General features: G+C 65.4%; 202 protein-coding genes and 2 tRNA genes (2 of these 204 running past the window's edge). 93 read left to right on the top strand and 111 right to left on the bottom strand.

Annotated elements, in window-relative coordinates:
- The 5 genes in view from ACFYOW_RS12300 to pknB are tightly spaced (at most 38 nt apart) and all read left to right on the top strand, a layout consistent with a single transcriptional unit that may run on beyond the window.
- Window positions 1-947, top strand: partial view of a protein phosphatase 2C domain-containing protein gene (locus ACFYOW_RS12300; RefSeq protein ID WP_387287110.1) — the 3' portion only. It extends 538 nt beyond the left edge of the window; 947 of the gene's 1,485 nt are visible here — the last part of the coding sequence; the start codon falls outside the window, past its left edge; it ends in the stop codon at window positions 945-947.
- Window positions 947-2,422, top strand: a complete 1,476-nt coding sequence (locus ACFYOW_RS12295; protein ID WP_387287108.1) for an FtsW/RodA/SpoVE family cell cycle protein — start codon at window positions 947-949, stop codon at window positions 2,420-2,422. Before ACFYOW_RS12300 ends, ACFYOW_RS12295 begins: the two co-directional genes overlap by 1 nt.
- Complete coding sequence (locus tag ACFYOW_RS12290; protein ID WP_387287106.1) at window positions 2,419-3,885, top strand: peptidoglycan D,D-transpeptidase FtsI family protein; 1,467 nt, start codon at window positions 2,419-2,421, stop codon at window positions 3,883-3,885. Before ACFYOW_RS12295 ends, ACFYOW_RS12290 begins: the two co-directional genes overlap by 4 nt.
- A gap of 38 nt (window positions 3,886-3,923) precedes the next feature.
- Window positions 3,924-5,444 (top strand): protein kinase, encoded by a 1,521-nt coding sequence (locus ACFYOW_RS12285; protein WP_387287104.1) that lies wholly within the window; start codon window positions 3,924-3,926, stop codon window positions 5,442-5,444.
- On the top strand, window positions 5,441-7,345 hold the full coding sequence (gene pknB, locus ACFYOW_RS12280) for a Stk1 family PASTA domain-containing Ser/Thr kinase (protein ID WP_387287102.1): 1,905 nt from the start codon (window positions 5,441-5,443) through the stop codon (window positions 7,343-7,345). Before ACFYOW_RS12285 ends, pknB begins: the two co-directional genes overlap by 4 nt.
- A gap of 70 nt (window positions 7,346-7,415) precedes the next feature.
- Here the strand turns inward: pknB and ACFYOW_RS12275 are convergent, their stop codons facing one another.
- Window positions 7,416-8,534, bottom strand: coding sequence for a dihydrofolate reductase family protein (locus ACFYOW_RS12275; RefSeq protein WP_387287100.1), 1,119 nt, complete (start codon window positions 8,532-8,534; stop codon window positions 7,416-7,418).
- Window positions 8,531-9,175 carry an aminodeoxychorismate/anthranilate synthase component II gene (locus tag ACFYOW_RS12270; RefSeq protein WP_387287098.1) on the bottom strand — a complete coding sequence of 215 codons (645 nt, stop codon included), beginning with the start codon at window positions 9,173-9,175 and terminating at the stop codon, window positions 8,531-8,533. The genes ACFYOW_RS12275 and ACFYOW_RS12270 overlap by 4 nt, the downstream gene beginning before the upstream one ends.
- 205 nt (window positions 9,176-9,380) lie before the next feature.
- Between ACFYOW_RS12270 and crgA the strand changes: the two genes are divergently transcribed.
- Window positions 9,381-9,644, top strand: coding sequence for a cell division protein CrgA (crgA, locus tag ACFYOW_RS12265; RefSeq protein WP_063044162.1), 264 nt, complete (start codon window positions 9,381-9,383; stop codon window positions 9,642-9,644).
- A 194-nt stretch (window positions 9,645-9,838) separates the two neighbouring features.
- Window positions 9,839-10,240: a PH domain-containing protein gene (locus ACFYOW_RS12260; protein ID WP_387287505.1), complete on the top strand. Its 402-nt coding sequence runs from the start codon at window positions 9,839-9,841 to the stop codon at window positions 10,238-10,240.
- A 44-nt stretch (window positions 10,241-10,284) separates the two neighbouring features.
- Here the strand turns inward: ACFYOW_RS12260 and ACFYOW_RS12255 are convergent, their stop codons facing one another.
- Both ACFYOW_RS12255 and ACFYOW_RS12250 read right to left on the bottom strand, forming a co-directional pair.
- Entirely contained in the window at window positions 10,285-11,154 is an 870-nt protein-coding gene (locus tag ACFYOW_RS12255) for a rhomboid family intramembrane serine protease (protein ID WP_387287096.1), read from the bottom strand.
- 4 nt (window positions 11,155-11,158) lie between these two features.
- Complete coding sequence (locus ACFYOW_RS12250; RefSeq protein WP_387287094.1) at window positions 11,159-11,686, bottom strand: peptidylprolyl isomerase; 528 nt, start codon at window positions 11,684-11,686, stop codon at window positions 11,159-11,161.
- A gap of 105 nt (window positions 11,687-11,791) precedes the next feature.
- Between ACFYOW_RS12250 and ACFYOW_RS12245 the strand changes: the two genes are divergently transcribed.
- On the top strand, window positions 11,792-12,004 hold the full coding sequence (locus ACFYOW_RS12245; protein WP_364474058.1) for a hypothetical protein: 213 nt from the start codon (window positions 11,792-11,794) through the stop codon (window positions 12,002-12,004).
- An 18-nt stretch (window positions 12,005-12,022) separates the two neighbouring features.
- Here ACFYOW_RS12245 and ACFYOW_RS12240 read toward each other — a convergent pair whose 3' ends face one another.
- The 3 genes from ACFYOW_RS12240 to ACFYOW_RS12230 all read right to left on the bottom strand — a co-directional run bounded on the left by ACFYOW_RS12240 (window position 12,023) and on the right by ACFYOW_RS12230 (window position 15,536).
- On the bottom strand, window positions 12,023-12,841 hold the full coding sequence (locus tag ACFYOW_RS12240; protein WP_063044165.1) for an ABC transporter permease: 819 nt from the start codon (window positions 12,839-12,841) through the stop codon (window positions 12,023-12,025).
- 29 nt (window positions 12,842-12,870) lie between these two features.
- Window positions 12,871-13,878: an ATP-binding cassette domain-containing protein gene (locus tag ACFYOW_RS12235; protein WP_387287092.1), complete on the bottom strand. Its 1,008-nt coding sequence runs from the start codon at window positions 13,876-13,878 to the stop codon at window positions 12,871-12,873.
- A gap of 716 nt (window positions 13,879-14,594) precedes the next feature.
- Window positions 14,595-15,536 (bottom strand): acyl-CoA dehydrogenase family protein, encoded by a 942-nt coding sequence (locus ACFYOW_RS12230; protein ID WP_387287090.1) that lies wholly within the window; start codon window positions 15,534-15,536, stop codon window positions 14,595-14,597.
- Between the two features lie 154 nt (window positions 15,537-15,690).
- Between ACFYOW_RS12230 and ACFYOW_RS12225 the strand changes: the two genes are divergently transcribed.
- The 3 genes from ACFYOW_RS12225 (at window position 15,691) to ACFYOW_RS12215 (ending at window position 18,758) form a co-directional block, all read left to right on the top strand.
- On the top strand, window positions 15,691-16,401 hold the full coding sequence (locus tag ACFYOW_RS12225; RefSeq protein WP_387287088.1) for a YoaK family protein: 711 nt from the start codon (window positions 15,691-15,693) through the stop codon (window positions 16,399-16,401).
- A 40-nt stretch (window positions 16,402-16,441) separates the two neighbouring features.
- Window positions 16,442-17,497: a hypothetical protein gene (locus ACFYOW_RS12220; protein WP_387287086.1), complete on the top strand. Its 1,056-nt coding sequence runs from the start codon at window positions 16,442-16,444 to the stop codon at window positions 17,495-17,497.
- Window positions 17,498-17,792: 295 nt separating this feature from the next.
- The gene (locus ACFYOW_RS12215) at window positions 17,793-18,758 is read left to right on the top strand and encodes a hypothetical protein (RefSeq protein ID WP_387287085.1); all 966 of its coding nucleotides are present in this window, start codon (window positions 17,793-17,795) and stop codon (window positions 18,756-18,758) included.
- 191 nt (window positions 18,759-18,949) lie between these two features.
- Here ACFYOW_RS12215 and ACFYOW_RS12210 read toward each other — a convergent pair.
- From ACFYOW_RS12210 to dnaA, 10 genes are all read right to left on the bottom strand, one after another.
- A tRNA-Ala gene (locus ACFYOW_RS12210) sits at window positions 18,950-19,022 on the bottom strand.
- Between the two features lie 24 nt (window positions 19,023-19,046).
- Window positions 19,047-19,154, bottom strand: a complete 108-nt coding sequence (locus tag ACFYOW_RS12205; protein ID WP_218007666.1) for a DLW-39 family protein — start codon at window positions 19,152-19,154, stop codon at window positions 19,047-19,049.
- A 29-nt stretch (window positions 19,155-19,183) separates the two neighbouring features.
- A tRNA-Ile gene (locus ACFYOW_RS12200) sits at window positions 19,184-19,257 on the bottom strand.
- A 136-nt stretch (window positions 19,258-19,393) separates the two neighbouring features.
- A complete protein-coding gene (locus ACFYOW_RS12195) occupies window positions 19,394-20,338 on the bottom strand; it encodes a DUF3566 domain-containing protein (RefSeq protein ID WP_387287503.1) in 945 nt (314 codons plus the stop codon).
- Window positions 20,339-20,536: 198 nt separating this feature from the next.
- Window positions 20,537-23,059 carry a DNA gyrase subunit A gene (gene gyrA, locus ACFYOW_RS12190; protein WP_063044161.1) on the bottom strand — a complete coding sequence of 841 codons (2,523 nt, stop codon included), beginning with the start codon at window positions 23,057-23,059 and terminating at the stop codon, window positions 20,537-20,539.
- 47 nt (window positions 23,060-23,106) lie between these two features.
- Complete coding sequence (gene gyrB / locus ACFYOW_RS12185; protein ID WP_387287082.1) at window positions 23,107-25,146, bottom strand: DNA topoisomerase (ATP-hydrolyzing) subunit B; 2,040 nt, start codon at window positions 25,144-25,146, stop codon at window positions 23,107-23,109.
- 419 nt (window positions 25,147-25,565) lie between these two features.
- Entirely contained in the window at window positions 25,566-26,126 is a 561-nt protein-coding gene (locus tag ACFYOW_RS12180; protein WP_387287080.1) for a DUF721 family protein, read from the bottom strand.
- A gap of 185 nt (window positions 26,127-26,311) precedes the next feature.
- A complete protein-coding gene (recF, locus tag ACFYOW_RS12175) occupies window positions 26,312-27,499 on the bottom strand; it encodes a DNA replication/repair protein RecF (RefSeq protein ID WP_387287078.1) in 1,188 nt (395 codons plus the stop codon).
- A gap of 136 nt (window positions 27,500-27,635) precedes the next feature.
- Window positions 27,636-28,811 carry a DNA polymerase III subunit beta gene (dnaN, locus tag ACFYOW_RS12170; RefSeq protein WP_387287076.1) on the bottom strand — a complete coding sequence of 392 codons (1,176 nt, stop codon included), beginning with the start codon at window positions 28,809-28,811 and terminating at the stop codon, window positions 27,636-27,638.
- An 840-nt stretch (window positions 28,812-29,651) separates the two neighbouring features.
- Window positions 29,652-31,631: a chromosomal replication initiator protein DnaA gene (gene dnaA, locus ACFYOW_RS12165; protein ID WP_387287074.1), complete on the bottom strand. Its 1,980-nt coding sequence runs from the start codon at window positions 31,629-31,631 to the stop codon at window positions 29,652-29,654.
- A gap of 617 nt (window positions 31,632-32,248) precedes the next feature.
- Here dnaA and rpmH point away from each other — a divergent pair.
- The 9 genes from rpmH (at window position 32,249) to ACFYOW_RS12120 (ending at window position 39,379) form a co-directional block, all read left to right on the top strand.
- Window positions 32,249-32,392, top strand: a complete 144-nt coding sequence (gene rpmH, locus ACFYOW_RS12160; RefSeq protein ID WP_083898281.1) for a 50S ribosomal protein L34 — start codon at window positions 32,249-32,251, stop codon at window positions 32,390-32,392.
- 21 nt (window positions 32,393-32,413) lie between these two features.
- Window positions 32,414-32,845 carry a ribonuclease P protein component gene (rnpA, locus tag ACFYOW_RS12155; RefSeq protein WP_387287072.1) on the top strand — a complete coding sequence of 144 codons (432 nt, stop codon included), beginning with the start codon at window positions 32,414-32,416 and terminating at the stop codon, window positions 32,843-32,845.
- Window positions 32,842-33,195 (top strand): membrane protein insertion efficiency factor YidD, encoded by a 354-nt coding sequence (gene yidD / locus ACFYOW_RS12150; RefSeq protein WP_084483836.1) that lies wholly within the window; start codon window positions 32,842-32,844, stop codon window positions 33,193-33,195. Before rnpA ends, yidD begins: the two co-directional genes overlap by 4 nt.
- 4 nt (window positions 33,196-33,199) lie before the next feature.
- Window positions 33,200-34,297 (top strand): membrane protein insertase YidC, encoded by a 1,098-nt coding sequence (gene yidC, locus ACFYOW_RS12145; RefSeq protein WP_387287070.1) that lies wholly within the window; start codon window positions 33,200-33,202, stop codon window positions 34,295-34,297.
- Window positions 34,298-34,443: 146 nt separating this feature from the next.
- Window positions 34,444-34,962 (top strand): protein jag, encoded by a 519-nt coding sequence (locus ACFYOW_RS12140; RefSeq protein WP_387287501.1) that lies wholly within the window; start codon window positions 34,444-34,446, stop codon window positions 34,960-34,962.
- A gap of 118 nt (window positions 34,963-35,080) precedes the next feature.
- Window positions 35,081-35,809, top strand: coding sequence for a 16S rRNA (guanine(527)-N(7))-methyltransferase RsmG (gene rsmG / locus ACFYOW_RS12135; protein WP_387287068.1), 729 nt, complete (start codon window positions 35,081-35,083; stop codon window positions 35,807-35,809).
- A 615-nt stretch (window positions 35,810-36,424) separates the two neighbouring features.
- Window positions 36,425-37,378 carry a ParA family protein gene (locus ACFYOW_RS12130; protein WP_245720979.1) on the top strand — a complete coding sequence of 318 codons (954 nt, stop codon included), beginning with the start codon at window positions 36,425-36,427 and terminating at the stop codon, window positions 37,376-37,378.
- 25 nt (window positions 37,379-37,403) lie between these two features.
- Entirely contained in the window at window positions 37,404-38,432 is a 1,029-nt protein-coding gene (locus ACFYOW_RS12125; RefSeq protein WP_387287066.1) for a ParB/RepB/Spo0J family partition protein, read from the top strand.
- 215 nt (window positions 38,433-38,647) lie between these two features.
- Window positions 38,648-39,379 carry a GNAT family N-acetyltransferase gene (locus ACFYOW_RS12120; protein ID WP_387287064.1) on the top strand — a complete coding sequence of 244 codons (732 nt, stop codon included), beginning with the start codon at window positions 38,648-38,650 and terminating at the stop codon, window positions 39,377-39,379.
- Window positions 39,380-39,485: 106 nt separating this feature from the next.
- On the opposite strand, the gene ACFYOW_RS12115 is transcribed toward ACFYOW_RS12120, so the two are convergent.
- From ACFYOW_RS12115 to ACFYOW_RS12080, 8 genes are all read right to left on the bottom strand, one after another.
- Window positions 39,486-40,682, bottom strand: coding sequence for an N-acetylmuramoyl-L-alanine amidase (locus tag ACFYOW_RS12115; protein WP_387287062.1), 1,197 nt, complete (start codon window positions 40,680-40,682; stop codon window positions 39,486-39,488).
- A gap of 173 nt (window positions 40,683-40,855) precedes the next feature.
- Window positions 40,856-41,182 carry a thioredoxin gene (trxA, locus tag ACFYOW_RS12110; protein WP_062981517.1) on the bottom strand — a complete coding sequence of 109 codons (327 nt, stop codon included), beginning with the start codon at window positions 41,180-41,182 and terminating at the stop codon, window positions 40,856-40,858.
- A 34-nt stretch (window positions 41,183-41,216) separates the two neighbouring features.
- Window positions 41,217-42,203, bottom strand: a complete 987-nt coding sequence (trxB, locus tag ACFYOW_RS12105) for a thioredoxin-disulfide reductase (protein WP_387287060.1) — start codon at window positions 42,201-42,203, stop codon at window positions 41,217-41,219.
- Between the two features lie 108 nt (window positions 42,204-42,311).
- Window positions 42,312-43,130 (bottom strand): hypothetical protein, encoded by an 819-nt coding sequence (locus tag ACFYOW_RS12100; protein ID WP_387287058.1) that lies wholly within the window; start codon window positions 43,128-43,130, stop codon window positions 42,312-42,314.
- Between the two features lie 99 nt (window positions 43,131-43,229).
- Window positions 43,230-43,868 (bottom strand): RNA polymerase sigma factor SigM, encoded by a 639-nt coding sequence (gene sigM, locus ACFYOW_RS12095; protein ID WP_387287056.1) that lies wholly within the window; start codon window positions 43,866-43,868, stop codon window positions 43,230-43,232.
- Window positions 43,869-44,237: 369 nt separating this feature from the next.
- Window positions 44,238-48,671 (bottom strand): lipid II flippase MurJ, encoded by a 4,434-nt coding sequence (locus ACFYOW_RS12090; protein ID WP_387287054.1) that lies wholly within the window; start codon window positions 48,669-48,671, stop codon window positions 44,238-44,240.
- Window positions 48,672-48,855: 184 nt separating this feature from the next.
- Complete coding sequence (locus tag ACFYOW_RS12085) at window positions 48,856-51,540, bottom strand: DUF6049 family protein (RefSeq protein ID WP_387287052.1); 2,685 nt, start codon at window positions 51,538-51,540, stop codon at window positions 48,856-48,858.
- The gene (locus tag ACFYOW_RS12080; protein ID WP_387287050.1) at window positions 51,537-52,073 is read right to left on the bottom strand and encodes an NUDIX hydrolase; all 537 of its coding nucleotides are present in this window, start codon (window positions 52,071-52,073) and stop codon (window positions 51,537-51,539) included. Before ACFYOW_RS12080 ends, ACFYOW_RS12085 begins: the two co-directional genes overlap by 4 nt.
- Window positions 52,074-52,566: 493 nt before the next feature.
- Here ACFYOW_RS12080 and ACFYOW_RS12075 point away from each other — a divergent pair, with 493 nt between their 5' ends.
- On the top strand, window positions 52,567-53,997 hold the full coding sequence (locus ACFYOW_RS12075; protein ID WP_387287048.1) for a CCA tRNA nucleotidyltransferase: 1,431 nt from the start codon (window positions 52,567-52,569) through the stop codon (window positions 53,995-53,997).
- A gap of 19 nt (window positions 53,998-54,016) precedes the next feature.
- Here ACFYOW_RS12075 and ACFYOW_RS12070 read toward each other — a convergent pair whose 3' ends face one another.
- The 4 genes from ACFYOW_RS12070 to ACFYOW_RS12055 form a co-directional block, all read right to left on the bottom strand.
- On the bottom strand, window positions 54,017-54,832 hold the full coding sequence (locus tag ACFYOW_RS12070) for a hypothetical protein (RefSeq protein WP_387287046.1): 816 nt from the start codon (window positions 54,830-54,832) through the stop codon (window positions 54,017-54,019).
- Window positions 54,833-54,921: 89 nt separating this feature from the next.
- Window positions 54,922-55,842 (bottom strand): NAD-dependent epimerase/dehydratase family protein, encoded by a 921-nt coding sequence (locus ACFYOW_RS12065; protein ID WP_387287044.1) that lies wholly within the window; start codon window positions 55,840-55,842, stop codon window positions 54,922-54,924.
- A gap of 82 nt (window positions 55,843-55,924) precedes the next feature.
- Window positions 55,925-59,509 (bottom strand): hydantoinase B/oxoprolinase family protein, encoded by a 3,585-nt coding sequence (locus tag ACFYOW_RS12060; RefSeq protein ID WP_387287042.1) that lies wholly within the window; start codon window positions 59,507-59,509, stop codon window positions 55,925-55,927.
- 85 nt (window positions 59,510-59,594) lie between these two features.
- Window positions 59,595-61,190 carry a DUF4185 domain-containing protein gene (locus tag ACFYOW_RS12055; protein WP_387287040.1) on the bottom strand — a complete coding sequence of 532 codons (1,596 nt, stop codon included), beginning with the start codon at window positions 61,188-61,190 and terminating at the stop codon, window positions 59,595-59,597.
- Window positions 61,191-61,293: 103 nt separating this feature from the next.
- On the opposite strand from ACFYOW_RS12055, the gene ACFYOW_RS12050 reads away from it, so the two are divergent.
- A complete protein-coding gene (locus tag ACFYOW_RS12050; protein ID WP_387287038.1) occupies window positions 61,294-61,797 on the top strand; it encodes a hypothetical protein in 504 nt (167 codons plus the stop codon).
- Here ACFYOW_RS12050 and ACFYOW_RS12045 read toward each other — a convergent pair.
- Together ACFYOW_RS12045 and ACFYOW_RS12040 are read right to left on the bottom strand one after the other, a co-directional pair.
- Window positions 61,787-63,139 carry an MFS transporter gene (locus ACFYOW_RS12045; protein WP_387287036.1) on the bottom strand — a complete coding sequence of 451 codons (1,353 nt, stop codon included), beginning with the start codon at window positions 63,137-63,139 and terminating at the stop codon, window positions 61,787-61,789. The genes ACFYOW_RS12050 and ACFYOW_RS12045 overlap by 11 nt on opposite strands.
- A gap of 35 nt (window positions 63,140-63,174) precedes the next feature.
- Complete coding sequence (locus ACFYOW_RS12040) at window positions 63,175-63,642, bottom strand: NUDIX hydrolase (protein ID WP_387287034.1); 468 nt, start codon at window positions 63,640-63,642, stop codon at window positions 63,175-63,177.
- A gap of 295 nt (window positions 63,643-63,937) precedes the next feature.
- Between ACFYOW_RS12040 and ACFYOW_RS12035 the strand changes: the two genes are divergently transcribed.
- Together ACFYOW_RS12035 and ACFYOW_RS12030 are read left to right on the top strand one after the other, a co-directional pair.
- Window positions 63,938-64,720: a pirin family protein gene (locus ACFYOW_RS12035; protein WP_387287032.1), complete on the top strand. Its 783-nt coding sequence runs from the start codon at window positions 63,938-63,940 to the stop codon at window positions 64,718-64,720.
- Window positions 64,721-64,798: 78 nt separating this feature from the next.
- Window positions 64,799-65,278, top strand: coding sequence for a DUF4190 domain-containing protein (locus ACFYOW_RS12030; RefSeq protein WP_387287030.1), 480 nt, complete (start codon window positions 64,799-64,801; stop codon window positions 65,276-65,278).
- On the opposite strand, the gene ACFYOW_RS12025 is transcribed toward ACFYOW_RS12030, so the two are convergent.
- Complete coding sequence (locus ACFYOW_RS12025; RefSeq protein WP_387287028.1) at window positions 65,256-65,798, bottom strand: hypothetical protein; 543 nt, start codon at window positions 65,796-65,798, stop codon at window positions 65,256-65,258. The genes ACFYOW_RS12030 and ACFYOW_RS12025 overlap by 23 nt on opposite strands.
- Before the next feature lie 130 nt (window positions 65,799-65,928).
- Between ACFYOW_RS12025 and ACFYOW_RS12020 the strand changes: the two genes are divergently transcribed.
- The 3 genes from ACFYOW_RS12020 (at window position 65,929) to ACFYOW_RS12010 (ending at window position 69,266) form a co-directional block, all read left to right on the top strand.
- Window positions 65,929-66,780 (top strand): Scr1 family TA system antitoxin-like transcriptional regulator, encoded by an 852-nt coding sequence (locus ACFYOW_RS12020; RefSeq protein WP_387287026.1) that lies wholly within the window; start codon window positions 65,929-65,931, stop codon window positions 66,778-66,780.
- Between the two features lie 10 nt (window positions 66,781-66,790).
- Window positions 66,791-67,168: a DUF397 domain-containing protein gene (locus tag ACFYOW_RS12015; RefSeq protein WP_040697841.1), complete on the top strand. Its 378-nt coding sequence runs from the start codon at window positions 66,791-66,793 to the stop codon at window positions 67,166-67,168.
- Between the two features lie 70 nt (window positions 67,169-67,238).
- On the top strand, window positions 67,239-69,266 hold the full coding sequence (locus ACFYOW_RS12010; protein WP_387287499.1) for a M13 family metallopeptidase: 2,028 nt from the start codon (window positions 67,239-67,241) through the stop codon (window positions 69,264-69,266).
- Between the two features lie 29 nt (window positions 69,267-69,295).
- Here ACFYOW_RS12010 and ACFYOW_RS12005 read toward each other — a convergent pair whose 3' ends face one another.
- The 7 genes from ACFYOW_RS12005 to ACFYOW_RS11975 form a co-directional block, all read right to left on the bottom strand.
- On the bottom strand, window positions 69,296-70,375 hold the full coding sequence (locus ACFYOW_RS12005) for an ABC transporter ATP-binding protein (protein WP_387287024.1): 1,080 nt from the start codon (window positions 70,373-70,375) through the stop codon (window positions 69,296-69,298).
- 26 nt (window positions 70,376-70,401) lie between these two features.
- A complete protein-coding gene (locus ACFYOW_RS12000; protein ID WP_387287022.1) occupies window positions 70,402-71,730 on the bottom strand; it encodes an ABC transporter substrate-binding protein in 1,329 nt (442 codons plus the stop codon).
- An 18-nt stretch (window positions 71,731-71,748) separates the two neighbouring features.
- Entirely contained in the window at window positions 71,749-72,645 is an 897-nt protein-coding gene (locus ACFYOW_RS11995; RefSeq protein ID WP_387287020.1) for a carbohydrate ABC transporter permease, read from the bottom strand.
- A 39-nt stretch (window positions 72,646-72,684) separates the two neighbouring features.
- A complete protein-coding gene (locus tag ACFYOW_RS11990; RefSeq protein ID WP_387287018.1) occupies window positions 72,685-73,614 on the bottom strand; it encodes a carbohydrate ABC transporter permease in 930 nt (309 codons plus the stop codon).
- Between the two features lie 253 nt (window positions 73,615-73,867).
- Window positions 73,868-74,773: an Ig-like domain-containing protein gene (locus ACFYOW_RS11985; RefSeq protein ID WP_387287016.1), complete on the bottom strand. Its 906-nt coding sequence runs from the start codon at window positions 74,771-74,773 to the stop codon at window positions 73,868-73,870.
- A gap of 386 nt (window positions 74,774-75,159) precedes the next feature.
- Window positions 75,160-76,584 carry a cytochrome P450 gene (locus tag ACFYOW_RS11980; RefSeq protein WP_387287014.1) on the bottom strand — a complete coding sequence of 475 codons (1,425 nt, stop codon included), beginning with the start codon at window positions 76,582-76,584 and terminating at the stop codon, window positions 75,160-75,162.
- Window positions 76,585-76,600: 16 nt separating this feature from the next.
- The gene (locus ACFYOW_RS11975) at window positions 76,601-77,875 is read right to left on the bottom strand and encodes a serine hydrolase domain-containing protein (protein WP_387287012.1); all 1,275 of its coding nucleotides are present in this window, start codon (window positions 77,873-77,875) and stop codon (window positions 76,601-76,603) included.
- Between the two features lie 439 nt (window positions 77,876-78,314).
- On the opposite strand from ACFYOW_RS11975, the gene ACFYOW_RS11970 reads away from it, so the two are divergent.
- Together ACFYOW_RS11970 and ACFYOW_RS11965 are read left to right on the top strand one after the other, a co-directional pair.
- A complete protein-coding gene (locus tag ACFYOW_RS11970; RefSeq protein WP_245720977.1) occupies window positions 78,315-78,980 on the top strand; it encodes a hypothetical protein in 666 nt (221 codons plus the stop codon).
- Between the two features lie 39 nt (window positions 78,981-79,019).
- A complete protein-coding gene (locus ACFYOW_RS11965; RefSeq protein ID WP_387287010.1) occupies window positions 79,020-80,519 on the top strand; it encodes an MFS transporter in 1,500 nt (499 codons plus the stop codon).
- 43 nt (window positions 80,520-80,562) lie between these two features.
- Here the strand turns inward: ACFYOW_RS11965 and ACFYOW_RS11960 are convergent, their stop codons facing one another.
- Window positions 80,563-81,234 carry a S1 family peptidase gene (locus ACFYOW_RS11960; RefSeq protein ID WP_387287008.1) on the bottom strand — a complete coding sequence of 224 codons (672 nt, stop codon included), beginning with the start codon at window positions 81,232-81,234 and terminating at the stop codon, window positions 80,563-80,565.
- 598 nt (window positions 81,235-81,832) lie between these two features.
- Between ACFYOW_RS11960 and ACFYOW_RS11955 the strand changes: the two genes are divergently transcribed.
- The 9 genes from ACFYOW_RS11955 (at window position 81,833) to ACFYOW_RS11915 (ending at window position 91,376) form a co-directional block, all read left to right on the top strand.
- A complete protein-coding gene (locus tag ACFYOW_RS11955; protein WP_174566228.1) occupies window positions 81,833-82,651 on the top strand; it encodes an ABC transporter permease in 819 nt (272 codons plus the stop codon).
- Window positions 82,652-82,655: 4 nt separating this feature from the next.
- Entirely contained in the window at window positions 82,656-83,519 is an 864-nt protein-coding gene (locus tag ACFYOW_RS11950) for an ABC transporter permease (RefSeq protein ID WP_063042477.1), read from the top strand.
- Between the two features lie 6 nt (window positions 83,520-83,525).
- On the top strand, window positions 83,526-85,019 hold the full coding sequence (locus tag ACFYOW_RS11945; RefSeq protein WP_387287005.1) for an MCE family protein: 1,494 nt from the start codon (window positions 83,526-83,528) through the stop codon (window positions 85,017-85,019).
- The gene (locus ACFYOW_RS11940) at window positions 85,016-86,059 is read left to right on the top strand and encodes an MCE family protein (protein ID WP_387287003.1); all 1,044 of its coding nucleotides are present in this window, start codon (window positions 85,016-85,018) and stop codon (window positions 86,057-86,059) included. Before ACFYOW_RS11945 ends, ACFYOW_RS11940 begins: the two co-directional genes overlap by 4 nt.
- Window positions 86,059-87,054, top strand: coding sequence for an MCE family protein (locus tag ACFYOW_RS11935; protein ID WP_387287497.1), 996 nt, complete (start codon window positions 86,059-86,061; stop codon window positions 87,052-87,054). Before ACFYOW_RS11940 ends, ACFYOW_RS11935 begins: the two co-directional genes overlap by 1 nt.
- A 5-nt stretch (window positions 87,055-87,059) precedes the next feature.
- Window positions 87,060-88,172, top strand: a complete 1,113-nt coding sequence (locus tag ACFYOW_RS11930; RefSeq protein ID WP_387287001.1) for an MCE family protein — start codon at window positions 87,060-87,062, stop codon at window positions 88,170-88,172.
- A complete protein-coding gene (locus ACFYOW_RS11925; RefSeq protein ID WP_387286999.1) occupies window positions 88,169-89,275 on the top strand; it encodes an MCE family protein in 1,107 nt (368 codons plus the stop codon). Before ACFYOW_RS11930 ends, ACFYOW_RS11925 begins: the two co-directional genes overlap by 4 nt.
- Window positions 89,272-90,450 (top strand): MlaD family protein, encoded by a 1,179-nt coding sequence (locus ACFYOW_RS11920; protein ID WP_387286997.1) that lies wholly within the window; start codon window positions 89,272-89,274, stop codon window positions 90,448-90,450. Before ACFYOW_RS11925 ends, ACFYOW_RS11920 begins: the two co-directional genes overlap by 4 nt.
- Before the next feature lie 182 nt (window positions 90,451-90,632).
- Window positions 90,633-91,376, top strand: a complete 744-nt coding sequence (locus tag ACFYOW_RS11915) for a hypothetical protein (protein WP_387286995.1) — start codon at window positions 90,633-90,635, stop codon at window positions 91,374-91,376.
- A gap of 102 nt (window positions 91,377-91,478) precedes the next feature.
- Here the strand turns inward: ACFYOW_RS11915 and ACFYOW_RS11910 are convergent, their stop codons facing one another.
- The 7 genes from ACFYOW_RS11910 to ACFYOW_RS11880 form a co-directional block, all read right to left on the bottom strand.
- Window positions 91,479-92,057 carry a ribonuclease H gene (locus ACFYOW_RS11910; RefSeq protein ID WP_387286993.1) on the bottom strand — a complete coding sequence of 193 codons (579 nt, stop codon included), beginning with the start codon at window positions 92,055-92,057 and terminating at the stop codon, window positions 91,479-91,481.
- Window positions 92,058-92,067: 10 nt separating this feature from the next.
- Window positions 92,068-92,538: an SRPBCC family protein gene (locus ACFYOW_RS11905; RefSeq protein WP_387286991.1), complete on the bottom strand. Its 471-nt coding sequence runs from the start codon at window positions 92,536-92,538 to the stop codon at window positions 92,068-92,070.
- Window positions 92,539-92,688: 150 nt separating this feature from the next.
- Complete coding sequence (lhgO, locus tag ACFYOW_RS11900) at window positions 92,689-93,867, bottom strand: L-2-hydroxyglutarate oxidase (protein ID WP_387286989.1); 1,179 nt, start codon at window positions 93,865-93,867, stop codon at window positions 92,689-92,691.
- 19 nt (window positions 93,868-93,886) lie between these two features.
- On the bottom strand, window positions 93,887-94,594 hold the full coding sequence (locus ACFYOW_RS11895) for a hypothetical protein (protein WP_387286987.1): 708 nt from the start codon (window positions 94,592-94,594) through the stop codon (window positions 93,887-93,889).
- Window positions 94,595-94,942: 348 nt separating this feature from the next.
- Window positions 94,943-95,728 carry a TIGR03084 family metal-binding protein gene (locus ACFYOW_RS11890; protein WP_387286985.1) on the bottom strand — a complete coding sequence of 262 codons (786 nt, stop codon included), beginning with the start codon at window positions 95,726-95,728 and terminating at the stop codon, window positions 94,943-94,945.
- A 130-nt stretch (window positions 95,729-95,858) separates the two neighbouring features.
- Window positions 95,859-97,214, bottom strand: coding sequence for a hypothetical protein (locus ACFYOW_RS11885; protein WP_387286983.1), 1,356 nt, complete (start codon window positions 97,212-97,214; stop codon window positions 95,859-95,861).
- 291 nt (window positions 97,215-97,505) lie between these two features.
- On the bottom strand, window positions 97,506-97,955 hold the full coding sequence (locus ACFYOW_RS11880) for a MerR family transcriptional regulator (RefSeq protein ID WP_387286981.1): 450 nt from the start codon (window positions 97,953-97,955) through the stop codon (window positions 97,506-97,508).
- A 184-nt stretch (window positions 97,956-98,139) separates the two neighbouring features.
- Between ACFYOW_RS11880 and lon the strand changes: the two genes are divergently transcribed.
- Both lon and ACFYOW_RS11870 read left to right on the top strand, forming a co-directional pair.
- Window positions 98,140-100,482: an endopeptidase La gene (gene lon, locus ACFYOW_RS11875; protein ID WP_387287495.1), complete on the top strand. Its 2,343-nt coding sequence runs from the start codon at window positions 98,140-98,142 to the stop codon at window positions 100,480-100,482.
- A 107-nt stretch (window positions 100,483-100,589) separates the two neighbouring features.
- A complete protein-coding gene (locus ACFYOW_RS11870) occupies window positions 100,590-102,272 on the top strand; it encodes an FAD-dependent monooxygenase (RefSeq protein ID WP_387286979.1) in 1,683 nt (560 codons plus the stop codon).
- 282 nt (window positions 102,273-102,554) lie between these two features.
- On the opposite strand, the gene ACFYOW_RS11865 is transcribed toward ACFYOW_RS11870, so the two are convergent.
- On the bottom strand, window positions 102,555-103,154 hold the full coding sequence (locus ACFYOW_RS11865) for a DUF1707 domain-containing protein (protein WP_387286977.1): 600 nt from the start codon (window positions 103,152-103,154) through the stop codon (window positions 102,555-102,557).
- Between the two features lie 118 nt (window positions 103,155-103,272).
- Here ACFYOW_RS11865 and ACFYOW_RS11860 point away from each other — a divergent pair, with 118 nt between their 5' ends.
- Complete coding sequence (locus ACFYOW_RS11860) at window positions 103,273-104,343, top strand: DNA polymerase IV (protein WP_387286975.1); 1,071 nt, start codon at window positions 103,273-103,275, stop codon at window positions 104,341-104,343.
- 52 nt (window positions 104,344-104,395) lie between these two features.
- On the top strand, window positions 104,396-105,391 hold the full coding sequence (locus ACFYOW_RS11855; protein WP_387286973.1) for an oxidoreductase: 996 nt from the start codon (window positions 104,396-104,398) through the stop codon (window positions 105,389-105,391).
- A gap of 41 nt (window positions 105,392-105,432) precedes the next feature.
- Here ACFYOW_RS11855 and ACFYOW_RS11850 read toward each other — a convergent pair whose 3' ends face one another.
- Entirely contained in the window at window positions 105,433-107,313 is a 1,881-nt protein-coding gene (locus ACFYOW_RS11850; protein ID WP_387286971.1) for an ABC transporter ATP-binding protein, read from the bottom strand.
- Between the two features lie 281 nt (window positions 107,314-107,594).
- On the opposite strand from ACFYOW_RS11850, the gene ACFYOW_RS11845 reads away from it, so the two are divergent.
- Window positions 107,595-110,357 (top strand): FAD-binding and (Fe-S)-binding domain-containing protein, encoded by a 2,763-nt coding sequence (locus ACFYOW_RS11845; protein WP_387287493.1) that lies wholly within the window; start codon window positions 107,595-107,597, stop codon window positions 110,355-110,357.
- A 312-nt stretch (window positions 110,358-110,669) separates the two neighbouring features.
- Window positions 110,670-111,617 carry a DNA-3-methyladenine glycosylase family protein gene (locus tag ACFYOW_RS11840; protein WP_387286969.1) on the top strand — a complete coding sequence of 316 codons (948 nt, stop codon included), beginning with the start codon at window positions 110,670-110,672 and terminating at the stop codon, window positions 111,615-111,617.
- 152 nt (window positions 111,618-111,769) lie between these two features.
- Here the strand turns inward: ACFYOW_RS11840 and ACFYOW_RS11835 are convergent, their stop codons facing one another.
- Window positions 111,770-111,976 (bottom strand): hypothetical protein, encoded by a 207-nt coding sequence (locus ACFYOW_RS11835; RefSeq protein ID WP_040697671.1) that lies wholly within the window; start codon window positions 111,974-111,976, stop codon window positions 111,770-111,772.
- Entirely contained in the window at window positions 111,976-112,266 is a 291-nt protein-coding gene (locus ACFYOW_RS11830; RefSeq protein ID WP_387286967.1) for a hypothetical protein, read from the bottom strand. The genes ACFYOW_RS11835 and ACFYOW_RS11830 overlap by 1 nt, the downstream gene beginning before the upstream one ends.
- A 410-nt stretch (window positions 112,267-112,676) precedes the next feature.
- Between ACFYOW_RS11830 and ACFYOW_RS11825 the strand changes: the two genes are divergently transcribed.
- The 4 genes from ACFYOW_RS11825 to ACFYOW_RS11810 all read left to right on the top strand — a co-directional run bounded on the left by ACFYOW_RS11825 (window position 112,677) and on the right by ACFYOW_RS11810 (window position 114,397).
- Window positions 112,677-113,606 carry a helix-turn-helix domain-containing protein gene (locus ACFYOW_RS11825; RefSeq protein ID WP_387286965.1) on the top strand — a complete coding sequence of 310 codons (930 nt, stop codon included), beginning with the start codon at window positions 112,677-112,679 and terminating at the stop codon, window positions 113,604-113,606.
- A complete protein-coding gene (locus ACFYOW_RS11820) occupies window positions 113,603-113,815 on the top strand; it encodes a DUF397 domain-containing protein (RefSeq protein ID WP_387286963.1) in 213 nt (70 codons plus the stop codon). Before ACFYOW_RS11825 ends, ACFYOW_RS11820 begins: the two co-directional genes overlap by 4 nt.
- Window positions 113,812-114,039 (top strand): DUF397 domain-containing protein, encoded by a 228-nt coding sequence (locus tag ACFYOW_RS11815; RefSeq protein ID WP_063042542.1) that lies wholly within the window; start codon window positions 113,812-113,814, stop codon window positions 114,037-114,039. Before ACFYOW_RS11820 ends, ACFYOW_RS11815 begins: the two co-directional genes overlap by 4 nt.
- 160 nt (window positions 114,040-114,199) lie before the next feature.
- Window positions 114,200-114,397 (top strand): hypothetical protein, encoded by a 198-nt coding sequence (locus ACFYOW_RS11810; protein WP_040697654.1) that lies wholly within the window; start codon window positions 114,200-114,202, stop codon window positions 114,395-114,397.
- A gap of 56 nt (window positions 114,398-114,453) precedes the next feature.
- Here ACFYOW_RS11810 and ACFYOW_RS11805 read toward each other — a convergent pair whose 3' ends face one another.
- From ACFYOW_RS11805 to ACFYOW_RS11780, 6 genes are all read right to left on the bottom strand, one after another.
- Entirely contained in the window at window positions 114,454-115,200 is a 747-nt protein-coding gene (locus ACFYOW_RS11805; protein ID WP_063042544.1) for a succinate dehydrogenase/fumarate reductase iron-sulfur subunit, read from the bottom strand.
- Between the two features lie 2 nt (window positions 115,201-115,202).
- Window positions 115,203-117,143 (bottom strand): fumarate reductase/succinate dehydrogenase flavoprotein subunit, encoded by a 1,941-nt coding sequence (locus ACFYOW_RS11800; RefSeq protein ID WP_387286960.1) that lies wholly within the window; start codon window positions 117,141-117,143, stop codon window positions 115,203-115,205.
- Window positions 117,144-117,173: 30 nt separating this feature from the next.
- The gene (locus ACFYOW_RS11795; protein ID WP_387286958.1) at window positions 117,174-118,004 is read right to left on the bottom strand and encodes a hypothetical protein; all 831 of its coding nucleotides are present in this window, start codon (window positions 118,002-118,004) and stop codon (window positions 117,174-117,176) included.
- Window positions 118,005-118,275: 271 nt separating this feature from the next.
- Complete coding sequence (locus tag ACFYOW_RS11790; protein WP_063042550.1) at window positions 118,276-118,563, bottom strand: hypothetical protein; 288 nt, start codon at window positions 118,561-118,563, stop codon at window positions 118,276-118,278.
- 233 nt (window positions 118,564-118,796) lie between these two features.
- Window positions 118,797-119,795 carry an alpha/beta fold hydrolase gene (locus ACFYOW_RS11785; protein WP_387286956.1) on the bottom strand — a complete coding sequence of 333 codons (999 nt, stop codon included), beginning with the start codon at window positions 119,793-119,795 and terminating at the stop codon, window positions 118,797-118,799.
- A gap of 409 nt (window positions 119,796-120,204) precedes the next feature.
- Window positions 120,205-122,160: an acyl-CoA dehydrogenase family protein gene (locus ACFYOW_RS11780; RefSeq protein WP_387286954.1), complete on the bottom strand. Its 1,956-nt coding sequence runs from the start codon at window positions 122,158-122,160 to the stop codon at window positions 120,205-120,207.
- Window positions 122,161-122,470: 310 nt separating this feature from the next.
- On the opposite strand from ACFYOW_RS11780, the gene ACFYOW_RS11775 reads away from it, so the two are divergent.
- The 3 genes from ACFYOW_RS11775 to ACFYOW_RS11765 all read left to right on the top strand — a co-directional run bounded on the left by ACFYOW_RS11775 (window position 122,471) and on the right by ACFYOW_RS11765 (window position 125,490).
- Window positions 122,471-123,841: a serine/threonine-protein kinase gene (locus tag ACFYOW_RS11775; RefSeq protein WP_387286952.1), complete on the top strand. Its 1,371-nt coding sequence runs from the start codon at window positions 122,471-122,473 to the stop codon at window positions 123,839-123,841.
- Complete coding sequence (locus ACFYOW_RS11770) at window positions 123,823-124,968, top strand: BTAD domain-containing putative transcriptional regulator (RefSeq protein ID WP_387286950.1); 1,146 nt, start codon at window positions 123,823-123,825, stop codon at window positions 124,966-124,968. Before ACFYOW_RS11775 ends, ACFYOW_RS11770 begins: the two co-directional genes overlap by 19 nt.
- Window positions 124,969-125,073: 105 nt before the next feature.
- Window positions 125,074-125,490: a peptidoglycan-binding protein gene (locus ACFYOW_RS11765; protein ID WP_387286948.1), complete on the top strand. Its 417-nt coding sequence runs from the start codon at window positions 125,074-125,076 to the stop codon at window positions 125,488-125,490.
- Between the two features lie 8 nt (window positions 125,491-125,498).
- Here the strand turns inward: ACFYOW_RS11765 and ACFYOW_RS11760 are convergent, their stop codons facing one another.
- Entirely contained in the window at window positions 125,499-126,680 is a 1,182-nt protein-coding gene (locus ACFYOW_RS11760) for an ATP-binding protein (RefSeq protein ID WP_063042559.1), read from the bottom strand.
- A gap of 93 nt (window positions 126,681-126,773) precedes the next feature.
- On the opposite strand from ACFYOW_RS11760, the gene ACFYOW_RS11755 reads away from it, so the two are divergent.
- The 3 genes from ACFYOW_RS11755 to ACFYOW_RS11745 all read left to right on the top strand — a co-directional run bounded on the left by ACFYOW_RS11755 (window position 126,774) and on the right by ACFYOW_RS11745 (window position 128,514).
- Window positions 126,774-127,040: a hypothetical protein gene (locus ACFYOW_RS11755; RefSeq protein ID WP_387286946.1), complete on the top strand. Its 267-nt coding sequence runs from the start codon at window positions 126,774-126,776 to the stop codon at window positions 127,038-127,040.
- A 461-nt stretch (window positions 127,041-127,501) separates the two neighbouring features.
- Complete coding sequence (locus tag ACFYOW_RS11750; RefSeq protein ID WP_387287491.1) at window positions 127,502-128,104, top strand: C40 family peptidase; 603 nt, start codon at window positions 127,502-127,504, stop codon at window positions 128,102-128,104.
- Between the two features lie 2 nt (window positions 128,105-128,106).
- On the top strand, window positions 128,107-128,514 hold the full coding sequence (locus tag ACFYOW_RS11745; RefSeq protein WP_387286944.1) for an RNA-binding S4 domain-containing protein: 408 nt from the start codon (window positions 128,107-128,109) through the stop codon (window positions 128,512-128,514).
- Between the two features lie 4 nt (window positions 128,515-128,518).
- Here the strand turns inward: ACFYOW_RS11745 and ACFYOW_RS11740 are convergent, their stop codons facing one another.
- From ACFYOW_RS11740 to ACFYOW_RS11720, 5 genes are read right to left on the bottom strand one after another with little or no spacing between them, the layout of a single operon-like run.
- Window positions 128,519-129,661, bottom strand: coding sequence for a cation:proton antiporter (locus ACFYOW_RS11740; RefSeq protein ID WP_387286942.1), 1,143 nt, complete (start codon window positions 129,659-129,661; stop codon window positions 128,519-128,521).
- Window positions 129,658-130,050, bottom strand: a complete 393-nt coding sequence (locus ACFYOW_RS11735; RefSeq protein WP_387286940.1) for a hypothetical protein — start codon at window positions 130,048-130,050, stop codon at window positions 129,658-129,660. Before ACFYOW_RS11735 ends, ACFYOW_RS11740 begins: the two co-directional genes overlap by 4 nt.
- Before the next feature lie 56 nt (window positions 130,051-130,106).
- Window positions 130,107-131,786 carry a fatty acyl-AMP ligase gene (locus ACFYOW_RS11730; RefSeq protein WP_387286938.1) on the bottom strand — a complete coding sequence of 560 codons (1,680 nt, stop codon included), beginning with the start codon at window positions 131,784-131,786 and terminating at the stop codon, window positions 130,107-130,109.
- Window positions 131,783-138,478: an SDR family NAD(P)-dependent oxidoreductase gene (locus ACFYOW_RS11725; RefSeq protein WP_387286936.1), complete on the bottom strand. Its 6,696-nt coding sequence runs from the start codon at window positions 138,476-138,478 to the stop codon at window positions 131,783-131,785. Before ACFYOW_RS11725 ends, ACFYOW_RS11730 begins: the two co-directional genes overlap by 4 nt.
- Window positions 138,475-138,792: an acyl carrier protein gene (locus ACFYOW_RS11720; RefSeq protein ID WP_387286934.1), complete on the bottom strand. Its 318-nt coding sequence runs from the start codon at window positions 138,790-138,792 to the stop codon at window positions 138,475-138,477. Before ACFYOW_RS11720 ends, ACFYOW_RS11725 begins: the two co-directional genes overlap by 4 nt.
- Before the next feature lie 168 nt (window positions 138,793-138,960).
- Between ACFYOW_RS11720 and ACFYOW_RS11715 the strand changes: the two genes are divergently transcribed.
- Window positions 138,961-139,920, top strand: coding sequence for an MBL fold metallo-hydrolase (locus ACFYOW_RS11715; protein WP_387286932.1), 960 nt, complete (start codon window positions 138,961-138,963; stop codon window positions 139,918-139,920).
- Between the two features lie 83 nt (window positions 139,921-140,003).
- On the opposite strand, the gene ACFYOW_RS11710 is transcribed toward ACFYOW_RS11715, so the two are convergent.
- Entirely contained in the window at window positions 140,004-140,978 is a 975-nt protein-coding gene (locus ACFYOW_RS11710) for an NAD(P)H-dependent flavin oxidoreductase (RefSeq protein ID WP_387286930.1), read from the bottom strand.
- A gap of 336 nt (window positions 140,979-141,314) precedes the next feature.
- Here ACFYOW_RS11710 and fadD5 point away from each other — a divergent pair, with 336 nt between their 5' ends.
- Window positions 141,315-142,886, top strand: a complete 1,572-nt coding sequence (fadD5, locus tag ACFYOW_RS11705) for a fatty-acid--CoA ligase FadD5 (RefSeq protein ID WP_387286928.1) — start codon at window positions 141,315-141,317, stop codon at window positions 142,884-142,886.
- Window positions 142,887-143,215: 329 nt separating this feature from the next.
- Here the strand turns inward: fadD5 and ACFYOW_RS11700 are convergent, their stop codons facing one another.
- Window positions 143,216-143,824: a TetR/AcrR family transcriptional regulator gene (locus ACFYOW_RS11700; protein WP_387286926.1), complete on the bottom strand. Its 609-nt coding sequence runs from the start codon at window positions 143,822-143,824 to the stop codon at window positions 143,216-143,218.
- A gap of 120 nt (window positions 143,825-143,944) precedes the next feature.
- Between ACFYOW_RS11700 and ACFYOW_RS11695 the strand changes: the two genes are divergently transcribed.
- Window positions 143,945-144,649 carry a methyltransferase domain-containing protein gene (locus ACFYOW_RS11695; RefSeq protein ID WP_387286925.1) on the top strand — a complete coding sequence of 235 codons (705 nt, stop codon included), beginning with the start codon at window positions 143,945-143,947 and terminating at the stop codon, window positions 144,647-144,649.
- Here the strand turns inward: ACFYOW_RS11695 and ACFYOW_RS11690 are convergent, their stop codons facing one another.
- Window positions 144,650-147,022: a YbhN family protein gene (locus tag ACFYOW_RS11690; RefSeq protein ID WP_387286923.1), complete on the bottom strand. Its 2,373-nt coding sequence runs from the start codon at window positions 147,020-147,022 to the stop codon at window positions 144,650-144,652. It abuts the gene before it with no gap.
- Window positions 147,023-147,226: 204 nt separating this feature from the next.
- Here ACFYOW_RS11690 and ACFYOW_RS11685 point away from each other — a divergent pair, with 204 nt between their 5' ends.
- Window positions 147,227-148,063, top strand: a complete 837-nt coding sequence (locus ACFYOW_RS11685; RefSeq protein WP_387286922.1) for an SDR family NAD(P)-dependent oxidoreductase — start codon at window positions 147,227-147,229, stop codon at window positions 148,061-148,063.
- A 1-nt stretch (window position 148,064) separates the two neighbouring features.
- Here ACFYOW_RS11685 and ACFYOW_RS11680 read toward each other — a convergent pair whose 3' ends face one another.
- On the bottom strand, window positions 148,065-148,832 hold the full coding sequence (locus ACFYOW_RS11680) for an SDR family NAD(P)-dependent oxidoreductase (protein WP_387286920.1): 768 nt from the start codon (window positions 148,830-148,832) through the stop codon (window positions 148,065-148,067).
- Window positions 148,816-149,604 (bottom strand): 2OG-Fe(II) oxygenase, encoded by a 789-nt coding sequence (locus tag ACFYOW_RS11675; protein ID WP_387286918.1) that lies wholly within the window; start codon window positions 149,602-149,604, stop codon window positions 148,816-148,818. The genes ACFYOW_RS11680 and ACFYOW_RS11675 overlap by 17 nt, the downstream gene beginning before the upstream one ends.
- A gap of 110 nt (window positions 149,605-149,714) precedes the next feature.
- Between ACFYOW_RS11675 and ACFYOW_RS11670 the strand changes: the two genes are divergently transcribed.
- Window positions 149,715-150,308 carry a GDSL-type esterase/lipase family protein gene (locus ACFYOW_RS11670; protein WP_387286916.1) on the top strand — a complete coding sequence of 198 codons (594 nt, stop codon included), beginning with the start codon at window positions 149,715-149,717 and terminating at the stop codon, window positions 150,306-150,308.
- Window positions 150,309-150,544: 236 nt separating this feature from the next.
- Here the strand turns inward: ACFYOW_RS11670 and ACFYOW_RS11665 are convergent, their stop codons facing one another.
- On the bottom strand, window positions 150,545-151,960 hold the full coding sequence (locus tag ACFYOW_RS11665) for an ABC1 kinase family protein (RefSeq protein WP_387286915.1): 1,416 nt from the start codon (window positions 151,958-151,960) through the stop codon (window positions 150,545-150,547).
- A 176-nt stretch (window positions 151,961-152,136) separates the two neighbouring features.
- On the opposite strand from ACFYOW_RS11665, the gene ACFYOW_RS11660 reads away from it, so the two are divergent.
- Together ACFYOW_RS11660 and ACFYOW_RS11655 are read left to right on the top strand one after the other, a co-directional pair.
- Window positions 152,137-152,916 carry a GntR family transcriptional regulator gene (locus ACFYOW_RS11660; protein ID WP_387286913.1) on the top strand — a complete coding sequence of 260 codons (780 nt, stop codon included), beginning with the start codon at window positions 152,137-152,139 and terminating at the stop codon, window positions 152,914-152,916.
- A 153-nt stretch (window positions 152,917-153,069) separates the two neighbouring features.
- Window positions 153,070-154,020, top strand: a complete 951-nt coding sequence (locus tag ACFYOW_RS11655) for an oxidoreductase (RefSeq protein WP_387286911.1) — start codon at window positions 153,070-153,072, stop codon at window positions 154,018-154,020.
- A 7-nt stretch (window positions 154,021-154,027) separates the two neighbouring features.
- Here the strand turns inward: ACFYOW_RS11655 and ACFYOW_RS11650 are convergent, their stop codons facing one another.
- The 6 genes from ACFYOW_RS11650 to ACFYOW_RS11625 form a co-directional block, all read right to left on the bottom strand.
- A complete protein-coding gene (locus tag ACFYOW_RS11650) occupies window positions 154,028-154,201 on the bottom strand; it encodes a hypothetical protein (RefSeq protein ID WP_387286910.1) in 174 nt (57 codons plus the stop codon).
- A gap of 142 nt (window positions 154,202-154,343) precedes the next feature.
- Window positions 154,344-155,468: an NAD(P)H-dependent flavin oxidoreductase gene (locus tag ACFYOW_RS11645; RefSeq protein ID WP_387286908.1), complete on the bottom strand. Its 1,125-nt coding sequence runs from the start codon at window positions 155,466-155,468 to the stop codon at window positions 154,344-154,346.
- A 217-nt stretch (window positions 155,469-155,685) separates the two neighbouring features.
- Window positions 155,686-156,426 (bottom strand): class I SAM-dependent methyltransferase, encoded by a 741-nt coding sequence (locus ACFYOW_RS11640; protein WP_387286906.1) that lies wholly within the window; start codon window positions 156,424-156,426, stop codon window positions 155,686-155,688.
- A gap of 57 nt (window positions 156,427-156,483) precedes the next feature.
- Window positions 156,484-157,836, bottom strand: coding sequence for a wax ester/triacylglycerol synthase family O-acyltransferase (locus tag ACFYOW_RS11635; RefSeq protein ID WP_387286904.1), 1,353 nt, complete (start codon window positions 157,834-157,836; stop codon window positions 156,484-156,486).
- 142 nt (window positions 157,837-157,978) lie between these two features.
- Window positions 157,979-158,626, bottom strand: a complete 648-nt coding sequence (locus ACFYOW_RS11630) for a class I SAM-dependent DNA methyltransferase (protein WP_387286902.1) — start codon at window positions 158,624-158,626, stop codon at window positions 157,979-157,981.
- 26 nt (window positions 158,627-158,652) lie between these two features.
- Window positions 158,653-159,270, bottom strand: a complete 618-nt coding sequence (locus tag ACFYOW_RS11625; RefSeq protein ID WP_387286901.1) for a hypothetical protein — start codon at window positions 159,268-159,270, stop codon at window positions 158,653-158,655.
- Window positions 159,271-159,324: 54 nt separating this feature from the next.
- On the opposite strand from ACFYOW_RS11625, the gene ACFYOW_RS11620 reads away from it, so the two are divergent.
- Window positions 159,325-159,792: a MarR family winged helix-turn-helix transcriptional regulator gene (locus tag ACFYOW_RS11620; protein WP_387286899.1), complete on the top strand. Its 468-nt coding sequence runs from the start codon at window positions 159,325-159,327 to the stop codon at window positions 159,790-159,792.
- 6 nt (window positions 159,793-159,798) lie between these two features.
- Here ACFYOW_RS11620 and ACFYOW_RS11615 read toward each other — a convergent pair whose 3' ends face one another.
- Window positions 159,799-160,728, bottom strand: coding sequence for a DMT family transporter (locus ACFYOW_RS11615; protein WP_387286897.1), 930 nt, complete (start codon window positions 160,726-160,728; stop codon window positions 159,799-159,801).
- A 116-nt stretch (window positions 160,729-160,844) separates the two neighbouring features.
- Here ACFYOW_RS11615 and ACFYOW_RS11610 point away from each other — a divergent pair, with 116 nt between their 5' ends.
- A complete protein-coding gene (locus ACFYOW_RS11610) occupies window positions 160,845-161,030 on the top strand; it encodes a hypothetical protein (protein ID WP_387286896.1) in 186 nt (61 codons plus the stop codon).
- A gap of 61 nt (window positions 161,031-161,091) precedes the next feature.
- Here the strand turns inward: ACFYOW_RS11610 and ACFYOW_RS11605 are convergent, their stop codons facing one another.
- From ACFYOW_RS11605 to ACFYOW_RS11590, 4 genes are all read right to left on the bottom strand, one after another.
- Window positions 161,092-162,759 carry a cutinase family protein gene (locus tag ACFYOW_RS11605; RefSeq protein WP_387286894.1) on the bottom strand — a complete coding sequence of 556 codons (1,668 nt, stop codon included), beginning with the start codon at window positions 162,757-162,759 and terminating at the stop codon, window positions 161,092-161,094.
- Window positions 162,760-163,046: 287 nt separating this feature from the next.
- The gene (locus ACFYOW_RS11600; protein WP_387286893.1) at window positions 163,047-164,852 is read right to left on the bottom strand and encodes an alpha/beta fold hydrolase; all 1,806 of its coding nucleotides are present in this window, start codon (window positions 164,850-164,852) and stop codon (window positions 163,047-163,049) included.
- A complete protein-coding gene (locus tag ACFYOW_RS11595; protein WP_387286891.1) occupies window positions 164,852-165,442 on the bottom strand; it encodes a TetR/AcrR family transcriptional regulator in 591 nt (196 codons plus the stop codon). The genes ACFYOW_RS11600 and ACFYOW_RS11595 overlap by 1 nt, the downstream gene beginning before the upstream one ends.
- 119 nt (window positions 165,443-165,561) lie before the next feature.
- Complete coding sequence (locus ACFYOW_RS11590) at window positions 165,562-166,821, bottom strand: MFS transporter (RefSeq protein ID WP_387286889.1); 1,260 nt, start codon at window positions 166,819-166,821, stop codon at window positions 165,562-165,564.
- A 113-nt stretch (window positions 166,822-166,934) separates the two neighbouring features.
- On the opposite strand from ACFYOW_RS11590, the gene ACFYOW_RS11585 reads away from it, so the two are divergent.
- Window positions 166,935-167,882, top strand: coding sequence for a LysR family transcriptional regulator (locus tag ACFYOW_RS11585; protein WP_387286887.1), 948 nt, complete (start codon window positions 166,935-166,937; stop codon window positions 167,880-167,882).
- Here the strand turns inward: ACFYOW_RS11585 and ACFYOW_RS11580 are convergent.
- Window positions 167,858-168,742, bottom strand: a complete 885-nt coding sequence (locus ACFYOW_RS11580) for an alpha/beta fold hydrolase (protein ID WP_387286885.1) — start codon at window positions 168,740-168,742, stop codon at window positions 167,858-167,860. The genes ACFYOW_RS11585 and ACFYOW_RS11580 overlap by 25 nt on opposite strands.
- 59 nt (window positions 168,743-168,801) lie before the next feature.
- Here ACFYOW_RS11580 and ACFYOW_RS11575 point away from each other — a divergent pair, with 59 nt between their 5' ends.
- On the top strand, window positions 168,802-169,368 hold the full coding sequence (locus tag ACFYOW_RS11575; protein WP_387286883.1) for a CGNR zinc finger domain-containing protein: 567 nt from the start codon (window positions 168,802-168,804) through the stop codon (window positions 169,366-169,368).
- Between the two features lie 229 nt (window positions 169,369-169,597).
- Here the strand turns inward: ACFYOW_RS11575 and ACFYOW_RS11570 are convergent, their stop codons facing one another.
- The 5 genes from ACFYOW_RS11570 to rpsF all read right to left on the bottom strand — a co-directional run bounded on the left by ACFYOW_RS11570 (window position 169,598) and on the right by rpsF (window position 175,081).
- On the bottom strand, window positions 169,598-172,693 hold the full coding sequence (locus ACFYOW_RS11570) for a replicative DNA helicase (protein ID WP_387286881.1): 3,096 nt from the start codon (window positions 172,691-172,693) through the stop codon (window positions 169,598-169,600).
- A 704-nt stretch (window positions 172,694-173,397) separates the two neighbouring features.
- Window positions 173,398-173,850, bottom strand: a complete 453-nt coding sequence (gene rplI / locus ACFYOW_RS11565; RefSeq protein ID WP_387286879.1) for a 50S ribosomal protein L9 — start codon at window positions 173,848-173,850, stop codon at window positions 173,398-173,400.
- A gap of 16 nt (window positions 173,851-173,866) precedes the next feature.
- On the bottom strand, window positions 173,867-174,118 hold the full coding sequence (gene rpsR / locus ACFYOW_RS11560) for a 30S ribosomal protein S18 (RefSeq protein ID WP_040697505.1): 252 nt from the start codon (window positions 174,116-174,118) through the stop codon (window positions 173,867-173,869).
- Window positions 174,119-174,173: 55 nt separating this feature from the next.
- Window positions 174,174-174,710 carry a single-stranded DNA-binding protein gene (locus tag ACFYOW_RS11555; protein ID WP_357473651.1) on the bottom strand — a complete coding sequence of 179 codons (537 nt, stop codon included), beginning with the start codon at window positions 174,708-174,710 and terminating at the stop codon, window positions 174,174-174,176.
- Between the two features lie 83 nt (window positions 174,711-174,793).
- Window positions 174,794-175,081: a 30S ribosomal protein S6 gene (rpsF, locus tag ACFYOW_RS11550; protein ID WP_040697500.1), complete on the bottom strand. Its 288-nt coding sequence runs from the start codon at window positions 175,079-175,081 to the stop codon at window positions 174,794-174,796.
- 193 nt (window positions 175,082-175,274) lie between these two features.
- On the opposite strand from rpsF, the gene ACFYOW_RS11545 reads away from it, so the two are divergent.
- Window positions 175,275-176,666 (top strand): hypothetical protein, encoded by a 1,392-nt coding sequence (locus tag ACFYOW_RS11545; RefSeq protein WP_387286877.1) that lies wholly within the window; start codon window positions 175,275-175,277, stop codon window positions 176,664-176,666.
- An 11-nt stretch (window positions 176,667-176,677) separates the two neighbouring features.
- Here ACFYOW_RS11545 and ACFYOW_RS11540 read toward each other — a convergent pair whose 3' ends face one another.
- Window positions 176,678-177,214 carry a CGNR zinc finger domain-containing protein gene (locus ACFYOW_RS11540; protein ID WP_387286875.1) on the bottom strand — a complete coding sequence of 179 codons (537 nt, stop codon included), beginning with the start codon at window positions 177,212-177,214 and terminating at the stop codon, window positions 176,678-176,680.
- A 90-nt stretch (window positions 177,215-177,304) separates the two neighbouring features.
- Here ACFYOW_RS11540 and ACFYOW_RS11535 point away from each other — a divergent pair, with 90 nt between their 5' ends.
- Window positions 177,305-178,228, top strand: coding sequence for a DMT family transporter (locus ACFYOW_RS11535; RefSeq protein WP_387286873.1), 924 nt, complete (start codon window positions 177,305-177,307; stop codon window positions 178,226-178,228).
- A 1-nt stretch (window position 178,229) separates the two neighbouring features.
- On the opposite strand, the gene ACFYOW_RS11530 is transcribed toward ACFYOW_RS11535, so the two are convergent.
- The 3 genes from ACFYOW_RS11530 to ACFYOW_RS11520 all read right to left on the bottom strand — a co-directional run bounded on the left by ACFYOW_RS11530 (window position 178,230) and on the right by ACFYOW_RS11520 (window position 180,860).
- The gene (locus ACFYOW_RS11530; RefSeq protein ID WP_387286871.1) at window positions 178,230-178,847 is read right to left on the bottom strand and encodes a Tellurium resistance; all 618 of its coding nucleotides are present in this window, start codon (window positions 178,845-178,847) and stop codon (window positions 178,230-178,232) included.
- Window positions 178,848-178,929: 82 nt separating this feature from the next.
- On the bottom strand, window positions 178,930-180,039 hold the full coding sequence (locus ACFYOW_RS11525; RefSeq protein ID WP_387286870.1) for a DUF475 domain-containing protein: 1,110 nt from the start codon (window positions 180,037-180,039) through the stop codon (window positions 178,930-178,932).
- Window positions 180,040-180,284: 245 nt separating this feature from the next.
- A complete protein-coding gene (locus ACFYOW_RS11520; protein WP_063042648.1) occupies window positions 180,285-180,860 on the bottom strand; it encodes a TerD family protein in 576 nt (191 codons plus the stop codon).
- 144 nt (window positions 180,861-181,004) lie between these two features.
- Between ACFYOW_RS11520 and ACFYOW_RS11515 the strand changes: the two genes are divergently transcribed.
- The 7 genes from ACFYOW_RS11515 (at window position 181,005) to ACFYOW_RS11485 (ending at window position 188,191) form a co-directional block, all read left to right on the top strand.
- Window positions 181,005-182,222 carry a hypothetical protein gene (locus tag ACFYOW_RS11515; RefSeq protein WP_387286867.1) on the top strand — a complete coding sequence of 406 codons (1,218 nt, stop codon included), beginning with the start codon at window positions 181,005-181,007 and terminating at the stop codon, window positions 182,220-182,222.
- A 49-nt stretch (window positions 182,223-182,271) separates the two neighbouring features.
- Window positions 182,272-183,483: an HpcH/HpaI aldolase/citrate lyase family protein gene (locus tag ACFYOW_RS11510; RefSeq protein WP_387286865.1), complete on the top strand. Its 1,212-nt coding sequence runs from the start codon at window positions 182,272-182,274 to the stop codon at window positions 183,481-183,483.
- Window positions 183,480-184,907 carry a phosphoribosyltransferase family protein gene (locus ACFYOW_RS11505; RefSeq protein ID WP_387286863.1) on the top strand — a complete coding sequence of 476 codons (1,428 nt, stop codon included), beginning with the start codon at window positions 183,480-183,482 and terminating at the stop codon, window positions 184,905-184,907. The genes ACFYOW_RS11510 and ACFYOW_RS11505 overlap by 4 nt, the downstream gene beginning before the upstream one ends.
- Window positions 184,904-186,067 (top strand): cysteine protease StiP family protein, encoded by a 1,164-nt coding sequence (locus tag ACFYOW_RS11500; protein WP_387286861.1) that lies wholly within the window; start codon window positions 184,904-184,906, stop codon window positions 186,065-186,067. Before ACFYOW_RS11505 ends, ACFYOW_RS11500 begins: the two co-directional genes overlap by 4 nt.
- A 56-nt stretch (window positions 186,068-186,123) precedes the next feature.
- On the top strand, window positions 186,124-186,909 hold the full coding sequence (locus tag ACFYOW_RS11495) for an HAD family hydrolase (RefSeq protein ID WP_387286859.1): 786 nt from the start codon (window positions 186,124-186,126) through the stop codon (window positions 186,907-186,909).
- Between the two features lie 65 nt (window positions 186,910-186,974).
- Window positions 186,975-187,331, top strand: coding sequence for a MerR family transcriptional regulator (locus tag ACFYOW_RS11490; protein ID WP_387286857.1), 357 nt, complete (start codon window positions 186,975-186,977; stop codon window positions 187,329-187,331).
- Window positions 187,328-188,191: an LLM class F420-dependent oxidoreductase gene (locus ACFYOW_RS11485; RefSeq protein WP_387286855.1), complete on the top strand. Its 864-nt coding sequence runs from the start codon at window positions 187,328-187,330 to the stop codon at window positions 188,189-188,191. The genes ACFYOW_RS11490 and ACFYOW_RS11485 overlap by 4 nt, the downstream gene beginning before the upstream one ends.
- 19 nt (window positions 188,192-188,210) lie before the next feature.
- On the opposite strand, the gene ACFYOW_RS11480 is transcribed toward ACFYOW_RS11485, so the two are convergent.
- From ACFYOW_RS11480 to ACFYOW_RS11465, 4 genes are all read right to left on the bottom strand, one after another.
- On the bottom strand, window positions 188,211-188,969 hold the full coding sequence (locus ACFYOW_RS11480) for a hypothetical protein (RefSeq protein WP_387286853.1): 759 nt from the start codon (window positions 188,967-188,969) through the stop codon (window positions 188,211-188,213).
- 106 nt (window positions 188,970-189,075) lie between these two features.
- Complete coding sequence (locus ACFYOW_RS11475) at window positions 189,076-189,843, bottom strand: AIM24 family protein (RefSeq protein ID WP_364473797.1); 768 nt, start codon at window positions 189,841-189,843, stop codon at window positions 189,076-189,078.
- 3 nt (window positions 189,844-189,846) lie between these two features.
- Window positions 189,847-190,575 carry an AIM24 family protein gene (locus ACFYOW_RS11470; RefSeq protein WP_387286851.1) on the bottom strand — a complete coding sequence of 243 codons (729 nt, stop codon included), beginning with the start codon at window positions 190,573-190,575 and terminating at the stop codon, window positions 189,847-189,849.
- Between the two features lie 11 nt (window positions 190,576-190,586).
- Entirely contained in the window at window positions 190,587-191,210 is a 624-nt protein-coding gene (locus tag ACFYOW_RS11465; RefSeq protein ID WP_040697553.1) for an AIM24 family protein, read from the bottom strand.
- 182 nt (window positions 191,211-191,392) lie between these two features.
- Between ACFYOW_RS11465 and ACFYOW_RS11460 the strand changes: the two genes are divergently transcribed.
- Window positions 191,393-192,772: a TerD family protein gene (locus tag ACFYOW_RS11460; protein WP_387286849.1), complete on the top strand. Its 1,380-nt coding sequence runs from the start codon at window positions 191,393-191,395 to the stop codon at window positions 192,770-192,772.
- Window positions 192,773-192,800: 28 nt separating this feature from the next.
- The gene (locus tag ACFYOW_RS11455) at window positions 192,801-194,417 is read left to right on the top strand and encodes a TerD family protein (protein ID WP_387286848.1); all 1,617 of its coding nucleotides are present in this window, start codon (window positions 192,801-192,803) and stop codon (window positions 194,415-194,417) included.
- A gap of 174 nt (window positions 194,418-194,591) precedes the next feature.
- Here the strand turns inward: ACFYOW_RS11455 and ACFYOW_RS11450 are convergent, their stop codons facing one another.
- The 3 genes from ACFYOW_RS11450 to ACFYOW_RS11440 form a co-directional block, all read right to left on the bottom strand.
- Complete coding sequence (locus ACFYOW_RS11450) at window positions 194,592-196,283, bottom strand: glycosyltransferase family 87 protein (protein ID WP_387287489.1); 1,692 nt, start codon at window positions 196,281-196,283, stop codon at window positions 194,592-194,594.
- Window positions 196,284-196,354: 71 nt separating this feature from the next.
- A complete protein-coding gene (locus ACFYOW_RS11445) occupies window positions 196,355-198,499 on the bottom strand; it encodes a transglycosylase domain-containing protein (protein WP_387287487.1) in 2,145 nt (714 codons plus the stop codon).
- A gap of 727 nt (window positions 198,500-199,226) precedes the next feature.
- Window positions 199,227-199,646: a DUF5318 domain-containing protein gene (locus tag ACFYOW_RS11440; protein WP_169814622.1), complete on the bottom strand. Its 420-nt coding sequence runs from the start codon at window positions 199,644-199,646 to the stop codon at window positions 199,227-199,229.
- Window positions 199,647-199,805: 159 nt separating this feature from the next.
- Between ACFYOW_RS11440 and ACFYOW_RS11435 the strand changes: the two genes are divergently transcribed.
- The 4 genes from ACFYOW_RS11435 to ACFYOW_RS11420 all read left to right on the top strand — a co-directional run bounded on the left by ACFYOW_RS11435 (window position 199,806) and on the right by ACFYOW_RS11420 (window position 203,619).
- Window positions 199,806-200,900, top strand: a complete 1,095-nt coding sequence (locus ACFYOW_RS11435) for a DUF1707 domain-containing protein (protein ID WP_387286845.1) — start codon at window positions 199,806-199,808, stop codon at window positions 200,898-200,900.
- 6 nt (window positions 200,901-200,906) lie between these two features.
- Window positions 200,907-201,713 carry a DUF1707 domain-containing protein gene (locus ACFYOW_RS11430; protein ID WP_387286844.1) on the top strand — a complete coding sequence of 269 codons (807 nt, stop codon included), beginning with the start codon at window positions 200,907-200,909 and terminating at the stop codon, window positions 201,711-201,713.
- A 258-nt stretch (window positions 201,714-201,971) separates the two neighbouring features.
- Window positions 201,972-202,526, top strand: coding sequence for a PadR family transcriptional regulator (locus ACFYOW_RS11425; protein WP_040697429.1), 555 nt, complete (start codon window positions 201,972-201,974; stop codon window positions 202,524-202,526).
- Window positions 202,519-203,619, top strand: a complete 1,101-nt coding sequence (locus ACFYOW_RS11420; RefSeq protein WP_387286842.1) for an inositol-3-phosphate synthase — start codon at window positions 202,519-202,521, stop codon at window positions 203,617-203,619. The genes ACFYOW_RS11425 and ACFYOW_RS11420 overlap by 8 nt, the downstream gene beginning before the upstream one ends.
- A 166-nt stretch (window positions 203,620-203,785) precedes the next feature.
- On the opposite strand, the gene ACFYOW_RS11415 is transcribed toward ACFYOW_RS11420, so the two are convergent.
- The 6 genes from ACFYOW_RS11415 to ACFYOW_RS11390 all read right to left on the bottom strand — a co-directional run bounded on the left by ACFYOW_RS11415 (window position 203,786) and on the right by ACFYOW_RS11390 (window position 210,894).
- Complete coding sequence (locus tag ACFYOW_RS11415) at window positions 203,786-204,211, bottom strand: GyrI-like domain-containing protein (protein WP_040697421.1); 426 nt, start codon at window positions 204,209-204,211, stop codon at window positions 203,786-203,788.
- 8 nt (window positions 204,212-204,219) lie between these two features.
- A complete protein-coding gene (locus tag ACFYOW_RS11410) occupies window positions 204,220-204,678 on the bottom strand; it encodes a GyrI-like domain-containing protein (protein WP_387286840.1) in 459 nt (152 codons plus the stop codon).
- A 595-nt stretch (window positions 204,679-205,273) separates the two neighbouring features.
- On the bottom strand, window positions 205,274-207,535 hold the full coding sequence (locus tag ACFYOW_RS11405; RefSeq protein ID WP_387286838.1) for a transglycosylase domain-containing protein: 2,262 nt from the start codon (window positions 207,533-207,535) through the stop codon (window positions 205,274-205,276).
- A 115-nt stretch (window positions 207,536-207,650) separates the two neighbouring features.
- Entirely contained in the window at window positions 207,651-208,526 is an 876-nt protein-coding gene (locus ACFYOW_RS11400; protein WP_387286836.1) for a carbohydrate ABC transporter permease, read from the bottom strand.
- Window positions 208,526-209,548 carry a carbohydrate ABC transporter permease gene (locus tag ACFYOW_RS11395; protein WP_084509351.1) on the bottom strand — a complete coding sequence of 341 codons (1,023 nt, stop codon included), beginning with the start codon at window positions 209,546-209,548 and terminating at the stop codon, window positions 208,526-208,528. Before ACFYOW_RS11395 ends, ACFYOW_RS11400 begins: the two co-directional genes overlap by 1 nt.
- Before the next feature lie 44 nt (window positions 209,549-209,592).
- The gene (locus tag ACFYOW_RS11390; protein WP_387286834.1) at window positions 209,593-210,894 is read right to left on the bottom strand and encodes an ABC transporter substrate-binding protein; all 1,302 of its coding nucleotides are present in this window, start codon (window positions 210,892-210,894) and stop codon (window positions 209,593-209,595) included.
- A 499-nt stretch (window positions 210,895-211,393) separates the two neighbouring features.
- On the opposite strand from ACFYOW_RS11390, the gene ACFYOW_RS11385 reads away from it, so the two are divergent.
- Together ACFYOW_RS11385 and ACFYOW_RS11380 are read left to right on the top strand one after the other, a co-directional pair.
- Window positions 211,394-212,233 carry a DUF2786 domain-containing protein gene (locus ACFYOW_RS11385; RefSeq protein WP_387286832.1) on the top strand — a complete coding sequence of 280 codons (840 nt, stop codon included), beginning with the start codon at window positions 211,394-211,396 and terminating at the stop codon, window positions 212,231-212,233.
- 75 nt (window positions 212,234-212,308) lie between these two features.
- Complete coding sequence (locus ACFYOW_RS11380) at window positions 212,309-212,821, top strand: TIGR04338 family metallohydrolase (protein WP_387286830.1); 513 nt, start codon at window positions 212,309-212,311, stop codon at window positions 212,819-212,821.
- A gap of 214 nt (window positions 212,822-213,035) precedes the next feature.
- On the opposite strand, the gene ACFYOW_RS11375 is transcribed toward ACFYOW_RS11380, so the two are convergent.
- Window positions 213,036-213,998 carry an o-succinylbenzoate synthase gene (locus tag ACFYOW_RS11375; protein WP_387286829.1) on the bottom strand — a complete coding sequence of 321 codons (963 nt, stop codon included), beginning with the start codon at window positions 213,996-213,998 and terminating at the stop codon, window positions 213,036-213,038.
- A 403-nt stretch (window positions 213,999-214,401) separates the two neighbouring features.
- Between ACFYOW_RS11375 and ACFYOW_RS11370 the strand changes: the two genes are divergently transcribed.
- Window positions 214,402-214,743, top strand: coding sequence for a hypothetical protein (locus ACFYOW_RS11370; RefSeq protein ID WP_387286827.1), 342 nt, complete (start codon window positions 214,402-214,404; stop codon window positions 214,741-214,743).
- 44 nt (window positions 214,744-214,787) lie between these two features.
- Here ACFYOW_RS11370 and ACFYOW_RS11365 read toward each other — a convergent pair whose 3' ends face one another.
- Window positions 214,788-215,957 (bottom strand): thiolase family protein, encoded by a 1,170-nt coding sequence (locus ACFYOW_RS11365; protein WP_387286825.1) that lies wholly within the window; start codon window positions 215,955-215,957, stop codon window positions 214,788-214,790.
- Window positions 215,958-216,058: 101 nt separating this feature from the next.
- On the opposite strand from ACFYOW_RS11365, the gene ACFYOW_RS11360 reads away from it, so the two are divergent.
- The gene (locus ACFYOW_RS11360) at window positions 216,059-216,571 is read left to right on the top strand and encodes a winged helix-turn-helix transcriptional regulator (protein WP_387286823.1); all 513 of its coding nucleotides are present in this window, start codon (window positions 216,059-216,061) and stop codon (window positions 216,569-216,571) included.
- Between the two features lie 5 nt (window positions 216,572-216,576).
- On the opposite strand, the gene ACFYOW_RS11355 is transcribed toward ACFYOW_RS11360, so the two are convergent.
- Together ACFYOW_RS11355 and ACFYOW_RS11350 are read right to left on the bottom strand one after the other, a co-directional pair.
- Window positions 216,577-217,224 carry an NADPH-dependent F420 reductase gene (locus tag ACFYOW_RS11355; RefSeq protein ID WP_387286821.1) on the bottom strand — a complete coding sequence of 216 codons (648 nt, stop codon included), beginning with the start codon at window positions 217,222-217,224 and terminating at the stop codon, window positions 216,577-216,579.
- A gap of 287 nt (window positions 217,225-217,511) precedes the next feature.
- On the bottom strand, window positions 217,512-218,606 hold the full coding sequence (locus ACFYOW_RS11350) for an ABC transporter ATP-binding protein (RefSeq protein WP_387286819.1): 1,095 nt from the start codon (window positions 218,604-218,606) through the stop codon (window positions 217,512-217,514).
- 479 nt (window positions 218,607-219,085) lie between these two features.
- On the opposite strand from ACFYOW_RS11350, the gene ACFYOW_RS11345 reads away from it, so the two are divergent.
- The 9 genes from ACFYOW_RS11345 (at window position 219,086) to ACFYOW_RS11305 (ending at window position 225,913) form a co-directional block, all read left to right on the top strand.
- Window positions 219,086-219,409, top strand: coding sequence for a hypothetical protein (locus ACFYOW_RS11345; protein WP_387286817.1), 324 nt, complete (start codon window positions 219,086-219,088; stop codon window positions 219,407-219,409).
- A gap of 97 nt (window positions 219,410-219,506) precedes the next feature.
- Window positions 219,507-220,301, top strand: a complete 795-nt coding sequence (locus ACFYOW_RS11340) for an LLM class F420-dependent oxidoreductase (RefSeq protein ID WP_387286815.1) — start codon at window positions 219,507-219,509, stop codon at window positions 220,299-220,301.
- 186 nt (window positions 220,302-220,487) lie between these two features.
- Entirely contained in the window at window positions 220,488-222,278 is a 1,791-nt protein-coding gene (locus tag ACFYOW_RS11335) for an ABC transporter substrate-binding protein/permease (protein ID WP_387286813.1), read from the top strand.
- The gene (locus tag ACFYOW_RS11330; RefSeq protein ID WP_387286811.1) at window positions 222,278-223,003 is read left to right on the top strand and encodes an amino acid ABC transporter ATP-binding protein; all 726 of its coding nucleotides are present in this window, start codon (window positions 222,278-222,280) and stop codon (window positions 223,001-223,003) included. Before ACFYOW_RS11335 ends, ACFYOW_RS11330 begins: the two co-directional genes overlap by 1 nt.
- Before the next feature lie 97 nt (window positions 223,004-223,100).
- On the top strand, window positions 223,101-223,397 hold the full coding sequence (locus ACFYOW_RS11325; RefSeq protein ID WP_387286809.1) for a hypothetical protein: 297 nt from the start codon (window positions 223,101-223,103) through the stop codon (window positions 223,395-223,397).
- A gap of 93 nt (window positions 223,398-223,490) precedes the next feature.
- Window positions 223,491-223,979: a GNAT family N-acetyltransferase gene (locus ACFYOW_RS11320; RefSeq protein WP_387286807.1), complete on the top strand. Its 489-nt coding sequence runs from the start codon at window positions 223,491-223,493 to the stop codon at window positions 223,977-223,979.
- A 143-nt stretch (window positions 223,980-224,122) separates the two neighbouring features.
- Entirely contained in the window at window positions 224,123-224,479 is a 357-nt protein-coding gene (locus tag ACFYOW_RS11315; protein ID WP_387286805.1) for a nuclear transport factor 2 family protein, read from the top strand.
- A 34-nt stretch (window positions 224,480-224,513) separates the two neighbouring features.
- Window positions 224,514-224,933 carry a hypothetical protein gene (locus tag ACFYOW_RS11310; protein ID WP_387286803.1) on the top strand — a complete coding sequence of 140 codons (420 nt, stop codon included), beginning with the start codon at window positions 224,514-224,516 and terminating at the stop codon, window positions 224,931-224,933.
- Between the two features lie 140 nt (window positions 224,934-225,073).
- On the top strand, window positions 225,074-225,913 hold the full coding sequence (locus ACFYOW_RS11305) for an alpha/beta fold hydrolase (RefSeq protein WP_387286801.1): 840 nt from the start codon (window positions 225,074-225,076) through the stop codon (window positions 225,911-225,913).
- Window positions 225,914-225,917: 4 nt separating this feature from the next.
- Here ACFYOW_RS11305 and ACFYOW_RS11300 read toward each other — a convergent pair whose 3' ends face one another.
- The 4 genes in view from ACFYOW_RS11300 to ACFYOW_RS11285 are tightly spaced (each overlapping or abutting the next) and all read right to left on the bottom strand, a layout consistent with a single transcriptional unit that may run on beyond the window.
- On the bottom strand, window positions 225,918-227,183 hold the full coding sequence (locus ACFYOW_RS11300; protein ID WP_387286800.1) for a CHAT domain-containing protein: 1,266 nt from the start codon (window positions 227,181-227,183) through the stop codon (window positions 225,918-225,920).
- Window positions 227,180-228,715: a tetratricopeptide repeat protein gene (locus ACFYOW_RS11295; RefSeq protein WP_387286798.1), complete on the bottom strand. Its 1,536-nt coding sequence runs from the start codon at window positions 228,713-228,715 to the stop codon at window positions 227,180-227,182. The genes ACFYOW_RS11300 and ACFYOW_RS11295 overlap by 4 nt, the downstream gene beginning before the upstream one ends.
- On the bottom strand, window positions 228,715-229,746 hold the full coding sequence (locus ACFYOW_RS11290; RefSeq protein WP_387286796.1) for a hypothetical protein: 1,032 nt from the start codon (window positions 229,744-229,746) through the stop codon (window positions 228,715-228,717). The genes ACFYOW_RS11295 and ACFYOW_RS11290 overlap by 1 nt, the downstream gene beginning before the upstream one ends.
- A protein-coding gene (locus ACFYOW_RS11285) for a hypothetical protein (RefSeq protein WP_387287485.1) crosses the window boundary here: on the bottom strand, window positions 229,746-230,686 show its 3' portion. It continues 379 nt past the right edge of the window; only the last 941 of its 1,320 coding nucleotides appear in the window; its start codon lies beyond the right edge, outside the window; it ends in the stop codon at window positions 229,746-229,748. The genes ACFYOW_RS11290 and ACFYOW_RS11285 overlap by 1 nt, the downstream gene beginning before the upstream one ends.

Below are 230,686 nucleotides of genomic sequence, written 5' to 3'. Positions count from 1 at the left end.
GCGATCGCTATCTGCTGTGCTCCGACGGACTCTCCGATGTGGTCAGCGATGAGACCATCGCCAACACCATGCGCGAGGGCAGCACCGACGAATGTGCAGATCGTCTCATCGAACTCGCCTTGCGCAGCGGTGGCCCGGACAACGTCACCGTGGTCGTCGCCGATGTCATCGATCTGGACTACGGGCAGAGCCACCCGATCGTGGCGGGCGCGGCCTCGGGTCAGGACGAGGACTCCCCACCGCCGAATACCGCCGCCGGTCGGGCCGCCGCGATGCGTCCGCCGCGGGCCGAACCACGCCGGGCCGCCGCCACACCGGAGACCCCGCCGCAGAGCAAATCGCACAAGTTGCGCTGGATCCTGCTCGCGGTCGCCCTGGTGCTGGCCGCGGCGGTCGGATTGCTGGTCGGCTACAACATGATTCGCAGCAACTACTACGTCGGCGCGGATAACGACAAGGTCGTCATCATGCGCGGGCTGCCGGGTTCGGTGCTGGGTTATTCGATCCACGAGGTCGAGACGATCGGCTGTGTCGACCCGACCGGCGCCCTCACCCTGAAGCAGCCGGGCGAGACGCTGCCGCCGAAGTGCAAGGCGTTCAAGGTTTCCGATCTCAAGCAGACCGGACACGACCAGGTGGACAAGGGGCTGCCGCCGGGTTCGCTGGACGAGGCGCGCAAGCAGATGCAGATGCTGGCGCGCAACGAGCTGCTGCCCATCTGCCCGACCAAGGAGTCGGTGCCGCAGCCCGGCGTCGTGCCGCCGAGCGAGGCGCCCACGCAGCCCGGGGTCCCCGCGCCGACGACGGTCGCCCCGACCACCGAGAACCGGCCGCCCGCGACCGAACCGCAGCCGAGTGAGACCAAGACCCCCGACGCCAAGACCCCGACGGCGACGACGTCGCCGAACCCCCAGACGGCGGGGGAGCCTTGCCGGGTGACGGACTGATGTCCGCTCCGGCACCGCCGTCCGCTGGGGCCTTTCCCAGTCCGCCCGGCGGATTCGCGCCAGCGCCGCCACCGTCGACGAAGCGCAATGCCGAACTCGTATTGCTCGCCGGTGCGACGGGCATCGTCACCGTTTCGCTGTTTCTGGTCGAGGCGAGTCAGGAACAATCGGTCACCTGGGATATCGCCAAGTACGGTCTCGCCTATCTGGCCCTGTTCGCGGTCGCGCATCTCGCGGTGCGCCGCTTCGCACCGTTCGCCGATCCACTGCTCTTACCGATCGCCGCGCTGCTCAACGGACTCGGCCTGGTGCTGATCCATCGGCTCGATCTCGCCGATGGGCAGACCGCCGCTTACAACTCGTGGCCGATCCCCTCCCCCGACGCCAATCAACAGATCCTGTGGACGGGTCTGGGGATGATCATCTTCATCGCGATCCTGGTAGTGCTGAGCGATTACCGCACGCTGGCCAAATACAGCTACACCCTAGGCTTGACAGGCCTTGTCGCGCTGGCGATTCCGGCACTGCTGCCCGGCGCGTATTCGGAGACCAACGGCTCCAAGATCTGGATCAGGCTGCCCGGATTGAGTGTGCAGCCGGGTGAGTTCGCGAAGATCCTGCTGATCATCTTCTTCGCCTCGGTGCTGGTCGCCAAGCGCGATCTGTTCACCGCGGCCGGTCGGCATTTCCTCGGTATGGAGTTCCCGCGTGCCCGCGACCTCGGACCGATTCTGGTGGTCTGGATCGTCTGCATCGGCGTGCTGGTCTTCGAAAAGGACCTCGGCACTTCGCTGTTGATCTTCAGCACGGTGCTGGTGATGCTCTACATCGCGACCGAGCGGGTCGGCTGGCTCGTCATCGGCGGCGTGCTGCTGACCATCGGATTCTTCTTCGCCTATCAGGCCTTCAGCCATGTCCGGGTGCGCACTCAGACCTGGCTGCACCCGTTCGCGGATTACAACAACACCGGCTACCAGATCTCGCAGTCGCTGTTCGGCCTGGCCACCGGTGGATTGGCGGGCACCGGCCTCGGCAGCGGACGGCCCTCGCAGGTGCCCTTCGCCAAGACCGACTTCATCATCACCACCATCGGCGAGGAACTCGGACTGTTCGGACTGGCCGCGGTGCTGCTGCTGTTCCTGGTGTTCGTGGTGCGCGGCCTGCGGACCGCGCTCGCCGTGCGCGACAGCTTCGGCAAGCTGCTGGCCGCCGGGTTGTCGTTCACCATCGCGATCCAGCTGTTCGTGGTGGTCGGTGGTGTCACCAAACTGATTCCGCTGACCGGTCTCACCACCCCGTTCATGTCCTACGGCGGTTCGTCGCTGCTGGCCAACTACGCGCTGCTGGCATTGCTGATCAAGGTCTCCGACGCGGCACGTGCCCCGGCGCCGGTGCGCAAGAAGGATCCGGTGGCCCCGATCTCGGATGCGACCACCGAGCTTCTGCGCAAACCGGAAGCGAGGCCGCAGGAATGAACACGCCGCTACGACGAGTTGCGGTCGCGGTGATGCTCATGATCGTCGCCCTGCTGCTCAACGCCACCTATGTGCAGGTGATCAAGGCCGACGACTACCGAACCGATCCACGCAACTCACGCGTGCTGCTCGACGAATACGCCCGCCAGCGCGGACAGATCTCCGCGGGCGGCACCGTGCTGGCCAGTTCGGTCTCCACCGACGACCGCTACAAGTACCTGCGCACCTACCCCACCGATCCGGAGGCGTACGCACCGGCCACCGGCTTCTACTCGATGCAGTACGGCAGCACGGGCCTGGAGCGCGCCGAGGATACGGTGCTCAACGGTTCGGACAATTCGCTGTTCGGACGCCGCCTGATCGATATGATCTCCGGTCGTGATCCGCGCGGCGGCAATGTGCTCACCACGCTGGATCCGATGATGCAGCAGGTCGCCTACGAACAGCTGACCGCCAAGGGCTACACGGGTTCCGTGGTGGCGATCGAGCCGAGTACCGGCAAGATTCTCACCATGGTGTCCACCCCCAGCTACGACCCGAACCTGTTGTCCGGGCACGATGGCGCCCAGGGCACCAAGTCTTGGGAAGAGCTGAGTGCGGACCAGCGCCAACCCATGTTGAATCGTGCTGTGTCGCAGACCTATCCGCCGGGCTCCACCTTCAAGGTGGTCGTCACCGCCGCCGCGTTGGCCAACGGCACCGCAACCCCGGACGACCAGTTCACCGCCGCGCCGAACATCACGTTGCCGGGGACGAACACGACGCTGGAGAACTACAACGGCACCACCTGCGGCAGCGGCCCCACCGCAACGCTCACCGAGGCGTTCCGCAGATCCTGCAATACCGCATTCGTCGAACTCGGTCTCAAGGTCGGCTCGTCCAACCTCAAGGACGAGGCCGCCGCATTCGGCATCGGTGCGCACCGCGGTATCCCGATTCCGGTGGCGGAGAGCACTGTCGGCACGATTCCGGACAATGCCGCACTGGCCCAGAGCAGCATCGGCCAGCGCGATGTCGCGCTCACCCCACTGGACAACGCGGTCATCGCCGCGACCGTCGCCAACGGCGGCGTCCGCATGGAGCCGTACCTGGTCGACCAACTGCAGGGACCCGATCTGAGCGAGCTCTCGAAAAATAAACCGGTCTCGGTCGGCCAAGCTGTCAGCGCCCAGGTAGCGTCGACGCTGACCAACCTGATGATCGCGTCGGAGGACAACACCGTCGGACACGGCCAGACCCGGTATCAAATCGCCTCTAAGACCGGAACCGCCGAACACGGAAGCAATCCGCGCAATACGCCACCACACGCCTGGTACATCGCCTTCGCGCCCGCGCAGAACCCCAAGATCGCCATCGCGGTGATCGTGGAGAACGGCGGCGACCGGGCGTTGGCCGCCACTGGTGGCTCGGTGGCCGCGCCGATTGCCCGCGCGGTGCTGGACGCCGGTTTGCGAGGGCGCTGAGAGATTATGAACGTGCGAGTGGATGTACGGGGGCCGGGATGCTGAACAACGGTGCGATGATCGCTGACCGATATCGCCTGCAACGCCTGATCGCCACGGGCGGTATGGGGCAGGTCTGGGAGGCGCTCGACACCCGACTGGACCGCCGGGTCGCGGTGAAGGTGCTCAAGTCGGAGTTCTCGGCCGACCCGACCTTCCGGCACCGGTTCCGCAGTGAGGCCAAGACCACGGCCCAGCTGAATCACCCGGGTATCGCCGGAATCTATGACTACGGCGAGACCATGGATCCCAGCGGCGGGGAAACCGCCTATCTGGTCATGGAATTGGTGCAGGGCGAACCGCTCAATACGGTGCTGAACCGGCTCGGGCGGCTTTCGGTGGCCCAGGGTCTGGACATGCTGGAGCAGACCGGTCGCGCACTCGAGGTCGCGCACGCTGCCGGCGTCGTGCACCGCGACGTCAAGCCGGGCAATATCCTCGTCACGCCGACCGGTCAGGTGAAGATCACCGACTTCGGCATCGCAAAGGCCGTCGACGCTTCCCCAGTCACCAAGACCGGAATGGTGATGGGCACCGCCCAATACATCGCGCCCGAGCAGGCGGTCGGCGAGGACGCGACCGCGGCCAGTGATGTGTACGCACTCGGTGTGGTCGGCTATGAGGCATTGGCCGGGCAGCGGCCGTTCAGCGGCGACGGCGCGATCACCGTCGCGATGAAACATGTCCGCGAGGCCCCGCCGCCGATGCCGTCCGATCTGCCGCCCAATGTGCGCGAGCTGATCGAGATCACCATGGGCAAGGATCCGGCCCTGCGCTATGCCAGCGGCGGCGAATTCGCCGACGCCGTCGCTGCCGTGCGCGCCGGACGGCGTCCACCACCGCCGGTCACCACCGCAGGACCGACGGCAACCGGTGCGACCCGGGTGCTGCCGCCGGGCCCGACCGTGATTCTGCCGTCGCATGACCACGATGGCCCGACAGTCCGGTACAACACCCCGGCCACGCCGATGGGTGTCGGCGGCGTTGCTTCGACCAGACAGTCGCCCGTAGGCGCGCCCAGGACCGTGATGAGTTCCGGCGCCACCCGCACCAGCCCAGGGCCCGGTCCGGAGACCTCGAAGTTCACCACCGGCCAGAAGGTCGGCGCTGCCGTGGCTGTCGGCGCGGTGCTGCTCGTCGGACTCGTTTTGTGGCTGCTCTTCGGCGGCGATACCAATCCGGATACCGTGCGCCCGGTCACCACCACCACGAAGGTCGCGCCGCCGACGACGACAACGCCGCCGACGACCACGACCGAGGCGCCGACGACCGTCGTCACCACGACCAGACCGGCCCCGCCGCCGCCGCCGACCCAGGAACCGACGACGACAACGCAGCCGCCGACCACAACGCCGACTACCACAGCGCCGAGTACGACGAAGTCGTCGAAGACGACGAGTCCGTCCACCACCACAAGAGGCTCGTGGTTCCCTACGCTCGATTTACCATTTCCGGATAGTCCCGGTGCCCGAGGACCCTCGGCCACTCCAGGCGCTGCTACTCCGCAAGGACAACCATGACGACCCCGAAGAATCTCTCCTCCCGCTACGAGCTGGGTGAGATCATCGGGTTCGGCGGCATGTCCGAAGTCCACAAGGCGCGCGATCTTCGGCTCAGCCGGGACGTCGCGATCAAGGTGTTGCGTGCCGACCTGGCCCGCGACCCGACGTTCTACCTGCGCTTCAAGCGCGAGGCGCAGAACGCCGCCGCACTGAACCATCCGGCCATCGTCGCGGTCTACGACACCGGCGAGGCGGAGGTGGACGGCGGCCCGCTGCCGTACATCGTGATGGAGTACGTCGACGGTGACACGCTGCGTGACATCGTGCGCGGTAAGGGTCCGATACCGCCGCGCCGGGCCATGGAGGTCGTCGCCGACGTCTGCGCCGCACTGGATTTCAGCCATAAGGCCGGAATCGTGCACCGCGATATGAAGCCGGCCAACATCATGATCAACCGGGCCGGGGCGGTGAAGGTGATGGACTTCGGCATCGCGCGCGCGATCGCCGACAGCTCCAACCCGATGACCCAGACCGCGGCCGTTATCGGTACCGCGCAATATCTTTCGCCCGAGCAGGCGCGCGGTGAGACCGTCGACGCCCGCTCGGATGTCTATTCCGTCGGCTGTGTGCTGTTCGAAATCCTCACCGGCGAGCCACCTTTCACCGGTGACTCGCCGATCGCCGTTGCCTACCAGCACGTCCGGGAGGATCCGCGGCTGCCATCGCATGTCCACAACGGAGTGCCGCGCGAGCTGGATTCCGTCGTGCTCAAGGCGATGAGCAAGAATCCGGCCAACCGGTACCAGTCGGCCGCCGAGATGCGTGCCGATCTGATCCGGGTGCTCGGCGGCCAGAAGCCCAGCGCGCCGATGGTGATGACCGATGAGGACCGCACGACCATCCTCGGCTCGAACGAACCTGGGCCGCGCAACTTCCGCACGGTCGAACGCAATGACGACACCGCCGAGCAGGAACCCGCCGAACCGGCGAGTCCACGCCGCAATCTCTATATCGCGCTCGGCGCCGCCGCGGCGGTCATCGTTGCGTTCGCCCTGTTCTGGGTTTTGATCGGACCGGGCGCGCGCCCGGATCAGGTCGCCATACCCGACCTTTCGAACAAATCCGCGCAACAGGCCCAGGACTCGCTGCAGAAGCTCGGCTTCGCGGTCGCCATCCAGCAGAAGGCGAATAACACGGTCGCCACCGGCAATGTCATCTCCACCCAGCCGCTCGGCGGTTCCCGGGTCGACAAGGGCAGCACGATCACCGTGCAGGTCTCGTCCGGACCGGCGCAGGTGCAGATACCTCGGCTCGACGGCATGACCCAGGAGCAGGCCGAACAGCAGCTCAACGCCAGCGGATTGCGGATGGATCCGAATGTGCAGCGCAAGCCGTCGAGTGCGCAGGAGACGGACAAGGTGATCGGCACCGATCCCTCGGCGGGCTCGCGCGTCGATGTCGACAAGTCTATCGTCGTGATCCTCGGCTCCGGACCGGAGCAGATCCGGGTACCGAATTTGGTCGGTCAGGACATCAGCGTCGCGCAGCCGAATCTGGTGGACAGCGCCGGTTTCAAGATCAACATTCAGGAGGTGCCGTCCTCGAAGCCCAAGGGCGAGGTGCTCTCGACCAACCCGGCGGGCGGCGCGAGCGCGGACAAAGGGTCGACGGTCACCGTGCAGGTCTCCAGCGGCGACATCGTCATGCCGAGCCTGGTCGGCCTGACCACGGCGCAGGCGGTGGACAAGCTGCGGCAGGCGGGTTGGACCGGCACATCGGCACAGATCAGCCAGACCACCCAGGGCACCTTCGATACCAACAGCGTCGGCCGGGTCGTCAGCCAGCAGCCCGCGGCCGGATCGGCGATCGCGAAGAACGGAACAGTGTCGATCACCACCTACGTCCTCGGTCCGCCGTAAGGGCAGCCAACCTGGCGACAATCAGTTCAGCGAATTCGTCACCGCGGTCTACGGCGGGCCGTGACGCCGATCAGGAAAGATCCAGGTGGCGATTCATCGACATCGCCGCCTCGGCCAGCTCCGCCAACTCGACCACCTCGACGCCGTGCTGCCGCAATTGCTCCACCCCGACGCAGTTGGTCACGAAGGTCGTCGGTTCCCGCCAGGCGATGACGACGCGCGGAATCCCGGCCCGCAGAATGCGGTCGGTGCACGGCAGCCGGGTCGCGGTGGCGCGCTGGGAACACGGTTCCAGGGTGCTGTAGATCGTCGCTCGCGCCAGCCGAGGATCGTCCGCGTCGAGCTTGTCGAGTGCGGACTCCTCGGCATGGACCTTCTCATCGGTCTCGCGCGAGTAGCCGGTCGAGATTTCGACGCCGTCGGCCACGATGACCGCACCGACCGAGAACGCGGTCGGACTGGGTGGACACAGCCGCGCCAGCTCGATTGCCCGGCGCATGAATCGCATATCGGTCTGTTCCTCGGACTCGCGCGGCAGGTAGCGCAGCAATGCGATATCGCCGATCCGAGTGACATCGGCCAGGTGCATTCGGCGGGCCGGGTAGCTCGCGGGGCCGAGAAAGCGCGGCGCCGCGGCATGTCCGACGACGATCGGCGCGACCGCCATCTGCAATTCGTCGGCCAGGTCCGCCGCGAGGAACTGCGTGTGGATGCGGGTGCCGCCCTCGACCATGAGCCGGGCGATGCCGCGACGACCGAGATCGTCGAGCAATGCTGCGAGGTCGATATCGGCACCGAGCGGGACCACCTCCGCCAGACCTGCCAACCGATCGCCGAGCTTCGCCGCACCGGTGTGTGTGGTGTAGACGAGTTTGTCACCGCCGTGGTGCCAGAACCGCAGCGCGGGATCCAGATCACCGCGTGCGCTAACGGCGATCTTCAACGGGTACTCCGGTTTTCCGGCCGCGATGCGCGCGGCCCGGCGGTCCGCACTGTTGACCAGCAACCGTGGATTGTCGCGCCGCAGCGTCTGCGCACCGATCAGGATCGCGTCGGACTCGGCACGCACCTGATCCACCCGATCGAAATCCGCGGCATTGGACAGCTTCAGCCGCTCCTGGCTCGCATCGTCGATATATCCGTCGACACTGACCGCGACGGACAGCAGCACATAGGGCCGACGCGTCACTGGGTCACCAGTGCCGCGACCTCCGCCTCCAGCATCTCCACCAGTCCCTCGGACGGGCGCTCGCCGCATACCTCCAGCCAGTTCGCCAACATCCGGTGCCCGCCCTGGGTCAGCACCGATTCGGGGTGGAACTGCACGCCGTGAATCGGCAGGCTCCGATGCCGCATGGCCATCACGATCCCGGACTCGGTGCGCCCGATCACCTCGATATCCGCGGGCAGTGTGTCCTCGAGGACGGTGAGCGAGTGGTATCGGGTCGCGGTGAACGGGTCGGGCAGACCGGCCAGCACACCCGCGCCGAGATGGAAGACCGAGCTGGTCTTGCCGTGCAGCAGCTCAGGCGCGCGAGTCACGGTGCCGCCGAACGCCTCTCCGATGGCCTGATGGCCCAGGCACACCCCGAGCAGCGGAATGCTGTGCCTGGCGCACGCATGCACCAGATCGATGCTCGCACCCGCCCGATCCGGAGTGCCAGGTCCCGGGCTGATGAGAATGCCGTCGTATTCGGTGACGACCGCGTCCAGATCGGCCAACTTCGCGTCGTCATTGCGCCAGACCACGGCCTCGGCACCCAACTGGCCGAGGTACTGCACCAGGTTGAACACGAAGCTGTCGTAGTTGTCGACGACCAGTACACGCATGCTGACGAGATTACGTGGCGACCCGGCGGACCGTCGCCCGCATTACCAGTTGGGATAGCCTAGAGGCAGACCGGAGGGGACCTGAGCCCTCACCCGGACCGTCTCGGCCCCCGCCGGATCGGGTTCTGTGGTGCGCGAGCTCGGCCATAATTCAACCGAATCCCGCCCGCCGGTACCCGACCTGAACGCCGAACACGAGGACGACATGCCCAAGTCGAAGGTCCGCAAGAAGACCGACTACACGATCAATCCCGCCAGCCGCACGCCGGTGAAGGTGAAGGCGGGGCCGTCCCCGGTCTGGTACGTCGTGATCATGCTCGGCTTCATGCTGGCCGGGCTGGTCTGGTTGCTCGTCTACTACTTGGCCAACGACAAGATCTCCTGGATGGCGGATCTCGGGGCGTGGAACTTCCTGATCGGCTTCGGTCTGATGGTCATCGGCCTGATCATGACCATGCGGTGGCGGTGACCTGGCTCAGTAGCTGGCCTTTTCGAGCGACCTGCAAGCGGTCGCTACGGCAAGGATTACAGACGTGTCATTCATGCACACCTGTGGATAACCGTGTGGACAACTCGAGGAACGATTGGGGAAAGTGACACGTGGATCCCGAATCCGATTCGACTGATCCGCTTCCCGAACCACGCACCACCTGGACCACACCGATGGCCGCTCTCATTGCGGTCACCATCGGCGGTTTGGTGCTGGCCGGTGCCGCCATCCTCGCCAAGGATGGGCCGAGTCGGCTGCTGATCGGATTGGCGGCGGTCGGCCTGCTGGCGTTGGCCGGCCTCGGATTCCGACAGCGCCCGCGCCTGAGCATCACCGCCGATCCACAGCCGCGACTGGTAGTCCGCACTCTTACCGGGCCGACCGAGTACACCCGCGATCAGATCATGCGGGCCCGAGTCGTCGGCTATCGCCGCCTCGGCCGCAAGAATCCCATGCTCGAAATCGACGTCGAGCACCACGGCGACGAACGGCTGCTGATCTTCGGCCGCTGGGACCTCGGCACCAGCCCGGACGAGGTCTTCGAGACCCTTGTTGCGCACGGACTGGCGCAGTAGCCGCGCGCCGAATGCCCGCGGCGGCAACGTTTCACGTGAAGCATCTACCGCAGTGATATCGCCGCGGCGACGATCACCGCGAGTGCCGCCACGGCGACGGCGGCAACCGCAGCCCACCCGATCAGTCGCGCATTCTCCTGGGATTTCGCGCGCAACCATTCGGGCAGGAACAGAATGCCGAGCGCGGCAAGGGTGCCCGCGGCGAGTCCGCCGAGGTGTCCGGCCAATGAGATACCGGGCAGCGAGAAGCTGATGAAGACGTTGATGCCGATGAGGATCAACATCTGATTCGGATTCTGCCGCACCCGGATCAGGATCACGGTGATCGCGCCGAACAGTCCGTACACCGCACATGATGCGCCCGCGGTGAGGCTGTCCCTGGCGAAAACCATCACGGCGGCCGCACCGCCGAGCAATGACACCAGGTAGACCACCAGATAGCGCACCCGCCCGAGCACCGGCTCGATACTGCGGCCGACCACGTACAGCGCGAACATATTGAGCAGCAGGTGGATCGGACCATAGTGCAGGAAGCCGGAGCCGATCAGCCGCACGTACTGACCGTGCGCGACCGCGGGCGGATAGAGCACCCAGTCGACGTACAGCGCGGAATGCCCGGTGTTCTCCACCAGACTCTTCGATTGGCCCGCGGTGACCGCGAAGACGATCGTGTTCAGCGCGATGAGCATATAGGTGACATACGGAATCGGGGTCCGCACGGTCTGCGCACCGGCCACGGTTCGCACCGGACGGACCTCACGCTGCCCCTGACGGACACAGTCGACACAGTGCTGTCCGACCGCCGCGGGTCGCAGGCATTCCGGACAGGCAGGCCGCCCGCACCGAGTGCAGGCCAGGCCCGTAGGACGATTGGGGTGGCGGACGCACGTCGGTGCGGGCGGTTGAGCGTTCATCGGATTATTCGATAGTGATCTTGGAGATGGTGACGGCTTCCTTGGGACGGTCGTTGCGATCGGTCGGCGTGGTCGCGATGGCATCGACGACCTTGCGCGAATCGGGGTCGACGACCTCCCCGAAGATGGTGTGCTTGCGGTTCAGATGCGGCTGTGAACCGACGGTGATGAAGAACTGCGAACCATTGGTGCCCGGTCCCGCATTCGCCATCGCCAGCAGGTAGCCGCGATCGAAGCGCAGCTCCGGGTGGAATTCGTCGCCGAATTCGTAGCCGGGTCCACCGCGTCCGGTGCCGGTCGGGTCACCACCTTGAATCATGAACCCGTCGATCACCCGGTGGAAACTCACGCCGTCGTAGAACGGGCCGGAGGTGCCGCCGCTGGCGTTCTCCGTCTTGTACGGTGCCGATCCGTCGGCCAGGCCGAGGAAGTTCCGCACCGTCTTCGGGGCGTGGTTACCGAAGAGCGAGATCTTGATATCGCCGTGGTTGGTGTGCAACGTGGCCATGGCGGTCTGATTCGGTGAGGTCACGCCGCCCATCGTGCCACGATCCTCGCGATCTTCGCCGCACCGGGCCGGGTGCGGCTGTGATCTGGGATTACTGCGCGATGCGCGGGTATGTGCCACAGTTGTCGAATGACCTTGGGGCGCCTACTCACCTCCGCACGTTCTCGTAACCGTCTGATCGCCGCGGTCGTCGTCGCGCTGGCCGGTGGCGTGGCCTGGTTGGTCCGCAGCAAGCGTCCACAACCGCCGGAACCGGCGCCGGCGCCGCCGCGAATCGGCTACTCCCGCAACGGTTCCGCGCCGACCCCCTTGGCGGGCGCCGGCGCGGACAACGGTCGCTGACTCCCGCTCCTGTCCCGGTCAGCGGCTGACGGTGCGCTTGTACTGCCGCAGCGCGAGCGGGATGAACACCAGCAGTATGATCGCCACCCACGCCAGCGTGGTCGCCACCGGATGCTGCATGGACCAGGCGTCCGATTTCGGTGCCATCGGACTGGTATTGCCGAACAGATCGCGGGTCGCCTGGGTGACCGCCGAAACCGGATTCCATTCGGCGAATACCCGCAGCGCTGTCGGCAGATTCTCGAGCGGCACAAAGGTATTGGCCAGGAATGTCAGCGGGAAGATCACCATGAAGCTGGCGTTGTTGAAGACCTCGGGCGCGCGGACCAGCAGGCCGACCACGGCCATGATCCAGGAGATCGCGTACGCGAACAGCAGCAACAGCACATAGGCCAGCACCGCGTCGAGCAGTGATCCGCGAATCCGCCAGCCGACGACATAACCGGTCAGCGACATCACCACCAGGCTGACCACATTGATCACCACATCGCTGATGGTTCGCCCGACCAGCACGGCCGACGGCGCCATCGGCAGCGAACGGAACCGGTCGATAATGCCCTTCTGCATATCCTCGGCCAGGCCCAATCCGGTGAACGTCGCGCCGAACACCACCGACTGCGCGAAGATGCCCGCGATCAGGAACTCCCGGTAACCGCCCGACATGCCGGGCACCTCGATCGCCGAGCCGAAGATATAGGCGAAAAGCAGCACGAACATGATCGGCGACAGCGTCGAGAAGATCAGCACGTCGGGTACGCGCTTGATCTTGATGACATTGCGCTTGGCGATGGTCAAGCTGTCGGTGCAGACGATGGTGAGACGTTCGCCGAGCGGCATGCGGGTTCTGGTGTCCACGGTCGCCGCGGTCATCGCTTGGGTCCTTCCGTTGCTTCGAGCCGATCCGCGGGCTTGGCGCCATTGCCGTTGATCAACTCCTCGGCCTCGTGACCGGTGAGCGTGAGGAAGACATCATCCAGTGAGGGACGACGCAGCCCGACATCGTGAATCTGCACATTGTGGGTGCTCAGCCTGCCGATGGCATCGACGAGCGCCTGCGATCCGTCACTGACCGGAACGGTGATCCGGCGCAGTCCGGGTTCCAGATGGATCTCCCCGTCCGCCAAGCCCTTCAGTGCCTCCTGGGCGGTCGCGAGATTGTCGGCGTGGTCGACGGTGAGTTCGATGCGGTCGCCGCCGACCAGGGTCTTGAGTTCATCCGCGGTACCGCGGGCGATCACCTTGCCGTGGTCGATCACCGCGATGGCGTCGGCCAGTCTGTCGGCCTCCTCCATGTATTGCGTGGTGAGCAAGAGGGTGGTTCCCCCGGCGACCAGTTCCTCGATGACATCCCAGAGGTCGAGGCGCGCACGCGGATCGAGTCCGGTGGTCGGCTCGTCGAGGAAGAGCACCGGTGGATTGGCCACCAGTGCGCCGGCCAGGTCGAGCCGTCGGCGCATGCCGCCCGAATAGCCCTTGACCGGTCGATCGGCGGCATCGCTCAGTCGGAAGCGCTCCAGCAATTCCCGCGCCCGCTCCTTACTGCGCTGCACGCCCATGTGATAGAGGCGGCCGACCATCTCCAGGTTTTCGAATCCGGTGAGATATTCGTCGACGGCGGCGTATTGCCCGGACGCGCCGATGCGTGAGCGCAGAGCCTGTGGATTGCGGAGCACGTCGATGCCCGCGACGGTCGCGCGGCCGGCATCCGGAATGAGCAGGGTGGTGAGCACCCGGACCGTGGTGGTTTTGCCCGCACCGTTGGGTCCGAGCAATGCGGTGACGGTACCCTCGGGCACCGCCAAGTCGAGTCCGTCGAGAGCGACCAACTGGCCGTATCGTTTGACCAGCCCCTCGGCGACGATTGCGTCGGGCATGATTCTCCTGAGGTTCGCTCGCTCCGGGCGAGGTGACCATTACCCGAGTCAGTATTGCCCTGTGCACCGACAATTTCCGGTGATTTTTCGTCGACCTGGGCTTTACCAGCGATCGATGGTCGCGAACCGCCATCGAACACAAAACGGTCGCATCCCGTTCCGGGCGGTGCTCGGGGGTGCCGGATCGGGATGCGACCGATTTCGATCCTGCCGCTCGATCCCCGTCCGATCGCGCGTAGCGCACTACCCGATTCGGACCCGGCCGGTACTCGGGGTGCCGCGGGCCCGACATGCCCGTGCCCCAACGACACGCGGCAAATCCGACCGAATCTGCCGTCCGGTCGATGACCCCAAGGAGCGATTCCGGACGCACAGCAACCGGTCGGCATGGTTTTCACTTTCACATCGCCCGCGTAGTGAGATCACACTCAGGTCGTAAATCCCTGCGCGACAACATTTTTGACAACAGTCACCGAACCGGCAAACAGGCCGGCAACCGACCGGTCCGGCTACCTGGGCGGCGTCCGCGCCCGGCGCAGGTGAGCCGTCCCGAAAAATCTTGAAAAGTGGTGATCCCCACGCACACACAATCCCGGAACATCGCGTAGGATCATTCACGTCGGCCCCTCCCCCCCGGGCCGACCTTACGCGGGCCTCGGCTAACTCCCCCCCTTCGCCGAGGCCCGCTCCCCGTTTCCGGGGCAGGTCAGCCCCGCTCAGCTATCTGTCGGCACCACCGGATTCTCGACCATGCCCACCGATAGCCAGGCCGCCGTCAACCGTTGCGCCCGTACCTTTCCGGCGGTCGCCAGCAACCGACGATCCCGCTCCCACCGCTCGCGAACGACCCGATCGGCCTGTGCCCACAGCGGCTCCAGTTCGGTCAGCACCTGTTCGAAGTACGCGTACGCACCACCCAGTGCGATGTGCCCGCCCGGTGAGGCCGGCCGATCCATATCGAGACCACGTACGAAGGCCACCGCGGCGAGTAACCGCTGCAGCGTCGCCCGCGGCCAACCGGACTCGCGCCCGACCCGCACCAACCAGCCGAGGGTGGCCGCGAGCACATGGACGTCCTCGATGGTGCGGAACGGTTTGAGGTAATCCGAGTACCCGTCGCCGGCCAGCGGCTCGGCCGCGGCATCGGTGAATGTCACCGAGGCGTGTGGGATTTCGGGTGCGAAAGGTACCGCGGGCAGATTCGTCACATCGACGCCGGGCTGTGCGGCATCGACGAGCACCGCGCGCAGCCGGTTGCGCCCGTCGACCGCCGTGCCCGCGCTGGCGATCACCAACATCCGCCGCGCGTGTATCCCCAATGTGGTGAAGGTCTTGGTGCCGTTCACCCGCCAGCCGCGGTCGGTCTCGGTCACCTCGGTCGCGATCGCGGACGGATGCGCGCCACCGGCCTCGGTCGCGGAAACCGCGACCAGCTCATCGGCCGGGAGGTCGGGCAGCAACGCACGCAGCGCCTGCTGATATCCGGACAGAAATGCGAAACCCAGTCGGTCCGCACCGAATCCACCGGCGATCGCTATATCGATCGTGTTGTCGAACCGCTCGGCGGCCGCCCGATGCCGCGTCCACGCATCGGTGATCGACGCGAGCGGTGTCGGATCGAGCGCCTCGGTCAGCAGATAATCGAACACAGAGTCCACTCGTGCACGCTAACCGAGAATCGTCGCGCCGCTCGCACCCAGGAAGGCGGCGACTACCCCGCAATCCTTATCCGGAACGCGGCGATGCGACAGCAGAATCTCAGGATCGCCAGGTATCACTGACTCGTCATACCCCTCGTGAGGAGCCTGACCAGTGACGAAACCGGATCTCGCGCGCCGAAGGGCGCTGTACGACGCCGAGGCACGACTGTCCTGGGTGCTCGCCGCACTGGCCGGTCTCATCGGAGCCGCGGCCTTCATGCATACCGAGGGCTACTTCGTCACGTTCATGACCGGCAATACCGAACGCGCCGTCCTCGGCTACTTCCACGACGAACCCGATATCGCCGTCGCCGCGGCGCTGCTCATGCTCTCGTTCCTCGCCGGCGTCGTGGTGGCCTCCTGGTGTCGCACGCACTACTGGTCCGGCCATCCGCACGGCCCGACCCTGCTCACCACGCTCAGCCTCGCCGTGGCATCCCTGCTGGACGGCATCATCTACTGGGCGACGAGCGCCACCAATATCGACCTCATCCCGATCCTGTTCGTCGCCTTCGGGGTCGGCGCACTCAACACCTCGTTCGTCAAGAACGGCGAGGTTTCGATACCTCTGAGCTACGTCACCGGCACCCTCGTCAAAATGGGCCAGGGCATCGAACGCCATATCAGCGGCGGCGATTACGCCGACTGGCTCGGCTACTTCCTGCTCTATGCCGCCTTCTGCGCGGGCGCACTGCTAGGCGGATTGCTGAGCCTGATCGTCGCGGGTTGGGCCATGCTCATCACCGCCACCGTGGTGTGCCTGATCACTACCTGCTTCACCTACCTGCACCTGGACCGCCACGGCCCGCCCACGACGAGCTGACCCACGTGCGCGCCGTCGAGGCGACGGATACGGTTGTCCGGTGGGGAGTTTCGAGGATCCAACGCCGGATCACCTTGCGGCACTTGCACAACACAGCACCTGGGCCGAAATCCGACCGCTATTGCGGCCGATTCTGCGTCCGACGACCTACAAACAGGCCGCACTCGACAACCTGCTGCACCGCTGGCCCGAGGCCGCCGAGATCGACACCCGGTTCGTCAGCCGCCCGGCCTTCCCGTTCGTCGACGAATTGGTCGCGATCGACCTGCCGAACACGCGAACAGTCATCAACTACTCGACCATGGCGCTCTGGCCTGTTTCGGCCGACGAGGTCTTCACCGCGGCCCGCGAAAATCTGGAAGCCATTGCGCAGCCGCATGATCCGCGCGGCAATGCCATCCTCACCCGCACCGATCGCGACGGCAGCGCATACCTCACCTCCTGGCCGCTCGCCCCGGGTTGGTTGGCGAGCTTCAGTCAGCGCTACGCCAGCCGCCGCCCCGTAGTCTTCATGCCCGATATCGACACACTGATCGTGGTCCCCGATATCCCACACCTGCTCGCCCGCATCTACCGCCAGGTCGAGCAACAGTATGTGGATGCACGCCAACGCCTCTCGCCGCAGGGCTACACCCTCGACGAGGACGACACCGTCGTTCCTTTCGATCGCGCAGGCCGACACGAACAACACCAGGCTGCCGTCCGCGCCGGATACCGCCTTGCCATGTGGGAGTATGCCGTCCAGGCCCACTGGCTCAACCAGGCGCTCGAACGCGACCTCGAATTCACCCGATACGACCTGAAGATGGCCATCGTCGGCGATATGAAGCCGGCGGGCACCGACACCCACCCCTACACCTACACCGTCTGGGGCCAAGGCGTCGACTACCTGCTCCCCGCCGCCGACTACATCATGTTCGCCGGCACCGACGCCGCCGACAACGCCGTTCCCATCTGCACCGTCCCGCTCACCGCGGCCCTCGAAATAACCGGCCTCACACCGATTCCCGGCATGTCCCCCATTCGCTTCGAAGCTCGCTTCTGGCCTGACGAAACGATGCTCACCCAGTTGAAGCAGGCCTCGGTCGCCCTGTGAATCAGGCCGGGACCCGGCCCGCATATCCGAACCCCCACGGCGAACCCGTGCGAAGATGGCACATCGCTCGAACCGCACGACCTTGCACGATGCAGGCCTAGTCGATTACGCGCAGAGCTTCAAGCGTTGGCCGTCCACCCACTCGGGCGCGACGCCGGCCCCATGGACGCAGCGACCACCACATTGGCGTCACTCAAAGCTGTTGATCAGCAAGAGATTTCGTTATGTCAAAGGGACGCCGAGGCCGAAGCCGTTCGAACCTGGAAAGGATGCATGAACAAGCGATGCCTTCCCGGTGCCGATCTCGGTGATCTGCGAATTGCTCGGCGTGCCGGACGCGGACAAGGACGAATTCCGAGCCTGGTCGGCCATCCTCGTCGACGACTCTGCCGATATCGAGAAGCGCACCAGCGCCTGCCTGAGCTTCTTCACCTACCTGACGGACCTGATCGCGGAGCGCAGCGAACACCCCCTCGACGACCTGCTGTCGGAACTCATCGTCGCGAAAGACGACGATGACCGACTCGACCAGCAAGAGCTCATCTCCATGCTGTTCCTGCTGCTGACCGCTCTGGCCCGCATGGAAGCAACCATCGCCGTCACCCGTCTACTGGCCCGCATCCCAGCGATGTCACTCGACGTACCGGCCACCGACCTGACGTGGCGCAAGAGCCTCCTCATCCGAGGTCTGACCCCCTCCCCGTCCACCTCTCGACCACCACCGAGATCGCTACCGAAACCGCAAAGTTTTCCGACACAGCGGACCCGACCGCCCTGTGGACCGAACCCGACAACCTGGGCAAGCCACAGTTTTCAACGGTCTAGCCAGCCCCAGTCGGCCCCTTGGTGGCATCCTGCCCCACGCAACCACAACCGGCGGGCAGGCGAGCCAGATGTGACCCATCGATTAGACAATGCCGCGTCGAGCACTGCGGACAGTGAGAACATTGTGGAGGCTCGATTTCATCGAAGTGGAGGACCTCTTGAACCGTGCCATGCTGAGTGCACTTGCCGCCGGGACGATTTCGCTGACGATCGGTCTGCCGTCGGCGACAGCGGCGGCGTCCCCAGACGGGCTTGCGCCGGAATCCACACCGACCACCCGAACCGAGGTGACAGCTCCTTTCGATCCCATCTGCCCCCTCTGTTTCCTGCGCGAATTGCTCGAAAGCGGCTCCAGTCACCCGTAACGATCTCGTCGACCGTACGGCCGCCAGGGGCGCACTCCGACAGTCCACCGGTTGCGGCATCTGAAGGGTGAGCGAGGTGCAGGGGCCGGGCGAGCGAGCCAAGTGAGAGGACCCAGAGCTGGGCACGCCGTCCGGAGAGGCGAACCAGAAGTGGGGTCCGGGGGCGGAAGCCCCTCCGGGTGGGGGTGTGGGGCTTCGCCCCACAAAATACGCGGAACAAACAAAGGCGAGCGCTCTCCGCGAGCACTCGCCTCCCAGTTTGTGGAGCCTAGGGGAATCGAACCCCTAACCCCTGCCTTGCAAAGGCAGTGCTCTGCCAATTGAGCTAAGGCCCCGAATCCCTACTGTCCGAGGACAGTTCAGCGGGTGGTGACTTCGTGCCACAGGTCCGCATCGTCACGCTTGCGCAGCTTGGTGATTCCGATGAGAACCGCGACCACGACACCGACCGTGAGAAGAATTTTCATGATTCCCACCCTACTGTGATGTTCGGGAGTGGGCCTAGGAGGACTTGAACCTCCGACCTCTTCGTTATCAGCGAAGCGCTCTAACCGCCTGAGCTATAGGCCCCTATTTCCTGTTCGGATTACCCGCCGGAGCTGCTAACCGAACCGAGGCACGAGATTACCTTACCCGCCCGCCGAAGACCAAAACGGCCGGTCACCGCCCTGCGCGAGGACAGCGACCGGCCGCGTGGACACCGCTTCTAGTCGGGGTCGGCCAGGGTCACCTGGATGCCGCCGACGAGGTCACAGCACTGGTTGTAGATGAAGACGCCGACGGTCGCCAATGCAGTGAAAAGCACCACATTGATCAGCCCGATGACGCCCGCGTAGCCGAATACCGAACCGGCATCGACCAACCCGACCGAGCCGCTGTCGGAGGAGACCATATCGGTGAAGGTGCTGTTGAGCCGCTCCCACACACCCATGCCCTCGAGCACGATGTAGAGCAGACCGACCGCGAGCATCCACACGAAGAACATGGCCACGCTGATCACCAGCGAGATCTTCAGGGTCGACCAGGGGTCGATCCGGCGGATCTGCACCGTAGCCCGCAATGGCTCACCGGAGGCGACGGCCGCCGCGACGGCGACCGGAACCGCGGGCGAGACCGGTACCGACTGCGGGCCCGGGGTTTCGACGGGCAGCGGGTGCCGGATGTCGGACAGGTCCGGCATGTCCTTGATCAATTCCGGGCGGGCGATGCTGCGGGTCGGTCCGTCGATGCCGACGGACTTCACCATCGCCGCTTCCTTGCGTGCCGCCTTGGCCGCGAGGTCCGCGGTGGTGCGGGCATTGCCGCCACCGAGACCGCCGCCGCCACCGAGGCCACCACCAGCACCACTGCCGCCGCCGCTGAGCCCGCCACCGCCGAGCCCACCGCCGGTGGAATTCGGGCGACCGGTCACCGGCGACTGTCCGGGGCGATACAGGTTCGACTGTGGCTCCCGCTGCGGCAGCTGCGACCAGCCCTCCTGGAAGGGCGACTGGCCGCCGCCGTTCGATGCCGAGCGGTCGCCCGCTTCCGGCGCGGCCGGCTCGCCTGGGTTACCCGGCCGAGCCGCCCGCTGATCGAATGCCTCATGCCCGTCCGCACCCGAGCTCGGCTCCGGCGCTTTGAACGCGACTTCGCCTTGCTTGCTGTGCATTTCGTGCGGCTGGGCCCCTCCCTGCGGGCCACTCGGCTGGCCGTTCTCGGCCGATGCGACCGGCCGTGGGATCGGCCGCGGCGGAATCGGTGACGGTGCGATCCGTTCGGTTACACCGTTCGTCTGGTGCCGCTCGTCGTTCGGCTGATTCGTGGTCAATGGGAATCCTTAGATCCGTTCGTTGCCGCCGCTGTGGGGTTACTGCTCAGAGGAACCGGTGTCGCCGTCTCCGCCGACGAGCGAATCAGGATCTGGTTCGTCGGCATTGCGCGCGATAGCAAGCAACGTATCGCCATCGGCGAGGTTCATCAATCGCACGCCCTTGGTCTGTCGTCCAGCCTTACGAACCTGCTTCGCCGCCGTCCGGATAACACCACCGCCGGACGTGATCGCATACAACTCATCCTCGTCGTCGACGATGAGCGCACCGACCAGGGTGCCACGCTTGGTGTCGTATTGGATAGTCAATACGCCTTTACCGCCGCGACCCTGCGGGGTGTACTCCTCGATCGCGGTCCGCTTGGCATAACCGCCGGAGGTCGCGACGAGCAGATAGGTGTCGGCGCGAACCACATTGAGCGACAACAGTTCATCGTCGGCATTGAACCGCATGCCCTGCACACCGGAGGTGGCGCGGCCCATCGGACGCAGTGCCTCATCGGTGGCGGAGAAGCGGATCGACTGGCCGCGCGCCGAAACCAGCAGCAGATCGTCATCGGCCGAGCACAGCACGGCGCCGACCAATTCGTCGTCGTCGCGCAGGTTCACCGCGACAATGCCGCCGCTGCGGTTGGAGTCGAAATCGGACAGCTTCGACTTCTTGACCAGGCCGTTCTTCGTGGCGAGTACCAGATAGGGCGCATCTTCGTAGCCCTTGATCTGGATGATCTGGGCGATCTTCTCATCCGGCTGGAAGGCCAGCAGATTCGCGACATGCTGACCGCGCGCGGTCCGGCTGGCTTCGGGCAGTTCGTAGGCCTTGGCCCGGTACACCCGGCCCTTATTGGTGAAGAACAGCAGCCAGTCGTGCGTGGAGCTGATGAAGAAGTGCTTGACGATGTCGTCCTGCTTGAGACCCGCGCCCTGCACGCCCTTGCCACCGCGCTTCTGGCTGCGGTACAGGTCGGTCTTGGTGCGCTTGGCGTAACCGGTCTCGGTGACGGTGACGACCACATCCTCGCGGGCGATGAGATCCTCATCGGCCATATCGCCGTCATTGGCCACGATCTTGGTGCGCCGCTCGTCGCCGTACTTCTCGACGATCTCGGCCAGCTCGTCGCGCACGATCGCGCGCTGGCGCTCCGGCTTCTCGAGAATGTCCTTGAGGTCGGCGATTTCGGCCTCGATCTTGGCCAACTCGTCGACGATCTTCTGCCGCTCCAGGGCGGACAGCCTGCGCAACTGCATATCGAGGATGGCGGTGGCCTGGATCTCGTCGATATCCAGCAACTGCATCAGGCCGGTGCGCGCGGTGTCGGTATTGGCCGAACGCCGGATCAGCGCGATGACCTCGTCCAGCGCGTCCAGCGCCTTGACCAGACCGCGCAGGATGTGGGCGCGCTCCTCGGCCTTGCGCAGCAAGTACCTGGTACGCCGGACGATGACTTCCAACTGATGCTCGACGTAGAGCCGGATCATCTGATCCAGGCGCAGCGTGCGCGGCACGCCGTCGACGATCGAGAGCATGTTGGCGCCGAAGCTGGTCTGCAGCTGGGTGTGCTTGTAGAGGTTGTTCAGCACCACCTTGGCAACGGCGTCGCGCTTGATGGTGACCACGATCCGCATACCCGCGCGGTCCGAGGACTCGTCGTGGATATCGGAGATGCCGGCGATCTTGCCGTCCTTCACCTGCTCCGCGATGGAGTTGATGAAGTTGTCGGTGTTGACCTGGTACGGCAGCTCGGTGATGACGATCGTGGTGCGGCCGCGGTTGTCCTCCTCGATCTCGACCACACCGCGCATCCGGATCGAGCCGCGACCGGTGGTGTAGGCATCCTGGATGCCCTGATTACCGACGATGAGGCCGTAGGTCGGGAAGTCCGGACCCTTGACCCGCTCCATACAGGCCGCCAGCGTCGCCTCTTCGTCGGCGTCGTAGTTCTCCAGCGCCCAGTAGATCGCCTCGGCCAACTCGTTGAGGTTGTGCGGCGGGATATTGGTCGCCATACCGACCGCGATGCCGTTGCTGCCGTTCATCAACAGGTTGGGCACGCGGCTGGGGAGAACGGTCGGCTCCTGTGAGCGACCGTCGTAGTTCGGCGTGAAATCGACCGTCTCGTGGTCGATTTCGCGCAGCAGTTCCATGGCCAGCGGGGTCAGGCGGCATTCGGTGTACCGCATGGCTGCCGCGCCGTCATTGCCGCGGGAACCGAAGTTGCCCTGACCGTCGACCAGCGGATAGCGCAGCGACCACGGCTGGGCCATGCGGACCAGGGTGTCGTAGATCGACGCGTCACCGTGCGGGTGGTAGTTACCCATGGTCTCGGCGACCGGGCGGGCGGACTTCACATAGCCACGGTCGGGCCGGTAGCCGTTGTCGTACATCGCGTAGAGCACGCGGCGATGCACCGGCTTGAGGCCGTCGCGGACGTCGGGCAGCGCGCGGCCCACGATCACGCTCATCGCGTAATCGATGTAGCTGCTCTGCATTTCGTTCTGGATATCGACCGGTTCGATCCGGTCACCCGCTCCGCCGTTGGGTGGCAGCGTGGTTTCAGTCATCTAAAAGTCTCCTTTGGTACCGGACGTGGAATTGCGCGTCACGCCGGTTACACGTCGAGGAAGCGAACGTCCTTGGCATTGCGGGTGATAAAGCTGCGACGTGCCTCGACGTCCTCACCCATCAGGATGGAGAACAGCTCGTCGGCCGCGGCGGCATCATCGAGGGTGACCTGACGCAGCACCCGCACCGAGGGATCCATGGTGGTCTCCCAGAGCTCCTTGGCGTTCATTTCGCCGAGACCCTTGTAGCGCTGGACACCGTCGTCCTTGTTGATCTTCTTGCCCGCGGCCAGCCCCGCCTCGAGCAGGCCGTCGCGCTCGCGATCGGAGTAGGCGAACTCCGGATCGGACCGCTGCCACTTGAGCTTGTAGAGCGGCGGCTGCGCGAGGTACACGTGCCCGTGCTCGACCAGTGGCCGCATGAAGCGGAACAGCAGCGTCAGCAGCAGGGTCGAGATGTGCTGGCCGTCCACGTCGGCGTCGGCCATCAGCACGATCTTGTGATAACGCAGCTTGGCGATATCGAATTCGTCGTGGATGCCGGTGCCGAAGGCGGTGATGATCGACTGGACCTCGTTGTTCTTGAGGACGCGGTCGATGCGGGCCTTCTCGACATTGATGATCTTGCCGCGCAGCGGCAGGATCGCCTGGTACATCGAGTCGCGGCCGGATTTGGCCGAGCCACCGGCGGAGTCGCCCTCCACGATGTAGATCTCGGACTTGCTCGGATCCTTGGAACGGCAGTCGGCCAGCTTGCCGGGCAGGCCGCCGAGGTCGGTGGCGCTCTTGCGACGCACCAGTTCGCGTGCCTTACGCGCGGCGACGCGGGCCTGTGCGGAGGAAACCGCCTTGTTCACAATGGTCTTCGCATCGGCCGGATTGGCCTCGAACCAGTGTGAGAGGTGCTCGTTGCAGGTGCGCTGCACGAACGACTTGACCTCGGTGTTGCCGAGTTTGGTCTTGGTCTGGCCCTCGAACTGCGGCTCGGAGACCTTCACGCTCACAATGGCGGCCAGACCCTCGCGGATGTCGTCACCGGTGAGGTTGCCGTCCTTCTCCTTGAGCAGCTTCTTGTCCTTGGCGTACTTGTTGACCACCGTGGTGAGCGCCGCGCGGAAGCCCTCTTCGTGGGTGCCGCCCTCATGGGTGTTGATGGTGTTGGCGAAGGTGTGCACCGACTCCGAGTAGCCGGAGTTCCACTGCATCGCGACCTCGAGCTCGTGCCCGGTGCCCTTGCCGGTGAACGCGACGACGGAGTTGTGGATAGCCTGCTTGGTCCGGTTGATATGCCGGACGAAATCCTCCAGACCACCCGGGTAGTGGTATGTCCGCGTCTTCACCTTGTGCTCGACCGGCGCGGCGGGCGCATCCGGATCGGCATGCTTGGGCGCCTCGGCGGTTTCGCTGACCACCTCGTCGGTGACGTCGGCGTCGGTGACGCGCTCATCGGTCAGGGTGATGGTGAGGCCCTTGTTCAGGAACGCCATCTCCTGCAGGCGGCGCGCGACCGTCTCGAAGTTGTAGGTGGTGGTCTCGAAGATGTTCGGGTCGGCCCAGAAGCGAATCGTGGTGCCGGTGCGCTTGGTCGGTTCGCCCTGCATCAGCTTGCCGGGCTTGGAATCCTTGTATTCCTGCGTCCAGTGGTACCCGTCCACGTCCACATCCGCCTCGAGGCGGCTGGAGAGCGCGTTGACCACGGAGATGCCGACACCGTGCAGGCCGCCCGACACCGCATAGGAGTCGGAGTCGAACTTGCCGCCGGCGTGCAGCTGGGTCATTACGACCTCGATGGTGGGCACACCCTGGGCGTGCATGGCCACCGGGATACCGCGGCCGTCGTCGATCACCTCGACGCCACCGTCCGCCAGCAGGGTCACATCCACCTGCGTCGCGTATCCGGCCATCGCCTCGTCGACCGAGTTGTCGACGACCTCCCAGATCAGGTGATGCAGACCGCGCTCACCCGTGGAGCCGATGTACATACCGGGCCGCTTGCGAACGGCTTCGAGACCTTCGAGGACGGTGATGGATTCGGCACCGTAATTACCTGACTTGGGCTTGTTCGAGCCGTCTGCGTTGGAGTCCATGGCAGCCACTGGTCGGTAGCTCTCCTTACTTGCTGATCCCTGGCGCAGCGGTCGGACAGCACGCGTGGGGCACCGGTCTGATTCTGGTCGTGAAAATAGGGGTCCACGCGCGGGCTGTACGGAACGCGCCGAAAGGTTCGCCGCTAGTTACCCCACCATCCTACTGGTAGACCCAAGCCACAATGCACCTACGACACCCCTGACGGCTCCGTGGATGCGAGAAATCGGTCGAGCGCGGGTCGGTTCCGCCTTCAACCCCTTTGAGTCCATCAGATTCGGCCTGAGAGTTGCCTGTGTGGCGAAGTCGTAGTCGCGGCCTCCTGCGCGGGTGGCCATCGCATAGTTCAGCCTACGTGGTGGACTCACGCATGACGGCCGCGGCGTTCCACGTGAAACTGATCTATGCGCTGGATTGTCGCTTATCCGTAGGTGTCCCGTGGACCGCGGCCTTTGATGTGCCGCTCACCCTTGCGCCAACTCGGCGCCGCCGGACCGGTGATCTTCAACGATGTGACCACGCCCTGCCCCACCGCCGCATTGATCTTCGCCAGGATCTGGCCCTGCAGCATGCGCAGCTGGGTGGCCCACGCCGTGGATTCGGCGGCGATGCTCAGCACGCCGTCCTTCAATGTCATCGGGGTCGCATGCGAGGCGATGTCCTCGCCGACCACACCGGCCCAGCGGCCGAAGACCATGCCCTCGGCGACCTTGGCCGACCAGCCCCGATTCTTCGCGATGGAGCCGGCCAGGCTCGAAAGCAGTTGCGGGTCACGGTCATCGGGCCGCGCGCCGGACCAGCCGGTGCGACGGCGGGCTCCGGTGCGCAGCCGACGCGGCGATGCCCGGCCCTGCCCCACCGATTTACCGCTCGCCTTGGCGGCCGCCCGCGCCTCCTCCAGCGCACGCCGCGCCAGATCGATACCGCGCAACTCCGGTTCCGGCTCGGATGCGGAAGCATTCGACGCTGTCGGATCGCTCACGACTGCGCCTCGCTGACGCTCAGCTTCGTCGTGCGCGATTGCGCGCTGTATTGATGGTTCACTCGCTGACGCTCGCTCACGAGGTCCGCCTCTCTCCCCGCCGCCGTTCGCGCGCTGGTTGCCGACGCGTCGCATTGCAATCGGCGCTGATCTTACCGACGCCACAGGGATCCGACGGTGCCCGATCAACCGGTGGCGGCGTCGGATTCCCGGTCGGCGATTCGGGAGATGCGGCCGTCCGCACCGCCGTTCGTTTCAACCCGGAGCGGAACCGCGGAAAGTTCCACGGGCACGTCCTCGGGGACCGCGGCGGTGATCAGCACCTGTTCGGCACCGGCCGCAACCTCGGCGAGCGCCGTGCGTCGGCGGCGATCGAGTTCGGCAAATACGTCGTCGAGCAGCAGTACCGGTTCGGCGCCGGTGGCGCGCAGCAGTTCGAAGGCCGCGAGCCGCAGCGCCAGTGCGAACGACCACGACTCACCATGGCTGGCAAAGCCTTTCGCGGGGGCAGTACCGAGCATCAGATCCAGATCGTCGCGGTGCGGGCCGACCAGACAGACCCCTCGCTCCAATTCCTTCGGCCGCGCCGCCGCCAGTTCGCGCAGCATATTCGCCTCCAGCGCCTCGACGTCATCGGGCTGCGGTGCGCGCGCCGGGTCCAGGAATTCCGGCGGCAGGCTCGCGCTGCGGTAGCCGATTGCGGCGGGGCGTGATTCGGGCGCGATCGACGAGTACGCCTGTGCGAGATAGGGATACATATCGTGCACCAGGCGCAGTCGCTGTGCGAGCAGCACCGAGGCGTGGGTCGCCAAATGCCCGTCCCATACATCCAGGGTGCTGAGCTCCGCCTTCGAGCGGGCTTGGCGCCCAGCGGATTTCAACAGGGCCGAGCGCTGTCGCAGCACCCGGTCGTAGTCGGCTCGCACGGCGGCCAGCCGCGGCAACCTGGCTGTGCACAACTCGTCGAGGAAGCGCCTCCTCTCACCCGGATCGCCGCGGACCAGGGCGAGGTCCTCCGGTGCGAAGAGCACCGTCTGCAGAATGCCGAGGATTTCTCGCGGCCTGCGCACCGGAGATCGGTTGATCTGCGCACGATTCGCGGCGCCCTGGTTCAATTCGAGATCGATGCGCAGTTCGCGGCCCGCGTTCACGACGGTCGCGCCGATCCTGGCGCGTTCGGTGCCGATACGGATCAGCGGTGCGTCGGCGGCGACCCGATGTGAGCCCAGGGTGGCGAGGTAGCCGACCGCCTCGAGCAGGTTCGTTTTGCCGTTGCCATTGGCCCCCAGAAAGACCGTTCGGCCTGGGGATAATTCGAGCTCGACGTGCTCCCAGGAGCGGAAGTCGCGCAGTGACAGCGTCCGGATGAACACCCGTCTACTCCGCTCCGGCCGTCGTCATCGCCGTTTTCTGCCGCTGCCGGCGACGAATCGGGCGCAAAACACAACATCTTGTGGTCCATCCACTGTCTGTGGACGAACTGTGGATAAATCGCATCGCCGCCGATGCTCAGCCCGGCAACCGAACCGGCATCAACAGGTAGATGTACGGGCTCTCCAGTGCGACGAACGCACCGGACTCCGTCACCTTGGGTTCCTCGTCGCTCGCGGGCAGCAGCACCGCGGGACGGCTCGGCGTCGTGAAGCCGAAGGTGACCCGATCGGTGTGCAGCGCGGAGAGGCCGTCGATGAGGTAACCCGGATTGAACGCGATTGTCAGTGACTCACCGCGGAATTCGGCCTCCAGCCACTCCTCGGCGCGACCCGCGTCATCGCCGCCCGCCGAGAGCAGCAGCCCCTCGTCGGTGAATTCCAGCCGCACCTGTGCACCGCGCTCGGCGACCAGCGCGACGCGCTTGATGGCGTCGGTCAGCGTGGCGACCGGGAGGGTGGCGATCGAGGTGTGCTCCTTGGGGAGCAATTGGCGGAACTTGGGGAATTCCGCATCGAGCAGTCGAGTCGTGGTCCGCCGGCCCGCATTCACGATGCCGAGCAGACCGTCCGCGCCACTGCCGGTGCCGAGCGAAAGCTGTACGGGAGCATCGGAGGGACCCAGCGTCTTCGCGGCCTCCGACAGCGTCCGGGCCGGAATCAGCACCGAGGTCTCGATATCGGTGCGGGCGGGCTGCCATTCGATGTGGCGGACCGCCAACCGGAATCGGTCGGTGGCCGCGAGCACGACCTGCGGTCCCTCGATCTCGACCCGGATGCCGGTGAGCATCGGCAGCGTGTCGTCGCGTCCGGCGGCGACCGCGACCTGGCCGACCGCCTCGGCGAAGACGTCGACGCTCAGCTCGCCGGTCTGCTGCGGTACCTCGGGAAGCTGGGGATAGTCCTCGACCGGCATGGTCGGCAGTGAGAACTTCGCACTGCCACAGCTGATCAGCACGCGGGTGCCGTCGATGGCAACATCGACGGGCTTATTGGACAGCGCCTTGGTGATATCGGCGAGCAGTCGGCCGGAGACGAGCACCTCGCCGGGTCCGGCGACCTCGGCCGCGACGCGCATCTGCGCGGAGACCTCGTAGTCGAATCCGGAGACGGTCAGTCCGTCCTCGCCCGCAACGAGTAGTACGCCGCCGAGTACCGGAACCGGAGGCCGCGACGGGAGGCTGCGTGCCACCCATGCAACGGACTCGGCGAAATCCTCTCGGGCGACCCGAAATTTCATACTCGCCAGCTCCATCGCCCGTTCTGTCCTCTCCCGGTTCCGTGATCTCTGTCGGCTTCGTCAGCGTTGATTCTCGAAAGGGGGTGCTGTACCTGCCGCCTTTGCAGTCTGGCATAGGCGACCGACATTGAACCGTACTCGTCCGGACCAGCTGAACCTAGCCCGACCCTCCGGTTGTTCTGTGTAGCGAACACGATCCGTGCTGCGAAATATCGAGCAAGGAGAACAGGGGCGGGTGAATCGCGCAGATGTGTCACCCCTCTTCTCCTTGCTCGTCTCGGCGAGTAGCTCGGATGCCGATGCTCACTGATCGACTTTCCACACATCCTGTTTTGAAGAGAGATCTTCAAGAAGGAGAACTGAAGTAGTAGTAGGCACTGTGGAATCTGTGGACTGCGGCCGAATCCGCAGGTCCGGGGGCGTGGTGCGGTGGGGATGACCGCTGGGTGACTCGAGGATGAACGGATGGGGGTTGTGGACGTTGCGGGTTTGTCCCCCATTCATCCTCGAGTGCTCCTCGAGTTGTTCCACCTGATTCACCAGGTTGTTCACACATGTGCACCGAATCGTGGACAACTCGAGGAATCCTCGAGGACTCCACACGGACTCCTCGAGGATTCCCCAAGCCGCTGACCGAGCCCGTCGCTGGTCAGGGCTTGTGTGTGGATACGGCTGTGGACTCTGTTGATTCCACCCCTGTTAGCAACGGATCCACGATCATCCGCACAGCCTGTGGATGAACCGGTGCACAACTCGGAGTTTCCTCGAGGACTCCACAAGAATTCCTCGAGGAGTCCACAGGGCACAAAAAAGCACCGCCCCAGGTCAGGGGCGGTGCCGAGCTGTTAGTGCCGGTCAGCGCGAACGTTGTTTAATCCGGGCTGTTAGTTCTTGTACTTGGTCGTACACGCGGCGCCGCTCGGTCATCTCCTTGCGCACTTTTTTCTCCGCGTACATGACCGTGGTGTGGTCGCGACCGAAAGCCTGGCCGATCTTTGGAAGCGATAGATCCGTTAGTTCCCGGCATAGATACATGGCGATCTGCCGGGCCTGCGCCAGTGGCCGGGCCTTACCCGGCCCGGTCAGCTCCTCGAGCGTGGTGTTGAAGTATTCGGCGGTGACGGCCATGATCGTCGCCGCATTGATCTCCAGCGTCGCGGTATCCGGCATGAGATCGCGCAGTACGACCTCGGCCAACGGCAGATCCAGCGGCTGGCCGTTCAACGAGGCGAAGGCCGTCACCCGGATCAGCGCACCCTCCAGCTCGCGGATATTGCGCTCGACCCGACTGGCGATCAGTTCCAGCACGTCGTGCGGCACGTCGAGCCGGTCCATCCGAGCCTTCTTGCGCAGAATCGCGATACGCGTCTCCAACTCCGGCGGCTGCACATCGGTGATCAGGCCCCACTCGAACCGGGTCCGCAGCCGCTCCTCCAGCGTGGCCAGCTGCTTGGGCGGCCGGTCGGAGGACACCACGATCTGCTTATTGGCGTTGTGCAGGGTGTTGAAGGTGTGGAAGAACTCCTCCTGGATACCTTCCTTGCCCTCGATGAACTGGATGTCGTCGACGAGCAGAATGTCGGTCTCGCGGTAGCGGCGCTTGAACGCCACCTTGCGGTCGTCCCGCAGACTGTTGATGAAGTCGTTGGTGAATTCCTCGGTCGATACGTACTTCACCCGCATGCCCGGGAACAGCCGCTGGGCATAGTGTCCGGCCGCGTGCAGCAGATGGGTCTTGCCGAGACCCGAGGCGCCCCAGACGAACAGCGGGTTGTAGGCGCGCGCGGGCGCCTCCGCGATCGCGACAGCCGCGGCGTGCGCGAAGCGATTGGACGCGCCGATGACGAAGGTCTCGAAGGTGTACTTGGCATTCAGGCTCGCCGAGGAATTCGACGGCGCCGGATTCTCCTGCGACTTGGTGAAGTAGGTCGGCCACGAATTGCGGACATTGACGACCGGTTCGTCGTCGTGCGAGTTGTCCGAGATCGGCTCGCGGACCGATTCGTGCGCGGCCGCGATGGCCGGATCGTTGCCCGGCCGGGATTCTCGTGCGGATGCCGCCTCCCGCATCGGTGCGCGACCCTGCGCCCGGACCGGTTCCGATATCGGCTCCGGATTGAACAGTGACTCCTGGCCGGGCGGCACCGAATCGCGTCGCGGCGGGAGTCCGGATTCGCGGCGGGACGCGGGCTGCTCCTGCCGTTCGCCATTGGTCTGGCCCGGATAGCCGCCGCGGCTCGGATATTCGTCGGTCGGGTACGCCCCCGCCACTTCGTATCCGGGCACCGGCAGGTACTCGGGTGCGCCCGAGTATTCGGGCGTGGGCTCATAGTCGGGTGCCGCCGAGTACTCCGGACCGGTCGAGTATTCGGGTGCCGCCGGGTAATCGTTGGGCTGTGCATAACGCGGCGGGGCGTAGTCGTTGCGCCCGGGATAGTCGGGGGCGGGATAGCCTGCCGGACCGCGACCGCTGTCGCGGCCACGCTCGGGCCGACTCGTCATGCGCGCGTGACGCGGATTGTTGCCGGGGCGTTCGGTCGGCTGCGTCGCCGGCGCCGCGATCCGGACGCCGAGGCCCTCGACCTGCGGACCGAGACGACGGCCGAGCGAGCGCAGAATGGGTTCTCGCAGATCGCGTTCGATGGCCTCCTGGGCCAACGACGATGGCACCGAGAGCAAGGCGAACCCCTGCGCCACGGTCAGCGGCTTGACCAGTTTGAGCCAGGCCTGCTGTGCCCGGGAGACCGGCGGGATGGCACCATCGGCCGAGCCGGTGGTGAGTTCGGCGACCACCTCCGGCCACACGGTGGCCAACACGTTCTGCTCGTCGTCCATGCAGTTTCCTCCCCGGAAGTAGGCGATAGGAGCAGACGGTCGGAGCCTGCGGAGTATCGGCGTGGCTGAGTCGATGTTGTGATTCCGCGTACGTCCGTAACCGGTTCGGACGCTGCCCGGGTCCCCCATCCGGGCGGCGGCGTGGCACCGTCGGCCCTACGAATATGCCACTCCAGGGGTCTTTCCACACAATTATCCACAGATGTGGAGAACCCTGGGGAAATGTGAAACAAGGTTGCGCTCTGCCGCTATAAGGCCTGGACCTGCGGTTCTGTAGCAATCTTCTGGCTACGTACCTTAGTCGGCGTGCAGGCCGACGGCTAGGGGTGTGGACGAACTCACGGTTATACCCAGGATGCGTCACTCCGGTGCAACGCTCCGGTGCAAGCCGCGCGAGGGTGGGCCGAGTTTGACCCGTACTTTGCCGATCAGTACCCTCGTACAGTCACCCCTTGGTGCGGTGGCGGTCCTGTGCTGACCGTGTCAGGTCATATCGACCTCGTGCGCCAGGACCGACGCGCATCGATGATGACCACCTCGCGATTCATCGCGCAAAGACGTATCACCGACAAGCTTTGGGCGCCGAACGGCGCCCACCTACTCGAGGAGTGTTGACCGTGGCCAAGGGCAAGCGGACGTTCCAGCCGAACAACCGTCGTCGGGCGCGGGTCCACGGCTTCCGTCTCCGGATGCGCACCCGCGCTGGTCGCGCCATCGTTTCCGCGCGACGCGGCAAGGGCCGCAAGTCCCTCACTGCCTGATCCTCGCTCTCGGACGCTCGGGTGTTGCCTGAGCCGTATCGGTTGCATCATCGTGCCGACTTCTCCCGGACGGTGCGCCGCGGCCAGCGAATCGGGAGGCGAGATCTGGTCGTACACGCGCTCATGCACGGGTATGACGGAACTGTGGGCGCGAGTGGACGACGAAGCGATGCGGCTGAGGCCGGATCGTTGGTCCGCGTGGGCGGTCCGCGGTTCGGATTGATTGTCAGCAAGGCGGTGGGCAACGCGGTGATTCGACACCGCGTCGCCCGCCGCCTGCGTCATATGTGCGGTCAAGTGATCGCCGAGCTGCCTGCCGATGCCGATATCGTGATCCGCGCATTGCCCGGCGCCGCGACCGCCGACGCGACGGAGTTGCTCCGCCAGCTGCGTGGCGCGCTGCGCAAGCTCGATATCGTCCGCAAATCGGCTACCGTGGCCGGTGCGGGATGAGTGCGCGCTCCACCGTTGCTCGGCTACCCGCGAACACGGTGATCTTCCTGATCGAGCTCTACCGGACGTATGTCTCCCCCATGCGCCTGCCGGTGTGCCGTTTCACCCCGACCTGTAGCGAGTACGCGGTGACCGCGTTACGCACCCGCGGCCTGTTCGTCGGCCTCGGATTGACGGTCGTGCGATTGGCGAAATGCGCACCCTGGCACCCTGGTGGGTGGGATCCCGTTCCGGAGCGAAAAACACGCGAACGGAACGAGTCAGCCGCCGACCAGCAGGCGTCGGCGCCACACGCTTGTAAAGGATCACCGCGCGCGGTGATCGGCGATACGAACGACGGGAGTGCATAGAGCCGTGCTCGACTTCATTTATTACCCGGTGTCCTGGATCCTCTGGTTCTGGCATCGGGTCTTCGGGTTCGCGTTCGGCGCGGACAACGGACTCACCTGGGCACTGGCCGTGGTGTTCCTGGTATTCACGTTGCGCCTGGTGCTCTACAAGCCGTTCGTCAAGCAGGTGCGCACCACCAAGCAGATGCAGGAGCTGCAGCCCCAGATCAAGGAGCTGCAGAAGAAGTACAAGAACGATCGCCAGAAGATGGCGACCGAGATGCAGAAGCTGCAGAAGGATCACGGCTTCAACCCGTTGATGGGCTGCCTGCCGATCCTGGCGCAGGTCCCAGTCTTCCTCGGTCTGTTCCATGTGCTGCGCTCCTTCAACCGCACCGGCACCGGCATCGGCCAGCTCAGCATGTCGGCCTACGACAATGCGCATACGCCGAACTATGTCTTCAGCGCCACCGACGTCCAGTCCTTCCTGAGCGCCCGCATCTTCGGCGCCCCCATCTCGGCCTACATCACCAGTCCGCCGAGCCAGTTGCAGGCCTTCGCCGATTACGGCGGCGTGCCGACCAAGCTGAGCATCGCGCTGGTCTCCATCCCGCTGATGGTGATCGCCGGTCTGGCGACGCATTTCAACGCGCGCGCCTCGGTTGCCCGGCAGAGTCCGGAGGCCGCGGCCAACCCGCAGTCGGCCATGATGAACAAGCTCGCGCTGTGGGTGTTCCCGCTCGGCGTGCTGGTCGGTGGCCCCTTCCTGCCGATCGCCATCCTGCTCTACTGGGTGTCCAATAACATCTGGACCTACGGACAGCAGCACCTCGTCTTCGGCCGCATGGCGAAGGAAGAGGAAGTCAAGAAGCAGCAGAAGCTGGAGCAGCGCGCACAGAACGCGCCGAAGCCTGGTGCGAAGCCGGTAAATGTCAAGAAGAAGCAGTCGCCCTCCGATGCGACGCCCGTCGATGCGGATGCCGATGCCGCCGTGGATGCGGTTGACGCACCGCCGTCGACGAATGGCACCGCAAAGTCCCCGACCAAGGCGGGACAGCGGCGCTCGGGCGGGCAGAAGCGATCGGGCAACCGCGGGCGCCCCAACCAGAAGCGACGGCGCTGATACATCGCGCGCCTGCGGGATCTCTGAGCAACCCTGTTCGCGTTCTCCGATCGGCGCCGGTCGCCGGTCGCGCGCGATGAGCAGATGAAGGAAATCAAATGACTGTTGAAACCGACGGAGGGGACGCCACTGTGGCGACGACGACGATGGTGAACGGCGAAGCCGAAGCGGGGGCCGAATCCACCGAGTCCGCGAACGACGCCGAGGAAGCTCTCATCGAAGAGGGCGAAATCGCGGGCGACTACCTCGAGCAGTTGCTCGATGTGCTCGACTTCGACGGCGATATCGATCTCGATGTCGAGGGCGACCGCGCCATCGTGAGCATCGACGGTGGCCGGGATCTCTCGAAGCTGGTCGGCCGCAACGGCGAGGTGCTCGACGCACTGCAGGAGCTGACCCGGCTGGCCGTGCAGCAGGCCACCGGGGTGCGCAGTCGGCTCATGCTCGATGTAGCCGGCTGGCGCGCCAAGCGTCGCTCGGAGTTGAGTGCGCTCGGCACAGCCGCCGCGCAGCGGGTGCTGGAATCCGGTAAGCCGGAGCCGCTGGCGCCGATGACTCCATTCGAGCGGAAGATCGTGCACGACGCCGTTGCCGCCGTCGATGGTGTCAGCAGCGAGAGCGAGGGCGTGGAGCCCAATCGGCACGTTGTCGTGGTGCCTGCCTGAATCGCGCGTTGTGATTGGATTAGGGCCTCCGGTCTTCGGACCGGAGGCCCTCTTCATGTCTTGGATGCGCTCCCCTCCCCCGCCCCATCGCCGCACTGATCGACTCGAGTTCGGAAGGATGTTTCACGTGGAACGAGATCTAGGTGGCATCACCGCGTTGCCGAATGAGCTGGACCCCCCGGCCACGGCCGCGGTGATTTTCGGAGACCGACTGGATCTCGCGCGTCGGTACTGCGCCGCCCTCGCCGCCGCCGGTGTCGAGCGCGGACTGATCGGCCCCCGCGAGGTGCCGAGGCTATGGGATCGACACATTCTCAACTGTGCGGTGGTCGGTGAGTTGATGGCGGAGGGCGCCACCGTGGTCGATATCGGCAGCGGTGCCGGACTGCCCGGAATCCCATTGGCGATCGCGCGCCCGGATCTCCGCATCACCTTGGTCGAGCCGCTGCTGCGTCGCACCATCTTTCTGAGCGAATTCATCGAGGCGGCCGGACTCGATGTGACCGTGGTGCGTGGTCGGGCCGAGCAGTCGGGCGTGATGAAGGAAGCGGGCGGCGCGGATGTAGTGACCTCTCGCGCGGTTGCCCCGCTGGCGAAGCTGGCGCAGTGGTCCCTTCCTCTGTTGCGCGATCACGGACGGATGCTCGCGCTGAAGGGAGTCAGCGCGGCCGAGGAACTCGAGCGCGACGGTGAGGCTTTGACGAAGGCGGGCGCGGGAAATGCGACCGTTCTGGAATGCGGCGCCGGGCTCGTCTCCACCCCCACTCTGGTGATCAGCGCCGAGCGGCTGCCGCGTGCCGAGCGTCCCTCGCGTCGAGCTGGCAGGTCGGCGCGGAAGTCGAAGTAGCAGTTCTCGATTCGCGGCAATGTTTCATGTGAAACAAGGCGTCTGGGCGTCCGCGGCGCAGCAGGCTTCGACCCGAAACTTCACGTGACGTTTTGAATCTGGTGTCGCCGGATAGGGAAATCGATGACCCCCATTGCGCGAGGCTAATTGGACACGAGAGCGCCCGGCGTGAGATGCCCGCGGCGCGGAGCCGTATCCGATGTTTCATGTGAAACAGAACTTCGGTGTCGGTCCGGGACTTCATGTTTCATGTGAAACAGCAAATCGACGCGTCAATCTTGTTCGCGGCGATGTGATTCGGTGCAGATTCGCGTGTCCTTTGCGCGATGCCGCGATTCAGCTTTCTAATCGCGCTGAGTGCTGGCAAGCTAGTGAGCGTCGGGCGTGAGCGTTGGTGCCACGGAGGGATGTGGGTTTGTCGCAGCGGCGAGAGCTCCGCTCGTCGGTCGGGCGCCGCGGTCCCGATTGAGCATCAAGTTCGATCCGACACAGCTAGTGATGACACGGCGCCGAATTCGGTCGGGCGCACGTGATCTGAGGTTCTCGCGTTAGGAGCTGTCTATGTCGAGCGGTCCGGCGAATGTTTCACGGGAAACAACGTCGCGCGTGCCGGGGATGCTGGACTCCAGCACCTTGGATGCGGAGGCATTCGGAAGCACGCCGTTCGGGCACATCTCCCCCAGTGAGACCCCGATAGCAGCCGAAGCGCAACGTGCAAGCCAAATATTGCATCCAGGAAAGGTGACAGTGCCGAAACCGCACGAGCAACGGATCATCACCATCGCCAATCAGAAGGGGGGCGTCGGTAAGACGACAACCGCCGTGAATCTCGCGGCCGCCCTGGCGCATACCGGGATGACGGTTCTCGTGATCGACCTCGATCCCCAGGGCAACGCCAGCACCGCCCTGGGTATCGAACATCACTCGGGTGTCCCGTCGAGCTATGAACTCCTCATCGGCGAGGTGTCGGTGATGGATGCGATTCAGCAGAGCCCGCACAGCGAGCGTCTGCTGTGCATCCCGGCGACCATTGATCTGGCCGGTGCCGAGATCGAATTGGTTTCCATGGTGGCCAGGGAGGGGCGGCTCAAGGCCGCCATCCAGGAGGCCAATATCGCCGGATACGACATCGATTACGTCATGATCGACTGCCCGCCGTCGCTCGGTCTGCTCACCGTCAACGCAATGGTTGCTGCTAAGGAAGTGCTGATCCCGATCCAGTGCGAGTACTACGCGCTGGAGGGGGTGGGGCAATTGCTCCGGAATATCGGTCTGGTGCAGGCGCACCTGAATCCCGAACTACACGTGTCGACGGTGCTTCTCACGATGTACGACGGACGGACCAAGCTGGCCGACCAGGTCGCCGAGGAGGTGCGCGGGCACTTCGGCGACGTGGTGCTGAAGTCGGTCATCCCCCGCAGTGTGAAGGTCTCCGAGGCGCCGGGCTACGGCATGACGGTGCTCGATTATGATCCAGGCTCCCGGGGTGCGATGAGTTATCTGGACGCCGGTCGCGAGATGGCCTCCCGGTCGGTGATCCGGCCGGGTGCGGCAGAGCGCGCGCAATGACGAACGAGGAAAGGGTCGGTAACCGATGACTCAGGCGAAGAAGGGCGGCCTAGGCCGCGGACTTGCCGCGTTGATTCCGACCGGGCCGGCGGCCACGCCGGGACTCGGTGCCGCACCCGGACTCGGTAGCGCCGCAGCCAATGTCGTCATCGGCGTCGATCCGATCGGACCGCAACCGGCTTCCGCCTTTCTGCACCGGGTCCCCGACCCCAGCGATGAGCAACTGTCGGATGGCGGCGCGTCCTACCGCGAGATTCCGCCGGAGCAGATCGAACCGAATCCCAAGCAGCCGCGCCACGTCTTCGAGGAGGAGGCGCTCGCCGAGCTGGTGCACTCCATCAAGGAATTCGGCCTGATGCAGCCCATCGTGGTGCGTCGGCTGGAGCCGGGGGTGGACAAGTATCAGATCGTCATGGGTGAGCGTCGTTGGCGCGCATGCCAAGAGGCTGGGCTCGCAGCGATTCCAGCCATTGTCCGCGAGACCGCGGACGACGCGATGCTGCGGGACGCCCTCCTGGAGAACATCCATCGGGTGCAGCTGAACCCGCTGGAAGAGGCGGCGGCCTATCAGCAGCTGCTAGAGGAATTCGATGTCACCCATGAGGAATTGGCCACCCGAATCGGTCGATCCCGACCGGTGGTGACGAATATGATTCGCCTGTTGAAACTGCCGATCCCGGTGCAGCGCCGGGTCGCGGCCGGCGTGCTGTCCGCCGGACACGCTCGGGCGCTGCTCGGTCTCGAGGCAGGCGCCGACTCCCAAGAGGTACTCGCCGCCCGCATCGTTGCCGAGGGATTGTCGGTCCGGGCCACCGAGGAAGCCGTCACCCTGGCGAACCGGGATCCGGATACGGCCGCTCCCCCTGCCTCCCGGCGCAAGCCGATTCATATGCCGGGTCTGCAGGATGTGGCCGAGCGGCTGTCGGAATCCTTCGACACTCGCGTCACCGTGAGCCTCGGCAAGCGGAAGGGCAAGATCGTCGTCGAATTCGGTTCGGTCGAAGACCTCGAACGCATCGTAGGCATGATGGAGCAGCAGCAGCTCGGCAAGTGACAGATGTGGCAAAAATAGCCGTGTGTTTCCGGTAGGCACGTGTTCGGCGTCGAAACGTCACTGTGACGGCGTGGAAAATCGGCCTACGGAGGGGCTCTTTACCAACAGCACAGCGACGTGGAATGAGGCGGGTTCGCTTTGATCGCATATTCTTGCTGGCGAGTGAATGCAGCGTGAGTGTGGATGAATCGGATAGCTGGAGGCTGAGCAGAGCGGTGTCGACCAGCGTCACAGCATTAACCCTCGGTGGACTCGACAGGCTACCCGCCCATGCGCGGCGTTGCGTGTTCTGGGAGATCGATCCGGCCGTGGCCGCGACCTCCCGTGATTTCAGTGATCCGGTCTTCGAGAAGGAGGCCTGGCTGTCCACGGTCATGCTGGAGTGGGGTTCGTGCGGTCAGGTCGCGAACGTGGACGGCAACATAGCGGGGTGTGCGCTGTATTCGCCGCCGAGCGCCGTACCGCGTGCCGGCCTGTTCCCCACATCGCCGGTTAGCCCGGACGCGGTCCTGCTGACCACGCTGCGGGCCGAATTCCCGTATCAGGATGCCGACATAGCCCACCGCCTCATAACGGCCGTGGTGGCCGATCTGGTCCGGCGTGGCGTACGTGCATTGGAGGCCTTCGGTATTCGCACCGATCCTCCGGCGACCGCGATGTCGGATCGTTCGCTCGGCTCGATGCGGTTGATGGAGCGGATCGGTTCACCGGTCCGGGATGCAGCCTCGGCCGGTAAGGCGACCGGATGTTCGCCGGAGACCTGCATGATCGAGGCGGACTTCCTGGAGGACGTCGGTTTCGAAGTGGTGGCGCCGCACCACCGCTTCCCCCGGCTGCGCTTGGAACTCGACTCCGATCACGGTTGGAAGGAAGATGTGGAGCGCGCGCTCGATCAGCTGCTCGCCGCCGCCTCCCTGACGGTCCCCTTCCGCGTCGGAGCGCCCTGAGACTCCGCATACAGCAACAGTGCGCCCCTGCCGACGATCGGCAGGGGCGCACTCGTATCGGAAGTATTTTTATTGTTCGTAATCTAGTGAGCCAGAAGGTAATTCACTACATCCGGTCGGCTGCGGCTAATTCCTCCGCCAGCAATTCGGCGAAAGTGTATGTGCCCGTCGGCTGATCGTCCTGGCCGAGCAGATACAGCCGCTTCACCGAGATGAGGATGGCCTCGGCGATCACATCGCGCATCCGCGGGTTGGTGAGTACCGACGCATCGTATTCGTTTGTGAGATAACCGATATCGACCTGCACCGTCGGCATCTTGGTGAGCCGCAATAGATCCCAGGTGCGCGCATGAGTTCGGCAGTCCTGCAACGAGGTTCGCGCGACCACCTCACGCTGGATGAAGCCGGCTAGCACCTGGCCGATCATCGATACCGAACCGTGCGAATTGCCGAAGTGGAAGCCCGCGACACCGTTGGCGGACGGGCTCGGATTGGTCGCGCAGCGCAGCGAAATCATCAGATCGGCGTCGAAGGCATTAGAGGTATCCGCGCGCTCGGCGTCGCTCGGATTGGCGCCCCACGGCCGCGACAGGAAGGTTTCCATGCCGGTGGCGGCCATTCGGCCCTCGAGCCTGCTGGCCAGATCCCAGAGGATTTCCGACTCGTAGACATCGCCGTATTCGGTCGGCACCGCGAAGCCCTTGTCCGGGCCGCCGAGACCCGGATCGATGACGATCCGCTTCCCGGTCAACTGCGGCCCGGCCCGGTGCACCACCTCTTCCTCGGCGATCCGATGCGGATTGCCGCCGGTGACGCGCGCGCCGAGCAGCTCCAGCGAGCGCAGCGTATCCGGACCGCAGATGCCGTCCGCCGCCAAGCCGATCTCCCGCTGGAATGCGGTGAGCGCCTCATGGGTGTGCGGGCCGAAGTAACCGTCGACGCGGTGCACGTAGAAACCGAGATCCTGTAGCCGGCGCTGCAGGGTTGCCACATCGTCGCCGTAGAGCGGCGCGGAGAGCTGGTAGATCAATGTGCGGGCACCGAGGCGATAGGAGGCTTCCTTGAGCGCGCGGTAGGTAGCCGGTCCGACGACTCCGTCGACCAGCAGTCCGCGGTGCTGTTGGAAGGCGCGAACCGCCGAGTCGAGCTGGCGATCGAAGGAAGCGTCGGTGTCCATCCAGTACTCTCGCGCATCAGCGTGATCTGTTGCGGCGGAGTGCGTATGCAGAAACCCGAGACTTGCCAGGGTGCTCCGAACCTCGGCGACGGCTGGACCGGTATCGCCGTGACGAAGTCGGTGCATGCGTGAGAGCCCTTTCCTTCCGTCAACCCGGGTACCCACTCATGCGATGGCTCACACCCTCGCACGACCGGAGGTCGGTCGATTGTCTCAGACCCGGACCGGAATACGACAATTCCCGGCGTCCAGGCATCCTACGGCGCGTCGTCGATCGACGGCGTTCTTTGACGAATACGTCAGATGATGCCGTCGAGTTCACGCAGCAGGGCGGCTTTGCCCTTCGCTCCGACGATCTGCTTGACCGGCTTGCCACCGGAGAACAGCATCATAGTTGGCAGCGAGAGGATCTGATAATCGCGGGCGACGCCCGGATTGGCATCCACATCCACCTTGGCCACGGTCAGCTTGTCCGCGTGCGTGCCTGCGATCTCCTCCAGCACCGGGGCGACCATCTTGCACGGACCGCACCAGTCGGCCCAGAAGTCGACGAGTACCGGCTTCTCACTGAGCAGCACATCGTCGGCGAAGGACGCGTCGGTCACGGTGACCGTGTTTTCGGACATGGGGTATCTCCTTGTAGTGCAAAAAGTGATGAGATCAGTTGGCGGGCACGGCAACTGAGTTGCCTGCGTGATCCAGGGTGTTCGAGGTGATGTCACCCTGTTCGGCCAGCCAGCGCTCGGCGTCGATCGCGGCGCGGCAGCCGGTGCCCGCGGCGGTGATGGCCTGGCGGTAGGTGTGATCTACCAGATCGCCCGCGGCGAAGACGCCGGGCACCTTGGTAGCGGTCGACGGATGCAGCACCTGCACGTAGCCCTCGTCGTCCAGCTCCACCTGATCCTTGACCAGCTCGCTGCGCGGATCGTGTCCGATCGCCACGAATAGGCCGGTCGCGGCCAGTTCGGAGGTCTCGCCGGTACGGGTATCGCGCAGTGTCAGGCTGGTCACGCTGGTATCGCCGTTAACCGCGGCGACCTCGGCGTTGAGCACGAACTTGATCTTCTCGTTGGCCTTGGCGCGCTCCAGCATGATGCGTGAGGCACGGAATTCCTCGCGGCGGTGCACGATGGTCACGGTGCTGGCGAACTTGGTGAGGAAGGTCGCCTCTTCCATCGCGGAGTCGCCACCGCCGACCACGACGATGTCCTGGCCCTTGAAGAAGAAGCCGTCGCAGGTGGCGCAGGCGCTGACACCGCGGCCGAGCAGCTTCTGCTCACCGGGCACGTTCAGATAGCGCGCGGCCGAGCCCATGGCGAGGATTACGGCGTAGGCCTGGTGGGTCTCATCGCCGACGGTGACCGTCTTGATCGGGCCGTTCAGATCGATGGCGTCCACATCCTCGGTCCGGATATCGGCGCCGAACCGCTTGGCCTGTTCGCGCATCTCCTCCATCAGATCCGGGCCCATGATGCCGGCGCGGAAACCGGGGAAGTTTTCGACCTCGGTGGTGGTCATCAGCGCGCCGCCGAACTGGGTGCCCTCGAACAGCAGGGGCTGGAGTTCGGCGCGGGCTGCGTAGACGGCGGCGGTATAGCCGGCGGGTCCGGAGCCGACGATGATCAAGTCGCGAACTGCGTTGCTCATGTGACCCTTCCGAGGGAGATTCGTTAGACGTGTCGGTCAACAACAGGGTAAACGGTGTTGTTCCCGACGTGATGTGGGACAACCACACGACGTGACGTCGCCCACTCGTCAACCGATGTCGGTGAGTGCCAACTGTTGCGGATCGTCGGTGCCGCAACCGATTCCGACGACCAGTGCGGTGATCTTGTGCGGACGCGGGCCGGTGAGCAGGATCAGCACGGCGTCCCTGCCCCCGAAGGTGGTGTCGGTCGAACCGAGGACGGTGCGGTCCAGGCCGTTGGCGTGGACGCAGCGGTTCAGGGCCGCCGGAGTGCCGAGTGCGCCGGTGACGTCATTGCGACCGAGGGCCCTCAATGCGACGGTGGCGTCGAGCTCGTCACCGAGTTGGACATTGCCGCTGGTGGTCGGGTGGGCGCTCGGGGCCACCTCGTGCCCGCGCAGTGCGTCGACCGCGACCGCCACACAGGCCACTATCGCGATCACGGCGGCCGCGGCGGCGAGCCAGCGGAGTCTGCGTGTGCCGTGTCGCGTCAGCGGGATGGCAGCCTCGTGCCCGGAATGCTTTGCGTCATCGGCGGATTCGGGCCACACCGGCACCGACGATTCCGGCCGTGTGGTGGCCGAGTACAGCCGATGCACGGTTCCGACCTGCTCGCTGGGCTCTTCTGCCACATCGAGGCCTTCGACGAACTCCTCCAGCCGGGCCGCGATATCGGCGGGCATGGCGTGGATGACGTGCTCGTCCCGGCCGAGTGCGCGCAATTCGGCACTGACATCGTCGAGGGAGTTCAGGAACCGCAGGGCGTCCGGATCATTGCGGACCATCGGCCACAGCTGCTCGCTCAGCTCCGGCGCCACATTGTCGGCATGTAGATCGGCGAGCAGTTCGGGTGAGAACGGAGGCTGCGGATCGGATCGGGTCGCCATCGCACCTCCGGATTCTCGAGTAGATGCCCGCCCACATGTCGCGGGCGGAGCTGCCAGTACATCGTCTGGTTGTCCGTCACTGTTAATGACGCATCTCGACTACTTCCGGTTCCCCGGATCACGCAGAAACTCCAAACGTTCTTGGAGCCGCTGTCGGCCGCGCGCGCATCGGCTCTTGATGGTGCCCTCCGGAACGCCGAGCAGCGCCGCTGTTTCCGCGACACTACGCCCCTCCAGTTCCACCGCGACAAGCGCCGCCCGCTGCTCCTCCGGCAGCGTGAACAGCGCACGGTCGATGACGAGTGACATTTCCAGTTCGGCGATATCGTCGCGGGTGTCCTTGGGTTCCGGCATGGTATCCGGCGACAGCGATACCGCGCGACGGGTCTTATTGCGCCGGATCCGGTCCAGGCAGGCGTTCACCACGATGGCGTGCAGCCAGCTGCGCACCTCGGCCTCGGCGCGGAAGGTGGCCGCGGTGCGGTGTGCCGAGAGCAGGGCATCCTGCAGCGAATCAGCCGCGTCCTCGCGGGTATAGGAGGTGCGCAGGGCGGTCTGCCAGAGGTGGTCGTTATGGCGGCGCAGCAGCTCGGCGAAGGCATGCCGCTGACCGCGCACGTGGGCGTGCAGCAGTTCGACATCGCTGAGCTCGTCGGGGACGAACGAACGCTCAGGGAACGCAACAGGCCGCGCCTTCCCCCCGTGGGAATCCTCGTTCAGTTCGGACGGCAAAACCAACCCCTTGGACAGCTCTCACGGCGATGACGGACCCGAGCGACCACCATCGAAATTTCGCAGCATCCAGGATCGAACAACCAGAACCCGGGGAGCTCCCCCCTGAGTGAGAGCGCGGCTAGATCATATCGTCAGTAAAGAATCGGCAGCAACCAGACCACTTGGAGCACAGCGGATCCGAAGCTGCGGGAAGGTGACAACTGATTTCGCAAGTACATGGGTAACTCGCCGGGGACGCCCAAAACCGAGCCAGGCAGGCGACGCTGGACCTGAACACAGCCGTCGCGGCACTTACTTGTATGGCCTGAAGATTCGGGGAGGCGGATGAGCACGGGGCGGACACGTGCGGCGAGAGGCAGAGCTGAGCGGCGCTTACGGCGCGGCGTCGAAACGCAGGTCGGCGATCGAGGTCTGGAACTGGCCACCGGAATTGCCGAGTCCGGTGATCCATACGAGCACATAGCGGGCCGCCTGATCGCTGCGGACCGGGATTTCGGTGATGCCGTTCTCTAGTCGCGCCGAGCCGATCAGCTGGGTCTGGTCCAGCGTGGGCGAGGCCGTCGGGGAGGTGCGGATCTCGACCGAGGTGCCCGTACTCGGCGATTCGATCGAGACGCTCGTCAGCTTGGCCGGACTCGGCAGGGTGGCCAGCAGCCCGACGCCCTTCTTGAGCGCCGGGAACTGCTGGAAGTACTGATCGGTGCGCCAGACGGTGCCCGGATCGTGATCGAGCACCGCACCGGTACCGCTGACATTGTCCGGTGTGCCCTCCGGGGAGAACACCGACACACTCGTCACCGGAACCGGCACCCCGCCCGCGGCCGTCCCTGTCGTACCACCGGAGGTGGGCGCGGGCGCGGGTGAACTGTTCGTGGTGAGGCCGATATTGCGCTGCTCGTTGAGCGGTGCGTCCGAGGCGCTCGGCGCGAAGACACTGACCATCCACCAGATGATGATGCCGACCACGAGCGCGGCCAGAATGCCGAGCCCGACCATGATCCACATCATCCGCTGCGAGCGTTCCCGTTCGGCCGCAAGCAATTCCGGATCGGCGAGCGATTCCTCGGCACCGCTCGACGGACGCTGGCCGAGGCGCAGCACCGGGATGAAATCGGTCTTCTGATCGACCACCGAGGCCTGTTCGAGCACATGCTGCACGGTCGCAGCGGTGCGCACGCCCTTGTTCGATTCCAGCGAACGGACCGCGACCGCCGAGATCTCGAACGGCACCTCGGGCCGGATCTGCCGCGGTTCGACGGGGGTGCCGTCGGAACCGAAATCGGCCAGCCGCAAACCGCCCACCGTCGCTGCCGTGCCGGTCATGCCACCGGCACGGATCGGCCAGCGAGCGGTGATCAGCGCGTAGAGCATGGCGCCGAGGCCGCGCACATCGGATTGCGCGTCGGAATCGGACAGCGTGCCCGGGAACGCGAGCACGGCATCACCGGTGGCACTGATCCGGACCCGGTCCGGATGGTCGATGGACAGCGAACCGCCGCCGCGATGGGCCAGTTCGGCGGCCGAGGCCAAAGCCCGGATGGCACGCGCGGCACCGATCGGCGACGGCACCGTCTCGGCCATTTCGCGCAGTGAGCGGCCCGGGGTCCATTCGGCCACCACGATGCCGCCGGAGCTGCCACGCACCACATCGAGTACGCGAGCCAGGCCCGGCGAGTTGATCCGGCCCAGGCGCAGCGTGCGCGACAGGATGGCCTGCGGACCGTCGTGACCGGAGTTGTCGGTCGCCTTCTGATCGGCGTCGACGAAGGTGAGCGCGACCTCGCGGTCGAGCTTGATATCGAGCGCCTGCCAGAACTTGAGTCCGCGGGATCCACCGTGACTCGCGAGCAGCCGGTAGCGGCCGCCCGCTACGGAAGCGCCCGGAATCAGCTTGGGGCCGCGCGGCGTTCTTCGACCCACGTCGTCCATCGGCGGTAGCTGCGGCGGGATCGGGATCATCCCGGTGTCGTACATCGGATCGCGCTGCGGGGCCTCCCGCGGTTGCTCACCGGATCCGGGCGCCGAATCGTGCTCCGGCGGACCGTTATCGGCACCCTGATTCGCGTATGCGGGATCGGAGGCCTCCCCGGCGGGCGGAACATCTGTGGAGAGCCCGCCTGCCTTGGTCGCAGCAGATTCGGCGGCTGGGACGCCGCCCGGCGCCGCGTCGTCGCTCACCCTCGTTCCTCCTTCGCCCTGATATGTCGAAGTTCCGGCGAACTCGCCACTTGTGCTTCTCTGCCGAACAGGGTACGGGAACTCACCCATACCGGTGCTGTCAACGGTATGAGCTCGAATCACGGGTAGCACCATCGTTTGGGCATCCATGTACGGGTCGAAACCAGGGTATGCCACATACGGCTCGGGCCGCCGGAATACCTGCGTCGCATACTCGTCCTCGACCGGACCCTCGAGATCGAGATCGGGTGCGGGCGGGGTGAAGCCGAGGCGCCGGGAGACGGCGACGGTGATCGCGACGATCTCCGGGATACCGGCCAGGCGCATCAGCCCGAAGGCGACCGCGAACATCACGATGGCCGATACGATCACCCGGATCAGCGAGCCGGGTCCGCCGGAGAGGCGGTCGAGTCCGAGCACCTTGTCGACGATGAGCATGACCGCGCCACCCGCGATCGAGGACAGCAGGACGCGGGTAACCGTGCGTCCGACATTGACCATGCGCAGATCGCCGAGGCTCTGGTGCAGCAGATAGCCGCCGATGACGGCACCGGCCAGGAAGCCGAGTCCGGTCGCGACACCCAGGATTTTCACGACCTGACCGCTGTCGCTCGCCAGCGCAGGCGCCAGCGCCGAGAACAGGATCTTGATCGTCGTGATGGCGAGGATGATCCAGGTCGGCGTCCATGCCTGCTCCCTCGCGTAGAAAACGCGCAGATGGATGAGCACCAGGGAGTACGGAATCAGCGTGAACGCCGACCAGCTGACCGCCTCGCCCAGGCGCGCGGCGTCGCCGGTGAACCGTGCATAGCCGAAAAGTGCCTCGCCGACCTGCGGGCCTGCCAGCGTGAGGAAGGTGACCACCGGAACGAGGGCGATCATCGTCAATCGGGTCGCGACGGACAGATCGTCCACGACGGCGGGGGTGTCATCGGCGGCCGCGTTGCGGCTCAGCCGCGGCATGATCGCGGTGAGCAGCGTGACACCGAGTACGCCGTAGGGCAGCTGGAGCAGCAGCCAGGCATTGGTATAGATTGCCGGGCCTGCCTCATCGGCCGTCGAGGCGATGTGGTTCGAGACGATCAGACCGATCTGGCTGATCACCACGTACAGGATGATGGCCGAACCCATCTTGCCGAACTGCTTGAGTCGCGTGTCGACACCCCACAGCGGCCGCAGATCGATCTGATTGCGCTTGATCGCGGGCAGCAGGCTCAGCGCCTGGGTGGCCACACCGAGGGTGATGCCGCCGCCGAGGACCAGCAGTTTCGGATCGCTCATCCGGACCGGATCAAGCGTGATCTCGCCCGGCGTGAGGGCATAGAGACCGAGCACGACCAGCACGACGAGGTTGTTCAGCACCGGTGCCCAGGCCCCGGGTTTGAAGTTCTGGCGGGTATTGAGGATCGCCGTCAACAACGCCGACATGCCGTAGAACAGGATGGCGGGCACCAGTAGATAGGTCAGCGCCGTGGTCAGTTCGGTATTGACCTTGCCGTCCGAGGAGACGAAGACCCGGGTCGCCAGCAACGGCGTCGCCGCCGCGGCGAAGAGCGTGGCCGCGGCGAGCACCGCGAAGGCGGCGGTGACCAGCCTGCGGACGAATGCGACGCCTCCGTCGTCGTCCTCCTGTTCGGCGCGCACCAGCGTCGGCACCACCATCGCGGTCAAGACCGCGCCGAGGACGAGCTCGGTGATCATATTCGGGATCAGGTTGGCCGAGGTGTAAGCACTGGCGACGGCCGGGCCGAGCGCGGTCAGCAACAACAGCTGTTTGCCGAAGCCGGTGACGCGGCTGATCAGGGTGGCGATCGCGATCGATCCGGAGTCGCGCAGCAGACGCGAGCTCGCGTTCTGTTTGGTTTCGGTGGCGACCGGGCCCGATGCGGGTGCGGCGGGCCATTCCTGGGTCCGTGGCCTGGCCGCTTCCCGGGGAGCGGGACGTTGCGGCTGTTCCACCGGTTGCCGCCGTTCGATGGGTTGCTGGCGCTCTACCGGTCGCTGTTGTTCGATCGGCGGCTGCCGCGTCGCCGGGGGCTGTGGCGGTGGTGTCTGATAGCTCGGTCGCGGCGCCTGGTAGTTCGGCGGCGGCGCGAAACGCTGGGGCGGGACCCGAGGCGGTGCGCCCGGCGGTCCCGGTACCGGTTGACCGGGCGGCATCTGTTGACCGGGCGGCATCGGACGCGGCCGGGCCGGGCCGGGCTGCTGTGGCGGCGCCGGGTATTGCCGCTGACCCGGATGTGCCTGCTGACTCGGATGCGGCCGGGGTTCGGGATATTGCTGCGGTTCCGGATATTGCGGAGGACGGGGTACCGGCCGCTGCTGCGGCCGGGGTTGCCTGGGCAATGCGCCGGAGGGCGGTGCCATCGGTCCGGTCGGCGGCTGCGCGACCCGGGGTGTCGGACGCGGCGGCGGCACCGGTCGCTGCGGCTGACCCGGCCGACTCACCTGCGGTACGCGCGGCGAATCGCCGAAACGTTCATCGGGAGTCATATCCGCGTCCTCCGGTGCTGCCGGTGGCTGCGCCAGTTGCCGTTCCCAGGGTGCCGAAGGCGCCCGGCGGGCTTGGAGTCCGTCGGGCCGATCAACAGGTGGTTGCCGATGAGCGGATAGATCATCGTCGCTCATCGTGCCTCCTGCGCCATGCCATCCCCCGCCGCCGGGCCGATGACGCCCAGGGTGTTACGCGATTGTCCTCCACGATGCCATGAGTGGTGCGGGGTCGGGTACCGATCAGAGGCGACCGACTGCTTGCAGGTCGGTCGAATCAACACAGCGATGACAGCCGAGCACGAGCGAGGTGTCCTCGTCGTCATCCCGCCTCCTGCTGCTCCTGCTGCTGTAAAACGCGCCTGCGCGCCCGTCGGTACCTGTTCACCCGGCGTCGGGTGCCCGGATCGAAACCCTCGTCGGCCGGATCCGGCTGTCCGCGGAACCGACGCAACAACCGGCGCCCGGCCAACAGGAACAGCAGTATTCCGGCACACGCCGTAATTATTGCCAAGGTCTGACCGTAGGCGTTCGAACGCACCGAGACCGAGGTGGGATTGCCGAGTGGGACACCGTCGGACGTGGTAAGGGAGATCGGAATGACCAGGTTACGGCTATCGGTGACCTCGGTCGGGATCTGGAACGACCGGCTTCCGGTGGGCGGCAGCGTCTCCTCGCCCGGATCGGTGATCTTCGTCTCCGTCGGCGCCTCGATCCGGAACCGGACCCGGATGGCGACCGGCAGATCGTTGCGTGCGACCAATAGCAATGGGCTCTGTTCGGAGGCCAATGTGTACACCCCGCCGGGCGGCAGCACGGTGACCGAACCGTAGAGCCGGTCCAGTGTGCGCGTCGTCTGGTCGAGTCGGCGCTGGGCATAGGTGTCCGGCTGTGCGGAATCGCCGGAGCGCCGGTCGGAGAGGGTCAGGACGCGCAGCAGACCGTCGCGCAGCGGGGTCAGATATTGGTTCGGCGTCGGCTCGGTCTCGGGCACCTCGACGAGTGAACGCATGAGATCGGTGATCCGGCGGCCCTGGTCGCGGACCGGGAGCACGAAGCGGTCCGGAACCGCGTCATGGGCGGCCTGCGGCAGATAGTCGGGTTCGTGGGGCTGTGCGTCGGGCGGTTCGGCGACCAACTCGGCGAGCGTGCGCGGCGTCGCGAGGTTGTTGTGCAGCAGCAGGTCGACCTGCTTCAGGATCGCGGTGGCTTCCTCCCGGTTCGCGCTCCACTGCTGCGGCGGCACCAGCAGCAGTGAGTGCGGGCGGCTCGGGTCCGGGTTCAGCGCGGACCAGGTGATGGCGCCGAGCGCGTCCTGCAGGCGGGCCATCCTGGAGTCGTTGGTGACGTCGTAGCGGACGCGTGCAGGGGTGAACGACGGGGTGGGCGGGTTGGAGCCGACGGCGGCGAGGGCGGTCGCGGACCAGATATCGAAGGTCGCCGCGTGCAATGCCGGATCGGCGGGCGGGGTCTGCGTGCCGAAGGGTGCCGCATTCGTCGTCGGGGCGGACGTGCCCGTCGCGGATGTGCTCGGTGTGGCGCTGGTCTGCGGTTCCGGCGCCGGTTCCGGCGTGACGGGCACCGGGGCGATCTCGGCGAGCCGGACCACATCCGGCGTGCTCGTCTCCGGCAGCGGCTGACTCGAGGTGATCTGGTTGGTGCTGCCCTGACTACCGGCGCCGCCGCGTCCGGTGGTGATCGGCTGCGAATCCGTCGAGGTACCGGCGGTGCCGAGCGGGACGGCGGCGTTATCGGCCAGTACCGCGGTCCCGAAACCGTGGCCGCGCAACAACATTCCCGCGCTCTCATCGATACTGCCGGAATCCGGCACGCTGACCCCGCGCACCGATTTGGTGGCCAGAATCGAATCGACGATATCGGCGGGGTCGTTCAACGCTCGCGTGGACAATTCGGCATCGTTGACCGCGGCCAATGCCGTGATATCGACCTGTGCGAACGGCAGTGCGACCGTGCAGGTCGATGCGGCGACCGCGCGCAATCGGTCCAGCCAGGTCTGGGCCTGATCGGCGCCGGTGCCTGCCCTGGTCGCACCGTCCGGATCGGACGGGCTGGCCAGTACGCGATACCCCTTGGTCATCACCTGTGCGGTGATCAGCAGATCGGGATCGATCGCGATGCAGACCGCCGAGTTCAGCGTGCGATCGCGACTGGCCGGGTTGGTGCCGAGCACCGATTCCAAGGCGCCGAGCAATTGGTCCAGCCGCCCGCCCTTGCCCAGCGATGCGGCCAGTTCGTCGTCGGTGAGCTCGGCCTTTCCATTGAGCGGGCCGGTGACACCGGCGACCAGCCGAGGGCGGTCGGCCAGCGGCCACAGCAGCGTCGTCGCCACCGGGGTATCGGGCGCGGCAGGCACCGGCGAGCTGATATCGACCGCGGGCGGTACACCCAGCACCGGGAGCAGGAACCGTGCGTCGTCGAGGCGAGCCTGGGTGCCGTAGGCCGGTTCCCCGTTGACATTCAGCAGCAGCGGATAAACGCCGGGCTTGGTGATATCGAGCGCGGCCGTACCGCCGCCGGAGCGCAACGCGATGCTGATCGTGAACTGTTTGCGCTGGCCGGGACTCAAACGGTCGGCGACATCTTCGAACGGACCGGTCACGTCGTAGTTGACCTGGTCCAAGCGCAGAGTCGAGCGCAGCGCGCTCGGTGCCGACACCGCGGCGGCGCGTTGGATGCGGACACTGATGTCCTCGACCACCCGATCGCCGATATTGGTGACGGTGCCCGCGACCGTCAGCGTCGGATCGCTGGTGGTGGTCACCGCGGACGGGTTCACCGAATCCAGGGTCAGCTTCAGGAATTTCGGCGACGACGAACTATTCGGCGTCGTCGGCTGGGCGGCGGCGGGCTGGGCGAGCAATACCGGGACCGCCGTCGCCGAGCCGAGAATGGTCAGGACCGCCGCGATGATCCGGAACAGGCCTACCCGTCGCCCGACCACCACCCCCCACGGAATCGCTGCGCGATGCCGGAAAGTCTGGGTCATCTCTTGCCGGTCTCCATCCGGTCGATCATCCGGTTCGCCACTTCGGCGAGGCGCCGCTCATCGGCATAGGCGAGCCGAGAATCCAATTCGCTCAACGGAACCCACGCCACCTGCGTGACCTCGACGTCGGCATCGGAGAGCTCACCACCGATGGAGCGCAGCAGATAATGATGCACGGTCTTGTGTACCCGGCGACCCTCGGTGACGAACCAGTAATCGATGCTGCCGAGTTCGGCGACCACTATCCCATCGATTCCGGTCTCCTCGGCGACCTCCCGGATCGCGGTCTGCTCGGGCGTCTCCCCCTCTTCGATATGTCCCTTGGGCAGCGACCACAGCAGTCTGCCACGCCGATCGGTCCGCCCGATCAGCGCCGCACTGCGTTTATCGCTCGGCCCGTCCAACCCGTCGACGACGAGGCCACCCGCCGAGGTTTCCCGTACCGTGCGCATGCGCGGTTTCGCCGCGTTGGCGGCCGAACCGCGGCGCCGGGGCTGGCGGCGTCGACTGTTCGCGCGATCGGCCGGAGACACCACGCAATCCTACTGTGTTGGATTTGCAGCGCCTGCGGCGCTGCGTGTTCGCGGCCCCCCTTCTGTCTCGCGTCCGAGCGGCCGAGACTCGCGCCTGCGGCGCATGCGCTTCGGCCGCTCGGACGCGAGACGGGCCGCGAACGTCGCTCGTAAGACTCGCTCCGTGGTGGTCGCCTGAGCGGGAACCTTCGGCATCGGATGTGTGCTCGCCCAGCGATGGAGATTAACGCGTGCGCATCGACGACTCGGCTGAGTCGATGACCACACCTTCGCGCCGACGCGAGCGAACGTTGCTCGTCAGACAGCTCTGTTGTGGTTGAGTGGTGCCGCCTGCTCGGCTGGACATATGCCTTCTACATAGAGGAGATTCGCACACCGCCCATATAGGCAGCCTGCGCAGGATGTCCGGCCGCGCGGGTTGCGCTGGAATATCGGTTGTGCGGGCTCGGTAAGCTGCTACTTCGTGGTTTCGCCCAAGTCCGAGGATGCAGCGTTGGATCGACGTACCCGATTGCTGGCCGCGGCCGCGGTCACGCTGGGACGGTTGTCCGATGTGTTGACGCCGCTGGGCGAGTTGTTCGCCGCGCGGGGGTATGAGTTGTACCTGGTCGGGGGCAGTGTCCGCGATGCGGTGCTCGGACGGTTGGGGACGGATCTGGATTTCACCACCGATGCCAGGCCCGAGCGGGTGCAGGAGTTGTTGCGCGGGTGGGCCGATCATCTGTGGGATACCGGCGGGTTGGCGTTCGGCACGGTGAGTGCGTCGAAGGCCGATCAGCAATTGGAGATCACCACCTTCCGCAGCGATACCTATGACCGGGTGTCGCGCAATCCCGAGGTCACCTTCGGTGATTCGCTCGAGGGTGATCTGGTGCGTCGTGATTTCACGGTCAATGCGATGGCGGTGAAGATCGGGGGCGACGGGTCGCTGGAGTTCGTCGATCCGCTCGGCGGGATGGACGCGCTGCTTGCAGGAGTGCTGGATACGCCTGCGGCGCCGGAGGATTCGTTCAACGACGATCCGCTGCGCATGCTGCGGGCGGCGCGTTTCGTCGCGCAGCTCGGCTTCGAACTGGAGCCGCGGGTGCGGGTCGCGATCGTCGCGATGGCGGGTGAGTTGGAGCGGATCACCGCGGAGCGGGTGCGCACCGAACTGGATAAGCTCATCGCCTCCGCGCATCCGATCGATGGCATCAATGTCATGTGCGAGACGGGCCTGGCCCAGCTGGTGCTGCCCGAGGTGCCCGCGATGAAGCTGGAGATCGACGAGCACCACCAGCACAAGGATGTCTACTGGCATTCGCTGACCGTGTTGCAGCAGGCCATCGACCTGGAAGAGGGCGATCCGGATCTGGTGCTGCGCTGGGCGGCGCTGCTGCACGACATCGGCAAGCCCGATACCAAGCGCAATGAACCGGGCGGCGGCGTCAGCTTCCATCACCATGAGGTGGTGGGCGCGAAGATGGTGCGCAAGCGGATGCGCGCGCTCAAGTACCCCAAGCAGTTCACCGAGGACGTGGCGCGACTGGTGTTCCTGCACTTGCGTTTTCACGGCTACGGCAAAGGACAATGGACCGATTCGGCGGTGCGCCGCTACGTCACCGACGCCGATGACCTGCTACCTCGGCTGCACAAACTGGTCCGCGCCGACTGCACCACTCGCAATAAGCGTCGCGCCGCCGCGCTGCGCGCCACCTATGACGAGCTGGAGACGCGGATCGCCAGGCTGCAGGAGCAGGAGGATCTGGATCGGGTGCGTCCAGACCTGGACGGTAACGCGATCATGGAACTGCTCGGCATTCCCGCGGGTCCGGAGGTCGGCAAGGCGTGGCGATTCTTGAAGGAGTTGCGCCTGGATCGCGGACCGCTCAGCCGGGACGAGGCCGAGGCCGCGCTGCTGGAATGGTGGAAAGCCCAGGTCTGAAGGGGAATTCGCCGGTCGATCAGAAGATGATCAGCGTGGTGCCCGCCACGATGGCCGAGCGGATCTGTGCCAGATCGAACGATCCGGTTATCCCCGGCAGCTCCACCCGGAACCGGACCAGATCGCCCTCGCGGGTGGCGTGCACGATGCGTGCGTCGATCGGTAGCCGATCCAGCAGGATCGTCGGCGCGGTGATCAGCTTGCGCGGGATCCGGATGCCCAGCCAGTTCGCCCGGTGGATATCGACGGTCAGCAGGTTGTCGCGCACCTGCGCCTCCACCAGCGCGCTGATCCGGCGTTTGCGATGCTTCGCCCGGATCAATCCGCTCGCGTCGATGTCGAGTTTCCAATCGCGCTGCTGGGTATCGAGCCAGGTGACGAGCGCCTCGGTGGTGACGGTTCCGTTCAGGTCCAGCTGCTGCACCCGTGCCTTCGTCGGCACACCGGGCACCAGCCGGACGCCGTGCGCGATCACGGTGACCTGTTCGATCGGGTAGTCGTCCCAGCGCAGCCGGGACAGCACGGTCTTGGTCTGGAAATGCGCGCCGCGTCTGCGCACCTTGAGCACCTGCAGGGTGGCGTGCAGGTCGTGGCCGAGCAGGGTGGCGCTGACCTCCTGGCCGCCGAACCGGCTGAGAATGCCCTCGCTGAGCACGGTCATCAGCACGTCCGGCATGAGCGCGGTCACGGTGCCCGCGCCGAAGTCGGCCAGTGGATCCACCCATGCGGTGGTGTAAGCGAGCCATTGCTCGAGCAATGATTGATCGAACAGGCGTTTACCCATGTCGACGGCCCGCATCGGTGACCATGACGTCGGATCGAAGTACGTGGCCATGATTGCTCCGAGCGTACTTGGCGTCGGCGCGCCCGACCACGTTCGCGGCTGTGACGAAGTGGGCAATTGTGCGCATTCAGATAGGGGATCTATACCTGCTGGTCGGCGGCCAAGGCACGCAGGCCGTCCGCGCAGGATGGGTAACGGGGCTGCCAACCGAGTTCCGCCTTCGCCTTGGCGTTGGACACTCGCATATCGGCCTGTGTCATGCGGTAGGCGTACGACATGGGCCGCATCATCCAGGCTGGCAGCGTGAACGGCTTTGGTGCGCCGAAGGTTTCGGCGACCAGCCGGACGTGTCCGCTGAAGCTGAGTGGGGCGTCGTCCACGATGTTGTATGCGGCACCGGGCTTTCCGCCTTTGACGGCCAGTGCCACCGCCGCACCCGCATCGACCAGATTGATCCACGGCAGCACCCGTCCGTGATCGTTCACCACGGGCAATTGCCGCTTGCGCAGCATCTCGACTATGGCCTCCGTGCCGCCCGCTCCGTAGAACAGCCCGTAACGCAATGAGATGCCTTCGAGCCCATCGGCATTCAGCATCAGCTCTTCCTTGACCCGCATGCCTTCCAGGTGGGGCTCCACCGCCTTGTCGCCGGTCGGCGCGAAGGTGTCGTCCTCGGTGAGCACGTGGTCGCCGAAATCGCCGTAGCCGTAACCGAAGACCATGGATTCGGCGATGACCCGCCGGGCACCGACGGCGCGTGCGGCCGCCAGCAGGTTTGCGGTGCCGGTGATCCGCAGCGCATTGGTCGCGTACATATCCCTGTGCCGCATCGGCGCCTTGCGCAGGGCCGTCGCCGCGTGCACCACGGTGTCGACGGTGCGGCCCTCGACCGCGCGTAGCAGGTGGTCGCGATTCATCAGATCGGCCTGGACATCGGACCCGGCGCGGCGGGACAGCGAAATCACGGTGTAGCCGGACTGCCGGAGCGCGGTGGTGATGTGGCCGCCCAGCACTCCGCTCGCCCCGGCCAGCAATACGTTCTTGGTGTCGTTCATGGCCATCGGACAGCTGGCCTACCTCCGACGTGACACACTCGAATGTGATCTGTCTCACTCTCATGCCAGGGCGCGGCGTCGAACGTGATCAGTTCCCGTACCCGCCACCGCCGGGCGTCTCGATGACCAGCACATCTCCGGGGTCGAGATGCGCCGAATCCGCCCCGCTCAGGTCCTGCACCGTGCCATCGGCCCGCTCGATCCGGTTTCGGCCGAGGGCACCGGGCGCGCCGCCCGCCATGCCATACGGCGGCACCCGGCGATGGCTCGACAGCGTCGAGACCGTCACCGCTTCGGTGAAGCGCAGCCGACGCACCGCACCGTCGCCACCGCGCCATCGACCGGTGCCTCCGCTCCCAGCGCGTACCGAGAACTCCTCGAGCAGTACCGGCAGCCGCCACTCCAGCACCTCCGGATCGGTGAGCCGGGAGTTGGTCATATGGGTCTGGACCACCGGCGCGCCATCGAAACCGTCGCCCGCACCGGATCCGGATCCGATCGTCTCGTAGTACTGGCTGCGTTCATTGCCGAAGGTGATGTTGTTCATCGTGCCCGACCCCTCGGCCTGCACGCCGAGCGCCGCGTACAGTGCGCCGGTAATCGCCTGGGAGGTCTCGACATTGCCCGCGACGACCGCGGCGGGCGGTTCGGGCGCGAGCATCGAGCCGGGCGGCACGATGATCCGCAGTGGTCGCAGGCAGCCGTCGTTGAGTGGGATATCGTCGGCGACCAGCGTCCGGAACACATACAGGACGGCCGCGTTCGCAACGGCATAGGGCGCGTTGAAGTTACCGTCGAGCTGCCCGGAGGTACCACTGAAATCGATGGTGGCGCTGCGGTTTTCCCGATCCACCGTGACTCGCACGCGAATGGTCGCACCCAGATCGGTCGCATAGGAGTATTCGCCGTCGTCGAGCGCATCGATGACGCGCCGCACCGATTCCTCGGCATTGTCCTGCACATGCCGCATATACGCCTCGACGACATCGAGCCCGAAGTGCTCGATCATCTTCCGGACTTCTTCGACGCCCTTGGCATTGGCGGCGATCTGGGCGCGCAGATCGGCGAGGTTGGTGGCCGGATTTCGGGACGGGTACGGCGCTTCGGTGAGCAAGCGCAGCGTCTCGTCCTCGCGGAACCGGCCCTCGTCGACGAGCAGCCAGTTGTCGAAGATGACCCCCTCCTCTTCGATGCGACGGCTGTTCGCAGGCATCGAACCGGGCGCGATACCACCGATCTCGGCGTGATGGCCGCGTGAGGCGACATAAAAGAGGATCTCGGCGCCCGCGGTGTCGAATACCGGCGTGATCACGGTGACGTCTGGCAGATGGGTGCCGCCGTGGTAGGGATCGTTGACGGCATAGGTGTCGCCGGGGCGCATGCCCCCGGCCTGCCTGCGCCGGATGACCTCCTTGACGCTGGTGCCCATCGATCCGAGATGGACCGGAATATGCGGCGCATTGGCGACGAGATTGCCGTCGGGATCGAAGAGCGCGCACGAGAAGTCCAGGCGCTCTTTGATATTGACCGACTGCGCGGTCGACTCCAGCCGCGCGCCCATCTGCTCGGCGATGGACATGAACAAATTGTTGAAGACCTCCAGCAGCACCGGATCCGCTTCGGTGCCCGCCTCCGGTCCGGCCACCGCCGCGACCCGTTCCATGATCAGATGTCCGAGGTCGTTCACCACGGCCTGCCAGCCGTCGTCGACGACCGTGGTGGAATTGGCCTCGGTAATGATCGCGGGCCCGCGCACCGCTTTCTTCGGCACCAATTCCGCACGCCGATAAAGGAATACCGCACGCCGAGCGCCACCGGTGTGCAGTTGTACCGACTCCGGCTCGCTGGTGGCTACGCGCGGTTCGGCCAGGTCGGCGAGATCGGGTGATTCGGTGAGCCCGGTCGCCTCGACCGAGAGCGCCTCGATCACGATCGGGCGGTCCAGTACGAAGGAGTAGGTGCCGCGGTGACGTTCGACGAAATCCGTTGCCATCTGCGCCGGTTCGGTGAGTTCGACGGTGAGCGTGGTGTCGGTACCGTCGTAGCGCAGCTGAGCGCGCCGCACGATACGCACCCGGTGCACAGGTACATCCTCACCGAGTAGTTCGGCGCGAGCGGTGGCCTCCAGATCATCGGCGATCTCACCGACACGGTCCATCGACTCCTCGTGCAGCGGCAACTCCACCGAACGCTCGCGCATGGCGGTGGTATCGGCCAGACCGATACCGAGGGCCGAGAGCACACCGGCCATCGGCGGCACCACAACGGTGCGAATGCCGAGGGAATCGGCCACCTTGCAGGCGAGTTGGCCGCCCGCGCCGCCGAAGGTGGTCAGCGCGTAGCGGGTGACATCGTGGCCCTTCTGTACCGAGATCCGCTTGATGGCGGCGGCGATATTGGCGACCGCGATTTCGAGATAGCCCTCGGCGACCTGCTCCGGTGTGCGATCGTCGCCGGTGCTCTCCGCGATTTCTGCGGCCAGTTCCGCGAATCGGTCGCGCACCAGCGCATCATCGAGCGGTTGGTTGCCATCCGGCCCGAAAACCCTTGGAAAATGCTCGGATTGGATGCGGCCGAGCATCACATTGGCATCGGTGACCGTCAGCGGTCCGCCGCCGCGATAACAGGCCGGCCCGGGTGCCGCGCCCGCGGAATCGGGTCCGACGCGGTAGCGGCTGCCGTCGAAATGCAGGATCGAACCGCCACCCGCCGCCACGGTATGGATATCGAGCATCGGCGCGCGCAACCGGACACCGGCGATCTGCGTGATGAAAACCCGCTCGTACTCGCCCGCGAAATGCGATACGTCCGTGGAGGTTCCACCCATGTCGAAGCCGATGACGCGGTCGAATCCGGCGAGTTCGGACATCCGTACCATGCCGACGATGCCGCCCGCCGGACCGGACAGAATGGCGTCCTTACCGCGGAACTGTCCGGCCTCGGTGAGTCCGCCATTGGACTGCATGAACATCAGCCGCACACCGGTGAGCTGGTCGGCGACCTGCTGGACGTAGCGGCGCAGCACCGGTGAGAGGTAGGTGTCCACCACCGTGGTGTCCCCGCGCGGCACCAGCTTCATCAGCGGGCTTACCTCGCTGGACAGCGAGATCTGCGGAAATCCGATCTCGCGGGCGACCCGGCCGATCGCCTTTTCGTGTTCGGGATACAGATGCGAATGCATGCAGACGACGGCGACGGCGCGGATACCGCTGTCGTACAACGGCTTCAGTTCGGCCGCCAGTGCGTCGAGATCCGGCGGAGTCAGCACCGTTCCATCGGCCGTGACGCGCTCGTCAACCTCGATCACGTGCTCGTGCAACAACTCCGGCAGCACGATCTCGCGCGCGAAGATCTGCGGCCGATTCTGATAGGCGATGCGCAGTGCGTCGCGGAAGCCGCGGGTGATGACCAGCACGGTCCGTTCGCCCTTGCGCTCGAGCAGTGCGTTGGTCGCGACCGTTGTGCCCATCCGGACGGCGTCTATATCGGCGGTGCCACCCGCGTCGGCGAGGATTTCGCGAATGCCCGCCACCGCGGAGTCGGCATAGCGCGCCGGATTCTCCGAGAGCAGCTTGTGCGTGACGAGCTTGCCGTCGGGTCGACGGGCCACCACATCGGTAAATGTGCCGCCCCGATCGATCCAGAACTGCCAGCCCGGTGTCTCGCTCGTCACCGGAGCCGCCCGTGCGAAATGCGTATGCGCTGGTCGATCACATGCGCACCATACCGAATCACCGTCGGCGCGGATCCGAGCGCGATCAGTGCGGCGGATCGAGCTTCGCGTGCATGAGATACACGTTGTAGGTGTCCCACGCCGAGATGGTGAAGTACAGATCCTCACCCGTCGACCACGGATGGATGAAGCCGCCGTATGCCTTCGGATAGTCGTCGGTCGAGACCAGCTGGACACCATCGGTCCAGGCGCCCTGCGGGCTCGCCGCGGTGCGCATCACGATCGCAGCGCGCGCCGAATCCAGATAGACCATCTGCCACTGTTCGGTGTCCTTGTCGAAGCGCACCGACAACTCGCTGGCCATACCGAGAACCAAAGGCGTGGCCTGGTTTTCGGCCGCAGGGGCCCAGGTTCCGCCCACCCAGTACTGGTAGGCCGATTTGTTCAGCACCTCGGTCTTCGGCACCCTGGCCAGGCCGATCATGCCGACCCGCCCGTTGGGCGTGCCGAACATATAGACGTAATCGCCCTGCGGCACCATGGCCGCCACTTGGAACCGGCCGAGCCCGAAGAAGTTGTCCCACCGGGCATGCTGATCCTTGACCCAGGTGCGGCCGTTGTCGTCGGAGTACGCGAGTCCGCCGTAATTGGTCGACCACAGGCCGGGGATGCGGCTCCAGTGGTTCACCGACATATAGCTCATGAACTGGCGCTGCCCGATCGCGAACCCGGAGGTCGGGATGGTGGTCGTCTCCCAGTTCTTGATCTTGCGGCTGGACAGCAGTTCGGTGGCGTGACAGCGACTGTCCTGCACCATGGTGTCGATGCCGAGTCCGTCGGCGAGATCGTGGTCGGTGCTGTAGCCCAGCACATTGCTGCGCCAGTCGGGCCCGCCCACGCCGCCACTGGTCCAGCCGTCGCCGAAGGTGTCGCCGAAGGCCACGGCGACCTCGCCCGGTTTGGTCTCCCACATGATGCCGAGGTCGGTGCCGTCGACCTGCCAGCGCATATCGGTGCGGTTCGCCGAACCGTGCCCGGTCACCTGACCGACCAGATCCACCGATTCCACCAGCGGCGGGGTGATGGCGGCGGTCAGCGGTCCCGGTTCGGCCGGGTGCACGATCGGCGGCGGCGCGGGTTGCGGTTGGATTCCGTCGGGGCCGGGTACCGGGATCGGAATGGGTTCGATCTCCGGACGGAACTCTATGCGCGGCAGGCGGATCGAGCCGGAACCCGAACTCGAACCGGAGCTAGAGCCGGGTCCGGAACCGGAGCTGGACCCGGTGTCGGGTGCGCCTTCCGGTTCCGGATCGGTGGCGGGATCCGACGGCTTCGGCGTATCCCGAATATCCGGGCACGGATTGCGGCACGGGTCGGTGGGCAGCGGCTCCGGATCGATCCGGGTGTTGTCCGGCGGTGGATCAGGGACCGGAACCGGCGTGATCTCGGGAACCGGTACCGGGATATCGATCTGCGGGGGCAAAGGCGGCAGCGGCGGAGGCGGCGGTGCGTTCGGGTCCGGTGCCCGGTTCAACGGGTCGAATCCGATCTCGCCACAGCTGTTCACCGGCGGCGGGGCCCACGGATGCTGCGCGGCCTGCGCGACGGGGGTCGGTACGGTCAGCGCTCCGGCGAGCAGCACGCCGAGGAATGCGGGCGCACAGATCGGCCGAAATCCCATCCGTTGTTGCTCCCTGTCGATTCGGGTCGATGGGAGATCAACTTACCCGACTGAATCGCGCGAAGGGTGGAACCGGATGGGGCGCAGTCGCGTCCAACCAGATATGAACGAGATCGAGTACGTGTTCGGAACCGGTGACGGCACGGTGCACGTCTGGACCAGCCAGACGGAGCTGGATCTATCCGGGTCGGGCATCGGCGATGCGGTGGGACTCGACTTCGACGGCGACGGCCTGGTCGACGATGTGCTGTGGGATTCGCACGGCACCGGCATTGCCGATGTGGCCGGGCTGGATCTCGACGACGACGGCGTACTCGACCATTTCTTCACCGATCCGACCGGCAACGGCACCTGGAATCACCAGATCACCGGCAGCCCGGCCGATGCGGACAGCGAACACCTGGCCTGGATCGAGCGCACCGAGCCCGAGCCGGATCATCTCGCCGCCGACCAATTCGGCGCGGCCTTGTCGAATCACGATGAGCCGACGCGGGATTCGCGCCAGCTCGATCCGCAAGCTCCGACCGAACATGTCGCCGCACTTCGGGATCACCGGACCTGGTCGGGCGATGAATCCACTTATCCGACAATGCCGTTCAGCGAGTAACCGGCACTCGCCGACTGTTGACGGCAATGGCGACTATTCCGGCGCAATAGATTCCGGCGCCGACCAGCACCACGCCGATCGAGCGCCCATCCGCCGGTATCACCGATGCGGTGAGCGCGATCGCGAGCACGAACGTGATATTGAATACGGTGTCCTGCAATGCGAATACCTGACCGCGCCTGGTGTCATCGATATCGATCTGCATGGTCGCGTCGCCGGTCAGTTTGATGGTCTGCCCCGCGAGTCCGAACAGAAATGCGGCGACCAGCAGCAATTGATGCGCCCGATGTGCCGCGGTCCCCGACGTCGCGATCGCGGTCGGGGTGACCAGCGCCAACTGCACCACCGTCGCGGTCAACAGCCCGAGGACCACCGTGTGCGAGCGGCCGAGCCGCGGAATCAATACCGGCGCGACGACGGCCGCCACCAACATGCCAGCGGCGGTACAGCCGATGGCTAGCCCGAACCGGGTCAGGCCGGTATTCGCGCCGCCGCCGTCGACGGGCGCCTGCCGCAGCACCAGCACCATGATCAGCGTATTGGTGCCGAATACGATCCGATGCGTGCCGATGCCGATCATCGCGGTGGTGACCTGAACCGCTCCCCAGACCGCGGCCGCACCGTGACGCAGACCGGTCGCGATCGCTCGCACCGCACTGTCGCGCGTCGCGGTCCCCGGCTCCGGACCGAGCACCCCGGTCCCGAATCCGGCCGCGAAAACCGCACCGCAGACCGACCACACGGCACTGATCGCCACCGCGACCGCCGACGCGAAATCACCCGCGCCGATCAACCCGATGATCGCGACCGCCGCCGCGGCGCCGACACCGGCACATCCGGACGCCACCGTGGCCAGCACCGAATTCGCGGGCACCAGCCAGTGTTGATCGAGCACTCGGGGCAACGCAGCCGACACGCCCGAGAGCACGAACCTGCTGACCCCGACCACGGCGAGCGCGAGCAACAGCAACGGTGTCTCGCCACTGCCCGCCAACAGTCCGACGCTCACCGCACTGATCAGCACCGCCCGGAGCACATTGGCGACCAGCAGCACCGCCCGCCGATCCCAGCGGTCCAGCAGCGCACCGGCATACGGCCCGATCAGCGAGTACGGCAGTAGCAATACCGCGAACGCGGCAGCGATGGCGAGCGGATCGGTCTCCCGTTCCGGGTTGAACAGAATGGCGCCGGACAGTGCCGCCTGGAACATGCCGTCGCCGAACTGTCCGGTAAAGCGGATCAGCGCCAAACGCAATACGCCGGGACTCTCGCGCAGCGCCGTCTGTAGCGAAACCGGCCGCGCGTCCGCGGGAGTGTTGCCGTCGGGGCGACCAGTAGACACGCCCAGAGGCTACCCGCCCCGTGGCCATCGCCCGATCAGCGAATCCCGTCCGCGATCAGTGCACTGACCGCCTCGCGCATATCCGGCGCCATCGGCAGATCCGCGACTGTCGCGGCATCGATCCAGGCGAAGGCGTCGTGTTCGCCCGGGGCCAGCGCGACCTCGCCCGGCTCCACCTCGACGATGAAGCTGTACTTGCGCACTCGGGGCTTGGTCCTGGTGGCGTAGTCGAAGTTGCCGAGGAACTCGGTGATGGCGCGCACCCGCAGCCCGGTCTCCTCGAACAGTTCCCTCACCACGCATTCGGCCAGGGTCTCCCCGGATTCGACTCCGCCACCAGGCAGTTCGTACAGGCCGCCGTGGTAATCGTCGGGTACGCGGCGCACTACCAGGAGTTTGCCATCGCGGAATACCGCGACACCGACGACGAAATCGCTGATCCCGTCGCGCTCTGCCGCATCGCGGAGTTGCTGCTCGATGCGGGCGAGCACCTCGGTTCGCATCCGTTCGTCACCTCCGATTCCGTTGTGGCACATGATGTTACGAATCCGTCGTACGCTCGTACAGACCCCGTCGGGTGCCTGCGGGCCGTGCCGACCGGCGACACGACTAACCGGTCGGTACTGCTCACCTGCCGTTCACCCGCAGCCGCGAGCGACTCCCTTGCACGTCACTCACGAAGATCAGCTCGCGTAAAATGCCGAGTGCAGGACAATTTACTAGGAATTCGGAGTACCACGTCGTAAGTGCTCCTACCCTGAAAGGTGATCGGTGCACGGTCCCGAGAGGAGGACCACGATGTCCACACTCACGACACCACACATCGATGTCCATCGCGGCGGCGATCGCATGAAAACGCGCGTGTCCTGGCTGGATTCGAAGCACTCGTTCTCCTTCGGTGAGCACTACGATCCCGACAACACCCATCACGGGCTGCTGCTCGTCAATAACGAAGACATTGTTTCCCCTGGTCAGGGCTTCGAAACCCATCCGCACCGGGATATGGAGATCGTGACCTGGGTGCTCGGCGGCTCGCTGGTGCACCAGGATTCGCTCGGGCACAGCGGCGTCATCTATCCCGGTCTGGCACAGCGGATGAGCGCGGGCACCGGAATTCTGCATTCAGAGAAGAACGACTCCTGGCGTCTGGACCACGGCACCGAACACGACCAGCCGGTCCATTTCGTGCAGATGTGGGTGGTGCCGGACGAACCGGGCTTGGAGCCCGGATATCAGCAGCTCGAGATCGACGACGAGTTGGCCCGCGGCGGCCTGGTGACCGTGGCCTCCGGCCTGCCGCGCTATCGCGATCGGACCGCGATCGCCATCGCCAGCAGCCATTCGGCGCTGCATGTGGCGCGGTTGGCGGACAGCGGGGAAACCGAGCAGGCGATCGACCTACCCGACGCCCCGTACCTGCATCTGTTCGTCGCAAGGGGCGAGGTGGAGATGGAGGGCGTGGGTCCGTTGTACGCGGGTGACGCCGTGCGCCTTACCAGATCGGGTGGGCAGCTGGTGACCGCCCACGGGCCTGCGGAGATCCTGGTCTGGGAGATGCACGCGCGGCTCGGCTCGGAATAACCCCCTCGGCATCAACATCCCAGGGAGCGCGATCAGGAGGCGACTGCAGCGCAGGCGCACCGGCTGAGAGGAAGTCCCATGGCGCAATATCCGCCGCCCGGTCAATATCCGCCACCGGGTCAGTACCCGCCGCCACCGGGTCAGGGGCAGCCGAACTATTGGCAGGAATCTCCCAAGCGCAAGGGCATGGCGATCACCGCACTGGTGCTCGGCATCCTCGGCTTCCTGAGCTGCTGGACGCTGATCGGCGGCTATCTGTTCGGCTTCTTCGCGCTGATCTTCGGCATCATCGCGCTGGTCAAGATTCGTTCCGGCAGTGCGGGCGGCACCGGCATGGCGGTCACCGGATTGATCCTGGGTGTGCTCGCGCTGGTCGCCGCGGTCGTGCTCAGCATCGTCGGCTGGAGCTTCTTCGTCGACTCCGGCGGCAAGGACTATCTGGACTGTCTGCAGAAGGCGGGCAACGATCAGACCAAACAAAACGAGTGCCGGGACAAGTGGGAGCACAGCATCGAGCAGAGCTTCAGCGTGACGCTCACTCCGCGCCCGACCCCTTGACAACGCCCTTGAAGACCGACCGGTCGCCACTGTTCGCGCACGTCCGGGTGGCGGCGATGACATCGGCGAGTTCGGGACGGTAGTCGCCCTCGGGCGGTGCGATCCAGATCCGGTAGCCGCTGAGCTCATCGGTCGGTGAGGGCAGCACGATCCGGCTGCCCGGCAGCGCCACCGAAGCGCAGACCCGGAACAACTCCGGGAACAGCGTCATATCCAGGTACGAGTTGTCGGTCGGACCGGTCAGGAAGGACCAACGGCTGGAGCGCGGATGCGCGATGATCGGTCCGGTCCGCCCGTAGTTGGCCAGGAGGTAGGCGAGCACCCGCTTGCCGAGTACGGCCGGCATGACGACCGCGCCGACCGCGCCGACTTCCAACAGAATTCGCCCGAGTCCTGGATCGACCACCCCGTAGAGACCGTTGTCCTTGCGATAGCGGCGACATCGCGCCAAGGCGTCCTGGGCCGCCGCGAAATTCTGGGCTGCCAGGTAGCTACCCGATTCCATTCGCGACGTACTCATGACGAACCTCGCCTCGACTCTGAGTGGATCGACGTAAACCAAAGTTGCCGCTGAAATCGACACTAGACCCGCACAAGTTCCTTGACAATAGTCACACGCCGAGTAAATTTCCGGCGTACCATCTCGAGCCATGGCACCCGTTTCCCCGACCGTTGCTCGCTGGGAGCTGGTGCTGCGCCTGCGCGAATTGCGCGAACAGCGCGGCTTCGATTCGGCCACCTTCGCCAAACGGGTCGGCTTCACCCCGGCCAACTGGTCGCACGTCGAGAAGGGCCGACGGGTGCTCACCACGAACACCATCGGCCCGGTGCTCGAACTGCTCGAGGTGGATGCCGAGGAACGCGGGGAGTTGCTGACGCTGCTCGAGGCGAGTAAGCAGCGTGGCTGGTGGGCCAAATCGTCGGCTCTGATCGGGCCGGAACTACAGCGGCTTTACGGCATGGAGTTCGGCGCGCAGAGCATTCGCAGCTATGACAGCTTGGTTTTCCCCGGTCTGCTGCAATCCGAGGACTACGCGCGGGCGCTCATCAGTGCCGATGTGATGATCCGGCCGGTTCAGGTCGAGCAACTGGTAGCCATTCGGATGCGGCGGCAGGAGCGGTTGCGCGGCAAGGGACGGGTGGAACTGACCGCGGTCATCGGCGAGGGCACCCTGCTGCAGCAGACCGGTGGGCCGGAGGTGCTGCGCGGACAGTTGGAATATCTGGCGAAGACGATCGAGCAGCTCGACAATATCGAGGTGCGTGTCATCCCGTTCGCGGCGCGGGCGGGCGCGGTGCTCGGCGGGTCCAGTTTCCATCTGATCGACTTCGCCGGTGAACAGCTGCCGACCTTCGCGTGGGCGGAGAGCGCGGTCTTCGGTGGTGCGGTCGACGATCCGGAACAGGTGCGCGATTTGAGCTTCGCTTACGTTCGCGCACTGGAACAATCGTTGAATCGTGCAGCATCATTGGCCCTGATCAGCAGGTATGCACGAGTGTAAAATCCTGCCCATGGCCACCACCGCTACCCTCCGGTCGGTTTTCACTGACTGGTTCACGTCGAGTCGATCGAACAACGGCAATCAATGCGTCGAAGTCCGGTTCGATGGTGACGCGGTGCTCATCCGTGACAGCAAATACCGCCGCAACCCGGCCAACCGCCCCGCTGAAGAGCCCATCATCACCGTCACCGCGAGCCTCTGGACCTCGTTCATCAACCTTCTCAACAGCGGCCGATCGCATAACGAGCTGATCGCACAAACTTGCGCCGATGGCAGCGCTACCCTGCGCCACGGCGATATCACCCTCTCCTACACGCCCGAAGAGTGGGATGCGTTCATCGCCGGCGCACGCGACGGCGAATTCGATCGCATCATCCTGCCCGCCTGACCGCCTACCCCGGCCGTGACGCGGCCGGGGTCAACCTCGGCGACGGCAGCCTCCGCCCCATCTCTGCATACTGGACATCGTGACTTCCGATCTGAGCAGTCCCTCCGGTATCGATCTCTCCCACCTCGACCACGCCGTGCGCGTTCAGGACGATCTGTTCGCCCATGTCAACGGCGGGTGGCTGGATACCTATGAGATACCGGCGGATCGTGCGGTCGACGGCGCCTTCCGGACGCTGTACGACCAGGCGGAGTTGGATGTGCAGACGATCATCCGGCAGGCCGCCGACTCGGCGCCGCTGCACGGCAGTGACGCGCGCAAGATCGGCGATCTGTACTCGAGCTTCATGGACACCGATACGGTGGCCTCGCTCGGGCTGGCGCCCATCGCGGGGGAACTCACCGAGATCCACGAGGTCGCCGATCGCAGTGCCTTCGCCGCGCTACTGGGTCGCCTGCAGCGCACCGGCGTCGGCGGCGCGCTCGGTTTCTATGTCGATACCGACGACAAGGACTCCAACCGGTATCTGGTGCACGCCACCCAGTCCGGGATCGGGCTGCCCGACGAGTCCTACTACCGGCAGGACGAATTCGCCGAGATCCGGGACCGATATGTCGAGCACATCGGCCGGATGTTCGCATTGGCCGCCGCCGAACCGCAGATCGCCGCGCTGCTGCCCGCCGACCTGGCGACGGTCGGACAGCGGATCTTCGAATTGGAGCGCAAGCTCGCGGCCGGGCACTGGGATGTGGTGCGCCGCCGTGATGCCGAGCTGAGCTACAACCTCACCACCTACGACGCGCTGGTCACCGAGCATCCGGAATTCGATTGGCACGCCTGGACCGCCGCGCTCGCCGAGGGGATCTCGAAGTCCGGTCCCGAACTGTTCGCCGAAGTGGTTGTGCGCCAGCCGGATTACGTGCGCACCTTCGCGCAGACCTGGGCGGCCGAACCGCTCGCCGACTGGCAGGCGTGGGCGATCTGGCGGCTGCTGCGTTCGCGGGCGCCCTATCTCACCGATCCGCTCGTCGAGGAGAACTTCGACTTCTACGGTCGCACCCTGACCGGCGCGCAGGAGAACCGGGAACGCTGGAAGCGCGGTGTTTCACTGGTGCAGGATCTGCTCGGAGAGGCGGTCGGCAAACTGTATGTAGGCGAGCACTTTCCGCCGGAGGCCAAGGCGCGGATGGTCGAGCTGGTCGCCAACCTGCAGGAGGCCTACCGCCGCAATATCGCCGAGCTGGACTGGATGGGGCCGGATACCAGGGCGGCCGCGCTGGCCAAACTGGAGAAGTTCACCCCCAAGATCGGCTATCCGGACAAATGGCGCGACTACTCCGCCATCGTCATCGTCCCGTCCGATCTGGTCGGCAACTACCGTCGCGGCTATGCCGCCGAACACGATCGGGATCTGAACAAGCTCGGCGGTCCGGTCGATCGCGGCGAATGGTTCATGACCCCGCAAACGGTGAACGCCTACTACAACCCGGGCATGAACGAAATCGTCTTCCCCGCGGCCATTCTGCAGCCGCCGTTCTTCGATATGCATGCCGACGACGCCGCCAACTACGGCGGCATCGGTGCGGTGATCGGCCATGAGATCGGCCACGGTTTCGACGATCAGGGTGCCAAGTACGACGGCGACGGCAATATGATCGATTGGTGGACCGATGCCGATCGCACCGAATTCGGTAAGCGCACAAAGGCTTTGATCGACCAGTACAACGTGCTCTCGCCCAAGGCGCTGGCCGACGACTACACCGTCAACGGCGAATTCACCATCGGCGAGAACATCGGTGACCTGGGCGGGCTGTCCATTGCCCTGGCCGCCTACCGGATTTCGCTCGAAGGCGAGGAGCCGCCGGTCATCGACGGTCTGAGCGGTCTGCAGCGCGTCTTCTACGGTTGGGCGCAGGTGTGGCGGACCAAGGCCCGCAATGAGGAGGCCATTCGGCGCCTGGCCACCGACCCGCACTCGCCGCCGGAGTTCCGTTGCAATGCGGTGGTTCGCAATATCGACAGCTTCCACGAGGCTTTCGATGTGCAGCCGGGCGACGAGCTGTATCTGGAACCCGCGCAGCGCGTCAAGATCTGGTGAGCACGCGGTATGCCGAGGACGCCGCGCGCTCAGCGCAGGCGTTCCTCGGTTTCGCCGTCGAAGAAGAAGATCTCGTCGAGTTTCGGACGCAGGCGCAGGCGATCGCCGAGCGCCACTTGAAAGCGGCGGTCCACCCGTGCCACCACCTTGCCTGAGCGGCTGTTCCATTCATCGGTGACGCCGTGGCTGTAGATGAAGGATTCGGCGCCGAGTTCCTCGAGCAGTTCGGCGGCCACGGCGAGGCTGTTATCGGTTTCGGTGGTGGTTTCCCAGGATTCCGGACGGATGCCGACAACGACCCGCTCTCCGGTTGCGGTGCGGGGCACGGGAATTCGCAGGTCACCAAGGACGGCGGACCCGTCCCGAACCGGGGCGTCGAGCAGATTCATGCCGGGTGAGCCGATGAACCCCGCGACGAAGGTATTGACCGGATCGTCGTAGAGCTCACGGGGTTTGGCGATCTGCTGGAGCTTTCCTTCGCGCAGCACCGCGACGCGATCGCCCATGGTCATGGCCTCGACCTGGTCGTGGGTGACGTAGACGGTGGTCGTGCCGAGACGCTTCTGTAGCGCGGCGATCTGCGAGCGGGTGCTCACCCGCAGTTTCGCATCCAGGTTGGACAGCGGTTCGTCCATGCAGAAGACCTGCGGTCGGCGCACGATGGCGCGCCCCATCGCGACGCGCTGGCGTTGTCCGCCGGAAAGTTTCGCCGGTTTGCGGTCGAGCAGATGCTCGAGTTCGAGCATCTTGGCCGCCTCCTGCACCCGAACCGCGGTGTCCGCCTTGCTCATTCCGGCATTGCGCAGGGCGAAGCCCATATTCTGCGCGACCGTCATATTCGGATAGAGCGCGTAGCTCTGGAATACCATCGCCACATCGCGGGCGCGCGGCGGCAGTCCGGTGACATCCGTACCGCCGATCAGGATGCGACCCGCCGCGACGGATTCCAATCCGGCCAGCATCCGCAGACTGGTCGATTTGCCGCAACCCGAAGGGCCGACGAGGACGATGAATTCCCCGTCGGCGATATCGAGCTGCAGGTTGTCGACGGCGGGCGCCTGCGCACCGGGATACAGATGCGTCACCCCGTCGAAGTGCACTGTTGCCACGGCGTCGATCTCCCTCTTGGTCGGTACTACTTGGGCAGCTTCGGCGTGATCTGCCGGTCGATAATGGTCTGCAGCTGACTGGCGACATTCGCGAAAGCCGTTGCCGGATCGGCATTCTGTAGACCGATCTGCTCCAGTCCGGTGCCGATGATCTGGTCACCGCCCGGCACGAAGACTCGCGCGTAATCCTGCGATTTGGTGACCGCGAGTTGCTCGATGGCGACCTTCGCATTCGGATTCTTCGCAAGGAAGTCGACCTCGCTCGGATCGGTCACCGCCGACTTGCGCACCGGCATATATCCGGTGCCCTGCGAGAAGTAAGCGGTATTCGCGGCATTGGTGATGAACTCGATGAACTTCAGCGCGTTCACCTTCCGCTGATCCGAGATCCGCGACGGAATCGCCAGCCCGGCACCGCCGGTGGTGACGCCGGGGCCGTTGGGATGCGGCAGGAATGCGGTGCCGAATTGCAGTTTGCCCTCGGCATTCTTCTGGATGCCCCGCAGATCGCCGGTGGAGGCGATGGTGGAGGCGATGACGCCGGTGCCGAAGTCGACGGCGATCTGCGGTTTGATGCCAGCGTACTTCTTGGTGTGGATCATATCGCGCAGGAATTGGCCCGCCGCAATGGTTTTGGGGTCGGTGAACTTCAGCGTCCACTGGTCGGAGTAGGCGCCGCCGAAGGTCCAGTTTGGGCCCTGGAAGGTCCAGGCCAGGTAGTTCTTGGCGTCACCCCACCCGTGCGCGAGCTTGCCGTCGCCGACCACCGACTGGATCTTCGGGCCCCACTCGTCGAATTCCGGCCAGCTCTGTGGGCCGCGGTCGGGCAGACCGGCCTTCGCCCAGACATCCTTGTTGTAGTAGAACAGCGGCGTCGAGCGCGCGTAAGGCAATGCGTAGTGCTTACCGTTGAAGACATAGTCGGCGGCCAGCGAATCGACGTAGTCGTCGAGCTTCACCCCGGCATCGGCGAAGTGCGAATCGAGCGGTTCGATGGTGCCGTTGAGCGCGTAGTTGAACCACCAGACATCCGACAGCACAACGACATCGGGCAGCTCACCGCCGGACAGCGCCGCATTGAACTTCTGCGACACCTCCTCGTAGTTCTTACCCGCGTCGACCAGATTGACCTTCAGATCCGGATGCTTCGCCTGGAAGCGGTTGATCAGCTCGGCCTCGAGTTCTTTCGAGGTGCCAGGGTGATTCGACCAGAAGGTGATGGTGTTGGCGTCACCGGACTGCTTGCCGCCACCGCCGCTGCCCGCGCATGCGGTCAGTGCGGTACCCGCCGCAAGCGCACCGGCCAGGCCGATGAATCCGCGCCGCGACAGTGCCGGGAATTGTGAAGTGGACACTGGTTTCTCCTGTATCGGTTAACCCTTGACCGCACCTGAGGTGAGGCCCTTGATCATGTGGCGCTGTAGCAGCAGGAAGACGACGAGGATCGGCAGCATGGTCAGCAGCGTCCCCGCCATCACCGGTCCCCAGTTGGTGACGCTCGGATTCTCGGTGTTCTGCAGCAGGGTCAGGCCGACCGGCAGTGTGGCGACCCTGGTGTCGTCGGCCATCAGGAACGGCCAGAGGTATTCGTTCCACTCGTTGACCAGCGTGACCACCGCGAAGGCCACCATGGTCGGTCCGGACATCGGTAGCACCACCCGGGTGAGCAGGCGCCACCAGTTGGCGCCGTCCATCCGGGCCGCCTCGATGACCTCCGAGGGCAGTGAGAGGAAGTGATTGCGCATCAGGAAGGTGCCGAAGGCCACCCCGCAGAGCGGAATGATGATGCCCTGGAAGGTATTTCGCCAACCCAACTGGGCGATCAACGCGTAGTTGGAGATCACCGTGATCTGGTTGGGCACCATCAGCGCCGCGATGATCACCAGGAACACCAGGGTCTTGCCCGGAAACCGTAGGAACACCAGGCCGTACGCGCTGAACACGCCGAGCACGAATTTCACCAGCGCGATGATCCCGGTGATGATCAGCGAATTGCGCAGGAAGGTCCAGAACGGCAGCGTCGTGGTGGCGTCCTGGTAGTTCGCCGGATGCCAACTGTGCGGCCAGTACACCGCGGGCTGGGTGTAGATATCCGGACGTGCCTTGAACGAGGTGATGAAGATCCAGAACAGCGGAACGCCGACGATGATCAGCACGCACACCATCGCGGCATATCCGAGCACCGTCACCGCCCGCTGTCTGCGGCGATACGAAAGAGTCTCTTCGCTGTTTCCCTGGCGGCCTGCGCGGGTCGCTACGTGGTTACGCATGCTGCCTCCTCCGCGCCCGTCGCTCCGGCCGCGCGTGTTTCACTGCTCCCCCCGATCCATGATGCGCACCTGGACCAGCGTGACGACCAGCAGCACGAGGAACATGATGGTGGCGACCGTCGCGCCGTAGCCGGCCCGGAAGTTGCGGAAGGACTCTTCGTAGACCTGGTAGACCATGGTCGTGGTGCCGGTGCCGAGCGGCCCGCCGCGCGTCATCACATTGATGATGTCGAAGACCTGCAGCGAGTTCAGCAGCACCGTGATGGACAGGAAGAACGTGGTCGGGCGCAGTTGCGGCAGTAGCACTTTGGTGAAGGTGGTCCAGCGGCTCGCACCGTCCATCTCGGCCGCCTCCATGAGATCGGCGCGGGTGCCCTGCAGCGCGGCCAGGTAGATGACGAAGGTGTAGCCGAGGTTCTTCCAGACATAGGTGACCGTCACCATGAACAGCGCCCAGTGCGGGTCCTGGTAGAAGTCCGGCACCTTGTCGACGCCGATGCGGTGCAGCACATCCTGGATCAGCCCGAAGCTGGGATCGAATATGAACTGGAAGGCAACGCCGATGGCCGCGCCGGAGATGACGAACGGCGCGAAGATGGCCGAACGAACCACATTGCGCCCGAACAGCTTACGGTCCAGCAGCAGGGCCAGCGCCAGGCCGAGCACCATGCTGCCGACCACCGCGGCCAGGGTGAACACCACCGTATTGGTGACGATCTGCCAGGAGTCGTCGCGGCCCCACCACTCCCGGTAGTTCGCGAACCCGATGTAGGTCACGAAGTTGTCGGAGATATTGAAGTCGGTGAACGAGAGCCGGATATTGTCGGCCAGCGGGCGGTAGACGAACAGCGTCAGCAGCACCAGATTAGGCCCGAGCAACACCAGGAACAGCGCATAGTCCTGCCACGGCCGATTGCGCAGGCCACGCCCGCGCGGTTGGGGCAGTACTCGTTCCGGCCTGGTTCGCACGACCGAAGCCTTACGGCGCGCAGCAAACGATCGGTTAAGGCCGAACGCCGATACGCTGAACTTCTTGCTGGGCGTACCCGACAAGTTACCCATGTTCTCCCGCAATCAGTTCGGAGCGTTGCGCCACTCGGGAGATTAACTGGCAACTGGTCCGCCGTCCGGGAATTCCCGAACACCATCAGTTGAACAAAACGAACTCGGCCCAGGCGATCGCGCCTGGGCCGAGCTGAGCTTGGACGTCGGGTCAGCTACTTCAGTCGTTCCAGTCGCCGTAGCCGTCGCGGGCGTTCAGGGTGCCGCCCTGGGTGTTCTGGACGATGACCGGGTCGCCCTTCTTGGCGTTCTCGAAGAACCACTTGGCGTTCTCGGTGCTGACGTTCAGGCAGCCGTGGCTGGCGTTCGAAACACCTTGCTGCGCAACCGACCACGGGGCGGCATGCACGAAGATGCCGCTGTTGGAGATCCGGGTGGCGTATTCGACCTCGACCTTGTAGCCCTCGGGATCGGTGGTCGGCACACCGTAGGTGGACGAATCCATGGTCATCTTGCGCAGCTGCTCGCCGACGAAGTAGGTGCCGTTCGGGGTCTCGTGCTTGGTCTTACCCATCGAGGTCGGCATCGTCATGATCTCCTCGCCGTTGCGAGTGATCGTGATGGTGTGGGTTTCGTCGTCGGCGGTGGTGATGAAGGCGTCACCGATCCGGTATGCGGTGCGGGTGCCGCCCGCCTCGACGGTCACATCGGTATTGGCAGGCCAGAACTCGTTCGGCCGCCAGCGCACCTGCTTGTCGCTGAACCAGTAGAAGTGACCCGGCGCCGGATTCGAGGAGGTGATCCTGATGGCCTGCTCGGCGGTGGCGTGATCGGTCACCGGATCCTTGAAGTTGATGATGATCGGCTGCGCGACGCCGACGGTCTCGCCGTCCCCGGGGCTGATACTCGGCGGCGCGAAGTTCGCCGTGGCGCCCGGATCGGTGGCGGTCGAGGTGGAGGAGCCGGTGCCGACACCCGGCAATGCCGGATCGGCCTGAGCCGGCGCGACGGCGGTGATGCCGACCGCGGCGATCGCCGCCGACAATAGGATGCCCTGCCGGAGTCGGCGGGCTAGCGCTCCCCGACGAGGAGCAGTCGACGTCCCGGTGTGCAAAGCGGCATGCATAAGTTTCTCGTCCAATCCATCTCTCGCCTACGCCGTGGCGCGGCGAGATCTCTCATCGGTGTGGAGCTCGCAGGGCGGTTTCACGAAGACTCTTCGTGGATTGGCGTGCGAACGCCCACGGAAAAACGGCGCGGGGCACCCGAAGCACCCCACGGGTATATGACGCACCCGACCCTGGCGTCCTTCCTACCGTCCATGGCCATCCGTGGCCAGTGGCGTTTCGGATTGATTCGTGCTGATCGCATAGTGTGGCGAGCAACACATATACCGTTGGGGGTCATGATCATTCGTGAAATCGGCCGGTCAGATCGGGTGAGCCTCGATGGCTCAGGACGGCCGTCAAGCCGCCCGACCCTCAGATGAGCCAAACTCCTTCGTGAGATAAATCACGAAACGACGTCGAATGGGATCGACCGATGCGGACCCGTCGCGATGTTGTGCGGCACCGACAGCGGCGCCCGCCCGCGCGCATACCGCGGTGGCAATCGCAGCCGCCGTCGACCGAGAATGGTCGCGAGCACGATCCGCAGTTCGTAGTCGGCCAGCGATGCCCCGACGCACCGTCGATGTCCGCCGCCGAAGGGTGCGAACTCGTACGGCCGGTACTTGCGCTCGATGAACCGCTCCGGCCGGAAGAGCTGCGGATCCGTCCACACCGCGGGATCGGAATGCAGCAGCGGCAGCGCGATGCCCATGGTGTCGCCCGCCGCGAGCTCGACACCGCGCAGTACGAACGGCGCGGTGTTGTTTCGAGCGACCTGCGAGCAGTCGCTGGCGGTCAGCCTACGCAGCACGATCGGCACCGCGGGATGCAGCCGCAGCGTCTCTTGGCACACCGCGTCCAGGAACGGCAGCCCGGCCAGCTCGAGCGGGGAGGCGTCGGGGCCGGCCGCGTCCAGTTCGGCGTGCAGGCGCCGTAACGCCCCGGGTTCTCGATGCAGATGGAACAGTGCCCACACCAGACTGGTCGCGGTGGTCTCGTGTCCGGCGACGAGCAGGGTGCGCAATTGGTCGCACAGATCGTCATCGGTGATCGAGGTACCGTCGTCATAGCTGGTCGCGAGCAGAAGACCGAGAATGTCGGCGCCGACCGAGCCGACGGTCCGGCGCTGTGCGATATCGGTCAGGATCAGCTCGTCGAGCCGCTCGCGCGCGGCCACGAACCGATCCCATGGCGACCGGCCGAACAGCCCATGGCGCAGTGCGGGCACCAGCATCAGCGGTCCGGAGTAGGCGGTGAGGAATTCCCCGACCGCGGCGGTGTATTCGGCGCGTCGTTCGCGGCTGTCCACCCCGAATACCGCCTGCAGAATCACCCGCAGCGTGATCGCCCTGGCCGCCGCACGCGAGTCGATGCGCGTGCCCGGTGTCCAGGCGGGGCGGGATTCGCCTGTGCTGCCGGTTATTTCGGCGATGGTGGACTCGCGGATGAGTTCGCCGTAGGTGCGTATGCGCGCACCGTGGAACGCGGGTGCGAGCAATGCCCGATCGCGCCGATGTCGTTCGCCCGCGGCCAGGATGAGCGACGCGGAACCGACCAGGGGTTCGATCGGATTCGGTCGCGGCGGTTCGAGCAGATCGGTCGGCGCGCGGAAGAATTCGCGGGCGCCGTCGGCCGTGCCGGTGAACAGCGCCGCGCCGAAACCGGGAAACCGCACGTAGAACGGATCGCCCTCGCGTTCGCGTCGCCAACGGAAGTACCGCTCGAAATCGATGCCCGCCGCCAACGCGTGCGCAACCACCATTCTCGGTGCGCGCGGCGTAGACGCAGCGTCCAGCGCCGTTTCCTCGGATGCGCCCGCCTGCTCCATATCTATAGCTACGAAATCACGCCGGTCCCGGTTCGACCGCACCCTTCGGGCGCCCCCTGCGCACCGTATTCTCGGCGAGGGCGGCCAAGCGCGCGAGCCGGGCGTCCCCGAGCGCGGTCACCGCGTTGCCGAGCCGATTGGTGACGAAGGCGATCGACATACCGAGTTCGGGATCGGCGTAGGCGCCCGAACCGCCGAGTCCATAGTGGCCGAAGGCTTTTCGCGGCTGCTGCTTGGACATCACGACCGGACGGTGATAGCCGAGGGTGAATTTCAGCGGCACCCCGAGCACATAGTCGCGGCTGTCGGCCCGCTGCGTTTCATTGATGATCGCGATCGTCTCCGGTCGCAGGAACTGCACCGCGTCGATGGCGTGACCACCGCGTTCGGGATCCAGCGCCTCGACCCGCCCTTTATTCGCGAGGGCCCCATACATTCTGGCCAGTGCGCGCGCCGAGAAGACACCGTTCCAGCCCGGCATCACCGCATCGTGCACGCGCGGATCGCGGACGAGTTCGTCGAAGCTCTCCGGCATCCCCGCCTCGGCGAGTCCGCGCACCGGCCGCACCCAGGACAGCACCGATGACGCGGTATTCCAACGGATTCCGGGTGGATTCAGATGCGGAAATATCTTGGCGATCCGATAGCGCTCGGATTCCGGTACCCGGAACCAGAATTCGTCATAGCCGAGTGGTTCCGCGATCTCGCGGCGCACCACATCGGTGAACTGATCACCGGTGACACGCTGCACGATCTCGGCCACCAGCCAGCCGAAGGTGATCGCGTGATAGCCCGATGTGCGGATGCGCCGCGGATCGGCGGGACTCTCGGCCAGCGCCGCCACCACGGCGTCGTAGTCGAGGATGCCCTCCCGGCCGGGGACCAGGCCGCGCACCCGGTGCAGTCCGGCGCGGTGCGAGAGCACATCGCGCACCGTAATGTCTTCCTTGCCGTGTGCGGCGAACTCCGGCCAGTAGGTGGCGACCGGGGCTTCGTATTCGATCTGCCCGCGTTCGGCCAGCCGGTGCACCACGGTCGTGGCGACGCCCTTGCCGGTGGAGAAGGCGAGCGCGACATTCTCGCCGTTCCAACGTCGATCCTTGGCCGCCCAGCCCGCCCAGATATCGACGACGGGTCGACCGTCGAGATAGATCGCGAGCGCACCGCCGCCACGCGTCGGCTGGGCGAACATGCCGAAGAAATGATCCGCGATGCGGACGAATCTCGGATCGACGAGCATCTCCAGCGGCGCGGCTGGCCATCGGTCCGGTGCGGGGAAGGCTGAAACCATGGGTCACACCTCCTGCTGGCTGGCTGGGGCCGAATTCTCAGCCTAACTCGGATCGTGGCGTTTGCCAGCGACCGAAAGGCGTGGTCACACAAGTCGCACCGGTTGCCGAAGCCACAGCGGGGAGGATCAGCGCGGCGCCGAACGCGGCGGCGGTGCAGGTGATCGCGCTGATCAGCTTCACGGACGAATTCCTCTCACACCGGAAACCTCACCATTCCCAGATCGGTTGCTGTGACACCGATTCCGCTGGTACGCCGCGGTGCCACAGTGATCGAACCAACATTTGGGCCGGCACTGTGCATCTCCGATGCGGTTGCTGTCGACTCGACGCACCTGCGCTCGGTGGTGTATGCATGGCGTGGTATTTCACGCTTTGCTAGATCACTTCGGATTCCGACGGGGGTATGAGTTCGGAGCGTTACAGCCGGGAGGACTGTAAGTGTCTCGTCAACCGATCTCGGGTCGCCTCGCGACTGCGGCCATCGCCGCGGTCTCCGTCGTCGCCGCGCTCTCGCTAGCGGGCTGCGGCAATAAGATCAGCGGCAATGCCCAGCCCGCCATAAACGGGACCATCGATGCGGTCTCATCCACCAACACGCCGAAAACCTCAGGGGCCAGGCCCACCTCGGGACGGCCGACGACCAGTGCCCGCCCGTCCTCCGGTAAGCCGACGGCGACCACCTCGGCGACCAAGGGCGGCAGCACCGATTTCCAGGCCAATGTCGGTGACTGCGTGACGCTCGGCGGCACCACCGACAACGCCACCATCGCCAAGGCCTCCTGTGGTAGCCGGGCCTCGAACTACAAGGTCATCGGCAAGGCGGCGACGAGTTCGCAGTGCGTCGCCGACCGCGACTCCGCCTACTTCGAAACCCTGAACGGCGTGCAGCAGGGCGCGATCTGCCTGGATATCGACTGGGTCGTCGGTGGCTGCATGGATATCAGCGGCGAGGATCCCAAGCGCATCGACTGCACCGAACGCGTCAGCCAGGGCGTGAAGGTGACCAATATCCAGCAGGGCGCCGACGATGCCAGCGTCTGCGGCAGCAGCAGCGGCTTCGAGTACCCGACGCGCCGCTTCGTGGTCTGCGTCCAAAATCTCTGACGCCCACGAAAACCGGCCGGTAGCGGCTACGTTTGGTTCGTGAATGCTGAGTTACCCCGGCTGGGTTCGGCTACCGGCCGCTGGATCCTGCTGGCCACCATCCTCGGTTCGTCGGTGGCCTCGCTGGATGCCACCGTCGTCAATATCGCGCTGCCGCGCATCGGCGAATCCCTCCACACCGATGTCGCCGGCCTGCAGTGGACGCTCAACGGCTACACGCTGACCCTGGCCTCGTTCATCCTGCTCGGCGGCTCGCTCGGCGATCATCTCGGCCGCCGCAAGGTATTCGTCTGGGGTGTCATCGGTTTCGCGCTGGCCTCGGTGCTCTGCGGTGCCGCGGTGAATATCGAGATGCTCGTCGTCGCCCGGATCCTGCAGGGTGTGGCGGGAGCGATGCTCACCCCAGGCAGCCTGGCGCTGATCTCCTCATCCATCGATCAACGCGATCAGGGGGCGGCGATCGGCCTGTGGTCCGGTTTCGGCGGCGTCGCGGGCGCACTCGGTCCGTTCCTCGGTGGCTGGCTGATCGAGTTGGCCGGCTGGCAGTCCATCTTCTTCATCAATGTCCCGCTCGCGGTGGTCGTCGTACTCGTCACACTGCGGCATGTGCCGGAGAGCCACGACCCGAATGCCTCGGCGCGACTGGATGTTCCGGGTGCGGTGGTGGTCGCGGTGGCGCTGGGCGCGCTGACCTTCGGTCTGATCGATGCGATGCCGCTGCTGGTTGTCGTCGGTCTGCTGCTGCTCACGGTCTTCGTGGTGATCGAAATGCGCAGCGACCACCCGTTGGTGCCGCCCTCGCTGTTCGCTGGGACATTTTCGCGGGGCGCGGGGCCCGCCTCCGGGCCGGTCGCTTCCGGCGGTCGGATCTTCACAGCCGCAAATCTGGTCACCCTCGCGGTCTACGCCGCGCTCGGCGGTGTCTTCTTCCTTCTTGTCATGCAGCTGCAACTGGTGGCGAAGTACACGCCGCTGATGTCGGGGGTGGCCACGGTTCCGGTCACATTGATCATGCTGGTGCTTTCCGCGCCCGCGGGTCGTTGGGCGCAGGTGCACGGTGCGCGCATTCCGATGACGGTCGGTCCGCTGCTCGCCGCGCTCGGCCTGGTATTGCTGCTGCGCATCGGCCCCGACACCACCTATCTGACCGATGTGCTCCCTGGTGTGCTGGTCTTCGGTCTCGGCCTGTCGGTATTGGTCGCGCCACTCACCGGCGCGGTACTCGGCGCGGTGCCAGCCAGTGAGGCCGGTGTCGCCTCCGGGGTGAACAATGCCGTGGCCCGTACCGCTCAGCTGCTTGCGGTCGCCGCGCTGCCCGGCCTCGCGGGCATCTCCGGATCGCTCGACGACCCAGTGGAATTCGACCGCGGCTTCGGAGTCGCGATGTGGATCTGCGTCGGCCTGCTGGTGGCCGGTGCGCTGATCGCGGCAGTACTACTGCGCGCGCCGCGACACGCCGCGACACTGGACAATGTCGACTGCATGCCGCAGTGCGGGGTGGCGGGTCCGGCGCTGGCGCCGCTGCACAAAACAGAATGAGCGGGTCATTCGACCCGCTCATTCGGTATTCGAGTGATCCTGGCTAGATCGGGTTGAAGCCCGCCCCGACGCTGCCACGGGCATTGATATCGCCCATGATCGAGCTCATATTGGTGCCGACCTCGGGTCCGAAGCAGGCAATGGCGAGATAGGCGTTCACCATGCCGACCAGCGTGGTGCCGACGACGACCGGTGCCCCGGAATCGCCCTCCACCACACACATCTGCGACCAGGTCTCCATATTGCTGCCGAACAGGTCGCCGTAGGCGATGCCGCAGGTATTGCCGGTGGTGCGGCCCTCCTTACAGACGATCATCGGGAACTGGGCCGGGCCGCCGATCCCTGTGATGGTGACATTGCCGACCCGGTTGACCGGGGTGATCTTGGCCGGATCGAATTGGATGATGGCGTAGTCGAGATCGTGGTTGGAGTAGACGAACCGGCCGATCACGCCTGCGCCGCGGTCGAGTTCGGCGTACACCTGAGCGCCCGGGTCGCCGCAGTGCCCCGCGGTCAGGCCGACCAACCGGCCCCCGCCGTCGTAACCGACCGTCGTGACAGTGCATTCGAACTGATTATCGATAATGATTCCCGACCCACCGCCGATGACGGGTGGCCCCGCGGCCTCCGCGGTCCCGGCCCCCGTCGCGACCAGTGCCGCACCAAGAGCTACGGCGAAGGCAGCGTTGGCCACCTTGGCGAGTTTGCTGAACATGTCCCTCCAGACGTCGGAAGTCCGCACGATATCAATCTGTCGCACCCATCGTGTCAGTATTCGGCTCCGGGCGCGTCCTCTATCCGTGGCGATCACTTGCTGGTCGCTCGAAACGGTCAGCTGTCGATGTCGAACGCGTCGGCGAAGACCGCACTTTTCGACATTTTGGATGCAGCGTCTCATTTACTCGCGATAGCGAAAGTCTATTACTGCAATCATCACAAAGTGACCGATTGTGTTTCGGTTGTATGTTGATCGATACCTTGGAACCTATTCGAATCGCGTGCATATTTTGCATGAATATTATCCGCGCAAATAGTCGAACAGGCCATATCCGGGGCTGATCGGAGCCGTGGAACTGTAACTTGTTCTAGAAGTATCACCGTTAACTTTGGGATCGATCCCAAGCGTCGGGCCACTGCTCATAGCGTTTTCCCTACGGTGACTCCAATCTATGACTGCAATCACACGGTGATGGTGTGTTCTGCACTACTCCGTAGTAAGGTGCGTCAAGCAAACAAGTCGTCGGGGTTTGGTTACCGGCGTCGAGAGGGGTTAGCCAGTGCAGTCGACCAAGAGTCCACCAGCGCAGTCACGGATGAGTGACGCGGTCGATTGGACGAAGGCCTACTGGGAAGACCATCCGAAGCGCTCTTTGGAGACCTTCGGCAGGCAGATCACGATGGGGTTCGCGGCGGTCGCGGAGTTGTTCATCGCGATATTCCGACGCCGCTTTCCTTATCGTGAGTTCATCCGCCAGTGTGCGTTCATGTCCAGTGTCGCCGCGGCACCGACGCTGCTGGTCGCTATCCCGATCGGCGTGATCGTTTCCATCCAGGTCGGCGCGGTCGCGAGCCAGGTCGGTGCGACCTCGTTCATCGGCGCGGCGAACGGTCTCGGCATCATTCAGCAGGGTGCGCCGCTGGTCACCTCGTTGATGATCGCGGGCGCGGTCGGTTCGGCGATCACCGCCGATCTCGGTTCGCGCACCATCCGCGAAGAGATCGACGCGATGCGGGTGATGGGGGTGGATCCGCTGCGTCGCCTGGTCGCGCCCCGGCTCGGTGCGGCCATGCTGGTCAGCGTATTGCTGTGTGGCTTCGTCGTATTCGTCGGATTTTTGACTGGCTACATTTTCAATATTTTCGCGCAGAACGGCACCCCGGGTTCCTATATCGGCACCTTCTCCTCGTTCGCCGTCACCATCGATCTGCTTGTCGCACTGGTGAAATCATTGATCTTCGGGTTGCTCGCTGCGATCATCGCCTGTGATACCGGGCTCAATACCCGGGGCGGTCCGGGTGGAGTCGCCAACTCGGTGAACTCCGCGGTGGTCAGTTCCGCCATCATGTTGTTCGGCGTGAACTTGATCATCACCCAGATCTACAACGTTCTCCTCCCCCCACAGGTGGTCTGAGCCGGTGTCAACAACCTATGTACCGCCGCTGCTGCGGCCACTTCGGCAAATAAAGAAGTCCGCGCAGGTCCCGGTGGATATGGTTGCGCGCCTGGGTCACCAGGTGTTCTTCTTCCTGCGGTCGGTGGGCTCGATCCCGTTGGCGCTGCGGCACTATCCGAAGGAAGTCTGGCGGCTGCTTTCGGATGTCACCTGGGGCAACGGCAGCCTGGTCGTCGGTGGCGGCACCATTGGTGTCATCCTCATCCTCAGCGCGTTCGGCGGGATGACGGTCGGCATCCAGGGCTACACGTCGCTGAATCTGCTCGGCCTGAGCCCGATCACCGGCGCCATCTCCGCATTCGCGACCACCAGGGAGTTGGGGCCGCTGCTCGCGGCACTCGCCTTCGCCGCCCAGGCCGGCTGTCGCTTCACCGCGCAGCTCGGCGCGATGCGGATCTCCGAGGAGATCGACGCGCTCGAGTCGATCGCGATCCGGCCGCTGCCGTATCTGGTGAGCACCAGAATGTTCGCGGCGATGATCGCCATCGTTCCGCTCTACTGCCTGGGCCTGGCGATGGCCTACATTTCCTGTTCGCTCACGGTGCAGCTGATCGGCAACACCTCCAGCGGTACCTACGCGCACTACTTCTATCAGTTCCTGATACCGACAGACGTGCTCTACTCACTGGCCAAGGCGATGGTGTTCGTCGCGATCACCACATTCATCCAGTGCTACTACGGCTTTTTCGCCTCGGGCGGTCCGGAGGGCGTGGGTGTCGCGGCCGGTCGGGCCATCAAGATGTGCATCATCATCGTGGTTTTCGCGGACCTGTTCATGACATTGGCGATCTGGGGCGTCAATCCCGGCATCCGGATCTCGGGGTAGGACGAGATGATCATCGATCCCAGTGGGCGTGGCCCCACCATGCGACAACTGTTGGTCGCCGGCGTATGCGGACTCGTCGTCTTCGCGCTGATCCTCGGCTTCCTGATGGCCAGATACCAAGGCTATTTCGTGCCCAAGGTGCATGTGGTGGCCAATCTGACCACCACCGGTGACGGGCTGCCCAGCGAGGCCGACGTGAAGTTCCGCGGCGTGCTGGTCGGTGCGGTCAAGGATGTCGAGGTCGCCGCCAAGGGCGAGCTGCAGAAGGTGCAGATCGACCTGAAGCCGGAGTTCGCCGGCGATATCCCGTCGAACGTGACCGCCCGTGTGGTGCCGAGCAACCTGTTCGCCGTCACCTCGGTGGAGCTGGTGTTCAACGGTCCCGCGGATAAGTACCTGCACGAGGGTTCGACCATCGAGGAGGACCGCAGCCAGGGCACCATCGCGCTGCAGGACACCCTCACCACCGTGCGGACCATCCTCACCAAGCTCGATCCGGTGCAGTTCGGCCGGGTGCTCGGGACGCTGTCCCAGGCGCTGGACGGCAGCGGCCGGATGCCGGGCTCCACCATCGAGCGGCTGGACAAGTGGCTCACCTCGGTGGACGAGTCCATCCCGAATCTCGGTGTGCTGCTCGATGATTTCTCGGCCTCGGCCCGCGCACTGAACGAGTCCGCGCCCGAATTGCTCGATGTGCTCGGCACTTCGGTGAAGACCGCGCAGACCATCGCCGACCACCGCACCGCGTTGGTCGCGTTGATCAGTGGCACGGCGGGCACAGTGGATACGGTCAACGGCCTGTTCGCCCGCAACGGTGATATCGGTAAACAGATCACGGCGGGGACCAGCGATATGTTCGGCGCGCTTGCTGCGGACGCGAATTCGATCCCAGACACCATAGCCTCGCTGAACAACTCGCTGCGCAAGTTGAGTACGACCTTCCACTGGGGTCCGCAGCGGCAGATGGTCTGGAATGCCGGTGCGACGCTCACCCCGTATCGGCCGTACGAGCAGGCGGACTGCCCGCGCTACGGCAACCTGGCCGGCCCGAGCTGTGCCACCGCACCCGCGGTCTCCGATCCCGGCTACCTGCCGCCGTCGATGCAGCCGCGTTCGCTGCAAACGGCTCAGGGTTTGGCGAAACTGCCACTGCCCGCGGGCTTCCCGGAGATCCCGGGTCTGACCTCGCCGGGTGACCCGCTCGCGGCGAGCTCGAGTGAGCCGAAGCCTGCCAGCCCGTTCGCGGGCACCCCGCTGGAGGGTTTGTTCCCGAATCTGGCGCCGCCCGCACCGGGTGCGCAGCCCTCCTCCGATCAGCCCGCGGCCCCGGCCGTGCCCGCCCAACCGGCGAGTGCGCCAGTGACCGCCGGTCCAATTTCGTACGAAGGAGATGCCGCGATCGTGGCCCTGCTCGGTCGTCGGCCGACGGCGGCCGAATATCTGCTGCTCAGTTCGGCAATGCGCGGAGGTTCTTTGCAGGTCGGCGGTGCCGCCGAATGAGCGTTCGTAAACCACTGATCGGCTTCGGCCTCTTCGCGATCGTCTCGATCCTGGTCACCGTTGTCGTCTGGAATACGCTGGCGCGGGTCGTGGAGGGTGACACCAACACCTATACCGCGACCTTCAGCGATGTGCTCGGCCTGCGCGAGGGTGATGACGTCCGGATGGCGGGCGTGCGGGTCGGCAAGGTCGAAAAGATCGAAGTCACCCGCGATTCGAAGACCAAGAAGTCCGTCGCCAACGTGACGTTCATCGTGCAGCGCAACCAGACGGTGTACGACGACACCAAGGCGCTGGTGCGCTACCAGAACCTGATCGGCCAGCGCTATGTCGCCCTGGCCCCGGGCAAGGCAGCGAGCCCGGCGGCATTGAAGAACAAGGCCACCATTCCGCTCGAGCGCACCGAACCGTCCTTCGATGTGTCCGGACTGCTCAACGGATTCCAGCCGCTGTTCCAGGTGTTGCAGCCCGAGCAGGTGAACCGGCTCTCGGAGACCTTCATCCAGGCATTGCAGGGTGACCGAGTTTCGTTGAGCGCGTTCATCACTCAGGCCGCTACCCTGGCCACGGATTTCCAGCGCCGAGACGCGATTCTCAGCGATGTGATCACCAACCTCAGCGGCGTCATGTCCGGGTTGGCCAAGCGAGGTGATGAATTGGAGACCCTGGTTACCCAGACCCGGGCACTGATCGGCGGCCTGTACGACCAGGGGCAGTCGCTGCAAGCGTCCACGGTGCAGATCGCGGACGCGACCAGCGGACTGGTCGACATGATGGGCAAGATCCAGCCGAAGCTGACCACCGCACAGGATTCGACGAGCGCAGCGCTGACACTGTTGATCGCCAACGGCGCCAAACTCGACCAAGCTGCGATCGACCTGCCCGCGGCGCTGTCCGCCATCGGTAAGTTCACCCAGGACGGCGCCTACGCGAATGCGTACTTCTGCAAGCTGGACGTCTCGCTGTACGGCATCCTGCTCCCCCGCGGTCTGCTCCCGCAGATCGGTGGCAACGGACAGTCGGCGGTGTGCCGCCCATGATGACCAAGATCAAGGACAGGTTCAACAGCAACCGCTACTTCTGGCTGGGTGTCCTCGGTGGCGTCCTCATCATCGTGCTGCTGATCGGCTCGAGCGCTTACAAGCTGATCGGCGTCGGTGAGAAGACGGTCAAGGCCGAGTTCGTGCAGACCGCTGGGGTCAAGGTCGGCGACAAGGTCAATGTGGCCGGTGTCCCGAGCGGCCATGTGTCCGGTGCGAAGCTGGAGAACGGACATATCCTGCTCACCCTCAGCGTGGACAACGATGTCAAGCTCGGTCCCGATGCCAGGGCCTCGATCAAGATGGCGACGCTGCTCGGCGCACGCTATGTCGATCTGGACCCCGGTGATGGGTCGGGACTGAAGGACAGCCGAATTCCGTTGTCCAACACCTCGGTTCCGTACAACCTTGCCGATGTGGTCGAGTACGGCACGCCGAAGTTCGAGGCGCTCGACACCAAGCAGTTGGCCACCTCGCTCGATCTGATCAACAAGCAGATGGGTGATTCGCCCGCGCTGACGGCGCAGGCACTGGACAGCGTCGGCGCACTGGCGAAGGTGATGGATTCGCGCAAGGAGGAGGTCGACAGCCTGCTCAAGGATCTCGACCGGGTCACCAGGATTCTCGGCGACAACCGCAATAGTGTGCTGTTGGTGATCACCCAGGGCGAGGCCATCGCCAACCGGGTGATGGAACGCCAGAGCCTGCTGCGCCAGCTGCTCGACAACGTGTCGACGCTGAGCCGCCAGCTGCAGGAGATCGGTGCGGCCAATAACAACCAGCTCGGCCCGACCATCGCGCAGCTGAACACCATGGCGGAGGGCCTGCAGAAGAACAAGGACAACCTCGACCGGATGCTGCAGATCATGCCGGTGTCGGTGCGCACTTTCAACAACGCGTTCGGCAACGGTCCGTACGGTGAGGTCGGCCTCCCCTGGCTCTTCCCCGACAACTGGTTGTGCTTCGCCCACATGATCGAGGGGTGCCAGGGATGAGACTGATGCGAATCAACCTGCGCCGGCCGAACCTGCGGCGGGTGGCCAAACCACTGATGATCAGCGCCGCGGCCTTGGCCGTCGGCAGTTGCTCGCTGGTGCCGAGTTCGGTGAACAGCGCACTGGGCAACACGATGACGATCACCGCGGACTTCGAGAACATCGCGGGTGTCTTCGAGGGCAATCCGGTCACGGTGCTCGGCCTGCAAGTCGGCAAGATCGACAAGATCATTCCCAAGGGCACCCTGGTCGAAGTGCATATGACGATCGACAAGGACGTCAAGATCCCGAAAGACGCGATGGCCGCGATCATTTCGCCGTCCATCGTCACCGACCGCCATGTCGAACTGACCCCGGTCTACACCCAGGGCGAGTCCATGTCCGACGGCGCGCATCTGCCCAAGGCGAAGACCAAGACACCGGTCGAGCTGGACACGATGCTCAAGACCATCGATCAGTTCGCCGCCGCGCTCAAGCCGGAACCGGGTACCGAGGGCATCGGTCCGCTGTCGGGTCGGGTGCTCTATCCGATGTTGAACGGCAACGGTGAGAAGATGCGTGACACCCTCAACGCGCTCTCCAGCGCGTTGAAGGTCGGCGTCGACAATAAGGACGCGGTCTCCAGCATCATCGTCAAGTTGAACGACCTGACCACGATGTTGGCCGAAAACGACCAGTCCGTACGCGATTTCAGCAATCGGATGACGCAGATGACGGGACTGCTCAGCGATCAGGCCCCCGGGCTGGAGGCCACGCTGAAGCAGCTCAACGACTTCCTGGCCAATACGAGTTCGGTCTTCGTGCAGTACCAGGATCAGCTGGGCAGTTCGCTGGAGGGTCTGACCAAGGTGACCGATCAGTTGCGTGCCAATGCCCGCGGCCTCACCGAGGTCGTCGACATCGCGCCGCTGCTCATGCAAAACCTGGACCGGTCGATGAACCGGGAGTTGGGCTACGTCCGGCTGCACGGCAACCTGCCGACCTTCCTCAACGGTGAACTGCTGAGCGTGTTCTGTGAACGGATTCAGATGCGTTCGGATGGCTGCCGCACCGGCAAGCTCGAGGATCTCGGTCCGGACCTCGGTATGACGGCGGCACTGTTGGGGATGACCAAATGAGCGACCGGTTCACGATGAAGGCCCGCCGCACGCTGCTCGCGCTGGCGGCGGCATCCGGGGTGGCCATCACCTCCGGCTGTGGTTTCACGGTGGAGAAGCTGCCGCTGCCGAAACCGGGCTTGGCCGGTGAAACCTACACCGTGCACGCGAAATTCGAGAATGCGCTGAATCTGCCCGATCAGGCGAAGGTGAAGATCGGTGGCTCGGATGTCGGTGTGGTCTCCAATATCCAGACCAAGAACTTCGAAGCCATTGTCGATCTGAAGATCAGCAAGGAGATCGAACTTCCGGTCGGCAGTACTGCGGAACTGCGCCAGGCCACCCCGCTCGGCGATGTGTTCATCGCGGTGTCCAAAGCCAAGGCGGATCCGGGTGCGCCGGTCCTGCACGACGGTGACACGCTGGGCCGGGACAAGACCTCGGCGGGCGCCACCGTCGAGGAGCTGTTGATCTCGGTATCCATGTTGTTCAACGGCGGCGGCGTGGCCGCGCTGACCAAGCTGACCTCGGAGATGGATTCCATCGTCGGTGGTCGCGGCGATCAGATAGCACATCTGATCAATGAAATGACCGGCGTGGTTGGCAGTTTGAACGAAAACAGCGCCCGGGTGGACAGCGTGCTCGCCCAGTTCAGCACGCTGGCCAACACCATCGAGAGCAGGCACTCGGAATTGGGGCAGGTCGCCGATTCGTTGCCGCAGATGATCGGTGCCATCGCGGAGAACAACCGGGCCATCGGCGATCTGTTGCAGAAGATTTCGGTGACCAGCGCGGCGCTCGGCGACTATGCCAACACCTCAGGCGACCAACTGGGCGACCTACTCGACAATGTGCACAAGCTGATGAACGCGCTGTCACAGACCGAGCAGAACTTCGGTCCCGCATTGGATGCGCTGCACGAAATACGCGGCCCGCTCGATGCGTCCTTCCGCGGTAACAGCCTCGCGGTCTACGCCACCGTCACCAATATTCACAACTTCAGCCTGTTGTCGGATCCGGCGCAGGGCAAGTTCTTCGACGGCCGCGACCTAAGCGACTTCGCGGGCAGCCTGATCACCGTCCTGCAGGCGATTCAAGGACGACTGCAGGGGGGTCACCGATGAGTTGGCTCGGCAAATTGATGCAGCGCAAGATGCTGCTGTCCACTATCGGCCTGGTGCTGGTGTTCGTCGTCGGGGCCAGTTATCTGCTGGTGAGCGTGATGCGGGTGAATCCGCTGAAGTCGACCTACGCCGTCACCGTGGATCTGGACCGCTCCGGTGGTCTGCAGCCGGGCAACGATGTGACCCTGCGGGGCTATCGCATCGGCAAGGTGACCTCGATCGAGTTGGTCAATCGCGGACAATCCATCGCCGCGAAGGCCGAAATCGACGCGAAGTACAAGATTCCTGCCGACACCAAGATCTCGGTGGGCGCGCTCTCCGGTGCCGGTGAGCAGTACATCGACTTCCGGCCGAATTCCGAGCAGGCGCCGTACCTGAAGGACGGTTCGGTCATCGAATTCGATGCGGAGAAGATCAAGACCCCGACCCCGATCTGGTCGGTGCTCGACAACTCCAGCGCGCTGATCTCCCAGATCGATCCGGATAAGTTCAGCGTCATCCTGGCCAACCTGGACACCGCGCTCAGCGGTGGCCCGGATCAGTTGCGTGGCATGGTGAACGGCATCAGCCTGGCCATGGCCGGTTTCGACAATCTGCTGCCGCAGACCCAGAATCTGATCACCAACCTGCGCACCATCGCGAACACCACCTCGATGGCGCAGCCCGATCTCGCGACGCTGACCCACAATTCGGGTCAGCTGTTCGACCAGTTCAACAATGCGAACGGTGAACTGCAGGCGGTGCTGGAGAAGGCGCCGGGACAGCTGACCAGTCTCGGTGCGGTGCTGGACAAAACGGCCGATCCGATCACCAGTCTCGCCGCCAACTTCGCGGCGATGACCCGGGCCGCGCAGCTGCGGATTCCGGCGCTGCAGGCGCTGTTCCCGTCCCTGAACCTCGGGTTGTCCGCCGCTGGTGTGCCGGCACATGACAACGAATTCCACGCTGTCGCGGATATTTGGGTTCGGCCGATCTGCCAGTACAAGCACACGCCGATCCGCAATGAGGTGATCCAGGACGGTTCGCTGCCCAAGTGGAACTACTGCGAGAACCCGCCGCCCGGACTGCAGGTGCGCGGTTCGGCGAATGCGCCGCGCCCGAATGTTCCGGACAATGGCGCGCAAATGCCGCCGGGCGCGGATCCGAATGAAATGACCCCGCCGCCGCTGCGGTGAACCCAACAGCGGTGAGTTGACACAGCGAGCGATACGTATTCGACGGTGAGTTACCCCCGGCCCGGGCGTGCGATCCCTGGCCGGGAATACTCCCCCGCAGAGTGCGAACGGTTCGTCTGATGCGGACCGACAAGGCAATATCGGTGCGCTCGGGTGCGCCGGGAAAGTGCAGGATTGTATCGATGTCCACTGATGATGTCGGCGCCGAGAACCAGAACTCGGATGCGCCGAAAGAGGACGCCAAGGCCGACGCGCCCGCCGAGGACAAGACCGTCGAGATCGGGAAGTCGGGTGATGCGGTAGCCGCGGCGCCGACCCCGGCAGCCCCGAAGTCCGCGCCGAAGCAGACGGCGGACACGTCGGCCAAGGGCGCGGCGCAGCCGGTCCCGCAGAATGGCGGCAAGGATCGCGGCGCGCTGGTGCCGATCGTCGCCGCATTCGTCGCCGGCGTGCTGCTCGTCGCGGCGGTGACCGCCGTTGTCGTCTTCTACCGGCAGGCGAGTAATCGCGGCGATGAGCTGGACGCGCACGAGGCGGCCACCGCGGCGGCGTGCGAGTACGGCAAGCTGATCTCCACCTACGATCCGCAGACCATCGACGAGTACCTGAAGAAGGTCGATGCCGCGTCGGCCGGTGATTGGAAGGATCAGTTCGCCAAGCTCGGCCAGGACCTCAAGGGTGTCGTGATCGACGCCAAGGCCACCTCGTCGACCTACGACATGCAGTGCGGTTTCCAGTCCGGCGATGCCGAGCACGCGAATGTGCTGGTGGTGATCGGTCAGACCACCACCAATGTGAATATCGCCGCGGCGAACAAGCCGCCGAGCAAGGTGGAGCTCGTGGTGGTGGCCGGTCTGAAGAAGGTCGGCGACAAGTGGCTGGTCGACAAGTTCGATCTGCCCATCCTGAAGCAGATGGGCAACTGAGCGGATCAACTACTGGCGAAAAGCGCCTCCGGGCGGGTGGGAATGGCACCACCCGCCCGGAGGTCTTTCCGGCGGTCTTACGTCCGGTCGCACCCGGCGGACTCAGAACAGGGTCAATGCCTGAGGTGCTGGTGCGACCGGCTTCCCCGCTGACCGCGGCCGGGCGGATTTTGTGGTCTTGTCGGAGGAGTCCTCGAGCACCGGCTGTAGCTCGGGCAGTTCCGCGGTCGGGATCTCACCGGCCGCCGCGGAGGCCGCGGCCTGTCTGGCCGCCTCGCCCGCGAGGGTGTCGGCCATTTCGTTGAAGTAATTGCCGACGTGTCCACGCACCCAGCGGAACCGGACCGGTCCCGGCCGGGAGGCGATGGCCCGGTCGATCTGTTTGATGAGTTCCACGTTCTTCACCGCGCCGCCGCTGGCGGTGCGCCAGCCGTTGGTCCGCCAGCCGAAGATCCACTCCGAGGCGCATTTGATCGCGTATAGCGAATCGCTCTCGATGAACAGCGGTTCCTCGCCAGGATGGGCGAGTACCGCCTCCAAAAGCGCGCGCAACTCCGCGACCTGGTTGGTTCCGGTGGCGGCTCCCCCACTGCGTGAACCGCCCTGATGATTGACCCAAGCCCAGCCGATGGCGCCGCCGGGATTGCGGAGGCAGGATCCGTCGGTGCTCACGATGATCATGGATGGCACCCTACGCAATCCGACCGACAAGATCGGTACCGTGGAATTCCTCTATCTCCCTTCGCAACTGGGATTCGGTGCGGCGCAGTGCCGAGCGCACGGCGGAATCCACCAGGCGCAGGCACAGCCGACCGAACAGCCCACTCGGTGGAGCGTACTCCGCTTGCGAGGTCAGTACCGAGCGTCCGTAGCCGAGCGGGTCGAAGCGCAGCGTCAAAGTGCCGGATAACTGGCCGCGCAATGTGTAGCCGATCACCACATTGCGCCGGTATTCGGTGATCTCGCATTCGATGGTCGGCCGCCACAGTCCCAGCCTGATCCGCGTCGTGAAGATCGCACCGAGACCCTGGTCGAGCTGGTCTTTCGGCTCGAACGCGGCGACGGCGAACATCCAATCCGGCACGAACTGATGGTTGTCCGTATAGGTGAAGGCCACCTCGACCGGGGCTCCGACGTCGCTCGCGTACTTGATGTGGCCCATAGGGCCCCTCCCTGTTGGCTCCGCTAAAAGTACTACAGCTCTCCTCTTTATTCGAGGGGTTGCCGGGAATTTGGTTGGCGGGCTTACCACATTGATGACCGGGCGGTCGCTTGGTTTGCTGGAACGCGCAACCCAGCTAACTCGGCGGGGTCACAGTTGGTCGACGATGTATTCGGCGATCGGCATGGCGGAGGTCGCCGCCGGTGACGGTGCGTTGAGCACGTGAATCGAGCGCGGTGTGCGTTCGATCAGGAAGTCGTGTACCAGGGTGCCGTCGCGCAGTACCGCTTGCGCGCGGATGCCCGCCTCGCGTGGTCGCAGATCCGCGATCGTGAGATCTGGGCAGTACCTTCGGCATTCGGCCAGATAGCCGCGTTTGAACAGAGAGTTGCGCAGCTCGCGCAGTCCGGTGCGCACATTGGCACGGGCCACCCGATGGAAGCCGGGAAAACCGAGCACCGCACGGGCGTCGCGGGCGTCGAAACTGCCCTTGCGGTAGCCCTCCCGAGCCAGGCCGAGCACCGCATTGGGGCCGACGGTCAGGGTGCCATCGATCATCGGGCTCAGATGTACCCCGAGGAAGGGCAGATTCGGATCGGGAATCGGATAGATAAGTGTGCGCACCAGTCCGGATCGGCCGGGCGGCAGCTGGTAGTACTCGCCGCGGAACGGAACGATGCGGAAATCGGTTTGCAGACCGGCGAGTTGGGCCATCCGGTCGGCCTGCAGACCCGCACAGACCACGAGGGTGCGCGCCGTCCAGGAACCCGCGGGACCTGCCGCGGTGACCGCATCGGTGGTTTCGGTGAGCGCGGTGACCTCGGCATTCAGCACGATTTCGGCGCCCGCGGTCCGGACCTCCTCGGCGAGTGCGTTGGTGACGCGGGTGAAGTCGATAATGCCGGTGGCGGGCACGAACAATGCGCCGACTCCGGTGACATGCGGTTCGCGGCGAGTCATTTCGACAGTGTCGATGAGTTCGACATCGACCCCGTTGGCGACCGAGCGTTCGTGCAGCGCGAGCATCCGCCGGCGTTCGGTGGCATCGGTGGCCACCAGCAGTTTTCCGCACACCTCGAACGGAATGCCCTGTGCCGCGGCGAATTCCTTCGTCCAGGCAGCGCCCTTTCGGCACAGCCGCGCCTTCAGACTGTCCGGCGGGTAGTAGATGCCGGAATGGATGACGCCGCTGTTGTGTCCGGTCTGATGGGTCGCGAGCGCGTCGGCCTTGTCTACGAGCACCAGGCTCGCACCCGGATGACGTCGCAGAATCCGATGCGCCGTCGCGACTCCGACGATCCCGCCCCCGATGACACAGAAGTCGTACATGGGACGCATCGTAGGCGGACTAGACCGCGACGGTGTGGTTCGCCGTCGTCATGGTCGCATTCGGGGTCGCTTCGACGGTTTCCGACGTAGCCGAATCTTCCACGGTCGCAGCATGTTCAGTGCCCGGCGCGGGATTGCGATCGAGCCGCAGGCCGTGTTCACCGAGGGTCGGATCCGTGAAGGTGAATATCACTATGCCGTTGTGCGTATCGACCTCGGCGCGCAACCGGGTGACGCCATCCGGATCGGCGTGGATGCCGAGCCGGTCCCGAGCCGGTTCGGTGAGCAGGAAATCCGTCAGTGCCGTCAGCGCATTGGTATCCACCGTGAAGGCGACGGAATTCGCCCGGCCCGGTGCCACCTGCGCGCCGACATAGGCGGTGCCGAGGCGCAGTTTGCCGCTGATTCCGGCGGAGGCAGGCGAATCGGTATGGGCCTGAGAGGTTTTCACCATGCCGTCGCTGGATTCCGCGGGGAAGCGGCCGAATAGTGCGGGCAGGTCGCGAGTTCCACCGGTCAATATGGCATCGGAGAGCACGGGTCCGTAGTCGGTGTCGACCTCCGGAATCCGAACCGCAGGCGGTGCGGCCACGACGTTGGTGGCGCGCTGGGTATCGGCCATCTGGTGGACGATGTAGGACCCCGCGGTAACGGTGAGACTGAGGCTGGCGGCGCCCGCGAGCACGATGGCGGCATGCCGAGCGATCTGGGCAGGCTTAGGTGTCACGATGCGTTCCTTTCCGTCCGCCCCTGATCCCCTCACCGCGCGGCCCGCATCGTTGAAAGCCGTACGCTTGTCCAGGTTACAGGGGCGGCCGCAGGTGGCGCCCCATGGGCGAGATCAGCATCACAAAGCCTGGTGATACCCGCGATGCCGAACCCGAGCCGAATGGCGTCGTCCATGTTTCTACAAGCTGACGAGCGGGTAAATACACTTAGCTGGCGAGCGTCATTCTCGACTGCCACATCGAGACACCCGGCCAACGGCGTCCGGCCGACACGAACGGCGCACCCAAGTGTGGCGCTCGCCCGCACCTAGAATTCCGGCCGGACCCGATGGTTCGGATGCGGCGGGTCAGGCGAACTGGCCCGCCGTCCGCCCGTCACCCGTCGGCCCAGCGAAAGCTTGTGCGATGGTGAGCCATTCGGCGGCGTCCGCGCCAATTGTTTTCAGCGCGAGATCGTCACGGTGCCGTCGCTGCGTCACCAGCAGGCAGAAGTCGAGTGCCTGACCGGTCACCCGCTGCGCGGCATCCTCGGGACCCCAGGACCACACGTTGTCGTCCGGTGCGGTGAGTTCGACCCGGAATTCCTCGGCCGGCACGGTCTTACCGCGCACGGTGTAGGCGAAGTTCCTGGTCCGCACGCCGATATGGGCGACCGTGCGCAGCCGGGTGGTCGGTGTCCTGGTCAAACCGAGTGCGTCGGCGATGTCCTGGCCGTGTGCGAAGGTCTCCATCATGCGCGCGCTGACCATGGATGCCGGGCTCATCGACGGTCCGAACCACGGCAGTTTGGTGCTGGACGGCAGCGCGCGCAGCGCCTCGATCAGACCGGCACGGCCGCGGCGCCATCGGTCGAGCAGTTCGGCGGCGGGTGCGGTGGCCGCTTCCTCGGCGGCCTCGTCGACGAAGGTGAACGCCTTAGGGCCCGCCTCCTCGACCAGCTTCGCGAAACCGTCCGGGTCGGTCGCGGCCAGTGCGGCGACCTCGTCGGTCCAGGCCAGATGGCCGATCTGATGGGCGATACTCCAGCCGGGCGCCGGTGTCGGCGCGGACCAGTCCGCCAGCGGGGCGACGATTTGTTCCAGTTCCGCGCAGTCGTCGGCGAAATCGCGCAGGAGCGCGTCTAGGTCGGCCATCAGATCCCTGTCCCGTCCAGGCGCACTGCTTCGTACACCGTCGCGATCCAGCATCGCAGCGGGCTCAAAAAAATGCAAGCACGCGTGCTTGTATTTGGCGCGGGCTCGCCGCCGACCGGATTCGGGCCGGTTACCAGCCGAAAATCGTCAGGTGGGCGGCGCCGACCACCAGGCCGAGCAGTGCGCCGTGCAAGTACAACAGCCAGGCATCCTGCTCGACCGAGGCGTAGAACATCTCCATGAACTCCCCCGGGGTGAGGTGCTGGAGTTTACGGGCGGCGAACTCATCGATCTTCTTGGCCTGTTCGAGGGTGAACGCCTCGTCCTCGACCAGGCTGGGAGCCAGCCCGACCGCCGCGCCCGCGGCGCCGACCTTGAGATTGTCGAACTGGCGGCGACCGAAGGCGACGCGCACGATCGAGGTGGTCGGGCCGAGTTGGCGATGGATCTCATCGGAGACCAGCCGCTCGATCAGCTGCCTGGTCTTATCGCCGTTCGGACCGTCGAGCAGTTCCTTGGACAGGTTCGGCAGCGTCAACACCTGATAGGCGAGGATATGCGCGAGATCGGTCGCCGCCTGCGGCTGTCGCTTGGCCAGCAGCGCCTGCTTCCACAAATACCTGTAGCGCGGCTGCGGATCACCCGGTTCGAAGACCATTTTGACCGCGATGACATTCACGATCACGCCGATCGCCGCCGAGGCCAGCAGCACGATCAGCCAACCCGGCACCCAGCCGAACACCGGAATGGTGTGGTGCACATGCATATACAGCGCGAGCAGCAGGCCGAACGGCGCACCGAGCAGGCCGATGCGCACCATGAAACGCAATTCGGGGGCGGCGATGGTGGTGGTCAGATCCTTGAGGATGTACGGGTTTTCCTGCAGATACCGAATGACGAAGGTTTTGATATCGATGAGCTGGTCCACATTGTCGCCGAGCGATTCGAAGGCGCGCCGGGTCAATCCGGGCAATTCCCGGTCCACCCGCTGATAGATGACCTGTTTCATCGCCTTCGGCACCCCGCGCCACAGGTCCGGATTCTCCCGGTACATCACCTCGTCGACGAGCGGTTTGACCTGTTTGCTCGCGAGTATCGCGATGTAATCGGCAATACTCTCCAGATCCAGTTCGTGGATGAAATCCCGCGGACTGCCGATGCGCATCAGCGCCTTGTCGACGCAAATGCTCGCCATCTTCTCCGCACGCGCCGGAATGAATCCCTGGAATCCGAGCCGGCGGCCGTCACCAGAAAATGTCGGCAGCACCTGGACCCGGCGCGGAAAGTACGGATACAACACCTGGAGGCCAGGAATCCGGATTCCGCGAAAAATGACCGGCCAGAACAGCATCAGCACACCGGTCCAGTTGGTGAGCCAACCGGCGAGCGCACTGAAGATCGGAAAGGTGATCAGATCGACGGAGAACTTGGACAGACCGGTCAGCTGTTCCCAATCGATGAACACTCCGGAGGTGAGTGTTGTCATCGGTTGGTCCCCCTAATGCCGCCCAGGTGTGAGATATCTAGCTGCCAACATTCTCATTGGCTCCGATGGGGTGTCAATGCGGGACTGAGCCCGGGGTCTTGCACCGCATCCAACAGCATGAGTGCCCCCACAACGGCGAGCACCGCCCCCACCTGCTTCCAGTCCTGTCCGAACACCCACGTGCTCCTCTCGGATGCAGCGGCTCAGCGAACACCGGCACCGTCCGCCCACCAATAGGGCGGTCCCGCTGTTCTCAGCGCCGCAACACGTATGTCATTGCCGACGGAGGTATCAGCCCGGGGGTGCGGTGAAATCGCGGTCGCCGATTGCGATTCGACCTCGATAGATATCGAGCTTGCGGTCGATGAGCGCGAGATTCTCTTGGATCTCGGCCAGTTTGGCGACCACCTCGCCGCGATGCGCCTCCATCAGCGCGATGCGTTCCGGCTCGTTGCCCTTTCCGGCGGCCACGAGTTCGGCGTAGCGACGCATGGTCTGGATGGGCATTCCGGTGGCTCGCAGCCTGGTGCATACGTAGATCCAGTCCAGGTCGAGCTGGTGGTAGCGCCGCCGCCCGCCGGCGGTGCGGTCGACGGGGGTGATGACCAGGCCGGCGCGTTCGTAGTAGCGCAGAGTGTGCACGCTGACCCCGGTAAGACGCGCGGCCTCACCAATACTCAGCCCGTCCGGATTGTCGCAGCGAACAGGTCCGGATATCGGCCGCGCATCGACTTCGAACACGCTCTGAATTGTAGTGCCGCATCGAACGCTGATCGCTCTGAGCGAACGTGGGCGGCGGTGTGGAACAAACGTGGAAGGCCCGGGGTTGACTGGACATCGCTCAACTTTTGGAAGGGTCGAACACGTGACTACACCACAGAACCTGCCGGTGCTGTTCCTGACCGATCCGATCGTGCTGCCGGGCATGGTCGTGCCCATCGAACTGGACGAATCGGCGCAGGCCGCCATCGACGCCGCGCGCGCCGCGAATACCGACGCGGTGCTGCTCGCGCCCCGATTGACCGAGGGCTACGCCTCCTACGGCGTCGTCGCCACCATCGAACAGGTCGGCCGGATGCGCGGTGGCGCGCCCGCCGCGGTGCTGAAGGCCGAACGGCGCGCCAAGATCGGTCACGGGGTCACCGGGCCGGGCGCCGCGCTATGGGTCGAGGCCGAACCGGTCGAGACGCCCGCCGCCGACGGTCGCACCAAAGAGCTTGCCGCCGAATACAAGAAGCTGGTCGTTTCGGTGTTGCAGCGCCGCGAGGCCTGGCAGATCATCGACGCGGTCAATCAGCTGACCGATCCGTCGGCGATCGCCGACACCGCGGGCTACGCGCCGTACCTGACCGCCGACGAAAAGCGCGAGCTGCTCGAAACCCCCGATACCGCACAGCGTTTGACCAAGCTGATCGAGTGGACCAAGGCGCATATCGCCGAGGCGGAGGTCACCGAGAAGATCAGCGAAGATGTCCGCGAGGGCATGGAGAAGAGTCAGCGCGAATTCCTGCTGCGTCAGCAGCTCAATGCCATTCGCAAGGAACTCGGCGAGGACGAGCCCGACGGCGCCGACGACTACCGCACCCGGGTCGAGCAGGCCGATCTGCCCGATGACGTGCGCGCCGAGGCATTGCGCGAGGTCGGTCGACTGGAGCGGGCCAGCGATCAGAGCCCGGAATCCGGCTGGATCCGGACCTGGCTGGACACCGTCCTCGACCTGCCGTGGACCGTGAAGACCACCGACAGCACCGATGTTTCGGCCGCCCGTGCCGTGCTGGACGCCGATCACCACGGCCTGGACGAGGTCAAGGATCGCATGGTCGAGTACCTGGCCGTGCGCTCCCGCCGAGCCGCGCGCGGACTCGAGGTCGTCGGCGGACGTGGTTCCGGCGCGGTGCTCGCGCTGGTCGGTCCGCCCGGTGTCGGCAAGACCTCGCTCGGTGAGTCGGTGGCACGGGCCATGGGCCGCAAGTTCGTTCGCGTTGCCCTGGGCGGTGTGCGCGACGAGGCGGAGATCCGCGGTCACCGGCGCACCTACGTCGGTGCGCTGCCGGGCCGGATCGTGCGTGCAATCAAGGAGGCGGGATCGATGAATCCCGTTGTCCTGCTGGACGAAATCGACAAGGTCGGCTCGGACTTCCGCGGTGATCCGGCCGCGGCACTGCTCGAGGTGCTGGATCCGGCGCAGAACCACACATTCCGCGACCACTACCTGGATCTGGATCTGGACCTGTCCGACGTGCTGTTCATCGCGACCGCGAATGTCCTGGAGACCATTCCCGGCCCGCTGCTGGACCGCATGGAAATGATCAGCGTCGACGGTTACACCGAGGACGACAAGGTGGCCATCGCCCGCGACTTCCTGGTGCCACGGCAGCTGGAACGCAATGCGCTTACCGCCGAGGAGGTTTCGATCACCGACGAGGCATTGCGCGAGGTGGCGGCCAACTACACTCGGGAAGCCGGTGTGCGGCAGATGGAGCGGTTGATCGCGAAGGCATTGCGCAAGGCCGCGACTCGGCTGTCCGAGGACGGAACTGGTTCGGCCGACAATGTGGTGCCGCTGGGTTACGACGCCGAGCTGGGTTACGACGCGCTGGCCTCGTTGACCATCGATCTGGAGAACCTGAAGGACTACCTGGGTCGTCCGCGCTTCACCCCGGATTCGGTGGAACGCACCGCGGTCCCCGGTGTGGCAACGGGTTTGGCGGTCACCGGTCTCGGCGGCGATGTCCTCTACATCGAGGCCAATGGCGCCGAGGGCGAGCGCGCGCTCACCCTGACCGGTCAGCTGGGTGATGTCATGAAGGAGTCGGCGCAGATCGCCCTCACCTACGTGCGCTCGCACTTGGCGGAGATCGGCATCGAACCGTCGGTGCTGGATCGCAATATCCACATCCACTTCCCGGCGGGGGCGGTGCCGAAGGACGGGCCGTCGGCGGGTGTCACCATGGTCACCGCCCTGGTGTCGCTGGCGCTGGGTCGGCAGGTGCGCGCGGATGTCGGCATGACCGGTGAGGTCACGCTGAACGGCCGGGTGCTGCCGATCGGCGGGGTCAAGCAGAAGCTGATGGCCGCGCAGCGTGCGGGTCTGAAGACGGTGTTCATCCCGGCTCGCAACGAGCCGGATCTGGACGACGTGCCTGCGGAGGTGTTGGCCGCCCTGGATGTGCGCCCGGTCGCCGATGTGGCCGACATCCTGGCCTACGCCATCGAGCCGGTCGCCGAACCGGCCCTGGGCGCCCCCGCATTCGCAGCGAGCGCCTGATATTCGCCTCGAACGGGCCGTACCTGCGGGTACGGCCCGTTTCGTATGCATGCTCGCCGTGACCGCGACGCAAGGGCGGTGCAAGCCCGGGCGCACACGATCGTGGCATGACTCCTACCCAGCGGATTCCCGTTCTCGTTGTCGGCGGCGGCCTGGTCGGACTATCGGCCGCGCTGTTCCTCGAATATCACGATGTCCCTTATGTTCTCGTCGAAAAGCGAACCAAGGCATCGGCGTTGCCGAAGGCGCGCGGCCTGCACACCAGGACCACCGAGCTGTTCCGTCAGGTCGGCGTCGAGGGGCGGGTCCGCCAGGCCTCCGCGACCGCATTGCGGGCGGGCAGCTTCGGCGGCGCGAGCCGGGGCACCAGCCTGATCACGGCTGAGCCGCTCGACCTGAGTCACTTGCGGTCGGCAATGGCGGCGGCCGATCCCAGCCCGTCGCAGTTCTGCTTCCTGCCCCAGGTACTGCTCGAGCCGGTGCTTGCCGAGCAGGCCCGCGAACGCGGTGGTGATCTCCGATTCGGAGTCGAGCTCATCGATTTCGAGGCCGATGATGCGGGTGTCACCGCATCCCTGCGGGACGAGTCGGGTCGCAGCTCGGTTATCCGGGCCGACTACCTCATCGCGGCCGACGGTGCGGCCAGTCCGATCCGTCGGGCATTGGGTATCGCAGGCTGGGAGCTGCCGCCGACGCGCCACTACCTCAATGTCTTTGCGCGGACGGATCTTACGGAGGTGCTGGGCGGTCGCACCTTCAGCCAATGCGAGATCAGCAGTGACACCGTGCGCGGACTCGTGTTGTCCAAGAACAACACCGACGAATGGTCCTTTCAGCTCGAATACGACCCGACCCGTGAGACGGCCGCGGACTATCCGGACGAGCGCTGCATCGAACTGGTCCGCGCTGCGATCGGCGTGCCCGATATCGAGGTCGAGGTGCTGGCGCGAAGTGCTTGGGACACCGGAAGTTTCGTGGCCGACGAGTATCGGCGCGGCCGGATCTTCCTGACCGGTGACGCCGCCCACCGGCACGCGCCGTGGGGTGGTTTCGGCGGCAATACCGGTGTCGCCGACGCGCATAATCTGGTCTGGAAATTGGCTGCCGTGCTGTCGGGTACCGCCGGGCCCGCGCTGCTCGATTCCTATCAGGTCGAACGGTGGTCACGTGCGATCATCGCCGCCGAACAGGCCAATCTGGGAGACGACTTCGAAACCCGCTACGGCATCGAAACCCCCGACAACGCAGACATTTTGGCGCGTCGGTTGGATTTCGGGGCGGTCATGTCGCGGTTCCGGTACGCGTCGAGCGCGGTATCGCGCAAACCCGCGGAGTGCGTCGAATGGGTCGAGCCGCATGTCGATCGGCTGACCGGACAGGTCGGAACGCGACTGCCGCACCTGTGGCTCGACGCCGAGCACACCACCTCGACCCTGGATCTCTGTGGACCCGGTTACGCGATACTGATCGCCGGAAAGTCGGCTGCCTGGCGCGATGCCGCGGCCGATGCGCAGCGCGAAACCGGTATCGAGATCGCGGTGCACGGCTTGGGTAGCGAATGGGGTGCCCGCACCGAGCTGCCGCAGGGCGGTGCGCTGCTGGTGCGTCCGGACGGACATGTGGCCGCGCGCTCCGATGCGGGTATGTATCCCCGGTCGCTGGTCACGACGTTGCGTTCGCTCATGGGCTGGTCCTCGGATGCTCAGCTGCCGAGTTCGCGCTCGACCGAGCGCGCATTACCCTGGGCGACCGCGCACAGCACCGGTTCGGTGTCCGGACGCTCGGCATAGATTTCGCACGCGACGACGGCCCTGTCGACCCGGAGCGACGGTGGCCTCGCCGCGCAGCCGGGTACCGGCGGCGGACCGCAGGTAGGTGAGGGTAAAGCCGTTGCTAGTGCCCCGTCCAGATAGGTTGCCGCGCTATCCGGTCCGGCCGGCTCGCCGAGCGCAGGCGAAACGCGGCGCGACACGGCACGCGGCACCGCCATTTGACTGCGCTCGACGGATCTCGGTACCTCAGAAGCCAGCTGGACGCGGGCACTAGCGTCCGCCAGGTGGAGCGCGGAACGGTCAGACGGTCGGGCGGGGCCGGCGCAGCAGCCAGGCCAGGAACGATCGCCGCAGCGGGCGCGGATACTTCGCCACCACGGCCCCGGAGCCGATCTCCCCGTCGACTCGGAGCAGCGGCGATCCGGGCAGACTGCCCTCGGTCACCTTGTTCTTGACGGTCCCGCTGCTGGCTTGCACCCGATCGAGGTCGACCCGCCAGCCGCGCGGCACGATCAACTGGATCGTGCCGGAACCCACGGCAACATGTACCACGACCTCGCGATGCGGGCACAGTGCCTGCGTGAAGTCGATTTTGATGCCGCCGGAACTGCATTCGGCCGTGATCTCGGCGGGGACGATCCACGCGCCGTCCTTCACCCGCGCCCCACTGCCGGTGCGCAGTTCGATGGGTTCGCGCGCGGCGGCGATCACCGGCAGATCGGCGGTGATGGCGACCAGTTCCTGCGCCGTCTGCGCCGAATAAACCGCGACCAGCCGTTTATCCAGCTCGAGCAGATCGAGTTGCCCCTCGTCGACGGCGAGCTGCAGCTGCTTGGCCGCGACCTCGCGATCGATATCGCCGACCCGAACCGCGGGCAGGTTCTCCTGTGCGTCGGTCATGCGGCTCTCCCCTTGCTCGTCCTGACGGAGATCGTACGGACGGCTCGTTTCCGAGTCGACCAGGGACGTTCGTGGCCAATTTCCGCTGCTTGTCATGGTCATGCGGTAAGACCTATGTATGCCCAGGTGGCTGCTGCACGTCGATCTCGACCAGTTCCAGGCGGCGGTGGAATTCCGCCGCCATCCGGAGCTGCGCGGCCTGCCGGTCATCGTCGGCGGCAATGGCGATCCCGACGAACCGCGCAAGGTGGTGACCTGCGCGTCGTATCCGGCCAGAGCATTCGGGGTGCGCGCCGGGATGGCATTGCGCTCGGCCAAGCGCAAATGTCCCGACGGGATCTTCCTGCCGCTGGATATGGCCACCTATGAGGAGGCATCCGAGGAAGTCATGGCGTTGCTGCGGACCTTTCCCGGCCGCGTCGAGGTGTGGGGCTGGGACGAGGCATTCCTCGCCGCCGACACCGACGATCCGGAGCAGCTCGCACGCGAAATCCGTAGCGCCATCGCCCAATTGGAACTAACCTGCGCCATCGGCATCGGCGACAACAAGCTCACGGCCAAGCTGGCGACCGGCTTCGCCAAATCCGCGGGCAAGTCCTCGGCCGCGCCCGCCGATACCGTCGGCGCGGCGGCGGGGATCTTCCGGCTCACTGCCGCGAACTGGGTCGAGGTGATGGCACACCGTCCGACGAATGCGCTGTGGGGCATCGGAAATCGGATCGCCGCGCGGATGGCCGAACTCGGCATCGAAACCGTCGCCGACCTGATGGCCGCCGATCGCCAGCGCCTCGCCGCCGAGTTCGGTCCGAATACCGGCCCGTATCTCTGGGTGCTCGGCCACGGCAAGGGCGATACCGACGTCACCACCGAACCGCGAATTCCGGTGGGCCGCAGTAAATCCGAGACCTTCCCCCACGACCTGACCGATCCCGAGGAGATCCGCGCCCAGGTGGCGCGACTGGCCACCGAGGTCGGCGAGGAGATGGCCGCCGCGGGTCGCACCCCGCTGCGCGTCTCGGTGACCGTCCGCAGCAATACCTTCTATACCCGCAGCAAGCAGGAGAAACTTCCCGAGCCGACGACCGATATCGCGGCCATCGTGGAAACCGCCCTGCGCATCATCGACCGGTTCGAATTGGATCGCCCGGTCAGGCTGCTCGGCGTGCGCCTCGAACTCGTTCCGCAATAGCCGGCGGCGAAGATCCGCCCCGGCACCGGCCGACGCTCGTATGCTCGTCGGCATGGAGTTCTGGGCGATGGTGGCACAAGAATCGGACAGCGGGATCGTGCTCACGCGGCAGCAGGTCAACGAGGACTTCCTCGGGCCGGGTGAGGTCACGATCAAGGTGCACTACTCGAGCGCGAACTACAAGGACGGGCTGGCGATCACTGCGGGCGGCGGCGTGGTCCGGAAGTATCCGATCATCCCCGGCATCGATATCACCGGTGAGGTCGTCACCTCCGAGGTCGACGATTTCGCGCCCGGTGATCAGGTGGTGGCGCACGGCTATGACATCGGCGTTTCGCATCACGGCGGCTTCGCCGAGTACGCGAGGGTGCCGGCCGACTGGGTGGTCAAGCTGGACGGTCTCAGCACCCGCGACGCGGCCGCGCTCGGCACCGCCGGTTTCACCGCAGCACTCAGCGTGCAGGGGCTGCTCGATCACGAACTCACCCCGGACACCGGCGCGGTGCTGGTTACCGGAGCGACGGGCGGTGTCGGCAGCGTGGCCATCGATATTCTGTCGGGCCTCGGCTTCGAGGTGATCGCCTCCACCGGAAAGACCGATGCGGGTGATCGGCTGGCCGAACTCGGCGCGAACGAGGTGATCGGTCGCCTGCCGGAGGATCCGGATGCGAAACTGCGTCCACTGTCCAAGGCCACCTGGGCCGGTGCGGTGGACAGTGTCGGCGGCAAATCCCTCGCCTATATTCTCAGCGCGATCGGCTACGGCGGTGCGGTCGCGGTCAGCGGCCTGACCGGCGGACCGGATCTGCCGACCACCGTCATGCCCTTCATCCTGCGCGGCGTATCGCTGCTCGGCATCGACTCCGCGTACGTCCCGATCGACAAACGCCGCGCGATGTGGGCACGACTCGCCAATGAGCTGCGGCCCCAGCACCTTTCGGCCATCGAGAACTTCGCGCCCATCACCGAGGCCGAGCGGGTCCTGCATGCCATTCAGCACGGCAACCACTCCGGACGCACCGTATTCGGCGTCGCAGGCGAATTCTGACAGTACGCACCGAAGCCCGGCTCAGCCGGGCTTCGGTGCGCTCAGGCCGCGACTTCGACCGACTCGTCCGCGAACTGCGTGCGGTACAGCTCCGCGTAGCGTCCATCGGCGGCCAGCAATTGGGTGTGCGTGCCGCGCTCCACGATTCGGCCGTCCTCGAGCACCAGGATCTGGTCGGCGGCCCGAATGGTGGAGAGGCGATGTGCGATGACCAGTGCGGTTCGACCGTCCAGCGCTTCGGAAAGTGCTTCTTGGACAGCGGCTTCCGAGGTGGAGTCCAATGATGCGGTCGCCTCGTCCAGGATCACCACGCGTGGTTGTTTGAGCAGCAGCCGGGCAATGGTCAGTCGCTGGCGTTCACCGCCGGAGAGGCGGTAGCCGCGCTCGCCGACGACGGTATCCAGACCGTCCTGCAGTGACGTCACCAGCTCACGCAGCCGAGCCCGCTGCAACGCGTCCCATAGCTCGGCCTCGGTGGCCTCCGGTCGGGCCAGCAGCAGATTGGCGCGGATGGTGTCGTGGAACAGGTGGCCGTCTTGGGTGACCAGGCCGACGGTGTCCCGGATCGAGGTCGTGGTCAGCTCGCGCACATCGGTGCCGTTCAGCCGCACCGCACCGCCGTCCACGTCGTAGAGCCGGGAAACGAGTTGGGCCACAGTGGATTTCCCGGCACCGGAGGAACCGACCAGCGCGACGAGCTGACCGGGCTCGGCCCGCAGCGAAACATTGTGCAGCACGTCTACCCCGCCGCGGGTATCCAGCGTCGCGACATCCTCGAGTGAGGCGAGCGACACTTTGTCGGCCGACGGGTAGCCGAAGGTGACATTGTCCAGTTCCACCTCGACCGGACCCGCGGGCACCGCGACGGCATCCGGCGCGTCCTCGATCAGCGGTTTCAGATCCAGCACCTCGAAGACCCGCTCGAAGCTCACCAGCGCGGACATGATCTCCATCCGAGCACTGGCCAGTGCGGTGAGCGGTGTGTAGAGGCGGGTCAGCAGCAGCGAAAGCGACACCACCGCACCGGCATCCAGCTGGCCGCGCAGCGCGTACCACCCGCCGAGTCCGTAGACCAGGGCCAGTGCCAGCGCCGAAACCAGGGTCAGCGAGGTGACGAAAACCGTCTGCAGCATCGCCGTGCGCACCCCGATATCGCGCACTCGACGCGCGCGGAGTGCGAATTCGTCCGACTCCTGCTGCGGCCGTCCGAACAGCTTCACCAGCGTCGCGCCGGGTGCGGAGAACCGTTCGGTCATCTGGGTGCTCATCGCCGCATTGAGGCCCGCGGCTTCGCGCTGCAATCCGGCCAGCCGATTGCCCATCCGCCGGGCCGGAACCACGAATACCGGCAGCAGCACCAGCGCGAGCAGCGTGATCTGCCAGGAGATGCGGACCATGACGGCGAGGGTGAGCGCGAGGGTGACCAGATTCGTGACGACACCGGAGAGCGTGTCGCTGAACGCGCGCTGCGCGCCGATCACATCGCTGTTCAAACGGCTGACCAGCGCACCGGTGCGGGTCCGAGTGAAGAACGCGACCGGCATCTTCTGCACATGATCGAACACGGCTGTGCGCAGATCCAGGATCAGACCCTCACCGATCCGCGAGGACAGCCAGCGAATGATCACTCCGAGTGCGGCATCGACCACCGCGATCCCGCCGATCAGGATGGCGAGAGTGACCACGACGCGCGGCGCCGCGCCGCCGACGATGTCGTTGACCACCCGACCGGCCAGCACCGGCGTCGCCACCGCGAGCAGTGCGGACACCACGCTGAACAGCAGGAACGCGCCGATCCGGCGGTGGTGCGGCCGCGCGAACCGCAGAATGCGCCGCGCGGTCGCGAGCCGGAACGGCCGCTGCTCCTGCGGCGCGTTCGCCCGCCGATACATCTGGCTCCAGGCCACCGATTCGATACTCACCGTGCTGCTCCCTCTCGCTCCCCGCCCATCGAACACCTGGCCACCGACACTAAGACCTCAACAAAGGTTGACTGCAAGCCCATTCCGCAAGGATTCCGCGCACAGCGAAACCGCCGCACCTAGTCCTTGGCACCGCCACAGGGTGCGGATCCGGCAAGGGTGTCCGGATCAGGACATGTGTGCCGATTCGAAGCAGAGTACGGATCCAGACAAAGGGTCCGGATCTGGCGCCGGTGGTCGGGGATGTGCGTGCATAGGCTGGTGGGGTGAGCGAGGACCAGATGTCGCATGCGTTGCGTCGCAGGATCGCGGGTGAGGTCGACGCGTCCTTGCGTCGGCGCGCCGAGTACTCCTCCGATGCGTCGAATTATCGGGTGCTTCCGGCCGCGGTTGTCTTTCCGCGCGAGGCCGAGGATGTGGCGCGCACGCTCGAATTCGCCCGGGGTAATGGACTGACGGTTACCGCGCGGGGTGCCGGGACTTCGGTGGCGGGCAATGCTGTCGGGCACGGGATCGTGGTGGACTTCAGTCGATATATGAATGGCGTCGGTGAGCTGGATCCGGAACGGCGCATCGCACGCGTCCAACCCGGTGTCGTCCTTGCCGAATTGCAGCGAAAGGCCGGCGTGCACGGGCTGCGGTTCGGGCCCGATCCGTCGACGCAGAATCGGTGCACGCTGGGCGGGATGATCGGCAACAATGCGTGCGGACCGCATGCGGTGGCATGGGGGCGCACCTCGGATAATGTGCGTGAGCTGCGCATTCTCGATGGGACGGGAGCCGAGCGGACGCTGGCGGCCGACCCGTCCGTAATTCCCGGCCTGCCCGAATTCACCAGGGCCGGTCTCGCGGTGATCCGCACCGAACTCGGCCGATTCGATCGGCAGGCATCGGGCTACGGTCTGGAACATCTACTGCCGGAACGTGGTTCGGCGGTCGCGAAGTCATTCGCGGGCACCGAGGGGACCTGCGGATTGCTGCTCGAAGCAACGGTGGATCTGGTCCCGCTGCCGCGGGCCACCGTGCTCACGGTGCTCGGCTATCCCGATATCGCAACGGCCGCAGACGATGTCGCGGCGGTGATGGCCTGCGACCCGATCGCGGTCGAGGGTATCGATGCGCGACTCGTCGATATCGTGCGCGTACATCACGGGGCCACCAGCGGTGTGCCGGAACTGCCGCGCGGTAGCGGCTGGCTTTTCGTCGAGTCCGTCGGTGATACTCCCGCCGAGGCATATGCCGCGGCCGAGCAGCTCTGCCGAACCGTCGGTGCGCTTGACTCCAGGATTGTCACCGATCCCGGTGCCGCCGCGGCACTTTGGCGCATTCGAGCCGAAGGCGCGGGACTGGCCGGACGTACTCCGGCGGGTCATCCGGCCTGGCCGGGCTGGGAGGATGCGGCCGTCCCGCCAAAGCACCTCGGTGCGTATCTGCGCGATTTCGCCACGCTGACAAAGGAGCACGGCGTGGACGGACTGCTCTACGGTCACGTCGGCGACGGCTGCATCCACGTCCGTCTCGATCTGCCGATTGCCGATGCACCGCGACGCTTTCGGAGCTTCATACAGGATGCGGCCGAGCTGGTGGTCCGCTACGGCGGCTCGCTCTCCGGCGAGCACGGCGATGGCCGCGCCCGCTCGGAATTGCTCTCGATCATGTACTCCCGGGACGCGCTCGACGCATTCGCCGGGTACAAGGCGCTTTTCGATCCGGATGATGTGTTGAACCCGGGCGTCCTGGTTGCGCCGCGCCCCATCGATGCCGACCTGCGTCTGGTCGGAGTGCGGCCGATCGGAGCGGGCGGTTTCGCATTTCCGCACGACAACGGCGATATCTCCACGGCCGTGCATCGCTGCGTCGGAATCGGCAAATGCCGCGCCGACACCCGCGCGACCGGTGGTTTCATGTGTCCGTCGTATCTGGCCACCGCCGACGAGAAGGACAGCACCCGCGGCCGAGCACGGGTGCTGCAGGAGGTGGTGCGCGGAGCACTGCCCTGGTCGTCCGAGGCGGTCGCCGAATCGCTCGATCTGTGTCTGTCCTGCAAGGCTTGTCGCTCCGACTGCCCGGCCGGGGTCGATATGGCGACCTACAAATCCGAGGCGCTCTACCGCCGCTACCGCCACCGCCCGCGTCCCATCGATCATTACTCTCTGGGATGGCTGCCGCGCTGGCTCGGTGTCGCGGGTCGCATGCCGCGAGCGGCGAATGCGCTGGCCGAAGTCGGCTGGCTGCGCCGAATCACCTTGCGCGCAGGCGGAATTGATCCGCGACGTGCGGTACCGCGACTCGCCGACCGCGGTTTCCGCAGGAGCTGGCACGAGCGGGGGGATTCTGATGGGGCACCCGAAGTGCTGCTGTGGATCGACACCTTCACCGATGCCTTCGACCCCGAAATAGCACAGGCCGCAGTACAACTGATCGAATCTCTCGGCTACCGAGTCCGGATACCGGGACGGCGCGTGTGCTGCGGGCTCACCTGGATCAGCACCGGACAACTCGAGGGTGCTCGAGCTCGGCTGCGCGCGACACTGACCGAATTGGATGAGCATGTGCGCGGCGGCGGCATCGTCGTCGGCCTCGAGCCGTCCTGTACGGCGGTCCTGCGCTCGGACCTGCCGGAACTGCTACCGGACGACCCGCGCGCGGCCGTTACCGCCGCCGCCGTGCGCTCACTCGCCGAATTCCTTGCCGAACAGCCGAACTGGCGGCCGCCACCGCGACCGGGACAGTCGGTGGTCGTCCAACCGCATTGCCATCACCATGCCGTAACCGGCTTCGACAAGGATCGCCAACTATTAGCCAGCATGCAGATAAATGTGACAGAGGTCACCGGCTGCTGCGGTCTGGCGGGAAACTTCGGAATGCAATCCGACCATTACGACATTTCGGTCGCGGTCGCCGAGAATGGCTTGCTCCCGGCGCTACGGAATGCCGACGAAGATTCGATCTTCATAGCCGACGGGTTCTCGTGCCGAACCCAGGCCATGCAGCTGAGCGGCCGCCGAGGCCTACACCTCGCGCAATTCCTGCTCGGCGAATGAGCCTCAGCTGCCGAACGGCAGCGTGCCGGACGGAATCTGGTACCCCGAGCTGCCCGCGGAAACCGCACCCCAGGCATTGAGCAACCAGTTGAGCGCGTTGGTGATCATTTCTTACCTCCGTAATGGCGACTGCCAGCTGTTTGCCGAACGCATCAATATCGCCACGTCAATTCTTTGCGTTACAAAATAATGGGGACCAGCGGTTATGCCGAATCCGTATGGAAATCGCACATTCGGACCGAAACAATTGTGAGCCGGGCAACATTCGAGGCCCCCGCGCCCGCCGCCCACCTACCGGGGCACAATGGGGCGGTGCGCAATCAGACGGCCGCGCCGGACCTGAACCGGACCGGCCTGACCAGGACGATCACGGCCGAGCGGCCGATCGATCTCGCGCCAACCCTCGCGCCACTGTCCCGCGGCAGCGGCGACCCCTGCCACCAGGTCACCCATGACGGCGCGCACTGGCATGCCTCCCGAATGCCGACCGGCCCGGTCACCTATCGCCTGACCCAAGCCGATCGCCAAACTGTCGATGCCCGCGCCTGGGGTCCGGGCGCGGCCGAATTCCTCGACGGACTCGACTACATGCTGTGCCTTGACGAGGACGTCTCCGACTTCGCCCCCGATCATCCGAAGATCGTCGACGCGCACCGCCGCTTTCCCGGATTGCGCATGCTGCGCACCGGCCTGGTCTTCGAGGCTTTGGTACCCGCCGTGCTGGAACAGAAGGTGCACACCGTCTCCGCCCGCGCATCATGGCGAAAGCTGGTGCGACAGTTCGGCTCTCCCGCACCCGGCCCAGCACCCGCCGGACTGCTGCTGCCACCCGACGCCGATACCTGGCGCACGATCCCGTCCTGGACCTGGCACCGCGCTAATGTCGGGCCCCAGCGCGCGCAGACGATCGTGCGCGCGGCCCGGGTGGCCGACGCGCTGGAGCGGGCGGGGGCCGAAAGTCCGGCCGAAGCCGCCCGCCGCCTGCGCACGGTGCCCGGCATCGGGGTGTGGACCGCCGCCGAGATCGGGCAGCGCGCCTTCGGTGACGCGGATGCCCTCTCGGTCGGCGACTACCACCTTGCGGCCATCGTCGGCTGGACCCTGCTCGGTGAACCCATCGACGACGACGCGATGGTCGAATATCTGGAACCGCTACGGCCACATCGCTATCGGGCCGTCCGCCTGCTGGAGATCAGCGGTTACGCGCACAAGCCGAAGTTCGGCCCGCTCACCCCGCTCACCGATCACACCTGGCACTGAGCGGATCCGCCGGACAACTCGTTTCGGCAGGCCGTATTTCGTCTGCGCGACAGCGTGCCGTCGATGTGCCAGGGACTCGGCGGTCACCCAGCACAGCACCCGAATGCAGTCGGCAAGCACCTCCGGTACGCCCGGTGGCTCGGCAGCGAACCTCATAATGGCAGGGCGCGCTCGTCCAGCACACATTTGCCCGCCTCGACCAGCGTGGTCCGCGCCGCACGGCGGACCCGGCACCGGTCGACAGTGCAGTCGATATGCAACTGCATTGCGGCGTGGGCTTGTTCGGTTGTCAGCACACCAGGGTCGTTTCCGCAGGCCAATAGGGATGCGACGGGCATGTGCAGGTTGGTGAGTTGCATCAGGCGACCTCCGCCCGGCGGCGCACCGCGCGGACTTGTCGGGTGTATCGGGAGATCGGTCCCTGATCCCACGGTGCCTGTCGAATCGCCATCCCCAACGCCTCGAGGACGGTCAGGCCGACCTCGTCCGCGAGATCGCCGACCGCGGCGAACAGCGATGGCACCACCTCAGCAACCTTCAGCGCGGCAACCGCCTGGTCGCAGGTCAGCGTGCGTTCGGGCAAATAGGAAACCACCCAGCTCTCCTGCCCGACGCTGCGGGCACGATGCGGGGTCAAATCGCTGGTCATCAAGGACGACGCTATGACACTTACAGCCATGACTCCTCGTTCCTTACGTGCGATTCCTGCGACGCTCGCGACGCGCCCGGAGGCGGTAGCTTGCGTGACCACGGAGGACGCCGCGAGCGTCGCCATCGAATACTGTGCGCGCCCGGAGGTTTCACAGGAGGAGGGGAAAGGCGCCTGTTCCGCTCCGGGCACACTCTCAGCACACCATCGCGGCAGGTCGCGAACAGTGTCCTTGATGGATATCCAAAGATTTGAGGCGAATTCCCAGCACAAAACCCAGCAGGGAAGGGAGGATTCTCCATAGTGGACGAAAGAGCCCTCTGCCCAAGCGAAGTGCCAGGGAACCGAGCTTATGGGGTCGCCCCGGAGCAACCGTTGGGTTTGCATCCGAGCACAGAACGGAGCGTGCTGTGTCAGCGAATTCGGCAAGAGCGTCGGAAACCCCGGACCGGCTATCCCCTGAGAACGCCGCCTCCACTCTACCCAGACGCCAGCTCGGCAGGTATCTCCGGGACTGGCGCACCCAGTCGGGTCTCACCATCGCGGAGGCATCCAGGCTGATGGAGTGGGGTGCAAGCACGTTGCAGCGCTTGGAAAAAGGCCAGGCCGACCGCATCCGAACGATCGATATCCAAGAATTGTGTCGTATCTACGGCATACCGGACGAATTGTCCGATGGCCTCAAGGGCCTGGCTCAGCAAGCCGCCGTCAAGAGCTGGTGGCATGCCTACGGCGATCTCATCCCCGAAAACTTCGATATCTATGTCGGTTTGGAGGCATCGGCACAAAAACTCACCTCCTACCAATCCGAAATCGTACTGGGCCTACTTCAGATTGCCGACTACACCAGGGCGCTCAATCGTCTCGGCTACCCGGATGATTCGGACGCGGAGATCGAGCGCCGGGTCCAATTGCGTATGCAGCGACAGGCTTTGATCACCCGTAAGGTCGCACCGGCGACGGTGAACGTGATCCTGCACGAGTCGGTTTTGCATCGGGTGGTCGGTGGCGCCAAAGTGATGGCGGCGCAGCTACGTCATCTTGCCGATATCAGCACCCAACCCAATATCTCCCTGCGTATCCTGCCGTTCGCGGCCGGTGTTCCGCTCGGAGTGTCCACCGGACCGTTCACGGTTCTCGAATTCGGTATCGATAGCAAAGGCCAGCCGATCGAGCCGCCGGTGGTGTACGCAGAGGGCTTCACGGGGGATCTCTACCTCGAAAGACATGCTGATGTACGGCGGTACGATCGTGCGCACGAGTGCCTCCAGCGCTGCGCGCTGGATATTCAACCCAGTAGGCATCTGCTCCGGCAGATAGCGAAGGAGTATGTGGCATGAGTATGGATTTGGTTGGCGCGCAATGGTTCAAGAGCACCCGCAGCGGTGCGGGCAAGGACTGCGTCGAGGTCGCTTTTCTCGCGGGCGGCCGGATCGGCGTACGCGACAGCAAAATCCCGGTGGACCTGCCCTCATCTTCGGTATGGGCGCATGGCACGCTTTCACCGCAGGTGTTGCGGGCGGCGAGTTCTGAGGAGTTGCGGGCGTGAGCATCAATGAGGGCGCGAAAGTAGATTTGACCGGTGCGGTCTGGCGTAAAGCCGGCGAGGGCGCGGGTAAGGACAGCGTCGAGGTGGCGCTATTGGATGCCGGGCATGTCGCGTTGCGTGACGGTAAGGACCCGGACGGGCCGGTCCTGGTCTTCACCCCCGGTGAGTGGGCCGCTTTCACAGCGGGTGTGCACGATGGTGAGTTCGACCGGCCCGAGTCCTAGGGTGAGTGACCCGGCGGTGTCGTGCCCGCCGGGTTCGGTCACGTGACGGCAGACCGGGTCCCGCCGTATTGATCAGATCTGCTCGGGAAGATCACGAAACAGCGCAGATTCGACAACGAAACCGCGTTTGCCGAGGGTCATTACGGGTAGCCCATTTCTTGTGGACCGTGGGCTCAAGAGTTCCCATCCTCGGTACAAGAAACTGCGGCCGGGCGATTGGGTGGAATGGCTGATCGTGGCACTGCTTTTCGCGGTGTCCGCGGTCGGCGTGTTCGTCCTGACCGGCTCGTTCCTCTCGGCACTTTTCGTCGGGGTGCTCGTGTGGGTCGTCGCCGTCGGGGTTGTCGCGTTGTTATAAGGGTGCGCCGACCGGCCGGGTATTCCTACCCCGGCCGGTGGTCCAGTATCGGTTGATCAGCGCCGGAAAAGCTTGTTGCCCAACCAGACCAGCGGATCGTACTTCTTGTCCGCCACCCGCTCCTTCATCGGAATCAGGGCATTGTCGGTGATCTTGATGTGCTCGGGGCAGACCTCGGTACAGCATTTGGTGATATTGCAGAGCCCGAGCCCCTGCTCTTCCTGAGCCAGATCGCGACGGTCGGCCACATCGAGCGGATGCATCTCCAATTCGGCGATCCGCATCAGGAAGCGCGGACCGGCGAACGACTCCTTGTTCTCCTCGTGGTCGCGGACCACATGACAGGTGTTCTGGCACAGGAAACATTCGATGCACTTGCGGAACTCCTGGGAGCGCTCCACATCGACCTGCTGCATCCGGTAGTCGCCCGGCTTCAGGTCATCCGGCGGCGTGAAAGACGGTATCTCCCTAGCCTTCTGGTAGTTGAACGACACATCGGTCACCAGATCGCGGATCACCGGGAAGGTGCGCATCGGCGTGACGGTGATCAGCTCGTCCGGCTGGAAGGTCGACATCCGGGTCATGCACAACAGCCTTGGCCGGCCGTTCACCTCGGCCGAACACGAACCGCATTTGCCCGCTTTACAATTCCACCGCACCGCGAGATCCGGTGCCTGGGTGGCCTGCAGCCGGTGGATGATGTCGAGCACCACCTCGCCCTCGTTCACCAGGACGGTGAAGTCGTGCAGTTCCCCGCCGTCGATATCACCGCGCCATACGCGGAATTTGGCGTCGTAACCCATTCTTACGCCTCGCCTTCCGTGGCCGAAACCGAGCCTGCCGGATGGGAGGCGAGATCGGCTGAGTTGTAATACTTTTCGAGCTCACCCAGATCGAAGAGCGCCAGCAGATCGTCGCGCATCGGGATCTGGTCCTCCGGTGTGACCCGCACGCCGGGCACCGGTCCGTCCGCATCGGCGGCATCGATCGCGCACACCAGCAGCTTGTTGCGCCACTCCGGATCCATGGCGGGGAAGTCGTCGCGGGTGTGTCCGCCCCGACTCTCGGTGCGCAATAGCGCAGCCTGCGCGACACATTCGCTGATCAGCAGCATATTGCGCAGGTCGAGGGCGAGATGCCAGCCCGGATTGAACTGCCGGTGCCCCTCGACGGTCACACTGTTGAAGCGGGTCCGCAATTCGGCGAGGCGCTCGATGGCCTCCTGCAGCTCGTGTTCCTTGCGGATGATGCCGACCAGATCGTTCATGGCCTGCTGCAGATCGGTGTGCAGGGTGTACGGGTTCTCCCCGGTCCCTTCGGCGGGCGGATCGAACGGCGCCACAGCGGCTTTCGCGGCCGCATCGATATCGGCATCGGCCACCGCGGGGCGCTCGGACAGTTGCTCGACGTAGGTCGCCGCGCCGAGTCCGGCCCGCCGGCCGAATACCAGTAGATCGGACAGCGAATTGCCGCCGAGCCGGTTCGAGCCGTGCATACCACCGGAACACTCACCAGCGGCGAACAAGCCGGGCACGGTCGCCGCGCCGGTATCCGGATCGACCTCGATTCCGCCCATCACGTAGTGGCACGTCGGGCCGACCTCCATCGGCTCCTTCGTAATATCCACGTCCGCAAGCTCTTTGAACTGATGGTGCATCGAGGGCAGCCGCCGCCGGATCTCCTCGGCGGGCAGACGCGAGGCGATATCCAGGTACACGCCACCGTGTTCGGTGCCGCGTCCCGCCTTCACCTCCGAGTTGATGGCGCGGGCCACTTCATCGCGCGGCAGCAGATCCGGTGTGCGGCGCGCGGAGTCGTTATCGCGCAACCACTGATCGGCCTCTTCCTCGGTCTCGGCGTACTGCCCCTTGAAGACCGGCGGAATGTACTCGAACATGAACCGCTTACCTTCGGTGTTCTTGAGCACCCCACCGTCACCGCGCACACCCTCGGTGACCAGAATGCCCTTCACACTGGGCGGCCAGACCATGCCGGTCGGATGGAACTGCAGGAACTCCATATTGATCAGCGTCGCGCCGGCCCGCAGGGCCAGCGCGTGGCCGTCACCGGTGTACTCCCACGAGTTCGAGGTGACCTTGTAGGACTTGCCGATGCCGCCGGTCGCGACCACCACGGCGGGCGCCTCGAACAGCACGAACCGGCCGGACTCGCGCCAGTACCCGAACGCACCGGCGATCCGATCGCCGTCCTTGAGCAATTCGGTGATGGTGCATTCGGCGAAAACCTTGATGCGCGACTCGTAGTCGCCCGTTTCCGCGAAATCCTCCTGCTGCAGCGAAACGATCTTCTGCTGCATGGTCCGGATGATCTCGAGTCCGGTGCGGTCGCCGACGTGCGCCAGGCGCGGGTAGGTGTGGCCACCGAAGTTGCGCTGGCTGATCCGGCCGTCAGCGGTCCGATCGAACAGCGCCCCATAGCTTTCCAGTTCCCACACCCGGTCGGGCGCCTCCTGGGCGTGCAGTTCGGCCATGCGCCAGTTGTTGAGGAACTTGCCTCCGCGCATGGTGTCCTTGAAATGGACTTGCCAGTTGTCCTTTTCATTGGCATTGCCCATCGAGGCGGCGCATCCGCCTTCGGCCATCACGGTGTGCGCCTTGCCGAACAACGACTTGCACACCACCGCGACGGAGAGACCGTGTTCGCGTGCTTCTATCACCGCGCGCAGTCCGGCGCCCCCGGCACCGATGACGACGACGTCGTACTTGTGCCGTTCCACTTCTGGCATGGCCGCGAAACTCCTGGTTTGTGAGGGCGGTTAGTTGATGAACCGCAGATCCGAAATCGTGTCGCTGGCAACCAACATCACGTAGAAGTCGGTCAGCACGAGCGTGCCGAGGGTGGTCCAGGCCAGCGCCATATGCCGGGTATTGAGCTTGGAGACCTGGGTCCAGAACCAGTACCGCACCGGGTGGGCGGAGAAGTGCTTGAGCTTGCCGCCCATGATGTGCCTGCAGGAATGGCACGACAGCGTGTAGGCCCACAGCAGCACCACATTGCCGACCAGGACGATATTGCCGAGACCGAAGCCGAAACCACCGGTCCTGCCGTGGAACGCGGTGATCGCGTCATAGGTGTTGATCAGCGAAACCAGCACGGCCACATAGAAGAAGTAGCGGTGTACGTTCTGGATGATCAGCGGCAGTTTGGTCTCGCCGGTGTACTTGGCGTGCGGTTCGGCGACCGCGCACGCGGGCGGGGAGAACCACACCGCGCGGTAGTAGGCCTTGCGGTAGTAGTAGCAGGTGAGCCGGAACCCGAGCAGGAACGGCAGCACGAGGAAGCCCAGCGGCAGGATGGCCGGGATGTGGCCGAACCATGCGCCGAAATGGCTGGAGCCCTCGACGCAGTCGCTGCTCACGCACGGTGAGTAGAACGGGGTCAGGTAGTGGTACTCCGGAACCCAATATGCCGTTCGCACATACGATCTGATCGTCGCGTAGGTGACGAAAGCGGCTAGTCCGACGGCGGTTACCAGTGGTGGGACCCACCACCGGTCGGTACGCAGGGTGCGTGTGGAGATGGCGGCCCTGGTCTTGCTGAAGACGCCGGTGCCCGTTTCCGGGGCGGCGGTCGGTGCGGCACTCACAGGTGGATGCCTCGCTGATCTGCTGTGCGGATGGTCCGCGCGACCTCCGCAATCGAATGTGATGCTGAGCACCATACGACACCCCAGCTATCGCTCGAGCGGGGTCCTGGCAAAGCCGACCCGCCTGAGGGGCCGTGATTTCTGCCACATTCGATCGAGGTTTGGTCGCCACACCGGGTGGTGAACCCGTTACACCGCGCAGATCAGAGCGGTATCGCGAGCAGATACGGTCGCGGGCCCGCTCGGCGTCGAGCCGGGTCCGCGAACCGGATTACTTTGTGCGCGGGCGGGAATGGAAGCCGAGGCCCTCGTCCTGTGCGCCCATCCACGCGGCTTCGTCGGATTTGCTGTCCGGTACGTAGATGGTCTCTTGCGGACGGCGCGTGATCTCCTGCGGCGGCGACTGCTCGAGTTCGTCGGCATCGATGACGAGCCGCTCGAGGTCGTTTTCCAGTCGTCGCACCGAATTGGCGTCGCCGTAGTGGGAGCGCAGTGCGCCGATGGATTGCCGGAGCTGGCCGACCGCGTAGCGCAGTTCCGCTATGTCGCTGCGTGTCATCGATACCTCCTGTGTTCCTTGGCGGACAGACGAACTCGATGGGTAGCGATGGGTTCCATGGTCTGCCTGGGAACGCGCTCTACCGAGTCGTGTGACTCACCACACAACGTGATCTTTAACACAGTACGTGAGGAATTCGATTTTGGCTCGTGGTGCCCACAATTCCAGTGGTTCGCCCGAATGTTGCCGAGGGTTGGCTACCGGCCTGCCGTGCGTTCCGACGAACGGGTTCGTCAGCTGGCGGTGGCGTACTCGGGGCCGTGCCCGTGCATGGCGGTGATGGCCCGGTCTACCAGCGCGACGATGGACAACGCCACCTCCTCGGCCCGCTCCAGATGCACGCTGTGCCCCGCGCCCTCGAGCCGGACCAACTCCGAGCCGGCCAGTTGCGAGGCGAGTACCACCGAATGTGCGAAGGGCACAACGATGTCGGCCGAACCGGCCAGCACCAGCGCCGGAATGCCGCCGAGGTGGTGCAGCGATGCGGTCTCGTCGAAGGTCATCAGCGAGGCAAGGAAGCTCGACATGGTGAGCAGCGGGGTGTCGTTCATCATCGCAGCGGCCACCGCGACCATGCGCGGATTCGTCCGCTTGGTGCCCATATTCGCCTCGCGGGCGATCGGCTCGAAGATCCGGCGCGAAAGACGCTTCGAGGCCTGCATGAGTCGAGGCGCTCGCAGCACCGCGAGCTGCAACGAGTTCACCGCGCGCCGGTTCAGGAAACGGCCGAGCCCGACCTCGGTGATGCCATTTGCCGCACCTGCGATGAGGCCGACGCCGACCACCCGGGTGCCGATGGTCGCCGGGAACAGCCGGGCGTAGGCGAGGGTGACCATCGCGCCCATCGAATGTCCGACGAGGATGATCGGGCCGGTCGGCACGACCGACCGCAGCACGGCGTCGAGGTCGTGGCCGAGTTGCTCGATGGTGTAGGTCGAGGGATGGGCAACGCCGGATTCGCCGTGTCCGCGGTGGTCGTAAAAGACCATCCGAACTTCGGAACTGCTGTACTTACCCGCCCCGCCGGCTGCCATCCCCAATTGCCGCAACAGTTGATCGCGCAGGAATGACCAGGACTCGGCCCGCAGGCAGTGACCGTGCGCGAAGACGACGGTCAGTTGAGCATCGTCGGCGCCGAAGGTTCGGACCGCGATCGGGGTGCCGTCGTCGGCCGATACCGTCATCGGGTGGCCGTCGTAGTCGGCGGCGCCGCGGGCAGTCGTCGTGGACATGACGATTCTCCTGTGTCTGGTAGGACACCCGGTTCGGAGCGTTCTTGCCCGGTTGTCGGGCGGAATTCCCGCCCTGTTAGCGCGCCATACCGTCCGTTATGTACGCGTTGTCCAACTGACGCCGCTGATCGACCTGGCCCGGGCGCGCGAGCCCGTGGATCGGTAAATCTATGAATGGATAGGTCAGGCGCTAGATTCCGGTAGACGTCCATGATCGACCCGTGGCATTGCCATCTATCGGGTAATCGATCGGATCTCCTAGAGTCCGCTAGAAATTGTTATGGGACCGTAACCATACGTCGAGTATCGGAAATATGTCTATATCTAGAAATTTTCCGATAAATGTGAATAATTATCACGCGACGAGCCGCCACCCGCGCATGGGTGACGGCTCGTCGCGGTTGCGCGCCTAGGTGCCCGCGTGGTTACGGGTCGACGGTAGGAACGGTCGCAGCAGGTTGGTCTCGGTCGACGGACCCACCTGCCATTCGGCGATCCACGGTCCGGTGCCCTCGCTCGGATCGAAGATGCCATCCTCGAGCCACTCGTAGCGGCCGTCGAGGATGTGGCGGGTGAGGGTGCGATCGTCGTCATCGGTGTTGTCCCACAGCGCGTCGAACAACTTCTTGACCCGGATCCGCGACTGCCTGCTGAAGGTATCGGCCAATTCCTCGGCGGCCTTGGCCTCCGGCGCGCCCGCGGTCCGCAGTGCCTGCGCGCGCACGCAGGCGGCTGAGATCGCGAACAACTCCGCGGCGATATCGACGATGCGACCGAGGAAGTTCTGACGGTATTCCAGTCCGGCCTGCCAGCGCGCCATCGCGTACATCAGCGATCTGGCCTGCTTGCGGGCGCTGCGCTCGACGAAGCGCAAATGCCGTGCCAGCGGGCCGAATTCGGCATAGGTCGCGGGCACGGTGCCCGCGCCGACGGCCAGCTGCGGGAACCACTTGGCATAGAAACCGCCCGCGCCGACCGCGGCCTTGGCCTTGTCCTTGAACTCCGCGTTCCGATCGACCAGCGCACCAGCCGCGGCCATATGGGCATCGGCCATCTCTCTGGCGACCAGCAGTCGCATGATTTCGCTCGACCCCTCGAAGATGCGGTTGATCCGCAGATCGCGGACCAGCTGTTCGGCCCCGACCGCGCGCTCACCGCGGGCCCGCAGCGACGCCGCCGTCTCGTAGCCCCGACCGCCGCGGATCTGCACGAGTTCGTCCGCGATCTGGCAGCTCATTTCGCTGGCCCAGAGCTTGGCCAGGGCCGCTTCGATGCGGATATCGTTGCGGGCCTCGTCGCACATGGTGGCCGAAAGGTCTAGCGCGGCCTCGAGTGCGTAGGTGGTGGCCGCGATGAAGGAGATCTTCTCCCCGACCGCCGCGTGCTCACCGACCGGCCGACCCCACTGCACCCGCTGCGTGCACCACTGCCTGGCGATCTTCAACGACCACTTCGATGCGGCCGTGCACAGCGCAGGGATGGCGAGGCGACCCGCATTCAGCGTGGTCAGCGCGATTTTCAGGCCGTCGCCCTCGCGCCCGACCAGGTTGCGCTTGGGTACCCGGACGTTGTGCAGCCGCGTGACACCGTTCTCGATGCCGCGCAGGCCCATGAACGAATTGCGCCGCTCCACCGTGATGCCGGGCGAATCGGCCTCCACGATGAAGGCCGAGATGCCGCCGCGGTGGCCCTCGCTCTTGGGGATCCGGGCCATGACCACCAGCAGTTCGGCGACCACGCCATTGGTGGTCCACAGCTTCACGCCGTTGATCTCATAGGCCTCGCCGTCCGCTGTCGGGGTCGCGGTGCTGGCCATGCGAGCCGGATCGGAGCCGACGTCGGGTTCGGTGAGCAGGAAAGCGCTGACCGCGCCCGCCGCGCAGCGGGGCAGGAATTCGGCCTTCTGCTCCGGGGTGCCCGCCAGCTTCAGCGGTTCGGGCACGCCGATCGACTGGTGTGCCGAAAGCAGGACCCCGAGGCTGGGGTGCGCGGACCCGACCAGCATCAGGGCCCGGTTGTAGCCGACCTGGGATAAGCCCTGGCCGCCGTACTCCTGCGGGATCTTCAGGCCGAAGCAGCCGAGTTCGGCCAGACCCTTGACGTACTCGTCCGGAATCTTGGACTCCGCTTCGATGACGCTGCCGTCGAGCGATTCGCAGAACGGCCGCAGCCGGGCCAGATAGGCCTCGGTGCGCGCGGCGTCCTCGTCGCTGGGCTGGGGATAGGGGTGGATCAGATCGAGCCGGAATCGTCCCAGAAACATCTCCTTGGCGAACGATGGTTTGGCCCAACTGGTTTCGCGGGACTCCTCGACCAGTGCGCGGGCCTGTTCTTCGGTGGCGTCGACTTTCGCGGTTGTCGCCATGATGTCCTCCTCGGACGTGATCAGGATCACATAAGAGTGTAGGAGGGTTTGTTACTGGCCGGTAGACGTTGAGGTAGAGCGTTATCTAGCAATCTCTAATGATCTTGATAGACGGGTGGATGTGGCCGTAGCGATTGCTCGCAGATCGCTCGAAAGGATCAGCAGCGATTGCTCGCAGATCGCTCGAAAAAACCGGCCGATCCTTGCCGTGCGCCGGGTGCCGGAGTTGCCTTGACACCAAGCTTCGGATGTGGGGTAGTGGGCTGAAACGCGCCAGAAAACGTGGTCCGAATTCCCTTGGAGGGTGGGGATGTCATTGCGGCCCGGGCAGGTATTCGCAGGGTATCCGATTGTGCGGCCCCTCGGTTCCGGCGGAATGGGGGCGGTCTATCTGGCCGATGATCCGGTCCTGCCGAGGCAGGTGGCACTCAAGGTACTAGCCAAGGATCTCGGGGCTGATCAGCGTTATCGCAGCATCTTCCGGCGCGAGGCCGATCTGGTGTGCCGCCTGGACCATCCGAATGTCGTTTCGGTCTACAACCGGGGCGAGGAGGGCGAGGCCCTGTGGATGGCGATGCAGTATGTGGATGGCACCGATGCGGGCGAGCTCATGTACTCCGAGCCCGGCGGATTGGCGCCGAACCGCGCGGCGCGCATCGTGTGCGAGGCCGCGAAGGGACTGCATCACGCGCATGAACAGAATCTGCTGCACCGCGATGTCAAACCGTCGAACATCCTGGTCGCCGACGGCGCCGACGGTGAACGGGTGCTGGTCGCCGATTTCGGGCTGGCCCGCACCGTCGAGGATGCCGCGACGGTAACCGAAACGGGTTGGCGCGCTTGCACTCCCGCCTTCGCCGCGCCGGAGGTGCTGCGCGGTCTCGCGGTCGATCGCCGAGCGGATATCTATTCCCTCGGCGCCACCCTGTTGGCGCTGCTGACCGGCGCGAATCCGAATGGGCGTTCGCCGTCGCCCGCAGGCACTCGAACGGTGCGGGATACGCTCGCGCCGACTCGAGTGCGTCCGGATGTGCCGCCGGCGCTGGAAGAGGTCATCGCGCGGGCGATGGCGGCGGAGCCGGAGCGGCGATATCAGACCTGTATGGAATTCGCACGGGCCGTCGAGCTGGCGGTCAGCGATACCGAGCGCTGGCCGTACCGGTGGGGATTGTCCGGCCTGGCGCGTCGTCCGCGTGGCCGCATCGCCGCGCTCGGGGCGATCGCTGTCGTTGTCATGGCAGCAGTGATGATCGCTGTCTGGCCGACTCCCAATCGATCCGATGGCGCGACCCCCACGACCGTGCCACAGACGAGCGCTGCGAAGCCGGGTCTGCTGCGGTGCTATTGGCGGGTGCGGGTACCGATCGGCGCCGACTTCTATCTCGAATTGCCCAGCGGGGCAGCCGATCACGACGATTCACGCTGCGCGCTCGATGAAGGCGATCGGGGCGATTCGGTGATGGCCTTGCGGCAGGCGCTGACCATGTGCCACGGCATCGAACTGGATGCGACGACGGTGTACGACACTCCGATGAAGCGCGCCGTTCGGCATCTGCAGGTCGACCATGGCGCCGCGGTCGACGGGATCTACGGACCGGAGACGCGGGCGAAAGCCATCCAGTGGCCGGTATTTCGGGTCGCCGACGGTGCCTTCGACGGCCGATGCGTACCGGCGCCATGACACCCGATGCCGTCACGCCGGTGGATGTGCGCATCCTCGGTCCGGTCCGGTGGTATGTCTCGGGTCGTCCGCTCGCTGTGGGCGGACCGCTGACCAGGACGATGCTCGCGGTTCTTGTGGTCAATCGGCGCAACGCCATCTCGCCGACACGGTTGGCGATCACCATCTGGGATGGTGATCCGCCGCCCAGTTTTCGCGCGAACCTGCACAATCGCATTGCCGAACTGCGGGCCACGCTGCACGCCGCCGATGTGGCCGCGACCGCGATACTGCGCACCGACAGTTCCGGCAACTACTGCCTCGACCTTCGCGACGAGCAATGCGATCTCGGCCGTTTCGAACAGGCCAGGACCGAGGCGATGGACGCCTTCGACAGCGGTGATCACGAACATGCCGCCGAGCACTTCCTGCGGGCACTCGGGGAATGGAGCGGCTCGGCACTGGACGGGTTGCCGATGTCCACCTTCGTCGAGGCGTTCTGCGCACATATGGACGAGGAGCGACAGCGCACGCTGGAGGCGCGGCTGGATCTGGAGATCGCCGTGGGCCGTGCCGCCGAGGTCATCGGGGAGCTGCGCGCGCTGACCGCACGTCATCCGCTGCGCGAAACCCTGTGGGCCCAACTGATCACGGCACTGTACGAATCGGGGCGCCCCGGCGATGCGCTCGAAGCATGTCGGGTCGTGCGCCGAATTCTGCGGGATCAGGGCATGGATCCGAGCGACCGGTCGACCGGGTTCGAACAGCGGATCCTGCGCCGTGAGCCGCTACCGAACCGGGGCCGAATTCGCCCGCGCCTCAATGTGGATACCGACGGATCGACGCTGCTGGAGACGCTCGGCCACGTGCGGTTGTACGTCGACGACGGCAGGCACTTCGAGGTGACCGGGGCGGGTATGACGATCGGTCGCAGTGCGGATAACGACATCCGGCTCGAGGATGCGAAGACCAGTCGGCAGCACGCGAGCGTTGTGTTGGACGGTGCCGCGGTCCGGATCGAGGATCGTGGGTCGGCCAATGGCGTGTACGTCAATGACAAGCGCATTCGAGGGCGGGCCGCGCTGGCGCACGGGGACCGCATCCGGATCGGGTCGGTGACACTCGAGGTGCGGCGGCCGCTGGCCTGAGCTGTTCCGTGAGTACTTCGTTGGTCTGTCGTTGGTCGCGGTTCCTAACTTGGCGCTACCAGCTTCGCTAGCAGGGGTGAGGCTTCGCGCACTACGAGGAACATCATGTACGCAGCACAGCTTTCCGGCGCTCAACGGATTCGCCGGGCGATTGCCGCGGCGGCCATCGGGGTCGCCGCGGTCGCCGGAACCGCCGCCATCGCGGCGCCCGCACATGCCGAGGTCCAGTACCCGGCGTCGCTCGATCAGTGTCTGGCGGCGAGGCCGACCCTGCAGGAGGGGGTGCGCAACCAGGGGTCGTGTGTCGCGGCGGTCCAGGCCTTTCTGACCTTCAGCTATGGCAACGGCCAGGTCGATGTCGACGGTAAGTTCGGGCCGAAGACCAAGGCCGCGGTGCGGAACTTCCAACGGGCCGTCGGCATTTACGACGACGGCGTGGTCGGCCCGGCCACTTGGCGGTCACTGCAGAATGCGTGCACGTCGCAGGGGAATTGCGACTACCGCTATCCCCTGCCGTTCTGAGCTTTCGGCTACACGCTGCGCAGATAGCGACCGAAGTGCGGCACCGTGAACCCGATGGTGCCGCGCTCGGCCGAATAGATCAGTCCCTTCTTGATCAAACCGTCGCGGGCCGGTGACAACGAGGCGGGTTTGCGGCCGAGCTCATTGGCCACCGCCGCGGTCGGCACCGGACCGTCGTCGCCCGCCAAATCGGCCATGGCGCGCATATATTCGCGTTCGGCCGGGGTGGCGCGCTCGTACCGGGAACCGAAGAATCCGACGGCCAGTTCCTCTTCGGCGCTCGGTGCCGCCACCTCGACATCCTCGGCGGTGATCGGGCTCTCGGGCGCCTGATCCCAAGCGGCTTTGCCATAGGCCTGCACGAAGTACGGATAGCCATCCGCCCTCTGGTACAGGGCATCCAGCGCTTCCTCGGTGAACTTCACCTCTTCGCGCTCGGCCGGTGCGATGAGGGCTTGATCCGCCGATTCGCGGTCCAGCCGGTCGATGCGGTGGTAGCTGAACAGTCGCTCGGAGTAGCTCTTCGAAGCGGACAGCACCGCGGGTAGATGCGGCAGCCCGGCACCCACCACGATCAGAGGCGCGGTGTCCTGACTCAATTCGTGACAGGCGCCGCAGATCGCGGAGATATCGGCGGGACCGAGATCCTGCATTTCGTCGATGAAGACCGCGATGCCGACGTTGATATCGCTGGCCAGCGCGGCCGCCTCCTTGAGCAGTTCGATCAGGTCGATCTCGATATCGCCGGAGTCGGCGCGACCGGTGACCGCGGGCACGTCGATACCGGGCTGCCAGCGCTCCCGCATGCCCTTATCGGCGGTGGAGCGCAGCGCGAAAGCCTTGAGTATGCCGAGGAAGTCGTCGACGCGCTCCTGGTTGCGGTGTGCCATGGCTATCGCACGGACGGCCATATGCAGCGCCGACGACAGCGGGCGGCGCAGTTCCTGATCCGGGCGGGCCTCGATTTTGCCTGTGCCCCAACCGCGTGAGCCTGCGGCAGAGCGAAGTTGGTTGAGCAGCACGGTCTTTCCGACACCGCGCAATCCGGTGAGCATGACGCTGCGTTCCGGTCGACCACGCGCGATCCGCTCCAGCACAACGTCGAAGGCCTTGAGTTGCTTATCGCGCCCGGCCAATTCGGGTGGGCGCTGTCCGGCTCCGGGAGCATACGGATTCCGCACGGGGTCCATGCCCAGACACCGTAGCGCGTTTCGTCAGCCGAATCTGGCCATATATAAGGCGTGTCCTAGATATTGCTAGCAAACTGTCGCATGCTGAGGGGCATGCCCACGGAACCACTCCCCACCCTTGCCGAGTTGGTCGAGTCCTGGAAAGTTCCCGCCGAAGCCCCTGTGGCAGGCCACATCCGGTCCAACATTCTGGAGGCGATCGAAGGCGGCCTCGACGATCCGCAACTCGTCGCGGATATCGCGGTGGGTCCGCTGGTGGTGGCGCTCGGTCGGCTGGAGGTCGGCCTGGCCGATGCGCGGCGCCGGATTGATGAACTGGAGCGGGCGCTCGATCAGCGCAGTCCCGGATCCGACGGGTAGCAATCGGTGGATCGCGAATCCGGTGGACGCAGTGTCACTTCCGATCGGGACTTCGGTTCGATAACACGCGGTGCGTCGCCGATACCGTGTCGTGACCATCTGGGCGTGTCGCAATTGCGCCGCTCGTCCTGGGATTTTTCGATCATCCACGAAGACGCTGGTCTGTGCGCTGGACAACACCGCGTCCTGGCCGTAATCTCTTCGTGACCCAGTGGAGTCTGTCGGTTCGGAAGAGAAGCGGCGCCACTGAGTTACCGCCAAAACGGCTGTCGGGGCCACCAAATCCGACTGCCGTACCGGGACCCAGAGATTCAACTGGGAGTTGGGGCCGTTCTGCCGGTCCGAACCGACAGCTGACCCGGTCGGCGGGAGAGCAGAAAGATCGGAGACACGGCTCGGTGGGTAAACACAGCTTGCAGCGGGAATCGCGGCTACCGAATTCCGTCAAGGGTGCGCTCGTCATGGGCGCGGTCGCCGCATCTACTGGTGCGATGCCCGCGATCCCCGCGATGGCAGCCACCATCAACATCCCGGGAATCGGCGATTTCGACGTTCCAGTTCCGCAGGAATTCGACCAGCAGGCCCAGGATCTGGGTAAGCAGCTCACCCAGGCACTCGCCTCGATGCCCGCCGCGCCCGCCCCGGAGGCCGTTGCCCCGCAGGCCGCGCCGTCGCTCCCCGGCTTGTTCGCCCCGGCAATGCCGCAGATGTTCCACAACACCGCCAGTGACGTCGCGCTGGACGCCGCCAAGAGCAAGGTCGGCGCGCAGTACTCCTGGGGTGCCTCCGGACCGTTCAGCTTCGACTGCTCGGGTCTGGTCCAGTGGGCCTACAAGCAGGCCGGAATCGAACTGCCGCGCACCAGCTTCGAACAGTCGCACGTCGGCGCTCCGGTCGCCTTCGAGGACCTGCAGCCCGGCGATATCGTGGTGACCAACGGTGGCGGCCACGTCGGCCTGTACGCGGGCGATGGCAAGCTGCTCAATGCGGTCCAGTCCGGTCAGCCGGTGTCCTACACCCCCCTGCGCCCCGACATGGTTGTGACGGCACGCCGTATGGTCTAAGGGTGGCACCCGCCCAACCGACTACCAAGAACACCGCCCCGAACCAGGCCCGCGTGGACTCCTGGACGTGGGCGGTGCGTCTTTTCAAGACCAGGTCCGCGGCTGCGGAAGCCTGCCGCGGCGGCCACGTCCGGGTGAATGGTGTTGCTGCCAAACCGGCCCAACCGGTTCGCCCCGGTGACGAGGTCCGCGTCCGAGCCGGTGGCATCGAACGCATTGTCATCGTGGAGCGCGTCATCACCAAGCGCGTCGGCCCTCCGATCGCCGCGCAGTGCTTGATCGACCGGAGCCCCCCGCCGCCACCTCGGGAGATCCTCGTGGCCATGCCACGCCGCGACCGAGGCTCCGGTCGACCCACCAAGCGGGAACGCCGCGAGACGGACCGTCTACTCGGCCGCACCGATAACTGAGGCGCTAATTCGCGCCGGATTTCGCGGTGCGGGTTGCGATTCGGCTGGCCGCGAGTGCGGCAGCGGCGATAGTGCACAGGGCGCCGAGCATCATCGCGGATGCTTCGCCGGGCACCAGGACGTGTAGTTGCGAGCCGACGGTGACGGCGGCAACCGGGACGCCGACCTGGGCCGCCGCGAGGATGCCGAAGGCGACTGGCTGACCCGCGACGCGGGTGCTCAGGTGCACCAGCACCGCGCCGATACCCAGTGCGAGACCGAGCCCGATGAGCCGCGGGTGGTCGCCGAATTCGCGCAGATTGAGTCGGGCGCCCAGCCAGATGAAGAACAACGGGCCGAGGAAGCCGTCATTGATGGCGAAGAGTTGCCGGGCCACGCGCCGCGGCTCCCCGATTCCGGCGACCGCGAGTCCGGCGGCGAATCCGGCGAGCATGATCGACACCCGGGTCTGGGTTGCCAATGCGCACAGGGCGAACAGCACCGCGAGACTGACCCGCAGTTCCAGGGCGAATGCGCGCTTCTCGGACAGTCGATGCACTCGCCGCCGCCGACCAGACAGCTCCAGCTTGCGCAGCACCAGGAACAGCACAGTGGCGGCCGCCGCCACCGCGACGGCGCCCAGTGCCGCGCGGCCCGCATTCGCCGGATCGATCACCAGCGGCAGCGCCACCACGCAGGCGGTATCGGCGATCGCGACCTGGGCGGTGAGGGCAAGTACCGGCTTTCCCGACAGACCGACCGAATCGATGATCGGCAGCACCAGCGCCGCCGATGAGGACGCCATCAGCACCGCATAGACCGCACCGTGTCCGGTTCCGAACCAGCGGGCCAGCCCGAATCCGGCTGCGACGGCGAGCAATCCGACCAGGACGGCCCGGACCGCGCCCTTACCGAGTGCCGAGCGAACCGCCGGATCACGCACCGGGACATGGGTGCCCGCGACGAACATGACGACCGCGAAACCCATATCCGCGAGAAAGGTGAAGATCGGGTCGGCGGGGTGCAGGATGCCGAATCCGGTGGTGCCGAAGACAATGCCCGCGAGCAATTCACCCAGGATCACCGGGATGTGCCAGCTCTGCCGCAGTGCGAGCAGCGGTCCGCACAATCCGAGCGCGATGACCAGGGCGAGGGTTGCGAAGGTCATTGCGGCATAGCGGCTATCTTCGCCGGGATAGCGATATTCTCATCGGCCCAGTGGACGGCGCACACGCGGTGGTAGCCATCGGCGATGACCATGGGCACGCCGCCGCGGAAGTCGCCGCGCACCAGCAGGATCGGCGATAGCGACTTGCGATTATTGATCTTGATGAGATCGCGGCGGACATACGGATTCTCGGCCGACACCAGTTCGAGTCCGGCCGCACGCAGAATGTCCTTGGCCTTCTTGTGCACGACCGGAGCGGCGCGCAGTTCCGCGATCACGGCGTCGACCACGTCCGGTTCGGCGAGCAGCTCCAGATAGTCCGCGGCCGCCGGGTAGTCGTGTTCTTCCGGCTGGTCTTTCCATGTCACGGGGATGATTGCGGTCGCCATTCGCCCATCATCGCGCCCGATGTGGGCGAGCTGGGGGAGGTCGGCGGGTGTTTTCGCTATGGCTGGGTTAGGTGGCCCGCGCGGTAGAGCGCTCGGCATTCGCCGCGGCGCAATTTGCCGCTGGAGGTTTTCGGAATCCGGCCCGGTTCGACCAGGACAACGGCCCCCGGTGTCACCTCATGGGCGGCCGCGATGGCATTGCGGATGCGAAGGGCCAGTTCCGCTGATCCGGTGGCCGCCGTGTCGGCGAGTTCGGCGACGACCACCAGATCCTCGCGGTGGCCGTCATCGTGGCCGAATGCGGTCACATGGCCGGCGCGCAGCTCGGGGGCACAGTCGGAAACCGTGGATTCGATATCGGCCGGATAGTGGTTGCGGCCGTCGATGATGATGAGGTCCTCGCGCCTGCCCGCGATATAGAGCTGGCCCTCATGCCAGAAGCCGAGATCGCCCGTGCGCAGCCAGGATTCGTCACTCCCGAACATGGAGGCCCGGAATGTCGCCGCGGTGGCGATCGGATTGTTGTAATAACCGGCGCAGACATTGGGGCCGCAGACCCAGATCTCGCCGACGGTACCCGCCGCAACCTCGGCGTGCTCGTTGGGCTCCACCACCGCGACTCGCTGGCCTGCGGGTACGCCGCAGCCGACGAGTGGAACGCCTTCCTGTGCGGTCTGTGCGCGGCCCTGTGCCAAGGCTGTTCGGTCGAATCGATGTGTGACGGGTTCGGTCGACTGATCGCATACGGTGACCGAGAGTGTGGCCTCGGCCAAGCCGAAGCCCGGAGTGTGGGCGCGGTGTCGGAATCCGTAGGGGGCAAAGGTTTCGGTGAAGGCGGTCAGAGCCTCGGTGCGGATCGGTTCGGCTCCGTTGAGGAGTGCGTCGAGGTGGGATAGGTCCAGGCCCGCGCGTTCGGCGGGGGTGGTTGCCGAGACCGCGAGCGTCAGGCCGAAATTGGGGCTGCCGGTGGCGCCGGCACGGTAGTCGCTGAGGGCGCGCAGCCAGCGGATGGGACGTTTCACGAATTCGGCCGGCGCCATGGTCACGCCGTGCACGCCGGAGTAGAGCGGTAGTGAAAGAGCCAGGATCAAGCCCATATCGTGGAAGAACGGGAGCCAGGAGACGATGGGTTGGGTGCGCACCGCGGGCACCGCGGTCCACAATTGATCCAGCGCCGCAGTGAGATTCGCGTGTGTTACTTCGACACCGGCCGGGGTCTTGGTCGATCCGGAGGTGTACTGGAGATAGGCCGTGTCTGTTCGATCGATAGTCGGGTCGGCTGCCGCGGTGGTTTCTGGTGTCAGTACCAGCGCTCGGCCCAGGGCTGGACCCAAGATCTCGCTCGTGGTGGTGTCGGTCGCCGAGATCAGGCTCGATGCGGGCCGAGCATCGGCGAGTACACCTTCGAGTCGAGACCTGTTTCTATTGCCCGTCGGCGGAAATAGCGGCACCGCAATGCGATTGCTGTAGAGGCAGGCGAAAAAGGCTATGACGTAGTCGATTCCATGAGCGCACAGAATTGCCACTCGATCGCCGGGATCGGTTGTCGCCCTGAGTCTTTGAGCCTGAGCGCCCGCTGCGTGGTGCAGTTGTTCGTAGGTCAGTGTGACCGGAGTGCAATCCTGCCCGCGATAACGCAATTCGGTGTACGCATTGTCATTGGGCCTGGTTCGTGCCCACTCCGCGACCCGGGCCGCCAGCGCATCGGTCGGCCGCATCGTGTTCGGAGAAGTCACAGCACCCCATCGGATTTCGCGGCGGCGACTCGGTCGGCCAGGGCTGCGCCGAGTGCGGTGATGGTGGGGTGTTGGAACAGTTCGGCGGTCGAGATGCGGATATTGAGGCGGGTTTCGAGGTGTCGGCGCATTTCTATGCCCAGCAGGGAGCTCAGGCCCAATTCGTTGAAATCGGCTTCCGGATCGACGTGGTCGGCGGTCAGGTCAAGGGTGGCGGCGAGAGCGGCGCGGATGGTCGTGGTGAGTGGTTCGGCCGGACGCGGCGGTATCGGGTTCGGCGGCGCGGGGACTGTTGCCGGTTGGTCGGTGAGCAGGTTGCGCAGTCGGGTGGCGACCGGGGCGGGATCGGCGGTCGGCGTGTAGTCGAGGGCGAGCAAGTAGGGCTCGTTGTAATACATGGTCTGGGCGAGTAATTCGGTGCCGCGTGGGATATCGAATGCGGAGATTCCGGCGCGACGCAGATGTGCCGCACCCCCCGCGCCCTCGGTGAGGCCCGAATCCCACACGCCCCAGCCGATGCTCAGTACACGCCGACCCGGGTGTCTATGAGCGAGGGCGTCCATTGCGGCATTCGCGCTGGCGTAAGCGGCCTGTCCGGGTGCGCCCAGTGCACCGGTGGCCGAGGAGAACAGCAGCACGAAGTCGGTTGGGTCGGTGGCGGTGAGCTCGATGAGGTTGTTCGCGGCGATAGGCTTCGGCGCGAACATGCGGGCGAGTTGACGGGCGGTTACGGCTTCGAAGGCGGCGTCTTCGAGTGCGCCCGCGGCATGGACGGCGCCGCGGATGGTGGAACCGCATTCGCGAACATCGTCGAGCGCGTTGGCGAGATCGCTGCGATCGGCGGCGTCGCAGCGCACCACCACTATCCGGTCCTCGAGTCCGTCCAGGAGTGCAGGCACCGGTCTGGGTGCGCGGGTGAGCACCACGACATCGTGGGCACCGGCATCGAGCAGCCAGCGCACCGCGACCGAACCGAGCGCACCCAATCCGCCGGTGACCACATAGGTGCCGTTGGGGTCGATCGGCGTCGGGGTGGTCGATCGGGGACGGGTGGGGATGAAACGGCGTGCCATGATGGCGTCGGCGCAGATGCGGAGCTCATCGGGGAGCGCGTGGGCGGTGGCGATGAGTTCTTGCAGTCGCGACACTGCGGACGGTGATGTATCGGTCCATACGAGCCGCACTTCGCGGCCCGATTCGAGCTGCATCGACCGCACCAAACCGGCTACCGCCATCGTCATGATCGTTTTGTCCGGCGAGCTGCGCTGTCGGCTCCGAGCGGGCGGTTGGCGGTCGGTCGCGCCAGGTTCCGGGAGGACGATCGTCAAAGATGCTGTGGTGTCCTCGGATTGGACGCGTTGGAGCAGATCCAGCATGCGTCCGGTCGTGGCGGTGGCACTGATCGCGGACCCGGCGTCGTGGCCGGTGTGAGTCGCGCCGGATTCGGTGGGCCAGACCACGACGACTGCCGTGTCTGCGGTGCCGGTGCGTCCGGCGAGTACAGCGGAGACGATCGGACCGGCGGCATCCGGTTCGCGGGCAACGCGTTCGGTGGGCAGGGTGCGGTCGAGTTCTCTGGCGAGCCGGATGGCGAGCTGGGATTCGCCGATAACCAAAGCGCGCTGCAAATTCGTGGTGCTGTTGCGCCGGCCGTTGCTCTGGGCGTTGCCGAGGTACGGGATCCACGTTTCCTGGCGGAACAGGCCGACCTGCGTTGTGGATTCGACCGTCGCAAAACGTATGCGGATACCCGACAGCGCGAGCACGGGGACGCCGTGCTGATCGGTGCCGATGATGTCGCCGGTCACGCCGGTCGTCGATCGATCACGCACGAGCGCATGGGCTTCCAGCAGAACCAGGTCCGGTTCGGCCGACAGCCAGGCGGATTCGATGCCGATCGGCAGCGGGATGGTATCGGCGGGGGGCAGGTGGTCCCAGGTCGCGGCGGCGAGCAGATGCAGGCAGCTGTCGAGCGTCGACGAGCGCTGCAGCGGGGCGGAATCGAACGACCCCACCGCACAATCGGGTCCGGCCTCGATATCGCACAGCGCGCGGAAGCCGGGACCGTAGTCGAGTTGCCGTGCACGCAACGAGTCGTAGAAAACACCTGGCGTGAGCGCTCGCATCCGCCGACGGCCTGCCCGATTTGCATCGACCACCCGCATCCATGCGACGATATCCCCGGGTGTGGGGTCACCGGCCAACCGTGCCGAAGCCAGCGTCCCGGCGCCTGTGACCTCCGCCTGCAACCTTCCAGCACCATCGGCTCGATAAATGACAGCGGACAGCGCGGCAAGCCCGGTCCGCTCATGCACCACGAAATCGCCGATCGTCCGCCCGGCCCCAGCCAGGCCGATGAGCCTGAGCAGCCAGAAGACCGCGGGGACTGTCGGGGCACCCTGCACCACGTGATCGTGGAGATCGTCTGCGGGGAATTCGGATTCAGCGATGAAGATGCCGGATGCGCTCGAATCGACGGCATCTCGGCTGCGACCGACGCCGAAACCACGGGTTGTGTTCGTGGCGTGGATGTCTCGGCCGAGAGGAGTGGTTGTGTTCCAGTCGTGGGCGTCGGGGCCGCCACCGATGTCGAAACCGGCTGTGTCCGCGCCATGGGCATTTCGGCTGCGAATGGTGGTTGTATTCGCGCTGTGGCTGTCGCGACCGCTAGCCGTGTCGGGTCGGGCGGTTGTGTTCGAGTCGCGGGCGGTTGTGTTCGAGTCGAGAGCGTCTTGGCCGCCACCAGCATCGTGCCCGGTGGTTGTGTTCGCACCCTGGCCATTTCGGCTGTGCGGAGCCGCGAGCTGGGTAGTTGTGTTCGGGTCGTGGGTATCGCTACGGACGACATCGACTCCGATCCCTGCGCCGAAGTCGGAGACGGCGGAGTTGTTGACGGCGTGGCCGTTGAGAGCGGGATCGGTGGCACTGCGATGGGTGGTACCGGGCTCAGCCGCAGTGCCGTGGGTGGTGCTGGGTTCGGTTGCGGCGTCTCGGGGAGTGCTGTTTGCGGTGGCGGTGCCGAAGGTGGTTTCGGGCTTGGTGCCGGCGTGGCCGGTGGTGGTGGACTTGGTTGCGGCGCCGTGGGTGTCGGGTTCGGTTGCGGCGGCGCGGATGCTGCTCGGCTTGGTCGCAGCGTCGCGGATGACGCCGGATTTAGTTGCTGCGTCGGGCTTGGTTGCAGCGTCGTGGGCCGTGCGCGGTTCTGTGGTAGCGACGTACGACGTGCTGGGCTCGGTGGCAGGAACGTTGGTGGTGTCGGCCTGGGTGGCGATGTCGCGGGTCGTGCTGGGTTCGGTTGCGGCGTTGCGAGTGGTGCTGGGTTCGGTTGCGGCGTCGCTGGTCGTGCCGGGCTCCGTGGTAGCGACGTGGGTGGTGCCGGGATCGAGGGTGGCGATCAGGGGGAACCGGCGGTGGGACCATTGGCGTGCGGGCGGGGGTGCGGTGAAGGGGCCGTTTGCGGCCCAATTCAACGGGCGGCCTTCGAGGTAGAGCTTTGCGAGGCAGGTCAGGAAGGTTCCGGCCTCGTTGTCGCGGGTGGTCACCATGTGGGTGGCGCCGGCGAATTCGGGGAACTCACCGATCGCGGGTGTCAGGACCGGATGGGGTGCGATTTCGAGCACCGTCGCGAATCCGTCGTCGGCGGCCTTTTGCAGCGCGGCGGCCAAGTCGACCGTTCTCGAGGCATTTTCGGCCCAGTAGTCGGCGTCCATCGCGGCTGTGGTGATCGTTTCGCGTCGACGCGCCGTGGAGTACATCGGGACACGCGGCACCTGCGCGGTGAGTCCGCCGAGCGTGTCGACGAATTCGGGGAGCAGCGCGCCTACCTGTGGACTGTGTGCGGCGAAGTCGACGGCGATCCGTCGCGCAAATATCTGCCTGCGTTTGGCCCGGCGGACGAGCGCATCGATGTAGCGCGGCGCACCGGAGATCACCACCGAACGAGGTCCATTGATCGCCGCGATCGCTACCGTCGCGTGCAGTGGCTCGACCAGCCGCGCCGCCTCATCCGCTGTCGTCTCCAGCACCGCCATCGCACCGTGCCCGTCGAGCCGCGCCAGAATCCGGCTGCGCTGCACCACGACTCGGGCCGCATCCGAAAGCGATAACGCACCGCTCACCGCGGCCCCTGCCACCTCGCCGAGACTGTGCCCGACCACCGCATCCGGTTCGATCCCCCATGCGGCCAGCAGTTCGGCGAGCGCCACCTGGAATGCGAAGATCGCCGGTTGCACGAGTTCGGTCGCACTGCTTCCGTTGCTCGCCGCACCGCTGAGCGCGAACCCGTTGCGCGGTGTCCAAACTCGCCCGCCACCCGCCGCCGCAATCGCATCCGCGGCAGCGGTCACCGCTTGCGCGAATACCGGATAGCGAGCCGCCAGACCCCGCCCCATCTTGGAATATTGCCCACCCTGCCCAGAAAACAGGAACAGCACGCCACCCCGCCGCCGCACCGAACCAGCGCCGATCACCCCGCCCCCGGACTCCCCACCCGCCAACGCCCGCAACTGATCCACCGCATCACTCAGATCCCGCGCAACAACTGCGGCCCGGGCATCCTCAGGTATCAACCGTGCCGCGCCAGCCGCGAATTGCCGAAGAATTTCGCGATCGCTACCGCCGGTACCCGAGTAGCTCGCCACAATCGCGCCGGTCGCTGCGCCCACATCCGCGCGTGTAACGCTGCTCGAGCGCGCGCGTGAATCACCACTTGTGCCTTCGCGCGAAGTGCCACTCATGTGCTCGCGTGAATCACCACTTGTTCGCTCACGTGAATCGTCGCTAGCGCCCTCGTGGGAATCGCTGTCCGTGCCCTGGTGCGATTCGCTCGTGTGCTCGTGCGAAGTGCGACAGGTGCTTTCGCGCGGTGCGTTGCCGGTGTCGCCACGAGAGGGCCTGCGTGCGCCGTTGTGGGAGGGGGTGCTGATGTTGTCGTGCGATGTGCGACTGGTGTCGGTACCCGAAGCTGTGCTCATGCCATCGCGCGTGGCGCTGCTGGGCCTGCCGCGGGAATCGCTGTTCGGGCCCTGGTGCGAGTCGCTCGTGTGCTCGGGCGAAGTGCGACAGGTGCTTTCGCGCGGTGCGTTGCCGGTGCTGACACTGACATGGGAGGCGCTGCTTGCGGTGTTGTGCGAAGGGTCGCTGATGTCGTCGCGCGATGCCGAGCTGGTGTCCTTACCCGACACGGTGCCGATGCCGTCGTGTGAGGGGATGTTGGTGGTGCCGCGTGAGCCGCTGCTCATGCGATCAGGCGCGGCGCTGCTGGGCCTGTTGCGTGGGGCATTGCTCATGCTGTTTCGTGAATCGTCGCTCGTGCCGTCTGACGACATGTACTCGAGCAACTCCGCCCACCGCAACGCATGCGACCGCAGCTCCGCGATATCGCGGCCGGTGACCGGAAGCAATACGGGCGGTTCATAACTCCGGTGGCCCGCGGTCTCGAGACCGCGCAGCACTACGTGCGCATTCGTTCCGCCGAATCCGAATGAGCTGACTCCGGCACGTCGCGCACACACCGGTGTTTCGGTCCAGTCGACGGGCTCGGTCGGTACCCGCAATCCGTGTTCGGCGAGCTTCAGCAGCGGGTTCTCGGTGTGGAAATTGATGGTCGGCGGGATTGTGCCGTGTCGAATGGACAGCGCCGCCTTGATCATTCCGGTGATTCCGGCGGCAGCCTCCAGATGTCCGATATTGGATTTGAGGGAGCCGATCCAGGTCGGTTCGGCATCGCTGACGACTACCGCAGCGAGCGCACCCACCTCTACCGCATCACCCAATGGCGTTCCGGTGCCGTGGCATTCGACGTACCCGGCATCATGTGGATCGAGTCCGGCCCGTGCCCAGGCGGTACGAATGACTTCCTGCTGGGCCCGGCCGCTCGGCGCGTACAGCCCATTGGACCGTCCGTCCGAACCGACTGCCGTGCCGAGGATTTCCGCGTACACCCGATGCCCGTCCCGCAGCGCGTCGGCGGTGCGCCGCAGCACCACCACGGTGCATCCGTCACCGCGGGCATATCCGTCGGCAGCGGCATCGAATGGTTTGCAGCGCCCGTCGGGCGCGAGGAACCCGCCTTCGGCCAGGTACTCCGAGGTATGCGGCAGGAGCGTGAGATTCACCCCGCCGACGATCGCGAACGGCACCGCCTCATCGGCCAGCAGACGCACCGCGAGATCCACCGCCGCCAGCGAGGACGAGCAGGCACTGTCCACCACCAGACTCGGTCCGTGCAGGTCCAGGACATAGGACAGCCGGTTGGCGATGATGCTGAGCGCCGATCCGGTGACCGCGTACGGCGCATCGTGCCCGGCGCGGCCGAGCACCGCGATGCCGTGATCGTAGGCACACGCACCGAATACCACCGCAGCCCCGGAACCCCTGGTGCGATAGCCGATTCCGGCATCGTCGAGTGCCTCGATCGCGACCTCGAGCGCCAGCCGCTGTTGCGGATCCATCAGCGCGGCCTCGCGACCGGAGATCGCGAACCAGTCGTTGTCGAACGCGTCGACGTCTGTGAGATATCCGGCGGTACGCGTGCCAGGTCGACCAGGCGGCGGTGCACCGGTCGCATCCCGGCCATCGCGCAGCATCCGCCAGAACTCGGACACATTCGGCGCGCCGGGCACCCGGCAGCCGATGCCCACGATCGATACCGGCGGATTCGGCCGGACGGACGCGGTTTCGACGGTGCTCATCGCATCGCGAGATACTCGACAAGCTGCTCGATGTCCGGATGGTCGTAGAGGGTGGTGAGCGAAACCTCGACTCCCATGGCATCTTCCAGATGCGCCGTCAGCCGCGCCAGTTGCAGCGAGCCGAGGCCGAGATCGCTGAACGGCGCATTGGTCGAGACCCTTGCGACATCGACATTCAGCAGGTCGGCGATGGCGGCGGTGGCAGCGCTCAGTAGCGCGGCACGTCGCGAACCGGTTCCGTTCGAAACACCGTCGGCGACTGTTCGCAGGTCGCTCGAGACAACACCCTGCCCGTCCGGAAGATCAGGCCCCATCCGTCCTCCTCCCGTCGCCGGAGGGCTGGTGCCCCCACGCCGGTACCCCCTGCGATTATGCCGTAGATATCGGCGTGATCAAGGTGTCGTCCAGGCTGGTGGATTGTCCGGAATTGTCCTGCATACCCGGCTCTTTCGTCGTCTACCGTGATCGCCTACGGTGGCACCGTGCCCGAATCCGGAACCGAGCGGACGCCCACCCTGCCGACCCTGCTGCGCTGCTGCAGCGCACTGGCGGCCACGCCTGGTCGATTGCTGCGCCCGCGTCGCCCCGATACCGCGTTGCTGGCCGGTCTGGAACCGGCCCCGCTGCCGCAGACCGAGGCGACCGTCGGGCTCACCGTCCTGATGCAGGCCCGCATGGCCGCGCCGACCACGATCGTCGCGGAGGGCGTGCGCAGCCTGCGCGAACTTCCGATGACCATGTCGGCCTATCTGATCGAACATCCGAAGGCGCGATTCCTGGTCGATCCGGCCCTGTGCGCCGGTGTGCACGACCGGGTGCTGCCCGAGCTGCCGTTCCCGATTCCGCTCCTGGTCGCGCCCGATAAGCCGGTGCTCGGGCTCTCCGACGCGCTGGCCGCCCGCGATATCGCCGTCGACGCGATCGATTTCGTCCTGCCGACCCATCTGCACTGGGACCACATCTCCGGCCTGCTGGAACTGCCCGATTCCGTGACCATCCGACTACCCGCCGTCGAACGCGCCTGGGCCCTCGACGGCCCGCATGCCCCGGCCGGCGTTGCCCGAGGCCCACTGCGCGGGCGCGCCTTCGACACCTTCGAACTCGACGGCCCGCCGGTGCTCACCTTCCCGCGCAGCCTTGACCTGTTCGGTGACGGTTCGGTGCTGCTGGTCGACCTCGCCGGACATACCCCAGGCAGCATCGGCGTCCTGCTCGCGGTAGACGACGGCACCCGGGTCCTGCTCGCGGGCGACGCGGTATGGAACAAACTCCAGGTCGAGCTGATCCGCGAGAAGGCCCCCATGCCCGGCCAACTCTTCGATGCCGACCGCGACGCCACCTTCGCCACCATCCACCGCCTGCACGCTCTACCCGACGGCATCGAAATCGTCGCCGCCCACGACTACGCGGCCGTCGAGGCGCTCGCAGCACGGAAGCGGTAACCCGCCTTATCGGGTCGAAATTCAGTCGGTACTCGACGATCGGACGAGCCCTGGGCACTCGGCCCGGGGCTCGCAACGAATCGCTAGGCGACCACTGTTTCCGCGAGTCCCGCGGTGATGAGCTCTTCCGCGTCGGCGACCATCCGGCCGATCAGTTCGGCGCAGGAGGGGATGTCCTGGATGAGGCCCTGGGCCAGCCCTGCCGACCAGATGCCCGCGTCGAGGTCGCCCTCGTCGAAGACGCGTCGGCCGCGCGCACCCGCGACCAGATCGCGGACATCTTCGAAAGTACCGCCGGCCTTTTCGATTTCGACGACCTTGCGGCTGATCTCGTTATCCGCGACGCGCGCGGTATTGCGCATGGTCCGGAAGATCAGCTGGGTGTCGAGTTCGGAGTTGGCGACGATCTGTTCCTTGACCTTCTGGTCGATCGCCGACTCCTGTGTGCACAGGAAGCGCGTGCCCATATTGACGCCGTCGGCACCGAGCGCGAGCGCGGCAACCAGACCGCGGGCATCGGCGATACCGCCCGAGGCGATCATCGGAATATCGAGAACCCGTGCGGCGGCCGGGATCAGGATCAGCCCGGGAATATCGTCCTCACCCGGATGTCCCGCACATTCGAATCCATCGATGCTGACGCCGTCGACGCCGATCTTCTGCGCCTTCAACGCATGCCGCACGCTGGTGCACTTGTGCAGCACCTTGATACCGGCCTCCCGGTAGTACGGCAGGAAGGGCTCCGGATTGCTGCCCGCGGTCTCGACGATCTTGATGCCGCTCTCGATGATCGCCTGCACGTATTCGGCGTACGGTGGCGGATTGATCGACGGCAGGATCGTGACGTTCACACCGAACGGCTTATCGGTCAGCTCCCTGGTCCGCGCGATCTCCTTGCGCAGGTCGTCGGGGGTGGGCTGGGTCAGCGCGGTAATGAAGCCGAGCCCGCCCGCGTTGGCGACGGCCGCGACGAGGCCTGCGCGGCCGACATGCATCATGCCGCCCTGCACGATCGGGTGTTCGACGCCGAATGTCTCGGTGAACCTGGTACGCAGCATTGCGCTTCTCCTATGCGTTGCGGGGCGTGCCAGTGGCGCCCTTACGCAGTGATGGTGACACGGGAATCGTCTGCTGTTCAACTTGTAAGTGAGCCGGGATTCGCATCGTATGGCCCACTAGACGCGCGTGAAGGCGCAAAGCAACTATTGAGATAGCATATAAAAGCGCAGCTAGAGGTAGTTTCTGGCTCGAGGTCGCCGCTCCGAGACGATTAACAGCGATTCCCATATCGGTCGCTTGCTGCTGGATTAAGTTAGTTGTTATTCTGCTCTCAGTTCAGCCCGTCGACGCCGTCGGATACTCCGGCGCACGGTTGGCGGTCCGAGAGGAGTGGCATGACCACCGGTGCACAGGCGCTCGACGAGCCGATCAGGTCGCGGCGCAACCACTGGAACAACCAGATCGCATCGCATGCGCAGATGCGCCCGGACGCGGTCGCCGTGCGGTTCCGTGGTGTGGACACCACCTGGCGGCAGTTGCACGAGCGTTCGCTGAAGTTCGCCGACGCGCTCGCCCGCCGCGGCATCGGCTTCGGTGACCGGGTGCTGATCCTGGCGCTGAACTATCCCGAATACCTCGAGGCCGTCTTCGGCATCAACGCACTCGGCGCCATCGCGGTCCCGGTGAACTTCCGGCTCACCCCGCCCGAGGTCGCCTATATCGTCAGCGATTCCGGCGCCAAGGCGATCGTCACCGACACCATGCTGCAGCCATTGGCCACCGCCGTGCAGGGTCAGGCGCCCGAGCTGGCGACCTGCATTGTGATCGGCGGACAGAGCGCCGACGGAGTGCTCGGCTACGACGATGTGATTACCGAGGGCGGCGAACCCCATACGCCGCTGGACATTCCCGAGGACACCCCCTCGCTGATCATGTACACCTCGGGCACCACCGGCAGCCCGAAGGGCGCGGTGCTGTCCCACTCGAATATGAACGGCCAAGCGCTGACCAGCATTCGGGCCACGGATATCGGGCCCGATTCGGTCGGCTTCTGCACCTCGCCGCTGTTCCATATCGCCGGACTCGGCAGTCTCGCACCGTATTTCCTGCTCGGCGGCAAAACCGTGCTGCACCCGCTCGGTGCCTTCGATCCCACCGAATTCCTCGACGCCGTCGAGCGCGAGCAGGCCACCACCGCGTTCTGCGTGCCAGCGCAGTGGCAGATGATCTGCGAGGAGCCGACGGTCAAGCAGCGCAAGCTCGCGCTGAAGGTGCTCAGCTGGGGTGCGGCCCCCGCCTCCGATACCGTGCTGCGGGCCATGGCCGACTGTTTCCCGGACGCGGTCAATGTCGCGGTCTTCGGCCAGACCGAGATGTCGCCCATCACCTGTGTGCTGGAGGGCAAGGACGCGATTCGCAAGCTCGGTTCGGTCGGTAAGCCGATCCCGACCATCCAGGCCCGCGTCGTCGACGACGAGATGAACGATGTCGCGCCCGGCGAGATTGGCGAAATCGTCTATCGCGGACCGACTCTCATGCAGGGCTACTGGAACAAGCCGGAGGCCACCGCCGACGCCTTCGCCGGTGGCTGGTTCCACTCCGGTGACCTGGTCCGCGCGGACGAGGAGGGCTTCCTCTGGGTGGTCGACCGCAAGAAGGACATGATCATTTCCGGCGGCGAGAACATCTACTGCGCCGAGGTGGAGAATGTGCTCTTCGCACATCCGAAGATCCGCGAGGCCGCGGTGGTCGGGCGGGCACACGAGAAGTGGGGTGAGGTGCCGGTTGCCGTTGTCGCCCTGGTCGATCCGGACGCCGAGCTCACCCTCGACGAGCTGGCGCCGTTCCTCAACGAGAACCTGGCGCGCTACAAGCACCCAAAGGATCTGGTGATCGTGGCCGAGCTGCCGCGCAATGCCAGCGGCAAGGTCGTGAAAGTGCAGTTGCGCAAGGACTATTCGTCCTGAGCTTTCGCCGAATCGAAGACATCGGCGGCGTCGATGCGTCACGATCACCGCATGGCGATCCCACGCATCCGCGCCGCCGTGTTGGCGGTGCATTGGCAGGTGAATGTCATTCGGCCCGAGGGGTTCTTCGGGCCGATGCTGGCCGGCCCGGTCGCGGCGAGCGGGGTGGTGCCACGGGCCGTGCGCTTCCACGACGCGGCGGCACGATCCGGATTACCGGTGGTCTTCGAATCTCGAACTGACCACGGCAGGCTGCCGCACCGCCGAGCAGGCGCTGGAGCTGATCGGCACATCGGTGTGAAGGTTGTGCCCGCAGGCCACCTGCGTGGTCAACGGCCTGCGCCGCTGACGCGTTCGGTGTGCGACACCTGGCTCGTCAGGCCGGGCCCGACCAGAACTTCGAGCCGACGGTAGGTTTCAGCCGCGGGCAGCGGCGGCTCCGCATCCGCGATCGAGCCGAGCAGGCCGACGACGCCCCAGGACAGAAACGTCATCGTCACCGCGAATTCGTCGTCGTCCATATCCAGGCGACCCGAAAGTTGTTCGGTGAGAATCTCTTCCACCATGCGCCGCGTCGAGCGCAACAGCACTCCGGTTGCCCTGCGGCCCAGCAGCGCCCGGTAGACCTCAGGATTCGCCGATGCCAGCCGGAACAGCGTGTACAGCGGTGCGAGCGGTTCCGAATGTTGCGGTGCGTCAGGATCATTCGCGCCCGATTCGACATCGGCGACTGCTGCGCGCAGGTACTCGGTACTGCTGACCAGTAGCAGATCGTCCTTGTCCCGGAAGTGCGCGTAGAAGGTGGAGCGTCCGACATCGGCGCGATTCAGAATGTCCTGCAATGTGATCCGGTCATAGCCGCATTCGATCATCAGCTCGATCAAGGCACGGTGCAGCAGGCTCTTGGTGCGCCGCACTCGGCGATCGGTGCTGGTCATCGGCATCCTCCGAACGCGAATACCGCGTTGTCGTACAGATAGTGCGAATCCGTTCGCAATGGCACGATATCCGCACTTTTGCTTCTGGTCGATCCGGTCATCTGGTCCGATTATGGACTTATGACCGGAAACGCACAACAGTCCACTAACGCATATGATGACCGGAACTCCGAGATCGGCATTCTCATCACCAAACCGCGCGGCTACCTCGCCGTGAAATCGGCCTTATTGCTCGGCCGGGTCGGCAGCCTGAACGCTCGACTCGTCGAGCTGACCGGTGCCGCCCCGGGCGACCAGGCCGTCGATATCGGTTGCGGCCCGGGCCAACTCGTCCGAGCGCTGGCCGATCGGGTCGGACCGGCCGGTCGAGTGATCGGTATCGACCCATCCCGGGAGATGATCGACTATGCGAGCGGTCGCGCCGCCCCCAACTGTCGTTTCGAAGTCGGCGCCGCTCAAACGCTGACTCTGCCCGATGCCTCGGTCGACGTGCTCACCTCGACCTTCGTCATGCATCACATTCCGGAGGCACAGCGCACGGCGGCGCTGGCACAGATGTTCCGCGTGCTGCGCCCCGGCGGCCGACTGCTGCTCGCCGATACCCACCCGACCGGAATAGTTCTGCCCGCGGCGATTCGCATCATGTCCCGCTTCGCCGCGCGCCGCACCGACGACCCGCACGCACCAGGACATCACGGGGACCCGCTGTCGGCCATCGATATTCGCCGCTACCGAGAAGCTTTGCGGGCAGCGGGATTCGCGACCGTGGACTTCACCGCGATCGCACCGACGACCGGCGTACTGGTGGCAACCAAGGACGCCTGATCAGATCAGGCCCTTCGATGTCATCCAGCGCATGCAGAACCAGCCGCAGAACACCGGCAGCCAGCAGGTGAGCACGCGGTAGAGCAGCACCGACGGCACGGCGATGGTCGCGGGCAGGCCGAAGGCGGCAAGACCACCGATCAGCGCGGCCTCGACCGCGCCGACGCCACCGGGTGTCGGCGCGGCCGCGGCCAGGGTGCCGCCGATCATGGTGACGATGGTGAGGGTGATGAACGACGCGCCACCACCGAATGCCTCGACGCTGGCCCACAGCGCGAGCGCCAGGCCGAGTGTGATCGCGCCACAGCCGAGCACGATCACCGAGAAGCGCTTCGGATCCCGGACCAGATCACCGAGTTCACCGAGCACCTCCTGCAATTGCGGGCGCACCGAATTGTTCAGCCAGCGCCGCAGTTTCGGCACGAACATGAACGCGCCGATTATGCCGACGCCCACACCGGCCGCCAGATAGAGCACGGTTGCGTCGGGCACGAAATGCGACAGATTCGCCGAGGTGCCCGCCGCCACACTGAACAGGATCAGCAGGCCGATGTGGGTGATCACCTGGACGGCCTGCTGCAATGCGACGGCGGCGGTGGCCCGCACCGCGCCGAGTCCGGCCTGCTGCAGGAAGCGCACACTCAAGGCCAGTCCGCCGACACCCGCCGGGGTTGTGGTAGCGGCAAAGGTATTGGCGACCTGCATGATCACCAGATTGCGGAAGCTGACCAGGCGCGTTGCGCAGGCCCACAGTGCCGCTGCCGCACCGATATACGTCAGCCCGGAGAACGCCAGCCCGAGCAGCGCCCACCACCAGTTGGCGGTCCACAACTGTGAGAAGAAGGTCGGCACCGCGCTGATGAAGGGATAGGCGACGTAGACCAACCCGATCAGCAACACCAGCTGGATGAGCTGATTGCGGCTGAAGCGGGTGATCTGCTCGGCCTCGATCTTGTCCTGGCCGGTCTGCCTGCGCACCTCGTCGCGGGCCGCGGAGACCACCTCGCCCCAGTCCGGAATCGACTTCTTGATGCCGGCGGGCATGGCGGACTTGGTGAGTCGGGTCGCCGCGGTCAACACCGTCTGCTCGCCGAGCGTTTCGATGGCGGTGCGCACCGCGGCCTCCTTGCCGAAGACCGCGGTGGTCGAGACCAGCAACTGCGCGACATCGGACTGTCGCTGCTTATCGGACGCGCCGAATTCCGCGTTGATGAATCCGCTGAACAGCGTTGTGCCGTTCTCGATTCGGATCTCGACGGGCCGCAAATCGCCGTGCGAGATCTGGCCGCAGTGCAGTGCGGCGAGCGATTTCCAAACGCCGGCGAGGTCGTCATCGGAGGTTTCGTCGAGCGGCTTACCCCGGGGCATGGTGTGCGCGTATAACATCCAGCCGCGTTCCAGCGCCGCGACGGCGACCTGCTGCACCGCGGCCAGACCCATTTCGCCGACCGCGATGGCCACCAGCGCACGGTGCTCGACGGCGCGGTGCATGGAGCCGTGCAGTGCCGCGGTTTCACTGCTGCGGAAGGTGAGCCAGCGCCAGAGCTGACGCAGCGCGCCGAAGCTGCGCTGATTCTTGCCGAACAACTCGACGGTCAACTCGCGCTCCGGACCGTCGATGGCCGCGGCGAGCACCAGCGGACCGCGTCCGGCGGGATGCACCACGGTGAACGCGGTGACGGTATGTCCGCGCCTGGCCAGCACCCGCACCGCCGCATCCAGCGGCACCTCCAGCGCCGGGGTGCCGACCACCAGCACGATCACCGCGCCGACCAACCAGCCGACCGCGAGCCCGAACATGGCCCGCGCGGGCACGACCGTGCTGACCACCAGGTGGATCGGTGCGAAGGCCAGCAACAGGAACCACAGCCAGCGCCGCGGCCGGGTCGGCAGCCACGGACTCGATACGGTCAGCACCGCCGCGAGCATGGCGATCCAGCGCGGATCGTCGAGGAACTGCGACAGGAAGGTATCGAGCCGATCCGGCACCTGCAGATGCCATTGCGGCGCGGACAATCCCGTGCCGGTGATCGATAGCAGCAGCCCCGCGACCAATCCCGCGGCCGCATAGCCCGCGAGCAGTTTCCACTGCCTGCCGATGATCAATTCGATGAGGATCGCGAACGGCAGCGCCAGAATCGCCATGCCGTAGACCAGGTACACCAGATTTGACTGGTCCGGATTGAGGAAGCCGACGATATTCGAGACCGAACGTTCCAGCGCCAGCCACTCCGGCCGGGTGATCAGCGAAGCGGCGACGACCACGCCGACCCACAGTGCCGCGAGTGCGACACGGATGATGTCACTGGTCCGCCGGATCAGCGGTTGCAGCAGGCTCCCCGTGACCGGGATATCCCGCCCATCAACTCGCATCTCTGGCTCCGCTCGTCCGCCTCCCCCGGCCTCTGCCGGTGTTGGGTGTGCCTAACTTACCGTTGCGCGCCGGTGGTTCCCCGGATGGCTGGGCCTGGGCGTCCTGGCGAGTTCGCCCCGCCGACCTACCGGTCAGTAGACGGTCTTGCCGAATCTGTCTCAGCCGATGAGGATCAGGACGAATCAGCCGACGGAAGGCACGACATGGCAGCACAGGATCTAACCGGGAAGACGGTGGTGGTGACCGGGGCCAGTTCCGGCATCGGCGCCGAGGCGGCGGCGAAGCTGGTGGCGCGCGGCGCGAGCGTCGCGGTGGTCGGGCGCTCGCCGGAGCGCACCGCCGAGGTGGCGACGCGGGTCGGTGCGGAGCCGTTCATCGCCGATTTCGCCCGTTTCGACGAGGTGCGCAAACTTGCCGATCAGCTTCTCGATCGCTATCCGCGCATCGATGTGCTCGCCAATAACGCGGGCGGCGCATGGGCGAAACGCACCGTCACCGATGACGGCAATGAGCTGACCTTCCAGGTCAATCACCTGTCGCCGTTCCTGCTGACCGCCCTGCTGCTGGATCGGCTGGTGCAGTCGCAGGCCAGGGTGGTCAATACCGCGAGCATGACCTACCGGATGGCGAAGCTGGACCTCGACACCGTCAACGCATCGACCGGCTCGTTCAACCAGCTGGGCGCCTACGGCAGCTCCAAGCTCGCCAACATCATCTTCACCAGGGAACTGGCCCGCCGCACCGAGGGCACCGGGCTGGTCACCGCCGCATTCCATCCGGGTGCGGTCGCCACCCACGTCTACGACAATGCTCCGCTCGGCCTCGGCGCGTTCATCCGCTCGCCCCTGTCACGGCCCTTCTTCATCAGGGCAGACAAAGGCGCGGATCCGTTGGTGCACTTGGCGACAACGCCGGACGAGATCAACGGCAAGTATTTCCACCGGTTCAAGGTGGAGGAGCCGCGTAACAAGCAGGCGGTGGATGCCGGACTCGCGCAACGGCTCTGGATGATGTCCGAAGAGATCACCGCAACGGCATAGGTCAGTGGGCGTCCGCACCGAGTGCGCGACGCCCACCCCCGGCCGGCACACCGACGGTGAACACTTCGCCGCTCATCTCGCCTCGATCGAGTTCGACAATGGCCCGCACCACCTGTTCGGTGGACACCGTCGCGGGAAAATCATCGGGCGCGATGGCATTGGCCCGTACCCCGAATTCCTCGAATTCGGCCGCGATATGCCGGGTCAGGTGGTTGAGCGCCGCCTTGGACGCTGCATAGAGCGCCTGTCCGCCGGGATACACCCGCGAGCCCGCGATGCTGGAGACATTCACGATATTGCGATTGCGGGCCCGGTTCTCGTCTCCGATGTGCACCCAGCTCCGCTGCGCCAAGCGCGCCGACAAACGCAGCGGCACACCGACATTGAGCGCGAAATGCGGATCGAATTCGTCGAGCGCGGCATCGCCGTCGACGATGCCGCGCGGCTGGAATCGGCTGTGCGCGGCATTGTTGACCAGCAGATCGATCTGCCCGCAGCGGGCAAGTGCGATATCGACGACGCGTTCGACTTCACCCGCGTCGGCCAGGTCGGCCCGGATCACGAAGATCCGCGAATCGTTCTCCGGCACCGGCGTTTCCGGTTCGAAGGGATCGACGAACCATTCGAGCTGCGACGGTGCGGCCGGGGTGCGATTGCGGCAGACCGCGATGATGTCGTAGTCGGTGTACAGACCCCGGCAGAAGGTGTCACCGAGGACACCTCCGGCTCCGGTGAGCAGACATACCCGGCGTTCAGTGCCACTGCGCAATGCTGTCTCCTCCCCAGCGCCGCACCACATCTTCCTTCGGCCGGTGCAGCCACATCACCACGCTATTGCGCGCGGCGGCGTTGTTGCCGAGGAACGTGTGCCATGAGCGCGGTGTGCACTCGAACAGCAGCAGCGAATTGTCCAGTGGCGGAATCGTCAGTGCGGGAACTGGATTCGCGCTGATATGGGCATACAGCGCGGTCTCGCCGCCATCGCCCTGCTGCCAGTCCGGATTGCCGAAATAGAACAGCACCGCGACGGCGCGCACCGTCTCCCGCCCGACGACCTCCGGCGTCCGCGGGCCGGTCTTCAGATCCACCTCCGGATCCACGGTCCTGATCTCCCCCGGCTCGGGTGCCGAACCCTTGAACCAGGCCGGATTCAGATCATTGTGCGGTGACCCCGACGGACTACCCGGCCGATGATGGTGCACCGACCCCTCGACATCACCGGTCGTCGCCACCCCCGCCACCCGTGCGATCAGGTCATGCCATTCCCGTGAAAGGAACAGCGCCAACGGACCGTCCCGCAGTCCCGCCAGCGAGGCCCCGACCGCACCGTAATCCGCCGCCACCGCCCCGAACGCCTCCGGCCGCTCCCGGCGCACCCGCGCAAGCTCATCGGCCAGCCGCCCGTAGAACTCGGGCACGAACACATCCCTGGCGTAGATATGCGGAAACGGTTCGATCCGGCGAATCCAGCGCCGATGCGCGAACAAATCCGTGAACCACGACGGTGTCGTGGCCACTGTGGATTCGGCTACCCCTGTCAACTTCAATCCCTCCCGAATGACCACAGCGATCCTAACGGGCACGATCTGAATCCGTGCCCCGCGCGGTAGCCGGGCCCTGGTCCACGGCGAGTAGTTGCGAAGATCACCGGGTGTGGAACGACCTACGTGTGTGCTTCATCGGTGATTCCTTCGTCGCGGGTGTCGGCGACCCGCAGTGCCTCGGCTGGGTCGGCCGCCTGGCCGCTCGGACGTATGCGAGCGGCCAGCCGCTCACCTCGTACAACCTGGGTGTGCGGATGCAGACCTCGACCGACATCCTCGGCCGCTGGCAGACCGAATGCGCGCCCCGATTTCTGGACGGCTCCGATGCCCGCTTGGTCGTCTCGTTCGGCGTCAACGACACCACGTTCATCGACGGACGGCCCCGAGTCGCACCCGAGCAATCGGCGGCCAATCTGTCCGAACTGCTCGCACAGGCTGCCGAGCTTCCGGTCCTGGTCGTCGCGCCGCCGCCCATCGATGACGCCGAGCAGAATGCCAGGACCGCCGCGCTCGACGAACATTTCGCCGAAATCTGCGCTGCCGCAGCGGTCCCCTACGTTCGCGTCCATCAACCGCTGCGCGAAAGCGCGTTATGGATGCGGGAGGTGCGCGCGGGTGACGGCGCACATCCCGGCGCGGCAGGCTACGACGAATTGGCCACGCTCATCCAACCGGGTTGGCGAGAGTGGTTGGCGCGCTGAGCAATCCGGGAAGTGTCCGTCGGTCGGGCGGCGACGAGCCGATCGAGGCGCCGCGATGATCGGCATCCACCCATTGCCGAGGAGTCGGAATCGTCGGTGGGCGGCGAACCTCGGAAACGCCGGACGTTCATCGACGCCGGAATGCTCCCGGCCCGCGAGCTAGGGCCATACTGTCTGAGACGTAATGTCTCGGGTAGTTCCGTCTGCGCTGTTCGAGCAGGTCAGCGCGGTTGTACTCAGCCGACAGACATCCGGCGCGCATCCGATTCGGCGCGCTTGCTCCGAGCCACCGCCAGATCGACCGGCAACGCGCCCTCCTCGACGGGCCGAATCACCAACTCGTGCAGCGTCGGATGCCAGCGCCCGACCTCGTCGCGGAACGAGCCCTCGGTCTCCAACTGACCGATCGCACCGATCAGCGTCAGCATCGATCGCGCGAACGGAGTGAAGCGCGCGGGCATGGTGCCCTGGCGCAGGGCATTCGACAGCCGCGGATTCGTCACGCGCAGTACCTGTTTGCGCAGCCAGCGCATGGTGAACCGGTAGTTCGCGTGCCGGAAGGGTTCGATGCACGGCGCGACCACATGGAACAGATCCTCGGCATCGAGCACCCGGCCCGGTTCGCAGAAGCCGTGCCGGCGTGCCGCCGCCTCCAATTCCGCAGGGCCGCCGTTGAACAGCGCATCGCAGTAGTCGAAGGCGAATTCCTCGAAACCCTCGGTCGGCCACGGTGTGCAGGCCCCGAAGTCGACGACGCCGAGTCGCCCATCCGGCAGCACCCGGAAATTGCCGGGATGCGGATCGCCGTAGAGCAGACCGCTGCGGATCCAACTGGAGGCCATGAACCGAATCAGCTGCATGCCGGCCCGATCCCGTTCGGCGCGCGTACCGGTGGCGATGACGCGCGGCAGCGGCGTGCCGTCCAGCCATTCGGTGATGAGCACATCACCGCGCTGGTCGATCACCCGCGGAATGTAGAAATCCGGATCATCGGCGTAGGCCGCCGCGAAGATCCGCTGAGATTCGGCCTCGGCCGCATAGTCGAGTTCGTCGAGGACACAGGCGCAGATCGCCTCGGTCACGCCTTTGACATCCGCGCCGGGCACGAAAACCGTTGCCAGCATGGAGATCCGGCGCAGCTGATCCAGCTCGTTCGCGACCGCCTGCTTACCGCCGGGATACATCACCTTCACCGCGACCGGCGTACCGTCGCGCCATACCGCTCGATGCACTTGGCCGAGCGAGGCCGCGGCCGCGCGCCGATCGTCGAATTCCCGGAAATGCCAACGCCAGTTCTCCCCCATGCTGGCGGCCATCGCCGCGTGCACCGAGCGCGGGAGCATCGCGGGCGCGGAATCCTGTAGCCGACTCAGCGCGATCTTGTACGGCTCGGCGAGATCCGGCGGTAGTGCGAGTTCGTAAATGGCAAGCAGCTGACCGAGTTTGGCGGCACAGCCCTTCAGCTCGCCGAGTACCTCGAACATGTGCTGTGCGGTGCGCATCTGGATTTCGCGATTGACCTCACCGGCCGGTCGGCCCAGCGCGCGCTTACCTACGCCCGCGGCCTGCCGGCCCGCGAAGGCGACCGGCAGCGCCGCCAATTTCGCTGTGCGAACCGCCGTGCGAACAGGAGGTTTACCGTTCGACCTCATCGCGAAATTGCGTGCACGTCTAGTTGTCGAACTCTCGGCCGATCGACCCTCGCCACGCGGAATTGTCATGACTCACCTCACACTGCACGCTGACAAGTGTTACACAGGTGCAGTCTCGCACAGGAGGGCATAGACTGTCTGGGACGTATCGGACCGAGTCGAAAGGTGGCATCTCGATGGGATCCCAAACGGTAGTCGCCGACGTTGCCGATGAGCTGGCACGCCGGGTTGCCGCGGGGGAATATCAGCCGGGGGAGTTGATGCCGTCGGTCCGTCAGGTCGCGGAAGAGTTCGATATGAACCGCGCGACCGCGCAGTTGACCCTCGGTCGGCTGGAATCGTACGGATTCGTCGAGGCGCGACGCGGCAAGGGATTCACGATCCGCGATGTCCGTGAGGCGGGCGGCATCGATGTGTATCGGCATCTGTTCCGGTTCTCGGTTCCGATGCCGGATGTGGCCATCGAGATGTTCCACGACATCGTCGAGGTGGAGCGCGGCATCGTCATGGAGGCGCTGCTCGCCTACACCAGCAGCGAGCAGGAGATCGACCCGGCCGAACTCAAGGCCGCGATCGGCGAACTGGAATCGCTTGCCCGACAGGATGTTCCCGACTTCCGACAGATCCTTGCCATCGAGGTCGGCCTGGTCCGCCGACTGCTCACCGCACTCGGGCTGAGCATGCAGCGCGCGGTCATGAACTCCATCGGCGAGATGGTGCTCGAGGTACCCGAGGCCGTCGAGGCCTTCTTCGCGGGTGCGGCGGATCTGCATGTTTTGGTATGGCGTGCGCTGGTCGCGGTGTGGGATTCCGGTTCCGGCCCGTCCGACGCGCAACTCGCGCTGTTCGAGGATCTGTTCGGGCTGTATCACGACAAGGTGATCGCCCGATTCGAAGAATTGCTCGATGTCGGGGCCGAGGGCCACGAGGATGCGGAGCACGCGGCGACTGCCTGATCGCTCCTCGATTCTTCCGAATTCACTGTCTGGGTCATTTTGCCCCGGGTCTATGGCCGTGAAGGCGTCGATCGAGCTCCCAGAGCTGGCCATGCTCGGCCGGGTCTTCGGTGGCATCGTCGGGATCTGCGCTTGATCAACCAGGAGTTCTCTGTGAAATCGGTACCAATCCTGCCGCGCCGCTGGACCATTGCGGATATCGCGGATCAATCCGGCAAGACCGTCGTGGTCACCGGTGCCAATAGCGGCCTAGGCCTGCGCACCGCCGAGGCATTGGCGAGCAAAGGCGCGCACGTGCTGCTGGCCTGCCGCAATCCGCAGAAGGCCGCGACGGCATTGGATGCGGTCACCACGGTCGCCACCGGACCCGAACCCGAAGTGCTGCAACTGGATCTGGCCGATCTCGCCTCGGTCGCGCGGGCGGCCGCGCAGATCAACGACACCATCGGTCGGATCAATCTGCTGATCAACAATGCGGGCGTGATGGCGGTGCCGCGCTCACGCACGGCCGACGGATTCGACGCCCAATTCGGCACGAATCACCTCGGCCACTTCGCATTCACCGGCGGCATACTGCCCGCACTCCTGCGCGCCGAACGGCCGCGCGTGGTGACCGTATCGTCGGTGGCCGCGTGGGTCGGCGTGATCAATTGGCTCGACCCGAATTGGCAGCGGCTCTATTTGCGTTGGCCCGCTTACAGTCAGTCCAAACTGGCGAATCTACTGTTCACCGCCGAACTCGAGCGCCGGGCCCGCGCGGCCGGTTCCGACCTGCGCGCGGTGGCCGCGCATCCCGGAGTGTCGGCGACCCATCTCTACGACCGCAACGGTGAGAAGGGTGTGAGCGGCGTCTTGGCGGCGATCCCGCAGGCGATCCTGTTCGCGCTGGCCCAGTCCGACCGCATGGGCGCATTGCCGCAGCTGTACGCCGCCACGGTGCCGCAGGTGCGCGGAAACTCCTATGTGGGACCGGGTTTCGAGTTCGCCGGATATCCGCGGCGGACACTGCGCAATCCGCTTGCCTACCGTCGCTCGTCCGCGCGCAAACTGTGGCAGCTCAGCGAGCAGTTGACCGGTGTGCGTTACGACTTCTCGCCGACCTAGATAGATATCAATGCGGTGCCGCGGCGAAGGCGGCGAGGACCAGCGAGCTCACGATCGCGACGGCAAGTACGGCCAGCACCACCAGATTTCGCCGTTGCGGCAGATCGGCATGTACCAGATTCGGACATTCCGGCTCATTATGTCCGCGACTTCCGCACCGAGGGTTGGTGCAGGGATACATGCCGACCTCCCAAGACTGACGCGAGCGCTCGCACCGTAACAATGCGAATCATCTGTATACCGCGTGCGCCGACGAACGGCTACCCAGCCACGGGAGGACGAAAACGCCGCCCCGACCGGTCGGGGCGGCGTTGAAGAGCCTGCTACAGGGCGCTATTGAGCTTGTTCAGGCGGTCGCACGCCTCCACGTACTCGTTGATCAGCCGGGCGATCACGTCGGCGGAGCGCTCCACCTTGTTCATCATGCCGACGACCTGACCGACCGGATTGAAGTTCACATCCTTGGCGGCTTCCGGATAGCGGTGCCCGCGCTTGACGCCGTCGAGGGCCACCATCATCTGCAGCGGCATGGGCAGCGGATCCGGATTCTCCGGCGCCTCCCAGGCCTCGGTCCAGTCGTTCTTCAGCATGCGGCACGGCTTACCGGTCCAGGACCGCGAGCGCACGGTGTCCTGGCTGGTGGCGTCGATGTAGGTCTGCATCTGGGCGGGCGGCACATTCGCTTCCTCGACGGTCAGCCACAGCGAGCCGGTCCACGCGCCCGCCGCACCCATCGCCATGGCCGCGGCGACCTGACGACCGTTGCCGATACCGCCGGCGGCCAGCAGCGGCATATCGCCGATGGCATCGACCACCTGCGGCCACAGCACCATCGAGGAGATCTCACCGCAGTGCCCGCCGCCCTCGGTGCCTTGGCAGACAACGAAATCCAGGCCCGCGCGCTTGTGGTTGAGTGCATGCTTCACCGAACCGCACAGTGCGCCGATGAGCCGCCCGGAGCCCTGGATCTGCTCGACCACATCCGGCGGCGGGGTGCCGAGGGCATTGGCGACCAGCTTGGCCTTGGGATGGCGCAGGATCACCTCGATCTGCGGTGCGACAGTGGTCGCGGTCCAGCCGAGAAGTTGGTTGTGGTGCTCACCGTCGGGCAGATGCGGGACATCGTGGTCGTTGAGGAGCTTCTCCGCGAAGTCCCGGTGCCCCTGCGGAACCAGTTCCGCCAGTTTGGCTTCCAGCTGTTCGGGGGTCAGGTCATCGATGCCCTTGCCCTCGTACTTCGACGGGATGACGAGGTCGACGCCGTACACACCGTGCACATGGTCGTCGAGCCAGGCCAGCTCGACTTCCAATTCCTCGGCGGTGAAACCCACCGCACCGAGCACGCCGAGTCCGCCGGCATTGCTGACCGCGGCCGCTACATCGCGGCAATGGGTGAAGGCGAAGATGGGGAATTCGATCCCCAGCCGGTCGCAGATTTCGGTACGCATGGCGTGCTGGTCTCCCTACTTGCTCAGCAGCCGGATCACAACGGCTGACGAGTGCTGGAACGGGTTGCATATTTGGTCACCGGCCCGCGCTGCCGATTCGGCCGACTGCCGCAGATATCGCCATGACGCGGCGGTAGCTTCGTCGACAGGCGCGGACGCCTGACATCGAATGTAACACGTTCTAGTTTTCTCGGGGTAGCCGTTCCGCCCGACCGGATCAGAGTTCGGCGGTGACGAGCCGGTAGCCCAGGTCGAGGTGGGATTTGTCGAGCAGCTCGGCATACCGGGCGGACCACGCGTCGGTGGCGAGATCGTCGCGGAGTCGGTTCAGTCCATCCCGTAGTAGTGCCGCCGGTGTCATCGCCAGCATCGACATTCCCGCGCGCACGGTTTCTTCCAGATACGCCTCGGGTCGCCGCCAGTACGCGCCGCCGAAACCGTCGACGCAGTCGTGCGGGACCGGGATCGCGGTGATCGATACGTCGCCGAGAAGGTCGATGAGGCGCGGGAGCGGGACGGCCAGGCGCGCATCGGTATCGGCTGCGGCGGGCAGATAGTCACGGACCAGCCAGAATTCGCGGTAGACGGTGTGGTCCCAGGTGAGGATGACGATGCGGCGGCGGGCGATCCGTTTCAGTTCGGCGATGCCGCGATCGAGGTCGGTCCAGTGGTGCACGGTCAGGATGGCCAGTGCGGCATCGACGGCATCGGCGTGGATCGGCAGCTGCTCGGCGACCGCCTGTACCGCGGGTGCGGCGGCGGGTGGACGTTGCGCGATCATCACCTCGCTCGGCTCGACCGCGATCACGGTGCCGGTCGGTTCGTAGGATCCGCTGCCCGCGCCGATATTGGCGATCGAGTCCATGCCACCTACCGCGTCATCGATGACCGCGGCGATACGGGGATCCGGTTGCCTGGTCCGCGCGTACGTCTGCCCGGTGTGGTTGTAAAGAGTCATCGTCGCCCCCGTCGCCTGCCTCAGCTTATCGACTGGCGACGTGGGCGATTCGACTCCTCAGGTGGCTGACTGCTCCAGTTCGGCCAGCGAATTCTCCAGGTGGTCGAGCAGGCTCTGCAGTCGCGGCACGCTGCGGCGGCAGCCAACGAGCCCGAAGTCCAGACTGTCGACATTGGTGGTGAGGGTGATGTTGACGGCCTGCCCGTCGAACGGAATCGACATCGGGTATGAGGCGTCCAGGCGAGCGCCGTTCCAGTACTGCGGTTCCTTCGGGCCCGGGACATTCGAGATGACGATATTGAACGGCGGATTCGTGAACGACAGCATGCCGGGCAGCAGGGTCAGGGCCAGCGGGCTGAGCATCAACCCGGATAGCGCCATGGTCTGGATGGGCGAGAGCGAGTTGTAGACCTCTTTGCTGCGGCGCATCGATTCGCTCACCACGCACAGCCGTTCGATCGGATCGGCGATATCGGTGCCGAGATTGCACAGGATCGCGCCGACCCTGACGCCGCTGGCCTCGGCATCGTCCTCATCGGCCCGCAGCGAGACCGGAACCATGGCGATCAACGGCTTATCGGGCAGCGCATTCTGTTCGATCAGATACGCGCGCAACGCACCGGCCGACATCGCGAGCACCACATCGTTGACGGTCGTGCCGGTCGCCTTCTTGACCTGCTTGACCCGCTCCAGCGGCCAGGACCGGACCGCGCACCGCCGGGCGCCGCCGATCGGCACATTGAACATCGAGCGCGGCGCCTCGAAGGGCATGGTCAACTGTTGCTGCACCAATGCGGCTCGTGCGACCCGCAGCGCGGCGGGCCCGGAATTGGCCGCCGACAAGAGATTTCGCGCGAGCCCGCCCAGCAGCGAGCCCGACGGTTCAGTCTTGCGCGACCGAGGCAGGTTCCACGGCACGCGTGTTTCGCTCGCCGTGGGATCGTTGGTGAGCGTTCGCTGCAGCACTCGCTGCGCGGTGACGCCATCGATCAGCGCGTGATGCATCTTCGAGTAGAGCGCGAAACGGCCGTCGTTCAGGCCCTCCACCACGTGGATTTCCCATAGCGGACGGTGCCGGTCGAGCAGGGTGCTGTGCAGGTCGGAGGCGAGTTCGAGCAGTTGAGCGAAGCTGCCGGGACTCGGCAGCGCCGATCGACGCAGGTGGTAGCCGAGTTCGACGTCCTCGTCCTGGGTCCACGCCAGCTGCGGTGCGCCGAGCCAGGTTGCCGGGCGCTTGCGGAAGGTGGGGTGGAATTCGTTGTCCGCCAACAACTTCTCGTGGGTCAGCCGCGCGAAATCGGGCCCGGCGTCCTCCGGTGCCTCGAATAGTTGTAGCGAACCGACGTGCATCGGATGCTCGCGAGATTCGGCCAGCAGAAATACGGCATCGATCGGAGAAATGAGCTCCATGGTCTGTCGCCCCCTGACGACGGTGTGGTGCTGAGGTCTTGGTGAAAAGGAAAACGACCACGATGTCGATAAGGGCCCGCACAGCCATGTCCCCTGTGCTGTCCCCAACCTTACTGAAAGGTGCGGATTCGCGTTCGCCGAATCAGCGATCCTTGGCCAGGAGCAGGTACGCCTGGCGGCCCCGCTCGCCGGGATCCGGTACCCGGACCAACCGGGCGATCGGCGTGAAACCGGCCTGTTCGGCCAGTGTGGCGAGCCGATCCGGTGACCATCGGTAGGCGGTTATCACCTTGTGGTCGAACGGTTCCGGATCCTGGACATCGGGTGCCTGGAAGAACGCGAGCAGTGCGTGCCCTCTCGGCTCGAGTACCCGATGAAACTCCGCCAACACAGCGGGCATTCGTTCCGGCGGCAGATGGATGATCGAATACCACACGAGAATTCCCGCGAGAGTGGCGTCGCCGATATCGAGGTGCTCGAGCGAGCCCTCCTCGAAGTCGAGTGTCGGATACTGAGCCCGCGCCAATTCGAGCAGCCGCGGTGACAGGTCGATCCCGAAGATATCCAGGCCGAGCCTGGACAGGTGCGCGGTCATTCGGCCTTCACCGCACCCCAGGTCGGCCACTCGACCGTCGTGCACCAGTTCCGCGAATATGCCGAGCATGGCGCGGTCGAACGGCTGTGTTGCCAGGTGATCTTTGGCGAATTCGGCGTAGCGGATCGCGTTCTCGTCATAGGCGGCCCGGGTGTGCGCCACGTCCGCGGGATCGGTTCGACTGTTCGCTGTCACCCGAACATCATGCCCTCCTGTCGCCTTCATCGAGTCGCGCCGCGACGCTGGATTTCATCGCCAAGCCCGGCGACAGCTATGCGGCGGAACAGTTTGTCGAGGCGCAGGGCGGTGTCGCAGGTGCCGAGAATTGCGGCGCCGCCCGCCAAGACAAGGACGCCGTAGGAACACATTTCGTCGAACCCCACCGAGGTCCACATCGCTGCCGCGAAGGAGATCAACACCGCGGCCGCGGCGCGTGCGGTGAGTTTCGCGGCGATACCGAGGATCAAGCCGATGGCGAGGAGGGTTTCCGATGCGGTCGCTACGGCGGCCAGCGCGGGCACCGACCAATCGAGGACCTGTGGTGTGAGTGTGCGGGTGTAGTCGGTGAACGCCGAGTAGTCGCCCCACGAGACACCGTCCGCACCCGGCCCCCCGAGCAGTCCGAACCGGTCGGCGACCGATCCGGCGAACAACGCGCCCAACAGGATTCGCACCGTCGTATCGACGACCACGAAGCGGCCTGCGGTCACCGTGAGCGCCGCAATGCTCGCGAGCACCACCGCGGTGATCGCCCCGACCGATCCGTCCGCGAAGGCCAGCCAGCCGAGTTCGATTACCAGGGCGAGCGCTGCGAGTCCGACGACAACCTGCCTAGTCATGTGCACCATCCAAAGTAGTAAGGTTCCTGACTAAAGGTACGAAGGAGATCTGTAATGGTCAAGAGCCTGACTAATCCGTTGGCTGATCGGCCGCCACCACTCGGGAATCTGCTCGGCGCTGCGGCGCGAACGCTTGCGGCCGAGTTGGATGCGGGCTTGGCGGCGGCCGGATTCACCGATCTGCGGGCCGCGCATGCGCCGGTGTTCCAGGTCATCGATCCCGAAGGCACGCGGCTGATCGATCTCGCCGGTCGTGCGGGCATGACCAAGCAGGCGATGGGTGAACTCGTGCGGCATCTGGATGCGCGCGGCTATGTCGAGGTGATGCCCGACCCGACCGATCGGCGGGCCCGCCTGGTTCGCCTCACGTCGCTCGGCTGGTCCGTGGTCGAGGCGGGGTTGGATGTGATCGAGCAATTCGACGCGCACCTCGACGCGATCATCGGTGAGGCCGAGGTGGAGCGGCTGCGCGCGGTGCTGCTGAAAATCATCGGCGGCGCCGGTCTGACCTTCAGCGCATGAGGGTGCTCAGGACTGGGTGACCGGCGTCGCGGCCGGTTCATCGGCGGCGCGGGCGCGGGCGGTGCCGAGGATCGAGCCGAGAATGACCAGTGGGAAGCCGATGCCCATGCCGATGGTCAGCGGCTCGTCCAGCAGGGTGACGCCGAGCACGATGGCCACCGCGGGATTGATGTAGGTGATGACCGTGGCGCGGGCCGGGCCGACCTCGCTGATCAGCGCGAAGAACACCAGGAAAGCTGCGGCCGTGCAGATTGCGGCCAGCCCGAGCACCGACCACGACGCGTCGGCGGTGAAATGTGTCGGCCGGCGGAGTGCGGCCAACGGTGTGTAGATCACCGCGGCCAGAATCAGTGACCCGGTGACAACACCGAGCGGCGGCAGATCGGCGAGTGCGCGGTTGATGATGATCGGGCCGATGGCGTAACCGATGGTGGTCAGCCCGATGGCGCCGATGGCGGCGGGCTGTGTCAGATCGATATCGAAGCCGACCAGCGCAGCGACCCCTGCGAATCCGATGATCAATCCGGTAGTACGGCGCGCGTCGAAGCGATCGTGTGAGAAGGAGTACCTGGGCCACACTTTTGCGCCGAGACCCTGAATGGGTTTGGACAGGATCACCACTCCGACCAGCGGAACCGCGGCGATCAGCAGCCCGACGGTCGAGCTGTTCAACGTGGTCTCCGCGTACCCGATCAGAAACCACGGTCCGGTGATCTCGACCAGCGTGTACAGCAGCAGCGGGCGCCAGCGCTTCAACACCGGGGCGAGTGTCTTGGTGTACAGCGCGATCGGCAGCAGGATCAGCGCGCCCAAGAAGGTTCGGCCGAATGCCACCGCGATCGGGTCGAAATCCTCGACCGCGATCCGGATCATCGCGTAGGGCACGCCCCAGATGACACCCATCGCCAAGAACAGCACCCACCCGCGCTGCGTCATCGCTTCACCATCTCGCCCTGCTCGCTTCCGATCGAATCGGAGCCTATACGAACACATCCCATCATGGGGTGGTTGGAAATGAACGAGGATTCGGCGATCAGGTCTCGTCTGTACCGATGCAAGATCCGCGCCGCCTACACCAACGCCTTCGTCATCGACGGCTACTGGCCGTGTACACCCCGCTGATCCTGCTGGTGCTCTTCGTCTTCATCGCCTGGGGGCGTCGGGACGAGACCAAGCGGGCTGTTCGGCCGAGACGCCTAGGGCTACTGGCAGGCGCCATCCGACGCCTCGACCGCTGAAAAGGATGTCGGCGCAGGCCCGCGACGGCGCCAGCCGTGCGGACCTGCGCTCCTGACCGGATCAGGGGTGACTCGACCCGCTGGTGGTGGTCGGTGCCGCGGATTGCGTTGTCGTGGTGGTGGATTCGGTGGTGGTCGGCTTCGGGGGCTGAGTGGTCGTGGTGGTCGAAGCAGGTGGTGTCGTCACCGCCGGTGTGCTCGGCGGCGGCGCGGTGGTGGTCGTGGTCGTCGGCTGGCTGTTGACTTCCGTCTTCGCGGGGGCGGCGGTGGTGGTGGTGGTCGTCGGTGCCGCGGATTGCGTTGTCGTGGTCTTGCTCGGTTCGGGCGTCTTGGTCGTCGAGGTCGCCGCCTGGTAGGCGGCGGCCAGATCGGCCGACTCCGGCTTGGCGGTTGGGTCGACCGGCTGACCCGCCTGGGCCTGCTTCGCCAGATGGGTGAGCCAGGCGGCCGCGTACTCGGCGGATGTCAGCGGCTTACCGTTGTTCGGGTCGGCGTCGCGCCAGTAGTCGAAGTGGTGACCGGTCGCATTGGGACCGAGCGTCTGCTGGTACGGGTCGCTCATGATCACCGGGATGGTGTTCTGGTTCGTCACGATGAGACCGATGATTTCGTTGAACACCTTCTGCGGCAGATAGGCCAGCGGCGACATCTGATTGGTCGAGATCGCTTCCGCCTTGGCCGGAGTCTGCGACGTCTGTCCCGGCTTGTATTCCGGATCCGAAACCCTCAGCAGCACTTGCAGAAACGTCTCATCGCTCTGCATCCAGTTCGGCTGCGACTGGATGTCCGCGAATGCCGCCAACGCGATTCGGCCGAGGACAACGGCAACGTCCTGCCCGGTCGCGGGGGTGAGCCCGTCGCGTTCCAGTGCATCGACATTCAACTGGCGACCCACATTCACCACCAACTGCAGCAGTGAAATGTTCTGCGGCGCCGAGCACGTGAGGTCGCCATCGGAGCAGAACGACGCGATCTTGCCGTTCAGCGCACCGAAGTCACCGCTGGTGCCGGGCAGTGCACCCTGGCCCGACGTGGCTTTCGTGCCGTTCTGATACTTCTGGTCGAACCCGTCGGGGTTGCTGTACGGATCCTTCGAACCCGGGAACGGGCCGTCGCCCGCCGAACGTCCGGCGTCGGCGAGGATGACGACACCGACGACATCGGCCGGATCGACGATGCCGTAGCCACCATCCTGATCGGCGCTCTGATGCCCGATCGTCATGGCGACGCGGCGCACCACATCGGCGCCCTCGCTGTAGCCGACGATCGAGAACTTGGTGTCCGGGCAGGCCTGTGAGATTTCCCGCATCACCTGTTCGGTATTCGCGACACCCGCGTTGACGGCGTCCTCGTAGGTGTCCATATTCGCCGGATAGGCGATGTAGACGGCGGCATACGAGCCGGGATCGACATCGTCGGCCGGTGCGTTGACGACCGGATCGACCCATTCGCTGCTGTGATCACCGGACAGCGCGGCGGGCAGCTCCTCACCATTGGCCCCGACCAGCATTTTCGTGGTCGCGGCATCGGGCGTGTCCCGACGCCCGGCGACCGAAATCGTCACCATGTCGTGGCACTCCGTAACGGATGCCCGCAGGCGCGTGTCGACGGTTTCGTGCGTCGATGTCAGCGCCATCGAAGCGGCGACGATCGCCACCACTCCCAATGACGCGGGCGCGGCGATGGCCGAAGCCATGCGATGGCGCGCGAAGAACTCCCGAAGAGCCATGTCCCGTTCCCCAATCCAAAACCGACAAGTGGACGGACAGGCCCCCCGACAAGGCCATCTGTCTTGAAGGACGTCGGACCCGAGGGCCGAATCGTTACCGCGGGCCGACAAAAAGTTACGTTCCGGCCAACTTGCATGTCACTAATTAACGGCCCGCTCGGTATAGCTACGCTGGTCAACGGCATGGTCGACTGGTGGTTCTGCGGTGCCAGCGCCGATGTGCTTACTGATCGGGCATCCTGGGTTTCGCACTTCTGGGCCGAGCGCTGGAGGTCCTTGCGAATCTGTCACCGCATGAAATGGACCGTCGGCTCCGCTCCGGCAATAGCACGCGCCAATTCGTCGGGGTGTGTCAGTTGTGGATGATGGGCAGCTCCGTCGATCGTGCTGAATTCGGTCCCGGGCAAGAGTGGTTCGAACAGAGCTGGATCGAGCGGGTCCGCGCTTCCGGTGATCACGTGCACCGGTCCGGGATATCGCGCGAGCTTGTCGGCGAGTTCGCTGCGCCAGCGTGCGTTCGTCGTTGCGGCGAACAGTGTGGCGACGGTGGCCGCGACCTTCGCGCGACGCAGATCCTGGACGCTCGATCGCAGAACAGCCGCGTGGTCGGTCGAGCCGGTGAGCTTGTCGGACAAGGACTCAGAGCTCATCCGACGCAGATACCACCTGGTCAGGGGTGTGGCCCGTGCCGAAAGCCCAGCGCTGGGCTGGAGAAAGAACGGGGCGACCAGCGTGATCGATCCGACCTTGTCCGGATGCGCGGCCGCGGCCTCGACCACCGCGGCGGCGGCGATGGAGTGACCGACCAGGTGCGCGCCGGATGATCGTTCGAGCAGTGCGTCGACCCATGCCTGCCAGTCGCCTCGATCGCCCGCGGACATCCCGAGACCGGGTAGGTCCAGCACTTGGGCGTGGCCGATGGCCGCCGCGATCGGAGCCCAGGTGTCGGCATTGACCGGCAGGCCGGGCAGTATCACGGTGGGTGCGTCGGGCTCGCCGATCCGGAACGTACGGACACCGGCGTATTCGTCGAAAGTCCTTGCGGCACTGCCGGTTGGAGCAGTCCCGAACCGATGTGCGGCGAGATGGTCGGCCCATCGCAGGATCGTGCGTGTGGTGTCGGGCATATCGAGGCCATGCCTGCGGGCGAGTTCGTGTGCCGAGTCCGTGGGGTACCGGTCGGTGGACAGGAAAGTCAGTGTCTCCGGGTCGGCTTTCGTCAACGACTGCGGTAGGCGCTGCACCAGCGCGACCGGGATGCGCGTGCGCGGTACCGGCACTCGGTAGTGCCGACCGACCTGCGACAGCAGAGTCGGGAGAGCGGGCGTGGCGTCGTCGAGTACCCAGTACGCCGCGCCGGCTGTGGCGGGATCGGTTGGAAGCAAGGTCATGAAGCGGGTCAGGTAGTCGACCGGGATCACCGGCACGAAGGTGCGGGAGTTGCCCGGCAGTGCCGCCGCCGTGCCTTGCCAAATCTCCTTCAAGCTGGTCGCGAGGCCCAGTTGCTGATCGGATTCGCCGGTGTCACTCGGCCCGATGACGGTGGGCGGGTTGACGATCGACCACGGCACGCCGAGTTCATCGGCGGCGGCCTGGAATACCGCATCGCTTTCCACCTTCGACGCCTCATAGGCGCCCAGACGACGATGGGTTCGTTCCACCCGCTCCGGGCTCCACGGAACGGCGGTCGGATCCTGACCGCCGACTCGGTAGCCGGAGACGTATACGAGCCGCGACAGCTGCGGCAGCCGCGCGGCGAAGGCCACCACCGAGCGGACACTGTCGACATTGCCGTGCCGCGCCTGGTCCTTCGTCATCCCGAATCGGTAAGCGCCGGCGCAGTTGTAGATCTCGGTGACGTCCGCCCACGCCGAATCCTCGCCCTGGACAAAGGGATCGGCGTCGAAGTCGACAATCAGCTCGGCCGGCGCCGTCCGGCACCCGTGATCGGCCAACCGCCCGGCAAGCCGCGTGAACGATTCTCTGCTGCGCACCGCGGCGGTGACGCGGACTCCGGCCTGGTCCAAGGTCAGGATCAAATTACGACCGATAAAGCCGGTGGCGCCGAATACCAGCGCGTGGCGGGGGGTCATCACGCCACCGCCCCCGGCTGGTCGAGCAGGACCGCCAGCAGTTGTGCCGTGCTGTGCAACGGCTCCACATCGCGTTTGGCGCGCGCCACGATCACCGCACCCTCGACCGCACTGACCGTCGCCGTCGCCAGCGTGCGCGCGGCCGCCTCCGAATGCCCTGCCGCGACCAGGTATTCACGCACCGGCTCGATCCACGATTCGAACGCCGCCGCACACACGGCCCGCAGTCGTTCGCTGTGCGCGCCCATCTCCAACGTGACCACCGAAACCGGGCAACCGAGTTGAAAATCGCTGTCCGCGACCAGCCCGGCCAGCACCTCCACAACCCGCCGAATCACCTCCCCCGGCGACGCCCCGGCCCCGGCCGTCTCGTCCAGCAAGCTCCGGAACCGCTCGGCCGCCAACTCGATCGCCTTCTCCCCGAGCTGCTCCTTCCCCTCCGGAAAGTGGAAGTACAACGACCCTTTCGGCGCCCCCGCATGGTCCACAACGGTGTTCAGCCCCGTACCGCTATACCCCCGAGCCTGGATCAACTCCAGCATCGACTCCACCAACTGCCCACTCGTCTGAGCACCTTTGGACGTAACCATGAATCTCAGAATAGACCGGTCTATAGATTTTGCAACCTGAATCGGCCTCGCCAACCGCCGCACCGATGTCATGACGAGCCCTGAAGCGGCCGTCCAGCTCCCTGGACCACGATGTCGGGTCAGGCTTGCGCGCTGTCCTTGGCGAGAACTTCATGCGGCGGGATCGGTTCGGGCGCGGCCACTTGCCGCGGCAGCAGGAAGGGCGTGGCGAGCAGGAGAACTCCGGCCAGCGCAATGGCCGCACGCGGGCTGGTGAGTTGTGCCAGCAGACCCCATGTCACGGTGATTGCCGCGATGCTGATGCTGCTGGTGATCGACCACGCGGCGAGGACCCGGGCATGGCGATCGGTTTCGGTGTTGTTCAACCGATAGGCGGCGAAGACGGCGTTGAAAATGCTGATGCAGATGATGAGCCCGAACTCGGTGACCATCACGATCACCAGCCCGGCCGGGCCCGGCCGGATGAACGCCAGCCCGAGCGGCCAGCAGGCACGTAACGTGCCGAAGACCCGCAGCACCGTCTGTTCGCCGCAGCGGGAAGCGATGCGGCGAGCGAGTCGTGACCCGATCAGGCCGCCGATACACGGAACAGCGAAGGCCAGTCCGTACTGCCAGACCGGGAAATGCAGGTGCGCGAGCATCAGCACCGACAACAGCGGCTCCCCGGCCATGATCAGCCCGTTGACCAGCATGGTGTTGACGAAGAACCGACGCAGCGTGTGGTGGGTGAGGATGTAGCGCCACCCCTCGACGATTTCGCTCGACCGGCGCGTTCGGGTCTTCCGCAGCGGCGGTGGCTGCTCGGGTTCCCTGATCGCGGTGATGCCGAGCGCCGAGAGCAGGTAGCTCACCGCATCGATGACAACGGTGGTCACCGGACCCAGCAACCCGATAGCCGCGCCGCCCACCGGCGGTCCGATGACCGTGGCCGACCAGGTAGTGGACTCGAAACGACTGGTGGCCACGAGAAGTCCGTCGGCGGGGACAACGGTCTTGAGGTACGCGCCACTGGCCGCGGTGAACGCGATCTTCGCTGCCGCGGTGACGATGGAGACCACCAAGAGCTGCGCGAAAGACAATCCACCCAGGCAGTAGGCGAGCGGTACGGAAGCCAGCGTTGCGAAGCGGATCAGGTCCGTGGCGATCATGACCGGCCGCTTGGCGCGAAACTCCATCCACGGCCCGAGCGGAACCGCCAGCAGTGCGCCGATTGCCAGCCCGGACGCCGACAAGGCCGCCACTTCCGCTGAACTGGCATTCAGCACGGTGATGGCGACGACCGAAAATGCTCCGAACCCGAGTCCGGTCCCGTAGGCGCTGACCGCGTAGGCGGCCCACAACCACCCGAACGTCCGACCCGGTTTCGCGCTCCGCCACATATTCCGCACTCCCTCTGTTGTCAGGGAGATTGAAGCCGGTCGATGGGTGCTGTCACCAACAACGAATCGAGCGGAGTGTCACAACTTTTCGTTGTGGGAGTAGGTTTTCGCTCGTGGATCTCGATGCGGTTCGTACCTTCGTCGCGGTTGCCGAGACCGGCCAGTTCCAAGCCGCTGCCGACGATCTGCGAATCACTCAGCAGGCCGCGTCGAAACGAGTGGCCACGCTGGAGCGAGAACTCGGAGTTCAGCTTTTCGCGCGGATCGCCAGGGGTGCGCGGCTCACCGTCGACGGGCAAGCATTGCTACCGCATGCCCGCGAACTACTCCGTGCCGCCGAACGCGCGACCGCGGCAGTGACTCCGGGGCGCAGGGCCCTGCGGATCGACGTCGTGGCCCGCAGGATTGCACCCTCCACCATCCTGCACGCCTTCTACCAGCAAGATCCCGATATAGAGCTCGATGTCGTCACCCTGACCAACTTCGACGCGGAGTCAGCGCTGGCCGAAATCAGTGCGGGCACCATCGACGCCACCTTCAGATCCCTACGCCACCTCGAGGTCCCGAGCGGACTCCGGGCATCCCGTGTCATCGACGACCGACACGAACTGCTCGTCGGTCCGCGGCATCCACTGGCGAACGCCAAGACGGTGACACCGGCCGAACTCACCGATCACCCGATCTGGATGCTCGGCATGTCCGACGCCGAACCAGTCGGCTACTACAACGATTTGGCGACCGCGTTCGGACTGAACATCGTCACGATCGGCCCGAGCTTCGGCATCGAAGCGCTCCTGGCCGAACTCGCGGACTCGACCCGACTCGCCACTTTCGTCGGCGAAGGTTCCCGATACCTCTGGCCGGAAAGCTACGACCTGCGCCGCATCCCCGTCGTCGACCCGACCCCGGTTTACCCACTTTCCGTGATCTGGCGAGTAGACAACGCACATCCTGTCCTCGCGAACTTCCTGGAGTACCTGCACACCAGGTACCAGACGACTTTCGACGACGACGTATGGACCCCGGACTGGGCGCCCTATCCGAAGAAGTCGCACAGGTGAGCTGCGACGAGGTCGGGCTGTTCCTCGGCGAGATAGTGGCCGCTGTCGGGGATTTCGATGGCGAGCACGTCGGTTGCTCGCTCGGCGAGACTGTCGAGGATGTCGGTGTGGCCCGGAAAGTGCAGTGCGGCAACGGGTATCGTCAGTTTCGGGTACATCCGGCCGTCTTCGATGTCCTGGGTGAAACTCTGATACCAGCCGTTGGCGGCGCGGATCGACTCGGGACGGGAATAGGCGCGTGCGTACACCGCACGGGACTGTTCGTCGATGGCGTTGGGATTGCGCAGATTTCGATGGCACAGGTAGTCGACCAGGTGCCTGCCGCGCCCGGCCAGGAGCTGTTCGGGTAGTTCGGCGACCTGATTGAAGGCGAACCACCATCGGTGCCGGGCCCGTTCCGCGGGTCCGGGCAGCAGGCGGAAGTCGTAGAGCCGATCATCGGGATGCGGCTCCTCCAGCAGCGCCAGCCTGCGCACGGTTTCCGGATGGTTGGCGGCGAGGCTGAAGGCGACCATTGAGCCGATATCGTGTCCGGCGACGTCGACCGTCGAGTAACCGAGATGTCGGACCAGTTGGTGGATATCCTCGGCCATCGTCTTCTTGTCGTAACCGTGGTCCGGAGTATCCGAGGCGCCCATACCGCGCAGGTCGACGGCGATGACCCGGTGATGACGCCCGAGCAGCGGCATGATCTTGCGGGCCTGCCACCAGGTTTGGGGCCATCCCGGCAGAAGTATCACCGGCGAGCCCGTACCGCCCGCGACGTAGTGCAGCCGAATGCCGTTGATCTGGGCATGGTGGCTGCGAAAGTCTCCCGAGAGTGACTGTGCCAGTTGCGCATCCGTTACTTCGTCGGTCATGTGAACCACTTTAACCAGTTCCATGCGAACCAGTCAAAGCGGTTCCATACACTGGGTGCGTGCCTCTATTTCGTGAAGGATCCGGTCGAATCTGCCTCGATTACGTGCGGACGTTGCGCCACCGCGGCTCGCCCGCCGAGGCTGAGGAGTTGACCGATCCGGCGGCGCTGACGGCATGGGTTGCGCAATTCAGCCCCTGGGACCGGGTCGCCGCGACACCTGACATTCACGCCGTCGAGTCCGCGCGAACGTTGCGGGAGGCCATTTTTCGGGTGGTCGACCTGGCCCGCACAACCAAGGGCCCGGTACATCCGTCCGACCGGGACCGCGCCGTCATCAACAAGGCGGCGAGCCAACATGTTCCGATCCCGAGTCTCGACCGGCGCGGGGAATTGCAGTGGACCGCGCCCGACCCGATCGCGGCGGTCTTGGCGACAGTCGCCCGTGACGCACTGGATCTGGTCACCTCGCCGACCGCCGCCCGAATACGGCGATGCGCGGGCGAAAGCTGCCAGGCCTACTTCGTCGACCTGTCCCGCCCGGGAAGCCGGCGCTGGTGCTCGATGGATACCTGTGGCAATCGCGCCAAGAAGCGAAACCTGCGGGCCCGGGAAGCATCGGAGTAGCAGCGGCACCGCTATGGCCCAACCGAATTCGGCTGGCACTGCGGGTCGCGGTGACCCTGGGACTGCCGGATCGGCTTCTCGGCGACGGCGCTTGCGTCTATGGACTCGCGGTCGAACTCACCGTTGCTCGGTCGCGCTCGACCTCCTGCTGGGCCACCTCGCGACCCTCGGAGTCGTCGTACGCACCTCAGTCGGCTACCGGACGACCGAGTACGAGACAGACATGGTTTCAGCCACGGGCCATGTCGACAAACCGAGACAGATGCAACTGGTGTGCGACAGTAATAGTCGCTGTCGGGCCATTACGGTGTTTACCGACAATCAAGTCCGCCTCACCGCCGCGCGGGTCATCGCGTTCGAACGCATCCGGCCTATGTAAAAGAATCACCATATCGGCATCTTGTTCCAAACTATTATGGAGATTTATTCCATTTGCCACAAAATTATGCGTTTCAACGACGGTGCCATCATAGACATCTTGTTCGCCCAAGCTAGTGATTTCAACGATTTTGTCCCAGAACACGTCGTTAGTTGCGAGCATATCCATCTCGGCGTCCTCGAGAACCGTCGCAATCCTGGCGAGCTTCGCCCGCCCCGGTGCGTGCTTCCACTTCGATTCGCAGAATCGGGAGCCGATCGCCTGTCCAAAGTCCTGGTGGGTAATTTGCTTGGCAGCCAAGAGATCTCGAACCTTAAACCACACCTCCTTCGGAACAGTGTCGGAACCTGGACGTGGAGCGATTGAAGCGAGATGACTGAGCACCGTACGTGCACTCTCACCTCGGTTGCCGTGCACGCCGACATCACGGAGAAACGGGATCTGATTCTCTACTCGATCTATGTACAAGTGCCAACAATCGCGGTACCCAGCTTTTGGCACGCGAGTAATTCGCGAATGTACGCCGAGCCGCAGGAGCAATTGTGCGACATCATCTACCAAACGGCGGCTCGTAGATGCGTAGTAAACCCGGCCGACGTTGACTTTGCTATCCCAACGGACCGACCCGTCGGTCGCCCAGAGGTGGCGCAAAAATAGCGCGATCTGGTCGTTGGGGAGGGCGAATACTTGCTGGGGGATGAACTTCTCGTAGCTGCGCAAGCCGAACAGACCGAGCTCGTCCAACCATGCGGCGATGGGATTGCGCTTGCCGTGGGTCAGCCGGCCCGGAGCACGCAGTCGCAATGTTGTGACACGGGCCGCGGCATACTCGTCACGAACTGCGGTGACGCCGAAGTGAGTTGCCGCTTCAGTGACCGCGGTGAGATTCTCCTCATCGATGCTGGCATAGCGGATCGGCTGTCGTTTCACGCATGAGCCGTCGCCGATCATGTGCGCCAACAGAATTATCTCGGCGTTCGCCATCCGGGTCGTATGCACCGGTTCCGGTACCAAACGCGGAGTCGCGATGCGATCGCCAGTGGCCAACTTCTCCAGCGCGATCCAGCCGTCGACGGTCAGGAACGGGTGGTTGCCGGTCGCCTCGACTTCACGCCCGGAGGCGAGTCGCAAACGGAATACTTCTTTTCGACCGCTCGGGAACACCTTCACCATCGGGCGCGCCACCATCCGCATCCGCTCGTCCAGCGACCAGACGAGCGGTTGCTCACCGCTGGCAAGCAACTCACCGAGAGTCGTCTCACCGCCGGTGTCGGCGCGCAGAATTCGAGTCGATGCAGGCATGCAACCGGATTCGCGCAGGTCGGAGACCATGGGGCGCTTATCGGTTCGCTGTTCGGGACCACGGTTCAGCTGACTGATCGCGATTACCGGGACCTCGAGTTCCTTGGCGAGAAGCTTCAGGTTTCGCGAGAAATCCGAGACCTCCTGCTGTCGGGATTCGACCTTTTTACCCGAGGTCATCAGCTGGAGGTAGTCCACCACAACGAGTTTCAGGTCGTGGCGTTGCTTCAGCCGCCGTGCCTTGGCGCGAATCTCCATCATGGTGAGATTGGGCGAGTCATCGACGAACAGTGGCGCTTCACTGATCTCGCTCATCCGCCGAGCCAGTTTCGTCCAATCGTCGTCACTCATGCGTCCGGAACGCATATCGCCCAGCTTGATCTTCGCCTCGGCCGACAGCAGACGCATGACGATTTCGGTACGGCTCATTTCGAGCGAGAAGATCACGCTGGCCAGGCCGTGCTTGATCGAGCAACTGCGCATGAAGTCCATGCCCAGGGTCGAATTGTGAGTCGGCACCATCGTCGGGCCGGCGAGGTACAGGTGGTCGGCATTGTCCACCTCGACACATCGGACGGGGACGGTGTCGATCTTTCGAACATCCACAATGTGCCGGGCGTTCGAAAGAGCGGTGGTCGGCACGAGATGGTTCGGGCTGTCGTCCGTGAGATGCACGCTGTGGACGATTTCCCCGGTTGTTCGTACGGCGGCGACGCGAGCACCAGCTGACCCGGCAATGGTGAGCCACTGATGTTGCTCATCGGCGACGATCACCGTGCCGTCGGAGAATTCGACCTCGTAGCACGGCCTTTCGGCCAGCACCTCGGTGGCCGCCACGACGCGGGTTGGGCGGCCCGTGGTGTCAAGGAGTTCATCGCCGACTCGGACTTCGCCCATGGTGGTCCAGCCGGTTGGGGTGGGCAGTGGGGTGTCCAGGGCGAGGGCCTTGCCGACGCCGGGGCGGGCGGCGACGATGATCATTTGGCCGGGGTGCAGGCCGTTGGTGAGTTCGTCGAGTTCGGTGAAGCCGGTGGGGACGCCGAGGGAGATGCCGCCGCGGGAGGCGATGGAGTCGATTTCGTCCATCGTCGGCTGCAGGAGTTCCTCGAGGGGGAGGAAGTCTTCGGTGGTGCGGCGCTCGGTGACCTCGTAGACCTCGGCCTGGGCGCGGTCGACGACCTCGGCGATGTCCTGGCCGTCGGCGCCCGCGTAGCCGTATTGGACGATGCGGGTGCCTGCCTCGACGAGGCGGCGCAGAATCGCCTTCTCGGCAACGATTTCGGCGTAGTAGCCCGCATTGGCGGCGGTGGGGACGGTCTGGGTGAGAGTGACCAGATAGGGCGGGCCGCCGATGCGCTTGAGTTCGCCGCGGCGGTCCAGACCCGCGGACACCGTGACCGGGTCGGCGGGTTCGCCGCGGCCGTAGAGATCGAGAATGGTGTCGTAGACCGCTTGGTGGGCGGGGCGGTAGAAATCGCCAGGGCGCAGCACCTCGACGACGTCGGCGATCGCGTCCTTGCTCAGCAGCATGCCGCCGAGCACGGACTGCTCGGCCGCCATATCGTGCGGGGGCTGCCTGCCGAAGTCCTCACCGGGCGGTTCGGGCGGATAGTCCGTATGCCCGCGGTCATCGGTGGTGGTCACCAGACTCGACCGTCCTCTCTCGCCACTTGCAGGCCGCTCGAAAACGCCTACCCGCCGACCCTATTGATCATTGGTTGTACTCCCGGGCTACGACACATTCGGCAGCGCACCGCGGTCGAGTGGCCTCATCAGAGGGTCTCACCTGCGGTTCCAGCAAACCGCCGCGGCAGTTGCCGAATCATGCCGTTCCGGGTGGTGCGTGCATGATGCTGCGACGAACCTAGGCGACCCGGAGGGCAGTCGCCAAACCGCAATGTGCACATACCTGTGGATAAGTTGGGGACTGTTTACCTGGCGTTGTGCACCCCCTGTGTACAACTTGGGGAAAACCCAGGTCACGCCGTTCAAACACGCTGATAGATATCGATTTCTTGATCTATCCACGTGTGGATGAATCAAGTGCGGCGTGTCGGTCTAGTTGAACAGCCGGGCGTGTTGTAGGTAAACAGCGTGTTCCGCGACTATGGCCTAGATCACATTGCGTCCGGTTGGTTTTCTTGGCGATCCACAAGCTGAATAACCGGTGGTAGAGCCGATAGCAGCGGGGTGTCGAGAATGGTCCAGATCACCGTTTCGCCCTTTCGCAAACAATTGGCTATTTCAGCGAAAGGCATAACTCACCCAGGCCCGACCAATATGGGATCGATGCCGCACAGTCGAAAGCCACCCTTGTGCCGGAACACAAGAGTGGCCTTCGAATGAACTCAGTTAGCCGCGACCTGCAGGTCGAACTTCGCGACGACATCGGGGTGCAGGTGCACCACGACGTTGTGCTTGCCGACCGACTTGATGTGCGACTTCGGCAGCTCGATGCTGCGCTTGTCGACGACCGGGCCGCCGGCCGTCTTGATGGCGGCGGCGACGTCGGACTGGGTGACCGAACCGAACAGCTTGCCGGTGCCAGCGGTCTTGACCGACAGCGAAACCGCCGCCAAGCCCTCGATGGCCTGCTTCAGCTCGTTGGCGTGGTCCAGGTCGCGCACCTTGCGCGCGTCCTGCGCCCGACGGATGCCCTCGACCTGCTTCTGCGCGCCACGGGTGGCCACGATCGCCAGGCCGCGCGGCAGCAGGTAGTTGCGGCCGTAGCCGTCCTTGACCTCCACGGTGTCACCGGGGGCACCGAGGTTGTCCACATCAGCAGTAAGAATCAACTTCATTGCGATGCCTCCCTTCTCAGCGAGCCGTCGACACGTAGGGCAGCAGGGCCACCTCACGCGAGTTCTTCACGGCAACGGCGACGTCGCGCTGGTGCTGCACGCAGTTGCCGGTGACCCGGCGAGCGCGGATCTTGCCGCGATCACTGACGTACTTCCGCAGCAGGGCGGTGTCCTTGTAATCGATATTGACGGTGCCGGACTTGGCTTCCTTGCAGAAGGTGCAAGCCTTCTTCTTCAGCACCTTTTCGCGCGCGGGCGCTTTAGGCATGGTTACTCCGTAATCAATGATGGCCCAATGTCATTCAGGCCGATGTGAGCCGTTCTCAGAACGGCGGTTCGTCGTCTACGCGGCTGCCCCCGAAGGAGCCCGCCGCGGGTGCGCTGCCCCACGGGTCGTCGTCGGCGCCGCCGGAACGGCTGCCGCCACCACCACCGGCCGGAGCGAAGTTGCCACCGCCGCCGCCGGAACCAAAGCCGCCGCCGCCCCCGCCGCCGCGACTGGCCTTGGCGACCTTCGCGGTGGCGTAGCGCAGCGAGGGACCGACCTCGTCGACCTCGAGCTCGACGACCGTGCGCTTCTCACCCTCGCGGGTTTCGTAGGAGCGCTGCTTCAGTCGTCCGCTCACGATCACACGGGCGCCTCGGGTCAGGCTTTCGGCGACATTCTCCGCAGCTTCACGCCAGATGTTGCAGCGCAGGAAAAGCGCTTCGCCGTCTTTCCATTCGTTCGAATTACGGTCGAACACGCGGGGCGTCGATGCGACGGTGAAATTCGCCACCGCCGCGCCCGCGGGCGTGAATCGAAGTTCGGGATCGGCCGTCAAGTTTCCGATGACGGTGATGACCGTGTCGCCTGCCATGTGGTTCCTCCTGCTCGGTATGCAGTCCGCAGTGCACTCGCTTTGCGCTAGAGCCTAGAGACAGGCACCGACGCAATCGAGAGTCACTTGCCGTGGCGCAGAACCTTGGTGCGCAGCACCGACTCGTTGAGACCCAGCTGGCGGTCGAGCTCGCTCACCGTGGCGGGCTCGGCGGTCAGATCGACCACGGCGTAGATGCCTTCGGCCTGCTTGGCGATCTCGTAGGCGAGCCGGCGGCGGCCCCAGATGTCGACCTTGTCGACCTTGCCGCCATCGGTCTTGACGACGCTCAGCATGTTGTCCAGCGACGGACCAACAGTGCGCTCGTCCAGGCTCGGATCGAGGATGACCATCACTTCGTAATGACGCACGGACCAATCACCTCCTGTGGACTAGGAAACGGCCACGGACGGTCCGTGGCAGGAGGGTCGTTGCGTCAGCAACCCGACAAGGCTACATGAACGCCCGTTGAGCAGCGAAATCGATGCCTGAGGCAGTGCCCATATGGTCATTGGTGGGGGGAAGCACGGGCGTCGTCGCACGGCGCGGCCTAGGGTGGTGCCCATGCCGACCGGACTCGCCACCCGCGACAGGATCGTCGGGGGTGTGACGCGCAGCGCGGCCTTGGCCGCGGTGGTGGTGTTGCTGTGCGGGCTCACGTTGGCGCTGGCATATGCGAACAAGGCGCGGTGCGCGGGTGCGCCGTTCGCCGAGAACGGTCGCAGTGCGGTCTTCGATGTGATCAAGGATTCGGACGTCTGTTATTCCGATATCCAATTCCTGTGGCTCGGTCGCGATATCGATCAGCACGTCTTTCCCTACGTCGATGGCGGCATCACCGCTGACGGCACGCTGACCGGTGGCGCGGTCGAATATCCGGTGCTCAGCGGCGTGCTGATGTGGCTCGGTGCGGTCGGCGCCGATAATGACGCGGAATTCCTGCTGCATTCGGCATTGCTGTTGGCGCCGTTCGCCTTGTTGACCGCCTGGCTGCTGGTCCGGCTGGCCGGGCGGGCGGCGCTGCTGTGGGCGGCAGGCCCGCCGCTGGTGCTCTACGCCTTCCACAACTGGGAGCTGCCCGTGGTCTGCACGGCGGTCGCCGCGGTGTACGTGGTGACCGCGCTGACCCGATATTCGCTTCGGACCAGGGGAATTCTAGCCGCTGCGCTGCTCGGTATCGGGTTCTGTCTCAAGCTGTATCCGGGCATCTTCGTGCTGCCGTTGCTGGCTTATGTGCTCACCGGCGGTCAGCGCGATATGGATGATCCGACGCCGACTCGATTCGATGTGCGCGGTGCGCTGCAGACCGCCGCCGCGGCCGTCGGCACGGTGGTCGTGGTGAATCTGCCGTTCGCACTTGCCGGTTACGACGGCTGGCGCGCATCGATCACCTTCCAGCAATTGCGCCAAGCCGATATCACCACGAATTCCATTTGGTACTGGGGACTTCGACAGCTTTTCGGTCAGGATGCCGACGGCGAGAGCGCATTTCAGCATGCGGTATCGATTGCCTCGCCGACTCTGGTACTGACCTCCTTCGCGCTGGCGATGTGGTTGGGCTGGAAGCGATTCACGATGACCGGCACCTTCCCGTGGATCGGGGTCAGCGGCGCGATGCTGTGCGGATTCCTGCTGTTCCACAAGGTGCATTCGCCGCAGTACACGCTGTGGTTGGTGCCGTTCATGGTGCTGCTCGAGGTGCCGTGGGCGGCGATCGGCGCGTATCTGATCGCCGACGCCGCGATCGGAATCGGCGTATTCCGGTATTTCTATTCGATCGGAACCGGAAATTCGGTGGATTCGATGGAGAACGTCGTGCAATTCGGCGTCTGGGGACGTGCCGCGCTGCTAGTGGTGTTCTTCTTCCTGTTCGTGCGTGCGATACCGCGCGGATTCCGACCCGAACCGCCGCGGATACCCCGATTCGAACCCGGCAGCCTGGTCCCGGTGGGCTAGCACGAACCGGGTCAGTCGGCGTGTCTCGCGCGGAACGCGGCGCTTTTGGCGCGGTTGCCGCAGATGGTCATATCGCACCAGCGGCGTGACTTACCGCGTGAGGTATCGAGGTACAGCCGCGTGCATTCGACGCGGCCGCATTCTTTGATCAACCCTCGCTCCGGCCCGCCGAGCATTTCGATCGCGGACCGGGCGATCGCGGCGAGTGCGGCGTCCGAGTCGCCGTGGCGGCTGATCGTCGCATCGGCTTGCAAAGTTAGTCCGGGGAGTTCGCCGCCCGCGAGTTCGTTGACGATCTTGCGGTCCGCATCCGCGAACGGCTCGTCACGGGTCGCGGCCAGGGCTAGTCGGTAGCCCGCCTCGCGCAGACGCACGGCTCGGTCGAGTGTCGCCGCATCGCAGTGTGGGGAGGTGTCGAGGAGGTCGGCGGCGAGCAGCCATTCGTCCAGATCCGCCGGGGTGGTGAGTAAATCGTCGAACGTCGTGGCACGGGCCTTGACCGTGCTGGCGAAGTCCAGGGCGAGGTTACCGCTGACGAAGGCGAACACTCCCTCATAGTAACCGCCTTGACAGGTTATGTGCAGAGGTGCGACCTTAGTAACTGACTTAGGTGGTTATTCATCGATCGAGGAGTGCGCGTGAAGACGCTGGACCCGCTGTTCCGAGCGACCGACAAGCCCTCCCTAGCGGCAGGCATGCAACCACTGTTCGTCGTGCTGTGGAGCAGCGCCTTCATCGCCGGGGTCATCGGTGTCGGTGCGGCACCGCCGATGATGGTGCTGTTCGCGCGCTTCGCCATCGCCGCGGTCCTGCTCGCGGTGTACGCCACCGTGATTCGCGCGAGTTGGCCGAGCGCAGGCCAGCTCAAACATGTCGTCATCGCGGGTCTGCTGATGCAGATCGTGCAGTTCGGCGCGTTCTACACGGCGATGAGCCTGCATGTTTCGGCCGCCATCATCGCCTTGGTGCAGGGACTCAATCCGGTCGTCATCGCTTTGCTGGCCGGATTCATCGGCGAAACCGTTACGGCGCGACAGTGGTTCGGCTTCGGCATCGGTGGTGTCGGCGTCGGCTTGGCCGTACTCGACCAATCGAGCATGTCAGTGGTCGGCCTGCTGCTGTGCGTGATCGGCTTGCTCGGCCTCAGCGTCGGCACGATCTACCAGAAACGCTTTGTACCGCAGGTCGATTCGCGCGCCACCACCGCCATCCACATGGCGGCGAGCGCGCCGATAGCGGGCGTATTGGCTTGGGGCACCGGTCAATTGCACATCTGGGATGCGACGCGATTCGCGGAATCGCTCACCTGGATGGTGCTGGTCAATTCGATGGTCGCATTCCTGCTGCTGAATGCGATGCTGAAGCGTTGGGAGGCAACGCGAGTCGGGCGTCTGTTCTTCGCGACTCCCGCGGTCACCGCCGTGCTGGCCTGGCTGTTCATCGATCAGCCGCTGCGGCCCCTCGCCGCCGCCGGACTCGGCGTCGGACTGATCGGCATGGTGTTCGCCGCACGCCGCCCGACGCCCGCGGCCGATCAGCGGCAGCCGGTGCCCGTCCGCTGAATTACTTCTTGGCGGCGTGCCAGTTCATGCCCCAGTTGTACGCCTCGTCGATCGCACTCTGAGCACCGTTGATGTAGTTCACTTCTCGGTGCACAGTGATGCCCGAGCCCTGATTCTGCAGCAGGGCGATCGCACAGGATCGCGCACCGTCCACGGGGGAGTCCAGCCGGACTTCGATCTGCGGACCGGAGGTGGGGAACAGCGTCACCACACCGTCGGCCGCGGCCCAGTTCGGCACGCCCTCGTAGATGAAGGCGAAGATCAAAATGCGCCGGAACACCTCGGGCCGAGCGAGATTGATGTGCATATTCTCGCCGCCCGCCAATGCGCCGCTGCGGTCGTCGCTGTCGAGTCGGATGAACGGCTCGGATTCCAGTGCGCCGAAATTATTGCCGACGGCCTGCACCACACCCTTTGCGCCGCTCGACAATTCGTACAGGCAGCCCAGGTCCAGGTCGATGGCCTTGGCGCGGCGGAAAAACCCCTTCGGACCACTGGACCAGTTCAGATTGACCCGCATCGTGCCCTGCTGATCACCGGGTTTGGTCAGGGTGATGCTCGGCGTGGCCTTCGACAAGGTCACTTTGGACAGGTTCACGCCCGGAGTTTCGTTCGACATCGCAATCTCCCCCCTCGGAAAAGAGAAGCGGCAGCGGCTAGGACGCCGCTGCCGCTCGAGTTCTTCGGCTACCCGCCGGAATTCAGGCTACCGGGGTGACCTCGCGCGCGCTCTCCACTTCGTCGGTATCCTCGCGCCGATTCCGAATGATGCTGGTAATGAACGCCGCGCCGATGAACGCCACGCCGACGAGACCGGTGACGATCTCGTTGATGTGCACGCCGATCGAGACGAACAGGATGACCGCCAGCGCGCCGATCGCCCAGTGCGCGCCGTGCTCCAGGTACACGTACTCCGACAGCGTGCCCTTGCGCACCAGATACACGGTGATCGAACGAACGAACATGGCGCCGATCAGACCGAGGCCGAGCGCGATGATGATCGGGTCGGAGGTAATGGCGAAGGCGCCGATGACACCGTCGAAGGAGAACGACGCGTCGAGTACCTCGAGGTACAGGAACAGGAAGAACGCCGCCTTACCCGCGGCCTTGACCAGCTGGGACGGACCGCCGTCCGCGGATTCCTCGAACTCCTCGGTGTGGAACAGCGAACCGAGGCCGTCGACCACGATGTAGGTGATCATGCCGAGCAGACCCGCGACCAGGACGGTGGCGCGCTCTTCGTCGCCCGCGATGAATTCCGCGGTGAGCACCAGACCGATACTCGCGACGACCACCGAGAGCATGTCCAGCTTGCCGAGCTGGGCCAGCGGCTTCTCCAGCCAGGACAGCCAGGTGATTTCGCGTTCCTCGAAGATGAAGTTCAGGAACAGCAGCAGCAGGAACATGCCGCCGAACGCGGCGATCTGCGGATGCGCGTCGGTGAGCAGCTTCTCGTAGCTAGGGCTGCCGTCCGCGAAGACCAGCGCGTCATCGGCGGGCGGGTTGAGCGCCAAGTCGAACGCCTTGACCGGGTTCAGGCCCGCGGTGATCCAGACGATCGCCAACGGGAAGACCAACCGCATGCCGAAGACGGCGATGATCACGCCGACGGTGAGGAAGATCCGCTGCCAGAACTCGTTCATCCGCTCGAGCACAGTGGCGTTGATGACCGCATTGTCGAACGACAGCGAGACCTCGAGCACACCGAGGATGGCGGCCAGCGCCAGTGCTGTCGGCCCGCCGTACAGGAATGCCGCGACGAGTGATATCACCGTGACAACGATGGACATGCCGAATATGCGCAGGACCACGCGGAGACCCTTTCCGTGCGGCGGTCGAATGTCTGTCCGAGCGCGCCTTTGCCGATGTAATCCGAGGGCCGTACCAACCCGCGGTCGCGATGATGGTTCCAGCGTGGTCGCGGAACCGTCGATTGTCCAACGGAGCGGCGAGGCGAATCGTTCCGTGACATGCGAGCAGGGGGCCCGTCGCCGAGCCCCCTGCTGGATCCTTTCGAGCGACCTGCAAGCAGTCGCTACGGGAAGACCAGTACGTCTTAGACGTTCACACCGTAGTCACGGGCGATACCCGCCAGACCCGAGGCGTAGCCCTGGCCGATGGCGCGGAACTTCCACTCGGCACCGTTGCGGTACAGCTCGCCGAAGACCATGGCCGTCTCGGTCGAGGCGTCCTCGGACAGGTCGTAGCGGGCCAGTTCGGTGCCGTTGGCCTGGTCGACAACGCGGATGTAGGCGTTGCGCACCTGGCCGAAGGACTGCTGGCGGGTGTCCGCGTCGTAGATCGAGACAGGGAAGAAGATGCTCTCGATGGTCGGCGGGGTGTTGGCCAGGTCGACCTTGATCACCTCGTCATCGCCTTCGCCCTCACCGGTCAGGTTGTCACCGAGGTGCTCGATGGAGCCCTCCGGCGACTTGAGGTTGTTGAAGAAGATGAAGTGCTTGTCGGACACGACCTTCTTGTCCCCACCGGTCGCGATCGCACTGGCATCCAGATCGAAGTCGGTGCCGGTGGTCGTACGAATATCCCACCCGAGCCCGACGGAGACAGCGGTAAGGTTCGGCGCTGCCTTCGTCAACGAGACATTGCCGCCCTTGGACAGACTGACACCCATGCGGGGTTCCCTTTCAATAGACGTCTGTGATTCCCAGCATTGTCCGAATCGCCGGGTACGCCTTACGACAGTAGTAGGTTTCGGCAATCTTGCGTAGGAACTGGTGTATCCCCGGCGAACTAGTCCACCGCCTAACATCGGGGCGTGGCAGGCCGTAGGCGTGGATGGTTCCGGTCGTCCGGGAACAATGAATGGATTGCACAGGCCCGGTCGACACTGGCGGCCGCGTTCCTGGATATGGATCGGCGCCAGAGCGCGGCCGAGGCGGCAGTGCACGCCTGCGAACAGGTGTTTCCCGAGCGACGGATGAGCGCGAAATGGGAACCCGTGCGCAGCAGGTGCTACGACGCCGCAGGCGCATATCTGACGTTCACCGAGGAACTGGATAACGCCGAGCGCGACGACACGCCGATGCCACAGGGACAACCGCGGGTGGACACCCTGGTGCGGCAGCTGACCGACGCGGCCCGTGCCGTCGACGAGTTCTATCTCGGTAATCAGTCCCAGCTCGAACATGCCGTCGCGGTGCTCGGTACGGTGCCGCAATTCGCGCAGCAAGTGAAGATCGCGGCGGCCGGTGTGCGCAGGCAGGCCGCCGAATCCGAATATGCCGGCTACCCTTCGGTGCGCCAGTACGCGGCGGCGGTGGATGAGTCGCTGCTCACACTCGAGGCGCTCGGTTCCGAGGCACCCGCGGCCAATGTCCGGGAGGCCGCCAACCGCCTGGAATCGGCGACGAAAGCGCTGGCAGAAGCGTTGGCGCAAGCGCCATCTCGGGCCGCGGCCGCAGCCAATGCCATTACCTCGGTGGCCACCAGATCGGCCGCTGTCCGCACCCGCGGCGAACGGGTGGCACCGGCCTACTCGGAGTTGCTCCGCGAGTTCAATGCTGCGAGTTCGGCGGATCTGGCTAACAATGGGCCGGAAAGCAAAAAGGCCATCGATGCCGCGGATGCCGCCCTGGTGCGGGCACGTGCGGCGGCGGCCGAAAACAATCCGGAGTCCGCACTTGATCTGACCACATCCGCACGGGGGCACCTCACCGAGGCCGAACACTTGATCGACGCCGTCACCAAACGGCTGACATTGCTGCGCGAGGTCCGTGAGAATCCGCAAGAGAAGGCCAAAGCCGTACGATTTCGGCTGCGGGACGCGCAAATGCTCGCAGTGAGCCGCGGACTCGTCGGCGAATGGGGATCTGTGCTCGATGCACAGGCGGACCGGATAGATCGAATCACCGAAAGCCTGTCGGGGCGGCACCCCGACTACTGGGCCTATGTGGCCGAATTGGATAAAGCCGCGGAGTTCGTAGCCGGGGTAGTGGATCGAATGAGAAAGCAAGCAGGACCACGACGAGAATGAGGCCAGGATTTATGCGGCCACCGCCATCAGGGATGAGGACAGCGAAGCGATGACCGCGGGCATCGTCGTCCAGCAACGGGTTTCCCTGCGAAAGCAATTGCCGCTGCGCCATTTTCGCCAGCTGCACGGCCCGGAGGCGCGGCACCTGTTCCATAGACAACCGGAACCGTTCGGCGAGGATGCCGACCGGGAAATTCTGGCGTTCGCGCTCGGCGCCACGCTGTATGCGCCGGCGACCCGGGCCGACCTTGCCCTGACGATCAGTAAGCGGGCCGCGCGCGGTGTGTGTTCGATGGTCATCGATCTCGAGGACGCCGTCGCCGATCACGAGGTGGAATTCGCCAAACGGCAGACCGTCGCGACGCTGAATCTGCTCGCCGACAGCGAGGATCCGAATCCGCTGCTGTTCGTCCGCGTTCGGGATGCGGATACCGTGACCGAAATCGTCGAGCAACTCGGCACCGGGGCGGTGGCACTGACCGGCTTCGTCTTTCCGAAATTCGACAGGGCGAGCGGTCCGAAATATCTCGCCGCGCTCGAGGCGGCCGCCGAGCGGTTGGGCAGGCCCGTATACGGCATGCCGGTGCTCGAATCGCCTGCGCTGGTGCATCGCGAGAGCCGGGATCACGAGCTGACCCAGATTGCGGCGCTGTTGGCCGAGCACCGGGAGCGGATACTCGCGGTGCGCATCGGTGCGACGGATATGTGCTCGACCTTCGGCATTCGGCGGGACCGGGATCTGACCATCTACGACGTGCGGGTGGTCGCGGATGTCATCGCCGATATCGTGAACTACCTGGGGCGTTCGGACGGTACAGGTTTCGTGATCACCGGACCGGTCTGGGAATACTTCGCCGACCACGAGCGGATGTTCCGGCCGCTGCTGCGGACCGCGCCGTTCGAGGAATCCGATGCGGTGCCGTTCCGGCGTTATCTGGTCAGTCGCGATCTGGACGGGCTACTGCGCGAGATCACACTCGACCGGGCCAATGGGATCCAGGGCAAGACGGTGATCCATCCGTCGCATGTCGCGGCCGTGCATGCGCTGTCGGTGGTGACGCATGAGGAGTATTCGGATGCGCTCGACATTCTGCAGGTCGATGTCGGCGGGGTGGCCGCATCCGGATATCGGAACAAGATGAACGAGATGCGGCCGCATCGCAGTTGGGCGCGCCAGACGCTGCTGCGGGCTCGTGTTTTCGGTGTCGCGAATAAGGGTGTCTCGTTCGTGGATCTATTGACGGCTTTGGTGACCGAGTGAGCGTTGATCCTTGGGCGACAACGAATTTGGGTATCGAGTTGCGGCACGAGCGTTCGCATGGCGGCGAATCGGTTGATGTGCTGCCCGCCGAATTGCCCATCGCCACATTGATTCAGCCGGGGTTGCGGCGTAATCCCCTTCGTGCGCACCTACTGGTTTCGACCGTGCTCGGAAAGCATCTGCCGACCGATCCGCGGGTGGTTCTCGGCGCGGGCAATCGTCTGGGCGATCTGGTGCGTGACGCACTGGGCGATCGCGAGGCCGTGGTACTCGGATTCGCCGAGACCGCAACGGGTTTGGGGCATTGTGTAGCGGCGCGGATCGGGGCCGGATGCTATCTGCATTCGACCCGTCGCGAGGTGCCCGACGCGACCACCTTGACCGGCTTCGAGGAGGGGCATTCGCACGCCACCTCGCATCTGCTGCAGCCCGCACCCGCGGATATCTTCGTCAACGATCTGCCGCTGGTGCTCGTCGACGACGAGATCTCCACCGGTGATACGGCGATCGACGCGGTTCGGGCATTGCACGCGTTTTCGCCGCGTTCGCATTATGTGCTGGCGTCGCTGGTGGATATGCGGACGGAGGGCGATCGGGCGCGGTTCGAGGCGGCGGCCGCGGAGTTGGGTGCGCGGATCGACACGGTGTGTCTGGCGTCGGGGCGCACCTTGCTGCCCGAGGATCTGGTCGAGACGGTGTCGTCCATGCCTGACCCGATCTTGAATCCGACTGCGGCGCGACGCGGTTCGTTCGATCGAGTCGAGTTGCCGTGGCCTGCTTCGGTTCCCGAAGGCGGTCGGCACGGGATTCTGCGATCGGATACCGATGCGTTCGAGGCGGCGTTGGTGCGGGCCGCCGAGGCGTTGCGGGTTCGACTTGCTGATGATTTCGCTGGTCGGCCCGCGATTGTGCTCGGGCATGAAGAGTTGATGTATCTGCCGTTGCGGTTGGCGGCCGAGCTGGCCGATGCCGGGATTCCGACGCGGTTCCAGACGACGACTCGCTCGCCTGCATATGTGCTGGATGAGCCGGGATATCCGTTGCGGCGTGGGTTTCGGTTCGTTGCGCCCGAAGCTGGTGAGATGCAACCGCGTTATCTGTACAACGCGCACTGGATCGAGGATGCGTTGTCCGAACTCGTGACGCGCGACGACGGCGCGGCACCGGGCGATCGTGCGCGTGCGGCTGAAGTGGATGATTCGGCGCTGACCGGGACTGCCACCTCGGTGCGGTCACTCGAAGTCGATCCGGTTCTGGTCGTTGTCATCGACACACCTGCCGATACCGATGAACTGCTGACCGAAGCCGGTCTGATCGATGTGCTGACCGCATCCGGCGACGATGTCGTGCTGGCAGTGCTGCCGGGTGCGGATCCGCGGCTTTTGCATGCGGAACGCACCAATGCCGAACCGAGGGTGTTATGAGGTCGAACGCTGTGCCGGAATCGAATATCCCTCCGCAATCGGCCTTGGAACTTCCGGTTCCGCTGCATGGGCCGGCCTTCGGATCGTATGCGGCCGAGGAGGTCTCGTGGCTGCTGAAGGATCTGTCCGAGGTCGACCTAGAGGCCGATGTGGCCGAGCGGGAACGCCGAATCCAGTCCGGTGCCGCGCATTACGCGGAATCGCTGCCGATCGAATATCAGCCCGATGCCGCATACCGCTCACTGTTCGACGAGGTATTGGCCGAGAGCGCCGAGCGCCTCGCGCTCGCCGTGGCGACGGTATCCGAACTCGTTGTCGCCGAACGCGGTACCGATATCGTGCTGGTCTCGCTGGCGCGCGCGGGTACGCCCATCGGGATTCTCATGCGGCGCTGGTTGCGTTCTCGAAGTCTCGACGTGCCGCACTACGCGGTATCGATCGTGCGCGATCGCGGTATCGACGCTGTCGCCCTGGATTACCTTGCTCGCAACCATGATCCGGCCTCGGTCGTGTTCGTGGACGGCTGGACCGGCAAGGGTGCCATCACTCGCGAACTCACCGAAGCGCTGGACTCCTATCACGCCGCGGGCGGTGCCAGATTCAATGACGAACTCGCCGTGCTCGCCGATCCGGGACATTGCGTGCGCACCTACGGCACCCGAGACGACTTCCTGATCGCCTCCGCCTGCCTGAATTCGACAGTATCCGGGCTGATTTCGCGCACCGTGCTCAATGACACCCTGATCGGACCCGGCGACTTCCACGGCGCGAAGTTCTATCGCGAGCTGGCAGCCGACGATGTCTCCGGTCGCCTGCTCGACACTGTGACCACCGCCTTCGACGCGGTCCGGGATCGCGTGCCCGCCGAACTGGCCGCCGTGCGCGCCGACGACCGGACACCGACCTGGACCGGCTGGGCCTCGGTCGACAAGGTGCGCGAGGAATACGGCGTCGCCAGTGTGAATTTCGTGAAACCGGGCGTCGGTGAGACGACCCGGGTATTGCTGCGGCGGCTGCCGTGGCGGGTGCTGGTGCGTGCGGCGGACGCACCGGAACACGCGCATATCCGTCTGCTCGCCGCGGCCCGCGGCGTTCCGGTCGAGGTCATACCCGACCTGGCCTATTCGTGCATGGGATTGATCAAGGACGTACAGCAGTAATGCATCTGAGAAAACGACGAAGACAGGCTCTGATCGCTACCGATCTCGACCGAACGATGATTTACTCGCGCAACGCTTTCCACGCCGCGACCGACGTGCCGACGGTTTGCGTGGAACACCTCGAGGGCGCGCCACTGTCGTTCATGACGACAACCGCCGCCCTGCGAATGCAGACACTGACCGAACCCGCCGCCGTCATTCCCACCACCACGCGGACCATCAAGCAGTTCGAACGTATCCAATTACCCGGCGCTCCTTGGCGATACGCGATTACCAGCAATGGCGGGAACATCCTGGTCGACGGCGTGCCGGATATGCGCTGGCGCATCGATATCGACGCGCAGGTGCGGGCCGGCGGCGCGACGCTGTCGGAGGTGAACACCGAACTGCGTGCGAGGATCGACGATTCCTGGGTCACCAAGTTCCGGGTCGCCGATCATCTGTTCACCTACCTGGTGGTCAAGCCCAAGGACGTACCCGACGGCTTCCTCGCCGAATGGGATGCCTGGTGCCGCCCGCGCGGCTGGTCCGTCTCCCAGCAGGGTCGCAAGATCTACACGATGCCCCTGGCCGTTTGTAAGAGTCATGCGGTGCGCGAAGTCCGCCGTCGCTTGGTCGAAAACGGTGAACTCACCGCTGCGGCGATGACCCTTGCCGCAGGTGACGGCGCTCTCGACGCCGAAATGCTGCGAACCGCGGACTCCGCCATCCGTCCGCGCCACGGCGAACTCGAACAACTCAACTGGACCCACCCCAACCTGACCATCACCCGCGCCTCCGGAATTCTCGCGGGCGAGGAGATCATCAACTGGTTCATCAAGGCCGCTCCGGACGCCACGTAACCGACCTTGCCTTGACACCGGCGACAAGGTTTAGCGTTGCCCCGACGGGTCGTGAAGGAGGTCGAATGCTGATCGGTGAGCTGGCCGAGCGCGTCGGGACGAGTACCAGGACGCTGCGCTATTACGAGGAGCACGGCTTGGTGCGGGCGCGGCGCTCGACCAACGGGTACCGCGTCTACGACGAGTCGGAACTGCATGTCGTCCACAAGATCCGGCGGCTGCTCGACGTCGGCTTCGATCTCGATGATATTCGCCCGTTCGTCGCGTGTATCCGGGCGGGAAATACCTCAGGGGATGTCTGCCCGGATTCGGTGGCGACATTGCGGCGCAAACTCGACGAAGTCGAGGCGGCCATCGATCGGTTGCATGCGGTGCGAGCGCAACTGCGCGACCAGCTCGACACGGCGGCGGTGTCGCGATGAAATTCGGAATCAATTACAGCACACCGTATTACGGTACCGATCCGGACCGGCTGATGGCGTTCGCGCAACATGCCGAGGCGTGCGGTTTCGAGTCGATCTATCTGCCGGATCATATTGCGCTCTACCCGGGTGCGGTGGTCGGCGAATACGAAATGCCACCGACACTGCCGTTTCCCGATCCGCTCGATTGTCTGAGCTTCGTCGCCGCGGCCACGGAGCGGATTCTGTTGGGCACCGGCGTGCTGCTGCTGCCGTATCGGCATCCGGTGGTGCTCGCCAAGCGACTCGCGACCATCGACCTGCTGTCCAAGGGCCGAATGCGGCTGCTGACAGTGGGACTCGGCACGTTGCCGGGTGAGGCCGCCGCGGTGGGGGTGGATTTCGCATCGCGTGGCCGTCGGGCCGATGAGGCGATCGATGTGCTGCGCCTGCTGTGGGCCGGCGACGCGGATGGTGTCGACTACCACGGCGAATTCTTCTCGTTCGACAAGCTGTGCGTATACCCGAAACCCCATGGTGGAGACCAGTTGCCGATCCATATCGGCGGATCGAGCAGGGCCGCGGCGCGGCGGGTGGGACGACGTGGCGATGGGTACTTCCCGGGTGGAATGCTGATGCCCGCCGAACGTGCGGAGCAGTGGGATCTGGTGAGTTCCACCGCTGTTGCGGCGGGCCGAGATCCGGCCGCGCTGGAATACACCCGCTGGGGATCGATCGATATGCCGCAGGATCGGGTCGACGGATTCGCCGCACAAGGCGTGACCCGGATCGTCGTCGGCGCCACCGCCACCGACCAGGCCGTGCAGTTCGAGGAAATGTCGGCCTTCGCAGCGCGTTTCGGACTGGTGCCGCAGTCCTGACGGCAGCACCAGCACGGTGTCAGCGGTTGCGGCCGCGGTTCAGCCAGTCGAGGGCGTCGCGGAGCGTGGGCGAGTGGTCGAGGCGGGGTGATCGGTAGGACATGGTGGTGGGATCGGAGTAGGCCCGTTCGTGCTGATCGGGTGCGACGGCCTGGTCGGGGTACCGATGATCCGATGCAGGGGGATAGGGCTCGGTCTCGGGCCGCGCGCGGTTTGGACGGGGGTAGGGAGGGTTGGTGGGCAAGGGGAGTTTCGGTGCGGATTGTGGCTGTGTCGCTTGGGATGTGAAGCGGTCGAGTAGCGAGCCGGAGGGGGTCTTGTCCGGCGCGAAGGGGACTCCGGTGGAGAGGGCGCGCAGACCGAGCGTGAGCATTTCGCCGACCATGCTGACGCCGATGGACAGAGTGGTGGGGCGGGCGTCGTGGTGCATCCCCATGGTGGTGCCGAGGGCGCTGATGGCGAAGCCCGCCGCCATCGAACCGGCCCACACGATGACGGTGCGCATGGTGTAGCGCTGCCACAGGTGGCCGTCGCGGGTGAAGACGCCGATCGTGGTGCCGCGGAGCGCGCCGAAGGCGAGGCCGACGGCGCCGCCGATGATCAACCAGGTGATATCGATGCCGTTGAGGTCGGCGACCTTGGTGACGCTGTATATGCCGATCGCCAACAGGATGACCGGGGGTCCGAAGGTGTCGCGGGCATTCATCGGTTCGCCGTAGAACCGCTTCACCACCAGCGCGATGACCGCGACGATCGCGATCGCGAGTCCGATACTCATGAGTGCCTCCCAACACGATGCCTGCTGTTGGGAAAGCTATTCGCCGGGCCGGGCGCGCCGAGTCCGCCGAAGGTAGGACCCCGGGATGATCCTCAGGTCATCCGGTTCAGTAATTCTGTTGCTGAGCGCCCAATTGCTGGGTGATCACGCCGTGCAGCCGCTGCAGGCCGCCGACGGTCATACCGCTCTGCAATTGCCCCTCGATGGTGCGGACCAGCGCGGAATCGCTGAGGATCTTCTCACTGGATTGAATGAGAACCGTTCCGGCGCCGGTGAAGTCGAACTGGCGCTCCTCACCGGAGTTCACTCCGAAGCGCGCCGCACCGGCGGCGAGGAAATTGGAGACCCAGCGCTGGTCGTAGTGGTGGCTGGGTGACGGGCAATCCGCCCAGCCGACAAGGGCTTCCGGATCGACGCGCAGCGGCGGTTCGGCGAACATGACCGGACCATTGGAGGAGGCCAGGAACTTCCCGGTGCCGATGAGGGTGAGAAATCCGGGGACGATGGACTGATTCAGCGACAGCCCCGGCTCGAAGGCGAGCAGGTTGGCGGCGCGGATGGTGAGGTTGCCGTTGTCCTCGAGGTCATAGGAATTGATGTCGTAGCCGCGGTCGCCGATGATCAGCTTGCCATGGCCCTCGGCGATCACATAGTCGCCGGTGAACAGCGGTGCGGAGAACTGCTGGGAGACCATGTGCAGCAGTCCGCCCTGCAATCCGTGGGTGAGCATCTGGAAGCGCATATCGCCGTAGTAGGCGATCATCGCGCCCTTGCGCATGAACCACGGCTTGTTCAGGTCGATGCAGTAGGCGTAGCTGTTGCCCGGAAGGTTGTCGCTCTCACCGAGATTCAGCGGATTCAAAATATCGGTCATGGTTCACAACTTCTCTTCCGAGGCCTGCACGTACACGACACCCTGTCCGACGCAATGCAATTGCATCGCCTCGCCGGAACCGCGACCGACCGCATCGCGCCAGCTCAACGCCGTCTTCAACTCGGTCTGCACATTGCCGTAGGCGGCAACGAAGGCCTGCGGATCCACCACGATCTGCCCGGGGGTCTGGGGGTGTCCCCCAGAGGGATCCAGCGGCCCGCCCACCTGCAATTCCAGGAATCCGCCGTGTGCCAGCAGCACCGCCGCGCCCTGTCCGGACAACTGCGTGGTGAACATGCCCTGACCGGTCAGCGCACCACTGGCCGCGCCGCGCAACGCACCCATCAGCCCGCCACCACCACTGCCGCCCGAACTCATCACGGACACAATCGAACTCTGCAGCGCGGCGGTATTGGCCAGCAGCCGCGAGGCCTCGACGCGCAGCACCGCGCCCGGCTGCATCTGCACCACCTGCACTTCCAGCCCGGCGAATCCGTAGTGCACCTCGCCGTTACCGGAGGCCAGCATGGTGCGCTCGTGCTCACCGGCCATCATCCGGCCCGCCATCCGCATAATGCCGCCACCGCCCATACCGGGCGCGGCTCCCGGAATCTGGTGTGGCGCAAAGGAAATATCGCCGGTGTAGAACAGCATCGCGCCGTTGCGCGCGACCACGCCGCCCGCCATACCGACGTCGACCTTGACGACCTTGCCGTTGACCTTCTCGAACATCGCTGGCTCCCTTACCGTTCCGCAGGCTGGATCAACACCAGGCCTTGACCGTCGAAGCGCAGCGAGAACGCCTCACCCGCATCCTGGCCGACAAAGGTGCGCCACGAAACATCGGTCACGAACGACTGATTCAGATTGCCCCGGCAGGCCACGAAGGCATCCGGATCGACGACCAGCGGATACTGCGGTGAAACCTCCAGGTGGATCAGCGGCCCGCCCGCCGAGAGCAGTGCGACCTGCCCCTGTCCGGTCACCGTGGTGGTGAACAGACCGGCACCCGAGGATGCACCGCGCACACCGGCGAAACGCACGTCCGTGCGCAGGTTTCCGGCGAAGCACAGCAGCTGCTGCGATTCGACCTGCAGCGTCTCGTTATTCAGATTCACCACGGTCACGTGCTGACCGTTGACCGCGAAGAAGACCCGGCCGTTGCCGCTGCATTCCATCAGCGACAGTTTCTCGCCGGTGGCACGCCGCTTGAGCCCGGCGAGTACGCCGTCACCGCCGCCGAAACCGGCCGACTTGAACTGCACATTTCCTTCGTAGGCGACCATCGAGCCGGAAATTGCCCGGATACTCGATCCGGCGAGGTGTGCCTCGATCACCTTTTTCGACTGCTCGAACAGTTGCGCCATAGGGAGTTTGCCTGCTGTCTCGTAGGGGAACACGGGTTTATCGCCCGCCATTCCGACCGCGTTTCGCCACCCTAACCGATCTTGGAGTACCTGTATGGGCCCCGGCGGCGGTTACTTCGGATCGTGTTCGGCACGTTTCTCGTAGAGTGGCACCGTACGCACCGACAAGCGAAGGGTCGAACTTGTCCGCAACACTCGCCAAGGGTCAGAATGGCCCGCTGGCCGCCAATGACGTGGTGATCTCCGTCCAGCTGACCGCACCCGCGGATCTGTCCGCGCTATTGGTCACCGAGTCGGGAAAGGTCCGTTCCGACGCGGACTTCGTCTTCTTCAATCAGCCCAACGGCCCCGGGGTGAATCTGCAGCCCGCGCCGGCCGGGCAGCCCGCGTCGCTGGCGGTATCGCTGAATGCGGTGCCTGCGGATATCGCGCAGATCCGCGCGGTGATCACCCTGGACGACGCGACCAGCAATTTCGGCCGCTTTCCAGCGCCGACCGCGATCGTGTCGGATTCGGCGGGTAATCAGTTGTACGAGTACCGCATCGATGGTTTGAACACCGAGTCGATCGTGATCGCACTCGAGTTGTACCGGCGCCAGAGCGAGTGGAAGGTGCGCGCGGTCGGCCAGGGCTACGCCGGTGGTTTCGCGGCGCTGGTCACCGATCACGGTGTCACCGTCGACGAGTCGCCGGCCACGACGCAGGTTCCGCCGCCACCGGCCTACCAGCCCGCCCAGCCCGGACCGGGCTACCCGCCGCCACAGCCCGCGCCTCCGACGCAGCAGCAGCCGCAGTACCCCCCGACACAGCAGGGCTACCCCCAGGGTGCACCCGGTTACCCGCCGCCCGGACAGGGCTACCCGCCCCCGCCCGCACCCGGTGGTTACCCGCCGCCCGCACCCGGCCCGGGTCAGGGCTATCCGCCGCCCGCCCAGCCTGCCGCGCAGCAACAGCCGCCCAGTGAAATCAGCCTGAGCAAGGATCGTCCGGTCAGCCTGGTCAAGGGGCAGCGGGTCACCCTGCGCAAGGAGGGCGGCACCGCGCTGACCTTCGTGAAGATGGGTCTGGGCTGGGATCCGGTGCGCAGCCGCGGCATGTTCGGCAACCGGACCGTCGATATCGACCTCGACGCGTCGGTGGTGATGTTCGCCGATATGAACGTGGTGGATGTCGCCTACTACGGCCAGCTGACCTCCAAGGACGGCTCGATCCGGCACCAGGGCGACAACCTCACCGGTGAGGGCGAGGGTGACGACGAGGTAATCCTGGTCGACCTGACCCGCATCCCGGCGCACGTCAGCACGCTGGTGTTCATCGTGACCTCCTATAAGGGCCACACCTTCGAACAAGTCCAGAATGCCTTCTGCCGCTTGGTCGACGGCGCCAACAACGGCGAGCTGGCCAGGTACACCTTGGCAGGCGGAATGCCGTTCACCGCGATGGCGATGGCCAAGGTGTTCCGGGTCGGCGGCGATTGGAAGTTGCAGGCACTCGGCGAAGGCTTCCAGGCCAAACATCCCGGCGAAGCGGTGCCACAGCTGGGCCGGTTCCTGGGTAATTGATACTGCACGAAATAACGGGGCGGACAACGTGATTCAGCTGAAGGCCGGTCAGAATATGGTGCTGACCGGCGATATCGTTCGATTCAGCGCGAAAGCCGGGGCTGCCCTGGATGTTTCGGCGCTGGTTGTGGCGGAGAACCTGCGGGTCTTCGATACCGGCGATTTCGTGTTCTACAACCAGGCCGAGACCGCGGGGGTGACGCTGTCCGAGGATGGCGTCACCATCCGGCTCGCCGAGGTGCGCGCCGACGCCAAGGCGGTGCTGCTGGTGGTCAGCGCCGATCCGGCCGCGCCCGAGCAGGCGCACGGGCTCGGTGCGGTCACCGCCGAACTCGCCGTGCATGACAGCGCTACAGCGGAATTCGCGATCAATCCGTCCGCGGGGGAGACCGCGCTGATCTGCCTCGAGGTGTATCGGCGCGGAACCGACTGGAAGTTGCGCGCGGTGGGTCAGGGCTATGCGGGTGGGCTCGCCGTGCTGCTCACCGCGCACGGCGTCGAGGTCGACGAACCGGCGACGCCGCAGTCCGGGCAACACAGCGCGGCCGATCTGCGGGAAGCCGAACCGGTCGGCAGTGCGGGCCGGGCCGGCGGTCAGGACACCATCACCGGTCCCGGCGACTCCCGTGCCACCGGCCCGGCGCCGCTCGAGGTCGCGCACGGACTCGAACGCCTGTGGATGATCTTCGAGGATGCCGCGCGCTCGGCCGCCGCGCTCATCTCCGCGCGTGATTACGCCATGCAGCGGCTGGATCAGGAACTGTCCGCGGCGGTTTCGGATCCGGCGACCAGGAACACCCCGGCCGCCGAGGAGGCCAGGCAGGCCGCACAGCGTCGCTGTGACGATCTGATCGCCACTGCGGAGGGTAATCACCTGCGCGACAGCGAGGCGCTCATGCGCGAACTCGCCGACGCCGATCGGCAACTGCCTCCGTCACTGGCGTCCTGGGATTCCCCCGCATGGGACGGTGCGCCGACGCCGAGCGACGGCATTCGACTCGGCGAGCTCTACGCGAACGAGCGTGGGCCGCTGCGCATTCCGTACTGCGTGCCGGTGCCGCTGACGCGTCCGCTGTGGATCGATACCGAATCTACCGCTGCGGCGACCCCGGTCGTCGGCGCGGTGCTCGCGCGGCTGCTCGCTGCCGATCCCGGTCGGCGCACCCTGGTCGACATGATCGATCTGACCGGTGCGTTCAGCCAACTCGTCGGTCCGCTGACCCCGGTGCTGAACGGGCCGCCGATCACCGATTTCGGCGATATCTCGGCGCGGCTGCAGACCCTGGTCGAGGCCGCCGACCTGGCCGAATTGGCTTATTCCAGTGGGAATTTCACGCCGCCGACCGAGCACCGGGTATTGCTCGCCGCGGACTTCCCGCACGGGTACCAGACCGCGGACGCGCAGCGCATCGCGACGCTGCTGGTGCGCGGCGATCTGATCGGGCTGTCCACGGTGATCGTCGGCACCGACGAATCCGAGTCCAGCGACGGCACGGTGGCGATGCTGTCCCAGGCCTGCCGTCATCTGCCGACGGTGGACGGCACCCCGCTGTTCGATCCGTGGACCGGCAGCGCGTGGCAGCTGGATCTGGACCTGCTGCCACGGGAACCGGCCAGGCAGGCGCGCTTCCTGCGCACCAGCTGACCCTTTCGAGCGACTCGACTAGCGCCGCGTCCCGATTGTCGCGCTATCCGGCTCCGACAGCTCGCCGAGCGTAGCGATGTGGCGGTCGAATTCGGCGTGGACGACCACCATTCGACTACGTTCGGCGGAATCTCGGGCCCGAGCAGCGATACGGCAGAAGCTATCTGGACACGGTTAGCGGGCGAGGGCCGCCCTGGGCCGCAGCGGCTCGGGTAGCCAGGGCAGCAGCGGGTCCGGTGCTCGATCGATCACGCCGCCGACCGGATCGTCGACGAAATCGCGCCGGACCAGGTCCTCCTCCGGCCGGTAGATCTGCCGAACGATCAAGGCGCACAGTGCGAGTACCGCGATATCGCGCAGCAGTACGGTGCCGGTGAACCACTGCTCGGGCAGACCCTTGCGGTCCAGGCCGAGGTAGTAGAACATCCGCGGTACCCAGACCAGCGCGTCGATGGTCATCCAGGCCAGCAGAATTCGGCGATGCGGCAGCGCGAGTACGGCCAGCGGCACCAGCCACAGCGAATACTGCGGGCTCCACACCTTATTGGTGATCAGGAAGGCGGCGACCACCAGGAAGCACAGCTGGGCCAGGCGCGGTCGGCGCGGGGCCGTGAGCGCGATATAGGCGATCGCCGCACATGCCGCGATGAATACCAGCAGCGACACCAGATTCAGGATGGTCGGCTGTTCGGCATGTCCGATCTCGCCGTCGAATCCGGCCCAGCCGGTGAACGAGGTGATGACGTTGTAGATGGAATCCGGGTCGGCGTGCCGAGTGGTGTTGAGCCGGAAGAACTCCCGCCAGCCATTCGGGTACAGCAGCGCGATCGGCAGATTCACCATCAGCCAGGTGCCCGCAGCGGCCGCGACGGTCAACGCTGCCGCGCCCAGCGGTCGGGCGCTGAGGAACTGAATGCGATACGGGGTTTCGCGCAGCCAGGTCAGCGCGGCGCGCCCGCTGTCGATATCGCTCAACCGGAGTCCGAGCCGTGCGCTCGGCACCCGCTGCCGTGGGTCGGCGCGCAGACACAACACCACGATCGGCCCGAGCAGCAGCAGCGGATAGAGCTTGGCCGCGCCGCCCAGTCCGAGCAGCAGGCCCGCGAGCAGCGGTCGTCGGCGGGCCCAGGCGAGCAGACCGGTGGCCGCGAAAGCCGTTGCGAGCGCATCGAAATTGGTGAACGCGTGCACGATCACCAGTGGCGAACAGGCGACCAGCGCGGCATCCCAGATCCGCCGCCCCGCCAGTTGCGCCGAGGCCCACACCGTGACCAGCCAGGCGAAGGCCAGACCGACCGCGACCACATTGAAGTAGATGACCACCTGCAGCGCACCGGGCAGCGGGGAGGCATCCCAGGTCTTGGCGACCTGCATAGACGCGTACTGGTAGAGCCCGGAGAGCACCGGATACTCCATGTACCTGCTCTCGCGGCCGCCGTCCGGGGTCTGCTCGGTCCATTCCTTCTTGTACGGGAAGGCGCCCTCGTTCAAACGCTCCGCGCCGTAGAGCGGCACGGTATCCGAGTAGCACATGGCGATGTACTGGCGGCCGTTGTTCCAGTCGAGGGTGAGCGAACCGTCGGACGTGGTCGTCTGCTGGATACAGCCCGCCTTGCTCGCCCAGCCGAGTGCGAGGAAGACCAGTGCGAAGGCGAGCAGCACCCGCATCGGGGTCCAGAACCGGACCCGGCCGATGAGCGCGTGGTCACCGACCGGGCCGCCGACGACCGTGCTCAGCTGCGCGGTCAGGGAATCGTTGCGGCTGGGCCGATCTCGGCCGTCGGCCGAACGCAGATCCGGCGCCAGCGGCGCGGGCGCGACATAGTGCGTCGCGCCGTCGACGGATTGCGTTGCACCGGACCGCATCCCATCGGGCTGCGGCGCGCTTGCGTTCGTCCGCTCGTCCACGAGTTGCGGTTCGGTCACGGCACCCGAGGCTACCGGGTGCGGGTCGGTTGACTGCCGTTGCCGTTACCGGTGCCGCCGGATTGGGGAGATCCGGTGGTCGTCGGCATCGAACCGTCGGAGTTCGCCGTCGGCTGTCCGGGCAGCGGCGTCGACTCCGGCTGCTGCTGCTGTTGTTGCGGCTGGCGCTGCTGCGTCTGCGGTTGCACGCCGGGTACCTGGATCGGTCCGAAGGGGGTGTCGATCGTATTCGGGACGATCTGGATCGGCGGCAGTAGCGGCGCCTCCGTGGTCGAGGGCGGGGTGAACGGTGCGGACCATGCGGGCACACCGGCCTGGCCCTTGATCGGGGCCGGCTTCGGGAAGGTTTCCTTGGGGGTGCCGTCCAGGGCGCCGTCCATGGTGGCCTTCCAGATATCCGAGGGCAGACCGGAGCCGTAGACCATGCCGCCGCTGTAGTTGCGCAGCGCCGAGTTATCGATGGAGCCGACCCACACCGCGGTGGACAGCGACGGGGTGTAGCCGACCATCCAGGCGTCCTTGTTCTCGCCGGTGTCGCCGAGCTGGGCGGTACCGGTCTTGGTCGCCGACTCGCGGCCGTTGGCCAGGTTGTGATTGCGCGACCACGCTGCGATCGGCTTCATCGCGTCGGTGACGTTGTCCGCGACCGCCGAAGAGACCCGCTGTTCACCGGCCACATCACCGCGGTCGAGCAGCACCTGCCCGTCGGCGCTCACCACCTTGGTGACGAAGTGCGGTGCGTGGTAGACGCCGGAGGCGGCCAGCGTCGCGTAGGCCGAGGCCATATCGAGCACCCTGGCCTGGTACTGACCGAGCACGATGCCGTTGTTGGGCGGGGAGCCGTCCGGCTCGACCAGGCTCTTGCCGACGCCCGGAATTGTCTCCGGAATGCCGAGCTTGTGTGCCATATCGGCGATCTTCTGCGGACCGTTCTGCATATCCAGCTCCATGCGGTAGAAGCTGGTGTTCAGCGAGCGCTTGAGCGCCTCGGCGATGGTGCAGGTGCCGCACCCTTCGCCTTCGACGTTGGTGATCTTGATGCCGTTCACGGTGATCGGTGCACTGTCGTACATCTCCGACAGCGGTTTGCCCAATTCCAGGTTCTCCGCGAGACCGAAGACCTTGAACGAGGATCCCGGCTGCAGACCGGCATTGGCGAAGTCGTAGCCCTGACCGTCGTCGCCGCCGTAGTAGGCGCGCACCGCACCGGTCTTCGGATCCACCGAAACCACTGCGGCGCGCAGCTTTTCCGGTTCGCCCTGCATCTTCTTCTGCGCGGCGTCGACGGCGGCCTGCTGTGCCTTCGGATCGATCGTGGTGGTGATCGACAGACCAGCGGTGTTGAGCTGCTGTTCGCTGATGCCCGCGGCCGCCAACTCCTTGAGCACCTGGGTCTTGATCAGGCCCTCGGGTCCAGCGTCCAGGCCCTTGTCCTTGGTGGTGGACACCGGGACCACCTGCGGGTACTGCTGGCCCTGGCGCTCTTCGGCCTTCAGATTGCCGCCGGAGACCATGCCGTCGAGCACATAGTTCCAGCGGAACTTCGCGCCCTCGGGATTCTTCTCCGGATCCAGGCCGGAGGGCTGCTGGATGGTGGCGGCGAGTACCGCACCCTCGGCCACGGTGAGCTCCGAGACCGGCTTGGCGAAGTAGGCCTTGGCGGCGGCATCGATGCCGTACGCACCACGACCGAAGTAGATGGTGTTGAGGTAGGCGGCGAGGATTTCGTCCTTGCTCCACTGGCGCGCCATCTTCGCCGAGATGACCAGCTCGTGCAGCTTGCGAGACAGCGAGTGTTCGTCGCCGACGAGCGCGTTCTTCACGTACTGCTGGGTAATGGTCGAGCCACCACCCGCGCTCTCCCTGTTGAGGGCTTGGTCCCGGGCGGCGCGCATGAAGCCGGAAACCGAGAAGCCCGGGTTGGTATAGAAGTCCCGGTCCTCGGCCGCGATCACGGCATTGCGCACATGCGGCGGAATCTGGTCGATGGTGACGTCGGTGCGGTTGCCCTCCGGCGGCACGACCTTGCTGATCACCGTGGTGCCGTCGCTGGCGAGGATATTCGCGACCTGGTTGGTTTTGAGGTCACCCGGCTGGGGTACCGAAACCGTGGTATAGGCGATCAGGAAGACCGTGCTCGGCAAAATGATCGACAAGGCTAGCAGGACGTAGATGACCCGCCGCACGATCCGCCACGGCGACTTCTTCTTCGCACCGGGACGACGACCACCCGGTCCGCCCGGACCACCATTACCGCCATTGCGGCGCGGCGGCGGTCCCGAGGGCGGCGCGCCCGCGGTCGCGCGGCGCTCACCGGTGGTGGGTCCGGCGCCGTTGGGCCGACGGGCGCCGGGGCGATCCTGACCGGGTCGATCTTGGCCGGGCCGCGGGCTGGCCGGTCGGGGACCGGTGGGCGGGGCCGTGCGGCGGTTGCGTTCGGCGACGGCGTCGGTCAGCGAACCGGGTTGCCGATTCGGGCGCTCGATCTTCTGCGTGGACTGCGCGCCGGGCGGGGCGTTATCGGGTAGTGGCCTGCCCTGCGGCGGACGGCCCTGCGGCGGCGGACCCGGTCGACGCGGCGGCTGCGGGCCGCGCGGCTCACCGGGATACCCACCCTGCGGCGGCCGCGGACCACCGGGACCGGGCCGACCGGGTGGGGGACCGGCCGGTCGCTGACCGGGATACGGGTTCGGAGGCTGAGGTGAACTTCGCTGAGTGCGGCCGCCGTGCGGTTCATCGCCGTAGGGGGAAGTCTCGTAGGGCGAATTCACTGACAAGATCTCCATAACTCGTAAGGGTCTGCGGGGCGCGGTGCGGCGATTATCGCCGCGGCGGACACGTCGAGGCTCCGCGTGTCACCCGACGGGCAGATGACCTGGCACATCATTCGGCTGCGGTGCGCCGGTTGGCCCTGGTGCCCGTGCGCCGCCGCGTGGGCGACGGAGCGGTACCGAGCACATAGGACTGCACCAGATGATTCCAGCTGCAGCTCCGGCATACCTCGACGACATGGACCGAGAACTCCTCGCGAGTCTCGGCGAGGCGTATCAATTCCTCCGGTGTGCGAGCCGATCCCGCCATCGGGCCGACGCCGTCGCCGTAGACCCAGGATACGAGCGTCAATTGCTCTTTCCGGCAGATCGGGCATGTGACCTCACTCCCCCGACCGTGGAACTTCGCCGCACGTAAAAGGTAGGGATTTGCATCGCAAACCTCGGCAACATCGACACGGCCCGCATAGACGTCAGCGAGCAGCGACCGACGCTTGAGAGCGTAGTCGACCACCTGTCGCTGAATTCGCACGAGAACCAGAGTAGCGGGGCCGCGCGCGGGCCGCGCTGGGCTGTGCGGGATCGACCGACCGGTATTCATTGTTGAACTGGGGCGTTACCGGCGTCGGCGGATTACGATTCTCCCGTGTCCCCCGCTACATCCGGGCGGTCGACCGCAGCATCCGGACGTATGCGAGCGCGTGACCTCGACCGTGCCAACGCGTGCAGTGTGCTGGATGCCGCCTACGCCGAAGGCCAGCTCGGCGCAGATGAATATCGCGACCGTACCGCGCGGGCCGAGACCGCCAAGACCATCGCCGATCTCGACCGGCTCACCCGCGATCTCCAGGTCCCTTCGGCGGTGCGCGATCTGGTACCGGGTGCGCCGACACCGATGCGAAACCCCTTGCGCCGCCCGGGTTCCACGGGCCGTTATCCCGATCACACCCGAGCCCGCGATGCCGATCGTGACGCAACCGGGCAGGTACTCGACAGCGCCCGCCGGGACGGTCAGCTCACCGAAGAGGAGCATCAGACCCTCAGCGAATTGGCGCAGGGGGCCAAGACACTCGGCGATTTGGCCGATCTGGTCGACGACTTGCAACGGCCGACCGATACGCCGTTGCCGCCTGCGCCACCACGATCGAATCGCCGCCGCTGGTATGTGATCGGGGTGACCGCCGCGTCGGTCGGTGCCGCCGTCACCGCTTTCGCGCTGACCAGCGGTGCCACGACATCGGAGGCACCACCCGTCGCACATGTCGGCGCCGCGGTGCCCGATCTCGGTGCGGTGCAACCGGTGGTGGTCGCAACGCCGAATCTGCTCACCCGCGAAGGGCTTACGCACTTCCTGACGAAGTACCGGGAGAAGTTCGGTGATCTGCAGGCCGATCAACTGACCCTGTTCGGCGATTACGCCACGGTGACGCGCGCGGTACCCGGCCAGCCGAATCGGCAGATCCGCTACGACTACCGCGGCGGATTCGCGCAGAGCGGTGCCCCCGTCAGTCGCAAGACCGATACGCCCGCCGCCGATCTGGCGCAGCTGAACGTCGCCGCTGTGTCCGACTTGATGGCAACCGCGCCAACCGCCTTGAAGGTGCCGAACGGAGTTGTCACGCATATGGGTGTGGAAGTCGACGCCACCGGTACCTATAGCTCTTTCGGCAGCGCGAGGGGTGCGACCGTCGTGCAGATCTTCGCGGGCAACCAATTCAACGAATCCGGGTACTACGTGCTGACTCCGGCGGGGCAGGTTGTTCGCGCCTGGCCGTTCCAAGGGTGATGGTCGATGGCGACGACGCGCTATGGCGGAATCCGGGCCCGCGATACTGATCGGGCCGATGTCTGCGGACTGCTCGACGCGGCGCTGGCCGACGGTCAGCTCACCGATGCCGAACACGCCGAACGCACCGCGCAGGCCATGCGCGCCAAGGCATTCGGTGAGCTGGACGAGCTGATCGGCGATCTGCAGATTCCGCGGAATCTGGTGGACGCTCCGGTGATTCGAGTCGATCGTCGTCGACCGCGGCGCTGGCTCGCGCCGGTGGCGTTCATCGCCGGTGCTGCGGTCATCGGTGCGGCGGTGGGCGGCATCACGAGCTGCGCTTCGGGCGAGTCCGGACTGTTCGGGTCGTCCGAACATGTGCCGGTGCTCACCACGGGTAGCGGCCTCGCGTACTTCATCGATGAATATCGCGCCGAGTTCGGCGATACGAAGGTCGACGAGGTCACCCTGTATCCCGACTACGCGCTCTTCGAGCGGCAGGCGGCAGGCGATCCGACCGAGACCGTGCGATATCGCTACGACGGCAGATTCCACGACTACACCACCAGCAATGGGCGCAAGGCCGATGTGCGCACCTTCGATCTCGCGAGCATCGATCTGCGTGCCATCGCTGGGCTGCTGGCCGGTGCGCCGCAATCGATCAAGACGCCGGGCGGTGTCATCATGCACGCCTCGATCGAATTTCCGGCGGGCCGCAGTGATTCGGACCCCACTGTCGCGATCTACGCGAAGAACCAAGCGGGTGCGACGGGTTATCTGACAGCGACGGTAACGGGGGAGCCATTGCAAGTCTTCCCGCCCAGTCGCTGACGAGGAGTCGGGGCGATCCGCAGCGGCCGTGCCGACCCGCTGCCACGTCGACAGCACGCCCGCGCGGTGTCTCGGACCGTGTGCGGTGCTGCCCGAATATCAGAAGTCCGGCGCCGGTGCCACGGCAATCCGGGTCGGTCTACCTGCGCAAAGAGTGCTTTATATCGCCGACGACTATGCACGTTTATATCGCTCCGATATAGTGGGAAGTCGCATCCATCGGTTAGGTCTGCACACACAGTCAGGGGGTGAAGCCCGATGCTCGAGCTGGCAATCCTCGGGCTGCTCCTCGAAGCGCCCATGCACGGTTACGAGCTGCGCAAGCGGCTGACCGGATTGCTCGGGCCGTTTCGGGCCTTCTCCTACGGATCGCTCTATCCGACGCTGCGTCGCATGCAGACCGATGGGCTGATCGCCGAGGAGAACGTCGCGGGCGTCACCCGTCGTGCGCGACGGGTCTATCAACTGACTCCGGCCGGGCGGGAGCGGTTCACCGAACTGCTCGCCGATACCGGACCGCAGAACTACACCGACGACGGCTTCGGCGTCCACCTGGCGTTTTTCAGCCGCACCCCCGCAGAAGCGCGGATGCGGATTCTGGAGGGCAGGCGACGGCAGGTCGAGGAGCGCCGAGAGGGTCTGCGGGAGGCGATCAAGAAGGCCAGTGGCTCGCTGGATCGCTACACCCGCCAGCTCCACCAGCTCGGTCTGGAATCAAGCGAGCGCGAAGTGCGCTGGCTCAACGAGTTGATTGCGGCGGAGCAATCGACGAAGGCGGCACCACAGAAAGAGGGAAATATCGGCCATGAGTGAAGACAACAAGGCGGACAACGCCACCGAAGTCCGCGTCGCCATCGTCGGCGTGGGTAACTGCGCTTCCTCGCTGGTCCAGGGCGTGCAGTACTACAAGGACGCGGACGAGACCTCCACCGTCCCCGGCCTGATGCACGTCAAGTTCGGCCGGTACCACGTGCGCGATGTGAAATTCGTCGCCGCGTTCGACGTCGACGCCAAGAAGGTCGGCTTCGACCTGGCCGAGGCGATCTTCGCCAGCGAGAACAACACCATCAAGATCTCCGACGTGCCGCCGAGCGACGTTGTCGTGCAGCGCGGTCCGACGCTGGACGGTATCGGCAAGTACTACGCCGAGACCATCGAGCTGTCCGAGGCGCAGCCGGTCGACGTCGTGAAGGTGCTGAAGGACAACAAGGTCGACGTCCTGGTGTCCTACCTGCCCGTCGGCTCGGAAGAGGCGGACAAGTTCTACGCCCAGTGCGCCATCGACGCCGGCGTCGCATTCGTCAACGCGCTGCCGGTGTTCATCGCCTCCGATCCGGTGTGGGCGGAAAAGTTCACCAAGGCAGGCGTTCCCATCGTCGGTGACGACATCAAGAGCCAGGTCGGTGCCACCATCACCCACCGAGTGATGGCCAAGCTGTTCGAGGACCGTGGCGTGCAGCTCGACCGCACCATGCAGCTGAACGTCGGCGGCAATATGGACTTCAAGAACATGCTCGAGCGCGAGCGCCTGGAGTCGAAGAAGATCTCCAAGACCCAGGCCGTCACCAGCAACCTGAAGAAGGAACTGGGCGCCAACGATGTGCACATCGGCCCGTCCGATCACGTCGGCTGGCTCGACGACCGCAAGTGGGCCTACGTGCGTCTCGAGGGGCGCGCCTTCGGTGATGTACCGCTGAACCTGGAGTACAAGCTCGAGGTGTGGGATTCGCCGAACTCGGCGGGCATCATCATCGACGCGGTGCGCGCCGCGAAGATCGCCAAGGACCGCGGCATCGGCGGCCCCGTCCTCCCGGCCTCGGCGTACCTGATGAAGTCCCCGCCGAAGCAGCTGGCCGACGACATCGCGCGCACTCAGCTGGAAGCGTTCATCATCGGCGCGGAGTAATCAGGCGCACCGACAAGTAAAGCCGGGCCGGGTACAAATCTCCGGCCCGGCTTCGCGTATCGAATCGTTGGTGCCCGCCGTGCTCGAGCTTTGTCGAGGGTAGTCAAATGGTGGTGGTGGCCGGGGTTGCCAGCCACCATTTGACTACCCTCGATGGGGTGAGCGGTCAGTCGAGCGAGACGTAGACCTCGACGGAGGTGGGGCCTGTGTAGCGCTCTAGTTCCGCGGTGTGCGAGCGGGTGATGGTGCCCGCGCTCTCGGCCTTGCGGACCTGCGCCCATGCGGTGCGCAGCAGATCGTAGGGCTTATCGGAGACAACGAATTTCGCGTAGCGTCCGGTCGGGACCCGGGTCAGCACATCACCGGCATCCATATCGTCCATCTCGGCGACCTCGTAGCCCAGAATCGCGACGGCGTGATCGTTCTGGCCGATATAGGCCGCGACCCGCGGCACGTTCTTCTCCCGCGCCAGGTACCGGTCCCAGGTGAAGTTCACCAGGTCCAGGTCGCGGGCGGTCACCTCGCGTCCGGCCAGCGGGACGGTGAGTCCAGCGACCAGGCTTTCGTCCAATGTGACAATTTCGAAGTCCACAGCTGTTCCTAACCGTCGACCGGTTCGTCTGCCAGCGCCACGAATACTTCGGCCGTGCGCGCGTCCGGATAATGTTCCACGTCACCGGTATAGGCGCGCAGCAATCGTCCAGCGGCCTCGGCATCCCATACCGCCCGCCAGATGGTCACGATGGTGTCGCCGAGATTGTCGCCGCTGAGCGTGAATCGGGCGAACCGTCCCGCGGGTACTCGGGCGAGCACATCGCCCGGTAGCAGATCCGCGAGGGTGTGGCAGCGGTAGCCGACGATATGCGTCAGGTAGGAGTTGATCTCCGGCGCGTGGTCCACGTACGCGGTCGTCGGCGGGCCGGGCAGCTTGCGGGCCAGATTGCGTTTCCACGCCTCCTCGACCTTGGCGCGGCGCGGTCCCTCGACCGCGAGCGCCGGGCTGCGCAGCACTGTGCCCGCCACGAGCGTCTCGGGACGGTCAACGACATTGAAATCCACCGGCGTGCCCCTATGTCTAGTCTGTCTCCAATTGGCGGCGCTCCCGGGCCCCCGGTGGCCACGGAAACTACTTCCGGGCCCGACGCTCGCGCCGCGTGTCGTCGCTCGAGCGCATATCCTTCCTCATCGATCTCGCGACATCGGCGTCGGCCTGGTTTCGGTTCCGGCGCGCGCTCACTTCACTCTGGCAAACGATGCTGCCACGTCATCCGTTCCCATGGCCCCGGTCGACGCACATTCATAGCGAACCAAATATGAGCAAGTTGGAAGCTGCGGCCAACCCGGACGGAGCGAGTCTTACGAGCGACCGTTCGCGGCCGCCTCGCGTCCGAACCGCCAAAGCGCATGCCCCGCAGGCGCGGCATCCGGCAGGCGTACACCAGGTGCCGAACGTCCCGCCCCGTCAACCACCACGGAGCGAGTCTTACGAGCGAGGAGTTCGCGGCCCGTCTCGCGTCCGAGTCGTCGAAGCGCATGCGACGTAGTCGCGAGTCTCGACGGCGCCGCTAGCGACTGCTTGCAGGTCGCTCGAAAGGGTCAGCCGCGAGACACCAGGGGGCCGCGAACACGCAGCGCCGTAGGCGCTGCCATAGATTCAGCCCGGCACCGGAATGCTGAATCCGGGGAAGATTTCGACTTCCTTCGTGGGCTCCGGGGCGGGAGGAATGATGATCATCGGTGCGGAGGAGGTGCTGGTCGGCGGGTTCAGGATGTCGTAGCTGCCGCCGGAGGGTTTGCTCGCGGTCGGCGGGCTGCCCGGCGATCCGGCCGCCGGGAACTGCTCGATCGGGGTGCCGTCGAGCGCGCCGTCCATCACCTGCTTCCAGATATCGGCGGGCAGGCCGGAGCCGTAGATGTTGGTGCCGCGCGCGGTTTCGATGGGCTGGGACTGTTCGGTGCCGACCCAGACCGCCGTGGACAGCGACGGGGTGAAGCCGATCATCCACGCGTCCTTGTTCTCTTTCGACTCACCGAGCTGGGTGGTGCCGGTCTTGGCGGCCGAGGGGCGTCCGCCGGACAGGCCGTGCCCGTTGGAATATGCGGCGATCGGGATCATCGCCCCGGCGGTACTGTCGGCGACGCCGCGCGGTATGCGCTGCTGGCCGGGCGGGAGTTGCTTGCCGGCCTGTTTGTCGGGTTCGCCCCGATCCAGCAGCACGCGGCCGTCGCCCGCGACCACTCGCTGCACGAAGTAGGGCTGGTGGTAGACACCGGAATTGGCGATCGTCGCGTAGGCCGATGCCATATCGATGGGGCGAACCAGATACTGGCCCAACACGATTCCGTTCAGCGGGTGCCCGCCGTCCTCGGTGAGGGTCTTACCGGCCACGCCCGGAATCTCTTCGGGGATACCGGCCTGATGGGCGGCATCGGCAATTGCCTCGGGGCCGTCGGACATCGACATCGTCAGTCGATAGAAACTGGTGTTCAGTGAGCGCTTCAGCGCCTCGGCCATGGTGCATTTGCCGCACGATTCGCCGTCCACATTGGTGATCGTGGTACCACGATCGGTCACCGGTGAACTGTCGAGCATCCGGGTGAGCGGAATGCTCTGCCGCAGTGCCGCGATCACCGCGAAGACCTTGAATGCCGAGCCGGTCTGCAGTGGCGCCTGTGCGAAATCGAAGCCGAAACCGTCGGCACCGCCGTAGTAGGCGCGCACCGCGCCGGAATGTGGGTCGATCGAAACCACCGCGCCACGCAGTTCCGGCGGCTGCGGGTCGAGTCGATCGTGGATCGCGTCGAGTGCGGCCTGCTGTGCCTTGGTATCGATGGTGGTGGTGATCTGCAATGCCCCGGTATTCAGTTCCCGCTCGCTGATGCCCGCGCTGCGCAGTTCCCGCAGCACCTGGCTGCGGATCAGGCCCTCCGGGCCGCGGGCCGCGTTGACGTCCGGGATTTCGGTGATCGGGACGATCTGCGGGAATACCGTCGCATCACGGTCGCCCGGCGCGAGCGCACCCATCTCGACCATGCCGTTGAGCACGTACTTCCAGCGCGCGGTCAGATCGGCGAGATGGGTTTCCGGATCCAGGATCGATGGGGTGCGGATGACCGCGGCCAGTACCGTGCCTTCGGCGAGCGTCAGCTCCGGCACCGACTTGTTGAAGTAGGCCTTCGCGGCCGCCGAGATCCCGTACGCGCCGCGCCCGTAATAGATGGTGTTGAGGTAGGCGGCGAGGATGTCGTCCTTACTCCATTGCCGCGCCATTTTGGCCGCGATGATCAGCTCGCGCATCTTCCTCGTCAGGGTGCGTTCGGAGCCGAGGAAGGCATTCTTCACATACTGCTGAGTGATGGTGGAACCGCCGCCCGCATCCTCTTTGCCGAGGATATTGTCCCGTGCGGCGCGCAGGAATCCGCTGGTCGAGTAGCCGGGGTTGGTATAGAAGTTGCGGTCCTCGGCCGAAAGCACCGCATCGCGCACCGGTTTCGGCACCTCCGACAGCGGTACCGGAATCCGATTGCCATCGGGCGGAACAACTTTCGCGATCACTGTGGTCCCGTCGGCGGCCAGGATGGTGGCGATCTGATTGGTCTGCACCGAATCGGGATCCGGGATTTCGGCGCTCCAGTAGACCAGCACGAACAGCAGCGACGGCACCGCGACGAAGGTGATGAACAGGGCGAGCAGTAGCCGTCGGAAGCGTTCGCCCCTGGTGCGCTGTGGTCGATTCGCCGGGGTCGGTTGCGGCCGGGGCGGTTTCGAAGAGCCGGGCGGTCGGGGCTTGTCCTTGCGTCGTGACGTCCCGAAATTGTGCTCGCTGAATCCCGCGACCGAGGCATAGGGTGCCGGCGTCGGTTTGCCCCTGCGACTGCCGCCGCGTCGCCGCTTGCCGAACGAGCTCACGATCATCTCCTCCCGGAGCGTCGGTAAAACTCACCTGCACAGGACACGATCGGAAATGACCAGAGATCGTATACACCGAGTATTACCGCCGCAACGGGATTCAACCCATGCGACAGGCGTACTAGCTCTTCACGCCACCCGCCGTGAGACCGGAGATGATCCGGCGCTGGAACAGCAGCACCATGATGACCAGCGGAATCGTGACCATCGTGCCCGCGGCCATGATTGCGGCGTAGGGCTGCACGAGCGGGTTGTTACCGGAGAAGCGCGCGATCGCGACGGTCACCGGTTCGGTCTTATCGCTGGAGAGCAGTCGGGCCAGCAGATATTCGTTGACCGAGGCGATGAACGCCAGGATCGCGGTGGTGAATACCGCGGGCGCCGCCAACGGCAGCATGACCAGACGGAACGCCTGCATCTTGGTCGCGCCATCGATGCGGGCGGCCTCCTCGAGTTCCCACGGCAGTTCGGCGAAGAACGAGGCCAGGATGTAGACGGTCATCGGCAGCACGAACGAGATGTTCGGGATGATCATCGCCTGGTATTCGCCGATCCAGCCGAGGTTGGTGAACAGCTGGAACAGCGGAGTGACCAGCACGACCACCGGGAACATAGACGCGGACAGGATGAGCCCGGAGACCAGGTACTTGCCCTTGAAGGTGAGCCGCGCCAGCGCGTAGGCGGCGAGCACGCCGAGTACCAGCGCGACGGCCGTGGTCACCGCGCCGATGATGACGCTGTTGAGCAGCGCCTTGCCGAAGTCGTTGCCGCGGCTGGTGTCGAAGGCGTTGCGGAAGTTCTCCAGGGTGACGTGGGTGGGCCACGGGGTGTTGTCGAAAGTGTAGTCCGGATCGCGGAATGCGGTGACGGCCATCCAGTAGAACGGGGCCAGACCCCACACCAGCACGATCAGCGCACCCAGATACAGCCGCACCGGACCCAGGCGCTTGGCCCAAGGTGTCTGTGCTGCGGGCTTTTTGGTGGTCACGGTGGTCATCAGTGCGCCTCCCGCTGTTCTTCCTGGGTCCGAACGGCATTGGCGCCCAAGACCTTTACCAGCAGGAACGCCACCGCGAAGATCAGCAGGAAGGTGATCGTCGACAGTGCCGCCGCGCTGTTGGGACCCTGGCGGACCTGTTCGACCACCAGCGCCGAAATCGGGCGGGTGGACGGGTTGCCGAGCGTCATGATCGCGGGCAGGTCGTACAGGCGCAGTCCGTCCATGGTGCGGAACAGCACCGCCACCAGCAGCGCGGGCTTCAGCAGCGGCAGCGTGATCTGGGTGAAGCGCTGCCAGGCCGACGCACCGTCGACCTTGGCGGCCTCGTACACATCGGCTGGAATGACCTGCAGACCGGCCAGCAGCAGCAATGCCATGAACGGCGTGGTCTTCCAGACATCGGCGGCGATGACCGCGAACCGTGCGGGCCAGGCCTCCGAGGTCCACAGCACGTGGGTGCCGAAGACCCGGTTGACCACGCCGTCGTACTGGAACATGAACTCCCACAACCGGGCAGTGACCGCGGTCGGAATCGCCCACGGCACCAGCACCGCCGCCCGCAGCAGGGCGCGGCCCTTGAAGGTCTTGCCCATCACCATGGCCATGCCGAGGCCGAGGGTGGCCTCCAGGGTCACCGTGATCACCGTGAAGAACAGCGTCACGCCGATGGCCAGCCAGAACTGCGAGCCGAGGTTGCCGGTCGGGCAGGAGACCGTCTCGCCGGCCGCCTGACACTGCTGCAGCAGCCAGTGCGTGTAGTTCGAGAAGCCTGCGCTACCGCCCTCGACGAACATGCCGGTCGCCGGGTCGAGTCCAGGATCCTTCTGGAACGACATGTACAACGCGCGGAAGACCGGATAGCCGACGACCACCGCCAGGGTGATGAGCACGGGCGTGACGAACAACCACGCCTTACCGGAACGCCGCAACTCCAACGCCAAGGTGCCACCGAATCCGCGCTTTGTCGGCTGATCGCCGTCGCTCGGCACGCGAGTGGCCGTTCCCGAAGGATCCGACACCGTTTCTCTCTCCTACGGGGTGGTCGGGTCCGCTCTTGTACTCGCTACGACCCGGCTGTCTCGATGCCCTTTTGCATACCGGTGATCGCGTCGTCGACGGACTTGGTTCCGTTCAACGCAGCATAAGCGTTGTCCTGGATGGCCTTCGACACCGCGGGGTAGAACGGGGTGACCGGACGCGGCACCGCGTTGGCGATCGAATCCTTCAGTGCCGGGAGGTACGGCATCTTCGCGATCAGCGCCGGATCGTCGTACATCGACGCGCGCACCGAGGGCAGCGCACCCGCCGCGACGATGTGCTGAGCGTCCTCGCTGATCAGGTAGCGCAGGAAGTCGAGCGCGGTGGCCTTGTTCTTGGAGAACGCACTGATCGCCGCGTTGTAGCCGCCGAGGGTCGATGCGCCGACGCCGTTCTCGCCGGGCAGCGGCGCGACGCCGAACTTGTCCTTGACCGCGGAGGATTCCGCGCCCGCGTCACCGAAGGTGGACGGCCAGTTGCGCATGAAGAGCAGCTTGCCGGTGTTGAAGGCGTTGGCGCTCTCCGGCTCCTTGAAGGTGATGGCTTCCTTCGGGATATCGCCGCTCTTGTACGCGTCGACGAGCACCTTGAGCCCGGCGCGCGCCTGCGGGGTGTTCACGGTCGGGGTCTTGCCGTCCGCGCCGACGAAGGTGCCGCCGTAGGCGTTGATCGCCTCGGCCGCGTTCACCGTCAGGCCCTCGTACGGTGCGAGCTGGCCCGCGTAGCAACCCATATTGTTCTGCTTGGCGATCGGGCACTGCGCCAGCATCTCGCTCCAGGTCTTGGGCGGATTCGGCACCAGATCCTTGCGGTAGAACAGCAAGCCGCCGTTGGTGTTTCGCGGCGCGGCATAGAGCGTGTTGTTGTAGGTGGCGCTGGCGACCGTCGGGGACAGCAGTGCCGAGGTGTCGATCTTGAAGGTGTCCTTCAGCGGCTGGATCCAGCCCTTCGCGGCGAATTCCGCGGTCCACGGCACGTCAAGGGCGACCACGTCATAGGTGGACTGCTTGGAGCGCATGTGCTCGACCAGGTCGTCGTACTGCTGCGAGGCGTCGTTGGACTGCTCTTTGAAGGTGACCTGCTCGTCCGGGTGCGAGGCATTCCAGCGCTCGATCAGCTGCTTGACCGCGCCGGTTTCGGTGGTGTCCTTGCCCTCGACGTAGGTGATCGGGCCGCGGCCGGTGAGGTTCTGGCTGGATGGATTGCCGCCGTTGTCGCTGGAGCAGGCACTGGTGAACGTCGCCGTCAGCAGCGCAACAGAGGCGGCTGCCAACGCCGCTCGTGGTACGAGCGACGAACGTAGGGACATCACCTTTTTCAAAGCCATCGCGAACACTCCAAGGGGTCGAGACGTGAGCAGCAGCACACCCTGCCGGTGCACAAGGCAAGATACATGGTTGTTATATGCGACGCAGCGATTGCGCCCGTAACAGGGGCACTTTCCAGCCGGGGCGGACGCCGGCGCTGCAATGTCATAGTCGCTCGTAGCCTCGATATTTTGCCGGGCAGACGGCCCGGGCGATCGGCTGACCGGATATGCCCGCGGACAGCAGCATCTGTGGCAGCTGCATCCCAGCCTGCATCCGCGGCAGCAACTCTTCACCTCGGCGGACGCCTCAGCGCTGCTCGGTGACGCCCGTCGGTTCGTCGCGTCGGCCTACAGTGGCTGGCCGCACGACCCGTCGCGGCACCGGACCTCCTGCGCACCATCGAGGGGTTCTCCCACGCATGATCAGTTCGGATCAGGTGGGTGTGGTCGACGGGTCGGCTGCCGGGTTCCGCGGGCCCGGGGATGGTCGCTCGCGATGCGGTTAGGCTGACTGGCGATGACTTCGCCGAATGCGGTCCCGGACCGGATGCTCACCCGGATCGGTGGATTGCTGCGCCAAGCCGAATCGACCGATAACGAGCACGAGGCCGAGGCATTTCTGGCCGCGGCCCAGCGGTTGGCGACCAGGTCCTCGATCGACCTCGCGGTCGCCCGCGCGCATATCGCCGGGCGTGAGCGCAGGCCGACGCCGATGCAGCGGATGATTCCGATCGGCGAACCGGGCAAGAAGGGATTGCGCACCTACGTTCAGTTGTTCGTGGCGATCGCCGCGGCCAATGATGTGCGCTGCGATGTTGCGCGCACTTCCACGCAGGTTTACGCCTACGGCTTCGAGTCCGATATCGATACGTGTGAAGCCCTCTACACAAGTCTGCTGGTGCAGATGGTGCGTGCGTCGGATCAGTACATCAAATCGGGGCAGTATCGTTCGGCCACCGTCGACAAGATCGTCACGGAGAAACGCTGGGGCCGAAAGGTGCAACGACGCATACAAGCGCCGGTCGCGGCGGTTACCGCGCGGCTGAACTTTCAGATGGCATTCGCCGCACGGATCGGCCGCCGCCTGGCCGAGGTGAAGGCGGAGGTCGTGGCCGAGGTGGTGCCCGAAACCGTGGCGGCGGGTACGGCATTGGCCCTGCGCAATAAGGAAATCGAGCTCACCGACTTCTATAAGAAGACCTCCGATGCCCGCGGCAACTGGCGCGGCCCACAAGCGTCGGCCGGGCATAGCGCTGCGGCCCGGCGTGCAGGTGACCGGGCCGGGAAGGCGGCGCGGCTAGGGACATCTCCCGAACTCAGTGCTGCGCGTGGGCAATTGCCGGGTGGGTCGAAATGAGCGAATTCATTGCGCGACATGCCAATTGCCCGACTCGGCGTGAGCGACGATGGGTGTGAACCGTGAGCGGGGCCAATGAGTGCACGAGATGCCCAGCGCGCCAAGGTGTATGACGCCGAGCAGTTGGTGCGGAGTGTATTCGATCGAGCCGATGAAAACGGTGTCCGCACGGTGGAGCTCTACGGTTCACACCTCACGCTGCCGATCGAGCGCCGCTTCGCCTCGGTCGAATCGGTGCAGGTCTACACCGACAAGGTGCTGAGTCTCAATTGGATTCGGGCGCAATGGGACCGTGCCGCGACGCCCGTCCGGGTCCGCTCTCGCGCCGGAACCGCCGCCGCGCACTACGAGGCCGCCGATGCGGTGCTGGCTGTTCCGCTGTACACCGGTGCGACCGCATGGGCACTGCGCGAATTGGTGATCCTGCACGAACTGGCCCATCACCTCGAGCCCGCCGCCGGATCGGTGGCCCCGCACGGGCCCGAGTTCTGTAGCCGCTACTTGGAACTCGTCGATGGCATTATCGGGCCGGAAGCCGGGCTGGTTTTGCGGTCGAGCATGCTCGGGTGCGGTGTCCGCATAACCTGAGGCCGCTGCTGCTTTTGGTCGCGTCGTGTCTGCGGCCGCCGGTAGCTGATTGACGGGATAGGCATGCGAACTCGCGATGCTCGGCTGTGGTGTCCGCCTCCGCGTGTCCAACGCGATCGAAATCGCGCGACCGCGGTTGCGCAACGCCGACCTTGGGGAGGTGTGGGGTTCGGTGGTCCACTGCTCGCCGTTGCCTACTACCGTCGCGACACGGTCACTTGGGCGGCCCCAGTGCACGGACCCGGGTAAGTCGGTCCTCCCACCAGCGGGTTCGTGCTGGGTCGGGGTGGCGGTAGCGCTCCAGTAGGGCCGGGTCGGGTGTGGGGGGTGACTTCGGGACCGGCATGAAGCCGTCGACCGGGCGGAGTGATTCCTGCACGAGGTCGCCTTCGAGGAGTGACAAAGTGCCCAGGCCGCAGGCGAATTCGAGTTCGGGCAGGGCGGCGGCGAGGGCGAGTTGGGCGGCTAGGCCGACGCTGGTTTCCAGGGCGGAGGAGACCACGCACGGCAGTCCAGCGGCCTCGGCGACCTGGAGTGCGCGGCCGACACCGCCCAGCGGGGTGCATTTGAGGACCGCGATATCCGCGGCGCCCGCTACCGCGACGTGCAGGGGATCCTCGGCGCGGCGGATGGATTCGTCGGCGGCGATTCGGACGTCGACACGGCGACGCACCGCGGCCAGCTCCTCGATGGTGCGGCACGGTTGCTCGACGTACTCCAAACCGCCGGCAGCACGGTCGATCTGCTCGATATGCGTGACGGCCGTCTCGACATCCCAGACCGCATTGGCATCCACCCGAACCGAGCCATCGGGCCCGAGCGCATCCCGGACCGCCTCGACCCGCGCCAGATCCTCACTCAGCGAATCCGGGTGATCTGCGATCTTCACCTTCGCGGTGCGGCATCCGGACCCGGCCACGATCGCGTGCGCCCGCTCCGGATCGACCGCGGGCACTGTGCAATTGATCGGAATCAGTTCCCGCACCGGTTCCGGCCAACCAACCGTCACCTGTTCCATCGCGGTCGCCAACCAGCCGGCGGCCTCCCGATCGTCGTACTCGGGAAATGGACAGAACTCGCCCCACCCGAGCGGCCCGCTGATCAACATCCCCTCGCGCACCGTGATGCCGCGGAACCGGGTCCGCATCGGAATGGCGTAGACGAAGGTTTCGGTCATCACCGTGCAGCCTAGCGAGCCCGGTGCCCCCGCCCGCGCTGTGCGTCCGCCGCCGCTGGCAGGGCTGCGCGGATTGACGAATCATTCGCGCACCGGGTTGGACCGCTGCCGAATTCTCGTCGGGTGCGCCTGCTGCGGCTGGCAGGGCCGCGGGGATCGGCGAATTGTTCGTGCACCGGGTTGGACTGCCGCCGGGTTGTCGTCGGGTGCGCCTGCTGCGGCTGGTATGGCCGCGGGATCGGCGAATTGTTCGCGCGGAGTTGGACTGCTGCGCGGCTGGCTTCTCGTCGGCCGCGTTCAGTGCCCCTGCTGCCGCTGTGGACTGTGCGCTGGTGCGGGTGGTTGGTGCTGGAGCGGAGTGGCACCGGGATGTGCGAGTCCGATCTAGCGGTCATGCTGGAGTATGGGGTCGAGTCGGTTCGAGCCGCGGTTGGCGAATGCGGTTCGGGTGGTGCTCGGGTCGGTATTCGCGGTCGGGTTCGGGTGGGTGGTCGCCTCTTCCGTGCCGCTGTACGAACTCCTCGGGCGTGATGCCGATCCCGATGGGGGTGTGCGCTATCTGGCGGTCGCGTATTGCGTTGCCTGGGTCGGGATTGCCCTTTCCGTGGTTGCGGTGGGCATCAGGGTGGTGGAGAAGATCCGCTACCGACGCCGCATCGCGTGGACTCCGTTGGTGGCGGTGCCATTGATTGCCGAGTCGTGGTTGCTCGGTTTCTTGATTGCGGTGGTGCTGGTTTCGATCTGAGCCCGCGGCACCGATACGGGACCGGTGCCGCGGTACTCGGCGACTCAGAGCCGTTCGATAATGGTGGCGTTGGCCAAACCGCCTGCCTCACACATGGTTTGCAGACCGTAGCGCGCGCCGCGCTCCTGCATGGCGTGCACCAGCGTGGTCATCAGGCGCGCGCCGGAAGCGCCGAGGGGATGTCCGATGGCGATGGCGCCGCCGTTCACATTGACCTTCGACATGTCCGCACCGGTGTCGTGCGCCCAGGCCAGCACCACCGGCGAGAAGGCCTCGTTGATCTCGACCAGATCGATATCGGAGAGCTGAAGTCCGGCGCGCTGCAACACCTTCTGCGTCGCCGGGATCACGGCGGTCAGCATGAGCAGCGGATCGTCACCGGCCACCGCGAAGCTGTGCAGCCGGGCCAGCGGCTTCAGACCGAGTTCCTCGGCGCGTTCGCTGGTCATGATCAGCACCGCGGCGCTGCCGTCGCTGACCTGGCTCGCCGTCGCGGCGGTGATCTGCCAGCCGATTTCCGGGAAACGCGCGGCCATGGCCTCGTCGTAGTAGGCGGGACGCAGTTTGCCGAGGGTTTCCAGGGTGCTGCCGACCCGGATGCCCTCATCGGTTTCCAGTCCGGCGATGGGGGCGAGCTGAGCGGCGAACGAGCCGTTCTTCGTTGCCAGCGCCGCCTTTTCGTGGCTGCCGAGGGCGAATTCGTCGAGCTGGTTGCGGGTCAGTCCCCAGCGGGCCGCGATCAGTTCGGCGCTGATGCCCTGGGATACCAGACCCTCCGGATAACGCTCGGCGAAGCCGACACCGGAGAAGTCGTCGGATCCGATCATGTTTGCGCCCATGGGAACTCGTCCCATCGACTCGACACCCGCCGCGACCACGATGTCGTACGCACCGGCGATCACGCCCTGTGCGGCGAAATGAATGGCCTGCTGGCTGCTGCCGCACTGGCGATCGACCGTCGTCGCCGGTACCGATTCCGGATAGCCCGCTGCCAGCGCCGCACGCCGGGTCATATTGGCGCCCTGTTCGCCGATCTGGGTGACGATGCCGCCGATCACATCGTCGATGAGCGCCGGATCGATGCCGCTGCGGTCGACTACCGCGCGCAGGCTGTGTGCGAGCAGGTCCACCGCGTTGACATTGTGCAGTGCCCCGTTCGGCTTCCCCTTGCCGATCGGCGTGCGTACCGCTTCGACAATCACCGCGTCTCTCATGGTGGTTCCTTTCGAACCGTGAGCCGAGCTCCTCCGCCTGGCTCTATTGGCTTATAGTCAGGGTAACGCCTGGGTATAGGCAACTCAAGTCAGATAACGCTATGATGTTCGTCATGGCAGCCGTGATGGAAGGACCGTTGGCAGATCTGAGCGCGTGGAAACCCACGGAATGCTCGATCGCGAAGGCGATGGACCTCATCGGCACCCGCTCGGCGATCCTGATCCTGCGCGAGGCCTACTACGGCACCACCCGCTTCGACGGTTTCGCCGCCCGGGTCGGCATCACCGACGCCGCGGCCTCCGGCCAGCTCCGCAAGCTCACCGAGGCGGGTCTGCTCGCCAAGCGGCCGTATCAAGAGGCGGGCAGGCGGACTCGCCACGAGTACGTGCTGACGGATATGGGTCGCGATCTACTGCCCGCGGTGCTCGCACTCATGCAGTGGGGCGATGCGTACCTGCAGCCGGGACCCGCGCCGCTGCTGCTGGTCGAGGAATCCAGCGGTGCGCCGGTCCGGGTGGAGGTGCGCAGCGAAACGGGTCGCGAGATCGACCTCGAAGAGCTCGGCGTCCGGCTCAACCCCGAATATTCGCGTGCCGTCCGTTCGGCGAAGTAATCCGCTCAGGCGGTGACCACCGCGTAGTTGATGTCCTCGGTGCCGAACTTGTTGTAGAGGTGAACCCACAGCAGCACAAGGGGTTCGGTACTCCGCGCGGTCACCACGCCGCCCAGATCGATGATCTGCGCATCGGACCAGCCGAAGGATTTCAGCAGCGCCGCCACCTCGACCTTGGCCGATTCGTCGTCGCCGCTCAGAAAGACATTGTGCCGCCCCGGAATTCGGGACGGGTCAACCATGAGCTGGTTGTTCATGGTGTTGAGGGTCTTGACCACCCGTGCGTCCGGGAAGGCCTGCTGGATCGCCTCGGCGACACTGCCCGCCTCCGGGGTGGCCAATTTCGGTGGGAATCCACCGGAGAAATCCAGTGCATTCGACACGTCCACCAGCACTTTCCCGCTCAGATTCGCCGCGCCCGCCGCGGTGAGCGCGGCCAACGAGACGGTGCCGGAGGTCGCGTTGAGCACCAGCTCGGCATCGGCCGCGGCGTCGGCGAAAGTGCCGTGGCCGCCCCCCGTTTCGTTCGCCCACTCGGTTGCCGCCGCATTGTCGGCCGTCCGGGATCCGAGCGTCACCGCGTGCCCGAGCTCGACCAGCTTGCTCGCGAGCCTGCGTCCGACCTGCCCGGTACCGAGCACCGCTATCTTCAACGTCCACTCCTCACGCAGATCCCGTTCGAGCGTCGAGTTTATGAGTGCGGCGTCGTCTCCGCGTGGCCTTCCGCCTTGGGCGAACGCCAATGGCATCGACTCGGCGCGGGCGTGAATCCGCGCGCAGCGCGCTCGCCGGACTGTTCCACGCTGCGAGCGGTCTCGGGGACGCGGCCTGCGCTGCCTTCAACGACGAGGGCAAGGACGGCACCTTCGTTTCTGCGCGTGCACTTTCGCTGGTATCCGGTAGGAAGTTTCGGATTGGCGAAAGTGCACGCGCAGCGGTCTCAGGACAAGCGGCGACCGTCGACGGCGGAGAAGAAGTAAGTGTGTTCCGGTGTGGGCGTCAACTGCACCCGGGTGCCCTTCTCCGGTGGGTTGCGCCAATCCGCCCGCGCCACAATGGTTTCGCCAGCGCCGTTCGTCGCGCCCTCGGCAACCGTACGGCCGTAGATGTAGGCGTCCGAGCCCAGCTCCTCGACGACGTCGACTTCCATCTGGATGCCCGACTTGTCCACCGCCCCACCGATTTCCAGATGCTCGGGCCGTACCCCGACCACTACCGAACCCTCTGCGGCATCCGCGACCGACCGCGGCACCGCCAGCTCGGCGCCGCCGAGCTCCACCGCGCCGTCGGCGACCGGCAGCGTGAACAGATTCATCGCGGGCGAACCCATGAATCCGGCGACGAACACATTCGCCGGATCCCGGTACAGATCGCGCGGCGTCGCGCACTGCTGCAGCAGTCCGTCCTTGAGTACCGCAACCCGATCGCCCATGGTCATCGCCTCGACCTGGTCGTGCGTGACGTACACGGTGGTGGTGCCGAGGCGACGCTGCAGCTGGGCGATCTGCGTGCGGGTCTGCACGCGCAGCTTGGCGTCCAGATTCGACAGCGGTTCGTCCATCAGGAAAACCTGCGGCTGGCGCACGATCGCCCGGCCCATCGCGACGCGCTGACGCTGACCGCCGGACAGCGCCTTCGGCTTGCGTTCCAGATACGGCTCGAGGTCGAGCAGTTTGGCCGCCTCCAGCACCCGGCGCTCCTTCTCCGCCTTGGCGACCTTGGCGAGTTTGAGCGCGAAGCCCATGTTCTCCGCGACGGTCATATGCGGGTAGAGCGCGTAGTTCTGGAACACCATGGCGATATCGCGTTCCTTGGGTTCGGCGTGCGTGACGTCGTTGTCGCCGATCAGAATGCGCCCGTCGTCGACATCCTCGAGCCCGGCGAGCATCCGCAGCGAGGTCGATTTACCGCAGCCGGACGGACCGACCAGCACGAGGAATTCCCCGTCGGCGATCTCCAGATTCAGCTTGTCGACGGCGGGTTTGGACGAGCCGGGGTAGAGCCGGGTCGCGCTATCGAAGGTCACGGTGGCCATGACAAATCACATCCCATCACCGGCAGGAACGTGCCGGACGATCCGAGTAAGGGTTGACCGGCGATATTACTGGATGTGCTCGATTCGCACACGATGTGCTCGAGTTCGCGCGCACGCCTAGCTGAATATCGGATCGGCGCGGTTGGCCACCACTGGGTCGTGCAGCTGCTGAGGCGGACGTACGGCGTGCGTTCACGATATCGCGCCGACCGGTGGCCGCCCACGCCGAACAACAATGCGGCGGCGAGGACTGCCGGATGTGGCACGAGTTCGTCGCCATCTGGTGCCACCGGCACTTCCGTTCCCGTGCCGAGCACCGCATCGGCCGGTACGTCTGCTCCGAAACTCGCTGCCACGCAGGACGTTTCGGCTCCCGAGCCCGCGGCGAGCGGCCAGTTCCCGCCGGACAACCGAGCCGGAGCAACCAGGGATGGGAAATGCAGAACCGACGGTGTGCGCGCAACTCCTAGCATCAATCTGTGAAATTTGGAATGCTCTCCACCATAGGTGCTCTCACCCTCGCCGCGGTGTCCGTGGCAGCTCCCTCCGCCTCCGCCTTTCCTACCGGCTCAGCCGGGAATGGGGACGGCCGAGAAGTGGTGATCATCGACGGCACTCTGGAGCTGAGCAACTTGGACTCGTGCTGGGCTAGTGGCTTCGCGCGCGACATTCGCTTCGAGAACCGCAGCACCCGCAATTTCCTGGTGTATGCATCCAAAGACTGCACAGGTGACCCCACCGCGACCGTGACTCCGGGCGGATCCGCGACGTATTACGGCTGGTCGGCCATGGCGGCCCAATAGCTGGCGTCGACCTGGGACCCCGGTAATAGCTGCGCCGAAGATCTTGAGGCCGGTAGCCTCGATCGGGGAACCAGATCCAGCGACGAGGAGCAGGCTAATGACGCGACCGGTTCGAATCGGTGTACAGCTACAGCCCCAGCACGCCTCCGACTACGGACTCCTGCGCGACGCCGTGCTGCGCGCGGAGGACGCGGGCGTCGATATCGCCTTCAACTGGGATCACTTCTATCCGCTGACCGGCGACCACAACGGCGCGCATTTCGAATGCTGGACCATGCTCGGCGCCTGGGCCGAGCAGACCGAACGGATCGAGATCGGTGCGCTGGTCACCGGCGGCGGTTACCGCAATCCCGATCTGCTCGCCGATATGGCGCGCACGGTGGACCACATCAGCAATGGCCGGCTCATTCTCGGCATCGGCGCGGGGTGGTTCCAGAAGGACTACGACGAGTACGGCTATGAATTCGGTACGCCGGGAACCAGGCTCGCGCTGCTGAAGGCGAATATGGCCCGGCTCACCGCCCGGCTGAAGAAGCTGAATCCGCAGCCGACCCGCGATATCCCGATCCTGATCGGCGGCGGTGGCGAGAAGAAGACGCTGCGGCTGGTCGCTCAGTACGCCGATATATGGCACACCTTCGCCGACCTCGACGCGATCGCGCACAAGAACAAAGTGCTCACCGACCACTGCGCGGACGTCGGCACCGATCAGGCAAAGATCGAGCGCTCGGTGCAATGGCCGGGTGCGGAGCGGGCGGCGACATTCGTCGACGCCGGGGTGAATCTGTTCACCATCGGTGTGAGCGGGCCGAAGTTCGACCTGAGTGAGGTCGAGCGGGCGGTCCGTTGGCGTGACGAAGTGAATCCGGAGCCGGTCAGAGGTCTGGCCTAGCCCCGGGGCGCAGCGCCGGTCGGAGGTCGGGTTCGAATCACCGTGATTCGAATTCCCGGATCGGACCATGGTGCCGCGTTCGCGCACGCCCGGCGGCCGCAAGCCTTGACGGCGAGGTGTGGCCGACCGCACGCGCCACGGGGTAGCTGCCTTTCAGCCCTGAATCGGACGTTAGGGTTCCTCACCATGGCTGGTCTGCCCGCTGTGCGGTCTCGTGCGTTGATCGCCGTGCTATTGCTTGCCGTCGGCCTCGCCGCCACGGCCTGCGGTTCCGGCGACGATTCCTCCGATCGAGACCAATGCAGCCCGCCCGGACTCAGCGCGGCATCGGCCGCACCGACGAACCTCGGCTCGGCGGCCGCGGCGGGTGCGGACAAATACACCACCGCGAGCACGTTGCCGGTGTCGGCGATCGATACCAGCAAGCTGCGTTTGATCACGCCGGGCAAACTCACGGTGGGCACGCTCTCGGATGCGCCGCCGAGCATCTGCCTGAACTCGGCGGGCTCGTTCACCGGCTTCGACAACGAGCTGCTGCGGGCGATCGGTGCGAAACTCGGCCTCCAGGTGGAGTTCTCGGGCACCGAATTCGCACCGCTGCTCTCGCAGGTTTCCGGCGGTCGCTTCGATATCGGTTCGTCGAATATCACTACCACCGCGGAGCGACGCGAACGCGTCGGATTCACCAACGGTTACGACTTCGGCTACTTCTCGCTCGTTGTCCCCAACGGCAGTGCCGTCAAGGGCTTTTCGGATCTGGGGCGCGGTAACCGGATCGCCGTCGTGCAGGGCACGGTGCAGGACGATTACGTGGTCAACCAGCTGCATCTGGATCCGGTGAAGTTCCCGGATTACGCCACCGCCTACGCGAATCTGAAGTCGGGTCAGGTCGATGCCTGGGTCGCGCCGTCGGCGCAGGCCGAGGGGCAGGTGAAGTCGGGTGACGGAACCACGATCATCCAGAACACCTTCAGCCTGGACAATTTCGTCGGCTATGCGGTCGCCAAGAACAACCAGCCGCTGATCGATGCGCTGAACAGCGGTCTCGATGCCGTGATCGCCGATGGCACCTACGCCAAGCTCTACGCCGACTGGGTGCCGAGGCAGTTGCCGCCCGGTTGGAAGCCGGGCTCGAAAGCCGCACCCGCACCACAACTCCCGGACTTCGCCGCCATCGCCGCGCAGAAGAAGACCACCGACAGCGGACAGACTGCGCCGAAATCGACATTGCAGCAGTTGCGGGAGACGTTCTTCGACTGGTCGCTGTACCGCAAGGCATTTCCCGATCTGTTCAAGACCGGTCTGCCGAATACCCTGATCCTGGCGCTGGTTTCGGGTGTGCTCGGCACCATCATCGGCATGCTGCTCGCGGTCGCCGGCATTTCCCGGACGCGCTGGTTGCGCTGGCCCGCAAGGGTTTACACCGATATCTTCCGCGGTCTGCCCGCCGTCGTGATCATCCTGATCATCGGACTCGGCATCGGCCCGGTCGTGCGCAATATCACCGGCAACAACCCGTATTGGCTCGGTGCGATCGCGCTGGCATTGCTTGCCTCGGCCTATATCGGTGAAATCTTCCGCTCCGGCATCCAATCCGTGGAAGCGGGTCAGCTGGAGGCCGCGCGGGCCATCGGCTTCGGCTACCGCCAGGCCATGACGCTGGTGGTGATTCCGCAGGGTGTGCGCCGGGTACTGCCCGCGCTGATGAACCAGTTCATCGCGCTGATCAAGGATTCCTCGCTGATCTACTTCCTCGGACTGCTCGCGACCCAGCGCGAACTGTTCGCGGTCGGGCGAGATCTCAACGCGCAGACCGGAAATCTCTCCCCGCTGGTCGCCGCCGGCCTGGTCTACCTGCTGCTGACCATCCCGCTGACGCACCTGGTGAACTACATCGACCACCGGATGCGCACCGGCCGACCCGACCAGCCCATCGACCAGGTCGAGGCGGCCACGATCACGGAAGGGCGCGGGTAATGAGTGCATCTCTCACCGGAACCGGTCTGCATCTGACGCTGGGCCACAACCATGTGCTGCGCGGCGTCGATATCCATGTCGACGCGGGAAAGACCACGACCGTCATCGGGCCGTCCGGCTCCGGCAAGTCGACGCTGCTGCGGGTGCTGAACCGCCTGCACGAACCCGATCAGGGTGATGTGCTGCTGGACGGCGAGTCGGTGCTCACCGAGGATCCGGATCAGCTGCGCCAGCGCATCGGCATGGTGTTCCAGCACTTCAACCTGTTCCCGCACAAGACGGTCGCGGAGAATGTGGCGCTCGGGCCGCGCAAGCTGCGCGGGCTGTCCAAGGATGCCGCTCGCGCGCTGGCCGTCGAGCAGCTGGAGGTGGTCGGGCTGGCCGAGAAGGCCGATTCGCGCCCGGCGAATCTGTCCGGTGGGCAGCAGCAGCGGGTGGCGATCGCCCGAGCGCTGGCCATGCAGCCGGAGATCATGTTCTTCGACGAGGCCACCTCGGCGCTGGATCCGGAGTTGGTGAAGGGCATTCTCGCGCTCATGGCCGATCTGGCTACCCAGGGGATGTCGATGATCGTGGTGACCCACGAAATGGGTTTCGCGCGCAGCGTCTCCGACAGCGTGCTGTTCATGGACGCTGGTCAGGTCGTCGAAACCGGCGTACCCGACGCTCTGTTCGACAACCCGAAGACCCCGCGACTGCAGCGCTTCCTCGCTCAGGTTTTGTGACCCTCAGCACACATCTAGTAAACTCGATAGATGCGCACCTGTTAATGTGTCGCCACGCTCGGCGCCACATGTCCAGCAGTGGGAACGAGGAGGTCCGATGACCACAGCGCATCACGAGCACACCGACCACCAGCACGTCCACGGGCCCGACTGCGGCCACGCCGAAGTCCCGCACGGCGACCACACCGACTACGCCCACGGCGGCCACCTGCACCGCGAGCACAACGGCCACTGGGACGAATGCGAACCCGCAGGCCACACCGAACATGTCGGCCACGACCACATCCACGGCCCCAATTGCGGCCACGAAGCCGTCCAGCACGGCGACCACGTCGATTACCTGCACGACGGCCACCACCACGCCGCGCACAACGGCCACTACGACGACCACTGAGCTCGCCGCGCCGAGTTGCTGCCCGACTCGGCCGCAGCTCGGCGACTCCGAATCGACTCGCCGCGTGACTCGGATTCGAGTAGAGATGGCGGGATGGGGATTGTCGATCCACGGGTTCGGCGGCTGACGCCCGAGGACTGGGCGGCTTTTCGGAGCATTCGCCTGCGCGCCCTGGCCGATGCGCCGCACGCCTTCGGCTCGACGCTGGAGCAGGCGCGGCGCAGGTCCGATCAGGATTGGTCGGATCTACTGACGCATCGGGCGCAGTTCGTGGCGAGCGTCGACGGCATCGACGTCGGGACGGCAGCTGGGCTGGACGATCCCGAACGGCCTGGGGCACACCTGATTTCGATGTGGGTTGCGGAAAAGTCCCGTGGGACCGGTATTTCGGATCGTCTCGTGCGATCGGTGATCGACTGGGCGGTCGATGTGGGGCATCGCAAGGTGTGGTTGGAGGTCGCCGCGGGCAACACGGCGGCCGAGCGGTTGTATCTGCGGCACGGGTTCGTGCGGACCGGGGTGCGGGGGACGATCGCGCCCGACGATCCGCGGCCGGAATTCGAGATGCTCTTGAACCTGTGAACCCGGCACACTGACCGCATACGTATAGGTCGGCGAAAAGTACTTATGGATGACTGATTCGGCACCCATGGCTCTGCTCATAACGTAGTTCCTGTCAGCACGAACGACAGTGAAACCGCAGATCAGAAGCCTTGGAGGCCAACATGAACGAGCTCGTCGCGCAGTACCTGGAAGTCTGGAACACCACCGATGCCGCCGCCCGCAAGGCCGGAATCGAAGCCGTGTTCACCCCCGAGGCCGGTTACATCGACCCGCTGGCCGCGGTCGCCGGACACGACCAACTGGATGCGGCCATCGCCGGTGTCCAGGCGCAGTTCCCGGGGTGGGTGTTCACCCTCGCCGGACCGGTCGATGCCCACCACAACCAGGTGCGTTTCACCTGGGAGCTGGGCCCCGTCGATGCCCCCGCCGTGGTCGTCGGCTTCGATGTCGCGGTCATCGAGGACGGACGTATCGCCAACGTCTACGGCTTCCTCGACAAAGTTCCCGCCGCAGCCTGATCCGAACTCGTTATCCCAGAAGGAAATACCAGTCATGACCACCTCTGCCCCCACTTACATGTCCACCTTGCTCGCCCCCGGTCAGAACCTGCTGCGCACCTCGCTGCGGCTCGACTCGGTGGTCACCACCGTCAACGGCCTTGCCTACCTGGCACTTTCGGGCCCACTGGAATCACTGCTCGGCTTGGACAGCAAGATCGGCATCCCGATCGGAATCTTCCTGACCCTCTACGGCATCGGTGTCGCACTGGTCGGCATGGCCAAGACCATCAATACCAAGGCCGCCGCCGTGGTCGCGGCGGGTAATGCCGCCTGGGTCGTGGTGAGCCTGGCCGCCCTCGTCGAGGGCGCACTCGAGCTGAACCTGGTCGGCTCGATCTGGACCGTCATGCAGGCAGTCACCGTCGGCGGCTTCGCGGCCCTGCAATACCTCGGCATCCGCAAGGCCCGCTGAATATTGGATCCACTCGACCAACCCGCGAAACGCGGCATCGGCAGCGCTTACCGACCCCGCCGGCTCCGCCGGCTGCCGTCCCCACTGTCCGATGCCGCGTTCGGCGTTTGTGGTCGGTGGCTGCCTCTAGAGTCGAGCCCGTGCTCGAGGCAACCAAGATCCCGACCGAGTTCGGTACTTTCGACGCCCTGACCAGCGGTGCACCCGGTGGGCGCGAAGTTCTGCTGTTGCACGGTTTTCCGGAGTCGGCCACCGCATGGCAGTTCCAGCTGACCGCCCTCGGTGGCGGCGGCTGCCATGTCATCGCGCCCGATCAGCGCGGTTATTCGTCAGGGGTGCGTCCCGACAAGGTCGCCGATTATCGCGTCGAGGAGTTGGTCGCCGATGTCATCGCCATCGCCGACCAATTGGGTTGGCAGCGGTTCGATCTCATCGGTCACGACCTGGGCGCGCACGTCGCCTGGGCAGCGGCGGCCGACCACCCGGCACGAATCCGAACTCTGACCGCCGTTTCGCAACCGCACCCAACCGCGTTCTTGCAGGCCATGACCGAGGACGAAGACCAGGCACAACGAGCCCAACACTTCACCTACTTCCGCCAGCCCCGGACCCCCGAGCGCGCGCTCGTCGCCGATGATGCCGCCGCCCTCCGCAAGATCTTCGACTGGAAGATCCCCGAGGACCGCATCGACGACTACATCCACCGCCTCACCCGACCCGATGCCCTCACCGCGGCCCTCAACTGGTACCGAGCCTTCCCACTCGCCGGTCCGACCGCCTCGATCACCGTCCCGACCCTCTACGTCTGGGGCACCGAAGACCCCACCGTCGGCTCCACCGCCGCCCTGGCCACCGCCGCCCACGTCACCGCCCCCTACCGCTTCGAAATGCTCGAGGACACCGCCCACTGGATCCCCGAAGAAGCCCCCGAATCCCTCACCCGCCTCATCATGGAACACCTCCTCGCCCATCGGACATAGTCGCTCAGGTGCGGACGGTGGCGAAGGCGGACCAGAGCAGGGGGGAGTGTTCGATGGCGTGGGTGGTGCGCCAGGCGGTAAGGCGGGATCGCTGCCAGGTGGCGAGGGCGGTCACCGGGTCCGGGTGTTCGTGGGCGGCGTCGATGGCGCAGATGGCGTCTTGCAGGGGGTGGGCTTCGGGGGGTGCGCCGGCGAGGCGCTGGAAGGCGAAGTCGGTGGGGAGCGGCCAGCGGCTGGCGGTGACCAGTTCGGCGCCGCCGTTGATCATGGCGGCGACCAGGCCGAGGGCCTCGCTGAAGCGCATATCGCCGCCGCTTTCGCAGGCGATCAGCGCGACTCGGCTCGGAATGGGCCAGAGTTGTGGTCCGGCTACGGGATCGGTGGTCAGGGTGTGGGTGCCGAGCAGTAGGTCCTTGGCCGAGAGTGGGCGGTGCGCTCGGAGCGGGGTGGCGAAGCCGACGGATTCGGCGTCGCAGGCCAGGTGTAGTTCGGAGGCTTCGCTCTGGCCGGATTCGGGGGCTGCGGCGGTTACGTGCCCCACATAGGTCAGGCGGCTGGCACCGCCGCGTAGTGCTTCGCTCAACCAGCTGCGATCGATATCCGTGCGGCGGAATGCGTCGATCGGATCGTCGACCGCGGGCAGTAGTCGCCCCTCGGCCGAATATTCGGCAACCCGTTGGGCGAGTGGAGCTTTGGGGTCCATCCGTCCGAGGACGGAGCCGAGTGCGGAATCGGCGCGAAAGCCCGGGACGCGCGGGTCGAGTACGGCAACCACTGGAAGGGTGCTCGTCTCGGACCAGGCACGCGCCGTGCGGTCCTGACCGTGCACAATACTGGCGGGAGCGAGCAGACTGATATCGGCGATATCCACCAGACGCAGCTCCGGGCTGGGAGCGATGATCTCCCACGGGATCTGAGCCACCCGGGGCGAGGGTTGCAGCCGAATATGTGGACGCACACCGCGCATGTGCAGGTCGTACAACTGTGCCGCCAGTCCATAGGGCAGCAGTGCGCGGGAAAGTGACTGCGCAACAAGATATTCCGTGTCGTACGAGGCGAAAGCGCCACTGGTCATGGCACGTTCGAGTCCGCCGGGCAGCGCCGGATTCGGCAGCGCCTGCGCGAACTGCTCGACGGCATCGGTGATCGCATCCCCGGGCAGCATGCTCGCACCCTCGGCGTATTCGTTGCGCAACCAGCGCCACGACATGTACAGATCGCCAGCATCCGCCATCCGCACCATGACGGTCGGTTGTTCCGAGAGGGTCATGCGGGCAGCACCCGGCTGTCCCGCACCGGATGCCCGTACCGCAGCTCGGCGGCCTCGATATACCCGGCCAATGCGATATGTCCGTCCGGTGCGACGGCCACCCGCGGCGGTGGCACCACCGGCAGTCCGGCGCTCGCCGCGACCGAGGCCAGCGCCGTGCCCAACTGCGGCGCCGACCCACTCTGCGGCCCGGTCCCGACCTGCACCGTGGGTCGCGCCGGCTCAGCTGGTGGTTCGAATAGTTCGAGCGGCAGCCGCGGCGGTGCGCTGGCGGCTGATCTGGCGATATCCAATGTCGTACCCGCGCACTGTGTTTCGATGAGATCCACGATCAGCGGACCATTTCCGGACAGATAGGCGAACCGGAATGCCATCCGCATTGCCGGATCGGCGATCTGGCGGTTCCATTTCTCGCGTTGATTGCCATTGGGCAGGGTGTAGCGCACGGCATCGATGGCCAGCGCCGACGGTACCGCGAGACCGATTGCCCGCCCCAGTAACTCGGCATCCGGGGATTCGGCCGCCTCGATGACCGACTCCAATAGCGCCGCATGCCAGAAATCGATTTGGGCACAGTGCAATCCGAGACCGCGCTCGGCATACGCGGCGAAGGCCTCGCCGATGAGGGTCTCGCCCTCGCCGTATTGTCCGTTCGAGTACGCCACGGTCGCCAGGCGCACTCGCACATCGGCGGCATCGAGCACCGCACCGGATTCTCGAAAATAGTCGAGGCTGCGGCGATAGAGCTGATGCGCCGCATCGGTATCGCCACGGCCCTCGGCGAGAAACCCCATGGTCTCGAGCCCGACGCCCGCACGATATCCGAGTTCGGCGCGCTCGAAATACTCCTGGCTGGACCGCAGCGGCGGTTCCGCCTCGTCGAACCGATCCAACCTGACGTACATGACGGCCAGATTCTGTTCCGTCTCGGCGACGGCATTGCGATCACCGGCCGCATCGAAGGCCGCCAGCGCCTGACCCATGAAGTCGACGGCGAGATCGCGCCGTCCGGTCTCGAAGTAGATCCCGCCGAGCGTCGAGAGCGGATGTCCGGCCAGGTGCGGCGCGAAACGCACTGCCGCATCCAATGATTCGGTGGCGAGTTCGATGGCGTAGGCCCAGCTCTGGCGATGGAATGCCACCGCGGTCAGCGATAGCAGACAGGCCACCCGCTGCATGCTCTCGTCATTGTGTTCGGTCAGCAGTGCGCGCGCCTGCTCCAGTGCCTCCTGCGCACCATCGAGATCGCCGACGTGCTGCAATGCCTGGGAGAGGTTGATCAGTGCGGCGGGCCGCTTTTCGATCGCGTCCGCGGGCATTTCCGCGAGCGCCTCGCGGAACATGACGATGGCCCCGGCATGATCGCCGAGTTCATCTGACATGCTCGCGGCATTGACCAGCGCGCTGACCCGCACGCCATCCGTGCTGGTCCTGGCGATTTCCTCGAACAGTCGCCTGGCCTCGGCGACATCGCCGCGCTGATAGGCGGCCGCTCCTTCGGCGAGTCGCTCGCGACCGTCATCGGCCGGCATCAGAAGTCCGAATCCGATGCGGCGGCGGCGATTTCGGCAAGAAGGGGTGCATCGACCGCATCGTCCGCTGCGGTAGCCCGACGCAGCCGTGCGGCCGCGAGCTCACGAATCTGTCGCCGGATCTCGGGATCACCCAGCTCGGATGCGCCAGGCGCACCGACGCCGGGCACGTAGACATCCACCGTCGAAACGGAATCCGAAGGCGTGGTGGCCGCGCCGGTCCACAGATCGCCGACCAGATCCAGCTCGGCCTCGGCGGTGCCGACGGGTGTGGTGATGAGGGCGCGCGGGTGCAGGTGTGCCGGTGCGTCCGAGCCCAATTGGGGCGCGGCTACCGCGGTGACGCGGACCGTCGTAGTGCCCGAACTTCGGGTCGATTCCCAGGACACCGCCCGTTCGGACGCGTCGATGAGGCCGGGCGGGCAGCGCCGCCAGTCCCATCCGCCCGTGCCGTGACCGAGCGACAGCGCCCCGGCCGGCCGATCGGCCGCGCCACCGGCGGCGAGCGCATAATCCTCTGCACGAGTCGGTATTTCGACAGAAGTAGGCAACTCATCGTCTGAGTCCGGCTCGTCATCACCGAGGAGCGGTTCGCACTTCGTGCGCAGTGTCGCTATCTCCTGGTCCAGCAGCCGATCGTCGAGCGCAGTGATGCCATCGATCGTCGAGGCCGGCCACCAGCGCGCGGCCCAATACGCGAACCCGAGCCGCCAGGCAGCGGCCACCAGATTCGGCACCGCGGGGTCGGCTACGTCGGTGAATTCGGTGCCACCGCTCTCGGTGTCGGTGATGGCAATGGCGATCCGTTCGCCGTACACCGCCCACAACCAGTCTTGAGCGAGCTCGACATCATCGATCACCGCCGCCGGAATCGTCTGTCCGGCAAGCAGACTCCACGACAGATGACCGCCGACCACCTCGAGGACCATCGCGTCGATCGCCGCGGCACCGTCCAATACCGTCGGCGCTCCGTCGGGCGCGATGATCCAGATTCCTTCTCCGGCCGGTTCGATCCGCACGATCCCGCTCATCAGCTCGCCCTCGATTCCGCCGGATCCGACTCGGTGACCAGGGAACTCACACTCAGCGCCTGTTTGACCCGCATGCGATGGTCCAGCATGACCGAGCGCGCCACACCGTCGAGCAGATCCCATAGCTCGTCCGGCTCGTAGACGCCGAATTCCCGGACATCGCGTCCGTGCAGGCGGACCCACAGCCGCCGCAAATATGGCCGCCACGGTGTGCGCAGCTCGGTCGCGATGGCCGCCAGTGGGCCACTCGGCATTTCGATATCGGTGCGCACCGCGAGCCGCCGGGCCTGCAGGACGTATGCCTCCCGCTGCCAGCGGCTATTGATCACCCGATGCGCCGCGGTTTCGGCCGCTGCCGACTCCGCGCCATGCAGTGCGATCGGCCGCAACCCGAGCGCGAGCGCGGTCCCGGCCGTCGCGGCGACCCGTAGTGATTCATCCAAAAGCGCCCAGGGCGAACAACTTCGGGCGATCTCCATGGTCACCAATTCCGGAATGGGCGGCAGTTCGGCCCGTTCACTCGACGCCTGCAGCACGGTGAATACGCGCTCGTAGATGGTGCGATCGAACGGCAGTCCGAGACTGGCCTTCGAGGCCGACGAACCGAGCGCAGGTGGCTGCGGAACCGGTACCGCTGTGAGCCCAAGATGATGTGCTGTCGGCTCGAAGCTGTTGCCCCATAGTCGGATTCCCCCGTGTGTCCCGGCATGGGTGGCGACGAGCTCATCGAATGTCCGCTGCCCGTCGGCGCTGCGACCGTCGCGCGCCGCGGCCGCATCGAGCAGCGCCGCGAGCAGTTCGGCGTGCTCTCCGGTCGGCCCGCCTACCGGACGTCGTCCCCACGCGATATCGATCAACGAGTCGAGTTCGGCAGTCCGCGCACCCGCGGTGATGTACTCCTTGAGCGCCTGTGTGGTGCGCCCCGCCGCGAATTCGTGGA

The organism is Nocardia sp. NPDC006982 (assembly GCF_042869435.1).
Classification (GTDB): domain Bacteria; phylum Actinomycetota; class Actinomycetes; order Mycobacteriales; family Mycobacteriaceae; genus Nocardia.
This window is presented reverse-complemented; position numbering and strand designations above follow the sequence as displayed.

Bases quoted from the DNA above. Each gene is read 5' to 3' on its own strand.
- ACFYOW_RS11500 (WP_387286861.1), top strand. From the start codon at position 184,904: ATGAGGTCGAACGCTGTGCCGGAATCGAATATCCCTCCGCAATCGGCC.
- ACFYOW_RS11915 (WP_387286995.1), top strand. From the start codon at position 90,633: ATGTCCACTGATGATGTCGGCGCCGAGAACCAGAACTCGGATGCGCCG.
- lon (WP_387287495.1), top strand. From the start codon at position 98,140: ATGGTCGTGCCCATCGAACTGGACGAATCGGCGCAGGCCGCCATCGAC.
- ACFYOW_RS11725 (WP_387286936.1), bottom strand. From the start codon at position 138,478: ATGAGCACCGTCGAAACCGCGTCCGTCCGGCCGAATCCGCCGGTATCG.
- ACFYOW_RS11905 (WP_387286991.1), bottom strand. From the start codon at position 92,538: ATGGGCCACATCAAGTACGCGAGCGACGTCGGAGCCCCGGTCGAGGTG.
- yidD (WP_084483836.1), top strand. From the start codon at position 32,842: ATGAGTGCGCGCTCCACCGTTGCTCGGCTACCCGCGAACACGGTGATC.
- ACFYOW_RS11425 (WP_040697429.1), top strand. From the start codon at position 201,972: ATGCTCGAGCTGGCAATCCTCGGGCTGCTCCTCGAAGCGCCCATGCAC.
- ACFYOW_RS12100 (WP_387287058.1), bottom strand. From the start codon at position 43,130: ATGGCGACCCGATCCGATCCGCAGCCTCCGTTCTCACCCGAACTGCTC.
- ACFYOW_RS11760 (WP_063042559.1), bottom strand. From the start codon at position 126,680: ATGGACCCCGTGCGGAATCCGTATGCTCCCGGAGCCGGACAGCGCCCA.
- ACFYOW_RS11765 (WP_387286948.1), top strand. From the start codon at position 125,074: ATGTACGCAGCACAGCTTTCCGGCGCTCAACGGATTCGCCGGGCGATT.
- ACFYOW_RS11985 (WP_387287016.1), bottom strand. From the start codon at position 74,773: ATGCATGCCGCTTTGCACACCGGGACGTCGACTGCTCCTCGTCGGGGA.
- ACFYOW_RS11520 (WP_063042648.1), bottom strand. From the start codon at position 180,860: ATGGGTGTCAGTCTGTCCAAGGGCGGCAATGTCTCGTTGACGAAGGCA.
- ACFYOW_RS11805 (WP_063042544.1), bottom strand. From the start codon at position 115,200: ATGGGTTACGACGCCAAATTCCGCGTATGGCGCGGTGATATCGACGGC.
- ACFYOW_RS12195 (WP_387287503.1), bottom strand. From the start codon at position 20,338: ATGCACAGCAAGCAAGGCGAAGTCGCGTTCAAAGCGCCGGAGCCGAGC.
- ACFYOW_RS11635 (WP_387286904.1), bottom strand. From the start codon at position 157,836: ATGGAGCTCATTTCTCCGATCGATGCCGTATTTCTGCTGGCCGAATCT.
- ACFYOW_RS11830 (WP_387286967.1), bottom strand. From the start codon at position 112,266: ATGACCAGCGATTTGACCCCGCATCGTGCCCGCAGCGTCGGGCAGGAG.
- ACFYOW_RS11325 (WP_387286809.1), top strand. From the start codon at position 223,101: ATGACCACAGCGCATCACGAGCACACCGACCACCAGCACGTCCACGGG.
- ACFYOW_RS11360 (WP_387286823.1), top strand. From the start codon at position 216,059: ATGATGTTCGTCATGGCAGCCGTGATGGAAGGACCGTTGGCAGATCTG.
- ACFYOW_RS12065 (WP_387287044.1), bottom strand. From the start codon at position 55,842: ATGGCCATGAACGACACCAAGAACGTATTGCTGGCCGGGGCGAGCGGA.
- ACFYOW_RS11640 (WP_387286906.1), bottom strand. From the start codon at position 156,426: ATGACTCTTTACAACCACACCGGGCAGACGTACGCGCGGACCAGGCAA.
- ACFYOW_RS12130 (WP_245720979.1), top strand. From the start codon at position 36,425: ATGCTGGACTCCAGCACCTTGGATGCGGAGGCATTCGGAAGCACGCCG.
- ACFYOW_RS11400 (WP_387286836.1), bottom strand. From the start codon at position 208,526: ATGACCACCGTGACCACCAAAAAGCCCGCAGCACAGACACCTTGGGCC.
- ACFYOW_RS11405 (WP_387286838.1), bottom strand. From the start codon at position 207,535: ATGATCGTGAGCTCGTTCGGCAAGCGGCGACGCGGCGGCAGTCGCAGG.
- ACFYOW_RS11750 (WP_387287491.1), top strand. From the start codon at position 127,502: ATGGGCGCGGTCGCCGCATCTACTGGTGCGATGCCCGCGATCCCCGCG.
- ACFYOW_RS11910 (WP_387286993.1), bottom strand. From the start codon at position 92,057: ATGATCATCGTGAGCACCGACGGATCCTGCCTCCGCAATCCCGGCGGC.
- ACFYOW_RS12260 (WP_387287505.1), top strand. From the start codon at position 9,839: ATGGCCGCTCTCATTGCGGTCACCATCGGCGGTTTGGTGCTGGCCGGT.
- ACFYOW_RS11710 (WP_387286930.1), bottom strand. From the start codon at position 140,978: ATGCTGCGTACCAGGTTCACCGAGACATTCGGCGTCGAACACCCGATC.
- ACFYOW_RS11340 (WP_387286815.1), top strand. From the start codon at position 219,507: ATGACGCGACCGGTTCGAATCGGTGTACAGCTACAGCCCCAGCACGCC.
- ACFYOW_RS11510 (WP_387286865.1), top strand. From the start codon at position 182,272: ATGACCGCGGGCATCGTCGTCCAGCAACGGGTTTCCCTGCGAAAGCAA.
- ACFYOW_RS12070 (WP_387287046.1), bottom strand. From the start codon at position 54,832: ATGGCCACGTACTTCGATCCGACGTCATGGTCACCGATGCGGGCCGTC.
- ACFYOW_RS11465 (WP_040697553.1), bottom strand. From the start codon at position 191,210: ATGGCGCAACTGTTCGAGCAGTCGAAAAAGGTGATCGAGGCACACCTC.
- ACFYOW_RS12025 (WP_387287028.1), bottom strand. From the start codon at position 65,798: ATGAGTACGTCGCGAATGGAATCGGGTAGCTACCTGGCAGCCCAGAAT.
- ACFYOW_RS11665 (WP_387286915.1), bottom strand. From the start codon at position 151,960: ATGAGGTCGAACGGTAAACCTCCTGTTCGCACGGCGGTTCGCACAGCG.
- ACFYOW_RS11865 (WP_387286977.1), bottom strand. From the start codon at position 103,154: ATGACCGACGCACAGGAGAACCTGCCCGCGGTTCGGGTCGGCGATATC.
- ACFYOW_RS11485 (WP_387286855.1), top strand. From the start codon at position 187,328: ATGAAATTCGGAATCAATTACAGCACACCGTATTACGGTACCGATCCG.
- ACFYOW_RS11370 (WP_387286827.1), top strand. From the start codon at position 214,402: ATGGGGTCGAGTCGGTTCGAGCCGCGGTTGGCGAATGCGGTTCGGGTG.
- gyrA (WP_063044161.1), bottom strand. From the start codon at position 23,059: ATGACTGAAACCACGCTGCCACCCAACGGCGGAGCGGGTGACCGGATC.
- ACFYOW_RS11690 (WP_387286923.1), bottom strand. From the start codon at position 147,022: ATGCGAGTTGATGGGCGGGATATCCCGGTCACGGGGAGCCTGCTGCAA.
- ACFYOW_RS11720 (WP_387286934.1), bottom strand. From the start codon at position 138,792: ATGGGGCCTGATCTTCCGGACGGGCAGGGTGTTGTCTCGAGCGACCTG.
- fadD5 (WP_387286928.1), top strand. From the start codon at position 141,315: ATGACCACCGGTGCACAGGCGCTCGACGAGCCGATCAGGTCGCGGCGC.
- rpsR (WP_040697505.1), bottom strand. From the start codon at position 174,118: ATGCCTAAAGCGCCCGCGCGCGAAAAGGTGCTGAAGAAGAAGGCTTGC.
- ACFYOW_RS11350 (WP_387286819.1), bottom strand. From the start codon at position 218,606: ATGGCCACCGTGACCTTCGATAGCGCGACCCGGCTCTACCCCGGCTCG.
- gyrB (WP_387287082.1), bottom strand. From the start codon at position 25,146: ATGGACTCCAACGCAGACGGCTCGAACAAGCCCAAGTCAGGTAATTAC.
- ACFYOW_RS11780 (WP_387286954.1), bottom strand. From the start codon at position 122,160: ATGGCGACAACCGCGAAAGTCGACGCCACCGAAGAACAGGCCCGCGCA.
- ACFYOW_RS11605 (WP_387286894.1), bottom strand. From the start codon at position 162,759: ATGGCTCTTCGGGAGTTCTTCGCGCGCCATCGCATGGCTTCGGCCATC.
- dnaN (WP_387287076.1), bottom strand. From the start codon at position 28,811: ATGGAGCTGGCGAGTATGAAATTTCGGGTCGCCCGAGAGGATTTCGCC.
- ACFYOW_RS11700 (WP_387286926.1), bottom strand. From the start codon at position 143,824: ATGACCAGCACCGATCGCCGAGTGCGGCGCACCAAGAGCCTGCTGCAC.
- crgA (WP_063044162.1), top strand. From the start codon at position 9,381: ATGCCCAAGTCGAAGGTCCGCAAGAAGACCGACTACACGATCAATCCC.
- ACFYOW_RS11450 (WP_387287489.1), bottom strand. From the start codon at position 196,283: ATGCGGTCCGGTGCAACGCAATCCGTCGACGGCGCGACGCACTATGTC.
- ACFYOW_RS11735 (WP_387286940.1), bottom strand. From the start codon at position 130,050: ATGGCGACCGCAATCATCCCCGTGACATGGAAAGACCAGCCGGAAGAA.
- ACFYOW_RS11860 (WP_387286975.1), top strand. From the start codon at position 103,273: ATGCCCAGGTGGCTGCTGCACGTCGATCTCGACCAGTTCCAGGCGGCG.
- trxB (WP_387287060.1), bottom strand. From the start codon at position 42,203: ATGAGCAACGCAGTTCGCGACTTGATCATCGTCGGCTCCGGACCCGCC.
- ACFYOW_RS11300 (WP_387286800.1), bottom strand. From the start codon at position 227,183: ATGACCCTCTCGGAACAACCGACCGTCATGGTGCGGATGGCGGATGCT.
- ACFYOW_RS11800 (WP_387286960.1), bottom strand. From the start codon at position 117,143: ATGCCAGAAGTGGAACGGCACAAGTACGACGTCGTCGTCATCGGTGCC.
- ACFYOW_RS11775 (WP_387286952.1), top strand. From the start codon at position 122,471: ATGTCATTGCGGCCCGGGCAGGTATTCGCAGGGTATCCGATTGTGCGG.
- ACFYOW_RS12290 (WP_387287106.1), top strand. From the start codon at position 2,419: ATGAACACGCCGCTACGACGAGTTGCGGTCGCGGTGATGCTCATGATC.
- ACFYOW_RS11495 (WP_387286859.1), top strand. From the start codon at position 186,124: ATGATTTACTCGCGCAACGCTTTCCACGCCGCGACCGACGTGCCGACG.
- ACFYOW_RS11420 (WP_387286842.1), top strand. From the start codon at position 202,519: ATGAGTGAAGACAACAAGGCGGACAACGCCACCGAAGTCCGCGTCGCC.
- ACFYOW_RS11435 (WP_387286845.1), top strand. From the start codon at position 199,806: ATGCGAGCGCGTGACCTCGACCGTGCCAACGCGTGCAGTGTGCTGGAT.
- ACFYOW_RS11330 (WP_387286811.1), top strand. From the start codon at position 222,278: ATGAGTGCATCTCTCACCGGAACCGGTCTGCATCTGACGCTGGGCCAC.
- ACFYOW_RS11430 (WP_387286844.1), top strand. From the start codon at position 200,907: ATGGCGACGACGCGCTATGGCGGAATCCGGGCCCGCGATACTGATCGG.
- ACFYOW_RS12255 (WP_387287096.1), bottom strand. From the start codon at position 11,154: ATGAACGCTCAACCGCCCGCACCGACGTGCGTCCGCCACCCCAATCGT.
- ACFYOW_RS11310 (WP_387286803.1), top strand. From the start codon at position 224,514: ATGACCACCTCTGCCCCCACTTACATGTCCACCTTGCTCGCCCCCGGT.
- pknB (WP_387287102.1), top strand. From the start codon at position 5,441: ATGACGACCCCGAAGAATCTCTCCTCCCGCTACGAGCTGGGTGAGATC.
- ACFYOW_RS11320 (WP_387286807.1), top strand. From the start codon at position 223,491: ATGGGGATTGTCGATCCACGGGTTCGGCGGCTGACGCCCGAGGACTGG.
- ACFYOW_RS12125 (WP_387287066.1), top strand. From the start codon at position 37,404: ATGACTCAGGCGAAGAAGGGCGGCCTAGGCCGCGGACTTGCCGCGTTG.
- ACFYOW_RS11785 (WP_387286956.1), bottom strand. From the start codon at position 119,795: ATGTCCACGACGACTGCCCGCGGCGCCGCCGACTACGACGGCCACCCG.
- ACFYOW_RS11295 (WP_387286798.1), bottom strand. From the start codon at position 228,715: ATGCCGGCCGATGACGGTCGCGAGCGACTCGCCGAAGGAGCGGCCGCC.
- ACFYOW_RS11375 (WP_387286829.1), bottom strand. From the start codon at position 213,998: ATGACCGAAACCTTCGTCTACGCCATTCCGATGCGGACCCGGTTCCGC.
- ACFYOW_RS11475 (WP_364473797.1), bottom strand. From the start codon at position 189,843: ATGACCGATATTTTGAATCCGCTGAATCTCGGTGAGAGCGACAACCTT.
- ACFYOW_RS11835 (WP_040697671.1), bottom strand. From the start codon at position 111,976: ATGCAACTCACCAACCTGCACATGCCCGTCGCATCCCTATTGGCCTGC.
- ACFYOW_RS12245 (WP_364474058.1), top strand. From the start codon at position 11,792: ATGACCTTGGGGCGCCTACTCACCTCCGCACGTTCTCGTAACCGTCTG.
- ACFYOW_RS11695 (WP_387286925.1), top strand. From the start codon at position 143,945: ATGACCGGAAACGCACAACAGTCCACTAACGCATATGATGACCGGAAC.
- ACFYOW_RS11930 (WP_387287001.1), top strand. From the start codon at position 87,060: ATGCGAATCAACCTGCGCCGGCCGAACCTGCGGCGGGTGGCCAAACCA.
- trxA (WP_062981517.1), bottom strand. From the start codon at position 41,182: ATGTCCGAAAACACGGTCACCGTGACCGACGCGTCCTTCGCCGACGAT.
- ACFYOW_RS11590 (WP_387286889.1), bottom strand. From the start codon at position 166,821: ATGTGGCGGAGCGCGAAACCGGGTCGGACGTTCGGGTGGTTGTGGGCC.
- ACFYOW_RS12115 (WP_387287062.1), bottom strand. From the start codon at position 40,682: ATGCACCGACTTCGTCACGGCGATACCGGTCCAGCCGTCGCCGAGGTT.
- ACFYOW_RS12270 (WP_387287098.1), bottom strand. From the start codon at position 9,175: ATGCGTGTACTGGTCGTCGACAACTACGACAGCTTCGTGTTCAACCTG.
- ACFYOW_RS11530 (WP_387286871.1), bottom strand. From the start codon at position 178,847: ATGTCGAACGAAACTCCGGGCGTGAACCTGTCCAAAGTGACCTTGTCG.
- ACFYOW_RS11480 (WP_387286853.1), bottom strand. From the start codon at position 188,969: ATGAGTATCGGACTCGCGATCGCGATCGTCGCGGTCATCGCGCTGGTG.
- ACFYOW_RS12295 (WP_387287108.1), top strand. From the start codon at position 947: ATGTCCGCTCCGGCACCGCCGTCCGCTGGGGCCTTTCCCAGTCCGCCC.
- ACFYOW_RS12140 (WP_387287501.1), top strand. From the start codon at position 34,444: ATGGTGAACGGCGAAGCCGAAGCGGGGGCCGAATCCACCGAGTCCGCG.
- ACFYOW_RS11580 (WP_387286885.1), bottom strand. From the start codon at position 168,742: ATGACCGACGAAGTAACGGATGCGCAACTGGCACAGTCACTCTCGGGA.
- ACFYOW_RS11955 (WP_174566228.1), top strand. From the start codon at position 81,833: ATGAGTGACGCGGTCGATTGGACGAAGGCCTACTGGGAAGACCATCCG.
- ACFYOW_RS11315 (WP_387286805.1), top strand. From the start codon at position 224,123: ATGAACGAGCTCGTCGCGCAGTACCTGGAAGTCTGGAACACCACCGAT.
- ACFYOW_RS11390 (WP_387286834.1), bottom strand. From the start codon at position 210,894: ATGGCTTTGAAAAAGGTGATGTCCCTACGTTCGTCGCTCGTACCACGA.
- ACFYOW_RS11545 (WP_387286877.1), top strand. From the start codon at position 175,275: ATGCCGACCGGACTCGCCACCCGCGACAGGATCGTCGGGGGTGTGACG.
- ACFYOW_RS11790 (WP_063042550.1), bottom strand. From the start codon at position 118,563: ATGACACGCAGCGACATAGCGGAACTGCGCTACGCGGTCGGCCAGCTC.
- ACFYOW_RS12285 (WP_387287104.1), top strand. From the start codon at position 3,924: ATGCTGAACAACGGTGCGATGATCGCTGACCGATATCGCCTGCAACGC.
- ACFYOW_RS11290 (WP_387286796.1), bottom strand. From the start codon at position 229,746: ATGAGCGGGATCGTGCGGATCGAACCGGCCGGAGAAGGAATCTGGATC.
- ACFYOW_RS11855 (WP_387286973.1), top strand. From the start codon at position 104,396: ATGGAGTTCTGGGCGATGGTGGCACAAGAATCGGACAGCGGGATCGTG.
- ACFYOW_RS11620 (WP_387286899.1), top strand. From the start codon at position 159,325: ATGGTCAAGAGCCTGACTAATCCGTTGGCTGATCGGCCGCCACCACTC.
- ACFYOW_RS11650 (WP_387286910.1), bottom strand. From the start codon at position 154,201: ATGTATCCCTGCACCAACCCTCGGTGCGGAAGTCGCGGACATAATGAG.
- ACFYOW_RS12015 (WP_040697841.1), top strand. From the start codon at position 66,791: ATGGCCACCACCGCTACCCTCCGGTCGGTTTTCACTGACTGGTTCACG.
- ACFYOW_RS12030 (WP_387287030.1), top strand. From the start codon at position 64,799: ATGGCGCAATATCCGCCGCCCGGTCAATATCCGCCACCGGGTCAGTAC.
- ACFYOW_RS12205 (WP_218007666.1), bottom strand. From the start codon at position 19,154: ATGAAAATTCTTCTCACGGTCGGTGTCGTGGTCGCGGTTCTCATCGGA.
- ACFYOW_RS11960 (WP_387287008.1), bottom strand. From the start codon at position 81,234: ATGTTCAGCAAACTCGCCAAGGTGGCCAACGCTGCCTTCGCCGTAGCT.
- ACFYOW_RS11685 (WP_387286922.1), top strand. From the start codon at position 147,227: ATGGCAGCACAGGATCTAACCGGGAAGACGGTGGTGGTGACCGGGGCC.
- ACFYOW_RS11335 (WP_387286813.1), top strand. From the start codon at position 220,488: ATGGCTGGTCTGCCCGCTGTGCGGTCTCGTGCGTTGATCGCCGTGCTA.
- ACFYOW_RS11600 (WP_387286893.1), bottom strand. From the start codon at position 164,852: ATGACCCCCCGCCACGCGCTGGTATTCGGCGCCACCGGCTTTATCGGT.
- ACFYOW_RS11755 (WP_387286946.1), top strand. From the start codon at position 126,774: ATGCCCACGGAACCACTCCCCACCCTTGCCGAGTTGGTCGAGTCCTGG.
- ACFYOW_RS11595 (WP_387286891.1), bottom strand. From the start codon at position 165,442: ATGGTTACGTCCAAAGGTGCTCAGACGAGTGGGCAGTTGGTGGAGTCG.
- ACFYOW_RS11625 (WP_387286901.1), bottom strand. From the start codon at position 159,270: ATGACTAGGCAGGTTGTCGTCGGACTCGCAGCGCTCGCCCTGGTAATC.
- ACFYOW_RS11740 (WP_387286942.1), bottom strand. From the start codon at position 129,661: ATGACCTTCGCAACCCTCGCCCTGGTCATCGCGCTCGGATTGTGCGGA.
- ACFYOW_RS12035 (WP_387287032.1), top strand. From the start codon at position 63,938: ATGTCCACACTCACGACACCACACATCGATGTCCATCGCGGCGGCGAT.
- ACFYOW_RS11945 (WP_387287005.1), top strand. From the start codon at position 83,526: ATGATCATCGATCCCAGTGGGCGTGGCCCCACCATGCGACAACTGTTG.
- ACFYOW_RS11975 (WP_387287012.1), bottom strand. From the start codon at position 77,875: ATGGTTTCAGCCTTCCCCGCACCGGACCGATGGCCAGCCGCGCCGCTG.
- ACFYOW_RS12085 (WP_387287052.1), bottom strand. From the start codon at position 51,540: ATGACCCAGACTTTCCGGCATCGCGCAGCGATTCCGTGGGGGGTGGTG.
- rplI (WP_387286879.1), bottom strand. From the start codon at position 173,850: ATGAAGTTGATTCTTACTGCTGATGTGGACAACCTCGGTGCCCCCGGT.
- ACFYOW_RS11820 (WP_387286963.1), top strand. From the start codon at position 113,603: ATGAGTATGGATTTGGTTGGCGCGCAATGGTTCAAGAGCACCCGCAGC.
- ACFYOW_RS12235 (WP_387287092.1), bottom strand. From the start codon at position 13,878: ATGCCCGACGCAATCGTCGCCGAGGGGCTGGTCAAACGATACGGCCAG.
- ACFYOW_RS11995 (WP_387287020.1), bottom strand. From the start codon at position 72,645: ATGCGTAACCACGTAGCGACCCGCGCAGGCCGCCAGGGAAACAGCGAA.
- ACFYOW_RS11925 (WP_387286999.1), top strand. From the start codon at position 88,169: ATGAGCGACCGGTTCACGATGAAGGCCCGCCGCACGCTGCTCGCGCTG.
- ACFYOW_RS11610 (WP_387286896.1), top strand. From the start codon at position 160,845: ATGCAAGATCCGCGCCGCCTACACCAACGCCTTCGTCATCGACGGCTA.
- ACFYOW_RS11885 (WP_387286983.1), bottom strand. From the start codon at position 97,214: ATGACAACACTCACCTCCGGAGTGTTCATCGATTGGGAACAGCTGACC.
- ACFYOW_RS12055 (WP_387287040.1), bottom strand. From the start codon at position 61,190: ATGGGATTTCGGCCGATCTGTGCGCCCGCATTCCTCGGCGTGCTGCTC.
- ACFYOW_RS11470 (WP_387286851.1), bottom strand. From the start codon at position 190,575: ATGTTCGAGAAGGTCAACGGCAAGGTCGTCAAGGTCGACGTCGGTATG.
- ACFYOW_RS11890 (WP_387286985.1), bottom strand. From the start codon at position 95,728: ATGGCCGACCTAGACGCGCTCCTGCGCGATTTCGCCGACGACTGCGCG.
- ACFYOW_RS11935 (WP_387287497.1), top strand. From the start codon at position 86,059: ATGACCAAGATCAAGGACAGGTTCAACAGCAACCGCTACTTCTGGCTG.
- lhgO (WP_387286989.1), bottom strand. From the start codon at position 93,867: ATGTACGACTTCTGTGTCATCGGGGGCGGGATCGTCGGAGTCGCGACG.
- ACFYOW_RS12240 (WP_063044165.1), bottom strand. From the start codon at position 12,841: ATGCCGCTCGGCGAACGTCTCACCATCGTCTGCACCGACAGCTTGACC.
- rsmG (WP_387287068.1), top strand. From the start codon at position 35,081: ATGTTTCACGTGGAACGAGATCTAGGTGGCATCACCGCGTTGCCGAAT.
- ACFYOW_RS11490 (WP_387286857.1), top strand. From the start codon at position 186,975: ATGCTGATCGGTGAGCTGGCCGAGCGCGTCGGGACGAGTACCAGGACG.
- ACFYOW_RS11615 (WP_387286897.1), bottom strand. From the start codon at position 160,728: ATGACGCAGCGCGGGTGGGTGCTGTTCTTGGCGATGGGTGTCATCTGG.
- ACFYOW_RS11870 (WP_387286979.1), top strand. From the start codon at position 100,590: ATGACTCCTACCCAGCGGATTCCCGTTCTCGTTGTCGGCGGCGGCCTG.
- ACFYOW_RS11940 (WP_387287003.1), top strand. From the start codon at position 85,016: ATGAGCGTTCGTAAACCACTGATCGGCTTCGGCCTCTTCGCGATCGTC.
- dnaA (WP_387287074.1), bottom strand. From the start codon at position 31,631: ATGGACGACGAGCAGAACGTGTTGGCCACCGTGTGGCCGGAGGTGGTC.
- ACFYOW_RS12090 (WP_387287054.1), bottom strand. From the start codon at position 48,671: ATGAGCGACGATGATCTATCCGCTCATCGGCAACCACCTGTTGATCGG.
- ACFYOW_RS11645 (WP_387286908.1), bottom strand. From the start codon at position 155,468: ATGCGTACCGAAATCTGCGACCGGCTGGGGATCGAATTCCCCATCTTC.
- ACFYOW_RS12040 (WP_387287034.1), bottom strand. From the start codon at position 63,642: ATGCGAACCGAGGTGCTCGCCCGCATCGAGCAGCAACTCCGCGATGCG.
- ACFYOW_RS11380 (WP_387286830.1), top strand. From the start codon at position 212,309: ATGAGTGCACGAGATGCCCAGCGCGCCAAGGTGTATGACGCCGAGCAG.
- ACFYOW_RS11845 (WP_387287493.1), top strand. From the start codon at position 107,595: ATGTCGCATGCGTTGCGTCGCAGGATCGCGGGTGAGGTCGACGCGTCC.
- ACFYOW_RS12050 (WP_387287038.1), top strand. From the start codon at position 61,294: ATGAACGAGATCGAGTACGTGTTCGGAACCGGTGACGGCACGGTGCAC.
- ACFYOW_RS11555 (WP_357473651.1), bottom strand. From the start codon at position 174,710: ATGGCAGGCGACACGGTCATCACCGTCATCGGAAACTTGACGGCCGAT.
- ACFYOW_RS11770 (WP_387286950.1), top strand. From the start codon at position 123,823: ATGCGTACCGGCGCCATGACACCCGATGCCGTCACGCCGGTGGATGTG.
- ACFYOW_RS12020 (WP_387287026.1), top strand. From the start codon at position 65,929: ATGGCACCCGTTTCCCCGACCGTTGCTCGCTGGGAGCTGGTGCTGCGC.
- ACFYOW_RS11385 (WP_387286832.1), top strand. From the start codon at position 211,394: ATGACTTCGCCGAATGCGGTCCCGGACCGGATGCTCACCCGGATCGGT.
- ACFYOW_RS11920 (WP_387286997.1), top strand. From the start codon at position 89,272: ATGAGTTGGCTCGGCAAATTGATGCAGCGCAAGATGCTGCTGTCCACT.
- ACFYOW_RS11660 (WP_387286913.1), top strand. From the start codon at position 152,137: ATGGGATCCCAAACGGTAGTCGCCGACGTTGCCGATGAGCTGGCACGC.
- ACFYOW_RS11365 (WP_387286825.1), bottom strand. From the start codon at position 215,957: ATGAGAGACGCGGTGATTGTCGAAGCGGTACGCACGCCGATCGGCAAG.
- ACFYOW_RS11980 (WP_387287014.1), bottom strand. From the start codon at position 76,584: ATGGAGCAGGCGGGCGCATCCGAGGAAACGGCGCTGGACGCTGCGTCT.